Source organism: Rhodococcus sp. DK176 (genome assembly GCF_038447315.2).
Taxonomy (GTDB): Bacteria; Actinomycetota; Actinomycetes; order Mycobacteriales; family Mycobacteriaceae; genus Rhodococcus_F; species Rhodococcus_F jostii_A.
This window is the reverse complement of sequence record NZ_CP118321.2, coordinates 4969197-5199882: the sequence shown is the minus strand read 5'-3', so window position 1 is coordinate 5199882 and position 230686 is coordinate 4969197. Positions and strand designations below refer to the sequence as shown.

The 230686-nt window shown below is 67.6% G+C and carries 216 protein-coding genes, 1 tRNA gene, 1 pseudogene and 1 riboswitch (2 of these 219 only partly in view); of the genes and pseudogenes, 103 read left to right on the top strand and 115 right to left on the bottom strand.

Translation table 11 applies throughout. The annotated features are described in order from the left end of the window. On the bottom strand, positions 1-834 hold the start of the coding sequence (gene malQ, locus PSR88_RS24610) for a 4-alpha-glucanotransferase (RefSeq protein ID WP_016883931.1). It extends 1272 nt beyond the left edge of the window; only the first 834 of its 2106 coding nucleotides appear in the window; the start codon lies at positions 832-834; the stop codon falls past the left edge of the window. Between the two features lie 196 nt (positions 835-1030). On the opposite strand from malQ, the gene PSR88_RS24605 reads away from it, so the two are divergent. Both PSR88_RS24605 and PSR88_RS24600 read left to right on the top strand, forming a co-directional pair. Beyond that, the gene (locus PSR88_RS24605) at positions 1031-1678 is read left to right on the top strand and encodes a HemK2/MTQ2 family protein methyltransferase (RefSeq protein ID WP_029539596.1); all 648 of its coding nucleotides are present in this window, start codon (positions 1031-1033) and stop codon (positions 1676-1678) included. A gap of 57 nt (positions 1679-1735) precedes the next feature. After that, entirely contained in the window at positions 1736-2029 is a 294-nt protein-coding gene (locus PSR88_RS24600) for a WhiB family transcriptional regulator (protein WP_009477893.1), read from the top strand. A 45-nt stretch (positions 2030-2074) separates the two neighbouring features. Here the strand turns inward: PSR88_RS24600 and purQ are convergent, their stop codons facing one another. Beyond that, a complete protein-coding gene (purQ, locus tag PSR88_RS24595) occupies positions 2075-2752 on the bottom strand; it encodes a phosphoribosylformylglycinamidine synthase subunit PurQ (protein ID WP_016883933.1) in 678 nt (225 codons plus the stop codon). Beyond that, complete coding sequence (gene purS / locus PSR88_RS24590) at positions 2749-2988, bottom strand: phosphoribosylformylglycinamidine synthase subunit PurS (RefSeq protein ID WP_005244409.1); 240 nt, start codon at positions 2986-2988, stop codon at positions 2749-2751. The genes purQ and purS overlap by 4 nt, the downstream gene beginning before the upstream one ends. Positions 2989-3119: 131 nt before the next feature. Here purS and PSR88_RS24585 point away from each other — a divergent pair, with 131 nt between their 5' ends. After that, positions 3120-3767 (top strand): MBL fold metallo-hydrolase, encoded by a 648-nt coding sequence (locus PSR88_RS24585; RefSeq protein ID WP_016883934.1) that lies wholly within the window; start codon positions 3120-3122, stop codon positions 3765-3767. A gap of 50 nt (positions 3768-3817) precedes the next feature. On the opposite strand, the gene PSR88_RS24580 is transcribed toward PSR88_RS24585, so the two are convergent. The 3 genes from PSR88_RS24580 to PSR88_RS24570 all read right to left on the bottom strand — a co-directional run bounded on the left by PSR88_RS24580 (position 3818) and on the right by PSR88_RS24570 (position 6584). Beyond that, positions 3818-4522, bottom strand: coding sequence for a DUF2334 domain-containing protein (locus PSR88_RS24580; RefSeq protein WP_011597137.1), 705 nt, complete (start codon positions 4520-4522; stop codon positions 3818-3820). A gap of 99 nt (positions 4523-4621) precedes the next feature. Beyond that, on the bottom strand, positions 4622-5116 hold the full coding sequence (locus PSR88_RS24575) for a glutathione peroxidase (RefSeq protein WP_029539597.1): 495 nt from the start codon (positions 5114-5116) through the stop codon (positions 4622-4624). A gap of 82 nt (positions 5117-5198) precedes the next feature. Beyond that, complete coding sequence (locus PSR88_RS24570) at positions 5199-6584, bottom strand: C4-dicarboxylate transporter DctA (RefSeq protein WP_011597135.1); 1386 nt, start codon at positions 6582-6584, stop codon at positions 5199-5201. Between the two features lie 160 nt (positions 6585-6744). On the opposite strand from PSR88_RS24570, the gene PSR88_RS24565 reads away from it, so the two are divergent. The 4 genes from PSR88_RS24565 to PSR88_RS24550 all read left to right on the top strand — a co-directional run bounded on the left by PSR88_RS24565 (position 6745) and on the right by PSR88_RS24550 (position 9972). Then, complete coding sequence (locus PSR88_RS24565; protein WP_009477887.1) at positions 6745-8310, top strand: sensor histidine kinase; 1566 nt, start codon at positions 6745-6747, stop codon at positions 8308-8310. After that, positions 8307-8996: a response regulator gene (locus tag PSR88_RS24560; protein WP_011597133.1), complete on the top strand. Its 690-nt coding sequence runs from the start codon at positions 8307-8309 to the stop codon at positions 8994-8996. Before PSR88_RS24565 ends, PSR88_RS24560 begins: the two co-directional genes overlap by 4 nt. A gap of 82 nt (positions 8997-9078) precedes the next feature. After that, the gene (locus PSR88_RS24555) at positions 9079-9630 is read left to right on the top strand and encodes an LppP/LprE family lipoprotein (RefSeq protein ID WP_011597132.1); all 552 of its coding nucleotides are present in this window, start codon (positions 9079-9081) and stop codon (positions 9628-9630) included. Between the two features lie 162 nt (positions 9631-9792). Further along, positions 9793-9972, top strand: a complete 180-nt coding sequence (locus PSR88_RS24550) for a hypothetical protein (RefSeq protein WP_081437463.1) — start codon at positions 9793-9795, stop codon at positions 9970-9972. Positions 9973-10075: 103 nt separating this feature from the next. On the opposite strand, the gene PSR88_RS24545 is transcribed toward PSR88_RS24550, so the two are convergent. Genes PSR88_RS24545 through PSR88_RS24530 form a run of 4 tightly spaced genes read right to left on the bottom strand, consistent with a single transcriptional unit; the run spans position 10076 to position 14078 of the window. Continuing rightward, positions 10076-12205, bottom strand: a complete 2130-nt coding sequence (locus PSR88_RS24545) for a S9 family peptidase (protein WP_011597131.1) — start codon at positions 12203-12205, stop codon at positions 10076-10078. 3 nt (positions 12206-12208) lie between these two features. After that, a complete protein-coding gene (locus PSR88_RS24540) occupies positions 12209-13093 on the bottom strand; it encodes a phosphoribosylaminoimidazolesuccinocarboxamide synthase (protein WP_009477882.1) in 885 nt (294 codons plus the stop codon). Between the two features lie 11 nt (positions 13094-13104). Beyond that, positions 13105-13413, bottom strand: a complete 309-nt coding sequence (locus PSR88_RS24535; protein ID WP_016883937.1) for a hypothetical protein — start codon at positions 13411-13413, stop codon at positions 13105-13107. An 11-nt stretch (positions 13414-13424) separates the two neighbouring features. Then, positions 13425-14078, bottom strand: a complete 654-nt coding sequence (locus PSR88_RS24530; RefSeq protein ID WP_029539598.1) for a DJ-1/PfpI family protein — start codon at positions 14076-14078, stop codon at positions 13425-13427. Between the two features lie 207 nt (positions 14079-14285). Between PSR88_RS24530 and PSR88_RS24525 the strand changes: the two genes are divergently transcribed. The 6 genes from PSR88_RS24525 (at position 14286) to PSR88_RS24500 (ending at position 19862) form a co-directional block, all read left to right on the top strand. After that, complete coding sequence (locus PSR88_RS24525) at positions 14286-15242, top strand: GlxA family transcriptional regulator (protein ID WP_011597128.1); 957 nt, start codon at positions 14286-14288, stop codon at positions 15240-15242. A gap of 97 nt (positions 15243-15339) precedes the next feature. After that, positions 15340-16788: an MDR family MFS transporter gene (locus PSR88_RS24520; RefSeq protein WP_011597127.1), complete on the top strand. Its 1449-nt coding sequence runs from the start codon at positions 15340-15342 to the stop codon at positions 16786-16788. A 4-nt stretch (positions 16789-16792) separates the two neighbouring features. After that, positions 16793-17833, top strand: coding sequence for an NAD(P)-dependent oxidoreductase (locus PSR88_RS24515; protein WP_016883939.1), 1041 nt, complete (start codon positions 16793-16795; stop codon positions 17831-17833). A 40-nt stretch (positions 17834-17873) separates the two neighbouring features. Beyond that, the gene (locus PSR88_RS24510; protein ID WP_011597125.1) at positions 17874-18617 is read left to right on the top strand and encodes a hypothetical protein; all 744 of its coding nucleotides are present in this window, start codon (positions 17874-17876) and stop codon (positions 18615-18617) included. A gap of 110 nt (positions 18618-18727) precedes the next feature. After that, positions 18728-19213: a cupin domain-containing protein gene (locus PSR88_RS24505; protein WP_237724159.1), complete on the top strand. Its 486-nt coding sequence runs from the start codon at positions 18728-18730 to the stop codon at positions 19211-19213. A gap of 49 nt (positions 19214-19262) precedes the next feature. After that, the gene (locus tag PSR88_RS24500; RefSeq protein ID WP_011597123.1) at positions 19263-19862 is read left to right on the top strand and encodes a hypothetical protein; all 600 of its coding nucleotides are present in this window, start codon (positions 19263-19265) and stop codon (positions 19860-19862) included. A 40-nt stretch (positions 19863-19902) separates the two neighbouring features. On the opposite strand, the gene PSR88_RS24495 is transcribed toward PSR88_RS24500, so the two are convergent. Continuing rightward, positions 19903-21321 carry a DUF2252 domain-containing protein gene (locus PSR88_RS24495; RefSeq protein ID WP_029539601.1) on the bottom strand — a complete coding sequence of 473 codons (1419 nt, stop codon included), beginning with the start codon at positions 21319-21321 and terminating at the stop codon, positions 19903-19905. Between the two features lie 181 nt (positions 21322-21502). Here PSR88_RS24495 and PSR88_RS24490 point away from each other — a divergent pair, with 181 nt between their 5' ends. Further along, positions 21503-22324, top strand: coding sequence for a class II glutamine amidotransferase (locus PSR88_RS24490; RefSeq protein WP_029539602.1), 822 nt, complete (start codon positions 21503-21505; stop codon positions 22322-22324). A gap of 11 nt (positions 22325-22335) precedes the next feature. On the opposite strand, the gene PSR88_RS24485 is transcribed toward PSR88_RS24490, so the two are convergent. Further along, positions 22336-22686: an amphi-Trp domain-containing protein gene (locus PSR88_RS24485; protein ID WP_011597120.1), complete on the bottom strand. Its 351-nt coding sequence runs from the start codon at positions 22684-22686 to the stop codon at positions 22336-22338. A gap of 151 nt (positions 22687-22837) precedes the next feature. On the opposite strand from PSR88_RS24485, the gene PSR88_RS24480 reads away from it, so the two are divergent. Next, positions 22838-24439 carry an MFS transporter gene (locus PSR88_RS24480; protein WP_016883942.1) on the top strand — a complete coding sequence of 534 codons (1602 nt, stop codon included), beginning with the start codon at positions 22838-22840 and terminating at the stop codon, positions 24437-24439. Positions 24440-24484: 45 nt separating this feature from the next. Here PSR88_RS24480 and PSR88_RS24475 read toward each other — a convergent pair whose 3' ends face one another. Next, positions 24485-25417: a LysR family transcriptional regulator gene (locus PSR88_RS24475; RefSeq protein WP_016883943.1), complete on the bottom strand. Its 933-nt coding sequence runs from the start codon at positions 25415-25417 to the stop codon at positions 24485-24487. Positions 25418-25629: 212 nt separating this feature from the next. Between PSR88_RS24475 and PSR88_RS24470 the strand changes: the two genes are divergently transcribed. From PSR88_RS24470 to pyk, 4 genes are all read left to right on the top strand, one after another. Then, on the top strand, positions 25630-26724 hold the full coding sequence (locus PSR88_RS24470) for a tartrate dehydrogenase (RefSeq protein WP_016883944.1): 1095 nt from the start codon (positions 25630-25632) through the stop codon (positions 26722-26724). Between the two features lie 129 nt (positions 26725-26853). Next, complete coding sequence (gene dctA / locus PSR88_RS24465; RefSeq protein ID WP_009477869.1) at positions 26854-28320, top strand: C4-dicarboxylate transporter DctA; 1467 nt, start codon at positions 26854-26856, stop codon at positions 28318-28320. Positions 28321-28354: 34 nt separating this feature from the next. Next, positions 28355-29485 carry a glycerate kinase gene (locus PSR88_RS24460; RefSeq protein WP_016883946.1) on the top strand — a complete coding sequence of 377 codons (1131 nt, stop codon included), beginning with the start codon at positions 28355-28357 and terminating at the stop codon, positions 29483-29485. Continuing rightward, positions 29482-30963 (top strand): pyruvate kinase, encoded by a 1482-nt coding sequence (gene pyk, locus PSR88_RS24455; RefSeq protein WP_016883947.1) that lies wholly within the window; start codon positions 29482-29484, stop codon positions 30961-30963. Before PSR88_RS24460 ends, pyk begins: the two co-directional genes overlap by 4 nt. Here pyk and PSR88_RS24450 read toward each other — a convergent pair. The 4 genes from PSR88_RS24450 to PSR88_RS24435 form a co-directional block, all read right to left on the bottom strand. Further along, positions 30953-32386: an amidase gene (locus tag PSR88_RS24450; RefSeq protein ID WP_011597114.1), complete on the bottom strand. Its 1434-nt coding sequence runs from the start codon at positions 32384-32386 to the stop codon at positions 30953-30955. The genes pyk and PSR88_RS24450 overlap by 11 nt on opposite strands. Continuing rightward, positions 32386-33855: a sodium:solute symporter gene (locus PSR88_RS24445; protein ID WP_016883948.1), complete on the bottom strand. Its 1470-nt coding sequence runs from the start codon at positions 33853-33855 to the stop codon at positions 32386-32388. Before PSR88_RS24445 ends, PSR88_RS24450 begins: the two co-directional genes overlap by 1 nt. Next, on the bottom strand, positions 33852-34127 hold the full coding sequence (locus PSR88_RS24440) for a hypothetical protein (protein WP_005566410.1): 276 nt from the start codon (positions 34125-34127) through the stop codon (positions 33852-33854). Before PSR88_RS24440 ends, PSR88_RS24445 begins: the two co-directional genes overlap by 4 nt. Before the next feature lie 151 nt (positions 34128-34278). Beyond that, entirely contained in the window at positions 34279-35229 is a 951-nt protein-coding gene (locus PSR88_RS24435) for an Lrp/AsnC family transcriptional regulator (protein WP_016883949.1), read from the bottom strand. A 260-nt stretch (positions 35230-35489) separates the two neighbouring features. Here PSR88_RS24435 and PSR88_RS24430 point away from each other — a divergent pair, with 260 nt between their 5' ends. Genes PSR88_RS24430 through PSR88_RS24420 form a run of 3 tightly spaced genes read left to right on the top strand, consistent with a single transcriptional unit; the run spans position 35490 to position 39087 of the window. Beyond that, positions 35490-36632, top strand: a complete 1143-nt coding sequence (locus PSR88_RS24430) for an isochorismate synthase MenF (RefSeq protein ID WP_016883950.1) — start codon at positions 35490-35492, stop codon at positions 36630-36632. Next, the gene (locus tag PSR88_RS24425; RefSeq protein ID WP_016883951.1) at positions 36629-37399 is read left to right on the top strand and encodes a 2,3-dihydro-2,3-dihydroxybenzoate dehydrogenase; all 771 of its coding nucleotides are present in this window, start codon (positions 36629-36631) and stop codon (positions 37397-37399) included. The genes PSR88_RS24430 and PSR88_RS24425 overlap by 4 nt, the downstream gene beginning before the upstream one ends. Positions 37400-37434: 35 nt before the next feature. Further along, complete coding sequence (locus tag PSR88_RS24420; RefSeq protein ID WP_011597110.1) at positions 37435-39087, top strand: (2,3-dihydroxybenzoyl)adenylate synthase; 1653 nt, start codon at positions 37435-37437, stop codon at positions 39085-39087. Between the two features lie 10 nt (positions 39088-39097). Here the strand turns inward: PSR88_RS24420 and PSR88_RS24415 are convergent, their stop codons facing one another. The 3 genes from PSR88_RS24415 to PSR88_RS24405 are packed head-to-tail and all read right to left on the bottom strand — an operon-like array spanning position 39098 to position 41197. After that, complete coding sequence (locus tag PSR88_RS24415; RefSeq protein ID WP_016883952.1) at positions 39098-39916, bottom strand: ABC transporter permease; 819 nt, start codon at positions 39914-39916, stop codon at positions 39098-39100. Then, a complete protein-coding gene (locus PSR88_RS24410) occupies positions 39876-40721 on the bottom strand; it encodes an ABC transporter ATP-binding protein (RefSeq protein WP_016883953.1) in 846 nt (281 codons plus the stop codon). The genes PSR88_RS24415 and PSR88_RS24410 overlap by 41 nt, the downstream gene beginning before the upstream one ends. Next, positions 40718-41197, bottom strand: a complete 480-nt coding sequence (locus PSR88_RS24405) for a MarR family winged helix-turn-helix transcriptional regulator (protein ID WP_009477857.1) — start codon at positions 41195-41197, stop codon at positions 40718-40720. The genes PSR88_RS24410 and PSR88_RS24405 overlap by 4 nt, the downstream gene beginning before the upstream one ends. A 98-nt stretch (positions 41198-41295) precedes the next feature. Here PSR88_RS24405 and PSR88_RS24400 point away from each other — a divergent pair, with 98 nt between their 5' ends. After that, on the top strand, positions 41296-42060 hold the full coding sequence (locus PSR88_RS24400) for an NRDE family protein (RefSeq protein WP_011597107.1): 765 nt from the start codon (positions 41296-41298) through the stop codon (positions 42058-42060). 33 nt (positions 42061-42093) lie between these two features. Here the strand turns inward: PSR88_RS24400 and PSR88_RS24395 are convergent, their stop codons facing one another. From PSR88_RS24395 to PSR88_RS24385, 3 genes are all read right to left on the bottom strand, one after another. Beyond that, positions 42094-42507, bottom strand: a complete 414-nt coding sequence (locus PSR88_RS24395) for an HIT family protein (RefSeq protein WP_009477855.1) — start codon at positions 42505-42507, stop codon at positions 42094-42096. Positions 42508-42584: 77 nt separating this feature from the next. Beyond that, positions 42585-44006, bottom strand: coding sequence for an adenylosuccinate lyase (purB, locus tag PSR88_RS24390; protein WP_009477854.1), 1422 nt, complete (start codon positions 44004-44006; stop codon positions 42585-42587). Between the two features lie 22 nt (positions 44007-44028). Next, positions 44029-44658: a TetR/AcrR family transcriptional regulator gene (locus PSR88_RS24385; protein ID WP_009477853.1), complete on the bottom strand. Its 630-nt coding sequence runs from the start codon at positions 44656-44658 to the stop codon at positions 44029-44031. A 99-nt stretch (positions 44659-44757) separates the two neighbouring features. Here PSR88_RS24385 and PSR88_RS24380 point away from each other — a divergent pair, with 99 nt between their 5' ends. Then, entirely contained in the window at positions 44758-44973 is a 216-nt protein-coding gene (locus PSR88_RS24380; RefSeq protein ID WP_157180192.1) for a hypothetical protein, read from the top strand. Between the two features lie 104 nt (positions 44974-45077). Here the strand turns inward: PSR88_RS24380 and PSR88_RS24375 are convergent, their stop codons facing one another. From PSR88_RS24375 to PSR88_RS24350, 6 genes are all read right to left on the bottom strand, one after another. Further along, a complete protein-coding gene (locus tag PSR88_RS24375) occupies positions 45078-45758 on the bottom strand; it encodes a DUF998 domain-containing protein (RefSeq protein ID WP_011597106.1) in 681 nt (226 codons plus the stop codon). Positions 45759-45849: 91 nt separating this feature from the next. Then, positions 45850-46446 (bottom strand): PepSY domain-containing protein, encoded by a 597-nt coding sequence (locus tag PSR88_RS24370; RefSeq protein WP_011597105.1) that lies wholly within the window; start codon positions 46444-46446, stop codon positions 45850-45852. 107 nt (positions 46447-46553) lie between these two features. Further along, on the bottom strand, positions 46554-46967 hold the full coding sequence (locus tag PSR88_RS24365; protein WP_009477849.1) for a DUF1707 domain-containing protein: 414 nt from the start codon (positions 46965-46967) through the stop codon (positions 46554-46556). 56 nt (positions 46968-47023) lie between these two features. After that, complete coding sequence (locus PSR88_RS24360) at positions 47024-47311, bottom strand: PLDc N-terminal domain-containing protein (protein WP_009477848.1); 288 nt, start codon at positions 47309-47311, stop codon at positions 47024-47026. A gap of 101 nt (positions 47312-47412) precedes the next feature. Then, positions 47413-48579 (bottom strand): pyridoxal phosphate-dependent aminotransferase, encoded by a 1167-nt coding sequence (locus PSR88_RS24355; RefSeq protein ID WP_011597104.1) that lies wholly within the window; start codon positions 48577-48579, stop codon positions 47413-47415. 23 nt (positions 48580-48602) lie between these two features. Continuing rightward, positions 48603-49529: a LysR family transcriptional regulator gene (locus PSR88_RS24350; RefSeq protein ID WP_037197681.1), complete on the bottom strand. Its 927-nt coding sequence runs from the start codon at positions 49527-49529 to the stop codon at positions 48603-48605. A gap of 113 nt (positions 49530-49642) precedes the next feature. On the opposite strand from PSR88_RS24350, the gene PSR88_RS24345 reads away from it, so the two are divergent. Together PSR88_RS24345 and PSR88_RS24340 are read left to right on the top strand one after the other, a co-directional pair. Continuing rightward, positions 49643-51031, top strand: a complete 1389-nt coding sequence (locus PSR88_RS24345; RefSeq protein ID WP_009477845.1) for an MFS transporter — start codon at positions 49643-49645, stop codon at positions 51029-51031. After that, positions 51028-51780, top strand: a complete 753-nt coding sequence (locus PSR88_RS24340) for a 3-hydroxybutyrate dehydrogenase (RefSeq protein WP_016883955.1) — start codon at positions 51028-51030, stop codon at positions 51778-51780. The genes PSR88_RS24345 and PSR88_RS24340 overlap by 4 nt, the downstream gene beginning before the upstream one ends. A 72-nt stretch (positions 51781-51852) precedes the next feature. Here the strand turns inward: PSR88_RS24340 and purD are convergent, their stop codons facing one another. Continuing rightward, positions 51853-53106: a phosphoribosylamine--glycine ligase gene (purD, locus tag PSR88_RS24335; RefSeq protein WP_009477843.1), complete on the bottom strand. Its 1254-nt coding sequence runs from the start codon at positions 53104-53106 to the stop codon at positions 51853-51855. Between the two features lie 253 nt (positions 53107-53359). On the opposite strand from purD, the gene PSR88_RS24330 reads away from it, so the two are divergent. Continuing rightward, positions 53360-54334 carry a serine hydrolase gene (locus PSR88_RS24330; RefSeq protein ID WP_011597101.1) on the top strand — a complete coding sequence of 325 codons (975 nt, stop codon included), beginning with the start codon at positions 53360-53362 and terminating at the stop codon, positions 54332-54334. Beyond that, positions 54331-54801, top strand: coding sequence for an ArsR/SmtB family transcription factor (locus tag PSR88_RS24325; protein ID WP_029539604.1), 471 nt, complete (start codon positions 54331-54333; stop codon positions 54799-54801). The genes PSR88_RS24330 and PSR88_RS24325 overlap by 4 nt, the downstream gene beginning before the upstream one ends. Positions 54802-54822: 21 nt before the next feature. On the opposite strand, the gene PSR88_RS24320 is transcribed toward PSR88_RS24325, so the two are convergent. Beyond that, positions 54823-56157, bottom strand: coding sequence for an FAD-binding protein (locus tag PSR88_RS24320; RefSeq protein WP_011597099.1), 1335 nt, complete (start codon positions 56155-56157; stop codon positions 54823-54825). A gap of 243 nt (positions 56158-56400) precedes the next feature. Here PSR88_RS24320 and PSR88_RS24315 point away from each other — a divergent pair, with 243 nt between their 5' ends. Further along, positions 56401-57561, top strand: a complete 1161-nt coding sequence (locus PSR88_RS24315) for an ABC transporter substrate-binding protein (protein ID WP_011597098.1) — start codon at positions 56401-56403, stop codon at positions 57559-57561. Positions 57562-57646: 85 nt separating this feature from the next. Here PSR88_RS24315 and PSR88_RS24310 read toward each other — a convergent pair whose 3' ends face one another. Genes PSR88_RS24310 through PSR88_RS24295 form a run of 4 tightly spaced genes read right to left on the bottom strand, consistent with a single transcriptional unit; the run spans position 57647 to position 63968 of the window. Continuing rightward, positions 57647-58444, bottom strand: a complete 798-nt coding sequence (locus PSR88_RS24310) for an SDR family NAD(P)-dependent oxidoreductase (protein ID WP_016883957.1) — start codon at positions 58442-58444, stop codon at positions 57647-57649. Between the two features lie 41 nt (positions 58445-58485). After that, positions 58486-61050 carry an ATP-binding cassette domain-containing protein gene (locus tag PSR88_RS24305; protein ID WP_011597096.1) on the bottom strand — a complete coding sequence of 855 codons (2565 nt, stop codon included), beginning with the start codon at positions 61048-61050 and terminating at the stop codon, positions 58486-58488. Between the two features lie 4 nt (positions 61051-61054). Next, positions 61055-62011 (bottom strand): branched-chain amino acid ABC transporter permease, encoded by a 957-nt coding sequence (locus PSR88_RS24300; RefSeq protein ID WP_011597095.1) that lies wholly within the window; start codon positions 62009-62011, stop codon positions 61055-61057. 22 nt (positions 62012-62033) lie between these two features. Continuing rightward, on the bottom strand, positions 62034-63968 hold the full coding sequence (locus PSR88_RS24295) for an FAD-dependent oxidoreductase (RefSeq protein ID WP_016883959.1): 1935 nt from the start codon (positions 63966-63968) through the stop codon (positions 62034-62036). Positions 63969-64076: 108 nt separating this feature from the next. Between PSR88_RS24295 and PSR88_RS24290 the strand changes: the two genes are divergently transcribed. From PSR88_RS24290 to PSR88_RS24265, 6 genes are all read left to right on the top strand, one after another. After that, the gene (locus PSR88_RS24290) at positions 64077-64772 is read left to right on the top strand and encodes an alpha/beta fold hydrolase (RefSeq protein ID WP_016883960.1); all 696 of its coding nucleotides are present in this window, start codon (positions 64077-64079) and stop codon (positions 64770-64772) included. Between the two features lie 79 nt (positions 64773-64851). Beyond that, complete coding sequence (locus PSR88_RS24285) at positions 64852-65889, top strand: ABC transporter substrate-binding protein (RefSeq protein ID WP_011597092.1); 1038 nt, start codon at positions 64852-64854, stop codon at positions 65887-65889. Next, positions 65886-66665 carry an SDR family NAD(P)-dependent oxidoreductase gene (locus tag PSR88_RS24280; RefSeq protein WP_016883961.1) on the top strand — a complete coding sequence of 260 codons (780 nt, stop codon included), beginning with the start codon at positions 65886-65888 and terminating at the stop codon, positions 66663-66665. Before PSR88_RS24285 ends, PSR88_RS24280 begins: the two co-directional genes overlap by 4 nt. Positions 66666-66721: 56 nt before the next feature. Continuing rightward, positions 66722-67885: an ABC transporter ATP-binding protein gene (locus tag PSR88_RS24275; RefSeq protein ID WP_016883962.1), complete on the top strand. Its 1164-nt coding sequence runs from the start codon at positions 66722-66724 to the stop codon at positions 67883-67885. Further along, positions 67885-69585, top strand: a complete 1701-nt coding sequence (locus PSR88_RS24270) for an ABC transporter permease (protein ID WP_011597090.1) — start codon at positions 67885-67887, stop codon at positions 69583-69585. The genes PSR88_RS24275 and PSR88_RS24270 overlap by 1 nt, the downstream gene beginning before the upstream one ends. A 44-nt stretch (positions 69586-69629) precedes the next feature. Next, on the top strand, positions 69630-70394 hold the full coding sequence (locus tag PSR88_RS24265; RefSeq protein ID WP_011597089.1) for an SDR family NAD(P)-dependent oxidoreductase: 765 nt from the start codon (positions 69630-69632) through the stop codon (positions 70392-70394). Between the two features lie 67 nt (positions 70395-70461). Here PSR88_RS24265 and PSR88_RS24260 read toward each other — a convergent pair whose 3' ends face one another. The 15 genes from PSR88_RS24260 to PSR88_RS24190 all read right to left on the bottom strand — a co-directional run bounded on the left by PSR88_RS24260 (position 70462) and on the right by PSR88_RS24190 (position 84889). Then, entirely contained in the window at positions 70462-71493 is a 1032-nt protein-coding gene (locus PSR88_RS24260) for an NADP-dependent oxidoreductase (RefSeq protein WP_016883964.1), read from the bottom strand. A 16-nt stretch (positions 71494-71509) separates the two neighbouring features. Then, positions 71510-72511: an MBL fold metallo-hydrolase gene (locus PSR88_RS24255; protein ID WP_009477832.1), complete on the bottom strand. Its 1002-nt coding sequence runs from the start codon at positions 72509-72511 to the stop codon at positions 71510-71512. A gap of 11 nt (positions 72512-72522) precedes the next feature. Continuing rightward, positions 72523-72858, bottom strand: coding sequence for an EthD family reductase (locus tag PSR88_RS24250; RefSeq protein ID WP_011597087.1), 336 nt, complete (start codon positions 72856-72858; stop codon positions 72523-72525). Between the two features lie 75 nt (positions 72859-72933). Then, positions 72934-73542: a TetR/AcrR family transcriptional regulator gene (locus tag PSR88_RS24245; RefSeq protein WP_081437460.1), complete on the bottom strand. Its 609-nt coding sequence runs from the start codon at positions 73540-73542 to the stop codon at positions 72934-72936. Between the two features lie 83 nt (positions 73543-73625). Further along, entirely contained in the window at positions 73626-75134 is a 1509-nt protein-coding gene (locus tag PSR88_RS24240; RefSeq protein ID WP_011597086.1) for a class I adenylate-forming enzyme family protein, read from the bottom strand. A gap of 75 nt (positions 75135-75209) precedes the next feature. Continuing rightward, positions 75210-76277 carry an NAD(P)-dependent alcohol dehydrogenase gene (locus tag PSR88_RS24235; RefSeq protein ID WP_011597085.1) on the bottom strand — a complete coding sequence of 356 codons (1068 nt, stop codon included), beginning with the start codon at positions 76275-76277 and terminating at the stop codon, positions 75210-75212. A gap of 15 nt (positions 76278-76292) precedes the next feature. Next, the gene (locus PSR88_RS24230; RefSeq protein ID WP_011597084.1) at positions 76293-77054 is read right to left on the bottom strand and encodes an SDR family NAD(P)-dependent oxidoreductase; all 762 of its coding nucleotides are present in this window, start codon (positions 77052-77054) and stop codon (positions 76293-76295) included. Positions 77055-77089: 35 nt separating this feature from the next. Then, entirely contained in the window at positions 77090-77851 is a 762-nt protein-coding gene (locus PSR88_RS24225) for an SDR family NAD(P)-dependent oxidoreductase (protein WP_009477826.1), read from the bottom strand. Further along, entirely contained in the window at positions 77848-79050 is a 1203-nt protein-coding gene (locus PSR88_RS24220) for an acyl-CoA dehydrogenase family protein (RefSeq protein ID WP_016883968.1), read from the bottom strand. Before PSR88_RS24220 ends, PSR88_RS24225 begins: the two co-directional genes overlap by 4 nt. A gap of 50 nt (positions 79051-79100) precedes the next feature. Beyond that, a complete protein-coding gene (locus tag PSR88_RS24215) occupies positions 79101-80063 on the bottom strand; it encodes a phosphotransferase family protein (RefSeq protein ID WP_016883969.1) in 963 nt (320 codons plus the stop codon). Next, positions 80060-81265 (bottom strand): acyl-CoA dehydrogenase family protein, encoded by a 1206-nt coding sequence (locus tag PSR88_RS24210; RefSeq protein ID WP_011597081.1) that lies wholly within the window; start codon positions 81263-81265, stop codon positions 80060-80062. Before PSR88_RS24210 ends, PSR88_RS24215 begins: the two co-directional genes overlap by 4 nt. 9 nt (positions 81266-81274) lie before the next feature. Further along, the gene (locus PSR88_RS24205) at positions 81275-82423 is read right to left on the bottom strand and encodes a thiolase family protein (RefSeq protein WP_016883970.1); all 1149 of its coding nucleotides are present in this window, start codon (positions 82421-82423) and stop codon (positions 81275-81277) included. Next, positions 82423-82800, bottom strand: coding sequence for a Zn-ribbon domain-containing OB-fold protein (locus PSR88_RS24200; protein WP_009477821.1), 378 nt, complete (start codon positions 82798-82800; stop codon positions 82423-82425). The genes PSR88_RS24205 and PSR88_RS24200 overlap by 1 nt, the downstream gene beginning before the upstream one ends. A 38-nt stretch (positions 82801-82838) precedes the next feature. Continuing rightward, complete coding sequence (locus PSR88_RS24195) at positions 82839-83627, bottom strand: enoyl-CoA hydratase/isomerase family protein (RefSeq protein ID WP_016883972.1); 789 nt, start codon at positions 83625-83627, stop codon at positions 82839-82841. Positions 83628-83749: 122 nt separating this feature from the next. Next, on the bottom strand, positions 83750-84889 hold the full coding sequence (locus PSR88_RS24190; RefSeq protein WP_016883973.1) for an acyl-CoA dehydrogenase family protein: 1140 nt from the start codon (positions 84887-84889) through the stop codon (positions 83750-83752). A gap of 100 nt (positions 84890-84989) precedes the next feature. Here PSR88_RS24190 and PSR88_RS24185 point away from each other — a divergent pair, with 100 nt between their 5' ends. Together PSR88_RS24185 and PSR88_RS24180 are read left to right on the top strand one after the other, a co-directional pair. Next, positions 84990-85376 (top strand): hypothetical protein, encoded by a 387-nt coding sequence (locus PSR88_RS24185; protein ID WP_009477818.1) that lies wholly within the window; start codon positions 84990-84992, stop codon positions 85374-85376. Next, entirely contained in the window at positions 85360-85758 is a 399-nt protein-coding gene (locus tag PSR88_RS24180; protein ID WP_011597076.1) for a hypothetical protein, read from the top strand. The genes PSR88_RS24185 and PSR88_RS24180 overlap by 17 nt, the downstream gene beginning before the upstream one ends. 59 nt (positions 85759-85817) lie before the next feature. Here the strand turns inward: PSR88_RS24180 and PSR88_RS24175 are convergent, their stop codons facing one another. Further along, positions 85818-87920, bottom strand: coding sequence for an ArnT family glycosyltransferase (locus PSR88_RS24175; RefSeq protein ID WP_016883974.1), 2103 nt, complete (start codon positions 87918-87920; stop codon positions 85818-85820). After that, positions 87917-89170, bottom strand: coding sequence for a bifunctional glycosyltransferase family 2/GtrA family protein (locus PSR88_RS24170; protein WP_011597074.1), 1254 nt, complete (start codon positions 89168-89170; stop codon positions 87917-87919). The genes PSR88_RS24175 and PSR88_RS24170 overlap by 4 nt, the downstream gene beginning before the upstream one ends. A gap of 140 nt (positions 89171-89310) precedes the next feature. Here PSR88_RS24170 and PSR88_RS24165 point away from each other — a divergent pair, with 140 nt between their 5' ends. Then, a complete protein-coding gene (locus tag PSR88_RS24165) occupies positions 89311-89736 on the top strand; it encodes an HIT family protein (protein WP_192815092.1) in 426 nt (141 codons plus the stop codon). Positions 89737-89739: 3 nt separating this feature from the next. Here the strand turns inward: PSR88_RS24165 and PSR88_RS24160 are convergent, their stop codons facing one another. From PSR88_RS24160 to PSR88_RS24150, 3 genes are all read right to left on the bottom strand, one after another. Next, positions 89740-91122, bottom strand: coding sequence for an ATP-binding protein (locus tag PSR88_RS24160; protein WP_029539605.1), 1383 nt, complete (start codon positions 91120-91122; stop codon positions 89740-89742). A gap of 80 nt (positions 91123-91202) precedes the next feature. After that, positions 91203-91919, bottom strand: coding sequence for a response regulator transcription factor (locus tag PSR88_RS24155; RefSeq protein WP_005561510.1), 717 nt, complete (start codon positions 91917-91919; stop codon positions 91203-91205). Between the two features lie 91 nt (positions 91920-92010). Continuing rightward, the gene (locus PSR88_RS24150; RefSeq protein WP_157180193.1) at positions 92011-92184 is read right to left on the bottom strand and encodes a hypothetical protein; all 174 of its coding nucleotides are present in this window, start codon (positions 92182-92184) and stop codon (positions 92011-92013) included. Positions 92185-92690: 506 nt separating this feature from the next. Continuing rightward, positions 92691-92752: riboswitch (guanidine-III (ykkC-III) riboswitch) on the top strand. A gap of 10 nt (positions 92753-92762) precedes the next feature. Here PSR88_RS24150 and PSR88_RS24145 point away from each other — a divergent pair. From PSR88_RS24145 to PSR88_RS24125, 5 genes are all read left to right on the top strand, one after another. Further along, positions 92763-93077 (top strand): DMT family transporter, encoded by a 315-nt coding sequence (locus tag PSR88_RS24145; RefSeq protein WP_009477809.1) that lies wholly within the window; start codon positions 92763-92765, stop codon positions 93075-93077. Positions 93078-93126: 49 nt separating this feature from the next. Further along, positions 93127-93930, top strand: a complete 804-nt coding sequence (locus PSR88_RS24140; protein WP_016883978.1) for a hypothetical protein — start codon at positions 93127-93129, stop codon at positions 93928-93930. A gap of 41 nt (positions 93931-93971) precedes the next feature. Continuing rightward, complete coding sequence (locus PSR88_RS24135; RefSeq protein ID WP_016883979.1) at positions 93972-94808, top strand: LLM class F420-dependent oxidoreductase; 837 nt, start codon at positions 93972-93974, stop codon at positions 94806-94808. A 49-nt stretch (positions 94809-94857) separates the two neighbouring features. Continuing rightward, complete coding sequence (locus PSR88_RS24130) at positions 94858-95208, top strand: hypothetical protein (protein ID WP_016883980.1); 351 nt, start codon at positions 94858-94860, stop codon at positions 95206-95208. Between the two features lie 99 nt (positions 95209-95307). Continuing rightward, complete coding sequence (locus tag PSR88_RS24125) at positions 95308-96144, top strand: alpha/beta fold hydrolase (protein WP_237724162.1); 837 nt, start codon at positions 95308-95310, stop codon at positions 96142-96144. 102 nt (positions 96145-96246) lie between these two features. On the opposite strand, the gene PSR88_RS24120 is transcribed toward PSR88_RS24125, so the two are convergent. The 3 genes from PSR88_RS24120 to PSR88_RS24110 all read right to left on the bottom strand — a co-directional run bounded on the left by PSR88_RS24120 (position 96247) and on the right by PSR88_RS24110 (position 98237). Then, on the bottom strand, positions 96247-97212 hold the full coding sequence (locus PSR88_RS24120; protein WP_016883981.1) for a hypothetical protein: 966 nt from the start codon (positions 97210-97212) through the stop codon (positions 96247-96249). Between the two features lie 47 nt (positions 97213-97259). Then, on the bottom strand, positions 97260-97487 hold the full coding sequence (locus PSR88_RS24115; RefSeq protein WP_009477803.1) for a hypothetical protein: 228 nt from the start codon (positions 97485-97487) through the stop codon (positions 97260-97262). Positions 97488-97928: 441 nt separating this feature from the next. Beyond that, positions 97929-98237, bottom strand: coding sequence for a MerR family transcriptional regulator (locus PSR88_RS24110; protein ID WP_011597064.1), 309 nt, complete (start codon positions 98235-98237; stop codon positions 97929-97931). Between the two features lie 240 nt (positions 98238-98477). Here PSR88_RS24110 and PSR88_RS24105 point away from each other — a divergent pair, with 240 nt between their 5' ends. After that, entirely contained in the window at positions 98478-98861 is a 384-nt protein-coding gene (locus PSR88_RS24105) for a hypothetical protein (RefSeq protein WP_011597063.1), read from the top strand. Positions 98862-98876: 15 nt separating this feature from the next. On the opposite strand, the gene PSR88_RS24100 is transcribed toward PSR88_RS24105, so the two are convergent. Further along, positions 98877-99230, bottom strand: coding sequence for a MerR family transcriptional regulator (locus tag PSR88_RS24100; RefSeq protein ID WP_016883982.1), 354 nt, complete (start codon positions 99228-99230; stop codon positions 98877-98879). A 286-nt stretch (positions 99231-99516) separates the two neighbouring features. Here PSR88_RS24100 and PSR88_RS24095 point away from each other — a divergent pair, with 286 nt between their 5' ends. Genes PSR88_RS24095 through PSR88_RS24085 form a run of 3 tightly spaced genes read left to right on the top strand, consistent with a single transcriptional unit; the run spans position 99517 to position 100815 of the window. Beyond that, positions 99517-99660 carry a hypothetical protein gene (locus tag PSR88_RS24095; RefSeq protein ID WP_016883983.1) on the top strand — a complete coding sequence of 48 codons (144 nt, stop codon included), beginning with the start codon at positions 99517-99519 and terminating at the stop codon, positions 99658-99660. 59 nt (positions 99661-99719) lie between these two features. Beyond that, positions 99720-99866 carry a hypothetical protein gene (locus PSR88_RS24090; protein WP_167540952.1) on the top strand — a complete coding sequence of 49 codons (147 nt, stop codon included), beginning with the start codon at positions 99720-99722 and terminating at the stop codon, positions 99864-99866. A gap of 43 nt (positions 99867-99909) precedes the next feature. Further along, positions 99910-100815: a SigB/SigF/SigG family RNA polymerase sigma factor gene (locus PSR88_RS24085; RefSeq protein ID WP_016883984.1), complete on the top strand. Its 906-nt coding sequence runs from the start codon at positions 99910-99912 to the stop codon at positions 100813-100815. Here PSR88_RS24085 and PSR88_RS24080 read toward each other — a convergent pair. Beyond that, entirely contained in the window at positions 100800-101564 is a 765-nt protein-coding gene (locus PSR88_RS24080) for an SDR family oxidoreductase (RefSeq protein WP_016883985.1), read from the bottom strand. The two genes, PSR88_RS24085 and PSR88_RS24080, sit on opposite strands and share 16 nt — an antisense overlap. Positions 101565-101669: 105 nt before the next feature. Here PSR88_RS24080 and PSR88_RS24075 point away from each other — a divergent pair, with 105 nt between their 5' ends. The 6 genes and pseudogenes from PSR88_RS24075 to PSR88_RS24050 all read left to right on the top strand — a co-directional run bounded on the left by PSR88_RS24075 (position 101670) and on the right by PSR88_RS24050 (position 106625). Next, positions 101670-102557: a sigma-70 family RNA polymerase sigma factor gene (locus tag PSR88_RS24075; RefSeq protein ID WP_016883986.1), complete on the top strand. Its 888-nt coding sequence runs from the start codon at positions 101670-101672 to the stop codon at positions 102555-102557. 61 nt (positions 102558-102618) lie between these two features. Further along, complete coding sequence (locus tag PSR88_RS24070) at positions 102619-102954, top strand: trehalase-like domain-containing protein (RefSeq protein ID WP_237724163.1); 336 nt, start codon at positions 102619-102621, stop codon at positions 102952-102954. A 400-nt stretch (positions 102955-103354) separates the two neighbouring features. Next, positions 103355-104308, top strand: coding sequence for a glycoside hydrolase family 15 protein (locus tag PSR88_RS24065; RefSeq protein WP_237724164.1), 954 nt, complete (start codon positions 103355-103357; stop codon positions 104306-104308). Between the two features lie 39 nt (positions 104309-104347). After that, positions 104348-104428 (top strand): annotated as a pseudogene (locus PSR88_RS24060) (hypothetical protein); the annotation flags it as partial. A gap of 47 nt (positions 104429-104475) precedes the next feature. Continuing rightward, positions 104476-105111 carry a TetR/AcrR family transcriptional regulator gene (locus PSR88_RS24055; RefSeq protein ID WP_016883987.1) on the top strand — a complete coding sequence of 212 codons (636 nt, stop codon included), beginning with the start codon at positions 104476-104478 and terminating at the stop codon, positions 105109-105111. Positions 105112-105212: 101 nt separating this feature from the next. Then, positions 105213-106625, top strand: a complete 1413-nt coding sequence (locus PSR88_RS24050; protein WP_016883988.1) for a lipase family protein — start codon at positions 105213-105215, stop codon at positions 106623-106625. 13 nt (positions 106626-106638) lie between these two features. Here PSR88_RS24050 and PSR88_RS24045 read toward each other — a convergent pair whose 3' ends face one another. Together PSR88_RS24045 and PSR88_RS24040 are read right to left on the bottom strand one after the other, a co-directional pair. Next, on the bottom strand, positions 106639-106842 hold the full coding sequence (locus tag PSR88_RS24045) for an RNA polymerase sigma factor (protein ID WP_016883989.1): 204 nt from the start codon (positions 106840-106842) through the stop codon (positions 106639-106641). Positions 106843-106985: 143 nt separating this feature from the next. Continuing rightward, positions 106986-107060: transfer RNA gene (locus tag PSR88_RS24040), tRNA-Thr, on the bottom strand. A 72-nt stretch (positions 107061-107132) separates the two neighbouring features. On the opposite strand from PSR88_RS24040, the gene PSR88_RS24035 reads away from it, so the two are divergent. Both PSR88_RS24035 and PSR88_RS24030 read left to right on the top strand, forming a co-directional pair. Then, positions 107133-107510 (top strand): nuclear transport factor 2 family protein, encoded by a 378-nt coding sequence (locus PSR88_RS24035; RefSeq protein ID WP_009477786.1) that lies wholly within the window; start codon positions 107133-107135, stop codon positions 107508-107510. 1 nt (position 107511) lies between these two features. After that, the gene (locus PSR88_RS24030) at positions 107512-108951 is read left to right on the top strand and encodes a threonine/serine exporter ThrE family protein (protein WP_009477785.1); all 1440 of its coding nucleotides are present in this window, start codon (positions 107512-107514) and stop codon (positions 108949-108951) included. 106 nt (positions 108952-109057) lie between these two features. Here PSR88_RS24030 and PSR88_RS24025 read toward each other — a convergent pair whose 3' ends face one another. From PSR88_RS24025 to PSR88_RS24005, 5 genes are all read right to left on the bottom strand, one after another. Beyond that, on the bottom strand, positions 109058-109309 hold the full coding sequence (locus tag PSR88_RS24025) for an MbtH family protein (protein WP_005244517.1): 252 nt from the start codon (positions 109307-109309) through the stop codon (positions 109058-109060). After that, on the bottom strand, positions 109306-110652 hold the full coding sequence (locus PSR88_RS24020) for a lysine N(6)-hydroxylase/L-ornithine N(5)-oxygenase family protein (protein WP_011597054.1): 1347 nt from the start codon (positions 110650-110652) through the stop codon (positions 109306-109308). The genes PSR88_RS24025 and PSR88_RS24020 overlap by 4 nt, the downstream gene beginning before the upstream one ends. Before the next feature lie 162 nt (positions 110653-110814). Beyond that, positions 110815-127584, bottom strand: coding sequence for an amino acid adenylation domain-containing protein (locus PSR88_RS24015; RefSeq protein ID WP_342338950.1), 16770 nt, complete (start codon positions 127582-127584; stop codon positions 110815-110817). A 289-nt stretch (positions 127585-127873) separates the two neighbouring features. After that, positions 127874-129073, bottom strand: coding sequence for a sensor domain-containing diguanylate cyclase (locus PSR88_RS24010; RefSeq protein ID WP_029539607.1), 1200 nt, complete (start codon positions 129071-129073; stop codon positions 127874-127876). Positions 129074-129151: 78 nt separating this feature from the next. After that, positions 129152-129955: an alpha/beta fold hydrolase gene (locus tag PSR88_RS24005; protein ID WP_016883992.1), complete on the bottom strand. Its 804-nt coding sequence runs from the start codon at positions 129953-129955 to the stop codon at positions 129152-129154. 110 nt (positions 129956-130065) lie between these two features. Here PSR88_RS24005 and PSR88_RS24000 point away from each other — a divergent pair, with 110 nt between their 5' ends. After that, positions 130066-131001 carry a methionyl-tRNA formyltransferase gene (locus tag PSR88_RS24000; protein WP_016883993.1) on the top strand — a complete coding sequence of 312 codons (936 nt, stop codon included), beginning with the start codon at positions 130066-130068 and terminating at the stop codon, positions 130999-131001. Between the two features lie 91 nt (positions 131002-131092). On the opposite strand, the gene PSR88_RS23995 is transcribed toward PSR88_RS24000, so the two are convergent. Together PSR88_RS23995 and PSR88_RS23990 are read right to left on the bottom strand one after the other, a co-directional pair. Then, positions 131093-132841: an ABC transporter ATP-binding protein gene (locus PSR88_RS23995; RefSeq protein WP_016883994.1), complete on the bottom strand. Its 1749-nt coding sequence runs from the start codon at positions 132839-132841 to the stop codon at positions 131093-131095. Next, positions 132838-134541, bottom strand: coding sequence for an ABC transporter ATP-binding protein (locus tag PSR88_RS23990; protein WP_016883995.1), 1704 nt, complete (start codon positions 134539-134541; stop codon positions 132838-132840). Before PSR88_RS23990 ends, PSR88_RS23995 begins: the two co-directional genes overlap by 4 nt. Positions 134542-134708: 167 nt before the next feature. On the opposite strand from PSR88_RS23990, the gene PSR88_RS23985 reads away from it, so the two are divergent. Both PSR88_RS23985 and PSR88_RS23980 read left to right on the top strand, forming a co-directional pair. Then, positions 134709-134882 carry a hypothetical protein gene (locus PSR88_RS23985; RefSeq protein ID WP_005262874.1) on the top strand — a complete coding sequence of 58 codons (174 nt, stop codon included), beginning with the start codon at positions 134709-134711 and terminating at the stop codon, positions 134880-134882. Between the two features lie 33 nt (positions 134883-134915). Beyond that, positions 134916-136463 (top strand): trehalose-6-phosphate synthase, encoded by a 1548-nt coding sequence (locus PSR88_RS23980; RefSeq protein ID WP_009477775.1) that lies wholly within the window; start codon positions 134916-134918, stop codon positions 136461-136463. Here the strand turns inward: PSR88_RS23980 and PSR88_RS23975 are convergent. From PSR88_RS23975 to PSR88_RS23910, 14 genes are all read right to left on the bottom strand, one after another. Further along, positions 136433-137443, bottom strand: a complete 1011-nt coding sequence (locus PSR88_RS23975) for an NAD-dependent epimerase/dehydratase family protein (RefSeq protein WP_009477774.1) — start codon at positions 137441-137443, stop codon at positions 136433-136435. The two genes, PSR88_RS23980 and PSR88_RS23975, sit on opposite strands and share 31 nt — an antisense overlap. Before the next feature lie 88 nt (positions 137444-137531). Continuing rightward, positions 137532-138356 carry a nuclear transport factor 2 family protein gene (locus PSR88_RS23970; RefSeq protein ID WP_011597046.1) on the bottom strand — a complete coding sequence of 275 codons (825 nt, stop codon included), beginning with the start codon at positions 138354-138356 and terminating at the stop codon, positions 137532-137534. A 2-nt stretch (positions 138357-138358) separates the two neighbouring features. Next, positions 138359-138877, bottom strand: a complete 519-nt coding sequence (locus PSR88_RS23965; protein ID WP_009477772.1) for a hypothetical protein — start codon at positions 138875-138877, stop codon at positions 138359-138361. Beyond that, complete coding sequence (locus PSR88_RS23960) at positions 138874-139617, bottom strand: hypothetical protein (protein ID WP_016883997.1); 744 nt, start codon at positions 139615-139617, stop codon at positions 138874-138876. The genes PSR88_RS23965 and PSR88_RS23960 overlap by 4 nt, the downstream gene beginning before the upstream one ends. Then, a complete protein-coding gene (locus PSR88_RS23955; protein ID WP_016883998.1) occupies positions 139614-141029 on the bottom strand; it encodes an MCE family protein in 1416 nt (471 codons plus the stop codon). The genes PSR88_RS23960 and PSR88_RS23955 overlap by 4 nt, the downstream gene beginning before the upstream one ends. Continuing rightward, a complete protein-coding gene (locus tag PSR88_RS23950; protein ID WP_011597043.1) occupies positions 141026-142243 on the bottom strand; it encodes an MCE family protein in 1218 nt (405 codons plus the stop codon). The genes PSR88_RS23955 and PSR88_RS23950 overlap by 4 nt, the downstream gene beginning before the upstream one ends. Then, positions 142240-143532 carry an MCE family protein gene (locus tag PSR88_RS23945; protein WP_009477768.1) on the bottom strand — a complete coding sequence of 431 codons (1293 nt, stop codon included), beginning with the start codon at positions 143530-143532 and terminating at the stop codon, positions 142240-142242. Before PSR88_RS23945 ends, PSR88_RS23950 begins: the two co-directional genes overlap by 4 nt. After that, positions 143529-144584, bottom strand: coding sequence for an MCE family protein (locus tag PSR88_RS23940; RefSeq protein ID WP_009477767.1), 1056 nt, complete (start codon positions 144582-144584; stop codon positions 143529-143531). Before PSR88_RS23940 ends, PSR88_RS23945 begins: the two co-directional genes overlap by 4 nt. Positions 144585-144586: 2 nt before the next feature. Then, on the bottom strand, positions 144587-145609 hold the full coding sequence (locus tag PSR88_RS23935) for an MCE family protein (RefSeq protein WP_016883999.1): 1023 nt from the start codon (positions 145607-145609) through the stop codon (positions 144587-144589). After that, a complete protein-coding gene (locus tag PSR88_RS23930; RefSeq protein ID WP_016884000.1) occupies positions 145606-146781 on the bottom strand; it encodes an MCE family protein in 1176 nt (391 codons plus the stop codon). Before PSR88_RS23930 ends, PSR88_RS23935 begins: the two co-directional genes overlap by 4 nt. Positions 146782-146793: 12 nt before the next feature. Then, entirely contained in the window at positions 146794-147645 is an 852-nt protein-coding gene (locus PSR88_RS23925) for an MlaE family ABC transporter permease (RefSeq protein ID WP_005244538.1), read from the bottom strand. A gap of 20 nt (positions 147646-147665) precedes the next feature. Beyond that, entirely contained in the window at positions 147666-148430 is a 765-nt protein-coding gene (locus PSR88_RS23920; protein WP_016884001.1) for an MlaE family ABC transporter permease, read from the bottom strand. Between the two features lie 579 nt (positions 148431-149009). Continuing rightward, positions 149010-149927, bottom strand: coding sequence for a 3-oxoacyl-ACP reductase (locus PSR88_RS23915; RefSeq protein ID WP_011597038.1), 918 nt, complete (start codon positions 149925-149927; stop codon positions 149010-149012). 103 nt (positions 149928-150030) lie between these two features. Then, positions 150031-150222, bottom strand: a complete 192-nt coding sequence (locus PSR88_RS23910; RefSeq protein WP_005262894.1) for a ferredoxin — start codon at positions 150220-150222, stop codon at positions 150031-150033. 247 nt (positions 150223-150469) lie between these two features. Here PSR88_RS23910 and PSR88_RS23905 point away from each other — a divergent pair, with 247 nt between their 5' ends. From PSR88_RS23905 to PSR88_RS23895, 3 genes are read left to right on the top strand one after another with little or no spacing between them, the layout of a single operon-like run. Next, the gene (locus PSR88_RS23905) at positions 150470-151651 is read left to right on the top strand and encodes an acyl-CoA dehydrogenase family protein (RefSeq protein WP_009477760.1); all 1182 of its coding nucleotides are present in this window, start codon (positions 150470-150472) and stop codon (positions 151649-151651) included. 10 nt (positions 151652-151661) lie between these two features. Then, complete coding sequence (locus tag PSR88_RS23900) at positions 151662-152783, top strand: acyl-CoA dehydrogenase family protein (RefSeq protein WP_016884002.1); 1122 nt, start codon at positions 151662-151664, stop codon at positions 152781-152783. Then, a complete protein-coding gene (locus PSR88_RS23895) occupies positions 152780-154351 on the top strand; it encodes a long-chain-fatty-acid--CoA ligase (RefSeq protein ID WP_016884003.1) in 1572 nt (523 codons plus the stop codon). The genes PSR88_RS23900 and PSR88_RS23895 overlap by 4 nt, the downstream gene beginning before the upstream one ends. Before the next feature lie 41 nt (positions 154352-154392). Here the strand turns inward: PSR88_RS23895 and PSR88_RS23890 are convergent, their stop codons facing one another. Further along, positions 154393-155508, bottom strand: a complete 1116-nt coding sequence (locus PSR88_RS23890) for an NAD(P)H-dependent flavin oxidoreductase (RefSeq protein WP_016884004.1) — start codon at positions 155506-155508, stop codon at positions 154393-154395. Further along, entirely contained in the window at positions 155509-157161 is a 1653-nt protein-coding gene (locus tag PSR88_RS23885; RefSeq protein ID WP_009477756.1) for an acyl-CoA synthetase, read from the bottom strand. It abuts the gene before it with no gap. Positions 157162-157240: 79 nt separating this feature from the next. Between PSR88_RS23885 and PSR88_RS23880 the strand changes: the two genes are divergently transcribed. Both PSR88_RS23880 and PSR88_RS23875 read left to right on the top strand, forming a co-directional pair. Beyond that, complete coding sequence (locus PSR88_RS23880; RefSeq protein ID WP_009477755.1) at positions 157241-158065, top strand: crotonase/enoyl-CoA hydratase family protein; 825 nt, start codon at positions 157241-157243, stop codon at positions 158063-158065. A 172-nt stretch (positions 158066-158237) separates the two neighbouring features. Beyond that, positions 158238-159197, top strand: coding sequence for a hypothetical protein (locus tag PSR88_RS23875; protein WP_029539608.1), 960 nt, complete (start codon positions 158238-158240; stop codon positions 159195-159197). 57 nt (positions 159198-159254) lie between these two features. Here PSR88_RS23875 and PSR88_RS23870 read toward each other — a convergent pair whose 3' ends face one another. Next, a complete protein-coding gene (locus PSR88_RS23870; RefSeq protein ID WP_016884006.1) occupies positions 159255-160292 on the bottom strand; it encodes an LLM class F420-dependent oxidoreductase in 1038 nt (345 codons plus the stop codon). 79 nt (positions 160293-160371) lie between these two features. Between PSR88_RS23870 and PSR88_RS23865 the strand changes: the two genes are divergently transcribed. Genes PSR88_RS23865 through PSR88_RS23845 form a run of 5 tightly spaced genes read left to right on the top strand, consistent with a single transcriptional unit; the run spans position 160372 to position 164907 of the window. Then, the gene (locus tag PSR88_RS23865; RefSeq protein ID WP_016884007.1) at positions 160372-161352 is read left to right on the top strand and encodes a Zn-ribbon domain-containing OB-fold protein; all 981 of its coding nucleotides are present in this window, start codon (positions 160372-160374) and stop codon (positions 161350-161352) included. Between the two features lie 12 nt (positions 161353-161364). Next, positions 161365-162429, top strand: a complete 1065-nt coding sequence (locus PSR88_RS23860) for a thiolase domain-containing protein (RefSeq protein WP_016884008.1) — start codon at positions 161365-161367, stop codon at positions 162427-162429. After that, positions 162429-163604 carry a thiolase domain-containing protein gene (locus PSR88_RS23855; RefSeq protein WP_016884009.1) on the top strand — a complete coding sequence of 392 codons (1176 nt, stop codon included), beginning with the start codon at positions 162429-162431 and terminating at the stop codon, positions 163602-163604. Before PSR88_RS23860 ends, PSR88_RS23855 begins: the two co-directional genes overlap by 1 nt. A gap of 15 nt (positions 163605-163619) precedes the next feature. Beyond that, positions 163620-164483, top strand: a complete 864-nt coding sequence (locus tag PSR88_RS23850) for a TIGR03619 family F420-dependent LLM class oxidoreductase (protein ID WP_011597029.1) — start codon at positions 163620-163622, stop codon at positions 164481-164483. A gap of 10 nt (positions 164484-164493) precedes the next feature. Further along, positions 164494-164907 carry a nuclear transport factor 2 family protein gene (locus PSR88_RS23845; RefSeq protein ID WP_011597028.1) on the top strand — a complete coding sequence of 138 codons (414 nt, stop codon included), beginning with the start codon at positions 164494-164496 and terminating at the stop codon, positions 164905-164907. Positions 164908-164917: 10 nt separating this feature from the next. Here PSR88_RS23845 and PSR88_RS23840 read toward each other — a convergent pair whose 3' ends face one another. Continuing rightward, positions 164918-166174, bottom strand: a complete 1257-nt coding sequence (locus PSR88_RS23840; RefSeq protein ID WP_016884011.1) for an erythromycin esterase family protein — start codon at positions 166172-166174, stop codon at positions 164918-164920. Positions 166175-166260: 86 nt separating this feature from the next. Then, positions 166261-167517, bottom strand: coding sequence for a cytochrome P450 (locus tag PSR88_RS23835; protein WP_009477746.1), 1257 nt, complete (start codon positions 167515-167517; stop codon positions 166261-166263). Between the two features lie 160 nt (positions 167518-167677). On the opposite strand from PSR88_RS23835, the gene PSR88_RS23830 reads away from it, so the two are divergent. The 3 genes from PSR88_RS23830 to PSR88_RS23820 all read left to right on the top strand — a co-directional run bounded on the left by PSR88_RS23830 (position 167678) and on the right by PSR88_RS23820 (position 170104). After that, entirely contained in the window at positions 167678-168841 is a 1164-nt protein-coding gene (locus PSR88_RS23830) for a steroid 3-ketoacyl-CoA thiolase (protein WP_011597025.1), read from the top strand. Positions 168842-168850: 9 nt separating this feature from the next. Then, entirely contained in the window at positions 168851-169336 is a 486-nt protein-coding gene (locus tag PSR88_RS23825) for a nitroreductase family deazaflavin-dependent oxidoreductase (RefSeq protein ID WP_011597024.1), read from the top strand. A gap of 102 nt (positions 169337-169438) precedes the next feature. Beyond that, complete coding sequence (locus PSR88_RS23820) at positions 169439-170104, top strand: GNAT family N-acetyltransferase (RefSeq protein WP_011597023.1); 666 nt, start codon at positions 169439-169441, stop codon at positions 170102-170104. A gap of 43 nt (positions 170105-170147) precedes the next feature. Here PSR88_RS23820 and PSR88_RS23815 read toward each other — a convergent pair whose 3' ends face one another. From PSR88_RS23815 to PSR88_RS23775, 9 genes are all read right to left on the bottom strand, one after another. Continuing rightward, positions 170148-171758, bottom strand: a complete 1611-nt coding sequence (locus PSR88_RS23815) for an acyl-CoA synthetase (protein WP_016884013.1) — start codon at positions 171756-171758, stop codon at positions 170148-170150. A gap of 16 nt (positions 171759-171774) precedes the next feature. Further along, positions 171775-173031 (bottom strand): hypothetical protein, encoded by a 1257-nt coding sequence (locus PSR88_RS23810; protein WP_016884014.1) that lies wholly within the window; start codon positions 173029-173031, stop codon positions 171775-171777. Continuing rightward, positions 173025-173603, bottom strand: a complete 579-nt coding sequence (locus PSR88_RS23805) for a hypothetical protein (RefSeq protein WP_011597020.1) — start codon at positions 173601-173603, stop codon at positions 173025-173027. The genes PSR88_RS23810 and PSR88_RS23805 overlap by 7 nt, the downstream gene beginning before the upstream one ends. Then, positions 173603-173818, bottom strand: coding sequence for a ferredoxin (locus tag PSR88_RS23800; protein ID WP_005244574.1), 216 nt, complete (start codon positions 173816-173818; stop codon positions 173603-173605). The genes PSR88_RS23805 and PSR88_RS23800 overlap by 1 nt, the downstream gene beginning before the upstream one ends. After that, positions 173818-175170: a cytochrome P450 gene (locus PSR88_RS23795; RefSeq protein WP_005244575.1), complete on the bottom strand. Its 1353-nt coding sequence runs from the start codon at positions 175168-175170 to the stop codon at positions 173818-173820. The genes PSR88_RS23800 and PSR88_RS23795 overlap by 1 nt, the downstream gene beginning before the upstream one ends. Then, on the bottom strand, positions 175167-175952 hold the full coding sequence (locus tag PSR88_RS23790; protein ID WP_016884015.1) for an SDR family oxidoreductase: 786 nt from the start codon (positions 175950-175952) through the stop codon (positions 175167-175169). The genes PSR88_RS23795 and PSR88_RS23790 overlap by 4 nt, the downstream gene beginning before the upstream one ends. Beyond that, positions 175945-177171, bottom strand: a complete 1227-nt coding sequence (locus PSR88_RS23785; protein WP_009477737.1) for a cytochrome P450 — start codon at positions 177169-177171, stop codon at positions 175945-175947. The genes PSR88_RS23790 and PSR88_RS23785 overlap by 8 nt, the downstream gene beginning before the upstream one ends. Before the next feature lie 5 nt (positions 177172-177176). Next, on the bottom strand, positions 177177-177737 hold the full coding sequence (locus PSR88_RS23780; protein WP_009477736.1) for a TetR/AcrR family transcriptional regulator: 561 nt from the start codon (positions 177735-177737) through the stop codon (positions 177177-177179). A 62-nt stretch (positions 177738-177799) separates the two neighbouring features. Continuing rightward, positions 177800-179017, bottom strand: coding sequence for a cytochrome P450 (locus tag PSR88_RS23775; protein WP_016884016.1), 1218 nt, complete (start codon positions 179015-179017; stop codon positions 177800-177802). A gap of 84 nt (positions 179018-179101) precedes the next feature. Here PSR88_RS23775 and PSR88_RS23770 point away from each other — a divergent pair, with 84 nt between their 5' ends. After that, positions 179102-179704, top strand: a complete 603-nt coding sequence (locus tag PSR88_RS23770) for a TetR/AcrR family transcriptional regulator (RefSeq protein ID WP_016884017.1) — start codon at positions 179102-179104, stop codon at positions 179702-179704. A gap of 278 nt (positions 179705-179982) precedes the next feature. Here the strand turns inward: PSR88_RS23770 and PSR88_RS23765 are convergent, their stop codons facing one another. Beyond that, positions 179983-180447, bottom strand: coding sequence for a PAS domain-containing protein (locus PSR88_RS23765; RefSeq protein WP_237724166.1), 465 nt, complete (start codon positions 180445-180447; stop codon positions 179983-179985). A 540-nt stretch (positions 180448-180987) separates the two neighbouring features. Then, positions 180988-181881 carry an SDR family NAD(P)-dependent oxidoreductase gene (locus tag PSR88_RS23760; RefSeq protein WP_016884019.1) on the bottom strand — a complete coding sequence of 298 codons (894 nt, stop codon included), beginning with the start codon at positions 181879-181881 and terminating at the stop codon, positions 180988-180990. 113 nt (positions 181882-181994) lie between these two features. Between PSR88_RS23760 and PSR88_RS23755 the strand changes: the two genes are divergently transcribed. From PSR88_RS23755 to PSR88_RS23735, 5 genes are read left to right on the top strand one after another with little or no spacing between them, the layout of a single operon-like run. Beyond that, positions 181995-183464: an aldehyde dehydrogenase gene (locus PSR88_RS23755; protein WP_016884020.1), complete on the top strand. Its 1470-nt coding sequence runs from the start codon at positions 181995-181997 to the stop codon at positions 183462-183464. A gap of 16 nt (positions 183465-183480) precedes the next feature. Further along, entirely contained in the window at positions 183481-184233 is a 753-nt protein-coding gene (locus PSR88_RS23750; protein WP_009477729.1) for an SDR family oxidoreductase, read from the top strand. Beyond that, positions 184230-185105 (top strand): NAD(P)-dependent oxidoreductase, encoded by an 876-nt coding sequence (locus PSR88_RS23745; RefSeq protein ID WP_009477728.1) that lies wholly within the window; start codon positions 184230-184232, stop codon positions 185103-185105. Before PSR88_RS23750 ends, PSR88_RS23745 begins: the two co-directional genes overlap by 4 nt. Then, positions 185102-185494 carry a carboxymuconolactone decarboxylase family protein gene (locus PSR88_RS23740; protein WP_016884021.1) on the top strand — a complete coding sequence of 131 codons (393 nt, stop codon included), beginning with the start codon at positions 185102-185104 and terminating at the stop codon, positions 185492-185494. Before PSR88_RS23745 ends, PSR88_RS23740 begins: the two co-directional genes overlap by 4 nt. Further along, positions 185491-186153 (top strand): class I SAM-dependent methyltransferase, encoded by a 663-nt coding sequence (locus PSR88_RS23735; RefSeq protein ID WP_009477727.1) that lies wholly within the window; start codon positions 185491-185493, stop codon positions 186151-186153. The genes PSR88_RS23740 and PSR88_RS23735 overlap by 4 nt, the downstream gene beginning before the upstream one ends. Here PSR88_RS23735 and PSR88_RS23730 read toward each other — a convergent pair. From PSR88_RS23730 to PSR88_RS23705, 6 genes are all read right to left on the bottom strand, one after another. Continuing rightward, positions 186129-187217 carry a prenyltransferase gene (locus PSR88_RS23730; protein WP_011597011.1) on the bottom strand — a complete coding sequence of 363 codons (1089 nt, stop codon included), beginning with the start codon at positions 187215-187217 and terminating at the stop codon, positions 186129-186131. The genes PSR88_RS23735 and PSR88_RS23730 overlap by 25 nt on opposite strands. After that, positions 187214-187954 carry a class I SAM-dependent methyltransferase gene (locus PSR88_RS23725; RefSeq protein ID WP_011597010.1) on the bottom strand — a complete coding sequence of 247 codons (741 nt, stop codon included), beginning with the start codon at positions 187952-187954 and terminating at the stop codon, positions 187214-187216. Before PSR88_RS23725 ends, PSR88_RS23730 begins: the two co-directional genes overlap by 4 nt. After that, a complete protein-coding gene (locus PSR88_RS23720) occupies positions 187948-189195 on the bottom strand; it encodes a glycosyltransferase family 4 protein (protein ID WP_016884022.1) in 1248 nt (415 codons plus the stop codon). The genes PSR88_RS23725 and PSR88_RS23720 overlap by 7 nt, the downstream gene beginning before the upstream one ends. Before the next feature lie 89 nt (positions 189196-189284). Then, positions 189285-190148: an LLM class F420-dependent oxidoreductase gene (locus PSR88_RS23715; RefSeq protein WP_009477723.1), complete on the bottom strand. Its 864-nt coding sequence runs from the start codon at positions 190146-190148 to the stop codon at positions 189285-189287. A 145-nt stretch (positions 190149-190293) separates the two neighbouring features. After that, entirely contained in the window at positions 190294-191208 is a 915-nt protein-coding gene (locus tag PSR88_RS23710; protein ID WP_029539611.1) for an SDR family oxidoreductase, read from the bottom strand. Next, positions 191205-191987, bottom strand: a complete 783-nt coding sequence (locus PSR88_RS23705; RefSeq protein ID WP_016884024.1) for an SDR family oxidoreductase — start codon at positions 191985-191987, stop codon at positions 191205-191207. Before PSR88_RS23705 ends, PSR88_RS23710 begins: the two co-directional genes overlap by 4 nt. A gap of 114 nt (positions 191988-192101) precedes the next feature. Between PSR88_RS23705 and echA20 the strand changes: the two genes are divergently transcribed. From echA20 to ipdC, 4 genes are read left to right on the top strand one after another with little or no spacing between them, the layout of a single operon-like run. Then, positions 192102-192878 (top strand): (7aS)-7a-methyl-1,5-dioxo-2,3,5,6,7,7a-hexahydro-1H-indene-carboxyl-CoA hydrolase, encoded by a 777-nt coding sequence (gene echA20, locus PSR88_RS23700; RefSeq protein ID WP_007300903.1) that lies wholly within the window; start codon positions 192102-192104, stop codon positions 192876-192878. A gap of 5 nt (positions 192879-192883) precedes the next feature. Then, a complete protein-coding gene (gene ipdA / locus PSR88_RS23695; RefSeq protein ID WP_016884025.1) occupies positions 192884-193774 on the top strand; it encodes a cholesterol ring-cleaving hydrolase subunit IpdA in 891 nt (296 codons plus the stop codon). Further along, positions 193771-194532 (top strand): cholesterol ring-cleaving hydrolase subunit IpdB, encoded by a 762-nt coding sequence (gene ipdB / locus PSR88_RS23690; RefSeq protein WP_016884026.1) that lies wholly within the window; start codon positions 193771-193773, stop codon positions 194530-194532. Before ipdA ends, ipdB begins: the two co-directional genes overlap by 4 nt. Further along, positions 194529-195590, top strand: a complete 1062-nt coding sequence (gene ipdC, locus PSR88_RS23685; protein ID WP_016884027.1) for a (3aS,4S,5R,7aS)-5-hydroxy-7a-methyl-1-oxo-octahydro-1H-indene-4-carboxyl-CoA dehydrogenase — start codon at positions 194529-194531, stop codon at positions 195588-195590. Before ipdB ends, ipdC begins: the two co-directional genes overlap by 4 nt. Before the next feature lie 106 nt (positions 195591-195696). On the opposite strand, the gene PSR88_RS23680 is transcribed toward ipdC, so the two are convergent. Next, a complete protein-coding gene (locus PSR88_RS23680; RefSeq protein ID WP_011597002.1) occupies positions 195697-195978 on the bottom strand; it encodes a DUF2277 domain-containing protein in 282 nt (93 codons plus the stop codon). 116 nt (positions 195979-196094) lie between these two features. Beyond that, on the bottom strand, positions 196095-197321 hold the full coding sequence (locus tag PSR88_RS23675; protein ID WP_016884028.1) for a glycosyltransferase family 87 protein: 1227 nt from the start codon (positions 197319-197321) through the stop codon (positions 196095-196097). Between the two features lie 137 nt (positions 197322-197458). Between PSR88_RS23675 and PSR88_RS23670 the strand changes: the two genes are divergently transcribed. Beyond that, positions 197459-198052 (top strand): PadR family transcriptional regulator, encoded by a 594-nt coding sequence (locus tag PSR88_RS23670; protein WP_011597000.1) that lies wholly within the window; start codon positions 197459-197461, stop codon positions 198050-198052. A gap of 24 nt (positions 198053-198076) precedes the next feature. On the opposite strand, the gene hutC is transcribed toward PSR88_RS23670, so the two are convergent. Further along, positions 198077-198844: a histidine utilization repressor gene (hutC, locus tag PSR88_RS23665; protein WP_016884029.1), complete on the bottom strand. Its 768-nt coding sequence runs from the start codon at positions 198842-198844 to the stop codon at positions 198077-198079. A gap of 99 nt (positions 198845-198943) precedes the next feature. Further along, the gene (locus PSR88_RS23660) at positions 198944-203638 is read right to left on the bottom strand and encodes an NAD-glutamate dehydrogenase (protein WP_016884030.1); all 4695 of its coding nucleotides are present in this window, start codon (positions 203636-203638) and stop codon (positions 198944-198946) included. Between the two features lie 230 nt (positions 203639-203868). Here PSR88_RS23660 and PSR88_RS23655 point away from each other — a divergent pair, with 230 nt between their 5' ends. From PSR88_RS23655 to hutG, 4 genes are read left to right on the top strand one after another with little or no spacing between them, the layout of a single operon-like run. Continuing rightward, complete coding sequence (locus tag PSR88_RS23655) at positions 203869-205305, top strand: purine-cytosine permease family protein (protein WP_009477714.1); 1437 nt, start codon at positions 203869-203871, stop codon at positions 205303-205305. A 59-nt stretch (positions 205306-205364) separates the two neighbouring features. Then, on the top strand, positions 205365-207041 hold the full coding sequence (gene hutU / locus PSR88_RS23650) for a urocanate hydratase (protein ID WP_009477713.1): 1677 nt from the start codon (positions 205365-205367) through the stop codon (positions 207039-207041). Positions 207042-207088: 47 nt separating this feature from the next. Then, positions 207089-208312, top strand: a complete 1224-nt coding sequence (gene hutI, locus PSR88_RS23645; protein WP_029539612.1) for an imidazolonepropionase — start codon at positions 207089-207091, stop codon at positions 208310-208312. After that, positions 208309-209271, top strand: coding sequence for a formimidoylglutamase (hutG, locus tag PSR88_RS23640; RefSeq protein WP_009477711.1), 963 nt, complete (start codon positions 208309-208311; stop codon positions 209269-209271). The genes hutI and hutG overlap by 4 nt, the downstream gene beginning before the upstream one ends. Positions 209272-209291: 20 nt before the next feature. Here hutG and PSR88_RS23635 read toward each other — a convergent pair whose 3' ends face one another. After that, positions 209292-210125: an alpha/beta fold hydrolase gene (locus tag PSR88_RS23635; RefSeq protein WP_016884033.1), complete on the bottom strand. Its 834-nt coding sequence runs from the start codon at positions 210123-210125 to the stop codon at positions 209292-209294. Positions 210126-210357: 232 nt separating this feature from the next. Between PSR88_RS23635 and PSR88_RS23630 the strand changes: the two genes are divergently transcribed. Continuing rightward, positions 210358-210561 carry a cold-shock protein gene (locus PSR88_RS23630; RefSeq protein WP_005244612.1) on the top strand — a complete coding sequence of 68 codons (204 nt, stop codon included), beginning with the start codon at positions 210358-210360 and terminating at the stop codon, positions 210559-210561. A gap of 99 nt (positions 210562-210660) precedes the next feature. Here PSR88_RS23630 and PSR88_RS23625 read toward each other — a convergent pair whose 3' ends face one another. Continuing rightward, entirely contained in the window at positions 210661-211035 is a 375-nt protein-coding gene (locus tag PSR88_RS23625; RefSeq protein WP_029539613.1) for a hypothetical protein, read from the bottom strand. A gap of 183 nt (positions 211036-211218) precedes the next feature. On the opposite strand from PSR88_RS23625, the gene PSR88_RS23620 reads away from it, so the two are divergent. From PSR88_RS23620 to PSR88_RS23610, 3 genes are read left to right on the top strand one after another with little or no spacing between them, the layout of a single operon-like run. Beyond that, positions 211219-212370 (top strand): acyl-CoA dehydrogenase family protein, encoded by a 1152-nt coding sequence (locus PSR88_RS23620; protein WP_016884037.1) that lies wholly within the window; start codon positions 211219-211221, stop codon positions 212368-212370. 11 nt (positions 212371-212381) lie between these two features. Continuing rightward, entirely contained in the window at positions 212382-213530 is a 1149-nt protein-coding gene (locus tag PSR88_RS23615) for a CaiB/BaiF CoA transferase family protein (protein WP_016884038.1), read from the top strand. A gap of 37 nt (positions 213531-213567) precedes the next feature. Continuing rightward, positions 213568-214230, top strand: a complete 663-nt coding sequence (locus PSR88_RS23610; protein ID WP_009477706.1) for an IclR family transcriptional regulator — start codon at positions 213568-213570, stop codon at positions 214228-214230. A 7-nt stretch (positions 214231-214237) separates the two neighbouring features. On the opposite strand, the gene PSR88_RS23605 is transcribed toward PSR88_RS23610, so the two are convergent. Further along, positions 214238-215128 (bottom strand): LysR family transcriptional regulator, encoded by an 891-nt coding sequence (locus PSR88_RS23605; protein WP_009477705.1) that lies wholly within the window; start codon positions 215126-215128, stop codon positions 214238-214240. A 205-nt stretch (positions 215129-215333) separates the two neighbouring features. Between PSR88_RS23605 and PSR88_RS23600 the strand changes: the two genes are divergently transcribed. From PSR88_RS23600 to PSR88_RS23590, 3 genes are read left to right on the top strand one after another with little or no spacing between them, the layout of a single operon-like run. Then, on the top strand, positions 215334-216809 hold the full coding sequence (locus PSR88_RS23600; RefSeq protein ID WP_011596990.1) for a sodium:solute symporter: 1476 nt from the start codon (positions 215334-215336) through the stop codon (positions 216807-216809). A gap of 42 nt (positions 216810-216851) precedes the next feature. Beyond that, on the top strand, positions 216852-217487 hold the full coding sequence (locus PSR88_RS23595) for a TetR/AcrR family transcriptional regulator (protein WP_016884039.1): 636 nt from the start codon (positions 216852-216854) through the stop codon (positions 217485-217487). Beyond that, positions 217484-218443 carry a C-terminal binding protein gene (locus PSR88_RS23590; protein ID WP_011596988.1) on the top strand — a complete coding sequence of 320 codons (960 nt, stop codon included), beginning with the start codon at positions 217484-217486 and terminating at the stop codon, positions 218441-218443. The genes PSR88_RS23595 and PSR88_RS23590 overlap by 4 nt, the downstream gene beginning before the upstream one ends. A 24-nt stretch (positions 218444-218467) precedes the next feature. Here the strand turns inward: PSR88_RS23590 and PSR88_RS23585 are convergent, their stop codons facing one another. Beyond that, complete coding sequence (locus PSR88_RS23585; protein WP_011596987.1) at positions 218468-219250, bottom strand: class II aldolase/adducin family protein; 783 nt, start codon at positions 219248-219250, stop codon at positions 218468-218470. Between the two features lie 75 nt (positions 219251-219325). Continuing rightward, positions 219326-219910, bottom strand: coding sequence for a TetR/AcrR family transcriptional regulator (locus PSR88_RS23580; protein ID WP_016884040.1), 585 nt, complete (start codon positions 219908-219910; stop codon positions 219326-219328). Between the two features lie 97 nt (positions 219911-220007). On the opposite strand from PSR88_RS23580, the gene PSR88_RS23575 reads away from it, so the two are divergent. Then, on the top strand, positions 220008-221405 hold the full coding sequence (locus PSR88_RS23575) for a cytochrome P450 (RefSeq protein ID WP_029539615.1): 1398 nt from the start codon (positions 220008-220010) through the stop codon (positions 221403-221405). A gap of 71 nt (positions 221406-221476) precedes the next feature. Here PSR88_RS23575 and lhgO read toward each other — a convergent pair whose 3' ends face one another. Further along, on the bottom strand, positions 221477-222682 hold the full coding sequence (gene lhgO, locus PSR88_RS23570) for an L-2-hydroxyglutarate oxidase (protein WP_011596985.1): 1206 nt from the start codon (positions 222680-222682) through the stop codon (positions 221477-221479). A gap of 44 nt (positions 222683-222726) precedes the next feature. On the opposite strand from lhgO, the gene PSR88_RS23565 reads away from it, so the two are divergent. The 9 genes from PSR88_RS23565 to PSR88_RS23525 all read left to right on the top strand — a co-directional run. Beyond that, positions 222727-222999: a helix-turn-helix domain-containing protein gene (locus tag PSR88_RS23565; protein WP_009477697.1), complete on the top strand. Its 273-nt coding sequence runs from the start codon at positions 222727-222729 to the stop codon at positions 222997-222999. Positions 223000-223079: 80 nt separating this feature from the next. Continuing rightward, a complete protein-coding gene (locus PSR88_RS23560) occupies positions 223080-223655 on the top strand; it encodes an ATP-dependent Clp protease proteolytic subunit (protein WP_029539616.1) in 576 nt (191 codons plus the stop codon). A 146-nt stretch (positions 223656-223801) separates the two neighbouring features. Beyond that, entirely contained in the window at positions 223802-226108 is a 2307-nt protein-coding gene (gene hypF, locus PSR88_RS23555) for a carbamoyltransferase HypF (protein WP_016884042.1), read from the top strand. A gap of 44 nt (positions 226109-226152) precedes the next feature. Then, positions 226153-226902, top strand: a complete 750-nt coding sequence (locus PSR88_RS23550) for a HypC/HybG/HupF family hydrogenase formation chaperone (RefSeq protein ID WP_016884043.1) — start codon at positions 226153-226155, stop codon at positions 226900-226902. Next, positions 226899-227591, top strand: a complete 693-nt coding sequence (locus tag PSR88_RS23545) for an SIS domain-containing protein (RefSeq protein ID WP_011596981.1) — start codon at positions 226899-226901, stop codon at positions 227589-227591. The genes PSR88_RS23550 and PSR88_RS23545 overlap by 4 nt, the downstream gene beginning before the upstream one ends. Beyond that, entirely contained in the window at positions 227588-228688 is a 1101-nt protein-coding gene (gene hypE, locus PSR88_RS23540; protein WP_016884044.1) for a hydrogenase expression/formation protein HypE, read from the top strand. Before PSR88_RS23545 ends, hypE begins: the two co-directional genes overlap by 4 nt. Positions 228689-228714: 26 nt before the next feature. Then, a complete protein-coding gene (locus tag PSR88_RS23535) occupies positions 228715-228987 on the top strand; it encodes a HypC/HybG/HupF family hydrogenase formation chaperone (RefSeq protein ID WP_005244643.1) in 273 nt (90 codons plus the stop codon). A 25-nt stretch (positions 228988-229012) separates the two neighbouring features. Beyond that, a complete protein-coding gene (hypD, locus tag PSR88_RS23530; protein WP_005258643.1) occupies positions 229013-230140 on the top strand; it encodes a hydrogenase formation protein HypD in 1128 nt (375 codons plus the stop codon). Positions 230141-230164: 24 nt separating this feature from the next. Beyond that, on the top strand, positions 230165-230686 hold the 5' portion of the coding sequence (locus PSR88_RS23525) for a DUF6390 family protein (protein WP_037197687.1). Its footprint extends 270 nt past the window's final position; the window shows 522 of its 792 coding nt (coding positions 1-522); it begins with the start codon at positions 230165-230167; the stop codon falls past the right edge of the window.

Here is a 230686-nt window from a genome sequence, read left to right as displayed (position 1 = left end):
GTCGGACCGGTCGTTCGCCCGCTCGAATCGCGCTGCGGCCTCGCGCATCCGCGCATGGCGACGCGTCGAGAGGTACGCCGTCTCCGGGATGTTCTCGACACGGATGTACATCGGGTTGACGTAGCGGCGCGTGGTCGGCAGATACGGCGACGCCTCGATCGGTGGCCGGGGCTGGGCGGCGTGCAGTGGATTGACCAGCACGTAGTCGGCGCCGTGCACGGAACCGAAGATCGTGGCGAGATCCGCGAGGTCGCCGAAGTCCCCGACACCCCAGGACCGATGCGACCGGATCGAGTACAACTGCGTGAGCACACCCCAGCGTCGGCGGTCGCTGAGCGCGTCGGACGTCGACAATCGGTCCGGCGTCACCACGAGCGTGCACGACGAGGACGTGTGCGAGGTCGAAGCCCGCAGCGTGTGCCACCCGCACGGAACGTCGGAGGGGACGACGAACGTCGCGCGGCCGACCAGGGCGCCGTCGACCTCCCGCGGATCGACCCACACCTGGAGTTGGCGTGCCGGGACCGTGCCGCCGGACTCCGTGTCGATCGTGACGTCCACCGCCGAGCCGTGCGGAACGTGGACCACGAAACGGGTCTCGGACCCTTCCCTGCCGACGACGACGGGCGGCAGCATCCGTCGCCACGGTGCCGCGTCGCATTCGGACAGGGCGCGCCGCACCTCGTCCTCCGTTGCGGCGGGAACGTCCAGGGCCGCGAGGACGCTGCGGAGTGTGTCGTCACGCACGTCGCGGCGCTGCTGATCCCAACCCCGGTACGACGTCGCCACCCCGTGCCGGGCCGCGAGGTCACGCAACTGCTCGGTGTACGTCACCCCGTCGATCGTGCCAGTTCACCCCGGAATCTGCGCGACTTCCGACCCGTGCCACCGCGGTCGGAGCGCATCGGCGTGATTGGCCCTGCGCCCAGCGGGGTAATTGTGGAGTAATCAGACGCACGGCGTCCACGGTGGGTCCGCGAGGGCACACCGTGGACGCACCACGATGCGACCGGCGACCGAGGAGTCTTCGATGCTGCTACGCCTTCCCGGAGTCTATCGCCCGCAACACGATACGCAGTTGTTGGCCGATGTCCTGGCGGCGGAGCATCTCGGACCCCATTCCCGGGTACTCGACCTCTGCGCGGGAACCGGTGCGCTGAGCGTGCGCGCCGCCGCTGCGGGTGCGGGCCGGGTGACCGCGGTGGATGTGTCGAGGCGAGCCGCGATCAGCATCAGACTCAATTCCCTCGTCGGCGGGCACCGCATCCGGGTGATCCACGGCGATCTCGTCGAGCAGGTTCGCGAGGAGCGCTTCGACGTCGTCGTGTCCAACCCGCCGTACGTTCCGGCAATGATCGACGCCGTGCCCGACCGCGGTCCGGCGCGGGCCTGGGACGCGGGAAAGAACGGTCGCGCACTGCTCGACCGGATCTGTTGCGAGGCTCCCGACGTTCTGGTCGCCGGTGGTGTGCTGCTGCTGGCGCAGTCCAGCCTCAGCGGAGTCGAGAAGACGCTGACGATGCTCGAGGAACAGAACATGCGGGTCGACGTCGCCGCGAGCGCCGAGATCCCCTTCGGACCGGTGCTGGCCGAACGCAGAGGCATGCTCGAGCGGAGAGGACTCATCGAGGCCGGCCAGACCCGCGAAGAGATCGTGGTGATCCGCGCCGTCAAGTAGAAATCGATATTGCGCCACAACGCTTTTCCGTGCCGACGACACTCCGAGGGAGCCGACATGCCGTCATCCACTCGCCTTCCCAGCCCCAACACCGAGAGCTGGGACTGGCAGATCCACGCCCTGTGCCGCGGCGTCGAATCGTCCGTGTTCTTTCATCCCGACGGCGAGCGGGGAAACGCCCGCAGCAACCGTGAACGTCGCGCAAAAGCGATCTGCCGGCGCTGCCCCGTTCTCGTCGAATGCCGGGACCACGCCCTGAGCGTGACCGAACCGTTCGGAATCTGGGGCGGGCTCACCGCGTCCGAACGCCGCGGCATCACGCAGCACGGCGAGGGAATCGTCGCCGTCTGATCCCGGCACCGTGCAGGCCCGCGGCCACACACGGTGCCGGTCGGCTCAGGCGGAGATGACCCTGTCGAGGACGGAGTAGAACATGCCGAGCCCGTCGTCGCTGGGGCCGGTGAGGGCCTCGGTGGCGTGCTCGGGGTGCGGCATGAGGCCCACGACGCGGCCGTTGGCCGAGGAGATGCCCGCGATGCCGCGCTGCGAACCGTTCGGGTTGTCGCCGACGTAGCGGAACACGACGCGGCCCTCGCCCTCGAGTTCGTCGAGGACGTTCTCCGACGCCTGGTAGCGGCCCTCGCCGGACTTGAGCGGGACGAGGATCTCGGCACCCGACTCGTAGCGGGACGTCCACGCCGTCGACGTGGCCTCGACCTTCAGCCACTCGTCGCGGCAGATGAAGTGCAGGCCCTCGTTGCGGGTGAGCGCGCCGGGCAGGAGGCCCGCTTCGCAGAGAACCTGGAAGCCGTTGCAGATACCGAGGACGGGCATGCCGCCCTGCGCGGCCTGCACGACCTTGCCCATGACGGGCGCGAACCGTGCGATGGCACCGCACCGCAGGTAGTCGCCGTAGGAGAAGCCACCGGGGACGATGACGGCGTCGACACCCTTGAGGTCGGCGTCGCCGTGCCACAGGCTCACGGCCTCGCCGCCGGCGAGGGTCACCGCGCGGGCGGCGTCGACGTCGTCGAGGGTGCCGGGGAAAGTGATGACTCCGACGCGGGCGCTCATGCTTCGACGCGCCTCACGGTCCAGTCCTCGATCACCGTGTTGGCCAGCAGGGCCTCGGCGATCTTCTCGAGCTGAGCGTCGTCGACACTGCCGTCGACCTCGAGCTCGAACCGCTTGCCCTGACGGACATCGGAAACTCCAGCGAAGCCGAGCCGCGGCAGCGCTCCGACAATGGCCTGCCCCTGGGGGTCGAGAATCTCGGCCTTGGGCATGACTTCGACGACGACACGGGCCACGTGCTGCTCCTTGTAGTAGTGCGCGAGCCCAGAGTGGAACACCGGGCACCCGGAAGTTTACCGGGCTACCTGCCTGCGGTTCGCATCGGACGAACGGGACGAGCCATGCATGCAGGCGCATACTCGGTTTCATGCGACTGACTCACTTCGGCCACAGCTGCGTCCTCGTCGAGTTGAACGGTTCGACCATCCTCTTCGATCCGGGCAACTTCTCCCACGGATTCGAGGGCATCACCGGACTGGACGCGATCCTGGTCACCCACCAGCACCCCGACCACGTCGACCAGCAACGACTGCCCGCCCTCGTCGAGGCGAACCCCGGCGCGGCGCTGTACTCGGACCCGCAGACCGCGGCCCAACTCGGCGGCGCGTGGACGGGGGTGCACGCCGGCGACGAGTTCGACATCGGCGACGTGCACGTCACCGGCACCGGTGGGAGGCACGCGGTGATCCACCCCGACATCCCGGTGATCGACAACACGGCGTTCCTGCTCGGCGACGGCGACAACCCCGCCCGGCTGATGCACCCGGGCGACTCGCTGTTCGTCCCGGAACAGAATGTCGACGTGCTGGCGCTGCCCGCCGCGGCGCCGTGGCTGAAGATCTCCGAGGCCATCGACTACCTGCGCGCCGTCGCACCGCGGGTCGCGGTGCCCATCCACCAGGCGATCATCGCGAACGAGGCCACCGGCATCTTCTACGGCCGCTACTCGGACATGGCTCCCGCGGGCACCGAGTTCCGCACGATGCCGAGCGAGACGAGCGTCGAGGTGGCCTGACGGCCCCGTGAGTACTTATTAACCGCCCGCGGTTGAGAAGTACTCACGGGTCAGGCGGCACCGATCTGCGGGATCCGCGGCTCCCAGCGGTACACCTGGGGCCGCGCGTGGTGGTAGAGCGCGAGGTCGACGGCGTCGAGCATCGCCTGCCGCGGTCCCGACGTGCCCAACTGCTTCGCGGTGACGGCGAGGCGCACCACGCCCCCACGCCTGGCGGTCCGTCCGGAGCCGAGGACGAGGGCCCGGCACCACCACGGTTCGGCGCGGAATCCCTCGCCGATCCCCAGCACCCGCGACCGCACCGACGTCTCGCGTTCGAGGTCGTGGATGGCGGTCATCGCGGCCAGCAGCCGGAACCCGGCCGACGGCAGTGCCGTGACGGCGCCCTGCGACGCCAGCCAGCGGGGCGGAGCGAACAGTCTGGTGCGCAGTCCGGTCTGTTCCATCACCCGGTCCGCCGCGAGCAGTCGCAGCCGCGCCTCGTGTTCGGGAAGCGAGGCGAACTCGGCCCGGCGACGTTTGGTCGCGGCCTGGTCGTATCCGTGGAGGACGACGGCGTCGCCGCGGGATCGGCGCGCGCGGACCCAGTCCTGCGTCGCAGGGTCGTTGACCAGTCGATACTTGTCTTTCAGGCGCGGGGCGACGAGCAGCGACAGCGGCACGCCGCGCGCATCCATCTCCTCGGCGAACGCGGCCGCGAAGTCGCGCGTCTCGTCCTTGATTCCTGACACCGACACGATCAGTTGTCCGGTCATGGTCCTCAGCGTGACAGGTGAACGTGAACAGCGAGCAAAGCTCGTGCGCCTTTCCGGTAGTGGGAGCTACCGAAAAGGCGCACGAGCGCGGAGCGCCTACTACTTGGGCAGGACCGCCTCGATGGCCTCGACGACCTCGGGGGCGTCGGGCTCGGTGCGGGGACGGAACCGCTTCACCACGGTGCCGTCGGGTGCGACGAGGAACTTCTCGAAGTTCCACTGGATGTCGCCCGCGGCGCCCTCGGCGTCGGTGGCCTTGGCCAGTTCCTCGTAGAGCGGGTGCCGGTTCTCGCCGTTCACCTCGATCTTCTCCAGCAGGGGGAACGTGACGCCGTAGGTGGTGGAGCAGAAGGTCTCGATCTCTTCGGCGGTGCCGGGCTCTTGACCCATGAACTGGTTGCACGGGACGCCGATCACGGTCAGTCCGCGGTCGGCGTAATCGGTGGCGAGCTTCTCGAGGCCCTTGTACTGCGGGGTCAGTCCACACTTCGAGGCGACGTTCACCACGAGGACGGCGCGACCGTCGTATTCGCCGAGTGAGGTCGGGGTGCCGCCGAGTGTGTTGATGCCGATGTTCTGAACAGGTGTCGTCATGCGCACCAACGTAGCCAACAAACCTCTGTGCGCCCAGGCTTCGAATCGCCCGGGCGCACAGAGGTTTACTTCGGAGTGGGTGTCAGCTCTTCACGAGGACCCGCGGCTCGTCGGCGGCAGGGGTCTCGGTGGCCTGCTCTTCGACGACCTCGCCGTGGCCGTCGTCGACCATCGTCGACTCGTCGAACGGGAGCTTGCCGTCGAGGACGGTGCGGACGCGCTCGTTGTCGATCGTGTTGGTCCAGGAACCGACGAGCAGGGTGGCGACGGCGTTGCCGGAGAAGTTCGTGACCGCGCGGGCCTCGGACATGAACCGGTCGATACCGACGATGAGGCCGACGCCGTCGAGCAGTTCGGGACGGTGGCTCTGCAGGCCGCCCGCGAGGGTGGCGAGCCCGGCGCCGCTGACTCCGGCAGCACCCTTGGACGCGATGATCATGAACACCAGCAGCGACAGCTGCTCGGGGAAGGACAGCGGCTGGCCCATCGCGTCGGCGATGAAGATCGACGCCATGGTCAGGTAGATGGCCGTGCCGTCGAGGTTGAACGAGTAGCCGGTGGGGACGACGACACCGACGGTGGTGCGCTCGACGCCGACGTGTTCCATCTTCGCGATCAGACGGGGCAGGGCCGACTCGGACGAGGACGTGGCGAAGATCAGCAGGTACTCGCGGGCCAGGTACTTGACCAGCTTGAAGATCGAGACGCCTGCGACGACGCGGAGCACGGATCCGAGGACACCGAACACGAAGATCAGGCAGGTGAGGTAGAAGCCGAGCATGAGCGTGGCGAGCTGGACGACGGCGCTGAGACCGGTCTGGCCGACGACGTTCGCGATGGCACCGAAGGCACCGATCGGTGCGAGCCACAGGATCATCGACAGGATCTTGAAGACGAGCTTCTGCACGGAGGCGACACCGCGCAGGATCGGCTCACCCTGTTTGCCGAGGGCCTGCAGTCCGAAGCCGACGAGCAGCGCGACGAACAGGGTCTGCAGCACGCTTCCCTCGGTCAGTGCCGACATCAGCGACGTGGGGATGATCGACTGGAGGAAGTCCATGGTGCCGCCGGCGCCGTGGGCCTTCTCGGCGAGCGCCGCTCCGGTGCCCGCGGTGTCGGCGCTGATGTTCAGGCCGGAGCCCGGGTTGAGCAGGTTGCCGACCACCAGGCCGATGCCGAGCGCGACCGTGGACATCCCGATGAAGTAGGTGAGGGCGAGTCCGCCGACCTTGCCGACCTTGGCTGCGGCCTTCACCGATCCGATGCCGAGCACGATCGTGCAGAAGATGACGGGGCTGATCATCATCTTGATGAGGTCGACGAACATCGTGCCGAGCACGCCGAGCGACTTGCCGACTCCCGGAGCCAGCCATCCGACGAGGACGCCCGCGACGACGGCGACGATGACCCCCATGTACAACCAGTGTGTCCGGTCGCGCTTCTTGGTCTTCCCTGTCGCAGTACTCATGGGATTGTCCTCCAATTCGAGTGGCAAGCTGATCGGTGAGGCCGGTTAGTGACCGCGATCACGTCTTGGAAGAATCTTCTAAGCGATCGCTTGGCTGGAGAAGTTTGTGTTCATTACGTTCAGGAGAAATGCATTGCCTCACCATCCGCCGAGACGTCCCATGAGCGTCGCGAGGCAGCTCTTCCTCCTGCAGCTCGTCGTGTTGGTGCTGGTCATCGGCGCCGGGACCGCGCTGGCCATCGTCGATCAGCGTCGCGACAGCGACGAGACCACCCGACGTGCCGTCACGGCCGTCGCGACCACGCTCGCGCTGTCGGACGGCACCGTCGAGGCATTGCGGTCCCCCGACCCGACGGCGGTTCTCCAGCCCCAGACCGAGCGGATCCGTGCCGCGACCGGCACCGATTTCATCGTCGTGATGACGCCCGCCGGCATCCGCTTCACCCACACCAATCCAGAGCTGATCGGCGGCGTGTTCTCCGGCAACATCGAGCGCGCGCTCCGCGGGGAGACGTTCACGGAGACGTATGCCGGCTCGCTGGGACCGTCGATCCGGGCCGTGGCCCCGGTGTACGACGGCGACCGGATCGCGGGTCTCGTGTCCGTCGGCGTCACACGCGAGAAGATCGGCGACCAGTTCGCCGCGAGCCTGCCGACCATCTTCGCGGTCGCCGCGATCGGTCTGGCGGTGTCGGCGGCCGGCTCGTTCCTGCTGAGCCGGCGCCTGCGCCGTCAGACACTGGGGATGGCGCCGGACGAGCTGCGGCAGATGTACGAACATCACGACGCCGTCCTGCACTCGATCGGCGAGGGCCTGCTGGTGCTCGGCCGCGACAGCGGCGACTCCGCGAAGGCCGAAGTGGTGAACGACGAAGCGCGCCGCCTCCTCGATCTCCCGGAAGGCCCGGTCCCGGTGGCTGCGCTGCCGGAGTCGTTGCGGCAGTCGCAGGGCGACGATTCCCGGGACGAGGTGCACGTGACCCCCGACCGCGTGCTGCTCGTCAGCCGGGAGCCCGTGACGTGGGAGGGGCAGCGTCTGGGGACGGTGCTGACACTGCGCGATCGCACCGAATTGCAAAGCATCATGGGTGAACTCGACTCCGTGCGCGGATTCGCGGAATCGCTGCGGTCGCAGGCCCACGAATCGGCGAACCGTCTGCACACGATCATCACGATGGTCGAACTGGGCCGCTACGACGACGCGATCGCGTTCGCCACCGAGGATCTGCGGTTGTCGCAGGAACTGATCGACCGCCTGATGACGGCGGTGCACGAACCCGCTCTGGCCGCACTGCTGCTCGGCAAGGTGGGTGTGGCCGCCGAACGGGGAGTCGACCTGACCGTCACCGAAGACACCGCCCTCGGACCCGTTGCGTCGCTCAGTGCGCGTGAACTCGTCACGCTGGTGGGTAATCTCGTGGACAATGCGATCGACGCCGCCCGCGGTGCGACGGAGTCCCCCGGAGAGGATGCGTGGGTGGAAGTGACCGTCCGTCAGGAGGATTCGATGATGGTGGTACGGGTGGCCGACAGCGGCCCCGGTATTCCCGCCGACGAACTCGACAAGGCGGTCACGCGCGGCTACTCCACCAAGTCGGGTCAGCGCGGGCTCGGGCTGGCGCTGGTGGCGCAGGTGGTGGCGCGGCACGGCGGGACGATCCACACGGAGCCGTCGCTCGGATCGATGATCGTCGTCGAGATCCCGATCGACGGGGCCGCCTCGTGATCCGTGTGATGATCGTCGAGGACGAACCACTCATCGCCGAGGCGCATCGGGCGTATGTGGAACGCATTCAGGGTTTTTCGGTCCACACCGTCGTGCACGACGGTAACAGCGCGATGCGCGCGGTCGCCGCCGCGAACGGCAGCGACGACCCCATCGACCTCGTCCTGCTCGACATCGGCCTGCCGGATGCCAGCGGACTCGACGTGGCGGCGGCACTGAGCGGCGTGCGACCGAGTCCCGACGTGATCGCGGTGACCTCGGCCCGCGACCTCGAGATGGTCCGCACCGCCGTGGCGCGCGGAATTGCGTTGTATCTCCTGAAACCGTTCACGTTCGCGGCGTTCCGCGACAAACTCGAGCGGTACCGGGAATTCCGCGACGCCCTGCCCGCCGGAAGCAACGCGCTGAGTCAGCACGACATCGATCGGGCGATGTCGGCGCTGCGCACCTCCGACGAGCGCGCGGCGTCCCCGAAAGGCGTTGCACCACAGACACTCGACCACATCTCCGCCTGCGTCCGCGACGCTGCGGGACCGCTGACGGCGGCCGAGGTGGCGGCCAGTATCGGGGTCTCCCGGGTCACGGCCTGGCGGTATCTCGAACGTCTGGCCGACGACGGCGTGCTCACCCGGCACACCGAGTACGGTCGGGCGGGGCGCCCACAGATTCGCTACGCGCTGCGCTGACCCCCGTAACGAACCGGCCACGCCGCGCGAGACAGTGAGGGAGGCGAAGTAATTCCTGTCGGGGACGATGCAGGGAGAACACATGAAGACTCGCGCGGCAGCATTTCTGACCGTCGTGGCTGCGACCGCGCTCACCGGGTGCACCGGAAGCGACGACGCGGCAGAATCCGCTGCCTCCCCGGTCCCACAGGCCGCTTCTGCCGCAGAAGTACGCAGCGGACGGTGCCTCGACCTCGATTCGGCACTGGTCACCGACGCGTTCGCGTCGCTCGGCAACGCACCGGGTGGCGATCCGTGGGTACCGGGAACCGCGTCCGATGCCGCCGGCGGGGACTGCCCCGCGCTGCTGTGGGCCACGGCGGAGACGCCCATGGGGACGGTGAGTTCGCCGACCCAGGTGCTCTTCTTCCACGACGGCGCGTATCTCGGCACCGCGACAGCCGAATCGTATGCCTACACGCGGGTGGTCGAGTCCACCGGCGACTCCGTATCGGTGCAGTACAGGTGGCTCGGCGAGCAGGACGCCAACTGCTGCCCGTCGGGCGGACCCGCGGTGATCACCTACTCCTGGGACGGGTCCCGGGTCGTGATGGAGCAGCCGCTGCCGCAGGAGATGCTCGACTCCTACTACTGACATCCGACTACCGCTGTGGCACAACGGCATTGACATGACGCGGACGGGACCACCGGAGAGGGTCGAGAAAAGCTCCGTCAGAGGTTGTGACCTGGATCACATCGGTGGACGATTGTAGAGGAGTCACCTCCGGCTCGTAGTAACTCAGCCAAGGACCTTCACATGTCTAGCAGAATTGCCACCACACTCGCCGCGATTGCAATGACCCTGTCACTCGGCGCCCTCGCCGCCCCCGCAGCTGTCGCCGCACCGGCTGCGCCCTCACCGACCCCGGCAGTCGGTTCGATCGCCGTCTGCCTCAACCTGCCACTGGGGTCGGCAAGCATCAGCTTCTGCATCTGAGCCATGCGAGGCGGAAAGCCCCCCGGACCCTCCGATTTCCGCCTCGCCAGCCGATGCTTTTCACACGCCGAGATATCGCATCCTCGGCGCGGGTGCCCCCTACCTACTCGCCGATCGTGTCGAGCACCCAGGCGAATTCGAACGCTACTTCCTTCCACTTCTCGTAGCGTCCGCTGACACCGCCGTGCCCGGCGCTCATCTCCGTCTTGAGGAGGAGCGGCGAGTCGCCGGTCTTGGTGGCGCGCAGTTTGGCGACCCACTTCGCCGGTTCGACGTAGAGCACCCGGGTGTCGTTGATGCTGGTGATCGCGAGGATCGCCGGGTAGTCCTTGGCCTCGACGTTCTCGTACGGACTGTACGAGCGCATGTATTCGTAGACCTCGGGGTTCTCGAGCGGGTTGCCCCACTCGTCCCATTCGATGACGGTCAGCGGCAGTGAGGGGTCGAGGATCGACGTCAGCGGGTCCACGAAGGGAACGTTGGCGAGGATTCCGGCGAACAGTTCGGGGGCCAGGTTGGCCACCGCACCCATCAGCAGGCCGCCTGCGCTGCCGCCGTCGGCGACCATCTGCCGCGGCGTGGTACGCCCGGTGTCGATCAAATGCTGTGCGCTCGAGACGAAGTCTGTGAAGGTATTCTTCTTCGTGAGCGTCTTGCCGGTCTCGTACCAGTGCCTGCCCATCTCGCCGCCGCCGCGCACGTGCGCGACCACGAACACCACTCCACGGTCGAGCAGGGACAGCCGCGCGACGGAGAACGCGGGATCCATGCTGGCCTCGTACGATCCGTACCCGTAGAGGAGCGTGGGGGCGGGGTCGTCGACGCCGTTCGTCTTCCGCCGGACGATCGACAGCGGGATGCGCGTCCCGTCCTCGGCGACGGCCCAGTCGCGTTGCTGCTCGTAGTTTCCGGCGTCGAATTCGCCGAGCACGGGTTGCGACTTGCGCAGGGCGAGTTCACCCGTCGACAGCACGTAGTCGTACACCTGGCCGGGCGTGATGAACGACGTGAACGCCATCCGCAGTGTCGGCTGCCGCCATTCCGGGTTGGCCCCGAGCCCGACGCTGAAGAGTTCCTCGTCGAATTCGATCTCCGTGAACTCGCCGTAGCCGTCCTCACCGAGCGGCCAGATGGCCAGCCGGGTCAACGCCTCCCGGCGGTAACCGAGCACGAGGTGGTCGGCGAACGCGTCGACCTCCTCCAACCGCACGTCGGAGCGGTGCGAAATGAGAATGGTCTGCGACGTCGGATCGGATACCGGCGCCTCGGCGAGCACGAAGTTCTCGGCCTTCTCACCGTCGACGACGTCGTTGTGCATGATCAGGAAGCGGTCTTCCCCCGCGACGACCGCGTGCTCCACGCCGTATTCGACGCCCTCGCGTCGCGGCAGCACCACCCGGAACTCGCCCTCGGGATTCTCCGATTCGAGCACCCAGCCTTCGCTGGTGATCTTCGACCCCACCCAGATCATGAGGTACTTCTCGCTCCGCGTGGACCCGACCGACACCCAGAACCGCTCGTCCGGCTCATGGAACACAGTGACGTCCTGCGCACGGTCGGTGCCGAGCTTGTGCCGCCACACGGTGTCGGGGCGCCAGGACTCGTCGACGGTGAGATAGAAGACGTGACTGTGGTCGATGGCCCAGGTAGCACCCGGCGCGGTCTCGGGGATTTCGTCGGGCAGCAGTTCGCCGGTCACGAGGTTCTTGAAACGCAGCGTGTAGCGCTCGTCGCCGACCACGTCGACCGAGTACGCGAGGAGCGTGCCGTCGTGGCTGAGGGAGAAAGCGCCGATCGAGAAGAAGTCGTGCCCCTCGGCCTCGGCGTTGCCGTCGAGCAGCACCTGCTCACCGGGCAGTTCGACACCCGGAGCCAGTTCCGGCGGGGTCCAGTCGTCGGGGCCGGCGATCGGTGCCCGGCACTGGACGCCGTACTGCTTGCCCTCGATGGTGCGGGCGTAGTACCACCAGTCGCCCATCCGGGTGGGAACCGACATGTCGGTCTCCTGCGTGCGCGACTTGATCTCCTGGAAGATCTGGTCCCGCAGCGGCGCGAGATGCGCGGTCTGCTGCTCGGTGTACGCGTTCTCGGCCTCGAGATACGCGACGACTTCGGCGTCTTCCTTGTCGCGCAGCCACTCGTACTCGTCGACGAACGTGTGACCGTGGTGGACGCGTTCGGTAGGCACCTTCTTCGCGACCGGCGGGGTCAGTTTCGCGCCTTCGGAGGTCATGTCTCAGCCCACCCAGTCCGCGAACGACAGACCCGAGATCCGCTCGTACGCTTCGATGTACCGCTCGCGGGTCGCCTCCACGATCTCGGCGGGCAGCGGCGGCGGCGGAGTGTCGGACGCGCGGTCCCAGCCGGATTCGGGTCCGGTGAGCCAGTTGCGGACGAACTGCTTGTCGAAGCTCGGCTGCACCTTCCCGGCCTCGTACCCGTCGGCCGGCCAGTACCGGGACGAGTCGGGGGTGAGGACCTCGTCGGCGAGAACCAGGTTGCCCTGCGGGTCCAGTCCGAACTCGAGCTTGGTGTCCGCGAGGATGATGCCCCGGTCCGCGGCGAAGTTGGACGCCCGGCCGTAGATGTCGAGGGTGTCGTCGCGCAGCTTCACGGCCAGGTCCTGACCCACCTTCTCGACCACGGCCTCGAAACTGATGTTCTCGTCGTGCTCGCCCAGTTCGGCCTTGCTGGCGGGCGTGAAGATCGGGTCGGGAAGCTGGCTCGCCTCCACCAACCCCTCGGGCAGTGCGACGCCGCACACCGCGCCGGTCTCGTTGTAGTCGAGCAGCCCCGACCCCGTGAGGTAGCCGCGGGCCACGCACTCGACGGGGACCATGTCCAGCTTCCGGACCACCAGCGCGCGGCCGAGGACCTCTTCGGGGATCCGGCTGTCGTCGGGTTCACCGGCCAGATGGTTGTTGCCACCGAGGACGCCGAAGAAGAAGACGCTCATCGCGGTGAGCACCCGCCCCTTGTCCGGGATCGGGGTGCTGAGGACGTGGTCGTAGGCGGAGATCCGGTCGCTCGCGACCAACAGGAGGTGCTCGTCGTCGATCGTGTAGAGGTCGCGGACCTTGCCACCGGCCAGATGGGCGTATGAATCGAGTGAGGGGCGCACGGTGACCCAGCCTATCGGTCGGGCACCGACCGGCGGCCGCTGACCTTCGAGCTGGGCAGACGTCCCGCCGTCGACTTCCCCGTCATCTCGTCGCCCTCGACGAGGACATCGAACTGCAAGTGGAGGCGCAGCGGCTTGGTGATGGACTGAGACCAGGTGAGCCGGTTCCCGTCGAGCGTCGGGTCGGTGAGCGGCACTTCCTCGGCGGCTCCGCGAGCGATGCCGCGAAGTTCCCCGTCCTGCGTGACGAAGGTGAGTTCGACTCGTTGCTTCCCGATGGGCGTGGCGATCACGACGTTCCAGGTGCCGTCGACAGACATGGCTCTGCTCCTCAGATGGTGGTGGGTTCGAGCCCACGGGCACGCCAGACGGTGCCGCGGCGCTCGTAGGCGAACAATGTCTCGACCGCGTGCGCGATGCGCGGTCCCAGTTCCCGTTCGAGTAAATACAGTCCGAGGTCCAGACCTGAGGTGACGCCGGCCGCGGTGACGAGGTCACCGTCGTCGACGACGCGGGCGTCCACGGCGACCACCCCGGTGGCGTCGAGCAGATCCATCCCCAGGTGATGGGTGACGGCGTGGCGGCCTTCGACGAGTCCGGCCATCGCGAGCACGAGCGACCCGCCGCAGACGGTGGCGACGATCAGGTCCGGGTCGGCACAGGCCTCCCGCAGTACGTCGGGGAGCCGCGTCTCCAGGGTCCGTCCGAGAATTCTCGGGATGGTGCCTTCGCCCTCGGCGCGCTCTTCCACGCGCCCCGACGCACCCGGCACGACGATCACATCGGCCCGGCCCACGTCGAGCGTCGCGGCGGCCCGCAGACTCAGCGGCGCCGTTCCACTCGGGACCTCACGCACGCCCTCGGCGGAGGCCAGTTCGACGGTCAGCGCGCCGTCGGCGTACAGACCGCCCGCGTGCAGTACCTCGAAGGGAGCGATGACGTCGAGCGGATCGAATCCGTCGAACAGCGCGATCTGGACATGCATCCGTGGTGCCTTTCCCTGTGTGCCGCGTGCCGAGTACACGGGCCGCCAGTGACGCCAGCCAGCCGATCGATACCTGAGAACTGGCATTTTCGCCACATATCAACGGATTGACGCCACGCCATCCCCGCAGATCTCTTCCTTTCACATCGTCGTTTACCGCCGTTATGCGCCCTTGGCGGAAATCGATCGACTGCGTAGGTTGTAGCCATGCACACCGTGGCAGTACTGGCACTCGACGGTGTCATCGCGTTCGATCTCGCCACCCCGATCGAGGTCTTCGGCCGCACCAGGCTGCCGGACGGACGCGCGGCCTACCGGGTGAAGGTGTGCGCCCCCGGCGGTGACGTGGATGCCGGCGCATTCACACTCCGCGCGCCGTGGGATCTGAGCATTCTGGACGCGGCCGACACGATCATCCTGCCGGGTCTGGCCGACCCCACCGCTCCGCTTGCACCCGAAGTTCTCGAGGCGCTGCGCCGGGCAGCCGACAGTGGCACCCGCATCGCGTCGATCTGCGTGGGAGCGTTCACTCTGGCCGCCACCGGACTACTCGACGGCAGACGGGCGACGACGCACTGGGCGGCCGCCGAACTCCTCGCCGCGCGTCACCCGCTGGTCGACGTGGATCCGGCCGTGCTCTACGTCGACAACGGCCAGTTCCTGACCTCGGCCGGTGCCGCGGCAGGCCTCGATCTGTGTCTGCACATGATCCGTTCGGATCACGGGTCGGCGGTCGCCGCCGACGCTGCACGGTTGTCGGTCATGCCGTTGGAACGCGAAGGCGGACAGGCGCAGTTCATCGTTCACGAACGACCACCGTCCGCGGAGCTGACGAGCCTCGAACCGCTGCTCCGGTGGATGCACGAGAACAGCCGCGAAGACCTGACGCTCGACGACCTCGCCCGGCGAGCCGGGACGAGCCCCCGCACCCTCAATCGGAGATTCCGCGAGCAGACCGGCACCACACCGTTGCAGTGGCTTCACCGCGTCCGGATTCATCAGGCGCAGTACCTCCTGGAGACCACCACTCACTCCGTCGACCGCATCGCCGCGCAGGTGGGCTTCGGGTCGCCGACCGCGTTCCGCGACCGGTTCAAGCGCGTCGTGGGCACCAGCCCCCACTCGTACCGCGCGGCGTTCCGCGGATCCTCGGCGACCGCGTGACGGCGTCACGGGGCACAGCCGCGGAACACTTCGTCTCCCGTTGTCGTTACCGTTGGTCAGGAACTCTTGTGAGCGCGGTAACCGGAGAAGGTGGGTAATGGCGACGGACACGACCCCGGTCGACGTCGGGTTCCGTTCGGAACGCGGACCGATTCTCGTGTCACTGATGCTCACGACGTCACTGGTCGCGCTCGATGCGACCATCATCTCCACCGCCGTCTTCACCATCGTCGGGGACCTCGGCGGCTTCTCGCAGTTCCCGTGGCTGTTCTCGATCTACCTGCTCACCCAGGCCGTGTCGGTGCCGATCTACGGCAAGCTGGCCGACATCTTCGGCCGCAGGCCGGTGATGCTCCTGGGCATCGCCCTGTTCGGCGTCGGCTCGGTGCTGTGCGGGATCGCGTGGAGCATGCCCGCGCTGATCGCGTTCCGTGCTGTGCAGGGTCTCGGCGCCGGCGCCGTCCAGCCGATGAGCATGACCATCGCCGGAGACATCTACACCCTCGCCGAACGCGCCAAGGCCCAGGGTTATCTGGCCAGCGTGTGGGGCATGTCGGCGGTGGTCGGCCCGACCCTCGGCGGGGTGTTCTCCGAGTATCTGTCGTGGCGGTGGATCTTCTTCGTCAACATTCCTCTCTGCCTGCTCGCGGCCGTGATGCTGATCCGCAACTTCGACGAGAAGCAGGTACGCACACAGCGGTCCATCGACTACGCCGGCGCCGGAGTCCTGGCAGTCGGGGCGACGCTGCTCATCCTCGGACTCCTCGAGGGCGGGCAGGCCTGGGCGTGGAGTTCACCGATCAGTCTCGGCATCTTCGCGGCAGGATTCGTGTTCCTGATCGTCTTCGTCCTCGTGGAACGCCGCGCCGCCGAACCGGTACTGCCGCTGTGGGTGTTCACCCGGCGGGTTCTCGCGGCGAGCAGCCTCGTGTCACTGCTGGTCGGGGCGATCGTCCTGGGCCTCACCACCTACGTGCCGACCTTCACCCAGGGCGTCCTCGGGACGGGCGCGCTGGTCGCCGGGTTCGCGCTGGCCACCCTGACCATCGGCTGGCCGATCGCCGCGTCACAGTCCGGGCGCGTGTACCTGCGTTTCGGCTTCCGTGTCACGGCCACCGCGGGGAGTCTGCTGGTCGTGGCGGGCACCGCTCTCACGTTGAGCCTGTCCGTCGAATCGGCGGTGTGGCAGGTGGCGATCTGCTGCTTCGTCATCGGCGGGGGCATGGGCCTCGTCGCGAGCCCGACCCTCATCGCGGCGCAGTCGAGCGTCGACTGGTCGGAGCGCGGCGTCGTCACGTCGACCAACATGTTCGCCCGGTCCATCGGCAGCGCCGTGGGGGTCGCCCTGTTCGGCGCCCTCGTCAACGCGCGACTGGGTGGCGCCGACAACCCCGCCCCCGGCGACCTGGCCGGCGCCCTGCATCTGGTGTTCGTGGCCGCCCTCGGCGCGGCCGTCGTACTCGTCGTCGCCGCGGCCGCGATGCCGAAGTCCGCCTCCGCACCGGAGATCGAGTCGGGCGCACCGACGCCCGACCGCCGGCGCTGAAGGAGTGACCGTGCCCGACCCGCACCTCGACGTGCTGATCGCGTCGTATCTCGAGCAGGACCTGGTCGACAGGATCGCAGCCTGCGACCCTCGGATCCGGGTGTCGTACGCACCCGAACTGCTCCCCCGGCCTCGATGGCACAGCGACCACGTGGGGGTGCCGCGTGAGCTGACGGCCGGCGAGCACGACCGATGGACGTCGATGTTGCGGACCGCCGACGTCATGTTCGATTTCGACTGGCGCCACCCCGAACACACACTGGAACAGTCGCCGAATCTGACATGGATCCAGGCGACGTCCGCAGGCGCCGGGCAACTGATCGAGAAATTCGGGCTGTCGGGTGCGCCGCTCACGGTGACGACCGCCGCGGGAGTCCACGCCGATCCGCTGGCCGAGTTCGCGCTCGCCGGCATTCTGCATTTCACGCGCGGACTCCCCCGGCTGATCGCCGACCGGCAGACCCGGACCTGGCGCAAGCAGGAAACGACCGAGCTCGCCGGACGCCACGCGCTCGTCGTGGGCGCAGGCAAGATCGGCTCGCGCACAGCGGAACTCCTCCGGTGCTTCTCCGTCACCGCCGACGGGGTCGCCCGCAACCCACGACCTGCCAGCGCCCCCTTCGACAGCATGACCACCACCGACCGGATCGCCGAGCACCTGCCCACCGCGGACATTCTCGTGATCTCCTGCGCCCTCACCGACGACACTCGCGGACTGATCGGACGCCGCGAACTCGCCGCGCTCCCCGACGGCGCGCTGGTCGTCAATCTCGGCCGGGGACCGATCATCGACGAAGATGCTCTCGCAGAAGCACTGTCGACGGGCAGGCTGGGCGGGGCGGTCCTGGACGTCACCTCCACCGAACCGCTCCGCGAGGACTCGCCGTTGTGGACGGCCGACAATGTCATTCTCAGCCCGCACAGTGCCGCCAATGTGCCGTCCGAGAACGGAAAGATCGTGGATTTGTTCGTCGAGAATCTCGGACGCTACCTGTCGGGTGACGCGGCGCTGCTCAACGAGTTCGACTTCGACGCGGGATACTGACTGCGCCGAACGACCGCCCCCGCTACCGTGGGTACCCACCATGACCGACCGTGACCTCGTCGACCGGATCGACCGGCTCGTTCACGACCAACTCGCGAACCACGACAACCGATCCGGGCACGACTCGACCGTGAACCAGGACCTGTGCCCGCACTGCGGACGCGAATGGCACGGGCTCCCGATCACCGAACGCATGCAGCAGATGCGGCACGCCCGGGCACTCGACCCGGCATACAGCTACGCCCGCGATCACAGCATTGTGCTGTGCGCGGGCTCGGCGTTCATCGGGCCGATGCCCGAAGAAGTGCTGATGCCCGGTGGATTCGACGTGCATGCCGCCTGGCGGGACATGGTTGCGGCGGCACGGCAGGCGACCGATCCGCTCGAGCAACCGGACCCGTTCGACGCGTATCGCACCGCCGGTCCGCCCGGAGGCGAACCACCTGCCGTGGGCCTGGCCGGCGGATGCGACCGCGCGTCGTGGCACTGCCCGCAGTGCGGCGACCGAGCGCACTTCCTCGACACCGGCCGCGAACCCAACGCCTTCGCGGTCGCGCTGCGCGCCTACGCCGCGCACATCGCCGCGGCGCACGACCCGTCCGCGGACGACGAGGACGCCGCGTCCACCTTCTCGACCCGCTGGGCACTTCCCACTCGCGGCGTGCTCTGGGACAGCCGGCACACCGTGATCGGACGATTCGGCCCCGGCGGCAGCACCTTCGAACCCGGTGCCACCGCCCGCGACCTCCGCGGCTTCGGCGGTCCACCGCACGCGCGGGACTGAGTGCCCCGGCGCGTCGGATACTGCGGGGAGAAAGAACCACTCGATGGCCGTTGCGTCGGCGTATCGTCGCGGGAAGAACCCCTTACTCGGCCGTGGGAGGTGTGCGGGCAGTGCCAATTCGCCGGATTCTGGGCCCGGAAGAAGGCGAGCTCTATCAGCCCGCCGGTGCCTGTGGCGACCGCTTCCTGGTGAACAGTCGAGAATGGGGTGGCGGGTTTTCCATGGTGGAGCATCGTCTGCCTGCCAAGGTTCTTGCGGCTCCACTTCACAAGCACACCCGCGAGGATGAGTTCAGCTTCATCCTGGAGGGCACGGTCGGCGCCAAATTCGGGGACCACGAGGTCATAGCCGGTCCGGGGAATCTCATCTTCAAACCCCGCGGGGAATGGCACACGTTCTGGAATGCCGGAGAGACACCGGCACGGTTGCTGGAAATCATCTCTCCCGGAGGTTTGGAAGAGCTGTTCCGATGCCTCGACCGACTGACCGAGGACCTGAGCCCCGCGGAATTGGAGGAAATCATCGCACCCTACGGATGCTCGGCGGACATGGAAGCGACCATGGCGCTCGTCGAAACGCACGGGCTGATCTTCTAGTGCGCACCGTTGCCGGAGGGTTCTTCGGGGCGACGGCGAACCGGGGCAGATGACGGACGGCCGCGACGCACAGTCGACGCAACGCAGTGCACGCCGCCGGACGGACACGCCGCGGTGGTGGCGGTTGGCGACCGGGATCGTCCTCACCGCCCTCGTCGCGTTCGCCTGCGCTGCGACGCTGGTGATCACGATTCCGCTCGACCCGGTCTTCCCGTACGTCGTGCTCGCTGGTTTCGCCCTGCTGATTCTGGGTGCCGTGTGGCTGATCCTCGCCGGCGTTCAGCTCTGGCGGTTCCGGTGGGATCGACGCATCTGCCTGGCACCGGCCATCGTGGCGCTGACGGCGACCCTCGTATTCTTCGGTGTGCCGTCCGACCTCGGGTGGCGGCTGTCGGTAGGCGAACTGACCGCGTACGCGCAGACGTGCACACCGTCGTCCGACGACCAGCGGATAGGACTGTACGACACCTGGCGCGTCGAGCCGCTGGACACCGGCTGCCACTTCTTCCTCGAAGGCGGCCTGGTCAACCTTGTCGGAGTCGCTCGTCTGCCGGACGGGACCGACAAGATCGGGCGACCCCAGCGTGACGGTGAGATCGGATATCAGCACATCGAATCCGACTGGTACCGCTTCATGCAGATCTTCTGAGCCGCGCCGACTGTCGAAGCCAGTCGACCGCGTCGCTGCTTCAGAGACCGGTGGCTGCGACGATGCGGCCCCCGGCGACGGCCTCGAGCAGCGCCGCATGATCTCGGGTGTTCTGGTCGGCGTACGTTTCGGCGAATTCCTCCATCGCGTGGTCGAATTCGGTGTCGTCCCCCAGGTAGGCGGCGATCGCGATCCGGTCGCCTGCCCGCGCGTGCGCGTAGGCGAGGGCCCGGGCGCACAATCGCCCGTACAGCATCATCACGGTGGGGGTCTGGGATTCGACCACCGCCGAACCCTTCCCGTCCCGCAGTTGGCGTACGTAGAAGTCCCGCTCGACGCCGTCGGGACCGGCACCCCGTTCCCAGCCCAGGAAGATGTCGCTCGCGGCCTGCATCAGCCGCTGTCCGCTGACTACCCGCTCGCCCTCGGTCGCGAACGACGGCCCGTCGACGTAACGCGACAGCACCGACGGACCCGCCTCCTTGACCTGGAGGAACAGCGGATCGTCGTCGTCCGCTCCGAGCATCAGGATGATCCAGGTGCGGGTGCCTACACTGCCGACCCCCACGACCTTGCGGGCGATCTGCACCATCCGGAACTGGTCGTAGAGGACGCGGTGGTCCCACCGCAGAGACTGCGCGTACACGCCCAGACGGTGTCGCAGGTCTCGGTACACCGAGTCGAGGTCGTCGCCCGCGTACAGCTCCTCGGCCGGGACCAACAGTGGCGGGTTGCTGATGATCCGCCTCTCACCGTCCACGACGGCGGTCAGTTTGGAAAGCGCTTGGACGCTGTCCCGGCGCCGCGCCTTCTCCAGAGCTGTGCGGGCGCGCTTCTTCTGCGACTTGTCCAGCTCGTCTCGAAGCTCCACGAGTTCCGCTGTGGGCTCGATGTGGGAGTACCAGACGGCCAGATTTCCCAGTTGTGCCTGTCTGGCGATGGTTTCGCGGTATTCGGCGGCGCAGGCGCGGGCGATCTTCCTGCTCTTCCTGCCGCTGAATCCGTTCTCCCGCGCCGCGATCGCGAGGCTCGAGACCAGGCGTTTGACATCCCATTCGAAGGGTCCGGGATGTGTCTCGTCGAAGTCGTTGACGTCGAATGCCAGCAGGCGTTCCGGGGTGGCGAAGATTCCGAAGTTACTCAGGTGCGCGTCGCCGCAGAGCTGCGTGCGCAGGCCCGTGGTGGGCGAGTGGGACAGGTCGTCGGCCATGATCGCGGCGCCGCCGCGGTAGAAGGCGAAGGCCGTCGCCGCCATGCGCCCGTACCGGATCGGAACGAGTTCCGCGACTCTCTCCGTCGCCTGCTTCGCGAGGAGGCCCACCGGGTCGCGCCGATCGGCCATACCGTGCTCCGCCAGCGCGGACGGTGGAGTGTCTCGACGGGCGGCCGTCCCTCGTTGTGCGCGCTCGGCCCGGCTCGGATGGGCTACCCGTTCGTCGTGTTCCGCGGAGTTCGTCATCGGGCCGCCGTAGATTCCTCGGACATGGCTGTCTGCCTTCCTCGAGCGACGCGATATGGCTTGTCGGTTGCCCATTCTCCTCCGCGCGGACGGCGTTGGCGGCAAATACCAGCAGGTTCATCGGCAAGGGGGGGTGGGCTCGGCGGTGCCGTTCTGCTTGAATTGTTGTATGTGCCGGTGGATGGCGTACTCGGGTGAGCCGATCCTCGCGGAGGACCTGTTGTTCCGCCCAGAACATTCGCTGATCGACCAGAGTCTGCACTCACGTCTCGGGGCGACGACCACCAATGGTGACGGCTTCGGTGTCGGCTGGTACGGCGAGGGCACCGAACCGGCGGTGTACAAGAGCATCGAACCGGCCTGGAACGACAGCAATCTGCGGGAGATCGCCGGTCAGGTGCGAACGCGGATGTTGCTCGCGCACGTGCGGGCCTCGACCGGGACGCCGGTGCAGCGCAGCAATTGCCATCCCTTCCGGCACGGACGGTGGTTGTGGGTGCACAACGGCGCCCTGCGTGGTTTTCACGAGATCAGACGCGACCTGGTGATGGCCGTCGACCCGACGCTGTTCTCCGACATCGAGGGGTCGACGGACTCCGAGGCCCTGTTCTTCCTCGCACTGACGTTCGGCCTCGCCGACGACCCCTTCGGTGCCGTCGCCCGGGCGGTCGGCTTCGTCGAAGACGTCGGCCGCACGTACGGGGTCGAGCATCCGGTGCAGATGACCGTCGCGACCACCGACGGTGAATCGCTGTGGGTCTTTCGTTATTCGAGTGAGCGGCAGTCGAGGTCGCTGTTCTTCTCCACCGAGGTCGCGAAGGTGCGCGCACTGCACCCGGAGGTCGAGGTGCTGCGCGAATTGAGCGGGGAGACCCGCTTCGTGGTCTCCGAGCCTCTTCGCGACCTCGAAGGCGCGTGGAACGAAGTGCCGGAATCCTCGGCCGCCGTGGTCCGTCCGGGCGACGACGAAATCCGGCCCTTCGAACCGACCTCACCGGCCTGACTTCGCCCAGCTCACTTGGCGGCGCTCTTGCGGGGCCGCCCACGACGCGCGGTGGTCTTGGCCGGAGGCGCAGGCTTGACCGGCGGAGTCTCCGATTCCGGTTCCGGTTCCGCGTCGGCGGTGGATTCTTCGGACGGATCGTCGCGCCAACTGATTTCGATCTCGATCTCGGTCTCGTCGCCGTCGACCTCGATCTCGAGCTCCCACTGGACACGGTCGCCGACGACGACCGAAATCGAGTCGCCGCCGGAGCCCAGTTCCACCTCGGAGCCGCTCGCGAGGGCCTGCCCGAGCGCGATGAGCCGGTCGGACACCTCTTTCCGGGAGAGCTCGGACTTCCTCTTGATCTCCAGCTTGGGCACGGCGACTCCTCACCTCGGTGCAGTGTCTATCACCGTAACCGTCGCGCGACCGGTGCCCGGATCGAACGGATAACAATCCGACGCTGTAGCTTCGCCGTCCCCACGCATGGGACACTCGGGTGCAGCGGAATGGACGGACGGTGGGCCTCCTATGACCGAAGAACCGACCAACGGTGGTTCCGAGCGGGCAACGGGCCCTCGGCGGACGCTCGCGATCCTGCTGGCAATGGCGATGTTCGTGCTCGTCGTCGACACGTCGCTGATGAACGTGTCGATCTCGTCGGTGGTTCGCGACCTCGACACGACCGTCAGCGGCGTCCAGGCCGCGATCGCTCTCGAGGCGCTGGTTTCTGCCGCGTTCATCCTGATCGGCGGCAAGGTCGGCGATCTCATCGGACGCAAACGGGCGTACGTGCTGGGCCTGCTCGGCTACGCAGTCGGTGCGTCCGCGATGGCGCTCGCACAGAGCCTGACCGCGATCATCATCTTCTGGGCGATACTCGGTGGAATCGGCGCGTCACTCCTGTTGCCCGCCATGCAGTCCCTCATCCACGGCAACTTCGAAGGCGCCGCGCAGAAGAAGGTCTACGCCCTGGTCGGGGCGGCGGCCGCGATCGCCGCTGCCGTCGGACCGCTGCTCGGCGGTTTCATCACCACTTACCTCTCGTGGCGCATCGGGTTCGTGCTCGAGGTCGTCATCATCGCGGTCGTGCTGTCCGGCATCACACTGGTCCAGGATGTGCCGTACACCGGGCCCCGGGTGATCGATCTGGTGGGCGCGGTCCTCTCCGTTCTGGGGATGGGCGGCATCGTGCTGGGAATCCTGGTGTGGCAGGAGGGTGGCGAATCCGTTGCGGCGCTCCTGGTGATCGGTGCGGTCGCGCTGGCGGTGCTGGCATACTGGCTCGTGCGGCGCAAACGTCAAGGGAAGCCGGCTCTGCTGGACCCGGATCTGTTCCGCTCCAAGATCTTCCGACTGGGCATCTCGGGGCAGATGCTCCAGCAGATCGCCCTGGGCGGCACGATGATCGCGCTGCCGATCTACCTGCAGATGGTGCTCGAGTACAACGCGATGCAGGCGGGATTGTCCCTCGCACCCCTCTCCCTCAGCATGTTCGCGGTGGCGTTGCTCGCGGGCAAGAAGGCCGGCGACCGGCGCCCGAGCAGCATCATCCGGTGGGGATTCGTGCTGCTGACGATCGGGATCGCGGCGCTGATCCCGATCGTGCCGCGCGCCGAGTTCGGCTGGGGCCTGGTGATCCCGTTGGTGATCGCCGGATCCGGGCTGGGATTGCTGGTATCCCAGCTCAACAACTACACACTCGCCCCGATCGAGGAGGAGCGGATCAGCGAGGCCGCCAGCGTCAATTCCGCAGCGGGATCGTTCGGGCTCTCGTTCGGGCTGGCGTTCGCCGGCGCCATCATGCTGGCAACGCTGTCCCTCACCTTCACCTCGATGGCGGAGTCGAGCACCGTGCTCCCGCCGGCAGAGCAGCAACAGGTCGCGCAGGTGCTCGAGGACGACGCCGAAGTCATGAGCAACACCCAGCTCGAACAACTACTCGTCGACCAACCGCCGGAGATTCAGGACGAGATCGTCCGCATCAACACCGGCGCACGCCCCCTCGCCCTTCAGGTCGCACTGCTCATCCCCATCCTCGCCGGCCTCATCGGGGTGTTCAACTCGTTCCGTATGAGGCGGATCCCGGACCCGACACCACAGAACTCGGGCGAAGGGACAGACCTGGGCTGAATTCCCATGAGCCGTCACCGCACGGGTCGTGGGCACGACTGTCGTTCACAGGTTTTGCGGGTTTTCCGCTGCGGGCGCCTCCCAGGCGGCCGGTGTGCGTCCGGCGTACTGTCGTGCCTCGTCCATGAGCGCCCGCGCGGGTGGTGTGAGGTGCGTTCGCCGGCAGACGGCGGCGACGTGCAGGTAGGACTCGGGGACGATGCGGTGCACGGTGGCGCCCGCCTGCCGCGCCGACGGCGCCCACGACGACGGCATGACGGCCTGCCCGAATCCGCTGAGCACCATCGGCAGGATCGACGTGCGGTGGGCGACCTCGGCGACGATGGTGGCTGGGACGCCGCTGGCGAGGACCTCGTCGACGAGGGTCCGCATCAACGACCCCCGCTGCGACACGATCAACCGGAATCCGGACAGTTCCGATCTCCGAATCTCCGGGCGGGCCGGTGTTTCGGCGCCCGGACCGGAGAGGAGGATCAGCGGCTGGCTTTCGAGCGCGACGACGTCGAGTTCGGGGGCACGCACCGCGGCGGGTGAACCCAGGATCCCGATCTCGCAGACGCCGGTGCGCACGGCGTGCAGCACCTCTTCGGGAGTGAACGCCGCCTCGGCATTGACGGTGACCGAAGGATAGGTGCGGCTGAATCTGGTGAGGATCGTGGTGAGTGGTTCGATCCCGGGTGAGGGCATCGTGATCAGGTCCACGCGACCGGCGCGCAGCCCTTTCAGCGCATCGACGGAGGCCTTCGCGTCCTCGAGATCGCGCAGCACCACCCGGGCGGGACCGACGAGCGTTTCGCCGGCGTCACTGAGCACCAGCCGGCGTCCGACGCGGTGAAAGAGCGGTACCCCGAGTTCCCGTTCGAGCGCGGATATCGACTGGGACAGCGAGGGCTGCGCGATCAGCAGTGTTTCCGCCGCGCGGTTGATGCCTCCCTGATCGACAACAGCCAGGAAGTACCTCAACTGCCGCGCGTCCATCCGAACCCCTCATTTCCGTCGATCCGCGCCGAACTCTCGAGTGTGACCATCGGCGACCGATGCATGGGCACCCACTCTACCTGCGAAGACGCAACTCGATTAGGTCAAACCTATAAGCCGGATCGACTCTTGGTCATGGACGCTGCGCGATTGTGACGGGTTAATGAATGCATCACACACTGTGACGAGCACAACACGATGGAGGCAACGACATGGCACCGCAGACGTTCAAGATTGCATCGATCCCCGCCGACGGCGTCGGCAAGGAGGTCGTCGCTGCCGGGCGGCGCGTGCTCGACGTCCTCGCAGAACAGTCCGGTGGGCGTTTCGCCTTCGAGTGGGAAGAATTTCCCTGGGGATGCGGGTACTACGAGCAGACCGGGAAGATGATGGCCGACGACGGCCTCGACACCCTGAAGGCATTCGACGCCATCTACTTCGGTGCGGTCGGATGGGAGAACGTCCCCGACCACATCAGCCTCTGGGGGCTGCGGCTCAACATCACCCAGAACTTCGACCAGTGGGCCAACGTGCGGCCCGTGAAGTTCCTCCCCGGCGTGCAGTCGCCGCTGCGCAAGGCCGACGACACCGAACTCGACTGGATCGTCGTCCGGGAGAACAGCGAGGGCGAGTACGCCGGCCTCGGCGGACGTAACCTCAGCGGCCGCGGACCGGGCAACGAGGTCGCCCTGCAGACCGCGCTGTTCACCGAGAAGGGCTGCGAGCGCATCATGCGGTTCGCGTTCGACCTGGCCCGCACCCGCACGGTGAAGAAGGTTTCCAGCGTCACCAAGTCCAACGCCCAGCAGTACGGCATGGTCCTGTGGGACGAGGTCTTCAATCGCGTCGCCCTCGACTACCCCGACGTCGCGACCGAAAGCGTCCTCGTCGACGCCATGAGCGCGAAGTTCATCCTGCACCCCGAGGACCTGTCCGTAGTGGTGGCGTCGAATCTCAACGCCGACATCCTCTCCGACCTCGGCTCCGCCCTGGCGGGAAGCCTCGGCATCGCGGCCAGCGCGAACCTCAACCCGGAGCGCCGCTTCCCCAGCATGTTCGAACCCGTCCACGGTTCCGCACCCGACATCGCCGGTCAGGGCATCAGCAACCCGATCGGCGCGATCGCCAGTGCCGCCCTGATGCTCGACCACTTCGGGCTGCACGACGAGGCACGCCGCGTAGAAGCCGCCATCGAGGCCGCCACCGCGAGCGGAGCACTGACCCGCGACATCGGCGGCTCGTCGGACACCGACGCCGTCACCGAGGCGATCGTGCACGCTCTGCAGACCGCGCTGACCCTGGCCTGACCGCTTTCCATCTGCACAGCCGGCCCGACTCGGCAGGATCTGCCGAGTCGGGCCCCCACCCCTCGAACGGTCGGTAACTCTCGGCCACCCCGTCTTCACACCCGAACACTCTCCCCCGAGGTGAACGTCATGGAAATACCCAGCAGCGCAGCGACTTACCAACCGGCGACTGTGAAGAAACCGTGGTACAGGCAACTGTACTTCTGGGTTCTCATCGCGATCGTGCTCGGCATCCTGGTCGGGTGGCTCTGGCCGGACACCGGCGAGGCGATGGAGCCGATCGGCACCACCTTCATCACCGCGATGAAGATGCTGATCTGCCCGATCGTGTTCCTGACGATCGTCGGCGGCATCGCGAGTGTCGCGGACCTGAAGAAGGTCGGGCTGACCGGGATCAAGGCGCTGACCTACTTCCAGGTCGGAACGATCCTCGCGCTGCTCACCGGCCTCGTCGCGATCAACCTCTTCCGCCTCGGGGACGGGGTGAACGCCGACGCCGCCTCGCTGGAAACGACCGACTCCGCCAACAAGCTGATTCAGACCGGTGAAGAGAAACAGTGGTGGGAGTTCATCACCCACCTGGTTCCGGACAGTGTGTTCGGCCCGTTCGTCGAGGGCGACATCCTGCAGGTCATCTTCCTCGCCGTCATCTTCGGTGTCGCCATCAACGCGGTAGGCCAGATCGCCGCACCGATCCGGGACGCCGTCGAACGCCTCACCGCGGTGGTCTTCAAGGTTCTGAGCTTCATCATGAAGCTCGCTCCCCTCGGTGCGTTCGGTGCCATGGCCTTCGCCATCGGCAAGTACGGTGTCTCTACCCTCACCAGCCTCGGCAGCCTGATCCTGCTGTTCTACGTCACGTCCGCGTTCTTCGTCTTCGTGGTCCTCGGATCGGTCATGGCGTACCTGCGGCTCAACATCTTCCGGATGCTCGGCTTCTTCAAGGAAGAACTCCTGCTCATTCTCGGAACCTCCACCGCCGAGCCCGCGCTGCCCGGCTTGATGCGCAAACTGGAGTACGCCGGCGTCAAGAAGCCCACGGTGGGACTCGTGGTGCCCACCGGCTACAGTTTCAACCTCGACGGGGCAGCCATCTACCTCTCTCTCGCGGCGCTGTACATCGCGCAGGCCACCAACACCGACCTGTCGATTCCGCAGCAGCTCGGCCTCCTCGGCGTCATGTTGTTGACCTCCAAGGGCGCCGCAGGTGTCGCCGGAGGCGGATTCATCGCGCTGACAGCAACATTGAGTACCCTCGGCACCATCCCCGCAGCCGGCATCATGCTCATCTTCGGTATCGACAAGTTCATGTCCGAATGCCGCGCCCTGGTGAACTTCATCGGCAACGCCGTCGCCACCCTGTTCGTCGCCAAATGGAACCACGAACTCGACGTCGACCGCGCCCGCCGCGTCTTCTCCGGCGAGGTACTTCCCCCGCCCGACGGTGACGTCGAGAACGACTTCGACATGGAGATCCTGGAACAGGAGCCACGGGACAAGCACCACCACATGATCAAGGAACCGGACGCGGTACACATCGACCACGAACGGATCGACCCCGCGGCGACGACGCCCGCGCACTCCACACAGCGATGACCGCATCCGCACTGCACACGAGAAAGGAAGGCCGATGAGGGTTCTGGTTGCCCCGGACAAGTTCAAGGGCTCGCTCTCCGCAGCCGATGTCGCCGAACACCTCTCGGCCGGACTCGCCTCGGCGGGGATCGAAAGCAGACAGCTTCCCCTCGCCGACGGCGGCGACGGCAGCGTCGACGCGGCGGTGGCAGTCGGGTTCACTCCGCACCCGGTCACCGTCGCCGGCGCCACCGGAACACCCCAGCGCGGACGTATCGCAGTCAACGGCACCACAGCGGTGGTCGAGGTCGCCAATACCTGCGGACTGGCCACCCTCCCGGGCGGCCGCCGCGCTCCACTCGACGCCTCCAGCCTCGGGATGGGGCAAGCGATCTCGCAGGTGTTGCGGTTTCGACCCCGCCGGCTGGTCCTCGCCCTGGGCGGAAGCGCCGGCACCGACGGCGGGACGGGCATGCTCGCCGCGCTGGGATTCACGTTCGCCGACGCCGACGGCCGGCAACTGCGGGCCTGCGGCCGAACCCTGCACCAGGTCCACACGGTCGATTCCTCCCGAACGGTGAACATGACCGACGTCGAGATCGTGATCGCCGGCGACGTCACCAACCCGCTGACCGGACCGCACGGCGCCGCCGCCGTGTACGGCCCGCAGAAGGGCGCCGACCCCGCGACCGTGCGCTATCTCGACGCCGGCCTCGACAACCTCGTCGAGGCGTTCACCCGCAGCGGCCACCCGCAGGCGCGTGCGATCGCGAACTCCCCCGGCGCCGGTAGCGCGGGCGGCATCGGATTCGCCGCCATGATGCTCGGAGCACGCATGGTCTCGGGTGCCGAGTACTTCCTCGACCTGCTCGATTTCGACGGCTGCCTCGCAGGGATGGACCTGGTGATCACCGGCGAGGGCAGCATCGACGAGCAGACCGAACACGGCAAACTCCTCACCGTCCTCGCCCGCCGCGCCCACCCGGTCCCGGTGATCGCCGTCGCGGGCCGCAACACGCTCTCCCGGAACCGTTGGGCACCTCATGGTTTCGAATACATCCATGCTCTCGGTGACTACACCGACCGGAACACGGCCACCGACCCGGAGCTGACCGGCGAACTCCTCACCCACATCGGGCGCGACATCGGCCGCAGCTCACTTCTGCACAACGAAGGACCACGATGACTCTCACCGACATCGAAGCGCCGCTCACCGATGTGGTCGACACGTCTGCCCTGTTGTCCCGCAGGGCGAAGATCGTCTGCACGCTCGGGCCTGCCACCGCCACGGACGAGCGCACCCGCGCTCTCGTCGAAACCGGGATGGACATCGCCCGACTGAATTTCAGCCACGGCGACCACACCGACCACGAGGCCAACTACCGGCGCGTCCGCGCCGCAGCCGACAACACCGGCCGAGCCGTGGGAATCCTCGCGGACCTGCAGGGACCGAAGATCCGCCTCGGCCGCTTCGCCGACGGCGCGGCGGTGTGGACGGCCGGCGAACAGGTCCGGATCACCGTCGAGGAATGCGAGGGCACCCACGACCGGGTCTCGACCACCTACACCCACCTCGCCCAGGACGCCCGGCCCGGAGACCGCCTCCTCGTCGACGACGGCAAGATCGCACTGACCGTCATCGACATCGACGGCAACGATGTGGTGTGCCGGGTCACCGAGGGCGGCCCGATCAGCAACAACAAGGGCGTCTCCCTGCCCGGAATGAACGTCTCCGTCCCCGCCCTGTCCGGCAAGGACATCGACGACCTCGAATTCGCCCTGCGGCTCGGCGTCGACCTGATCGCCCTGTCCTTCGTCCGCGCCCCCACCGACATCGACCGCGTCCACGAGGTGATGGACCGGATCGGCCGGCGGGTCCCGGTGATCGCGAAAATCGAAAAACCCGAAGCCGTCGACGACATCGAGGCGATCGTGCGCGCCTTCGACGCCGTCATGGTCGCGCGCGGCGACCTCGGCGTCGAGGTCCCCCTCGAACACGTACCGCTGGTACAGAAACGCATCGTGCAGATCGCCCGGGAGAACGCCCGGCCGGTGATCGTCGCGACGCAGATGCTCGAATCGATGATCGACAACTCCCGCCCCACCCGGGCCGAGGCATCGGACGTGGCCAACGCCGTCCTCGACGGTGCCGACGCGGTAATGCTGTCCGGGGAAACCTCCGTCGGCGCCTACCCGATCGAGACGGTCGCGACGATGGCGCGAATCCTCTCCGCCGTCGAACACCAGTCCACCACCGTCCCGGACCTCACACACATCCCGCGCACCCACGGCGGCATCCTCTCCTTCGCCGCCCGCGACATCGGCGAACGCCTGAACGCCACAGCGCTGGTGGCATTCACCCAGTCCGGCGACACCGCACGACGCCTCGCCCGGCTCCACACCCCACTGCCACTGCTCGCATTCACCCCGGTACCCCAGGTGCGCAACGAACTCGCCCTCACCTGGGGCACCGAAACCTTCCTCGTCGACCCGGTCGCATCGACCGACGAGATGATCCGCCAGGTCGACACCGCCCTCCTCCGGCTGGGCCGCTACCAGCGCGGCGACCTCGTCGTCATCGTCGCCGGCTCACCCCCACACACCGTCGGATCCACCAACCTCATCCACGTCCACCGAATCGGCGAAGACGACTTCACGAAGTAGACGCTGCCGCCCTCTCGAGAAGGTGCGGACGCGTGGCTCCGACGGGGTCGAGCTGCTCGTAGGCTCGTGCCACGTCGAGCAGGAACAGGTCGTTGCCCGGGGCGGCGACGATCTGCACGCCGACGGGCAGACCGTCGGCGCTGAATCCGGCGGGAACGGAGATCGCGGGGCAACCCAGCACCGTCACGGTCAGCGCGGACGTCATCCAGTCGAGGTAGTCGTCGCAGCGACGGCCGTCGACCGCTGCCGGGTACTCGAGCTCTGCGTCGAACGGAAGTACCTGCGACACGGGCATCACCAGGACGTCGTGGTGGGCGAAGAACTCGACGGCGCGCTGCTGGATCTCCGCCTGCGCCACCATGGCTTTCGCGACATCGTCGGCGGAGAGCCGGTCTGCCTGCCGGATGTTGTCGAGCAGCGACGGCTTCAGCAGGTCGGGGGTGGCGTCGGCGCGGTCACCGAGGTCGATCTTGAACCGCCACGCCCGCAGTGTGCGGAACACCCACTCGGCGTCGGGAATCGACGGCGCGTCTTCGGCCACCACGGCACCCGCGGCGGCGAAGATCGACGACTGCCGGTCGTGGATCTCGCGGACCGGCGCGTCCACGGGGAAGATGCCGTTCAGATCCATGGACACCGCGACGCGCAGACCCTGCAGGCCGGCGACACCGAGACGCGGCGCGAGGGCGTCGGCGCTGAGCGAACTTCGGATCCGCGCGTCGGGTCCGGAGATCACCGACAGCAGCAGTTCCAGGTCGTCGACGTTCCGGGCCATCGGTCCCTGTGTCACGAGTGCGTCCCAGGGCGCACTGTTCGGCCAGCACGGGACGCGGCCCGGAGTGGGGCGCAATCCGACGACGTTGCAGAAGGACGCCGGGTTGCGCAGCGAACCGCCCATGTCGCTGCCGTCGGCGAGCGGGACGAGTCCCGCACCGAGCGCCGACGCGGCGCCGCCGCTCGAGCCACCCGCGCTCTTGGTGGGGTCGTACGGGTTGGTGGTGGTCCCGAAGACGGGGTTGAACGTGTGCGAGCCGGCGGCGAATTCGGGGACGTTGGTCTTGCCGATCGTGACGGCCCCGGCCGCGATGACGCGTTCGGCGATCAGCTCACTGGTCTCGGGCACGTTGTCGACGAGGAGCGGCGAGCCCGCCACCGTGGGGAAACCGGCGACGTCGTGAGTGTCCTTGAAGGCGAACGGCAGTCCGTGCAGCGGCCCCACCGGGGTCCCGGCCGCCGTCTGTGCGTCGGCCGCGGCGGCGGTGGCGTGCGCCCGGTCCAGGTCGAGGCTGACGATCGCGTTGACCGTCGGATTCACCTGCGCGATCCGGTCCGTGTGCAGGTCGAGCAGCTCGCGGGCCGAGATGTCTTTGCTACGGAGTGCGGCCAGCATCTCTCGCGCGGTCGAGTAGTGATCGATGGTCATTACGTGGTCTCCAGGATCGGGGTGGCGGCCGGAAGGTCTTCCGACGACGCGGGGGCCGGGGTGCGGGGACGGCTGGCGCGGACGACGGCCTCCACGACGGCGATCACCGCGAGGTTGAGGACCAGGCCGCAGATGCCGGCGTCGATGTTGGCGAGGTTCAGTTCGAAGACGGTCATCACGATGACGGTGAGCATTCCGACGACGAGACCCGCGAACACGGATTGCTTGGCGAGCAAAGGCTTCTCGGGCAGGGCCAGCGCCAGGCCGGGGGCGAGTTGGCTGAGACCGCCGAACGTGAGCAGCAACAGGTTGGCCAGCAGATCGGGGCGCGTCAGGCCGAGCACGAGAGCCATGGTGGCAGCGGCGATCACGACCAGGTGGTTGAACCGGAGCTTCGTGCGCTCGCTCCGGATCTTCACCAGGTTGTGCGACGCCAGCGTCGAGATGCCGATGCAGATGGCGCCGGCAGGCAGCATCGCGGCGGAGGCTGCGGCGATCGCGATCAGTCCGAGCGCCCAGTTCGGCAGGGCTCCCCCGGCCAGCGTGAGCAGGACGGCGTTGCTGCTGGTGTTGGGATTCAGCGCGAGGATCCCGACGAAACCCAGCATGATCGGAAGAATCATGACCACCTGGTACATCGGCAGAAAAGTGTTGTTGGAACGGATCACTCGACCGTTCTTCGCGGCCAACAGCGGCGGCCAGAGGTGCGGGGTGGTAAGGAACCCGCAGCCGATCGCGGAGATCAGCAGGCTCGTGGTCCACCAGACCTTGTCGTAGTCGCCGGGATTCACGGTCAGCATCTCGCTGTGGGTCTGGGCGATCTGGCCGAACACGTCGCCGATGCCACCGGCGAAGTGCAACGGGATCACGATGGACAGCACCACGACGGCGAGCAGGATCAGGACGTCCTTGACATAGGCGGTGCGCGCGAGGCCGTGAATGCCGGCCCACAGCACGAACCCGACGACGAGGACGGTCGCGACGATCATGCTCAGCGTGCCCGAACTCGCGCTGCCCGTGACGAGACGGACGATCAGACCGAGGCCGGTGATCTGCAGCTGCAGGTACGGCAGCAGGAAGATGATGCCGCACAGGGCGACGAGCCGGCCGAGGAGCGGGCTGCGGTACCGGTCCGCGAAGAAGTCGGCCTGGGTGATGTAGCCGCGGTCCTTGCTGAGCTTCCAGATCCGCGGTCCGATGAAATACAGGGCCACGTAGCCGAGCGGGATGTACGGGATGGCGTAGGTGGCGCCGATGCCCGCGGTGAACGCGATACCGGCGACACCGAGGAACGTGAACGTGGTGAACGATTCACCGGCCTGCAGGAAGAAACTGGTGACCACACCGAAGTTCCGCGTGCCGACCGTCCACTCGCTCAGGTTCTGAGCGCGTTTCCGGCGTCCACCGACCGCGATCACGGCCAATCCGATCATGCCGGCCAGGGTGATCCACAGAGCTGAGTTCGTCATAGCGTCGCCTCCTCGAGCTGGAGGTCGTCGCTCCGCTCCTCGTGCGGCCGGACGAGGCCGAACTCCACCGCCGCCAGCGCGGGCAGCAGCAGGAGCACCCAGGCCGAGCACCAGACCAGCAGCCGGGGCATTCCCAGCCACAGGTCGGCGGTGTTCACAAACGGCAGCCACACGGCGGTGACGAGTGCGAGCACCGGGGCGACCGGGACGAGCAGCAGCCAGCGGCGCTGCGGCGAATCCTCGATCGCCCCGAGAATGGCGTCTCGTTGCATGCTGTTCCTTCTTCCATCCGGGGAGTAGAGGAAGCATGCGTGGTGCGGATCACAGCACTCAACAGCTGGACGAGGTTCGGCGAAATCGGCCACCAGCCTGTCGGAGATCGCAATCAGGTGCGCCGGAGGGGCCGCCCGATGTCGAAATCCGTCACATTGCCCGCCCGCTGCGTTTGACCGCCTGCACCACCATGTTGGTTTCCAGGGCGGCCGCGTCCGCCACCCACGGCGCGGTGGTGATGTAGTCGTAGAGCACCGACTCGTCGGGTGCGGCGATGTTGGCGACCACCTGGTACTCGCCCGCCGTGCCGGCGGCGTACCGCACGTACGGCATCTCGAGCATCCCCCGCACGAGCGGTTCGATCCGGTTGCGCTGAGTCTTGATGAACAGCATCGCCTCGGCACGCAGCCCGAACAGGACCGGATCCACCACCACCCGGAGGCTGATCGCACCCTCGGTGAGCAGCGACTGGACGCGTCGCCGGGCCGTCGCCTCGGACACGCCCGCGGTCCGGGCGAGCGCCGTGGTGCCCACCCGCCCGTTCTGCATCAGCTCGCGGATGATCGTCCGGTCGACGGGATCCCGGGTGCCGCGTTCCAGGTCCGTGAGGAATGTCGCCGGAGGCGACACCCCGCCGATCGCTTCCTTCTCGGCGGGGGTCAGCACCCCGGCCTCCCATTCGCGGACCGTGCGGAAGTACCGCAGCACGGGGTCGGTCCAGCTTCGGACCACGCCCATCGTCGCGGGCAGTTCGTCCATGACGAGCTTCGGGAGGCGGTCCCGGGACACGTGGATCTCGGCCACACAATCGGCGGTGCCGGTGAGGATGTACACGAAGATGCAGTCGCTGCGCTGGGCGAGGGCGCTCGCCGCCACTCGCACCGTTCCCGGCGAGCACTGGAGGCGGACGATCGCGGTGCCGCCGCTGTTCGCGACGGCGGTGACGGCCACCCGGCCGGACTCGAGGAGCGCGATGCCGTGCCGGGTGACGTTCCGCTCGGGTTCGCCGAGCGCCTGGGCGATGCGGCTCCAGGAGCACCGCCCATCGACCTGGAGGGCGGCGACGATCCGCTGATCGAGCGAGAACCTGCGTTCGGTCATTGCAGCCGCCTGCCCTCCATGCAACGTGTGCATGCGATGTTAGGCCAGTCGATGGTGGCGAGAATCCAGATCCTGTTCGCAGCTGATATCGCGCCCGGGCATCGTGTTCGAAACCGCTGGTCTGCAACAGAACACGCCACACGCCAGAACCGCAGACAAACACTCTCGATCACCAAAGGTTAGGCTAACCGTATATGGTCGAGGCGGGGCGGCACGCATCGCCGCGCACCACAGTTATCCGCTACGAAAGGGGATCGCAGATGCAGTCGACGGCCATTGCCGAGTCCGCAGAGACTTCGGCGGACCTCCCGCCGGGCGCGCCGTTCGTTCTCTCCCGCCCGAACGGCACCGTGATCGCCGACGGCATCCGCACCGGTTACGACTCCGCCCGCGACGCCGCCGCCGCCCTGCGGAACGGCACCGCGACGTCGGTGGTCGGCGCGCTCGCCTTCGACCCGTCACATCCCGCCGCGCTGATCGCACCACAGGCGCTGCGTCATCACCCGGGAAGCTGGACCCCTCGCCTGCAGGCCCTTCCGCGCGTGCGCGCCGGTGAGTCGATTCCCCCGGAGGACGAGCACATTTCCCGGGTCGCCGCCGCCATTCACGTGCTGCGGGAACCCGATGCCACACTGCACAAGGTGGTACTCGCCCGATCGGTCGTCCTGCACGCCGACGAACCGCTGCATCCGCACGCACTGCTCGCGCAGCTCGTGGCGAACGACCTCGGCGGCGACGGCTTCAGCGTCGATCTGAGTGCCGCAGGCACCGGCTGGTCGGGACGGCACCTCGTCGGCTCGAGTCCCGAGGTGCTCATCCGCCGCCGCGGCAACACCGTGACCTGCCATCCTCTCGCCGGATCCGCTCCCCGGCACACCGATCCCGAGATCGACCGGCTGACCGCCGAAAACCTTGCGTCGTCGGAGAAGAACCTGCGTGAACACGCCCTCGTCGTCGAGGCGCTGCGAGCGAGCCTCGAACCGTTCTGCACCGAACTCGACATCCCGGACAGGCCCACCCTCACCAGCACACCGCAACTGTGGCATCTCGGCACGCCCGTGTCGGGACGGCTGCGGGACCGCTCGGTGACCGCACTGGACCTCGCCGTCGCCGTGCACCCGACCCCGGCCGTGTGCGGCACCCCCACCGACGCGGCGCGTGCGCTGATCGGCGAACTCGAGGGCGACCGCGGCTTCTACGCCGGCGCCGTGGGCTGGGCCGACGCCGACGGAGACGGCGAATGGATGGTCACCATCCGGTGCGCGCAGATCGACGCCGACCGCACCACCGTCACGGCGTACGCCGGCGGCGGCATCGTCGCCGCATCCGAACCGGACGACGAACTCGCCGAGACCACAACCAAACTGGGCACCGTCCTCGCCGCACTGGGGCTCCCCCGATGAGCGGCACCACACTGGTCGTCGGGGCGGCCCAGGGCATCGGGCGGGCAACGGCCGTCACCCTGTCGCGATCCGGTCACCGCCTGGTACTGCTCGATCGTGACGCCGACGGCCTCGCCGCCACCGCGGCACTGCTCGACACCCCGCCGCTCGGTACCGCCGTCACCGACATCCGCGACACCGACGCCGTCACCGACACCGTCCGCCGGATCGAGGACGAGCACGGTCCCATCACCGCACTCGCACACGTGGCGGGTGTGCTCGAGACCGGCTCGGTGCTCGACGCCGACCCCGAGAGCTGGCAGCGCGTGTTCGACGTCAACGTCACCGGCCTCGTCAACGTGCTGCGGGCGGTCGGCACCGGAATGCGCGAGCGTGCAGCCGGTTCCATCGTCGTGGTCGGCTCCAACGCCGCGGGCGTCCCCCGCACCGGCATGGGCGCGTACGGCGCGTCCAAGGCCGCCGTGTCGATGATCGTCCGGGTACTCGGCCTCGAGCTGGCCGAATACGGGATCCGCGCCAACATCGTCGCCCCCGGCTCGACGGACACCGTGATGCAGCGGTCGCTGTGGGCGGACCCCGCCGACGACACCGGCGCGCGCGGGGCGATCGACGGCGACCTGGGCACGTTCAAGGTCGGAATCCCGCTGGGCCGCATCGCCGACGCCGCCGACATCGCGGACTCCGTCGAGTTCCTCCTGTCGGAGCGGGCGCGTCACATCACCATGCAGGCGCTCTACGTCGACGGCGGCGCTACCCTCCGAGCCTGACGCCCCGAACAGCCATGCCCGTGAAAGGACTTTCGATGAGCACGAGCGTTCGCGCTCCCCTGGAGATCACCGTCGGTTACCCCGCCGACCTCGCCGCACGCTACCGTGACGCAGGGTACTGGACGGACGAGACGTTCCAGCAGTTCCTGGGCGCCCGCGCCGAGCAATTCGGGGACGCGATCGCCGTGACCGGGCCGGACGCGTCCGGGGTCGACCGTGCCCTCACCTACCGGGAACTGTCCGACCGCGCCGACCGGCTCGCCGCCGGGCTGCAGTCGTCGGGGGTGCAGCCCGGCGACCGGGTGGTGGTGCAACTGCCGAACATCGTCGAGTACGTCGAGGTGATCTTCGCGGTCTTCCGGCTCGGCGCACTGCCGGTGTTCGCGCTGCCCGCGCACCGCGCCCAGGAGATCTCCTACTTCTGCAGCTTCACCGACGCCGCGGCCTACGTCGTCACCGATACGCACGCCGGATTCGACTACCGCACCCTCGCCCGCGACGTGGTGTCCTCGGCCGAGAATCCGCCCCGGATCATCGTGGCCGGGGACGCGGAGGAGTTCACGTCACTCGACGAACTCCGGGCGGCGGAACCGATGTCGGACGGGCCGGCGGTGGGTCCGGAATCGGTGGCATTCCTGCAGCTCTCGGGCGGAACCACCGGGGTGTCGAAGCTGATCCCGCGCACGCACACCGACTACCTGTACTCGGTGCGCGAGTCGGACCGCATCTGCGGCGTCGACGAGAGCACGCGCATGCTCGTCGTTCTGCCTGCGGCGCACAATTTTCCGATGAGCTCACCGGGCATCCTCGGCGTGCTGCACGCCGGTGGTCGCGTGGTGCTCGCGCCGGATCCGAGTCCCGACACCGCGTTCGCGCTCATCGAGAAGGAGGGCGTCACGATTGCGTCGCTGGTGCCGCCGCTCGCGTTGGCGTGGCTGGCCGCCAGTGGTCGCACGGAACGCGACCTCTCGAGCCTCGAGGTGCTACAGGTGGGCGGTGCCAAGTTCAGCGCCGAGGCCGCGAAGCGGGTCCGTCCCGAACTCGGGTGCACGCTGCAGCAGGTCTTCGGGATGGCGGAGGGCCTAGTCAACTACACCCGCCTCGACGACCCGGAAGACACGATCGTCACCACCCAGGGCAGACCGATCAGCCCCGACGACGAGGTCCGGGTCGTCGACGACCGGGGCGAGCCCGTCCCGAACGGCACGTCCGGTCATCTGCTCACCCGCGGCCCGTACACCGTCCGCGGGTATTACCAGGCTCCCGAACACAATTCGACGGCGTTCACCGAGGACGGCTTCTACCGCACCGGCGACATCGTCCGGCTCACGGACGACGGCTACCTCGTCGTCGAGGGCCGCGCGAAGGATCAGATCAACCGCGGCGGCGAGAAGGTGGCCGCGGAAGAGGTCGAGAACCATCTGCTCGCACACCCCGCCGTCGCCGACGTCGCGGTGGTGTCGATGCCCGATCCGTATCTCGGCGAGCGCAGTTGCGCGTTCGTCGTGGTCCAGGGCGAGCAGCCGAAGGCGGTCGAACTCAAGAAGTTCGTCCGCGGCCGCGGACTCGCCGAGTACAAGGTGCCGGACAAGGTGGTGTTCGTCGACGAGTTCCCGGTCACCGGCGTCGGCAAGATCAGCAAGTCCGACCTGCGCCGGGCACTGGAGAAGACGTTCGTGACTTCGTAACCCGACCCCGCTATCGGGAAAGTCTCCCCAGCAGCGCGGACGCGACGGCGATCCCGAGCACCGCGGCCGCCACGAGCACCCCGAAGTCCAGCCAGTAGTTCGTGGGCTGGCCGATCAGCAGCCCCCTGAGTGCGGACACCTCGTAACTCAGGGGGTTCACGCGGCTGATCGCCTGGACCCACCCTGGCATCAATTCCACCGGGTACAGCGCGTTCGACGCGAAGAACAGCGGCATCGTGATCGCCTGCCCGATCCCCATCAGCCGGTCGCGTTTGAGCACCACCCCGGCGATGGCCACCGACAGGCACGAGAAGAACGCCGCTCCCAGCACCACGACCGCGACGACACCTAGAAGTCGCACCGGATTCCACGTCATTCCGACGCCGAGCAGCGCCGCCACGACCACGACGACCACGGCCTGGGCCACTGCGCGAACACCGGCCGCGAACGCCTTGCCCGTCACGAGAGCCGCACGCGGAGTGGGAGTCACGAGCAGTTTGGTCAGGACCCCGGCGTCGCGTTCCCAGATGATCTGGATGCCGTAGAAGATCGCGACGAAGAGCGCCGACTGGGCGATGATGCCCGGCGCCAGATAGTCCAGGTAGGGGACGTCGCCGGTCGGGATCGCGCGAATGCGGCTGAACGTCTCCCCGAAGATGACGAGCCACAGGATCGGCTGGATCGCCCGGGTGACCAACTCGGTGCGGTCGTGACGGAGCTTCTGCACTTCGACCAGACAGAACGTGACGATCCGCGACAACAACCGGAGCACACCCCGGGTCGGCGGTTCAGCCCATACGGCGGGCAGTGCGGCGGGCGCTGCGGACATCCCGGAGCCCTCCCTTCTCGTCGGCGGTGAGACTGTCACCGGTGAAGTGGCGGAAGACGTCGTCGAGCGTCGAGTCGGGCCCCAGTTCGGCGACGAGTCCCGATGGGGAACCGACCGCCCGCAGTTCGCCGCGGTGCATCAATGCGACCCGATCACACAGCGCCTCGGCCTCTTCCATGTAGTGGGTGGTGAGCAGGACCGTCATCCCGTACTGCTTCTGCATCTCGGTGACGCGGGTCCACACCGAATCCCGTGCGACCGGATCGAGCCCGACCGTCGGTTCGTCGAGCACCAGCAACGACGGCCGGTTGACCAACGCCTGCGCGAGTTCGAGACGCCGGACCATGCCGCCCGAGAAACTCGACGCCACCCGGTCGGCGACATCGGCGAGGTCGACCATCTCCAGCACCTCGTCCACCCGGCGCCTGCGTTCGGGCCGGGGTACGTCGTAGAGGCGGGCGAACCAGGACACGTTCTCACGGGCGGTGAGCGCGCCTTCGATCGACAACTGTTGCGGCACATACCCGAGCAGCCGTCGAACGGCCATGGCCTGGGTGCGCACGTCGTACCCGAAGATGCTCACGTCGCCGCCCTGCAGTGGGAGAAGCGTGTTGAGCAGCCGGATCGTGGTGGTCTTCCCCGCCCCGTTGGGGCCGAGAAGGCCGAAGCACTCCCCCGCCTCGATCACGAGACTCAGGTCCTTCACCGCGGCGTAGTCCCCGAACGAGTAGGTCACGTGCGACAGTTCCAGCGCGCCGCCTGCGGGCCGCAGTCGTGCGGCGGTCTGCGCCCTGCGAAACATCATCTGACGACCTCCTGATCGCTCGGCCCCGCCTGGTCCGGGTGGAGTGCTCCGGCGAGGCGGGTGATGGCGGGTATGGCGGATTCGATGGCCTTCCTGTCCTCGGCACTCAGCCCGTCGAATGCGGCGGCGACCTCGATGTTGCGGCGGTCGCGCCAACGCTCGACCTGTGCCCGAGCGTCGTCGGTGAGCGCCAGGCGGGCGACGCGGCGGTCGGACTCGTCCCGCACCCGTTCGACCAGCCCGGCGTCGGTCAGTTGCCGCACGAGGGTGGAGACCGTGTTCGCCGCGAGTCCCAGAGCCGCCGCGGCCTCCGCTACGGACGTGCCGGGCCTGCGGCGGAGCAGACGGACCAACTCCACCTGTGACCCCGTCAACGGGGTCTCCGGCCATGGCCGCCCGACCCGACGGCGCGTGTGCCGGCGCAGCAATCCGATTGCGGCGAAGAGCTGTTCGGCAGGCGACTCGTTCTGTGCCATGAAAACAATATAGCTCTGTTTCAGAGGTATTACGAGGGCGGCTACGCTCGGGCATGCAAAAGCGATTCGGATGATCGAGGTGACGAGGAGACGTCTGCATGTGCCTGGTCCTGTTCGCCTGGCATACCCGCCCCGATCTCCCCCTCGTCGTCGCGGCCAACCGCGACGAGTTCTACGCCCGCCCCACCGAACCGCTGAGCAGGTGGGACGACGGGTTCCTCGCGGGCCGCGACCTGCTCGCAGGCGGCACCTGGATGGGAATTGCCGACTCCCTGCGATTCGCGGCCGTCACCAACGTTCGCAACGGCGCCCCCTCGACCGGGGCACGGTCCCGCGGCGCCCTGCCCGTCGACTACCTCCGCGGCCGACTGTCCCCCGCCGACTACGCCGAACAGGTGGCCGCGACCGGCGCCGAGTACGGCAGTTTCAACCTGCTCGTCGGCGACCCCACGGAACTGCGTTGGGCCACCAACCGGCCCCACGGCAGGCAGCAGCGGGTGGAACCCGGCGTCCACGGCCTCTCCAACGCCGAACTCGACACGCCGTGGCCGAAGGTGACCGGCGGCAAGCAGGCGTTCGCCGCCGCGCTAGACGCCGACGACGGCGGCCCCGATGCCGACCCGGGGACGTACTTCGACGTGCTCTCCGACAGCGACCCCGCACCGTGGGACTCACTGCCCGACACGGGCATCGAACCCGAACTCGAACGCGCCCTGTCGTCCCGGTTCATTCACTACGACGACTACGGGACGCGAGCGTCGACACTGCTGCGGGTCCGGCCGGACGGCACCTTCGACATCACCGAACGACGGTTCGACGAGAACGGCCCCACCGGCGAGGTTCGCTTCCCCGCACGTGAGTGACAAAGTGTGCTCCCGCACGCTTTGCCACTCACGTCAGGCGAGGGAGGAACGGATGACGCCCGCCGTCTGATCGAGCGCGATCCGGCTCGGCGACTTCGGCATTCCGCGCAACCCGAACCCGTCGCCGGCCGTCCGGGGGACGACGTGCAGGTGGACGTGGAAGACCTCCTGGCCGGCGGCGATCCCGTCGGCCAGGAACAGGTTGACGCCCTGGGCGCGCATCGGCCCGTGACGCAGTGCGGTCGCGATGCGCTGTCCCACCGCGAACACCGCCGCGCCGTCGCCCGGGTCGAGGTCGGCGAGCCCGCTCGCGTGCCGCTTCGGGACCACCAGCAGGTGTCCGGACGTCCACGGCCGGATGTCCATGAACGCCATCACGTCGTCGTCCTCGTGCACGACGCTGGCGTCGGATCGGCCCGACACGATCTCGCAGAAAATGCAGTTCACGGGATAGGCACCTCCGGTGCTTGTGCGTGGTTGACGAGTGCCTGCACTCGTTAACCACGCACGGGCGGCGAAGCCGCCTACAGGATCGGGGACGGCTGGTACGCGGCCGCCTCGGGGTCGGCGTCGACGAGCTTCTGCACCTGCGCGACGACCGTGGCGACCTGCGCCTCGGCGGCACCGATGAACGCCTTCTTGTCGGCAAGGGCCTCGTCGAGGGCGGCCCGGTCGAGGGGCAGGCGGTCGTCGGCGGCCAGGCGGTCGAGGAGGTCGGGTTCCCTGCCCTCCTCGCGCATCGCCAGCGCGACGGCGACGGCGTGTTCCTTGATGACCTCGTGCGCCGTCTCCCGGCCAACTCCTGCCCGCACCAGAGCCATCAGGACCTTGGTCGTGGCGAGGAACGGCAGGTACCGGGTGAGTTCCTTCTCGATGACGGCGGGGTAGGCGCCGAATTCGGCGAGCACCGTCAGGAACGTCTCGATCAGTCCGTCGATCGCGAAGAATGCGTCCGGCAGCGCGACGCGGCGCACCACCGAGCAGAACACGTCGCCCTCGTTCCACTGCGCGCCCGCGAGCTCGGCGGCCATGGACGCGTATCCGCGCAGCACGACCTGCAGTCCGTTGACGCGCTCGCAGGAACGGGTGTTCATCTTGTGCGGCATCGCGGACGACCCGACCTGGCCGGGCTGGAACCCCTCGGTGACCAGTTCGTGGCCGGCCATCAGGCGGATGGTGTGCGCGAACGACGACGGCCCGGCCGCCACCTGCACCAGCGCGGACAGCACGTCGTGGTCCAGCGACCGCGGGTACACCTGGCCGACGCTCGTGAACACGTGGGAGAAGCCGAGGTGCTCGGCGACCTTCTGCTCCAGCGCCTCCAGCTTGGACGCGTCACCGTCGAGGAGGTCGAGCATGTCCTGCGCGGTGCCCATAGGTCCCTTGATGCCGCGCAGCGGGTAGCGGTCGATCAGCTCGCGCAGCCGGGTGAGCGCGACGAGCAGTTCGTCGGCGGCCGACGCGAACCGCTTGCCCAGCGTGGTGGCCTGCGCCGCGACGTTGTGCGACCGGCCTGCCATGACGAGGCTGCCGTACTCGGCGGCCCGCTCGGCCAGCCGGGCCGCGACCGCGACACCGTGCGCGTGGACGTGCTCGAGCGACCGCAGGATCTGCAACTGCTCGACGTTCTCGGTGAGGTCGCGGCTGGTCAGTCCCTTGTGAACCTGCTCGTGCCCGGCGAGCGCGTTGAACTCCTCGATGCGGGCCTTCACGTCGTGGCGCGTGACGCGCTCACGGTCGGCGATGGAGTCGAGGTCCACCTGCTCGAGCACCCGCTCGTAGTCGGCGAGCGCCTCGGCAGGCACGTCGATCCCGAGTTCCGCCTGGGCACGCAGCACGGCGAGCCACAGCTGACGCTCGAGGACGATCTTGTGCTCGGGCGACCACAACTCGACGAGTTCGGGGCTGGCGTAACGGTTGGCAAGGACGTTCGGGATGCGGCTCACGAGTCCTCAGTTTACGGCGGTGCTACAGCTCGACGTGGTCCGGCCGGTCCAGGGCGGGCGCGACGACGTCGACGACGTCGAGCAGCATGGCCCGGGCGAGGGCCCGCAGGTCGGGGTCGTGTTCGCCGAGCGCGGTCACCAGGGCTCCGTCGACGACGGCGACGAGCCGCCGTAATTGCTCCTGCCGGACGTCGCGGTCGGAGCGTCGCAGGGCCTCGGTGAGTATGTCGTCGAGTTGCGCGCGCAACCGCAACTGCACCTCGCGCAGTTCGGGGCGACGCGCGCAGGCCGTGAACCGCTCGTACCGGGAGATCAGCCTCTCGCGGCAGTCCTCACTGATCAGGGCCGGTCCGACGAGTAGGTCGAGGAGGAGATCGACGGTGGATTCGCGGCCGCGCCGCCGGTGCGTGACGTCGTCGACGCGGCTGCGCATGACCGCGAGATCGCGGTTGCCGTTGCATTCGACGGCCTTCGCGATCAGGTCGTCCAGCGACTCGAAATAGTAGGTGGTCGACGCGAGCGGAAGGTCGGCGCGGGTGGCCACCGAGCGGTGCCGGACCGCGTCGAATCCGCCCTCGAGCAACAGATCGGCGGCAGCCTCGACCAGCGCCTGTCGGCGCCGTTCGCCCTTCGGAGTTGCCGCAGATGACACCAATTCATCCTGCCAGCCGCGGGTGCCGCACCAGGGCAAATTGGACGACAGACCGTGAAGTATGTGGGCGGTGGAGCCCGCCCGCGTAGCGTCGGAACCGTGCGGGTGTCGGTGCGGATGCCGGCCCTGGGATGTGCGGCGACGGCGCCGATGGCCCTCGTGTCGGCGTGCGGCTCCGCACCGGATCCGGAGACGTCGTCCGCGGCCGCGCACACCGCCGCGGCGTGCCCGTCCCCGAACGTCCCCGGGGTGCCGCAACTGGACCTCGGACCCGACTTCAGCTGCGGAACCCTGACCGTGCCGGAGGACCGATAGCGTCCGGGCGGACGACGGATCGAACTGGCCGTGACGGTCGGCTTTCTCGAGAAGCCGGCCGGCGCTACGACACGAGGGCCTCGCGCGAGTACAGATGCCGGCCTTCACGACCGGATGAGATACGGGGGCCGGCAGGCGAGGCGACGGAGCCGCAGGGCGATCGTCACCAGCGCCGGGAACGTCACGGCGAGAAGCGTGAATCGCTGGAGAAGTCCGGCGACGTCGTGCAGTGGGGCACCCTCCGGCATCGCGAACCGGCCCAGCATCACGAAGCATCCCAATCCGAGCACCCCGGCGACCGCGGTGTACCGCGCCAGGCAACGCCACCGCGGATCGGCGGCGAACCGGCGCGACAGCACCACCAGGGCCAGGGCACTGCAGGAGAAGAACGTCACCCCCGAGATCACATGATGGCCCGGGTCGTAGGCCACCCCGGCCTGATCCTCACGCAACGGGAACACGGCGGCGAGGGTCAGCCCGACCGCTGCCGTGCCGAGCAGGGCCGGTCCCACCCAGCCGAAGCGCGTCGCCGCGATGCCGCGGTGCAGTCCGGCCGCGAAGATCAGCAGTAGCGCAGCGAAAGCCAGGAAGTTCAGCTGCTGGATCCACCCACTCGGGTCCGCCTCGAGAGCGCTGATCGGGTCGGCGATCGGGCTGTAGTCGTCCCGGAGGAATGTCTCCTGGGCGACGAACCCCGCGGTGAACAGCAGAGGTCCCGCTGCGCCCGCACGGGCGGCCCACCGCTGGAAGTCGGAGCGCGGCACGAGAACTGACGTGGTGACCATGCCTTCGACGCTAAAGCCAGGTCACCACCCGGGCATCGGCAGATTCACCCATCCCGCCCGGGCGGAACATGGGTCGTTCTACCCACTGCGGTCAGTTGTCGGGAAGGACGGCTCCGGTCGACGCGTCGACGTTCACGTCGTAATCCCAGCCCTTGGTGTCGCGGATGTGAATGTGCCACACCGTCTTACCGTCCCGCTGCTGCTGCTCGGCGTTCGCGACCGTGCCACCCGGGACGGTCGCGACCGCGATCTGCTCCGCCTGCTGCTGGGTGACCGCCCCGCCGGCGGGGGGCGCGGGTGCGGGTGTCGCGGTGGTCTCCCTGTTCTGACTGTCGGGCACCACCGCGCCGGTCGCCGCGTCGACATTCACGTCGTAGTCGTAGCCCCGTGTGTCGCGGATGTGGACGTGCCACACCGTCTTACCGTCTCGCTGTTGTTCCTCGGAGTTCGCGACCGTGCCACCCGGGACCGTCGCGACAGCGATCTGCTCCGCCTGCTGCTTGGTGACCGCCGACGCCACCGCGGTGCCCGTAGTCGTCGGCGCTGCAGTCGTGGCCGTGGCCGACGCCGTGGCACTGGCAGATGTCGACGAGGTGTCGCTGCTGTCGGAACCGCACCCGCCCAGCAGCAACGCGGAGGCCGCGACAACCGGGATCAGGCTCGCACATCGCACAATTCTGGTGGTCATCGTGGCTCCTCGATCGCTCGACGGCGTGGACCTGCCTGTCAGAGTACGGGAGCGACAACCGACCTCGCGGTAGTTTTCACTTCGGAGCACAGAGCTGTGTCAGCCCGTCACCACGCCCGGCACGACCGCCTGCCGAGGCCCCGCCGGGCCAGCACGAGCCAGACGATGGGCAGGAAGACGAGCGGGGGGACGCGGACCAGGGCGACCCACAGGATCGCGGCGAGCACGGCCACCACGAACACGAGCGTCCGCAGCGCGGCCGCCTCCCGTCCCGGATCACGTCGCACGCGATCGGGTTCGGGCACGAAGCGCTGCTTGTCCGGAAGGTCCGCGAACAGCGGCGTGAGGTCGGCGGCGGTCTTGGCGAGGTACGCCTGGCGGACCCTCGCGTCGAACTCGTCGGTCTCGAGCCGTCCGGCTGCGAAATGTTCGGCGAGTGCCGCCGCGGCTTGCTCCCGTTCCACGGTCCCGATGCGGACTCCGCCGGGAACGGGTGGCTGTGGATGACTGATGTCGCTCATGTCGTCGCCTCAGGGCCGGTGTGTAACACTGTAATCCTAGCCACAGTGTAGGCCTTCTACTCCTGGTCGCGCCCGTGGAAACCTTCCCGGCGCTGCTCCTCGGCACGTTCCCGGCATCGCCGCACGAACTCGGCCTCCTCCGGGTCGGCGGGCAGCTGATCACCCGGGTCCTTCTGCGGCCGTCCGACGACGAGCCACAACACCGACCCGATGAGCGGAAGCAGCAGCACGATCACCAGCCAGCCCTCCTTCGAGAGGTTCCGGAACTGGTCGTCGTCGGTGGTGATGGCGTCGGCGAAGCACAGGACCCACAACACGAATGCGAACAACGCGACGTACAGCATCGCCGTTCTCCTTGCCTGGCACGCCCGAACACGCAGTGCGCCCAAGTCCATCGAACAACTGCTGCGGCGGCGCCGCAAGAGCCGTGGCCGGGAAACTCCGCCTACAGCCAGCGACCCAGTCGCACCAGCGATTCCCGGACCTCGGCGGTGGACCCGGCGAACGACAGCCGGACCGTCCGGTCGCCGTGGACGGTGTCGAAATCGATGCCCGGGGCCAGCGCCAGACCGGTGTCCTGCAGCAGTCGCGAACACCATTCCGTCGACGTCGCGCCGTGGGATCCGCCGAGCAGGTGCCCGATGTCGGCGTACACGTAGAACGCGCCGTCGGCGGGCGCCAGGTCGGTGATACCCAGTTCCGGGAGTCCGGTGAGCAACAGCTCCCGGTTGACGGCGTAGCGCTGGACGTGGCCGTCGAGCTCGACCCTCGACTCCTCGGTGAACGCGGCGATCGCCGCATACTGGGAGATTGCGGGCGGGCACACCGTCATGTTCGACGCGAGCCGTTGCAACGGGCGACGCAGCCCCTCGGGGACCAGCATCCAGCCCAGCCGCCAGCCCGTCATCGAGAAGTACTTGGACACCGACCCGACGACGACGGATTCGCGCGACGTCTCCCACGAGCTGGTCATCGCCTGCTCGCCGTATCCGATGCCGTGATAGATCTCGTCGGAGATCAGCAGCGTCCCGTGGTCGTCGCACCAGCGGGCGAGCGCGGCCAGTTCGTCGGGGTCGATGACGGTGCCGGTCGGGTTGGCGGGGCTCGCGACGATCAGTCCGGCCGGCGGCTCGGGCAGAGCCTCGAGCATCGCGACCGTCGGTTGGAACCGGGTGTCCGCTCCGCAGTCGATCTCGATGACGGTACAGCCGAGCGCGGCGAGCGTGTTCCGGTAGGCCGGGTAGCCGGGGCGGGCCACCACGACGGTGTCGCCGACGTCGAACGCGGCGAGGAACAGCAGCGTGAACGCACCCGAGGATCCGGTGGTCACGACGACGTCCTCGGCGTCGACGTCGATGCCGGACTTGGCGGAGTGGTATCCGGCGATCGCCTCCCGCAACGGCAGAATGCCGAACGTCTCCGTGTAGCCGAGAAGGTGTCCGTCGAGCACTTCCCGCGTCGCGCGGAGAACCGGCTGCGGAGCGGGAGTGGACGGCTGCCCCGCCGCGAGCGTCAGCACGTCACCGTGAGTGCGCTGACGTTCGGTGGCCGCCTTCCACACGTCCATCACGTGGAAGGTCTGGATGTTGGACCGCTGGGATTCGGGACGCACCCCTTGACGCTAGCGTGACGCGCTCACTGCCCCGCCAACGCGTCCCGCTGCGACTCCACCGTCTCCCGGATCGCCCCCACCACCGCCGCGACCTCCGGTCGGCGCAACGACTCGGGGCGCGCCACGAGCCAGTACGCCAGCGTGGCCTCGACCTGCCCGGGCAGCACCCGCACGAGGTCGTCGTGGCGGTCGGCCATGAAGCACGGCAGCAATCCGATACCCGCCGACGCCCGGGTGGCCTCGACGTGCACGAACACGTTGGTCGACGTCACCGATTCGCGCATCGAGACGGTGAGGCGGCGCGCGAGGTCGAGTTCGTCGACCTGCAGCATCGAGTCGATGAAGTAGACGAGTGAATGATCGGCCAGATCACCCACCTGTCTGGGGGTGCCGTGCGCGGACAGGTACGACTTCGCGCCGTACAGGCCGAGGGTGTAGTCGGCCAGCCACAGCGCCTCCGCCCTGTGTACCTGCGGCTTGCCCACGACGATCTCGATGTCGAGGCCCGAGCGATGTTGCGAGGCCCGGCGGGTGATCGCGACGATCTCCACGGACACCTCGGGGTGCCTGCTGCGGATCAGTGCGCCGGCGGGTGCCGCGATGTAGGCGCTGAACCCATCGGTCGCCGATACCCGGACCACGCCCTTCAGGTGGTCGGCGCGACCGGGTTCGGCGACGAGTCCGTGGACGGCGGCCTCCACACGCTCGGCCGCGGTCAAGGCCTGCCGCCCGAGGTCGGTGAGTTCCCACCCGCCCGCGGCCTTCACCAGCACCCGGCCGCCGAGGCTTTTCTCCAGACTCGCGATCCGACGCGAGATGGTCGTGTGGTTGACACCCAGGTCGTCGGCGGCGGTGTTGAAGCGGCCGGTGCGCCCCACTGCCAGCAGTACGAGCAGGTCGTCGGCGCTGGGCAGGGCTGTTCCGGAGGTCACTTCTGCATATTTGCACATGCCGACTGCAGGTTGCGTCATTGTGTGCGCACAAATATGCATCAATACTCGGCAGGACCAACGAACTGTGTCCCCAGTCACAACGGGGTGCGGAGTGTAACGAGGAGCGACAGATGAACGTCGACGAAACATCGCACGTGAAGGAAGCCCCGCCGTCCGGGCTGAAGAAGGTTGTCGGCGCATCGATGGCCGGCACCGTCGTCGAGTGGTACGAGTTCTTCCTATACGGGACCGCGGCGACGCTGGTGTTCAGCAAGGTGTTCTTCGCTGCCGGCGGCAACGAACTCGACGCGATCATCGCGGCGTTCGTGACCTACGCCGTCGGCTTCGTCGCCCGGCCTCTCGGCGGCATCGTCTTCGGTCACTTCGGCGACAAGTTCGGCCGCAAGCAACTGCTCCAGTTCAGCCTGCTCCTCGTCGGCGCGGCCACGTTCCTGATGGGCTGCCTGCCCACGTACAACCAGATCGGGTACTGGGCCCCTGCCCTGCTCGTCACTCTCCGCTTCATCCAGGGATTCGCCGTCGGCGGCGAGTGGGGTGGCGCCGTGCTGCTGGTCGCCGAGCACAGCCCGAACCGCTCCCGCGGCTTCTGGTCGTCGTGGCCGCAGGCCGGCGTGCCTGCGGGCAACCTCGTCGCGACCGTCGTCCTGCTGATCCTGACGACCACGCTGTCCGATGCGGCGTTCCTCAGCTGGGGCTGGCGCGTGGCGTTCTGGCTGTCGGCCGTGATCGTCCTCGTCGGCTACTACATCCGCACGAAGGTCACCGACGCCCCGATCTTCATCCAGGCGCAGAAGGAAGCGGAACACATCAAGGAGACGTCGTTCAGCGTCTTCGAGGTGCTCAAGCGCTACCCCCGCGGCGTGCTGACGGCGATGGGCCTGCGTTTCGGTGAGAACGTCATGTACTACCTGGTGGTCACGTTCTCGATCACCTACCTCAAGGTGGTCGTCCACACGGACACCGCGCAGATCCTCTGGTGGATGCTGATCGCGCACGCCGTGCACTTCGCGGTGATCCCGCTCGTCGGGCGACTCTCCGACACCATCGGCCGACGCCCCGTCTACATGATCGGCGCGGTGACCGCGGGCACGTGGGGCTTCTTCGCCTTCCCGATGATGAACAGCGGGCACAACGCCGTCATCCTCGGAGCGATCATCATCGGCCTGGTGTTCCACGCCTTCATGTACGCCGGTCAGCCCGCGATCATGGCCGAGATGTTCCCGACCCGCATGCGGTATTCGGGTGTCTCGCTCGGCTACCAGGTGACGTCGATCGTGGCCGGTTCGTTGGCGCCGATCATCGCCGCCAGCCTGCTCAGCAAGTACGACTCGTCCGTTCCGATTGCGATCTACCTGGCGATCGCGTGCCTCGTCACCGTCGTCGCCGTGATCGTCGCCCGGGAGACCAAGGGCATCTCGCTCGAATCGATCGACGAGGCGGACGCCCAGATCCTGGCGGACGAGAAGGCTGCCGGCGCGAAGGACGGGGTCCCCGCATGACCGAGCAGAACCTGACCGGACGCACCGCGCTCGTCACCGGCGGCGCCAGCGGGATCGGCGCGGCCTGCGCCCGGACGCTCGCCGCACGCGGAGCCCACGTCACGGTCGCCGACCTCGACGACGTTGCCGCCAAGAGTCTCGCCGACGAGATCGACGGAACCGCGTGGCACGTCGATCTCCTCGACACCGATCCGCTCACCGAACTGCGGCTCGAGACCGACATCCTCGTCAACAACGCCGGGATCCAAACCATCAGTCCCATCGAGGAATTCCGCCCCGAGGACTTCCGGCGCATTCAGACGCTGATGGTCGAGGCACCGTTCCTGCTGATCCGTGCCGCGCTGCCGCACATGTATTCCACGGGATTCGGGCGCATTATCAACGTCTCGTCCGTGCACGGGCTCCGCGCATCGCCGTTCAAAGCCGCATACGTCACCGCCAAGCACGGACTCGAGGGACTGTCGAAGGTGACGGCGCTCGAGGGCGGTCCGCACGGCGTCACCAGCAACTGCGTCAATCCCGGTTACGTGCTGACACCGTTGGTGCAGAAGCAGATCGCGGATCAGGCACAGGTGCACGGCATCAGCGAGGCCGACGTGATCGAAAAGGTGATGCTCACCGAGAGCGCGATCAAGCGACTGGTGGAACCGTCGGAGGTGGCGTCCCTCGTCGCGTGGCTCGCATCCGCCGACGCAGGCATGGTCACCGGCGCCTCCTACACGATCGACGGAGGATGGACCGCCCGCTGAGGTGACGAGACAGGCGTGCACCCCCGGATCTTCCGGGGGTGCACGCCTGTCAGTCGTCGGAGTGCCTCGACCTCAGGGAATGGCGATGCGTCCCTCGACAGCGGCCAGTCCGATGTCCTTGCGGAAGTGGCTTCCCGGCAGCTTGATCGCGGAGATCTTGGAGTACGCATCCGCGCGCGCCGCGTCGAGGTCGGCTCCGACTCCGACCACGCTGAGCACGCGTCCGCCGGCGGAGACCACCTGATCGTCGACGAGTTTCGTGCCTGCGTGGAGGACACCGTCACCGTCGGCGCCGGTGATCACGTCACCGGTGCGCGGGGTGGCCGGGTAGTGCTCGGCCGCGACCACGACGGTCACCGCCGAGCCGTCCTGCCATTCGAGCGGCGCGACCTGATCGAGCGTTCCGGTGGCCGCGGCGTTCAGCAGTTCGCCGAGCGGGCTCTTCAGCAGCGCGAGGACCGCCTGCGTCTCGGGGTCGCCGAAGCGGCAGTTGAACTCGACCACGGCGGGGCCGTCCTTGCCGATCGCCAGACCGGCATACAGCAGGCCGCTGAAGGCGCTGCCCCGGGCGACGAGCTCGGCCGCGACCGGCTTCACGACGTCGTCGACGATCTGGGTCACGGTCTGCTCGGGCAGCCACGGCAGCGGCGTGTAGGCGCCCATGCCGCCGGTGTTGGGTCCGGTGTCGCCGTCGCCGACGCGCTTATGGTCCTGGGCAGGCAGCAGCGGCACGACGGTCTCGCCGTCGACGACGCAGAACAGCGACACCTCGGGACCGTCGAGGAAGGATTCGAGGAGAACGGGGTGACCGTTCTCGAGCAGTTCGGCCGCGTGATCGCGGGCGGCGTCCCGATCGGTGGTGACCACGACACCCTTGCCTGCCGCGAGGCCGTCGTCCTTGACCACCCAGTTGGGTCCGAAGCGGTCGAGCGCCTCGTCCAGCTTGGCGGGCGAGTCGACGATCTCGCTGTGCGCGGTCTTCACACCGGCGGCGGCCATGACGTCCTTGGCGAACGCCTTGGAACCCTCGATGCGCGCGGCGTCGGCCGACGGGCCGAAGCAGGCGATGCCTGCCGCGCGGACGGCGTCCGCGACACCCAGCACCAGCGGGACCTCGGGCCCCACCACGACGAGGTCGGCGTCGAGCTTCTTCGCGAGGGCGGCCACCGCCTCCCCGGACGCGATGTCGACGGGGTGCTGCTCGGCGATCTTGCCGATCCCGGCGTTGCCGGGCGCGCACATCAGGGCACTGACACCCGGATCGCGAGCGAGGGCGAGAAGGAGGGCATGTTCACGGGCTCCGGAGCCGATAACGAGTACGCGCACGGGTGTCAGCCTACGGGCCGCGCCGAACGGGACGTTCGGAGCGTGCGGTCTCGACAGTCCTACCGGTTCGCGATACTGTACTTCTATAATTCCGCAATTCCGAATTATCGAACTTCCACAGGTGGAGGGATCTTCTCGATGACCAGGAAGCTGAGCACGCTCACAGCAGCAGTCGCGGTCGCGGTGAGCCTGGGCGCGTGCAGCACCGACGGCACCGACTGCCTCCTCCGACGAGCAGGCAGCGCCGCCGGCCGTGTGCGCACCGCTGCCACCCGCCGACATCACGACCGCCTCCGGATGGGTCGGGTACGTCGGCTCGCACCCCGACGACGTCGCCTTCGTCGTCGACGACGGTCGCGGCCGAACGGTCGAGCACCGCCCCGGCGACACCGTTCCGCTGGCGTCCGCGATCAAGGTGGTGCACCTGGCCGCCTACGCCCGGGCCGTCGCGTCGGGTGAACTCGACCCGGCCGAACCGGTACCGCTGTCGGAGTGGGAACGCTGGTACCTCCCGAACACCGACGGCGGCACCCACCCGAAGGCCCTGGAGCGGCTCGGCGTCACCGAACCCGACGCCACCGTCACGCTCGAGCAGATGGTGACCGCGATGATCCAGGAGAGCGACAACGCCGTCCCCGACTATCTGCGCGACCGACTCGGCGACACCGCCCTCGCCGACGCCGCCGCGCAGGGCGGCTGGGACGACCTCGAAGTCCCGACCCTGCTGGGCTCCACCATCGCCCTCCTCGATCCGGCGATGTCGCGGGATGCCCGGTGGGACGCCGCCCAGCGCTACGCACACGACGGCGCCTACCGCGAACAGGTGATGCGGATGTCGCCCGGCGATGACTTCCCCGCGGTCACGGCCCGGGTGCAGGAGTCCGGGGTGACGGGTACGGCCTCGGGCCTCGCCGCACTGCACCACGCGATCGCGAGCGGCGACTTCGGACCCGGCTCCGACGTCGCACGCCGAACACTCGAATGGCAGCCCGCCCCGCCCGGGTTGGACGGGCTGGGTTTCAAGGGCGGCAACCTTCCCGGAGTGGTCACCGAGGCGATGACGATCCGACGTCCCGACGGCACCGTCGCCACCGCGGTGCTGCTGACGTCGAACCTGTCGAGCGAGGACTACCTGAACGTCATCGGCGGGAATTTCGCGCACCAGCAGCTGCTTCTCGAGGCGATGACCGATCCCGACACGACGTCGCAGCTAAGTTGTGCCGTGTGAACGACGAGTACGACGCCCGGCTCGCCGACCTCGAGGCGCGCGTCCACGCCCTCGAATCGGCCCGGCCCGCCAAAACCCCGACACCCGACGTCGGCGAGAGCATCGGGCAGATCGGGTATCAGGGCACCGTCGACCTGGGCGGCGAGATCCAATGGACGATCCGCTACGACGCCGCTGCAACCCTCGACCTGTCCCCCACCGCCGTATCGAACGTGCTCGCCGCCCTGGGACATCCGACCCGCCTCGAGATCGTTCGCACCCTGCTGCGCAGTCCCGCCGGCGCGGCCGAACTGCAGACCGCGGTCGGGCTGACCTCGCCCGGTCAGCTCTACCACCACCTGCGCGCCCTCGGCGGGGCACGCATCGTCGAGCAGGAGTCGAGGAACCACTACCGCATCGCGGCGGCGAAAGTGGTGCCATTGCTGGTCATCACCCTGGCCGCCGCGGATGTCGGGGAACACCTGTGAGCACTTGTTAACCGCGGGCGGTTAACAAGTACTCACAGGCGACAGCATCGCTCGATCCGCGGCGGCCAGGCCGAACACCAGTGCAGGGGCGATACCGCCGGTGTACGCGCGGTTGTAGAGGCCGCCGGTATCCGACCCGGCCGCGAACAGTCCGCTGATCGTCCCGCCCTTCACATTCAGGACACGGCCGTGCTCATCGATGCGGATGCCGTGGAAGGGGAATGTCAGGGCCGGGCATGCCTCGACGATGTAGTAGGGCCCCTCGTCAAGCGCCTGCGAGTCGTAGCGACGCGATGGCCGAGTGTCCGGACCGGCCGCATTGAGTGCCCGGATCTGATCCGCAATCGCGGCACCGTCGTAGCCCCATTCCTCGGGAAGATAGGCGAACTCGTCGAGATTCTCGGCGATTCCGCACCGCCCACCCCGGCGCTGCGCGAGGTCGAACTTGTCGAGTGCGGCGGCGCCCTCGACGTAGCTGCCGGTGATCCACTCGCGGTACACCCGTGCGTCGGCGACGAGCAATCCGCGCGACTCGGGCTGCTCCAGCAAGTCCATCGTGGTCAGATGGTCACCGACGGTCTCGTCGGTGAAACGACGGTTGTCGAGATTGAACAGCAACGCATGCTCGCTGTAGTAGAGCGACAGCGCGACGAAGTCGGCCGTGTCGCGGAAGCGCACGCCGGTCGGGACGAGATGGCCGTAGAAGCCGGACCGGTCCGTGCCGGAGGCGGCGCCGACGGCCTCGGCCAGACGTAGTCCGTCACCTGCACTCGTGGGATTCGAGCGCAGCTGCATCCCGCTCGCGGCGGGATGGATATGCTCACCGGCCAATTCGGGACTCGCCTGGAATCCGCCGGTGGCGAGAATCGTCGCGTGGGAACGTATCTCACATTCGGTACCGTCCGAGAGTCGCACACGGGCACCGACGACTCCGCCGTCCAGCGCGATCAGGGAGAGGGTCTCTGCGCTCGTGTGCAACTCACCGCCGTGACTACGAATTCGCCGACGACACTCGTCGATGTATCGGGTGGTGTCGAATTGGTGGCCCGTGCCGTAGCGGAGAACCGTCACCGCGTCAGCGCACTCGACCCCGAGCGAGCGAATCCAGGCGATTCCGTCCGAGAATCCGTCGACGAGCGCCCGACGCAATGCGGGGTCGCCGTTCGGATTGACCTCTTCCATGACCTCATGGGAAGGGGCAGTCCACGCGTATCCCGCGAACTGGGCGGACCCGCCAATCGTTGCAGACTTCTCGACGACGACAACCGACCGACCTCCGGCCACCGCTCGCGCCGCGGCGGTCAACCCGGCCATGCCGGCGCCGATGACGAGTAGATCGGTGTCGATTCGTGGCATCTGGTGCTCCTCTTCCTCCGAACAGTGGCAATGTCACCCCACACCGTAGTTCCTCAACTGAAGTCAGTTCAAGCAAATCGCACACTTTCGCTCGAACAATCCCCTCGTAGCGCGTCACTGCACAATGCACTCGCGGCAACTTCCACCGCTGGAAGGAATCCGCATTCGGTCCGCGAATGTGATTGCCGACACAGCATTTGCTCTATAACATCCATTGAACTGAACTCGATTCAAGGAGCGGATGTGCGGAAAATACTTCTCACGGTCGGCGTAGTCCTCGCCACGGCGTTGACGGCCTGCGGAACGCAAGCCGGCGACGGCGATGCGGGCGGGCCGATCAAACTCGGCGCATGGCTTCCCCTTTCGGGACCACAGGCTTCCGGGGGTCTTCCCCAGGAGGCCGGCACCCAAGCGTTCTTCGATCAGCTCAACGCGGCAGGAGGCATCCACGGTCGCCCCGTCGAGTGGACTCCGGTCGACAACGCTTTCGACCCGCAGCAGACGATTCAGGTGGCGCGGCAGCTGGTCTCTCGCGACCGGGTCGTCGCGATCGTCGGCGCAAACGGCACAGCCACCACGGAGGCGACGTTCCCATTCGTTCTCGAACAGAACGACATACCCATCTTCGGAACCTACGGCGGCTCCACCGCCTGGTACGACCCGCCGCGGGACGGTTTGTTCGGCAGCCAGACGCTCTACGAGAACCAGGCGCGTGCCGCCGCGCAGTGGGCGCTCGACGAGGGTGCCAAGAAGGTCACGATCATCCGCAACGATCCGGCAGCGTTCGTGAATGTGGGTGCCGTCGCCACGACCGAACTGGAGAAGGCCGGGGCGGAGGTCTCGACGGTGGAGGTCAAGCTCGGTACCACGGACTACAGCCCGTTCGTGTCCCAGATCCGTTCGGCTGCACCCGATGCAGTCCTGACGATCCTGCCCATCCAGGAGGCCGCCGCGTACCTCAACGAGATGGCCCTGCAGGGTGTCAAGATCCCCAGTTACGGCTACTCCCCCACGATCGGTAACAGCCTGCTCGACCTCGCAGGCCCGAACGCGGAAGGGTTCCGCGCCGTGTCGCTGACGCTGCCGCCCACCGCCGACAACCCTGCGGTCGAGGAGTACCGACAAGCGCTTGCGAAGTACAAGCCGGGCGAGAAGCCCGATTTCTACTCGCTGGCAACCTATGGCTCGGCGAAAGCGTTCGCTCAGGTCCTCGCGAGCATCGACGGCGAGATCACGTCCGAGTCCGTCACCGACGCGATAGTCACGAGCGGCACCCTCGACACCGGCGTGATGCCTCCACTCACGTTCAGCGCGGATGACCACCTCGGTACCGACAGTGTGGTCCGGGTCCAGGTCGAGGGCGGCAAGTTCGTTCCCATCGGAGACTTCGTGTCACCGCAGTAGCACCGCGAGCGCATCCAGGTCGGCGAGTCCGACCTGGATGCGCCCGTAGCGAAGACCGTGGTCCTGTTCCCACTCGGATGAGCAGTCAGACGGTGAATCGTCCACGGTTGCTGAGCAGCACCGCACCCACGACGTTTCTGGCCTGCTCCGAAGCGAGAAACAGCACGTTGTCCGCGATCTCGTCCGGTGTCGCATACGGCACCGGTGTGTTGTTGACCCACTGCACTTTGAGTTCTTCCGGTGTGCGAGCGGCCATACCGGTATCCGTCGGGCCGGGAGCGACGAGGTTCAGTCGGATACCGAACGCCACCACCTCCTTGGCGACGGCCTGGCAGAAGGCATGGACGGCGGCCTTCGATGCCGCGTAGTGCGGGTATCCCGTCAAGGTGTCGAACGCCGAGGACGAGCCGATCACGACGATCGCGCCGCCTTTCGGCTTCATCGCCCGCACGGCGGCGCGCACCACGTGGAATGTGCCATCCAGGTTGACCGACATCACTCGGCGCCACTGCGCATCGGTGAGGTTCGCCGTCAGGTCGATCGGTGTGCCTGCGGCCGAAGCCTCCGTGATGATCTTCTTGGATGCTGGATCGTCCACGCCGGCGGCGTGGACGACGACGTCGAGCCGCCCCTCTGCGTCGAGAACCTCCGCCATGGCGGCATCGACGGCCTCCGGGTCCGAGACGTCGACCCCTCGTGCGATCGTCGTGGGATCGTCACCGTACCGTCGGCGCAATTTCTCGACCGCGAGATCGGCCACGTAGACGCGGGCAGCTCCCTCACCGACGAGTTGCGCGACGACGGCCGCTCCGATTCCCGATCCGCCTCCGGTCACCAGGGCCACCGCCCCGTCGAATCTTCCCTGTCCTGCTGTTCTGTCCATGTTCGTCCGTAGTCCCTTCGTCAGAATCGAGCGCACTGCACTCACCGATTGATCTCGCCGACAGCTGCCGGGATGTCTGTACCGAAGTAGGCAGCCTCGGCGATGCGGCCGAAGCCCGGAGTATTGCTGTTGCCGCGCGCGACGGCCTCACCTTGGCGCAGAACAATGACCTCGCTGCAGGCTTCGAGCGCGCGCGCGAGCGACTGGTCCAGCAGGATGGTCGTAATGCCCCGGCGCGCCAGGCCGTTCACCTGTGAATACACTTCGTCGACCATCGCCGGGGACAGACCCAGCGCGGGTTCGTCGAGGATCAGAACTTCGGGATCGGCCATGAGCGCCCGGGCGATGGCGACAAGCTGTTGTTCGCCGCCGGACAGCGAGCCGGCCGGTATGTCCATGCGGGTGCGGACCCGTTCGGGAAGCCCTTGCCGCAACTCGTCGAGCCGAGTACGCAGCGTACGGCCGGAGATTCCTGCGGCATACGCCGCGACCTCGAGGTTCTCGCGCACCGACAGGGTGCGGAACAAGGCGCGCCCCTCGGGAACCAGGCTGAGCCGCAGTGCGTCTGTGCCATCGACTGTCCGGGTGCCGCCGGTCGACTGCAGATCGCCGTGCAGGATCCGCCCCAGCGTGCTCTTGCCGGCGCCGTTCGCACCCACGATGCCGAGGATTCCGCCTGCATGGACGTCGAGATCGATGCCGGACAATGCCTGCACGCCCTCGTAGTGGTGCTCGATCCCCCGCACGGAGATCAGCGGCGCCGCCGTGCGATCGATGTCGGGTGCGATCAGTGTGGTGTCGATGTTTCCCAGATACGAGTCGCGGACCAGTTGGTTCTGCAGGACCGTGTCCGGGGTTCCATCGGCGATCAGCTCGCCGAAGTCGAAGGCCACCACCCGATCTGCGACGGAGAACAGGTCGTCGAGGACGTGGTCGATGATGACCACGGCGGTACCGGAATGCGAGAGCCGGCGGATGTGGTCGGCGAGGGTGTGACGTTCGTCGGCGTCGAGGCCACCGAACGGTTCGTCGAGCACGATCAATCGTGGGTTGTCGGCCAGCGCCGCGATCGCACGGGCCAGATCGACCCGTTTCTGCAGCCCGAACGGCAGTTCTGCGGGGAGTCGGTGCACGTGGTCGGCCAATCCGACACTCTCGAGGACCTGCAACGCTGTGTCGCGATCGGCGCGTTGCCCCCAACGGTTGACGACACTGACATTTTCGAGAACGGTCAGCTCTGAGAAAAGCTCCGCGTGCTGAAACGTCCGGCCGAGGCCGAGCGAGCGTCGACGCGTCGCCCGCACCCCGTGCAGGGGCCGGCCACCGAGTTCCATTGTCCCCACAAGTTCACCGCCACCGATCAGGCCACACAGGGCGTTGACGAAGGTAGTCTTGCCGGCGCCGTTCGGCCCGATGATCGCGAGCACCTCACCTGCATCTACGCGGAGGTCGATGTTGTGCACGGCCTGAAGACCACCGAATCGAACACCGAGTGCCTCGGTTTTCAGCACGGCCACCGCGGCGGTATCGGCCAGCGTGTCCGGAACCGATCCCGCAGTGTCGAGAAGGCTCGGTTGGGAGGTGGACAGCGTGGGGCGGCCGAGTGCACGGGTGAGCGGGACGAATCGGCGCAGCAACCTCCCGGCCGTCGGGACGATTCCATCGGCGAGAAACAGCAGGGTGAGAATCAGTACACCCCCGATCAGGTAGGGCTGGTCGATCGACAGCGACGACGCCAGCGTCGGTGCGGATGCGAGGAACGCACCACCGAGAACGGCTCCGATCACGCTGCCGGTCCCGCCGAGGACGGTCGCTGCAATCAGGTTGACCGCGAAGACCATCGAGAATCCCTCCGGGCTGATGAAGCCCGACAGCAAGGCAAGGAGCACACCGGACAAGCCGGCGACACCCGCGCTGATCGCGAAACCGAGGCTCGACTGCAGTTCGGGAGCGATACCGATCGATCTGCCCGCCAGTGGGTGTGTCTTGGCCGCAACCATGCGCATACGTATGGTCGTGCGGCGCAGGAACACCGACACTGCCACAGCGAGACCGAGGACTCCGACGGCCAGGTAGGTGACTGCGTCGGATGACGGAACGAGTTCGCCGAGCGTGGTGTCGAATGCGTCGACCGGCACTCCTTGGTCACCGCCGGTGACGCTCTTCCACGCACCGATGATTTCGAGAGTCACCAATGTGAACGCCAACGTGAGAAGCGCGACGTACAGCACGGAGAAGCGGGAGCCTGCGAACCCGAGGAAGCCTCCCAACATTGCGCACAAAGCCACGGCGACAACGGACGTGAAGGCCAGTCCCCAACCGCTACTGCTGCCGTAGGCGGTCACATACGCGCCGACCGCGACCATTGCGGGATGCCCGATCGACCAGATACCCGTCCACCCGGCCAGTAGCGAGATGGACAAGACGATCAGTCCGTACACCGCAGCGAGTCCGACCGTGTAGATCTGGTAGCCCGGCACGAGTCCGGCAGACAGCACCATTATCGTCAGGATCGCCGCAGCCGGTCCGCCGAGAAGCTGAGCGGCGCTGTACAGCCGCTGGGCGGAGCGTCCGGCACGCTGCGCCGAGCCATCTTTTGTGACCATGGAATCAGACCCTCTCGAAGGTTTGGCGGCCGAAGATGCCCTGGGGACGAATGAGCAGCACGAGCACCGCAACGCAGAAGACGAACGTGTCTCGGAAGCTGGCGGAGATATAGGCTGCGGCGAGGTTGTCCAGGACACCGATGATGAGCCCACCGATGACCGCGCCGTACATGCTTGTGAGGCCACCGAGCAGGATGCCTGCGAAGGCACGGAACAACACGGGGGCGAGTATCACCGGCGAAACCCCGGTTTTCGGGGCGTACAGGAAGACTCCCAGCACTGCCAGCGCCATGCCGAGAGCCCAGGCGATCCGCGCGACCTTGTGCGCGTTGATGCCCAGGATCTCCGCGGTCTCGGCAGATTCGGCGACCGCGCGCATCGCGGATCCGACCGGCGTACGCGTGAACAGATACGCAATGGCCGACACGGCCACCGCGGCGAGGAGAATCGTGGCGATGTCCTGGAGCATCAGATTCGAGTTGCCGATCGAGATCGTGCCCTCGACGAGCTGCGGGAATCGTCGCGGCTGCTCTCCCCAGTAGTGGCCGATCAGATGCTCGACAATGATCGACAGGCCCATCGTGACGACGAGCGCAGCGAAGAGCTTGCCTTGCCCGAGCGGGCGAATCAGCGCTTCCCGCACCACGACTCCGCTGAGAGCTCCGAAGACCACTGCGACCACCAGGGCGACAGCAATGCCCACGCCGGCCCCATACGCGCTGAGGGCAACGTAGATGGCGAGGGTCGATAATGACGCCATTGCAAAATTCATGACGTCGGTGGATCGGAAGATGATGACCAATCCGAGTCCGATGAGACCGTACACGGCACCATTGGCGATGCCGGTGGTCAAAGTGATGAACAACTGGTCCACGATGCCTCCGAGGGGCGGCCGGATATCAAATTGAGTTGACTTCAGTTCAAGTAATTTAAATGACCTCAGGTGTGAGCGCAACCACACTCCCGCCCCCCGTGAGTACTTGTTAACTGCGGGCGGTTAACAAGTACTCACGGGCGACAGCACGGCCTTCGGAGACGGCGTGCGCGACTTTGCGCGGCACGAGAGCGTCGCCGATGACGTGCACGCGTGCGCCTTCCGGTGCGAGTTGCGACCAGTCGCGCGGGCGCCGCTCACCGGCCACGACCACCCGGTCGACGTCGAGGCGCGTCCTTTCTCCCGACAGCGTGTTCTCGAACTCGACCGAGCCGTCGGTGACCGCGACGAGCGACGACAGCACGCGCACGTCGACCGGTTCGCCCGACAGCCGACGCAGGTACTGCACCCGGCCCTCCGCGGGAAGACCCGACGCGAAGGCCGCGGCGGGCGTCAGAACCGTGACGCGGTCGGCACCCGCGGCAAGCGCCGCTTCGACCGTGCTCGCGGCGGGCCAGAGCCCGAATCCGTCGTCGACCACCACGACGTGGCCGGCGCCGCGAAGAGCGCCTCCCGCACCGAGCAGCGCCTGAGAGGTGAGCACGGACGACGTTCCCGCCAATCCCTGGGGAAGTTCTTCCACGGCACCGACGGCCAGGACTACGTCGTCGAAGTCCGCCAGGTCGTCGGCATTGACGGTGTGCGCCAGACGGATTGCCACCTTCGGCATGTTGTCGGCGTAGTAGTCGAGGAGGCGACGCCAGCCGCTGCGATGCGGCGCGTCTGCCGCTGTCGCAAGCTGGCCTCCGATTCGCTCTCGTTGTTCGAAGAGTGTGACGTCGTGGTCGGGCCCGAGCCGCATCGCGCACTCGAGCCCGGCGGGGCCTGCACCGACGACGGCGATCCGTCTCCGCACTCGCGACCCGCGCGTGGGCCCCAGCGTCAGCGGGTACGCGGGACGTGCGGAATGACCCGGCGGCGCGAGGTCGGGATTGACCGAGCACAGTAGGACGGGGTCGAACGCCCGGCAGTCCTCGTTGCAGGACACGCACGGGCGGATCGACGCCTCGCGGCCGGTCAGTATCTTCCGCGGGAAGTTCGGGTCGGCGATCAGCGGTCGTGCCACACCGACGAGGTCGGCTCCCGATTGCAGTGCACTTTCGATGGACGCGCCGGTCCGGAACGACTGTGACACGAGCAGCGGGGTCACTGCGGCGGCGCGTAATTGTCCGACCGAATCGAGCAGCGGCGGGTCGGTTACGGCCATGTCCCGGACGTAGGTGGTGCGTACGCCGACCGTGACGTTGACGTAGTCGAAATCGGAGAGGTGCGGTAGTACGTCGCAGAGACCGTCCATGCTCAGGCCGGCCTCGTCGCCACCGTCGGAAGAGACGCGGACTCCGAGTACGACGCCGGGGCAGGCGTCGCGGACCGTTGAGGCGATGCGGTCGAGGATCCGCACACGCTGCGCACCCGTCGCAGCGTCTCGTCCGAGGTTCGTGTTCGGGGAGAGGAATTGCGCAAGTAGATATCCGTGGGCTGCATGCAGTTCGACGACCGGGAAGCCGGCCGACCACGCGTGGAACGCGGATGTACGGAATGCGTCCACGACCGCGTCGACGTCGGCGCCCGAGAGGGCGCGCGGTCGCGTCGGTTCGCGGGGCGAGCGGACAGCGGACGGCGCGACGGGGTGACTCCACATCTCGGCGCCCAGAGTTTCGCGTCCGAGGTGCACCAGCTGGCAGGCCGCGATGGCTCCTTCCTCGGTGATCGCCCGCGCCCGAGCCTCCAGTCCCGCGAGGGCTTCGGGACGCCAGGCCTCGGTGATGTTGCCGTTGCGATTGGTCGAACCGGGCGACACCACCGTGCCGCCGACGATGAGCATCGCGGCACCGCCGGCCGCGCAGCGCCGCCAGTAGTCGTCGTCGCCGCGCGAGGGGATGCCGCCGGCGACGGCGCCTGACGCGTGCGGCGTACCGACGAGCCGGTTTGCCAACCGAAGCGAACCGAGCTGCAGCGGCCGCGCTGCACGTGGAGTCGTCACACGGACCTCCTAAGTGAACTGGATTCACTTCACATTATCAGGTGATTGACATCACAGGACGATTTCCTTAGATTCAAACTGATATCAGTTCAATTAGCGAGGAGCAACATGTCGTTCGTTCTCGTCCATGGCGCAGGAATGGGCGCCTCGTGCTGGGCGCCCCTCCTCCCCTTACTCGAAGGTGACACTCTCGCAGTCGATCTCCCGGGACGGGGACGACGGCGCTCAGTCGACCCGCGGTCCGTCACCCTCGACGACTGTGCCGCCGCCGTCATCGACGATGTGGAGGCGGCGAACCTCGAGGACATAGTCCTCGTCGCACACTCTTTCGCGGGAGTGACGGCCCCTCGGGTCATGCAGGCACTCGCACACCGACTACGGCACGTCGTCTTCCTGTCCGCCGTCGTCCCGCCCGACGGGACGCGAGTGATCGACCAGATCGACCCGGGCGTCCGCGCCGCTGTGGAAGCCTCGATAGAAGGTGGTGTGTACCGCCAGGATCCGATGGACGCCGCCGCGATGCTCTGCAACGACATGGACGCGGAACAGACCGACTGGATGATCGACCGGTTGGTCGACGATTGCGGCGCGCTACTCACGGAGTCCGTCGACCTGTCCGGTCTCCGCACCGATATACCCCGTACATACGTACGTTTGACCAAGGACACCTGCTATCCGCCCGAACTCCAGGAAAGATCGGCCGCCCTCGTCGGCGGCGACACCACATTCCTCGAATCCGGCCACATGGCCATGGTCACGATTCCCGATCGCGTTGCCGCGCTGCTCAACGGTGTCGCGCCGTAGGCCTCATCCGACTCCTCCATCCGTCACCGAACACACGGGTTCGCATTCGTCGAACCGATACCGGAAGGGCTTTCATGCCATGAGAAGTATGCCGATAAAGCTGATGGCCGTCGCAGTGGTCACCGCTTTCGCCTCCGCCGCTTGTGGATCCGGCGGTTCCGGTTCCACCGGTCCCGTGTCCGGCACGTGGGACGACGTCGTCGCCGCAGCCAAGGGCGAAGGCAGTGTCCTGCTGTACTCGAGCCAGAACCCCGCCAATCTCGAAGCTCTCAAAGTGGCGTTCGAGCAGGAGTATCCCGAGATCTCCCTCGAATACGTCCGGGGCACCGACGCCGACATCAACCCGAAGGTCGAGGTCGAGAATCAGACGAAGCGGGGTACGGCCGATGTGCACATGATGACCGACGCCGCCTGGATCGAGACTGCCGCCGCGTCGGGCACCTACTCGACCGATCTCGTCGGCCCGGCATTCGATGCGCCGGAGTACCAACCGCAGAAGAGCATCATTTCCGACAAGTTCTTCCTGACCAGCGCGGCGGTGTTCGCTCTCGGCTGGAACACGACAGCACTTCCGGGAGGTCTGCAGAAGCCGGCAGACCTCCTCGACCCGGCGTTGAAGGGCAAGATCGGAATCGTCAACCCGTCCGGCATCGCCTCGTACGTCGACTTCTACCGATTCTTCGAGAAAAACTTCGGCGCCGACTATCTCCAGAAGCTCGCGGAGCTGAAGCCGCGAATCTACCCGAGTTCACTGGGGATCGCGCAGGCCTTGACCTCGGGCGAGATCGTCGCAACCCCTGTGGTGCAACCGCTGGTGCGAGAAAAGGAATCGGGAGCACCGGTGGACTGGGCATTGCCCTCGCCCCCGTGGGGAACCCCGTGGTTCACGCACGCACTGTCCGCGGCGCCGCACCCGAATGCCGCACAGGTGCTGGCGAACTTCATGGTCACCCCCGCCGGCCAGAAGGCGTTGTCACTCGGTTACGCGAGCGCACTCCCCGGCATCGAAGGAAGCGTCGCACAGGCCCAGGACATCGCGCTGCCCAACCCGTCCGACCTGACACCCGAATCGCTCACCGAATACCAGTCCGATTGGGAAAAGAGATTCATCCAGTGACGACCGACGACGCGCGACTGCGCGACACCTGCGCTCTCGTCACCGGTGCCGCACGAGGGATAGGTGCCGCGACCGCAGAACTCTTCCACGCCCACGGCGCCACGGTCTACCTCGGCGACGTCGACGACGAACTGGGAGAAAGTGTCGCGGCGAAAATCGGTGCGCGCGCGCACTACCGGCACCTCGACGTCACCGACGAATCTCAGTGGACGCGCGTCACCACCGAGATGGCGGATCGCGGGCATCCGATGCGTGTTCTCGTCAACTCCGCGGGCGCCGCATCCAAAGCGCCCATCATGCAGACGTCGCTCGCCGACCTACGACGCATGATCGACCTCAACCTCGTGGGGACTTTCCTCGGCCTGCAAGCCGCAGGCACCGCCATGACCACGGGCGGGTCCGTCGTCAACCTGTCCTCGTTGCGTGGTGTCCTCGCGACGGCCGAGCTCGGTGCATACGGCGCGTCGAAGTTCGGCGTTCGCGCCCTGACCCGAGTCGCGGCGTTGGAGTTCGCGGAATCGAATATCCGGGTCAACGCCGTGTGCCCGGGCAGCATCGAGACGGCAATCACCGCCGGCGCCGACTTCGCCGACGACGACATGGACGCGTATGTGAAAAGCATTCCGCTGCAACGCCGAGGTCTACCGCTCGAGGTGGCGAAAGCCATCCTGTTCCTCGCGTGCGAGGACAGCAGTTACATCACGGGCTCCGATCTCATGATCGACGGCGGAACCTCCGCGGGCGCCAGGACTCCGAAGCGCCCGACGCAATCATGAGATGAACTGAATTCACTTTTTTCCGACAAACCACTCGCAACCAAGCAGGTGCCAAGGTGACATCGCAATTCAGCGTTTCCAACCTGACCAAGACCTTCGGGTCCAACACCATCGTCGATCAACTCGACCTCGACATTCAGGACGGTGAATTTCTCGTCCTACTCGGCCCCAGCGGTTGCGGGAAGACGACCACCCTACGATGCATCGCCGGCCTCGAAACACCCGAGCACGGGTCGATCACGTTCAAGGACCACACCGTCTTCGATGCGTCGACCCGCATCAACGTTCCGGCCTACAAGCGCAACATCGGCATGGTCTTCCAGTCCTACGCGCTGTGGCCCAACATGACAGTGCGAGAAAACATCCGGTACCCGTTGAAGGTTCGACGGATGAAGAGCGCCATCGCCGCAGGACAGGTCGAGACCGCGGCCGGCATGGTGGACTGCGGTGCCCTGCTCGACCGGTATCCGTCCCAGCTCAGTGGTGGACAGCAACAGCGAGTCGCCGTGGCCCGCGGCCTGGTCGCCCAACCCGACCTGGTGCTGTTCGACGAGCCCCTGAGCAATCTCGACGCACGGCTGCGCGATCAGGTGCGGTCCCAGATTCATCAACTACACCAACGACTGGGCTTCACTGCCGTATTCGTCACCCACGATCAGGCCGAGGCATTTGCGCTCGGTGACCGACTCGCCATCATGAAGGCGGGCAAGATCGAACAGTACGACACCCCGGAGCGGGTCTACCAGACCCCTTCCTCCGACTATGTCGCCGCGTTCATCGGGATGGCGAACCGGCTCGAACTCGTCCGCAGGCACGAGGGGTGGACCACGCGAGCGGGGGCCCCCGTCGACCTCGACGCGGCCGTCGTCCAGGGCGACTACATCACCGGCGACACGGCTGTGGGACGACTCCGGCCCGAGGACCTCGCACTTCATCATTCACTCGACGAGGTCCGCGCGGGTGACGTCGGCTTCGTCGGCGAACTCGTCACCTCGGAGTACGGAGGCCGCTATTTCGACGTAACGGTCGATGCCGGGGGCGAGCAGTTGTACGTCCGCGCAGATGCGGAGCTGCACGGACGCTGGTTGCGTGGCGCCACCGTCGGATCTCCTCTGGTGGTCAGCTTCTCGCTCACCAAGCTGCGAGTGTTTCCGCATCCGGACGGTCACGTGGATCTCCAGGTTCCCGTGCTCGCCCAGGCCGCCCGATCGGAGGCGTGATGGCTACGGTTGCGGTGAGTCGCAGCGCACGTCCGTTCGTCGTCAGTACGGTGTGGCGTACCCGGCTCGGGTACGGCGCACTGCTGGCGGTTCTGGCGTATCTCGTCGTGCTCCCGCTCTTCCGATTGCAGTCGCTGGCGTTCGAGGACGGCGGTCGCGGATATCAAGCCCAGTACGGACGATACGACATCGGTCAGACCATCCGGACCACGGTCGCCCTCGCAGTCTCGTCACTCGCCATCGCCATGGTCCTGGGAACGATTCTCGCGTTCGCGGCGACCAGGCTGCCACGCCGGCTGAGCTTTCTCAGGATCGTCCCCATCCTGCCCATCGTGATGCCCGCGGTGGCCAATGTGGTCGGCTGGGCCTTTCTCCTCTCCCCCGGACCCGGGTACCTGAACGCACTCCTCCGCAAGCTTCCCTGGTGGAGCAACGTCGACTCCGGACCGATCGATGTCTACAGCACACCGTGGATCATCATTCTCACGGGCTTCGGACTCACGTCCTTCGTCTACCTCTTCGTCAGCGCGGGAATGCAGAACATCAGTTCCGAGCACCTCGAGGCAGCACAGATCAGCGGTTCGTCGACGCTCGGGGTGTTCTTTCGGGTAGTGCTCCCGCTGCTTCGCCCGTCCCTGGTGTACGGCGGTGGAATTGCGCTGCTTCTCGGTTTGGGCCAGTTCACCGGGCCGCTCCTGCTGGGACAGAACACCGGCGTGAAGGTCCTCACCACCGAAATGTATCGACGGGTATCCGAGTCGCCTGCGGACTTCGCCGCTGCAGCCGCGGCCGGTTCGCCGCTCGTCATCTTCGGTGTCGTCGTCGTGCTGGCGCAGAAGATGCTTCTCGGCAATCAGTCACGCTTCGTCACGCACGGGGGAAAGGCGTTCGCGCCGAACACCGGCCGCTCGGCCTGGGCCGCCGTGTGCATCTCGACATACGCCATGCTCGCACTCGTCGTTCCGTTGATCGGACTCGCCATCGTCGCCGTGTCTCCCTATTGGTCGGAGACACTGTCCTGGAATCTCTTCACACTCGACAACTTCCGGGCGCTGTTCCGGACGGCGAGCATCGTCGACTCCGTGTACACGAGTCTCCTCACTTCGGTGGTGGCCGTCGCCGTCTGCGTGCCGATCGGTTACCTCACCGCCACGCTGCTCGTGCGAGGGCGCAAACACAGAGTGCTGGGAACCATCGGTGACGTCATCACCGCTCTCCCCCTGGGTATTCCAGCGGTGATCTTCGGCGTCGGGTTCCTGCTCACGTACACCCAGCCTCCGCTGATCCTCTACGGGACCAAGGCTGTCATCATCCTCGTCTACATCGTGCTGATGGTGCCCTTCTCCACCCGGATGCAAATGACGGCGATGCTGTCGCTCGGAGAGACCTACGCCGAGGCGTCGGCAACGAGCGGCGCGAGCCCGTTCGTCACCAACATCCGGGTGATCCTGCCGCTGATGAGGCCGACCGTGCTCAGTTCCGTCGCCTTGATGTTCATCCTGCTGACCCACGAGTTCGCCGCCTCACTGCTCGTCCGTGCCGCCACGACACAGGTGATGGGTACGCTGCTGTTCGACCTGTGGGAGAACGGTTCCTACCCGCTGGTGGCCGCGATGGCTCTTCTCATGACCGCGGTGACCAGCATCGGTGTCGTGGTCGCGATGCTCGTCGGTGGCCGAAACGTATTGAGCAACCTCTGATGTCGATCTACCTGCCCGATTCGAACGAGTGACAAGGAGTCCAGATGACTGTCGGCCCTGACCGACTGCGCGACAAGGTCGTCCTGCTGACGGGGGCGACCGGCGGTATCGGCGCCGAGATCGTCCGAAGGCTCGCCGACGAGGGCGCTCACGTCGTCGTCACCGATCTCGAGAAATCAGCCTGCCAGGACTTGCTCGATACGCTCACCCAGCCCGAGCGACATGCGGCGCTCGCCCTCGAGGTCTCGTCCGAGAGGCAGTGGGAAGACGTCGTGGCAGCAACCGAGAGCACGTTCGGCGCGCTGCACGCCTTGGTCAACAACGCCGCCATCGGCAGCGTCGCCACCGTCGACGAGGAAACCCGATCACACTGGGACCGGGTCATCGGGGTCGGCCAGACCGGCACGTGGCTGGGCATGAAACATGCCGGCCCGCTGATCGAGCGGAGCGGCGGCGGTTCGATCGTGAACATGTGCTCGATACTGGGAACGGTGGGCGGTCTGGGCAACAGCGTTGCCTATGCAGCCGCCAAAGGCGCAGTCCGCACGATGACCAAGAACGCCGCCCTGCATTGGGCGAAAGCGGGAGTGCGCGTCAACTCTCTGCATCCGGGATTCATCGGTACGCCCCCACTGCTCGAGCGCTGGGAGGGCAGCGAGCGTCACCGCGAGATGCTGGCCGGCACCCCGATGGGTCGCCTCGGGCGGGGTGAGGAGATCGCGGCCGTCGTTGCCTTCCTGGCGGGCGACGACTCCACCTTCGTCACCGGCTCGGAGATCTACGCCGACGGCGGGTGGACTGCGGCCTGAGCGAGACAGACGAATATGGCCCCCGCGTGATGCGGGGGCCATATTCTTCGGTGTAGCCGCTGGAGCATCAGCGTAAGCGGCACAGCGTCTTTCCCACGGTGCGGCCGTGCAGCATCGCGACGATGGCGTCCGGCGCCGACCCGAGGCCGTCGAACACGGTCTCCTCGACAACGAGGCGACCGTCACGGAGGTAGCTCCCGACCTCGTCCCGCATGTCGCCGAGCAGATGGTCGTACGCTCCGGCCCGGAAACCCCGCACCGTCAGGTTCTTCGCCACGATCTGAAAGAGATTGCCCGGACTCGGTGCCGCCGTGTCCGCGTCATAGGAGGCGACGGCTCCCGCCATGGCCACCCGGCCGCCCGGCCGAAGGTGATACAGGGCGGCCTCGAGATGCGTTCCACCCACGTTGTCGAAATACAGGTCGATGCCGTCTGGTGCCGCGTTTGCGAGCGCTCCAGCCAGGTCCGGGCTGTGGTAGTCGAATGCGGCATCGAGTTTCACCTCGTCCAGCAGGAACCTGACCTTCTCGCCGGAACCGGTGCTGCCGACCACGTAGTGACCTCGGAGCTTCGCGATCTGCGCGGCGAGGCTGCCGACCGCACCCGCGGCCGAGGAGATCCACACGACGTCTCCGCTCGTGAGTCCACCGATGCACTGCAATCCCACGTACGCCGTGAGCCCGGAACTGCCCAGCGCTCCGAGATAGGATTGCGGCGGGTGCACGCTCGTGTCGAGACGTGTCACGCCACCGGCCCCGGCCAAGGTTTCGCTCCCCTGCCGGACCACCGCGAACTCGCGAAAACCCTTGATGTGCAGAACCGTGTCGCCCTTCTCGAAGCCGGGGTCACGGGACTCGAGTACCTCGCCGACGGCCAACCCGCCCAGCGTCTCCCCGATGCGGAACGGTGGGAGGTAGCCCGCGGGGCCGGTCGGGCCGAGACGCATCCTGACCGACGGGTCGATCGACGACCACGAGTTGCGCACGAGAATGTCGCCGGGCGCGAGTTCTTCGGGAACCGTCACCACGTCGAGGTGGAAGTCCGACGGCCGGACCTTCCCCCGGGGATGGCGCGCCAGTTTCAGCTCATGACTCTGCATGGGAATCCTTCCGCAGTCAGACGACGGAGAACACGTCGCTGTCGCCTCGTCTTCGGACTGTGAGCCGGCCGCGATCGACCAACGTGTCGAGGTGGGCGAGGGTCTCACAGGTCGCGATCATTTGATTGAACGGGTCGAGGGTGGAGAACGGCCTCTCGCGACGCGTCCACGTAACCGCGTCCGCGACGGCAATCGCGGTCGCCGGCCCGAGCGAGACCAGCGCGTCGTGCATGGTCATGAAGCGCCGGTCATGATGCGCGAGAAGTTCTTCGACGCGCAGGTGCACACTCGGTGCCGGATCTCCGTGCGCCGGAAGCAGTCGCGAGTCGGGGCGTTCGAGCAGTCGGGTCAGCGACTCGAGGTAGCGCCCCAACGGCAGATCCCAGTCGCCGAGTTCGAAGCCGATCGACGGCGTGATCGTGGGCAGGACGTGGTCGCCACTGAAGAGCACCCCCTGCTCGTCGTCGTGGAAAACCATGTGCCCCTTCGTGTGGCCGGGCGTGTGCACCACGTCGAGTGTGCGCCGTCCGATCCGAAGCGGACCTGCGGTGAGCCAGTGGTCGGGCTGTTCCCAGTCCGAGGGGTGGAACGGTTCCGCGGCGGTCATGACCTCGACCGTGTCTGCCAGGAGAGGGGCACCGGCGCGGCGGAGTTCGTGCAGCGAGTCCGTCGGCACGTTACTGCCGAGTGCACTGACGGCCGCCAATCCGTCAGCCTCGGCCACGCCGAGGTGGACGCGGGAGCCGTGACGGCGGCGGAGTTCGATCGCGAACGTGTAGTGATCGCGGTGCACGTGGGTGACATAGATGTCGTGAATCTGCTCGGTGCTGTGACCGATGTGGAGCAGTGCGCGCTCCATCTCGTCGAAGGTCGTGCCGACTCGCCAGCCGCCGTCGATGAGGGCAAGCCCGTCCTCGGTCTCGAGGGCATAGACGTTCACTGCTCCCAGGCCGTCGCCCGGCATCTGGAGGGGCACTCGATGCACACCGGGCGCCACCTCGTAGCAGCCCGGTTCCATCCAGTGCGCCCTCATGATTCACCGTTGTCCACTTCGACCATCGTTTTCTCCTCCCCCATGACGAGGATGCGCTTTCCACGCATCTGGCCGACGTTGTCTACTGCGGCTTGCCATTCCGGGCTGGCGAGTGCGGCATCGAGGTCCTCGCGGGAGTCGAAGCTCAGAATCGAGACGCCGTCCCATTCCCGGGACCGGTCGTCCATGGCGTCGAGCACCTCGGTGTGCTGCCAGCGCCGCAGGCCCGGCAGCGGGTAGGTCACGTCGGCATGTTCACCGCGCCACCACTCGATGAACTGCTCATGGCTCCAGTCGTGCGGACGAGCGGCCAAGACGATCAAGTTGTACATCATCACTCCATAACTGACCTGAATTTAGTTCAAATATCGAGAGTAAGAAAAACCACCCCTCCGCACACGCCCGCGTTACGCGCGGACGATGCGCAGGGTGGCGTCGCGAACGTGCTGGTTGAGCTGGTCGAGGGTCATGTCCCCGCCGGGTCGATACCACCGCCACACACTGACGACGAGTCCGAGAATCAGCCGGGCCATCAATCGTGGATCACTGTCGGCGAATACGCCCGCACCCATCCCCCGCGCAATGAGAAGAGACCATTCTTCTTCGATCGAGTTCACCAGCGCGCGCGAGGTCTGACGCTCGGCCTCTTCCTTCTCCGATTGGCGGGGAGTGGCGAGCAGATCCATGTGGCTTTGAAGGATGCGCCGCTGAAGGGCGTCCCGCGGGGTCGCTTCCAGAGCGCTGGTGACGGCGGCACTCAACGCCTCGACCGGGTCGTCGACGCCCTCGATCGCGGCGGTGAATCGCTCGAGCGACTGCGCCAGTTCGAGACGCATGATGGTCAGCAGGCAGTGACCCTTCGACTCGAAATAGTGATAGAGCGCCGTCTGGCCGATGCCCACCTCGTCGGCAATCGACGCCCACTTCGTGTGCTCGAAGCCGACCTCCCCGAAGCGTTCGATCGCGGCCGTCAGAATGAGCCCGCGCTTCGAACGCGGACCATCGCGGAGCGTCATGGCTTCTACGGACACGAGTCCCCCATCCATCTGTTTGTTCGGGTCGGTACCTCAGAGACTACCTGAACTGAGGTGAAGTCGGGTCAATATGAGTGGCTGTCGGTACCCGCGAGCAGGCGTGTTGCAAGAACTACCGCATCCGGCCGAGACAGCTTCCCCACCCGATTCTGCGGCAGATCGTCGATCGCGAAGACGAACTCCGGCCACTTGAACTTCGGGAATTCGATGTCTCCGAGATATGCGACGACCTCGTCGAGGGTGATCGGATCGCCGGTACTCACGACCAGGGCCGCAGCACGCTCACCGAGTAGCTCGTCCGGAACCGGGACCACACACACCTGGGACACGGTCGGGATGCGTGCGATCGCGGCCTCGACCTCGTTGATGTCGATGTTGCGGCCCCCGCGAATGATGATCTGCTTCTGGCGCCCCATGACCCGGATGGTGCCGTCCTCCGCGACTTCGACGAGGTCGCCGGTGGGCAGGAATCCGTCCGCGGTGAGTTCGGGGGGCGCGGGAACCCCTGACCGTGCATAGCCGACGAAGAGGGAGGGACCCATGACCTGGGCATCGCCCACGCGGCCCGGTGGCAGAGGAGTGCCGTGTGCGTCGACCGCCCGGACGACGGTCCCGGGGAAGGGACGACCGTCCCGCCCCAGGCGGACGCCCGGTTCGTCCGCGGGCAGCGGGGTCGTGTGCCCGAGACACTCGGACATACCGAACACACGCAGGAACGTGGTGCCGAGGGTCTGTTCGGCGCGACCGAGCGCGCCGGCATCCATGGGACCACCGCCGACGGTCATTGCGCGCAGCGACGTCAGCGCTCCCGCAGCATCCGGCGCAACGGCCAGCTGAAGCGCCATGGTCGGGACGAGCATCGTCCACGCGACCCGGTGTTCCCGGACGATCTGGAGGGCTGTCGCAGGCTTCCAGCCGTCCATGCAGACCATCGGCGCGGCCAGCATGGCGGGGAGATAGAGCCCGAAGCAGAAAGCGGCTACCGACGACAGTGGCACGAACGCCGCGACAGGATCTCCAGGTTCGAGGCCGACCGCCTCGACCGTGCAACGGCAGGCGTACCGGATTGCGGATTCGGACTGCACCACGCACTTGGGATGTCCGGTCGACCCGGACGTCATCGCGATCGCGATCCCGCCGTTCCATCGCTCGACGTCGCTGACCGGTGATCGCGACCAGCGCATCACCCAGCCGGCCGGCGCGGCCGCCTCCTCGCAGAAGCGGTCCTCCGGTACACCCCAGTGCGAGAGCGACTGCCGGTCGGCGATCACCACGTCGGGTGCGATATCGTTCAGGGCCACGGCGAACTCCGACGGGGTGGCATGTCGGCTGAACACCGCGATCAGGCCGCCGCGCAGTCCGACGGCGATGGCCGCGGCGAGTGTGCGCCACGTGTTGTCGGCCTGCACCAACACCGTCGGTGAGCCACCCGTCGCGGCGTTCAGTTGGGCGGCGAGCCCGGTTGCCGCCGCGACCACCTCCGCCACCGTGTGCTCCCCCGTCGCATCGACGACTGCGATGTCATCCGGAGAATTCGCTGCGCGAGCAACGAATTCGCGTGCCAGCTCCCACATTCCGCCGACCCTTTCATTGAAGTGAACTAGTTTCATTATTGACTACGACGCGCACCGCGCCCAGCTTTTCGTCCGTCACGGGATCACGACGGCCCTCCCGGTGATCTCGCCGCGGCGCAACTTCGAATACACGTCGAGAACGTCGTCCAACGGGTACGCGGTCGCCTCGACGGCCAGCAGGCCCCGGTTCGCGAGGTCGACCACGGCCTCGAGGTCCGCTCGAGTTCCCCAGAACGGCGCAGTCACCTGCCACCCCGCCGCGAGTCCCACGTCTTTTCCCACCGTGAGCCGACCGCCGGCGCTGCCGACGGTGACCAGTCGGCCCCCGGGGGCGAGCAACTGTGCCGCCGATTCCATCGTGTCCGGCGCTCCGACGAAATCGAAGACCACATCAGCGCAGTGACGCCGGGCCACGCCGGACCGCAAGGTCGCAACCTCCGCGATGTCCGACACCGCCACGTCCGCCCCCAATCGACGCGCGAGGTCGCGCGAACTTGCCCGCGGATCGACCGCGACGATCGTTCCCGCGCCTAGTGCGCGAAGAACCTGGATCGCGAGGTGGCCCAGTCCCCCGACACCGACCACCACGGACACGGAGTCGGCGTCGACGACGTCCCGGTTGGTACGGATTGCGTGATAGGCCGTCAGGGCGGCATCGGCGAGTGGGGCGGCGCTCTCGGGAGCGAGCCCGTGGGTACGGACCAGGCACCGCTCCGATGGAACGATCATGGTGTCGGCCAGACCGCCGTCATACCCGATGCCGTTGCCGATCGCGGTGAGACGACCGTCCTCGCGTGGGCTCAGTTCGAAGCAATAGTTCTCCCGACTTCGGCGGCAGTTGCGGCATTGCCCGCACGACCAGACACCATGGACGACGACGGACTCGCCGATCCAGGACTTGTCCGCCGACGGGCCCGCACCGACGACGGTTCCCGCCACCTCGTGCCCGAGCGTGAACGGAAGGGGATAGTCGAATACTCCCGCGGGTGCGTCCATCACGTGCAGATCGGATCTGCACAGCCCGGCGGCCTCGACCCGGAGAAGCAGCTGATGCCCCCGCGGTTCGGGAACCGGGATGCGCACAACCCGTGCACCGTCACCCCAGCCGGTCAGGCGTACTGCGCGCATCGTCGGAACTGCCATGAGTGTCACCTTTGCCTACCGGGCGGTCCAGCCGCCATCGACCACCAGAGTCTGGCCTGTGACGTACGACGACGCGTCCGACGCCAGGAAGAGCACGGCCCCGTCCACCTCACCGGGGCGTCCGCCGCGGGCGAGCATCGTGTTGCGGCGCACCCAGTCCGCCGAGCGCTGGTTGCTGAACAATCCATCGGTCATTTCCGTGTCGAACCAGCCCGGCACGATGGCGTTCACGCGGATCCCACGCCTGCCCCACTGCCCGGCGAGTTCGCGGGTCAGTCCGAGCACGCCGGCTTTCGATGCCGCATAGCTCGCCCCGCCGATGGGTGCCGTCGACACCAGCCCGACGACCGAGGAGATATTGATGATCGACGCGGCCTCGCCTGCCGGTGTGGTCGAGGCGACGGACGTGGCGAGATGAAATCCCGCGGCCAGATTGACGTCGAGAATCGAGGAGAATTCCTCCGGGCTCTCGTCCTCGGCGTTCGGCCTGCCGGGTCTGCCTGCGTTGTTGACGAGGACGTCGATTCGTCCGGCCTCCGCGAGTACCCGATCGACCAGCGAGCGCCGATCCGCGTCCACGGTGATGTCGCACTCGACGGGGACGACCCCCTCGACCTCGTCGGCCAGCGCCGCGAGGCGCTCGACACGGCGGGCGGCCGCGAAGACCGTCGCGCCCGCCGACGCCAGTGTCCGCGCGAATCCCGTTCCCAGTCCGGACGACGCACCCGTGACGACGGCGACGCGACCGCTCAGCTGAAACAGCTCGGGTACCTGCATGTGGTTGGCTCCTACTCGTGTTCGTGGCACGCGCGTCAGTAGACGGCCGTGCGCCCGCCGTCTACCGGGATGACGGCACCCGTGGTGTAACCGGCACGGTCGCCCGCCAGATGCACGACGAGACCGGCGATTTCGTCCGGGTGCCCCAGGCGGCCGGCAGGGAGTCGGTCGATGATCTTGCCGACGAACTCGTCGTCCCAATCCGCCGCCATGTCGGTCGCGAATCCGCCCGGCATGATGCAGTTCACCCGTACCCGGGGCGCGTATTCCTGAGCGAAGGCCATCGTCAGCGCGTTGAGACCGTTCTTCGATGCCGCGTACATCGCCTCCGGCGGGCTGGGCCGCAATGCCCCGATGCTCGAGATGTTGATGATCGAACCGCCCCCGGCCGCGCTCATCCTGGCACCGGCCACCGCCATGAGCCGGAACGGGCCCTTGAGGTTGACCTCGATCGTCTTGTCGAAGAGCGACTCGGAGACCGACTCGAGGTTCGGCGAGAGAGGTGCGATGCCGGCGTTGTTGACGACGATGTCGAGGCTCCCGAACTGCGCGAGAATGTGGTCGACGGCGAGTTCGATCGCGTCCCACTTCCCGACGTGCAGTGCGAGCGGTTCGGCGATGCCACCGGTGTCCCTCGTGATCGCGAGGGCCGCGGAGATGCACGCGTCCTCCTTGCGACTCGACACGATCACCGTGGCCCCCGCGGCGGCCAGCCCGCTGGCGATGGCGTATCCGAGCCCACGGGTGGCCCCCGTGACGAGTGCGACCTTGCCTGTCAGTTCTCGCGGTGCATTCATGCGTACTTCTTCAGCTCGAGGCGCGCGATGGTGCGCAGATGGACTTCGTTCGGACCGTCGGCGATCTGCAGCGCCCGGGTGATCGCATACAGCCGGGCCAGGATCGTGTCGTCACTCACCCCTGCCGCGCCGTAGGTCTGGACGGCATGGTCGACTACCCGATGAGCGACCTCCATGGCCGCGACCTTGATCGCGGCGACTTCCGACCGGGCCGCGGCGTTGCCCCGGGTGTCCATCAGCCACGACGACTGGAGAACCAGCAGCCGGATCTGGTCGATCTCCATCCGGCTGCGCGCGATCCACTCCCGTACCACACCGCGGTCGGCGAGCGGCGCACCGAAGGCATTGCGCTGCAGAGCTCGTCGGCACATCAGCTCGAGGGCGCGCTCGGCCATGCCGATCGCCCGCATCGCGTAGTGCATGCGGCCCGGCCCCAGCCGGCCCTGCGCGATCGCGAAACCGTCGCCCTCCGCGCCGAGCATGTGATCGGCAGGCACCCGGACGTCCGTGAACTGGACCTCGCCGTGACCGAGCCGGTCGCGGTACCCGAACATGGGCAGATCGCGGAGCACCTCGATACCGGGAGAATCCGCGGGCACCAGGATCATGCTCTGCTGCCGGTAGGTCGGAGCGTCGGGATCGGACTTGCCCATGAAGATGACGAGCTTGCAGTCGGGGTCGAGAATGCCCGAGGTGTACCACTTCCGGCCGTTCAGGACGTATTCGTCGCCGTCCCGGCGGATGGTCGACGTGATATTGGTGGCGTCCGAGCTCGCCACATCCGGTTCCGTCATGGCGAACGCCGACCGGATCGTGCAGTCGAGGAGCGGCGCGAGCCACCGGGACTGCTGTTGCTCGGTGCCGTACATGGCGAGGATCTCCATGTTGCCGGTGTCGGGCGCCGAACAGTTGATGGCTTCGTTGCCGATCACCGAGCGTCCGACCAGCTCGGCGAGCGGGGCGTACTCGAGGTTGGTGAGACCGGCGCCCCACTCGCCGTGCGTCATGAAGAGATTCCACAATCCGAGCTCGCGCGCCTTCGCCTGCAGGTCCAGCATGACCTTGGGCTGCTCGTGTGGGTTGTCGTTCGACTTGATCTGCTCGTCGTACACGGCCTCGGCCGGATAGACGTGCTCTTCCATGAAGTTCCGCAGCTGCTCGAGCAGTTGCTCGGTGCGCGCGGAGTATTCGAAGTCCACGTGAGGTCCTCTCTGTTCCGTCATCGCGTCACGCGATGATCGGAGGTTGATCAGGCAAGTAGCGCGGTTCCGCTGCGGATGAGCTGCGAGATGGTGTCGGGCAGCCGTTCCTGGTCGGGGTCGTGGTGACGGCCCTCACGGTGCCGGCGCAAGTTGTGGCCCATGATCGCCGCCATCTTCAGACGGCCGAGCGCGTTGAACCAGTTCATATCCGGCAGCGCCGGGTGATCCCCGGTGTAGAGGTCGATCAGTTCGTCCGCGGACGGCAGGTCCGGCACCGCGCGTCCCACCCCGGGAAAATTCGCACCGTCGGCGAAGACGAGGAACCAGCCCAATTCGACCCGCGGATCGCCCAGGCTCCAGATCTCCCAGTCGATCAAAGCCGCGGGCTCGGTGTCACGCGCAATGATGTTGCCGAGCCGGTAATCGCCGTGCACCAACGTCGGTGCCAGCGCGTCGGGGAGATCGGCGGCGAGGAGGCGTAGTAGTTCGTCGCCGCCGCCGACGAGGTCGGGAGGAACGGCGTCCAGGGTGCGTTTCCACCGCGCCAGCTCCGCACCGGGTGACAACGGGTCCCCGGCCGCCGGGATCGTGTCGACCGGCACCGCGTGCAGCAGCGGCAGCACCGCGGCGGCCCGGCGCATCCGTGCCGCCGCGACGGCCGGTTCGACCGGCGGGGAATCGAGCACCGGCTCGAGCGATTCCCCGGCCACGCACTCCATCGCGAACCACGCCGGCCCGTCCTCGTCGACCGCGACGATGCGAGGAACGGGAACCTCTGTCGCACCGAGTGTTTCCATGATTCTTGCCTGGCGCACCATATCGTGCCGCCCGATGGGGCGTTGCCCCTCGGGAACCGCCTTGACCACGAGGTCGCCGTCGCTGGTCTGCACTTTGTATGTCAATCCGGAATGGCCACCGAGGAGCGGCTCGAGTGTGCCGACGTCGAGGCCGGGGCTCTGCTCGCGCAAGCGCTGGGCTACCCGGACGCCGAGTGTGCTGTTCGTCGTCATCGGCGCGGCTCCCTCGGCAGACCGAGAACACGCTCGGCGAGGATGTTGCGCTGGATCTCGTCGGTGCCGCCCGCGATCCGGTACCCGGGTGCGCCGAGCACATGCTCCGTCCACGCGAACGTTCCCCACTCGCCCGAGTCGGCAATCAGATCGCGTCCCAGCAACAGCCGGACGACCTCCGACGTACGCGCCATGGTGTCCGTGGCGAGCAATTTGCCCACCGATGCCTCGGGTCCGGGGTCCTTGTCGGCGACCACTGCCGCGGCCACCCGCATACCGGTCACGCGCTGGACATAGCTGCGGGTCACGAGATCCGCGACCTTGTCACGCTCGATTTCGGTCAGCTGCCGGTCGAGGTGACGGGCGAGTTCGACGGCGTGATCGGCGTTGGCCAGACCCAGGTTCCCGGCATCGAGTCGCTCTGCCGCCAGCACCGTCAAGGCGACCGGCCACCCCTCCCCCACCGGACCCAACCGGTGGTCGTCCGACAGTTCGACACCGTCGAGATAGACCTCGTTGAAGGAACTGCCCCCGGTCATCTGGCGGATCGGCCGGACGGTGACCCCGGGAGCATCCATCGGAACCAGGAACACCGTGAGTCCTGCGTGTTTGGGCGCGTCGGGGTCGGTGCGGCACACCGCCACCCCCACATCGGCGACGCGGGCGCCGGACGTCCACACCTTGTGCCCGGTGATCGTCCAGCGGCCATTCCGTTCGACTGCCCTCGTCCGGACGGCGGCAAGGTCGGATCCGGCTTCGGTCTCCGAAAAGAGCTGACAGGCAATGATATCGGTCCGGAGCATCGCGCGCACATACCGTTCGCACTGTTCCGGTGTTCCCCACTGGGCGATTGCCGGGGCCACCAGTTGCTGCGTCACCGAGAACATTTCGGTCCGGCGCGGCACGTCGAAACAGTTCTCCTCCCGACGGAACGCAAGGACGTAGGACATCGGCAGGCCACGGCCACCGTACTCGTCCGGCCAATTCATCGAGCCCCAGCCGGCGTCGAACTTCGTCTGCTCGTACGCCCGGATATGGTCGGTCTCGTCGCGCTCCTGCTCCGCGGTCCAATTCTCGAAGACGGCGACGGAGTCGGATCCCACCCCCCACTTGATCTGGGTGCGCGGTTCGGCGACGGTTCTCAGCCACGCCCGCGCTTCGTCCACGAACTGGTCCAGGTCGGGCATCGTTGCTTGATTCATAGCTCTTCCTCAGACGGACAGGACGGTGCAGGCGCTGATTCCGGGCGCACCGTAGACATGGGTGAATCCGATGCGCGGGTGTCCGGGAACCTGTCGGGCACCGGCCTCCCCGCGCAACTGCGTGACGATCTCGTGTAGCTGCCGGAGGCCGGAGGCGCCGATCGGTTCCCCGTTGGCGATGCATCCGCCGTCGGTGTTGGTGGGGATCCGGCCACCGATCTCCGTCTCGCCGGCCGCGATCAGTTTCTCCTGTTCGCCGTGCTCGCAGAATCCGCACTCGGCCATGTGCATGATCTCGGCGCCGCTCTCCGTGTCCTGGAGTTGCGCGACGTCCACGTCGGACGGACCGAGTCCGGCCTGCTCGAACGCGGCGGCAGCGGTGGACGCACTTACGCTCGAAGGGGTTCCCTCGCCCTGTATCGACGGACCGAACACCTCGAAGGAGCCGAAGCGGCGGGTGCCCGACGAAATACCCCGTAGTTGAACGGGTCTGCCGCCGAGGCGCCGGACTGCAGCCTCACTCGCCACGATGACGGCGGCACCGCCCTCGCCGGGAGAACAGAACATGTATCGAGTGAGCGGGTCGTTGACCATGTCCGCTGCGGCGATCGCCTCAGCGGACATCGGTTCGCGGCGCCAGGCATTCGGGTTCAGCGAGCCGTTGCGGTACGCCTTCTCCGCCACGGCGGCCAGAGTCGGTGCGCTGATCGCGTGTTCGCGCATGTACCGCGCGATCTTGATGCCGAAGAACTGGGTGGTGACCATCAGGCCCGCCTCGCCGTAGCCGAGGGGCAGGCCCCAATCCTCCGGTGCCGGGTCGAAGGCGCCGCGCGGATGTTTGTCGAAGCCGACGGCGAGCGCGATGTCGGCGGCACCCGCGCGAATCGCGTTGACGGCCGACACCAGCGCGCTACCGCCGGTCGCGCAACCGTTCTTGACGTTGGTGAAGGGTATGCCGGTGAGCCCGAGTTCGGCGACCAGGGTGTCGGCGAGCCCGGAACCGTCGCTGCCACCGAATGCGACCTGAACATCGGGCCACGCGATGCCGGCGTCGGCCAAGGCGGACGCGATTGCGTCCAGGGCCAGCTCGCGACCGCTCTTGCCCGGCTGACGGCCGAACTTCGAGAGTCCGGCCCCGATGATCGACACGGTGGACATCAGCGGGTCTCCTTCAGATAGGCGTCGGTGGCGAACCGGGGCACCGGCGCCGTGGCGATCAAGGTCACCGGCGCCCCGTCGTCCAACTCGTCGAAGTCGTGGCATTCGAGCACGGCTTCGATCTTGATTCCCTCGGGGAGTTCGACGTATCCGACGGCGAACGGCGCGAAACCGTTCGGCGGCGGGACGTACGGCGGGGATTTCGGGGCGAACCGCTGAACCGTGTACGCCCAGACCGTTCCGCGTGTGCTGAGCGTGAACGGCGACATCGCCGGTCGTGAGCACTGCGAGCACAGGCCGGTGGCCGGGAACGCGACAGTCGAGCAGTGGGAGCACCGGCTCGCGCCGAGCGCAGGCGCGGTATGTGTCTCGCCCATCCTCATTCTCTCCTCGGGATTCGTCGACGGCGTTCGGATCAGCGACCGACCCAGACCGGGTCACGCTTTTCGAGGAAGGCGTTCACGCCTTCTCGTGCGTCCTCGGACTGCAGCGCGTTGCCGACGGCGAGGTGCTCCATCACCATCAGCGACTGGATGTCCGCGTCGAGACCGCGGTCGATGCACATCTTCGTGAGCTTCATCATGAACGGGCTCTTGTCGACGATCGGGGCGATGAACTCGGCGAGAAGCTTGTCGAGGTCCTCGGCCGGCGCCGACGCGTTGATCAGGTCGAAGGCCTCCGCCTCCTTGCCGGTCAGGAGTTTGCCGGTCAGCATGAGCTCCTTGGTCTTTCGAATTCCGATCATCCGCGGGAGCCGGTAGATCGGGCCTGCCCCACCGAACAGCGCGCGACGGATGTGGAAGTCGCCGATCCGGGCGTCCTCGGCGGCGACGGCGAAGTCGCAGGAGATCATGAGCTCGAAACCGCCTGCGGTGACGAAGCCTTCGAGAACCGCGACAGACGGTGTATTCATCGAGTACAGGCGGTCGCAGACCCTGGCGGACAGCACGGCGACGTCCATCGCGGTGGTGGAGCCGACGTACTTCTCCCGCAGTTCGTCGAGATCGAAGCCCGAGCAGAAGGTGCCGTCACGTCCACGCAGGACGAGCACCTTGAGGCTGGGGTCGTTGTCGACCTCCACGATGATCTCGTCGAGGCGATGCAGCAGCTCGACGGTGACCGCGTTCTTCTTGTGCGGGCGGTTGAGCCACACGCGGGCGACGTCGCCGTCCTTCTCGAGCACGATGTGGTCGGTGTCCACCATGTCGGTGTCCTTTCGAGGGGAGAAACTGAACTGGATTCACTTCAGTTTTACTGGGTGGGAGATGGTCCGTCAATAGGGCGGGGCAAGAGGTTTCGATTCAGCCGAGGGCAGGCGCCCCCGATTCAGAGCCCGACGAGATCCGCGACGCGACTGCGGTGTGCCCGCGAATCACCGAGAAGCGGTTCGTCGCCGAGCGCGCGGCGAACGTAGGAATGCGCCGCATGTTCCCAGGTGAAGCCGACACCGCCATGCAATTGCACGGCCTCGAGGGCGGTGGCAATCGCGGCCTCGGTGCAGATCGCTCCCGCGACCGCAGCCGGGAGCGCCGCGGAGTCCGGGTCTTCCGAGAACACGGCGGCCGCATATCGCGCCGCCGATCGTGCCTTCTCCAACTCGACCAAAGTGTTGGCCAGTCGATGCTTGACGGCCTGGAAGGAGCCGATCGCTCGCCCGAACTGGTGGCGCTGCATCGTGTATTCCGTTGTGCTTTCGAGTAAACGATCGACGATTCCCACATGTTCGCACGCCAGCCCGATCACTCCCAGGCTCCGCAGCGATGCGGCCGCCCGCAGTGCGTCGCCGGATCCGACGAGACGCACCGCGGCCGCATCGTCGAAGAGCAGATTCGCCTGCCGCCGACTGGGATCGATGACCGGAAGCTCCGTGCGCCGCACCGGGGCGGTCCGCAGATCGACCGCGTAGAGGCCGGGTCCCTCGTCACCGCGCCCGAGTAACACGACGATATCGGCCGCGCCGCCCTGCACGACATTGGTCGCGCGGCCGGACACCGACCAGCGACCTCCGGTTCGGGTGGCGTCGACGAAATCGGTCTCCGCGCTCAGGGCTGTCACGGTTGCGACGAGTTCGCCCTGGACGACTCGCCCCAGCAGTTCGTCGACCTGCGGGCACCTGTCGGCGGCGAGCAGGGCCTGCACTCCCAGTGTCGCGGACGTGAGTACGGGTTCGCAGACCAGCGCGCGCCCGCATTCTTCGAGAACGATCCCGAGTTCGACCACGCTGTAACCCAGACCGCCGCGATCCTCCGGCACCGTCAGGGCGGCGACGTTCATCTCCTCGACGAGAAGCGACCACAACTCGGTTGAATAGCCGATTTCCGACTCGGCGGCGAGTCTGCCGGCCTCGAGCGTCGAATGCCGATCCAGCAATTGGCGGACCACCGCCCGGATATCGTCGTGCTCGGCGACAGGCGTCATCGCCGGGGGTTCGGTCTCGGGCCAGGGATGGGAATGGGGCGACGGCATGGAACTCTCCTCAAATTGACGTGAGTTCAGTTTAGTTTCGCTGCAGCCGTCGCGGCAAGGAGTCTCGACAAGCGGCGTTGCGTTGAACTAAGTTCATTTCATGACCGATGCACTCGTGATCGAGCGGTACTACGCGATCCTCGACAGCGGCCGGATCGACGACGCAGTTGCCCTGCTCGACGAATCGATCGAGTTCGCCATAGTCCTCCCGGGTACCGTCCGCCGGGGGTACAGCCGCGCCGACATGCTCGACTACCTGAGGGGACGGCCCCCGGTCGATCGACGACACGTGCTGCTCCGAACGAGCAGCGCCGGCGACGTCCAGTTCGCATACGGTTCCGTCGTCGAGAACGACGTGAAGACAACCGGCTACTTCCTCGCCGCGATGCACCTCGACAGCGATGGCGCCGTCGACGCGTACGAGGTGTCCTTCGACACGGAATTCAGCATTCTCACAAAGGAGTTGGCCCATGGGAAGCGCGACTGAACTGAACGAGACGACTTCTGCGACTCCCGTGCTGGTCGCGTGGTTCGCGATCATGGATTCGGACGATCCCGACCGCGTCCTGAACATGATCACCGACGATTTCCGGATGTCGGTTCAATTCTCCACCGGCGGAGGGAATGCCGCCGAATTCGTCGGGGATCGCGCCGGACTCGTCGAGTACCTGCAGCAACGCGAGAAGAGTGTGCTCGTCCACGAGGTCCTCGCGGGTGCTCGTGTGGGAGACGTCGAACTGGCGCTGGGACGCACCACCCGGAACGGCGAATTCGAGGCCTCGTTCAACACGTCGGCGCAACTCGACGATTCGGGCCTCGTGCGGAGGTTGCTGATCTGCCGCACGCCCGAGATCTCGTTCGACGTCTGACACAGCTGTGAGTACTTGTTAACCGCGGGCGGTTAACAAGTACTCACAGGGGGTTTCGGTCAGGACGTGAGGTCGTACAGGGTCACGCCGTCGACGGTGACGGCGGTGACGGCGGTGAAGTTCTCCTGCACCCAGGTGGAGATCTCCGATGCCGTTCCGTCTCCACCCATTCCGCCGCCTCGGCCGCCGGCGATGAAGTAGTGGATCTTGCCGTCCGCCACGTACTGCTGGAACTGCTCCAGCGTGGGTGACGGATCGCTGCCGTTGAAACCGCCGATCGGCATGACCGGGTCCTCGGTGGCGAGCTGGTAGCCGGACGCACTGTTGGATCCGATGGCCGCTGCCACCCAGGTGTAATTGCCGGAATCCTGTTCGAGCAACGACACCAGTTCCGCGCCCGGCTCGCTACCGGAGAGCAGTCCCCCGGCGGCGCCGCCGCCCATGGCACCCATACCGCCCATGCCGTCGGGGGCTCCTGCCGCCGCGCCGTCCGTTGCGCCGGCGACGGCACCGCCCGGTGCGGTAGGCACCGCGGCACCGTCGGTGCGGCCGCCCATGCGTCCGGCACCGTCCATGCCGCCGGGGCCACCCATTCCGCCGGGGCCTCCGCGGGCGCCTTCGACGTTGGGTCCGGCCGAGACGATCGAACCGGTGTGCGGCGTCGCGATGGTGTCGACGGCGTAGGCCGTCGGTCCCGCGAGCCCGGTGAACAGTGCGGCCAGCGCGACGACGGCCGCGATCCGGCCTCGGGTCAGCGCCGGAACCAGCACGGCAACCGCGGCGACGACGCCGACGACGACCACGGCCCACTTCAGCCACGGCACGAACGACGCGCTGCGTCCGAGCAGAACCCAGGACATGGCAGCGGTGGCCGACAATGTCGCGGCGAGAACCGCCCGCACCCACAGCGTGTCCCGCCGACGCCACAGCGTCACCGAACCGATCGCCACCAGCGCGGCCACGGCCGGTGCGAGCGCGACGGTGTAGTACGCGTGGAAGATGCCCGCCATGAAGCTGAACGTCAGTCCGGTGACGAGCAGCCACAGACCCCACACGAGGAACGACGCGCGCTGGGTGTCGACGCGAGGCGCCCTGCCGCGCAGTGCGAGACCGGCGACCAGCAGGATCAGTGCGGCCGGGATGAGCCAGGCGATCTGACCGCCCTGAGCCGACTCGAACATCCGCGTGATGCCGGTGCTGCCCCACATACCGCCACCGCCGGGGGCTCCTCCTCCGGGGAAGCCGCCGCCCGCCATGGCCTCGCCGGCACCGCCCATGGCCGTTGCGGCGTCCCCGCGACTGCCGCCGCCGGGCATGACACTGCCGGTCTCCTCACCGTTCAACCGGCCGAGACCGTTGTAGCCCAGCGTGAGTTCGAGGATCGAGTTGTTCTGCGAACCACCGATCCAGGGGCGCGACGACGCCGGCCACAGTTCGACGATCAGCAACCACCAGCCCGCCGAGACGATCATCGCGCCGAGCGCGGCGAAGCACTGAGCGAGGCGTTTGCCGAACTTCGGCGGTCCCGCGACGAGATAGGTCAGGGCGAGCGGCGGGACGACGAGCATCACCTGAAGCTGCTTGGTCAGGAACCCCAGACCGACGAACACGCCGGTCAGCACCATCCACCGGGTGCGTCCGTCCTCCACCGCCCTCAGCATCGCCCACACGGAGGCGATCATCAGCAACACCAGCAGGGCGTCGGGGTTGTTGAACCGGAACATCAGCACCGCGATCGGCGTCAGCGCCAGCACCAGACCCGCGAGCAGACCGGCCGGGGCGCCGAACCACCGCTTCACCGTGGCGTACAACAGGGCGACGGAACCCACACCGAGCAGCGCCTGCGGTACCAGCATCGCCCACGAGCTGAGCCCGAAGACCCGCACCGACAGCGACATCAGCCACAGCGACATCGGAGGCTTGTCGACGGTGATGGAGTTGGCGGCGTCGGAGGATCCGAAGAAGAACGCCTCCCACGACTCCGAACCCGCCTGCACCGCGGCCGCGTAGAACGAGTTGGCCCAGCCGGACGCGCCGAGCCCCCAGATGTACGCGACCGCGGTCCCGACCAGCAGTGCGGCGAGCGCCCAGGTCTCCCACCGCCTGCGGGCGGGAGGTGGTTCGGCCGCGTCGACCTTCGGTTGTTCGAGGGTCGTCGTCATGCGTGAACTCCTTCGGGGCGTGCGTTCCTGAAGACCCAGCGAAGGGCTATGAAACGGCTGATGGTGGCCACGAGATTGGCGAGAACGAGGACGGCGAGTTCGACGTGCTTGGACACGTCCGGGGCCGCCGAGTGGAGGACGTACAGCGAACCGCTGGTGAGCAGCAGTCCGAAGGCGAACACGAGCAGACCCTGCATCTGATGCCGGGCGGCACCCTCGGATCCGCGGACACCGAAGGTGAACGCGCGGTTCGCCGCCGTGTTGAGCACAGCGGTGACGAGCAGTGAGACGGCGTTGGCCCACTGCGCACCCACGATCGGATGCAGGATCAGGTAGAGCAGCGCGTACGCGACGGTGGACGCGACGCCGATCACGGCGAACCGGGCCAACTGCCCGACCATGCCGCGGGGAACTCCGGGCACCAGCGGCTCGCGCCCGAAACTGTCGCGCAGGCTGCCGATGGGCAGCGATCCGGTGGACAGTGCCCGGCCCACCCGCCACACGCCCTTGAGGTCGGCGACGGCGGTCGCGACGATGTCGACGCGACTGTCCGGGTCGTCGACCCAGTCGACGGGGACCTCGTGGATGCGGAGGCCGGCACGTTCCGCGAGCACCAGCAACTCGGTGTCGAAGAACCACCCAGTGTCCTCGACCAGCGGCAGCAGGCGCTGCGCGACGTCCGCCCGCATCGCCTTGAACCCGCACTGCGCGTCGGAGAACCGCGCGTGCAGTGCGCTGCGGAGGATGAGGTTGTAGCTGCGGGAGATGAACTCGCGCTTCGGTCCCCGGACCACCCGCGACGAGCGGGCGAGGCGGGAACCGATCGCGAGGTCCGAATGCCCCGACAGCAAGGGCGCGATGAGCGGCATCAGGGCGTTGAGGTCCGTCGACAGGTCGACGTCCATGTACGCCACCACCTCGGCGTCGGAGGCACTCCACACCGCGCGCAGAGCGCGGCCTCGCCCCTTCTCGTCGAGGTGCACGACGTGGATGCCGTCGATCTCGGCGGCCAGCCGGTGCGCCACGGCGAGGGTGGCGTCGACGCTGGCGTTGTCGGCGATGGTGATGCGGGCGGAGTAGGGAACGTTCTCGTCGAGGTGCCGCCGCAGCCGCCGCACGCAACGTTCGAGTCCGGCTTCCTCGTTGTAGACCGGCACGACAACGTCGAGCACGGGCGCGGTCTCGGAGGTTTCGGGGATCTCGAGTCGTCCCATGGCGCCCGGTGCGCGGGAGAGGGAATTCGTCGTCATGCGTCCAAGATTCGTCCCGTACGCTCCGATGACTCTGGACGGAGGCTGGGAGTTTCCTGTGCGCTTCGCGCCCGTGAGTACTTATTAACCGCGGGAGGTTAATAAGTACTCACGGGGGGCGAAGCCGCATAATGGCGGCCATGGGATCTGTATTCAGCGCCATCATCAACGGAGATCTGCCCGGACGTTTCGTGTGGGAGGACGAGGACGTCGTCGCGTTCCTCACCATCGCCCCCGTCACCCAGGGCCATGCCCTCGTCGTACCCCGCAAGGAGGTGGACCAGTGGCAGGACGTCGACGGTGAGATCTGGACGAAGGTCATGGACGTCGCCCGCACGATCGGGCAGGCCGTCCGCCCCGCGTTCGACGCACCGCGGGCAGGCCTGCTGATCGCGGGCCTCGAGGTGCCGCACCTGCACGTGCACGTCTTCCCGGCCTACGACCTCGGCGATTTCAACATCAGCAACGCCGAGCAGAATCCGTCCCAGGAATCGCTCGTCGAGGCGCAGGCGAAGCTCAAGGCTGCACTGCGCGAACTCGGTCACGGGGAGAACGTCCCCGACTGACGGTCAGTTCGACCGGGGCAGTTCCACCCGGAACGTGGCACCCTCGCCGGGCCGGCTGTCGACGGTCACCGACCCCCGGTGGGCGGCGACGAGGGCGGCCACGATCGACAACCCGAGGCCACTGCCACCGCTCTCCCGGGTCCGCGACGCGTCGGTGCGGTAGAACCTCTCGAACACCCGGGCCGCGTCCTCCTCGCTGAGTCCCGGTCCGGTGTCGGCCACCTCGAGCACGACGCTGCGCTCGGTGGTGCTCAGCCGCACCGTCACGTCCGCAGTGGCGGGGGTGTGTTTGACGGCGTTGGCGAGCAGGTTGCCGAGGACCTGCCGCAGCCGCGCCTCGTCACCGATCACCTCGGGTGTCCCGGGTCCCGGGCGGACGTCGAGCGCGATGGACCGATCGGGGGCGACGGCGCGCGCCCCGTGCACGGCGTCCGACGCCACCGACAGCAGGTCGACGGGCCGGGTGTCGAGGGGACGCTGAGCATCGAGCCGGGCGAGCATGAGGAGATCCTCCACGAGGAGCCCCATCCGCGACGCCTCCCCTTCGATGCGACTCATCAGGGTTTCCGTGTCGGTCATCGCGCCTTGTCGATACAACTCGGCGAAGCCGCGGATCGTGGTGAGCGGGGTGCGCAGCTCGTGACTCGCGTCGGCGACGAATCGCCGCATCTTCTCCTCGGAGCGGCGCGCCGATTCCTCCGACGCCTCGGTGGCGGCGAACGCGTGCTGGATCTGGGCGAGCATTCCGTTGAGCGCCACGGACAGTCGACCGATCTCGGTACGATCGTCCCGTTCCGGAACACGCCGGTGCAAGTCGCCCGAGGCGATCGCCGCGGCGGTCTCCTCCACTTCGACGAGGGGACGGAGACTACGCCGGACCACGAAGTACGCCACCACTCCGAGCGCGATCAGCACGACCACACCGATGATGAGTTGCAGCACGATCAGCCGGTTCACCGTTTCGTCGTTCTCGGTGAGTGTCATCGCGACGGTGGTCTCGGTTCCGTCCGGCGCGGTCGTCGTCAGCACCCGCCACCGCACGTCGGAGTTGTCGGTCGAGCCGACCGTCTCGGGCCCGGACGCGGGGTTCTCGGGCAGTGCGGGGGAGACGGATTCGTCGTTGATCTCGCGCAGGACCGTTCCGTTCGCCAGCGTCGTGCGGACGTAGAACGGGCTCGGTGGGCGGCCGGGGTTCGGTTCGTCCGGCGGCGGCAGCGGGCGCGACTTGCCGGGCTTCGCCCACCCCTGAGCCGCGTCGTGCAGCTGGTGGTCGACGCGGTTGGTCAGCGAATTCTCGAGCGCCGACGTCACCGCGACACCGGACGCGAGGAGCCCGAGCGCAGAGAGCAGGAGCACGGCGCCGACGAGGGTGATGCGCAGCGGCATCGCGCGAATCCACCGTCGCGCAGGCCCGTTCGGGACAGCGGCGACCGCCTCGGCCGACTCCCGCGGAGCCGCGGGCGCGGTCATCGCCGCGGTTCTCGCATCACGTAGCCGACTCCGCGGAGGGTGTGGATCAGCGGCGTCTCGCCGGTGTCGACCTTCCGGCGGAGGTAGGACACGTACGACTCGACCACCCCGACCTCACCGCCGAAGTCGTAGTTCCAGACGTGGTCGAGGATCCGCGGCTTGCTCAGCACGGTGCCGGCGTTGACCATGAAGTACCGCAGCAGCGTGAACTCCGTCGGCGACAGCGACACCAGGTCGCCCGCCTTCCAGACCTCCCGCGTGTCGTCGTCGAGTTCGATGTCGGCGAACTTGATGCGGGCGGACTGCTCCTCCACCGACACCTTGCCGGCCCGCCGCAGGATGACGCGGAGCCGGGTCACCACTTCCTCGAGACTGAACGGCTTGGTGACATAGTCGTCCGCGCCGAGGGTGAGGCCGCTGATCTTGTCCTCCACCGCGTCCTTCGCGGTGAGGAACAGCACCGGAGCGTCCACACCGTCGGCGCGCAGCCGCTTGAGCAGGCCGAACCCGTCCATTCCCGGCATCATGACGTCGAGGATCACGGCGTCGGGGCGGAACGTGCGCGCCGTGTCGAGTCCCTCGGCCCCGGTCGACGCCGTCGCCACCTCGAATCCCTGAAAACGCAGGCTCACGGAGAGCAACTCGAGGATGTTCGGTTCGTCGTCGACGACGAGGACGCGGGCTTCGACAGGCTTCTCATTCACGCAACCCATCATCACTTGCGACGCTGGATCGTCGCTGTAGGTTTCCTGGGAGATTGCTGTGAGCCGGTACCGCCTGCTTGTGCGGGTGGGATTCCAGTCGTCAGTTCACCACGATGTTGAGGTTGAGTACTACTCCGCCGAACGTCAGGATCGTGTTGGCCAATCCGAGTGTGACACCGCTGTTGAGTGCCCCGAGCAGTCCGAGCATCATGACCTCCATCGTCGCCCCGGGGAGGGGTGGTTGCGCGCTGTCCGTGCGCGTTGCGGAGAACACTAGGTCAACTCGGAAGAATTCGCGGCGACACACGCGAGCAAATTCGCTGAATAAAATCACCCATTCACCTTTACCGAAAAAGGGGGAAATTCTCGGTTCATGAGCAAGGATGGGAAAGTTGCGCTCCGCGCGCCGGCGCCTCCGGTCGTCGCACACGGGACAACCCCGCCGTCGATCCGACAGCGGGGTTGCGGGAGCGGAGTTGTCTTGACAGGCAGGAAGTTCAGGCTACGACATTCAGGTTGAATACCACTCCACCGAACGTCCCGATCGTGTTGGCGAGCCCGAGGGTGAAAGCGCTGTTGATTGCGGCGAGCAGTCCGAGCATCATGATGTGCCTCGTTATCTTCCGTGGTATATGCACAGAATTCACTGTTTCGCTCGACAATAAATGAGACGACCTCGATCTGCGAGATAATCGGCGCATTCGCGACCCGTGCGCGTTCGAGGAGTGTGTGTACTCGCTCACCACTCACAGGCGCGGAGCGCCCCGTTGGGTACCGTGGAAATCGTCGACACGACATCCGGACGAGCGCACCGTACCCGGCCAGCGACAAGACGGTGCCCGGAGGTTTGTCATGGCGTGGATCGTGCTTGTGCTGTCGGGAATCCTGGAGGCCGTCTGGGCCACCGCGCTCGGCCGATCGGAAGGGTTCACCAAACTCGGACCCAGTGTCGTATTCGGTGTCGCGTTGATTCTCAGCATGGCGGGTCTGGCGTTCGCGATGCGCAGTCTCCCCATCGGAACGTCGTACGCGGTCTGGGTCGGCATCGGCGCAGCCCTCACGGTCGGGTTCGCGATGGTGACCGGCGCCGAGAGCTCCTCGCTGGTGAAGATCCTCCTGATCCTGGGCATCGTGGGATGCGTCGTCGGGCTGAAGGTCCTGCACTGACCGGATCAGTGACACTCGATGCTTGTGTGTCGCGGGTTACAGTAATTCCATGAACCTGGTGTCGTTGATGACCCTCCCGGTGCGCGTCGGTCTCGCTGCGGCCGATGTCGGTCTCGGAATCGCCGAAGCCAGCCTGGTGACCGTCCGGACGGCGGTCGCCGGAACCGGTGTGGTCACGGGGATGGGAACCCAGGGCAGCCCGTTGCAGGTGATCAGCCAGCTGTCGTCGCTCGCGGCCAACGACCGCCCGCTCGGGCAGGCCCTCCAGCCGGGTGGTCCGCTCGACCGCCTCCTCGCTCCGGGCGGTCCCGTCGACCGTCTCACGTCGGAGGGCGGCACCCTCGAACGACTGCTCGAACCGGGCGGCCCGCTCGAGCGGGTGCTCGCCAAGGATGGCCCGCTCGACCGGGTGCTCGCCGAGGACGGCACCCTGGAACGGCTTCTCGCGAAGGACGGTCTGCTCGACCGTCTCACCGCCGAGCAGGGACCTCTCGAACGGCTGACCGCGCAGGACGGTGCTGTCGAGCGGCTCACGGCGCCGGGCGGAATCGTGGACCGGGCTCTCGCCGAGAACGGCATCCTCGAGACCCTGCTGTCGGAGGGCGGTGCGTTCGAACGGCTCATCGCCGAGGGTGGCCCGCTCGACCAGATCGTGGCGCTGTCCGAGACGTTGACGGCCCTGGCGCCCAACCTCGAGCGGATGAGCGCCAGCATCGACCTGCTGCAGGAAACGGTGGGGATTCTCAGCGCCGCGGTCGGGCCGCTCGGCGACCTCGCCGGCAAGTTGCCGGGACGCTGGCTCAAGGGCAAGGGCGACCGCCCGGGCGTCGACTACACACTCGGGCCCGCCTGACGCCTTGACCTGAACGCAACTCGAGGTTTTACGGTCGGGTCATGACTCGCATCGAAGGCCTCGGACCCGTCGGCATCACCCTGAACATCTCACCGGACGAGACGTACCTCGACGAGGCGGCCCGGCTGGAATCCCTCGGCTATTCGGCGATCTGGCTGCGGGGCGGTCAGATCGACAGCCTGGACCGGATCTCGGCCGTCGTCCGGGCGACCGACTCGATCCCCGTCGCGACCGGCATCATCCCGGTCGGCGTGTACGACTCGGACGCCGTCGCACAGCTTTTTGCGGATCTGCAGACCACGGCGCCGGACCGGTTCGTCGCCGGGCTGGGCGGCCCGCAGGTTCCCCGGCCGCTCCGGGCGTTGAACGAGTATCTCGACAGGCTCGACAGGCTCGACCGGTCCGAGCCGCCGGTGCCGGCGGAGCGACGGATTCTGGCCGCGCTGGGCCCACGCAAGCTGGAACTGGCGCGGGACAGGGCCGCGGGGGCCGTCGTGCTCCTCGTCACCCCCGACTACACAGCCGAGGCGCGGCGCAGCCTCGGCCCGGACGCCACGCTCGTCGTCTCGCTGATGACGGTGCTCGGCACCGACGCCGCGCAGGCCCGCGACACCGCCCGCGTTCCGCTCCGATTGCTGTCCGGAGTGGGCGGCTATGCCACGAATTTCGAGCGGATGGGTTTCGGCGCCGGCGACATCTCGGGGCTGAGCGACCGGCTCGTCGACGACCTGGTCGCCTGGGGTGACGCGGACGCGATCGTCGCGCGGGTCCACAGCCACCTCGCGGCCGGCGCCGATCATGTCGTCGTGAGCGAACTGGGTGAGCGGCCGGACGAGGTGGCCCGGCAGCTCGCGGGACTGTTACCACTTCGCGCATAGGACCGACCGGCCGACAGCCCCCGACCCGTGCCTCTGGTATGTATTTCGCATGACACGAACCATCGTTGCGCTGTTGATCCCTGCCGCCCTGCTGCTCGGGGCGTGCAGTTCCGAATCGACCACCACCGAGGCCGAGTCCCCGGCGAGCGCAACGACCGAGGCCACCGAGGCATCCTCCGCCGACCTGCCCGCTGTCGCGGACCTGTGCAAGGGCCTGCTCCAGTACGCGAACGGCGCGGAGGCTCGCGCGCAGCAGAGCAGCGAGACGTTCGACCGCACGAAGGCCCTCGACGACCTCTTCACCCAGTCGGCCGAGACGCCGGAGTGGAAGGACGCTCCGCAGGAGCGCAAGGATCAGATGATCCAGGCCTACGACGCCGCCAAGACCGGGGCCTGCTGACCGGCCTCGCAATCGAGGACCAGAACTGTCCTCAATTCTTCGTAGCGTGCGCGCACCCGGTTCGGCACACCCCTTTCGGAGAACATCCACTTCCTCCACGTGCGCTCCGCCGAACCGGACGCACTGCCCCTCGTCCTCACCCATGGCTGGCCGGGTTCGTTCGTCGAGTTCCTCGACGTGATCGGCCCGCTCACCGACCCCGCAGCGCACGGTGGCGACCCCGCCGACGCGTTCGATGTGGTCGTGCCGTCGCTGCCCGGATTCGGATTCTCCGGACCGGTCCGCGAATCGGGCTGGGACACTCCCCGTATCGCTACCGCGTGGGCAGAGCTGATGAGCCGGCTCGGCTACCAGCGCTACGGGGTCCAGGGCGGGGACATCGGTGCGGACGTCTCACCCGAGGTCGCCCGCATCGCCCCGGATGCGGTGGTCGGGGTGCATCTCAACGGCAACGTCGGGGTTCCGTTCCACGAGCTGGACGAGGCGGAGCGAGCGAGCCTGTCACCGCTGGAACAGGACCGCCGCGACCGAGGAGTTCGGCTACATCGCCATCCAGTCCACCAGACCCGCGACTCTCGGAGCCGCCCTTGCCGATTCGCCGGTGGGTCAGCTCGCGTGGATCGTCGACAAGTTTCGCGAGTGGACGCATCCCCGCGGGGCGCTCCCCCACGACGTCGTCGGCATCGACCGACTTCTCACCAACGTCATGCTGTACTGGCTCACCGACACCGCGTCGTCGTCCGCGTACGTCGGCTACATGCAGGAATCATCGTGGGGCCGACAAATCCGCGCCCGGGGTTCCGACCGCGGTCATCGCGTTCGCCCACGACGTCGGCATCCGCCGCTACGCCGAACAGGAACACGCGATCACGCGGTGGACCGACGTCGAGGACCGTGGCGGTCACTTCGCCGCACTCGAAGAGCCCGAGACCCTGACCGCGGACATCCGGGAGTTCTTCGCCGGACTCCGCTGAGCGCGACACGACGAAACCGCCGGCCCCGGGCGGCGGGGCCGGCGAGTTCGTCGACGGTGTTGCGTCAGTTGCCGATACCGGCAACCTCCTGTGCGATTCCGGCCAGTCGCGTCTGGGCCGCGGAGACCACGCCCTGGCGATTCTTGTGGGCCTCCTCGTAGGCGACGACGATGCGTACGTCAGAGGGATCGGTCAGTTCCTTGACCGCGGCTACCGCCTGGGACACGTTGAGGTCGTCGTAGTCGGCGATCGGGAGTTCGTCCGCCTCCAGGACGCCACCGGCGGCGCGTGCGGAATGGATCGCGTCGGCGATTCCGTCGGCGCCTTCGTTGCGAGTGACCTGCTCCGCCGTTTCGAGGGCGGCATCACGCGAGGCGGCGAGCGTCTTCACGGCGACGTCGCCCGCGTGGGCGCCTCGACCGAGCAACGCGCTCAGCATCGGCGGGGTGGTGCGGGCCGTGTCGAGGGCACGGTCGATGCCACGCGCAGACCACGAGACGGGGACGTTGATCAGCCGGATCGTGGCGCCGGTCGCCGCCTGGAACGGGGTGCGTCGCAGGGCCGCCGGCCCACCGAGCGCCTCCTCCGCGAGCACCGTGGTCAACCAGTCGACGGTCGCGGCGTGCGCGGTGACCAGTCGATCGGCCAACCGGACGACGTCCTGCTTCCCGGCCGCGGTCGCGAGGGCCTTCACGTACCGCGCCCGGTCGAGCAACTGGTGTTCGAGGGCGAGGTCGCCGAGCAGGGCCTCGTCGAACGGCTGCGCCTGCTCCGCCATCGCCTTCAGCGACGCCGCCAGCCGGCCGAACAGCGGACCGACGATCTCCGGCACTCCCCCGAGATCGCGGATGGCGCGTTCGATCGCCTCTGCGCGGAGGCGCCCGTTCTCGGCGTTCTCGGTGAGTTCTCGGCGCACGGCCTCGGTGCGCGCTTGCGCGATGCGGGTTTCGGCGACCTGGATCTCGGTGTTGGTCAGAACGAGTACGGCGTGCAGCTGGGTGATCAGTGTGGGGACGGTGGTAACGGTCATGATGTGTCCTTTCCGGTTCGTGGGGTGCAGTCGGATCGGGCGTGCGGTCAGATCAGGCTGGAGATGAGATACGCCGCGAGTAGGACGCCGGCGAGAACGGCCGCGGCGGTGACGGCTGCGAGGACCGCCGATCCGGTCACGGACATCGCGGGCACGGCGGCAACGAGCGCAGCGACGAGAGCGGTCCCGAGCGAGAAACGACCGTCGGGCTCGTCCTGCTGGTTCTTCGCGTGCCGGGGAGTGCTCGTGCGGGCTGCATTGTGGGCAAGGGTCATTGTTCGATTTCCCGTCTGGAGTCGAATGCGGACCAGAGTCGGGACTACACGAGGGAATGTTCGCCGGACGACGCTGTCGGCGCCTTCGTGCAGATCCCGGGTTTCGCGATTTACAGCGTCAATTCGCTGACGACATCGACTGCACGGGCAGTGTCGGGTTCGGCCATTGCGTGTTCTCTCCCTGCCGCAACGTCACATGCTCGTCTGCGTGCGGCGCGTTCGGATCGTCAACTTATCTGCTCTGGCTGATATAGATTTCATCTTATCTACTCAGCAGTAAAGTTCAACCCATCCAAGCAAGAGAATCGGTCGACGTGGGGATGGCGACACCGAAACCGCCGGGACCAGCGAGAATGACACATACAGCGGATCCCAGTGCTCGAGAAGACCGGGGGCGGGCACCGACATCGACCCGACGATCGGTCGAACCCGGCAACTTGATCACTCTCCGGATGCGCCGCTTTCCGACCCCTCCAACCGGGACGCCAGATCTGCGTTCTCGGATTCGAGCGCGAGGATCCTCTGAATGCCCGGGACGTTCACTCCGTCCTCCATGAGCTGCGCTATGCGCGCCAACCTGACCAGATCGTCGTCGCTGTATCTACGGGTGCCGCCGCTGGTCCGGGCAGGGGTCAGCAATCCGCGACGCTCGTACAGGCGCAGGGTCTGCGGGCCGATGCCCGTCAACTCCGACGTCACCGCAATTCCGTAGACCCCGCGACAGGAGCGGGGTAAGGCGTCGATGGTCACAACAGGCTCCCTTCTGCTTAAGGAACACCCGATGTTAACAAACGAACGAAATGAATCTGCAACACCGGATATAGATTTTGCATATTCCACTCAGCATGCACCCTCGGCTGCGGCGAGGGCCAGGGCAGGGTGACGTAATCTCGGAGCCGAACCGAACGCGAACCGACGCCACCCGGGCAGGGTTCGTGGAGGTGTCGTGGCCGCGAGTGCCACGGCCGCTGCGCCAGAGATGAGAAGACGGTGCCCCGCACTCAGGAACACGCAGATCGTTACCGCGACGCCCTCACTGCGCTCACTGCGGCTACCCAGCGACCGGCAAATGTGGTCAACACCGGTGCGGGCTATGCGATCCGGGTCGATTTCGAGTACAACCGCTACCTTCTCGCATCCAACGCTGCCGACGGACTGACCGACGCCGCCGACGACACATCCGAATGGCGGGTGAGCCTCTACCAGGGAGTCACCGACGGAGCTTCGGACGAACTGCTGGCAGCCGCCGAGCACGCATGGCTCGTCGACGCGTTCGACCTCGCGTTCGCCGATATCCGGGCCGAGGGCAAATGGCAGTCGGCCGACGCTTCGTTCGACGCGTTCAACTCCACCGACGACCAGTCCACCAGCTGAGCCGGTAGGCGCGACTCAGGCCCGACCAGGGACCTCGGACTTCACGAGCTGCTCCAGCTCGGCGTTGCGGGCAGCGAGGATCGCGTTCTCGGCTTCGAGCTGAAGAATCTGACCGATTCCGATCAGATTGACACCGGCCGCGACGAGTTCGGTGATCTTCTGGAGGCGCGCGACATCGTCCTCGCTGTACCGGCGTGTTCCACCGCCCGTGCGAGTCGGTGTGATCAACCCTCGCCGCTCGTACAAGCGCAGCGTCTGCGGCCCGATACCCGTCAGCTCCGACGTTACCGAGATCCCGTACACACCCCGCTGCGATCGAAGCGGCACATGAGAGGACGTCACCGGATCTCCCTTCTTCTCAGGGCGCATCAATCCTATCAAGGTCCGGAAGACACAATGTGCCGCAGGGGGTGCAGGTTCGCTCTGCCCTACGCGGACCGCGCTTCCGCGCTCCTGCACCGCAGTTCCCGGGTGGCCTGAGTGTCACCCTGCCTCATCTGATTCCTTACCCGTCCGGTTCTCCGTCCGGCGCTCGCCCTCTCGAGCAGCAATCTTGCTCATTCCGCTTGAACTTCCTGCGCGAGGGCTGTAGAACAAATCTATATTCTTGAACGCAGATAAGTTCTCACCACGAGGTGGGCACCAAGGAGAACCGATGACCACACACAACCCGCAGAACGCTCCCCACGACGGAGAAGTCCTCGTTCTCGGCGCAGGCAGCGGCGGAGCGATCGCCGGCGGCCTGATCGCCACGCTGGCCCTCAGCGCGCTCACTCTCCTCTCGTCGCTGCCGACCTGACGGCCTGCCCGGCCACCTTTTCCACACCGACCCTTCACACCCGACAGGACACAGCGCTCATGCCCGCCAGCTCCACATTCCACGCTTCCGCCACCACTACTGCCACGCGAGGCGGAGCAACGATGAGCACCGAGGAAATCAAGGCCCGGATCGAGGCGATGTTCGCCGACGAGGTCACCGACACCTCCCCCGCACTCGTCGAATAGCGACGCCATTGCCGATGCCGGCAGGTCAGAGAAGGGCAGAGCCATGAACGTGTCCACCCAGCTCATCGCACCATCCTGCGAAATCCGTCGCATCCCCTCGAGGACGACGCCGACGCATCGCTCGAAGCCTGCGGCAGATGTCGCAGCAGCCGACCGACGGCTCGAGCCCGCGCGCCGCGAGCGCGACCAATACCGCGACGTGCCCGCGCAGTGCGAGGCCATCGGCCGGCTCGCCGCCTCCGATCCCCGCCGCGAAGTGTTGCGCCAGCGGCTGATCGAACGTTGCCTGCCGCTCGCCGAACACATCGCCCGGCGTTTCCACGGTCGCGGAGAACCGCTCGACGACCTGATCCAGGTCGCTCGCCTCGGTCTCGTCAAGGCCGTCGACCGCTTCGACGCCCGCTGCGGAGCGAACTTCGTGTCCTACGCCGTCCCGACCATCACCGGCGAAGTTCGCAGGCACTTCCGCGACACGGGGTGGGCCATGCGCGTCCCGCGCAGCATGCAGGAACTGCACCTCTCCCTCACCAACGCGACGACCGAACTGACCACCACACTCGGACGCGCCCCGACGGCGAGCGAACTGGCCGAGGCCGTCGGGATCGACAAGGACGAAGTGGTGCAGGGGCTCCGGGTCGCCGACGCGTATAGCACCCTCTCCACCGATTTCCCGCTCGGCGAGAACGAACGCCCGCTGTCGGAGACGATCGGCGACGTCGACCCGGCCCTCGCCCACGTCGAGGACCACGTGGTCCTCGCACCTCTGCTGGAATCACTTCCCGACCTCGAACGCACCGTGCTGGTCCTGCGCTTCTTCGGCAACATGACCCAGTCGCAGATCGCCGCGCGGGTGGGTGTGTCGCAGATGCAGGTCTCCCGGCTCCTGACCAAGACGCTGGCGGACCTGCGCGGGAAGGTCGCCGAGGTGGGCGGTCAGATGCTCTCGTAGGCGGCCAGGAAGTCCTCCCACGTCCGCTTGCCCGTCGCTGCGACGTCGAGTGACAGGTTCGCGCCCTCCCGGTACGCGCGGCCGGCCTTCCCTGGCATCCGCACCGGCATCATCAGCCGACGCCGTCCGGTCGCCTGCAGGTATCCGCGCACCAGCTCGGCCATCCCGTACACGGCCGGCCCGGGCAGGTCGGGAACCAGGCCCGCCGGTGCCCCGAGGGTCAGTTCCACCAGACGCGCCGCGACCTCCCCCGAGTCGACCGGCTGGAACCGCAGTCCGCCCGGGACCGGAATCACCGGCAGTTTCACCATCTTCTGCAGCATGGTCAGCACCAGGTCGTGGAACTGGGCCGCGCGCAGCGTCGTCCACGGCACACCCGAGTCGGCCACCGCTCGTTCCGCGGCCAGCTTGGATCCGAACCAGCCGAGCGGAACGCCGTCGGCACCGATCACCGAGATGTACACCAGGTGCTGCACCCCGGCGCGCGAGGCGGCGTCCAACAGGTTCCGCGTCGCCACCTCGTCGCCCTTGGGTGCGCCCGCCAGGTGCAGAACGGTCTCGACGCCCTCCAGTGCGGGCTCTATTCCCTTGCCCTCGAACAGGTCACCGGCCAGATACTCGACGCCGTCGCCCGGCTCGCGGCCGTGCCGGCTGAGAACGCGCACGTCCCGTCCCGCCGCCCGCAGCAGTGGGACGACCTGACGTCCGAGCGTGCCCGTGCCGCCGGTGATCAGAATGGGTGATGTCATGATCTCTCCAGATTCGTTGGGTGCGGGACTCGGTTTCCCGGTCCCGACAGCTGGTGTTCGGTGGATCTACTGCTAAGACACGCGGCGAGGAAGGAATGTGACACGGTGGACGACCGCGATCGGCTGACGGAGCGTTTCGAGGAACACCGGCTCCGGCTGCGGGCCGTCGCGTACCGGATGCTCGGCTCGGTGAGCGAGGCCGACGACGCCGTCCAGGAGGCGTGGCTGCGCATGAGCCGCGCCGACACCGATGACGTGGACAATCTCGAGGCGTGGCTGATCACGGTGGTGTCGCGGGTGTGCCTGAACGTGCTCCGCTCACGCGAGCAGCGGCGCGAGGAACCTCTCGACGTGCAGGCACACGATCCGGTCGTCGGTCACGGGGACGGTGGCGACCCCGAACACGAAGCGATGCTGGCGGACTCGGTCGGCCTGGCCCTGCTCGTGGTGCTCGACACGCTGACGCCGGCCGAGCGGCTCGCGTTCGTTCTGCACGACATGTTCGACGTGCCCTTCGACGACGTCGCCCCCGTCGTGGGCCGCTCCTCCCCGGCGGTGCGGCAACTCGCCAGCCGCGCCCGCCGACGGGTGAAAGGGGCCTCCCCGGCGCCGGACACGGCGGATCTGGACCGCCAGCGCCGTGTCGTCGATGCCTATCTGGCCGCGACCCGCGGCGGCGACTTCGACGCTCTGGTCGCCCTGCTCGATCCGGACGTGGTGCTCCGGGCGGATCCGGCGGTCGGACCCACCCCGGCACCTCTCCTTATCCGGGGTGCCCGGGTCGTGGCCAGGGGCGCGCTCGCCTCCTCGGAACGGGCCCGGTCCACGCAGGTCGCCCTGGTGAACGGGGCGGCCGGGCTCGTGATGGCTCTCCACGGTCGGCTGCACCTGGTGCTGGCGTTCACGATCGCGGACGGCAGGATCACCGAGATCGACGTCATCGCAGAACCTGATCGCGTCCGTCGACTCGATCTCGCGGTGCTCGATGACTGACGGGACGCCGGTCACCCGTACAGGGTGATGACCCTGCGGACCCCGACCCGCAGCATGGAGGTTGTCGACACTGCCGGGAGAGGGGCGCGGACGTGGCTACTGCCTCGGACGACGATGCCCACCCCAGAGCGCGGCCGCGCCGTCCCCGTTCCCGCCGATCGCCGAATACGCGTTCCTCTCGAACTGCCACACCGGGGCGCTGATCGCGCCGGACGGTTCCGTCGACTGGCTGTGCGTGCCCCGGTTCGACTCACCAGCGTGTTCGGATCCCTCCTCGACCGCGGGGCGGGGATGTTCCGGATCGGCCCGTTCGGGCTCAACGTTCCGGCGTCCCGGCAGTACGAGCCGGGAAGCAACACTATCTCGGCGGTGTGGAACACGCCGACCGGCTGGGTGACCGTGCGCAGTGTGTTGACGATGGGTCCGAGCCGCGGCGAGGACACCGTCACTCCCCACACACGGCCACCCGCAGACGAAGATGCCGATCACATGCTGGTCCGCACGGTCACCTGCCTCGACGGCAGGGTGGAGGTGGAGTTGGTGTGCGAGCCCGTGTTCGACTACGGGCGCACACCGGCGGAGTGGGTTCTGGTGGACGGCGATCGGCACACCGCCGACGCGAGCGGCGCGGGTCGGACCCTGCGCCTGCGGACGGACATGGCGCTCGGCATCGAGGGTGGGCGGGTCCGCGCCCGCCACGTGCTGGAGAAGGGTGAAACCCTCTACTGCAGTTCCCCGACCACCGGTGGCGGGAGGCGATCCAGCGATCCGCCCTCACCATCAAGGGACTCACGTACATGCCGACCGGCGCCACCGTCGCGGCACTCACCACATCCCTGCCGGAAACTCCCGGCGGCGAACGCAATTGGGACTACCGGTACACGTGGATGCGTGACTCCACGTTCACTCTGCAGGCCCTGCACTATCTGAACCTGGACTGGGAGGCCGACGAGTTCATGCAGTTCATCGCCGATCTCGAGTCGAACGGCGATGGCGCACTGCAGATCATGTACGGAATCGACGGCACCCGCGACCTGACGGAGTCGACCCGCGACGACCTGTCCGGCTACGCGGGCGCGCGACCGGTGCGCATCGGCAACGGCGCGTTCGACCAGCGGCAGAACGACGTGTTCGGCGCCGTCCTCGACTCGATCTTGTTGCACACGGTCCGCAGCAAGCGCCTCCCCCGCCGGCTGTGGCCGCTCGTGCAGCAGCAGGCGACGTGCGCGGCGGCGGTGTGGCGCAACCCCGATCAGGGGATCTGGGAGGCTCGCGGCGCACCGCAGCACTACGTGTCGTCGAAGCTGATGTGCTGGGTGGCACTCGACCGGGCGTCGAAGATCGCGGGCATCCGCGGCGATCGCCCGGCCGAGGAAACCTGGTGTGCCACAGCCGAAGAGATCCGTGCCGACATCCTCGAGCACGGGGTGAGGAACGGGGTGCTGCGCCAGCACTACGACACCGAGGCGCTGGACGCGTCGACCCTGCTCGCCGCGGTGTTCGGATTCCTTCCCCGCGGGGACCAGCTCCTGCGTGCCACGGTCGACGCCATCGCAACCGATCTCACCGAAGACGGATTCGTCCTGCGCTACCGCACCGGCGAAACCGACGCCGGACTGTCGGGGAAGGAGGGCAGCTTCCTGATCTGCTCGTTCTGGCTGGTGTCGGCACTGACCGTGGTCGAACAGGTACAGGAGGCAACCGATTTGATGGAGCGGTTGCTCAGCGTGTCCTCGCCCCTGGGGCTGTAGGCCGAAGAGTTCGACACGAGCACCGGCCGTCATCTCGGCAATTTCCCGCAGGCGTTCTCCCACCTCGCGCTGATCGAGGCCGCGGGGCGCATCATCCTGCACGAGCGGATGCGGGACTGATGTGAGCCCAGGCGGGCCCCCACGTCCCGTCACCGTAGGCTGAGATCGTGTCCCGAGCAGAGTCGAATCGGACGTACAGCGGCCAACCGGTTGCGGAACGTCGCGTAGCCCGCCGGGCGCGGTTCCTCGACTCCGCCCGGTCGGTCTTCGCGGAGAAGACGTACGCCCACAGTTCGATCAGCGACATCTGTGCCCACGCCGGCCTGTCGCGTCGCCAGTTCTACGAGGAGTTCGGCAGCCGCGAGGACATCCTCCTCGCGCTCTACGACACGATTCAGGACGAGGCCCGGGACGCGGTGCTCGCCGCGAACGACCGGGCGCCCTCGCGGGATCCCCGGACCGTCGCCGGCACCGTCATGACGGCCTACATCGAATCGGTCGGCACGGACGAGCGGCGGGCCAGGATCATCTTCGTGGAGGTGGTCGGGGCGGGCCCGCGGGTCGAGCAGTACCGCCTCGAGCGCCGCACGCAGTGGGCGCAACTCTTCGAAACCGTCACCCGCACGATCGACGGCGGCATCGTCGACCCGCCCGAGTGGTTCGAGATGGTGTCGATCGCCTTCATCGGGGCGGTCAACGATCTCGCCCACCACTGGAGCACCGCCTCCCCCAGGCCGTCCCCGTCGGTGCTGGTGGACGTTCTGAGCACGATGCTCATCGCGCTGGTCACCGACCAGACCTGAACCGAACTTACTCGCGAGTATTGCGATACCCGTCACACCTCATCTACGGTCTGCTCAAAAAGTGAGACATAGACGTCTCACTTCGGGCCGGGGAGGACCACTTGATCGGATCGAGAGCACGACGACGTCGAATGCTGCTGGTGGGAGCGATGGTGGAGGGCGCACAGCTCGCCGTCGCCGCGCCGTCGGTCGGGGCTCCCGCCGACGACGGAACTCCGGTGGACGTGCAGCCGGCTACTACCGTCCCCGCCTGGCCCGAGGCCGACCGGGGGTTCTACGAACCACCGGCGGACGTGGTCGCGGCGGCCGAGCCGGGCGAAATCATCGCCGCCCGCGAAGTGAACCTGGCGAACCTGTCGGTGTTTCCGGTGAACGTCGACGCGTGGCAGCTGTCGTATCGCTCCACCAACTCGCGGGACGAGCCGATCCCGGCGGTCGCGACGGTCGTCAAGGCCCGGGGCACGATCGGCGGCGTCCGCAATCTGCTCTCGCCCCAGCCGGCGGAAGACTCCCTCGGCAAGTACTGCGCCGCTTCGTACGCACTGCAGCAGTGGTCCGTGCCCGCGCCGCTGACCGGTCAGATCGTCGCGCCGCTGCAGTTCCTCGAGGCGCAGGCCGCCCTCGCCCAGGGATGGGCCGTCGTGATGCCGGATCACCAGGGCCCGAACGCCGCGTATGCGGCCGGGCCCCTCGCGGGCCGCATCACCCTGGACGGGATCCGGGCGGCGGAGAACTTCGGCCCACTGGGCCTGACAGGCAGGCAGACTCCGGTCGGGTTGATGGGCTATTCCGGAGGCGCGATCGCGACGGGTCACGCCGCCGAACTCCACGCGAGCTACGCACCGGACCTGAACATCGTCGGTGCGGCCGAAGGCGGCATCCCGGCCGATCTCGGCGCCCTCGTCGATCTCGCCGACAACAACCTGGGCGCGGGAATCGTGCTGGGCGGCGTGTTCGGCGTGAGCCGTGATTATCCCGAGCTCGCGGAGTATCTCGACACACATCTGAATCCACTCGGCAAGCAGCTCCTGACCGCCAAGAGCAACCTCTGCGTGAGCTACCAGTCGGCGCTCCTGCCGTTCGCGAACCTGCGGGGCCTGTTCGACAGCCCGAGCGGCGACCCGCTGCGCGATCCGGTGGTCGAGTCGGTACTCGACCGGACGAAGATGGGTCACCGGGTCCCGGACGTCCCGATGTTCATGTACCAGGCGAACCCGGACTGGCTGGTGCCGGTCGGGCCCGTCGACACACTCGTCGACACCTACTGCCAGGACCCGGACGCCCGGGTGACGTACACCCGCGACCACGCCAGCGAGCACCTGTCCCTCGAACCGGTCGCGGCGGCGAGCGCCCTGATGTGGTTGCGGGACCGGTTCGCCGGGGTCCCGGCCGAGACCGGATGCAGCACCCACGACGTCGGATCGATGGCCCTCGACCAGGCGACGTGGCTGGTGTGGTCGTCGATCGTCGGCGACACGATCGCGAGCCTGCTCGGTCAGCCGATCGGCACGTGAGGGCGCGGTCCGATCAGACGGCGCCGACCCCGGCGAGCAGTCTGCGCGCCCCCTCGTGGAGGCGGTCCCGGACAATGGCGACGCTGATCTGCATCGTGTCCGCCACCTCGTCGCAGGACATTCCCCGGTAGTACACGAGGGCCAGTGCCTCCCTTTCGAGGGCGGGCAGCGCTTCCATTGCATCCAGTACCGCCGACCTGCACGAATTCACTTGCATGTACTCATCGTCAATGACCGGCGGGGTCGGAGACAGGGACCCCAGGGTGACGAACTGCCCACCCAGGGGTGAGCGTGCGGGAAAGACAGAGGGCCACCTTCCCGGGGGAAGGTGGCCCTCTGTGTGCGGAGGCAATTCCGCGGTGGAGCCTCCTGTCAGGATTGAACTGACGACCGCTCGCTTACAAGGCGAGTGCTCTACCACTGAGCTAAGGAGGCGGACACGCGCGCCCATCATATCCATTGCAGGAACGTCGGCCACTTCCGCCCACATTGGATAGCGTTGGAGCCATGAGTACCTCGGAGATCGCCACTGTCCTCGCTTGGCACGACGCCCTCAACTCCGGCGACATCGACACTCTGCTGTCGCTGTCGAGCGACGACATCGAGATGGGTGGGCCGAAAGGCGCCACCCAGGGCCTGGCGGCGTTGCGGGAATGGGCGTCTACCGCGGGCATCACGCTGATTCCGCAGCGAATGTATTACTACGACGGGGTGCTGGTGGTCGAACAGCAGGCCACGTGGGCGGACCCCGAGGAGACGCGTATCCTGGCCTCTGCATTCCGTGTCGTCCACGATCAGGTCATCTCCACGTTCCGCCACGAGACACTCGAGTCTGCACTCTCCGCTACCGATTTGACCGAGAAAGACCTTGTCTCCGACACGTAGTATGGCCAAGCTCACAGAAACCCTCCAACGTCTCACAGGCGACCGTCGCGCAACGGTCGATGCGGTCACCGCTGCACCCACACCGCTGCAGCCGATCGACCTCACCGACGACGCTGTGGTCGCCGAAGTACTCGACCTCGCCGTGCGTGTCGGTGAAGTGCTCCTCGCGTCGGGCACCGGTGCGATGGACACCGCCGAGCAGGTGCAGTTCATCGCCGCCACGTACGGCCTCGCCCAGTGCGATGTGGATGTCACGTACAACTCCATCGTGCTGTCCGCATACCGGGGGCCAACCCTCCCGCCGGCGAGCACGATGCGGATAGTGCACTACCGCTCGATGGACTTCACCCGTCTCGCGGCGGTGGACCGGCTCACGCGGCGGATCCGCCGTGAGGCCGTCACCCCCAGCGAGGCACACGAGGCCCTGACCGCGGTCACCACGGCGCCGCACCCGTACAACCGCTGGATCGCGACGCTCGCCTGGGCGTCCATGGCCGCGTCGGTCTCCGTGTTGATGGGCGGTGGGGTGCTGGTCGCATCGGTCGCCTTCCTGACGACGATGGTGATCTACCGGGTCAACCGCGTCCTCAACCGCATCGGCCTGCCGTTCTTCTTCCAGCAGGTGGCGGGCGGTCTGGTGGCCGCGACCCCGGCGGCGACGCTCTATACGTTCCAGGATCAGCTGGGTGTCGACATCAGACCCTCGCAGATCATTTCGGCCGGTGTGGTGGTGCTGTTGTCCGGGCTGTCGCTGGTCGGTTCGGTGCAGGACGCCATCACGGGGGCACCGATCACGGCGGCGGCGCGATTCTTCGAAGTGGTCATGATGACCGGTGGCATCATCGCCGGTGTGGCCATCTCGTTGCGTCTGACCGGCGTGCTGGGTTCGACGCTGCCACCCGTCAACGTCGAGATCACGGAACTCGTGCAACTACCCGTGCTGGTGATGTCGGGCGCGTTCGCGTCGATGTTCTATGCGCTGGCCTGTTACGCCGAGCAGCGCGCGCTCACGGCCGCGTGGTTCGGCGGTGCGGCCGGCGCCCTGGTCTACATGGTGGCGCACCAGTTCGGCATCGGCCCCATCATCGGTTCGGCACTCGCGGCCACAGTGGTCGGGTTCGCCGGTGGTCTGATGGCCCGCCGCGCGCTCACGCCGCCGCTGGTCGTCGTGGTGGCGGGTATCACACCACTGCTGCCGGGTCTGTCTCTGTACCGAGGTCTGTACGCCCTGCTCAACAACGAAGTGGTGATCGGACTGAGCTCGCTGCTGGCGGCGTTCGGTATCGGTTGCGCGCTCGCGGCGGGCGTCACGCTAGGCGAATGGATTGCCCGGACCATGCGGAGGCCGCGCATCCTGCGTCGCACAGACGACATCCGCCGCCCCGTCTTCAAGACGAGGCGGCGGAAGGCGGTCGAAACACACGCACAGAAGGCGGCCTGAGGCAGTTTCAGGTGACGGCCTCTGGGCCGTCTGCCGGGTACGACCGCCGGTGTCTCACCGGACGGTCGTCCCGGCACATCGTCGCCGAAACGCGGCGCCGGGGAGGTCAGCTCTTGTCGACGCTGTGCCGTCCGCCCGACTTCTCGTCGGCCTCCATGGCCTCACGCAGGCTCTTCGGCCGCATGTCGGTCCAGTTCTTCTCCACGTACTCGAGGCACGCGGCCCGGCTTTCCTCGCCGAAAACTACGCGCCAGCCTGCCGGCACCTCAGAGAACGTGGGCCACAGTGAGTGCTGGTCCTCATCGTTCACCAGCACGTAGAAGCGGCCTTCTTCGTCATCGAATGGATTGGTGCTCATCTCGCCTCGCTTGTCGCATACGTGTCCTGTGCGTTCACACTAGCAAGCGTGCCGTTGCGGCCACGCCTTGTTACGACAGATGTAACGATCTCTCCCGCCCGCACGGCAACATTCGACAGGAGCGACGACGTGATTCCGTGCGTTTTCTCCGTGCCGCCCTGCAGATAGATTCCCGCTGTGACGTCCGGTGAAACCGCCAATCTGTAATCTCGGCCCACTTCACGCGGCGGGTGGATTTTCGGCGCGAGATCTCCGAGAAGAGGCTCGAGGGGGGCGGGAGTGAAACCGGTGGCCAGAATCAGTGCGTCGCAAGCGAGAGTGTCGGTGAGGCCGTCCACACCGCTGCGGACAGCCACCTCGATTCCGTCCGAAGTCTCGTCGACGGCAATGATCTCCGACGCGCGTCGCATGAAGAGGCGGCGACGCCCACGCACGCGTTCCTGGTATTCGGTCGCGTAGAGCTCGTTGATGAGCTCGATGTCGACCACCGAATAGTTAGTACTCCTATGGACATCCAGCAATCGCAGTCGCTCCGCCTCCGGGGCGCCGTGCAGGTCGTCGACCGCCTCGGGATCGAAGATGCGGTTGGCGTATGGGCTGTCGTCGGCCGGGCTGTACCCGTACCGCGAGAAGACGCTGTGGACTTCGGCTTCGGGGTAGTTTCCGTGCAGGTACTGCACGATCTCGGCGGCGCTCTGGCCTGCCCCGAGGACGACGAACCGATGGTGGACCGGGGCCGGCATCTCGCCGAGCCGGAACAGGAACTGGTGGTTGTGGAAGCACCGCGCAGAGGGGTTGGCCCACTCGGGGATTCGTTCCCGCAGACCGGCGCCCATCACGACGTTGCGCGCGATCACCGTGCTGCCGTCGGCGGTGCGGACCTCGAAACGGTCGATCACCCCGTCGTCACCGCGGATTCCGCGTACGGTCTCCACAGCGGTGCCGTATCGCACGTCGGCGTCGACTCGGCGCGCCGCCCACTGCAGGTAGTCGTGAAACTCGTGACGAGTCGGAAAGAAGGTCTGGTGATTGACGAAGTCGACGAGGCGACCCTGATCGAAGAGGTAGTTGAAGAAGGTGAATGCGCTACGCGGATTCCGGAACGTCACCAGGTCCTTCGGAAACGCGATCTGCATCGTCGCGCCGTCGAGAAGCATCCCGGGATGCCACCCGAATCGATCCTGCTTCTCGAAGAACTGCGCGCTGATCCGCTCGCGCGGGGGGCACTCCGCATTGTGTTCCTCGATGGCAATGGCCAGGGCGAGGTTAGCGGGACCGAACCCGACACCCACGACATCTCGCACTGGGAGATCTGTACCGACCGTTTCCGGCGATTCACTCATAGCTCGTTGTCCGTCCTCGACGCCGCGCCGCACCCGACCCAGCCGCCGTCTGCCTTCTGAAAAGATAGTGAAGCCTATCCTTATTTCCAGCACAGTACCAAGTACTTCCGGCCCTCGCGGCGGCGAACTCCGCCCCGGAACTGCGATCTGGATCACTCTTGATCATCGGGCTCCTTCCGCCCATGCGGTGACCAGCGACGACAACTCCGACGCCCAGCCACGGACCTCCCCGGCGTCCAGCACATCCGAGGAGAACGAGAAATACGCGTGGACGGGTCCGTCACCGATCGGCTCGTAGAAGCTCAGCGTCAGGTCCGAATCCGGAACACCCACCGGCACCGGCATCAAGCCGCCCAGCGCGTCGAGATGACCGAGCCTGGCCTGCTCGTGATGAACGAGCATGACCTGCGGACGGACCACCGGCGTCTCGCCGACCGCCTCCACGACGTCGGCGAACGCCACGTCCTGGTTGTCCAGCGCGTCGAGATTCGCGGTCCGGATACGCCGGAGCAACTCCACGGGATCGGGAGCACCGCTCGTATCCGTTCGCAACAGAACGATATTGAAGAAGCAGCCGACCAGGGCGTCCAGCGCCTCCTCCGTGCGTCCCGCGACGAGTGACCCCAGCGGAATGTCCGTGCCGGCGCCGTGCCGTGTCAACACGGTGGCGAGTGCGGCCTGCAACACCATGAACAGGCTGGTGCCCGTGTCGCTCGCGAACTTCCGGGCCGCGCTGTGGAGTTCCGCGTCGATCTCGACCGGCACGATCTCCGCCGTCCTCGGTCCGCGCACCGCCGGGGCGGGCAGTTCGAGCCGGGACGGCATGCCGTCCAGCGTCTCCCGCCAGTAGTCGAGCTGACGCGACCGACGGCTGTCCGGGTCCTCGGGATCGCCGACGAGCGCCTGCGACCACACGACGTAGTCGGCGTATCCGACGGGCAGCGGTTCCCATGCGGGTTCCTCACCGTGCGAGCGCGCGGCGTATGCGCCCATCAGATCACCGAGCAACGGCACCACGGACCACTCGTCGACGGCGATGTAGTGCATCGCGAGAAGCAGTGCCTGGGTGCCGTCGGCGCCGGTCACGAGATGCACCCGGAGGGGTGCGTGCTCGGTGAGATCGAGGGGCTCCTGCGCCAATTCGAAGACCCTGCGGTGGACGTCTCCGTCCCCGACGTCGACGAGTTCGAGCGCGGGCCGCCCCGCTTCCTGCGCGACGACGGTGTCCCCGGCCTCCACGTACACGGTCCGCAGCGGTTCGTGCCGGGACGTGACGTCGTCGAGAGCCTGCGCCAGGATCTCGGGGTCGACGGTGTCGCGAAGCTGCAGCGACAGTGCGTGACTGGCCCGCGCCTCGGCGCCTGCCGCCCGGAACTGCTTCCAGAACCGGCGTTGCGGCCCGGACAGCGGGAGCGCCTCCGGTCGCGGGTGCGCCGACGTCAGCACCGGCCTGCCGGTGGACGAGGCGCCCGCCACGATCGCGGCGAGTTCGGCCACCGTGGAACTGTCGAACACGTCCCGGATACCGATGTCGACGGCGAACCGCCCGCGGATCCGCCCCACCAACCGCATCGATGCCATGGAGTTGCCGCCGAGGTCGAAGAAGTCGTCGTGGATGCCCACCGACGGCAGATGCAGGATGTCGGCGAACGCTGCGGCGATCTCCTTCTGCTCCGGCGTCTGCGGCGTGCCGTCCCCCGTCAGGGCCGACCAGTCCGGCAGCGGGAGCGCCTTGCGGTCGAGTTTGCCGTTGGGTGTCAACGGGAGATCCTCGTCCAGCACGACCACGAGAGTCGGCACCATGTAGTCGGGCAGCCGCGCGGCGGCGTGTTCCCGCACGGCCCGCGGATCGATCTGCCCGGCTGCGTGACCGTCGGCCGATGTCACATAGCCCACGAGCCGGACGATGTCGCCGGACCGGTCCGCGACGACAGCCGACTGCTTCACCTCAGGATGGCTTCCGAGGGCCGCGATGATCTCGCCGAGTTCGATGCGGAATCCACGGATCTTCACCTGGTCGTCGACGCGTCCGAGGAAGTCGATGTTGCCGTCGGCCCGCCAGCGCGCCCGGTCACCGGTCCGGTACATCCGGGTGCCCGCGTCGCCGAAGGGGCTGGGCACGAACCGGACCGACGTGAGGTCGGGCCGGCCGAGGTATCCGCGGGCCAGTCCGCGACCGGCGATGTACAACTCGCCCGCCACCCCCGGCGGCACCGGCTGCAGGCGGTCGTCGAGGACGTACGCCTGCTCGTTGGGATCGGGGATGCCGATCGGCACAGCCGAGTCCCATCCGGGCTGCGCCTGCCACAGCGTGTTGTTGACGGTGGCCTCGGTGAGACCGTACGCGGCCAGCAGGTTGAGCCGTTCCGCCCAGCGTCCGATCAGTTCCGGCGGCACGGTCTCGGTGCCCACCAGCACGGTGCAGCCTTCCGGGACGTCGCAACCCGACGGCAGAGCAGCCAGCAGGGACGGCGGAATGATCGCGTGCGTCACGGCGTGTGCGGCCATGAAATCGGTGAGTTCCGGTCCGGCGACGCGGGACTCGTCGGGGACGATGACCAGACGGGACCCCGTGCACAGCGCCATCGACAACTCGAAGACCGCGACGTCGAATCCGATCGACGCGAACTGCATCACCACCGAACCCGGGACGAGCTTCATCCGCCGTTCGGCGGTCGCGACGAGGCTGGGAATCCCGTCGTGAGTGAGGATCGCGCCCTTGGGTTTACCGGTGGAGCCCGAGGTGTAGATGACGTATGCGGCGTGGTCCAGGCCCTGCGGGGGCCGCGGCACCCGCACGGCGGGCCCGGTCTCGAGTTCCGTGACGACGGACTCGTCGTCGAGGAGAACGCGAGTGAGGCCGTCGACGTCCGCGATGCGCGGGCTCTCCCCCACCGTGGTCACCAGCACCCGCGCGGCGGAGTCGGCGAGCATGTAGGAGATGCGGTCGGACGGGTGGTTCAGGTCGAGCGGAAGGTACGCCGCCCCGAGTTTCAGCACCCCGAGCACGACCGCGACCATCTGCGCCGATCTCGGTACCGCCAGTCCCACAACGTCCTCGACGGACACGCCGCGACGATGCAGCAGTGCGGCAATACGGTCGGCGCGAACACTCAGTTCCGCGTACGTCACCTCACCGCCGGCGTCGACGACGGCCACGGCGTCGGGGGTCGCCGCCACGTGGCGCGCGAACGCCTCGTAGAACGTCTCCTCCGCCACCGGCTGTGACGTGTCGTTGAACCCGCGCACCACGAGTTCGCGTTCGTCGCCGAGGAACACGTCGAGGTCGCCGACCGCGCGACCCGAGTCGGATGCGAGGACCTCCAGCACCACGACCTGCCTGCGCGCGATCTTCTCCGCGGTGGCCCGGTCGAACAGGTCGGAGCCGTATTCGAGGCGCAGGTCGACCCGGTCGTCGTCGAGGTACTCGGTGAAGTTGAACACCAGGTCGAACTTGGCGGTGCGTTCCTCGAATGCCACCGGAGTGAGGGCCAAGCCGGGTGCGAGCGCCGAATCGGACGTCCGGCTGCGGTAACCGACCATCACCTGGAACAGCGGGTTCCGGGCCAGGGTCCGCGCCGGATTCACCTTCTCCACAACGGTTTCGAACGGAACGTCCGCATGCGAGAAGGCCGCCAGGTCGGTGTCGCGGACCCGTGCCAGCAACTGGTCGAACGTGGGGTTGCCCGACACGTCCGTCCGCAGCACCACGGTGTTGACGAAGAATCCGATCAGGTCGTCGAGACCCTGTTCGCTGCGGCCGGCGACCGGCGCGCCGATCGGCAGGTCGTCGCCCGCACCGAGACGGTGCAGCAACGCCGCCGACGCCGCGTGCAGCACCATGAACATGCTGGTTCCCGACGTCCGGGCGAGCGCACGCAGGGCCCGCGTCGTCGCGGCGTCGAGCGTCGCCTCGATCGCGCCGCCCGCGAAGCTGGGCCGCGCCGGGCGGGTGCGGTCGGCGGGGAGCACCAACTCCTCCGGCGCCCCGTCGAGAGTCTTCGCCCAGTAGTCGAGTTGACGGCTGACGAGGCTGGACGGGTCCTGCGGATCACCCAGGACGTCACGCTGCCACAGCGTGTAGTCGGCGTACTGCACGTCGAGCGGTTCCCACGCCGGTGCCGAGCCCTGCGCGCGAGCGGCGTACGCCGACATCAGGTCCCGCAGGAACGGGCGGTCCGACCATTCGTCGGTGGCGATGTGGTGCAGCACGATGGCCAGCACCTGCTGGTCCGCGACCCGGATGAGACTGGCGCGCACCGGGATCTCCGTCGCCAGGTCGAACGGGCGGCCGACGGTCTCGGTGACGAGCCGCACCAGATCGGCCTCGGTGCCGTCCACCACCGCGACGCCGGGCCGGGCGTCGTCCAGGATCACCTGCACCGGTTCGCCGTCGTCCTCCCCGAACACCGTTCGCAGCGACTCGTGCCGGAACACGACGTCGGTCAGCGCCTGCTCGAACACCCCGGGGTCCAGTGCACCCTGCAGTCGCAGGACGATCGGGAAGTTGTACGCGGCCGAGGTGCCTTCCATCTGCTGCAGGAGCCACAGGCGTTGCTGCGCAGCGGAGAGCGGCAGATGCTCGGGCCGCGGCCGGGCGACCAGCACCGGGCGCGTCGAACCGGTGTCGTCGCCGATCCGGGCGGCGAGTTCGGCGACCGTCGGTGCCTCGAACAGGTCGCGCAGGGTGAGGTCGGTGTCGAGCGCGGCCCGTGCCCGGCTGATCAGCCTGGTAGCCAGCAGCGAGTGACCGCCGAGGTCGAAGAAGTCGTCGTCGACCCCGGGGGCGGGGACGCCGAGGATCTCCCCGAACAAGCCGGACAGCATCCGTTCGGTGTCGGTGCGGGGTTCCGTGCGCGCGCCGCCGCTGCGGCCGAGCACGTCGTCCGCCGACGGCAGCGCCTTGACGTCGAGTTTGCCGTTGACCGTCATCGGCAGGCTGTCGACCTCGATGACCGCGGCGGGCACCATGTAGTCCGGCAACGTTGCGCGCAGCGCCTGTGAGTACTTGTTGACGTCCCGCGGTTGACAAGTACTCACGACGGCGTAGCCGACGATCCGCTTGAACCCACCCGGGCCCGAATCGACGACGACGGCGGCCTGGCGCACGTCGTCCAGAGCTTCGAGCGCGGATGCGATTTCGCCGAGTTCCACCCGGTGACCGCGGATCTTCACCTGATCGTCGGTCCGGCCGAGGAAGTCGAGGTTCCCGTCCTCACGGCGGCGCACGAGATCGCCTGTCCGATACATACGTACGGACTCCTCGAACGGGTCGGCGACGAAACGCTCCGCCGTCAGCGCGAACCGGTCGAGGTAGCCGCGCGCCAACCCGACCCCGGAGATGTACAGCTCGCCGGGAACGCCGTCCGGAGCCGGACGCAACCACGCGTCCAGCACGTAGGCGGACGTGTTCCAGATCGGGGTGCCGACGGTGGGTGTCGCGCTGTCGGCGGTACCGGCACCGAGAGTGTTGATCGTGTACTCCGTGGGACCGTACAGGTTGTACCCGACCGTTCCGTCCGTGTCGCGCAACCGGTTCCACACCGAATCCGACACTGCCTCCCCGCCGAGGAGTACGAGCGGCGGCCGGTGCCGTCCCGGACCGTCGTCGAGCAGACCCTCCTCGACGAGGTGCTGCGCGTACGTCGGCGTCACGTTGACGACGTCGATCGCATGGGTGTCGCAGTAGGCCACGAGCGCCTCGGCGTCACGCCGCAGGTTCTCGTCGCAGATATGGACCTCGTGGCCTTCCACCAGCCACAGCAGTTCCTCCCACGACATGTCGAACGCGAACGACACGGTGTGCGCGATGCGCAGCCGCCGACCGCCCGCGGCGGTCACGACGGGTTCGAAGATCGCCTCACGATGGTTGAACTGCATGTTGGTCAGACCGCGGTACGGGGTGACGACGCCCTTCGGCTTGCCCGTGGACCCGGACGTGTAGATGACGTACGCCGGATGGTCCAGGCGCCCGGGGGTTCCGGGCGCGAAACCGCCGAGTTCGGCCTCCGACAGCGGTGCGGACGCGACCCCGCCGAAGTCCACGGTGTCGACGGCCAGTGTGTCGACCGTCGCAGCGGCGAGCGTTCCGGCGACCTCCGACGTGGTGACCAGGACCGTCGGACGCGCGTCGTCGAGCATCGCGAGGAGTCGCTCGGCGGGGTGGTCCAGTTCGAGCGGCAGGTACGCGGATCCGGTGCGCAGCACGGCGAAGAGCGCGACCACCATCTCCACCGACCGCGGCAGTGCGAGCGCGACGATCCGCTCCGGGCCCGCGCCGTGGCCGAGCAGGACCCGGGCCATCCGATTCACGTCGGCGTCGAGTTCGGCGTAACTCACGCGGCGGTCGCCGAACACCAGAGCCGTGTCTTCGGGTCGGCCGCGGGCCGCGTCGGCGAACAGATCGGCGATGGTTCTGTCGGGTAGGGCCTTCCGCTCGACCGGCACGGGTGTTGCGGCACCGGCGATTCCGCCGACCACACCCGACAGGTCGGTGGACCATTCCTCGAGCACGGTGAGGTACCGCGACAGCATGCGTTCGACCCGCGACTCCGAGATCTTCTCGGGGTGGAACTCGAACTTCACCTTCACGCTCGCGCCCGGCGTCACGACGACCGTGACCGGGTAGTGCGTGTGATCGATGCTGTCGCCGCCGCTGATGTCGTGCGCCGCATTGAGCGCCGACACCTGCTTCTCGTCGACGAAGTTCTGCAGCACGTACAGCACGTCGAACAGCTGCCGGTGCTCGGACACCCGCTGGATGGAGGCGAGCCCGAGGTAGTCGTACGGGGTCAGCGCCAGCCGCTCCGACTGGATTCGCCGAAGCAGGTCGGTGACGGTCTCGTCGGCGCGCAGCGTCGTCCGGACGGGGACGGTGTTGAGGAACATTCCGGCCACCGCGTCGATGCCCGGGACTTCCGGTGGGCGTCCGGCCACGGTGGTGCCGAACACGAGGTCCCGGCGCCCGGTCTCGATTCCGAGTACGACGGCCAGCGCGGCGTTCAGCACCGCGTTGAACGTGACACCGGCACCGCGGGCACCGGCACGAAGCCGTTCGCTCAGTTCCTCGGACAGCACGGCGTCCCGGCGCTGCGGCGGCTGCGGTTCCCCCGCGACCGTCGCGGCCAGCACCGTCGGTTCGTCGAGCCCGCCGAGCGCGTCGGTCCACGCCGCCTGCGCGGCGTCCGCGTCCCGGGTGGCCAGCCACTGGAGGTAGTCCTCGAAAGATCCTTCCGGGGCGGCGAATCCGGAGTCGTCGCCACCTGATTCGTAGAGCGCGAGCAGCTGGCTGACGACGAGGCCGTTGGACCAACCGTCCCACAGCAGGAACTGCCGGTTGATCACCAGTCGGTCGTGGGAGTCGCCGAGCCGCAACACCATTGCCCGCCACAGTGGCGGGGAGGTGAGGTCGAACGGTGTCAGCCGGTCCTGCGCGGTCAGCTGTTCGGCGTAGGTCGCGCGTTCGGGCTCGTCGAGTTCCCGGAGGTCGAACTCGGCGATGGGCACGTCCAGACCCGCGCCGAAGAACTGCACCGGCGCAGGCAGGCCCGCACTGACGAATCCCGCTCGCAGCGTGGGGTTGCGCCGCTGCAGGGTGCGCAGCGCGGCGGCGAGCCTGTCGGTGTCGAGGCGGTGCTCGAAGTCGAGTGAGAACTGTGCCGTGTAGAGGTCGGCGCCGGAGTCGAACCCGGCCTGGAAGTAGAGACCCTCCTGCAGCGGCGACAGCGGCAGCACCGTGTCGACCCCACTCGGGCTCGCCTCGACGATCCGGTCGATCTCCTCCTGCGTCAGCGTCACGAGGGGAAGGTCGGACGGGGTGAGCATCGCCGGTCCGTCGTGCTCTCCTGCGGCGTCGGCCAGTTCACGCAGTGCGGCCACCCAGCCGTCGCTCAACGCGAGGACGTCGGCCTCGCCCAGGTCGGCGTCCGACCAGGCGAAGACGGCCCGCAGTTCGGTGCCCCGCTCGGACTCGTCACACAGGGCGTTGATCACCAGCCGGTACGGTCCACCGAGATCTGCATCGGGATCGGTTGCCAGCGAATCGGATTCGACCGCGGGCGTCCAAGGTCCGGGCACCGCGTGCGGCATCCGACCCAGGTAGTTGAACAGCACCTGCGATTCCGCCCGTGCCGCCAGAAGGCCCGCGGTGCGCCCATTGACGTACCGCAGCATGCCGTAGCCGATGCCGCCGTCGGGGGCGCCGCGCAGCTGCTCCTTGACGTCCTTCAGCGTCTCGAGTGCGCCCGTCCGGCTGCGCAACCGGACGGGGGTGACGTTGGTGATCCAGCCGACGGTCCGGGACAGATCCACGCCCTCGGCGAGTTCTTCGCGGCCGTGCCGCTCGAGGTCCACCAGCAGGTCGTTCTCGCGCCCACGGCCGGCGAGCCACCGATCGGCCGACAGCCGCAGGGCCGCCAGCAGCACATCGGTGACGTCGGCGCCGACCACGGCGGGAACGGTGGTCAGCAGCGCCGTCGTGAGTTGCGGATCCAGCAGCACCGTCCGTCGTGCGCCACTGCTCACCACCGCGTGCCCGTCGGTGCCACGCACCAGATCGGCACCGGGTTCGGTGACGCGCAGCCAGTGGTCGAGTTCGGCGAGCCGGGCGGGGGCCTGCGCCTGCTCGGTGACGATGCGGGCGAATCCGCGCAGCGACGTGGGCACCGGGTCGAGCGCCGCGTCCTGGCCGCTGTCGGCCGCCACCCACGCCATGGCGAGATCTTCGATCAGCGTCCGCCACGACACCCCGTCGATCACCAGATGGTGGGCGACGAGAAGGAGCCTGCCCAACTCCTGCGGGCCGGCGTCGAACCACACCGCCGACAGCATGGCGCCGTCGTCGGGGGCGAGCCGGTCGGTCGCGGCGTCGGATTCTGCTGCCACGGTTTCGCGCAGCGCGGCGGCGTCGAGTCCGGTGACATCGACACGACGCAGTTCCAGGTCTGCGGATTCGGTGATCTCGAGCGACCACACACCCGGCGCGTGCCGGGTGAGCTTCTGCCGCAGGCCGTCGTGGTGACCGATCACCGAGTGCAGGGCGGCCGTCAGGACGGTGGCGCTGGTGCCCGCCGGTGTGTGGAGCAGAACGGCCTGGTTGAAGCGGTTCTTTCCGCCACTCCACTCGGACAGCCGATGGACCACCGGCAGAGGCGACAGGACGCCGGTGCCCGACTCCTCCACGCGCGGGGCCGGCGCGACGACGGTGGCCGCGACGAGCCGCGCGAGCGCGGCCGGCGTCCGCTGTTCGAAGATCTGCCGCGGGGTGACGGTGATTCCCTCCCGGCGAGCGAGATTCACGAGGCGGATGGCGAGGATGCTGTCGCCGCCGAGCGCGAAGAAGTCGTCGTCCACGCCGACGGTCCCGAGGCCGAGAACCTCGGCGTAGTGGGCGGCCAGCACCGCTGCCGGTCCGCTTTCGAGGACCGGCAGCGACCCCGAACTCGTGTGCGCGGAGAAGTCTGGCGCGGGAAGCGCTGTGCGGTCCAGCTTCCCGCTGGGTCCGACCGGGAACTCGGGCACGGTCACGAACGCGACGGGCACCATGAACTCCGGCAGCGCCGCAGTCAGGCGCGCACGGATGTCGTCGACGTCGGCGTCCCCGACGACGTACCCGACCAGTTGCTGCTGACCGGGCCGGTCCGTGCGCACGACGGCGGCGGCCTGCCGCACTCCGGGGCACGCGGCCATCTGCGCTTCGATCTCGCCCAGTTCGATGCGGAAGCCGCGCAACTTCACCTGATCGTCGACCCGGCCGACGTACTCGACCGCGCCGTCGGCATTGACCCGAGCGACGTCACCGGTGCGGTACATGCGGGACCCGGTGCGGGAGAACGGATCGGCGACGAAGCGCTCTGCGCTCAACCCGGGCCTGCCCAGGTAGCCGCGGGCCAGCTGCGGTCCCGACAGGTACAGCTCTCCGGCGGCGCCCGCGGGCACCGGCTGCAGGTACCGATCGAGCACGTAGAGGCCGGTGTTGGACGTCGGCAGGCCGATCGGCACGGACGGCGCGGACGCGTCGATTCCCTGCACGGACGCGGCGTAGCTGACGTCGACCGACGCCTCGGTCGGACCGTAGAGGTTGTCGAGTTCCACTCCCGGCAGGAGTTCGGCGACGCGCCGGGCGGAGGCCACGGGAAGCGCCTCACCGCTGCAGGAGATGATCCGGAGCCCGGTGCACCGGGCCGCGGCGGGTTCGGCGAGGAACACCTCGAGCATCGAGGGCACGAAGTGCACACGCGTGATCGACTGTCGGATGATGACGTCGGCGAGGTACGCCGGGTCCTTGTGTCCGTCCGGCCGCGCCAGCACGAGGGTCGCCCCGGCGAGGAGCGGTCCGAAGAACTCGAGCACCGACACGTCGAAGCTGGACGGCGTCTTCTGGAACACGGTGTCCGAGGGGGTGATCGGCCGGAACCGCTGAACCCACAGCAGTCGGTTGACGATGCCGGCGTGCGGCACGACAACCCCCTTGGGCCGTCCCGTCGAGCCCGACGTGTAGATCACGTACGCGGGGTGCTGCGGCGCGAGCGCGACACCGGTCAGCGGCTCGGGCGAGAACGCGGCGGCGTCGGACACCCGGACCTGCGGAACGCCGGACCCGGCGAACGGCACGGTGCCGTCGGTGAGAACGCACACCGGCTCCGCGTCCTCCAGCATGTACGCCAGCCGGTCTGCGGGGTAACCGGTGTCGAGCGGAACGTAGGCACCGCCCGCCTTCCCGACCGCGAGGAGCGCCACCATCAGGTCCAGCGAACGGGGCAGTGCCACCGCCACCTTCGACTCGGGTGCCACCCCGCGGTCGACGAGCAGCCGGGCGAGGCGGTTGGCGCGCGCGTGCAGTTCGGCGTAGGTGAGGTGTTCGTCCTCGAACACGACGGCCACCGCGTCGGGTGTCCGCTCGGCCTGCTCCTCGAGCAGCGCCGTCACCGTCGTGTCGGGGAACTCCACCGCGACGTCACGCAGTGCCGCGTCGATCGGTTCACGCGACGCCAGCGGGACGGAAGACACGTTCTGGTCGACGTCCCGGGTCAGCTCCGCGAGATACCCCACCGTCGACGCCGCGAACCGGGTCGCGGTCGCCGCATCGATGCGGGCGGCGTCGTACTTCAGCTCGAGTGCCAGCGCGTCGCCGGGCACGACGATCAGCGTCATCGGGTACGGCGGGTGCTCGTCGAACCGGATGCCGGTCAACTGCACCGCACCGGTGGGATCCGCCACCGCGCCGTCGCCGAGCGGATAGTTCTCGAACACGACGAGCGTCTCGAACAGGTTCTGCAGTCCCGCTTCCCGGCGCAGCTCGGGCAGGCCGAGGTACTGGTGATCGAGCAGCGTCGACTGCTCGTGCTGCCACCGCGCGAGGGTCTCGGCCACGGTGTCGGTGGGCCGGTACCGCAGCCGGGTGGGCACGGTGTTGATGAACAGGCCCACCATGGCCTCGATACCGGGCAGGTCCCCGCTGCGGCCCGACACCGTCGAACCGAACACCACGTCCTCCCGGCCGGTGAGGCGGCCGAGGACCAGACCCCACGTGCCGTGCACGAGGGTGCTGAGCGTCAACCCCCGGGCCCGGCCCACCGCGGAGAGCGCGGCGGTGTGGTCCGACGGCAGTGTCACCCGGACACTGCGGATCCCGGACTCCCCCTTCGACGACGGCGTCGGCAGGTCCACCGGCTCGGGGGCGTCGGCGAGCGCCTCCCGCCACACGGCGAGCGACGCCTGACGGTCCCGCGCCGCCAGCCATTCGAGGTAGCTCCGGTACGGCGTGGGCGTCGGCAGTGCCAGCGGCTTCCCCTCGACGCTGTACAGGGCCATCAGTTCCCGCAACATCACCGGCACCGACCACCCGTCGGCGACGATGTGATGAATCGACTGCAGCAGAAGGAACTTCTGTTGCAGATCCCCCGTCGCTTCGCTCGCCCCGGGCTCCACCCGAACGAGCGTGTAGCGCAGCAGGGGGCCGCGGCCGAAGTCGAAACCCCGGGCCCGGTCCGCCGCCAGCACCTGTTCCACGCGCTGCTCCGGATCCGCGACGCCGGTGAGATCGAGCACTTCCATCGGCACCTGGACGTTTTCGCCGACCACCTGCACGACCCGGCCGTCCGATACCGCCCACACGCCGACGCGGAGGGCCGCGTGCCGGTCGACGACCGCCTGCAGCCCGCGGTGCAACGCCGCCGCGTCGACGGGCCCGGTCAGTTCGATCACCTGCTGCACCACGTACGGGTCGGTGCCGGTGTCCTCGAACGCCGACTGGAAGTAGATGCCCTCCTGCAGCGGTGTCAGCGGAAGCACGTCGGCCGCCCCCGCCAGCATGTCCACATCCGCCTGCGTCAGCGACACCAGCGGGAAGTCCGACGGCGTGTGACCGCCGAGACGGTCGATTCCGGCCAGCACCCGCAGCACCGCGGTCCACTCGTCGGCGAGCGCCACGACGGCGTCACGATCGAGCACACCGGGCGCCCACGTCAATGTCGTGCGCAGGACGGGGCCGTCGGCGCCGTCCTCGGCGATCACGTCGAACGCCAGGGCATGTCCGAGCGGCATCCGCGGGTCGTCGGCGCCGCCCATGGCGCGGGGCAGCCAGTCGACTCCCTCCGCGGACGTCACCCGTCCGAGGTAGTTGAACAGCACCTGCGGAGTCGGCGCGTGCGCGAGTTCCGGCTTCGGGACACCGAGGTAGCGCAACGCGCCGTAGCCGAACCCGGAACCCGGGATGCGGCGCAACTGGTCCTTCACCGCCTTCAGCGCGTCGGCGATTCCCGTCTCGTCCGCTGCCGCACCGGGGTCGAGCACCACCGGGTAGACGGTGGTGAACCAGCCGACGGTCCGGGAGAGGTCGAGGGCGGGTCCGTCGCTGCGGCGCACGAGGTCTTCCTCGCGTCCGTGCCCCTCGAGGTCGAGGAGCACGGGGCCGGGCTCCCCGGCTCGCCACCTCTGCAACGCCACCGCGGCACCGGTGAGGAGCGCGTCGTTGACGTGGCCGTGGAACGCTGCGGGCACGGTGGCGAGCAGCGGCCGGGTGAACTCCGGAGGCAATGTCACCGTGAGCGTTTCGGCGTCGCCGGCGAGGTCGAGGGCCGGATCGAGCGCACGCGAACCGAGGAGCGGGTCTTCTGTGGTCGCCGCCTCTGACCAGAAGGACAGTTCGTGGTCGAAGGCACCCGACCGCGTCTGCTCGTCGAGCAGCTCGGACCAGCGGCGCAGCGACGTCCCGACCGGAGCGAGTTCGGGGACGCCCCCGGCCGCCACGGCCGTTCCCGCGCGGGCGAGGTCTTCGAGGATGACGCGCCAGGACACCCCGTCGACCACCAGATGGTGTCCGATCAGCAGCAACCGGCCGGGACCCTCGGCCGCGGAGAAGAGGACGGCCTGCACCATCGCACCCGCATCCGGGTCGAGCCTTCCGACGGCCGCCCGGGTCTCGATGTCGAGTTGCTCGGCGCTGCCGTCGAATTCGACGACCCGCAGGATTCCGTCGACCGTCGCCGGGGACGGTTCCGGCACGGACAGTGCCCAGCGGTCGCCCCCGCGGCGGAGGCCGCTTCCGTTACCACGGACGAGCGTCGCGCGCAGGGCATCGTGCCGCTCGAGCACCGCGGCGAGGGCCGCCTTCGCGGCATGCTCGTCGAGGGCGGCCGGAGTCTGCACGAGCACCGACTGGTGGAACGCGGCGATCTCGCCACCCCGCTCCGCAATGCGGGCGACGATCGGGGTGCTGCGAACGTCACCGACGGCGACGTCGTCGGAGTCCACGGCGGCCGCGGTCCGGCCCTCCTGGATCCGGGCGAGCGCCTCGGCGGTGCGGAGCTGGAAGATCTCCCGCGGGCTGATCGAAAGACCTTCCCGCCGAGCGTGGTTGACCAATTGGATCGCGACGATGCTGTCGCCACCCAACGCGAAGAAGTCGTCGGTGACGCCCACCGACTCCACCCCGAGGACACCCGCCATCAGCGCACACAGGGTTTCCTCGGCAGCGGTGCGGGGCGCGACGTTCTCGCCGGCCGCGCCGAGGTCCGGCTCGGGCAGTGCCCGCCGGTCCAGTTTTCCGTTGGGGGTGAGCGGGAACCGATCGAGGACGACGAACGCCGACGGCACCATGTACTCCGGCAGCTTCGACGACGCCCAGACCCGCAGTTCGGCGACGTCCGGAACCGAATCCTGCTTCGCCACGACGTAGGCGGCGAGATACTTTGCCCCCGAGGGTGTCTCCCGAACGACGACGGCACTGTGCCGGACGTCGGGATGCGACACGATGCCCGCCTCTACGTCCTCGAGTTCGAGTCGCATGCCCCGGATCTTCACCTGATTGTCGGCGCGGCCGAGGAAGTCGAGGGACCCGTCCGGCGCCCACCGCGCGAGGTCACCGGTTCGATACAACCGGGAGCCGTCGTTCGCGAACGGATTGGCGACGAAGCGGGACGCCGTCAACCCGGGAGCGTCCACGTAACCGCGGCCGAGGAGGAATCCGCCGGCGTACAGCTCGCCGCCGGTGCCGAGCGGCACCGGGTTCAGGTGTTCGTCCAGCACGTACAGCTGGGTGTTGGGGTTCGGGCGACCGATGGACGTCGCGATCCGCGCCGCGTTCTCCCGGTAGATCACGTGCGACACCCCGATCGTCGCCTCCGCAGGGCCGTAGCCGTGGTACAGCGTGATGGCGAGCTGCGACCGGAACCTCTCGAACAGGCGCGGCGTGAGAACCTCACCGCCACACCACACATGCTTCAGCGACGCCAGCAGATCCGTGCCCCGCGACAGGTCGAGCAGCACGTCCAGCATCGACGACACGAGGTAGACGAACGTCACCGATTCGCCGGCAATCAGGTCCAGCAGATACTGCGGGTCCCGTTCCCCGCCGGGCTCGGCAACAACCAGCCGGCCACCCGCGACCAGGGGCAGCAGAATCTCGTTCACGGAGATGTCGAACGACAGCGGCGCCTTGAACAGCGACGCGTCCGCGGGCCCGAAGCCCAGGATCTCGTCGCGCTGCCACAGCAGACGCGCGCAGACGGCCTCGTGACGGATCATGGCACCCTTGGGCCTGCCCGTCGAACCCGACGTGAAGATGACATACGCCAGCCGCGAACCCTGCACGGTCACCGCGGGCGGCTCGGTGGGCTGGTCGGCGTACGCCCACGCCGCGAGGTCGACCGGCACGGCCCGCTCCCCCGCGTCGGTGACTCCACCGGGGCCGGTGAGCACGAGCGCGGCCCCGGCGTCGGCGAGGACCGACGTCCGGCGGTCCTCCGGCCACGACGGGTCGAGGGGCACGAACGCCCCACCCGAACACATGACGGCGAGCAGTCCGATAACCATTTCCGCCGATCTCGGAAGACCGACCGCCACAACTGTTTCCGCCCCGACACCGCGGGCGCACAGGTGATGGGACAGCTGCGCCACGCGTTCCCCGAGTTCGCGGTAGCTGAGCCGGGTGCCGCCGGCGATCAGGGCCTCGGCATCCGGCGTCCGCGAGACCTGAGCGTGGAACAGGTCGGGAACCGTCACCGATTCCTGCGGGGACGCCGTGTCGTTGAACTCCACCAGCAACTGCCTGCGCTCGGCCTCGGTCATCGGATCGAGCGAGGCGATGGGCTGTGACGGGTCGGCGACGAACTGCCCGACGAAGTGCTCGAGCCTGCGGCGATGCTCCTCGAGTTCGGCGCCGAGACCGGCCGGGGCCCGGAGATCGATCTGGATGGGCTCCGAATCCTGCCCACCGCGGATGGAGAAATCGAGGTCGCGGACCGGTCCGGTGGCCGAACCCCGCACCCACGCCGGAAACCCGCCGAACGTCAGCGAATGCTCGAACATCATGGAATTGATTCCGGGACCGAAGATCTGACGGTCCGGATCGATCGACCGCAGGTCGCGGGCGAGGTCCTCGCCGCGGTAGCGCCCGTGCCGCAGCACCGAGATCAGCGTCGTGTCGATGCTGGTGGCGAGCTCACCCACCGTCATCTCGGGATCCACCTGCACCCGGAGCGGCAGGATCGTCGAGCACATTCCGGGGATGCGGCGCAGTTCGCGTCCGACCCGCGCCGTCATCGGCAGCGACAACGTGAGGTCGCGGCGGCCGGTGAAGCGGTGGATGTACGCCACGACCGCGGCGAGCGGCAGCCGGGTGCGCCTGATCCCGGCGTCGGAGGCGAAGGCGTAGATCGCGTCGGCGTCGTCCCCGTCGATCTCGACGAGGGCGGAGATCGGCGCCCCGGTGTGGTCGACGACCTGTGGGAGCAGCCGAGGCGGCTCCGGCGCGTCGATCACCTGCTGAACCCAGAAGTCGCGGTCGGACTCGAAGCGCGTCGACGCACGGTAGTCGCGGTCGGACGCCACGAGCGTGTCGAGGGGCCACGGCGCCGTGGACGTCTCGAGTTCCGGGTGCTCGTATCGATCGACGACGTCGGCCACGAGCAGGGTGATGCCGTACCCGTCGATGAGGCTGTGGTGGTAACGCTGGTACCAGATCACCGACTCGTCCCCGGTGCGCAGCAGAGCGTGCCGGAACAGCGGTTCGTCGCTCTCGAGGTCGACCACGGTCTCCATGTCGCGGTCCATCCACACACGCGCACACGCTTCGGGATCCTCGTCGCCGCGCAGGTCCACGACCGCGAGCGTCCAGCCGTCGGGGGCTGTCGGCACCTGCAGCAGTTCGTTGCCTGCACCGCGCTCGAAACGCACGTGCAGGGCCTCGGCCCGTTCGACGGTCTTCCGGATCGCCTCGGCGGCACGGTCCAGGTCGATCCGGCCCGCGACCTCGACGACGAGCGAGAGGTTGTAGACCGGGCTGCCCGGGTTCAACTGCTGCCCGACCCACACCTCGGACTGCGCGGCCGTCACCGGCAACGCGACAGGCGTCGAACCGACGCGAGCCGAGGAAGAAGTGCCCTCCGCCGAAGTGCGCTGTGGGCGAGCAGCCGCCGAGTGGTCCGGAGACATAGTGATCCGATCGTCCGTCGAGAGCGCCCGTCCAACGACGGGCACCCGAAGGAGTTTAGGTTAGGCTACCCACCAGCAACAAGCCGGTTGCCAGCAAGTTCACAGGTGCCGGATATCACAGCGATAATTCGAGTTCAATCACCACGAACGCGTGTCCCCCGCACCGCTGCCGGCATTCACCCCGCCGAAGCGGTCCCGACGTCGACTTCGACCGCGTAAACATACCGCGCGTTCGCGGGTTCGGCACACGAGTGGCGGCGTCGACTGCCGGGGGCAGCCGCCCAGCAACCTAGTGGTGCCAGACCGCGGTGTTCCCGCCACGACGCTTGGCCGCGTAGAGGGCGGTGTCCGCGTGATGGAGCAGTTCGTCGACCGTGCGCGCCGTCGTGCTGCGCGCCATCCCCACGCTGATCGTCACGACGAGGAGTTCGTCGCCGACGTCGATCGGCGTGGTGATCGTCGCGAGCATCCGGGTCACCACGTCGTCGACGTCGTATTCGTCGACGTCAGGCAGGATCGCGACGAACTCGTCGCCGCCGAGCCTGCCGACCGCGGACGGCGCGCGCATCGCGTGGCGCAAATGCTCGGACACCCCCTGCAGGATGCGATCACCGACGCGATGCCCCCGGGTGTCGTTGACGTCCTTGAAACCGTCGACGTCGAGGAACAACGCGACAGCAGGCCCCGAGCCGGGCTCGAACAGACGCTGCAGATGCTCCGTGATGGCGGCGCGATTGAGCAGTCCGGTGAGACTGTCGTGCGTGGCAGCGTGCAGAAGAAGAGCGTGCGCCTCCTCCGCCTGCTGCTGAGCGGTGACCTCCGCGGTGACGTCCCGGAAATGCACGACCAGCGCGCCGGAATCGGCTGCGGCGGTCACCTCGATCGTCATCCCCGGCGAATACAGCGAGTCCACCCGGGTCTGCTGCTCGCGGCCGGTGGCGAGAACCTTGCGGCACAGTGCGTCGAAGTAGCTGCCCTGCGTTTCGGGAAGAACCTCGGTGACGACACGCCCGAGCAGTTCGTCCCGCGACCGCCGCACGTGCCGCAGGCAGCCGGAATTGACGTAGATGATCCGAAGATCCTCGTCGAGCGCCATGAACCCCAGGCCCACCCGATCGAGCAACGCCGCAAGTTGCGCGTCCCGGCCGGCCACGTGCCCGAGTTCGATGACCACTCCCGTCAGCTCGACAGGGGCGCCGGACGCATCGGTGGTGACGTCGATGCTGCGGGTGAGGATGTACCGGGTCGACCGATCCGCCAGCACGATCCGGAACACGCATTCCGCGCCGACGGACCCGGCGGTGTCACCGAACATGCGGCGCACCGCGCCGATGTCATCGGAATGGACCCGCTCCCGCCACAATTCGAGCGGTGGCCGGGAACCGTCATCCCCGAAGATGGCGGCGGCCTTCTCATCCCACCACAAGGCCCCGTTCACGACGTCGTACCGGACGATGCCCACCCCGAGGCGCGGAATACCCAACGCCATCAGAACCTCGCCGTCACCGTGATTGCCCCCAGCCGCTCGAAATTCCACCCTACTCACAACTCGGCGGGTGCCGGCGCGTCAGTTGGCGAGGAACTCGAGCAGCACCTTGTTCACCACTTCGGGCTGTTCGAGGTAGCCGTAGTGCCCCACGTCGGAGATCTCGTAGTACCGGGCCGACGGGATCGCCTCGGCCACCTCACGCGAGAGATACGGCGGGATCATCCTGTCGTCGGCGAACCCGATGGACAGGCACGGTGTCGTGATCGCCCGGTAGGCCTGCCTGCGGTCGAAGCTGCGGTCCATCTCCATCTGCGCGCGCACGCCGTCCGACGTCCGGCCGCCGCTGAACTCGAACAGGTCGAGCCAGTCGCGTGCCGTGTGCGGGTCGACGAGCGACGCGGGCGACAGATTCATCACGGCCGTCACCGCGGCCCGGTACTTCGCCGGGAGTTCGACACCACTGTCGTGCAGGGCGCGCTCACCCTCGGTGAGGGTCTGCTGGAAGTAGTCCATGCGGGCGTGACCGGCCAGGAACGCCGCCTTGTGCACGAGGTCGGGCCGGGTCAGGGCAAGTTCCTGCGCGACGCGGGCACCCATCGAGGTGCCGACGACACGGGCCGGGCCGCCGCCGAGGTGCTCGATCAGTCCCGCGGTGTCGGCGACGAGGTCGTCCATGGTGATCCCGTCGACGCTCTCACCGGACGGCGCGATGCCACGGTTGTCGAACGTGCAGACGCGGTAGCCGGCGTCGATGAGCGCAGGGGTCTGATGCAGATCCCACACCCGTCCCGGACTCCCGGTTCCCATGATGAGCACCACTAAATCGCCGGATCCCTTGACCTGGTAATTCAGGGGGATCCCGTTGATCGTGGCGATCGTCATGTTGCCTTCCTTCCATGGGCGGTCTCACCGTTTTAGATTGGATAGCCTAAGCTGGCTCGGCTGCCGCTCGCATGCGGCGCTGACCGACAAGCTCGTCCAGGAGGACCGCGTTGAGAGTCGCCACACTCGGATATCAAACCTGGGGTCACCGTACCCTGCAGGCCCTGCTCCAGTCCGACCATGAGGTCGTCCTCGCGATCACCCACCCCAAGAGCGACCACGTCTACGAACAGATGTGGGCGGACTCCGTCGCCGACCTGGCCACCGAGCACGGGGTGCCCGTGCACATCGCCACCAAGCCGGACGAAAACTTCAAGGCCGCGCTGAAGCAGGCCGACCCCGACATCGTCGTCGCCAACAACTGGCGCACCTGGCTGCCACGGGACGTCTTCGACTCTCCCCGCTACGGCACCCTCAATATTCACGACTCGCTCCTGCCCAAGTACACAGGATTCTCCCCGCTCATCTGGGCGCTCATCAACGGTGAAGAAGAAGTAGGCCTCACCGCGCACCTGATGGACGAGGAACTCGACGCCGGCGACATCGTTTTGCAGAGGTCGACGCCCGTCGGGCCCACGGACACGGTCACCGATCTGTTCCACCGCACCGTCGACATGATCGGCCCCATCACCCTCGACGCACTCGAGCTGATCGCGTCCGGTCGCACGGACTGGACGCCGCAGGACCGCTCGCAGGCCACGTTCTTCCACAAGCGTGCCCCCGAGGACAGCCTCATCGACTGGACGTGGCCCGCCGACGCCATCGAACGGCTCGTGCGCGCGCAGTCCGACCCGTACCCGAACGCCTTCACCCATTACAAGGGACAGCGTGTCCGGGTTCTGAAGGCCGCTGTATCCGAGGGAAATTACGGTGGAACGCCCGGGCGTGTCTTCATCCACGAAGGCGACGGAATGGTCATCGTCGCCGGACCCGACGCCCGCACAGGCAGGAACAAGGGCCTCAAGATCCAGCGCGTCCGGCTCGACGACGGCACCGAACTCGCCGGCACCGAATTCTTCCCCCACGGCGGCGGCTACCTCAGCTGACGGTCCCGCGCCGACACCATCTCCGGGTGAATGTGCCTTTCAACGCCTCAGAAGCGCCGAACGGCACATTCACCCGACGTGGTTGCGGGGGTCAGCGACCCTCCCACGCCGCCCAGAGTTCGGCGTAGCGCCCACCGGCGGCGACGAGATCGGCATGCGGACCCTGCTCGACGATCCGGCCGTGTTCGAGGACGACGACCCGATCGGCGGCGGCCGCCTGCGTCAACCGGTGGGCCACCACCAGCGTCGTGCGACCACGGGTCGCGGCCTCGGCCGACGCCTCGAGTTCCCGCGCACCCGCGCTGCCTGCTTCGGCCGTCGCCTCGTCCAGGATCGCGACCGACGGGTTGGCGAGGACGAGCCGCGCCAAGGCCAATTGCTGCGCCTGGGCGGCGGTCAGTTCTTGGCCGCCCTCCCCGACCACGGTCTGGACGCCGTCGTCCAGTGCGTTCACCCAGCCGTCGGCGCCGACGGCCTTCAGTGCCATCGCCGCGTCCTCCTCGGAGGCGTCGGGCGCGGCGAGCCGAAGGTCGTCGATCAGCGGTCCGGCGAACACGTGGACTTCCTGGCTGACGATGGCGACCCGGCGGCGGAGACCGCCCGGCTCCAGATCGGGCAGCGCGGTGCCGCCGATGCGCACCGACCCGGACGTCGGGACGATCGAGCCGGCCGCGATCGCCGCGACCGTCGTCTTGCCCGCTCCGGTCGAGCCGACGAGGGCGACACGTTCACCGGACTTCACGTGCAGGCTGATTCCGTGCACCACTTCGTGGCTGCCGTCGTAGGTATGCCGGACGTCGGCGAGTTCTAGCGTCGAATCGGCGGTCTCCCGAACGGTGGCGGTCCCGGTGCTCGACTCGTCATCGAGGTCGACGACGCCGACGAGCCGGGCCAGGCTCGCACCCGCCGACTGCACCTCGTCGAACGTGTACATGAGCATGCCGATCGGATTGAACAACCGGTGGAAGAGCAGTGCCGCGGTGGTGGTTTGGCCGACGGTGACGATGTCCGCGTTCACCAGGGCGAATCCGGCGGCGAGGATGGTGGCGAGCCCCACGAACTCGGCCCGGTTGCCGCGCCCAGCGAACCGGGTGAACAGTGCGAAGACACCGACGGACAGGTCGCGGGCCTGTCCCGACGCACCGTTGATCTGCGCCAGATGGCTGTCTTCCAGACCGTAGGCACGCACCGTCCGGGCGCCCTGCATGCTGCTGATCAGGGCCTGCGAACGCTCTCCCATCGCCACGCGTTCGGCGGCGTACACCGGTGCGGACCGCGGCAGGTACCAGCGCATCGCCAGCGCGTACATCGGCGGCGCCACCATGCCTGCGAGCCCGAGCCGCCAGTCGATGCCGAGCATCGTGACCATGCTGAGCACCACCAACAGGACAGCCGTGACGAGGTTGGGGACCACGTCGGTGACGGCCTTGCCGATCACCGCGACATCGTCGCCGACCCGCGACAGCAGGTCGCCCTTGCCGACGCGTTCGACCGTCTGGATCGGCAGCCGGAGCGCCCGGTCGACGGTGCGTTCGCGCAGATCCGCCAGGATTCCCTCCCCGAGGCTGCGGATCAGGAACGACGCGAACCCGGCGCACACGCCGCCGATCACAGCGGCGGACGCGATCACCGCGACCACCCACCCGATGGTGGACGGCGGCGCCCCGTCCTGCACCCGGTCGACGAGGACACCGAAGACGTAGACGGGAACCAGCGCCATACCGGCCGCGACGGCGGCGACCAGCAGGGTGAAGACGCTCCGGCCGCGGCGGCGTCCCAGTTCGGACCTCAGCCACGCCCACGTGTCGCGTGCGTTCGCGATGGGCAGCAGTTCACTCATCGCAGGACCGCCTGACGGTAGTTCGCGTTCTCGGTCGCCAACTGCGAGTGCGTGCCCGCGCCGACCACCGTTCCGTCGTCGAGGACGACGACGCGGTCGGTCACGGACAGCAGCGCGGGGCTGCTCGTGATGAGGATCGTCGTCTGCCGGTCCGCGGAGCCGCGATGCCGCAGGTCCGCGATGCCGCCCGCGATCGTGTGTTCGGTGACCGCGTCCACCGCGGTCGTCGGATCGTGCAGCACCATCACCGGCGACTGTGCCACCAGTGCACGTGCGAGGGCGACCCGCTGCCGCTGACCGCCGGACAGCGAGGACCCGCGGTCGGCGACGTCGTGGTCGAGGCCCTCGGGGTGTGCCTCGACGACGTCCACCGCCGCGGACGCGGAGAGCGCCGCCTGCACCTCGGACGCCGTGGCGCCGGGCCTGCCCGCGGTCACGTTCGACGCGACGGTTCCGGAGAACAGGTCGCCGTTGTGCGGCTCGACGAGCAGCGCCCGGCGGGCCTGCGCGAGATCCGCGTCCGACAACCGCACTCCGCCCACCGTCAGTTCGCCGTCGTACCGGTCGGGCGGAACCTGCCCCGACAGCAGCGCGGCCAGCGCCTCCGCGTCCTGCGGGCGGTACGCGACGACGCCGAGCAGTTCGCCGGGGGTGACCCGGAGATCCAGCGCGCTCAGGGACCGGTAGGACACGCCGGTCAGGCTGAGCTCGCTGCCGTCGAGTGTTCGGCCGGACCCGGCGGGCAGCAGGGGTTCCGCGTCCAGGACCAGCGCGAGACGGTCCGCCGACGCGCGGGCGAGAGCGAGCAACCCGGGCAGACCGGCCAGGACGCCGAGCGGCTCGATGAAGAACTGGGACAGTCCGACGACGGTGATCAGTTCGCCGATGGTGATGCGTCCCTCGAGGGCGAACCAGCCGGCGAGACCCGCGACACCGACGGCGAGGAGGGCGCTGACGGTCATCGACACCCCGGCGAACACGGCGGAACTCTTCGCCGTGTGCAGGGTGGCGCCGAGCGCCTCGCGGCTGGCCGTCCGGTATCGCCGCGACGCCGACACCTCGGCGCCGATCCCGCGCAGGGGCCGGAGCCCGCTCACGAGGTCGGTGGCCATGGCGGACGCCCGCGCGACGGCGGCCTGCTGATCGGTGGCCCGGCGGGTGATCAGCGGCGCCGCGAGCTGGAGGAGACCGAGGATGACGGGGGTGCCGATCAGAACGGCGAGTCCGAGGGGAACGTCGATCAGCAGCAGGGCCACGGCGGATCCGATTGCCGCGGTGAGGGCCGCCGCGGCCCGGGGTGTGATGTCCGCGATCCACGCCGCGCGGTCGGCGTCCGACGTCGACACGGACAGCAGTTCACCGGCACGCAGGTCGGTGCGCACTCCCCGCGGGTCGAGGATGCGGTGCGCGACCTCCATCCGCAGCTGGTGCGCCTCGTTCTGCATCGCCACGACGATGAACCGCGCACCGAAACGCCACGCCGCGGTGAGCACCAGGAACAGCAGCGCCAGGGCGCACAGCCACACCGCGAGAGCGAACACGTCTCCGGTCGCGACGGCCCGGTCGACGATCACGCCGATCGCGATCGGGACCAGTGTCTCGGCCACCTGATGCAGGCAGACGAGCACGGTGCCGATCCCCAGCCGAACACGATTCCGCACCAGCGTGCGAAGCAGAATTGCGGTGCCACCAGTCTTCACGCGCGTAACTCCCAATGCCGACGCTTCCCCACCCACCTACGAAGTAAGCAGACCCTAACTTGATGAACCCTAATCGATGGGCAACTAGCGTTGACATGCCCGGTTCTCATAGAGTCGCCGATACGAACTACTGCGCGTGATGCAGCAGCAAGCCCGAGAGGACAAAGATGGCCGCGAAGACGACCGCCGAAAACGACATCGCGGACGAGGATCTCGAACCCCTAGCCGACGAGACCGCCCGCCAGGCGCAGCGCGTTGTCGCTGCATACGCCGAAGATGCCGACGAGTGCAGGATGCTGCTCTCCATGCTCGGAATCGGACCCACCAGCAAGCTCGACTGAGAATTTCATCCACTTCGACTGCGAAGGAAGCCCGTGGCTGCCAGTTCGGAATCGTCAGCATCGTCATCACGCTCGACTTCTGATCCTGTGTCCGGGCAAGCCGACTTCGTCGTCGTAGCGAACCGACTCCCCGTCGACCTCGAACGCCTTCCGGACGGCACCACGCGCTGGAAGCGCAGCCCCGGTGGCCTCGTCACCGCGCTCGAGCCGATCCTGCGCCGCAACAAGGGTGCATGGGTCGGCTGGGCGGGGGTCGCGGACGCCGAACTCGACCCCGTCGTCGAGGACGATCTCGAGCTCTACCCGGTTCCGCTCAGCGCCGCGGAGATCGCCGACTACTACGAGGGCTTCTCCAACGCCACCCTCTGGCCGCTCTACCACGACGTCATCGTCAAGCCCGAATACAACCGCGACTGGTGGAACGCCTACGTCGAGGTCAACCGGCGCTTCGCGGAGGCCACGTCGAAGGCGGCCGCGCACGGGGCCACGGTGTGGATCCAGGATTACCAGCTGCAGCTCGTTCCGAAGATGCTGCGCATGCTCCGCCCCGACCTCACGATCGGGTTCTTCCTGCACATTCCGTTCCCGCCGGTGGAACTGTTCATGCAGATGCCGTGGCGCACCGAGATCATCGAGGGCCTGCTCGGCGCCGACCTGATCGGGTTCCACCTCCCGGGCGGTGCCCAGAACTTCCTCTACCTGGCCCGCAAACTCGCCGGTCAGCAGACGTCCCGCGGCAACGTGGGTGTCCGCTCCAAGCTGGGCGTCGTGCAGGTGGGGTTCCGCACGGTGCGCGTCGGCGCGTTTCCGATCTCCATCGATTCGGGGCAGCTGGACGAACAGTCCCGATCCAAGTCGATCCGGGACCGCGCCAAGAAGATCCGCAACGAACTGGGCAATCCCAAGCACATCATGCTCGGCGTCGACCGCCTCGATTACACGAAGGGCATCGACGTCCGCCTCGCCGCGCTGCACGAGTTGCTCGACGAGCAGCGCATCGATCCCGCCGACACGGTGATGGTGCAGCTGGCCACGCCGAGCCGCGAGCGGGTCGACAGCTACGTGCAGATGCGCGACGACATCGAACGCAAGGTGTCGCGGATCAACGGCGAGTACAGCGAGGTCGGCAGGCCGGTGGTGCACTACCTGCACCGGCCGATCCCCCGCGAGGAGCTGATCGCGTTCTTCGTCGCCGCCGACGTGATGCTGGTGACTCCGCTGCGCGACGGCATGAACCTCGTCGCCAAGGAGTACGTGGCGTGCCGCAGTGACCTCGGCGGCGCACTGCTGCTCAGCGAGTTCACGGGCGCGGCCGCCGAACTGCGTCAGGCGTTCCTGTGCAATCCGCACGATCTCGACAGCGTCAAGGACGCGATGGAGCAGGCACTGGGCCAGCCGAAGGAGGACGGCCGACGCCACATGCGGGCCCTGCGCAGGCAGGTCCTCGCACACGACGTCGACCGGTGGGCCAGGTCCTTCCTCGACGCCCTCGCTCACGGCGGCGCCGCCGGCCCCGCGCTGATCGCGCCCGCCGAGGCTTCCGAGTCCGACTACAACGAGGACGCGACCGGGGAGAACTGACCTCCCCGGCTCAGCTGACCGGACGTCACCAGGAAACCGACGAAGTCGCGGATCGTCTCGTCGGCGGGACGCGGAACGTAGCCGAGTTCGGACCGCGCCTTGCTGCCGTCGATGACGGGCGCCGCGAGCAGCGCCGACATCGCGGACCGCGACAGCACGTCGGAGCCGAACCGGGTCCCGATCGGTTCGGCGATCGGCAGCACGCGTTCGATGACGCTGAGTGGGAACGAGTACAGCGGCCCCCGACGACCCGCCGCACGCGCAGCCCTCCTCACGGCATCGTGCATGCCGAGCATGTGCCCCGAGATCAGGTAGTTCTCACCGGTCCGGCCCTTCTCCCCGGCGGCGATCAGTCCGGCGGCGACGTCCCGGACGTCGACGAAGTCGAACCCGCCCTGCACCGCCGCGGGAACCCGGCCGCGAGCGGCGTTGCGCAGCAATGCGTTCACTCGTGACAGTCCGTAGTCGACGGGCCCGTACACCCCGGTGGGATTGCAGATCACGGCATCGAGCCCGGCCTCGACCACTTCGCGGAGTTCGATCTCGCCCGCCCATTTGGACCTGTCGTACACCGGGATCGACGCGTCGACGGACCGGGGCGAGTTCTCGTCGAGCGTTCCGCCGCAACTGCTCTGATCGAAGGAGTGCACGGAACTGCAATGCACCATCCGCCGAACACCCACTGCGAGAGCGGCTTCGGCGACGGTACGCACACCCTTGGTGTTGACGGTCCAGGCCAGGTCGTCCTTCTGGGCGAGGGTGATCATCGCGACCAGGTGGTAGACCACCTCGGCGCCCTCGAGCGCCCGCTTCATGGATTCGACGTCGAGGACGTCGGCGTTCACCCACGTGACCCCGTATTCGGGTGCGTACCGGGAACGCACGCGGTCGATTGCGGTCACCTCGTGCCCCGCCTCGACCAGCAGATTCAGCAGATTGTTGCCCACGAATCCCGCGGCGCCGGTTACTGCAACCTTCATCGACGACTCCCCGTTCGGTTGTGGCCCCGCGACGCAACATCGTGCGTCGGCAGTCGGCCAGGAGACCCCGACAGTACTAGAACTTGTTTCACTTTGTGAAGGGGGTGACCGCCTCGACGAACATTCGCACTCGTGAGATCTCATGGGATCGGTGTGCGAACTCCAGCAGGGCCACACCCTCCCACGCGGCCGCGCGCACGGATGCGGTGACGGCACGCCCCGCCACGATCATCTTGCTCCACTGCAGGTCACGGAGACTGTCCGCGAAGTGAGCGGGAGAAAGCGGGACACCCGGTGACAGTTCGAGAACCGCACCGGGAGCGAGTCTCTCCGACATTGCGGTCGTGTCCTCACGGCGGACGGCGACCAGAAATCCGGTGGCGGCATTCCTGCCTGGGCGCCCGACGGTCCGCAGGCCTCGCATAAAACCTGTTACACCGAGCACGCCCTGATTCGCGAGAAGTTGCGGTGCCAGCTTCACCGACGCCGCCGCGCCCCGCCACCCCGCCGCGGCCAGCTGGGCGATCATCACGGACAGTTCCCAGTGCGCATACAACCCGTCGACGGCCACGACACCCGACTCCGCCACGAGGTCGTAGCGCAGGTGCATCGGCACCGTCAGCACCACTCCCGTCGACATCCGGGTCTCGAGGTCGAGGTCACGGACCACTGTCATTCCGCACACCACGTCCCGCTTCACATGGAACGTGATCGCGTTGGGGGCGATGAACGTGTCGTAGAACCGTTCGATCGCCGCCGTGCCGACGTGTGCCCGCGAGCCCACCGGGTCGTTGACCCGAGCGCCGTCCGAGAACAGCCCGACCCACGCGGCGCGGTCGTGCACCGCGACCGCGGACGGTGAACGCCCCACGGCAGCAAGTAGTTCCGCTACGGTCGGCGTGGGGTCCGGCACCGCTACACCGGGGTCAGCTGATCGACGAGCCAGCGGTCGTCGACCTTCTGCAGCGACACCCGTACGCGGCTGCCCGACGTCCGGGCGTCGGGAGCGTCGGCGCTCGTCGTCGTCTGGTTGAGGTACAGCAGAACCACCGCCTCGTCGGGTGTGGTCGACACGGGCGCGGCGGCCTGCACCGACACCTGCACGGTGAGTTGCTTCTCCTTGGCGCCCGGCGCGATGGTTTCCTGCACGAGGGTGGTGTAGTCGTCGCGGAACGAACCGGTGAGTCCGTCTGCGGCAGCGGCCAGCTGGTTGTCGACGTCGGCGAAATCGTAGGCCAGCATCGCGACGGCCTGCTTGCCCGCGGCGTCGACGGCCTCGGTGCGCGCCTGCTCCGCGAGTTGGTCCTGCCGGTGGTCGTACCAGAGGAATCCCACCACCACGGCAAGGGCGACCACCACCACCGCGGCCGCGATCTTCAGCGCTGTCTGCTTGGTGACGGCGAACTTTCGCTTGTCTTCGTTGTTGTCAGTCATGGGACGAACTCCACCTTCGATGCGGTCAACTTGCCGTCGACGTCGCTGACGGTCACTCGCATTCGGAAGTCGCGCGGTGAGGGTTCGGGCTGTTCCTTGCTGCTGACCATCGTCCGCGCGGCCACCAGAACGTTCGCCGAGATCGACGTCTCGCTCCCGTTCTCGACACCGGCCTCGACGACCTGGCCCTCGGTGGTCACATTCGCGTCCCGCACGACGCCGACGAACGGATCCTCACGGCCCTGGAACTCTTCGAGGAACTGACCCGATGCGCCGGCGATGATCCGGTCGACGTCTTCCTTCGCGGTCTCGGGATGGATGGTTGTCAGGTTGAGCACCGTCTGCCGGGCCGTGTCGACGAAGGCCTGACGGCGGTCGTCCCGTTCCCGTGCGGACTGTTGGTCGAGCAGCAGGACCACCGCCGCGACGACCAGTGCGACGACGACCACCGCGGTAACACCCCACGCGAGCAACGACTTCAGGGTACGACGCTGCTTCGGTGCGTCGGGGGCCGGAGCGTCCGGGGACGCGGCCTTCGCCGTCGACACCTCTTCCGCGTCGGGCGCGGCGTGCATGTCTGCCGGCTTGGCGAGGACCACCGGCTTCGGGGCCTCGGTCCCCCCTACCGGCGGGCCGGCGTGCCGGACCGCCCTGCGCCTGCCCCGGTCCTTCGCGGCGGAGGTCTGCTCGGTCGCCTGCTCCGCGGGGTCGGTTGCGCGCTCGTCTGTGCTGGAACTCAAATCTGCTGACCTGTCATCATCGTCTGCCACGTCGAGTCCTTTCCCTGCACCGCCAGATCCGGTTGGGTGTACGTCTTTCCATCCGAACCAATGAAGCTACCGGTGGCCGGGTCGTAGGGCACGGCCGCAACCGGTGCACCCGCGGCGCCTTCGTAGGAACTCGGAACGGCTGTGTACGAGGGTACATCCGGCGGCATGATCGGCCCGTACGGCGGGTTGTTGCCCGACGCCTCCCAGCCCTCGCGGCACGCCTCGACCGTCGGCGCGCGACGTCCCGGGAACTCCATGCACGGCAGGTTCCGCGCGCCGCGCACCACGGCCGGGTCGTCCGGAGCGGCCTTGCAGTACAGGTCGTTCGGTGTTGCGATCGGGTCGGTCTGATCTCCCGACCGGCGTTGCTCCGGAGGCAGGAATCCCGTCGTGCAGGCCGGCGGGTCGTGCAGTTGCAGGGCGAAGTCGACGATCGCGCCGTCCTCCACCGGCCCGCCGGTCGCGGCCGTCACGAGCGCCGCGGTCAGGGGTGGGTAGATGACCAGCACCTGTTCGATGCTCTTGTTGTAGATCACCCCGACCTGGCCGACGCTCACCAGATTCCGCAGTAGAATCGGCAGTGTCGGCTGCAGGTCCTGGAACAGCTGGGTGGCTTCCTGCGCCGTTCCCGGGCCCTTCTCCAGCACCGACCGCAGGCTCGGGTCGCTCGCCCGCAACTGGTCGGTGAACGTCACCAGGTCCTGGGTCCACGACCGGATGGCGTCGCTGCTGACCACCTGGGTGTCGAGCAGTGGGCCGACCTGGTCGATCAGGGCCTTCGTCGCGTCGCTGTTCGCGTCGGCCTCCTCGACGAACAACCGGGCCGAGTCGATGAGCCGCTGCAGGTCGGGGCCCGATCCGTTGAACGCCGTGAACGCCTCGTCGATCACCGTCTGCAGCCTGGTGTCCGAAATGCTGGCGAGCAGTTCGTCGGCCTGGTCGAGCATTTCGCCGACATCCTGCGGAATGGTGGCCCGGTCCAACGGGATCACGTCGCCGTCCGCGAGGTACGGGCCGTTCGCCTCGGCGGCGCCGTCCCGGGGAATCAGATCGACGTACTGTTCGCCGACCGCCGACACGCTCTTGACTGCCGCGTCGACATCGGCCGGAATCTTGTAGTCGCTGTCGAGTGACATCTTCGCTTCCACACCGTCGCCGGTGAGGGTCACGTTCTCGACGACACCGATGTTGGTGCCGCGGTAGGCGACATTGGCGTGCGAGTAGAGCCCACCGGTGGACGGCAGTCGGACGCTCACCTCGTAGCGCCCGACGCCGAACAGCACCGGCACCTTCACGTACTGGATCGACATCACCACGAGCCCGATGACGGTGAGAATCGAGAAGATGATCAGCTGAATGCGAACGAATCTCGTCATTCTCATGGTGTCGGCGCCCCTCCCAGTTGCGGCGGAAGGCCCGGGATCTGCGGCAGTCCGGGTATCTGCGGAAGCCCCGGAATCACCGGCGGTGCGGGAGCCGGCTGCAGGGGCGCCTGCAGGGGATCACCCGACTGCCCGGCCACCCCGGCGAGCGATCCCACGGCGCCCTCGACGCCGCCGAGCGATCCGCCGAGGCCGGTTCCGGTCAGGAAGTTGTTGTCGAGGCGTTCGTTGGTCATGTCGATCGTCATCATGAGGTTCGCGTAGTCACCCTGAATCGCCTTGTCCATCGTCTTCATCGGGAACGGGTACGTGAGCATCAGCGTGAGCACCTCGGTCAACGCGCTCCCTGAGTTGGCGAGCTCACGCAGCACCGGTGTGAGGTTTGCCAGATTCGCCTTCAGTTCCTCGCCGCTACTCTCCACGAGACGCGACGCGGTGTCGCTGAGCTTGCCCACCTCGACCAGTGCGGTGGTGAGGTTCTGCCGTTGGGTGACGAGCACTTCCAGCGCGGGCGGGATACCGTCCAGCGCCGCGTCCAGGGTGGCCTTCTGCTCGTTGACGGTGCCCGCAAGACGGTCCAGCCCCTCCATCGCCCCGATGATGTCGCCGCGCTGCCGGTCGAGGCTCGTGACGAGCTGGTCGAGCTGCGGAAGAAGGTCGCGGATCGAGTCCTCCCGGCCGTCCAGTGCGGCGTTGAGTTCCGTGGTGATGTCCCGGACCTGGGCGATGCCGCCACCGTTGAGCACCACCGACAGGGACGACAACGTCTGCTCGGTGGTCGGGTAGGCGCCCGCCCGCTCGATGGGGATCACGTCGCCGTTCTCGAGCCGGCCCTCGGGCTCGGCGTCGGTCGGCGGAGCCAGTTCGAGGTGCTGCGAGCCGAGGAGGCTGGTCTGGCCGATCTTGGCGGTCGCGTTGGCAGGCAGTTGGACGTCGCCGTTGATCGAGACGGTGACTAGTGCGTGCCAGTCCTGCACGTCGATGCCCGTCACCGAGCCCACCGTCACGTCGTTCACGCGGACGGGCGAGTTCTGCGACAGCGTCGTGACATTGGGCATCTGGATCTCGACCGTGTAGGCGTCGTCGCCCTGTCCCTCGGTGCCCGGGAGGGGAAGCGAGTTCAGCCCTTCCCACTCGCACCCGGTGAGGGTGAGGGACAACGTGATCGCCACGGCCGCGATACCGCCGCGACGCACCCGTGTGTGCTTCGTCATCGCCCACCTCCCGGCTGCAGCAGATCGTTCAGGTCCTTGGGCACGGCGACGGTCGGCATCCCGGCGAGGGCCCCGGTCATCGGCGGCGCAGACCGCGGAGGTACGGAGGCCTCGAGGCTCGGCGGGGTGTACTCGATCTGATCCGGGAACGCATTCACTCCCGTCGTCGGGTTGGTGAGGACGGGCAGATAGTTCATCGTCAGCGAGTTCAGGACCGGCGACAGGTACTGCGTGCACAGGTCCGCACTCCGATTCGCCTCGTTGGCCTGGAGGCTCTGGATGGCGCCGCACATGAAGTTCACGGGGTTCGCGAGGTTCGCAAACGCGACCGCACCGACCAGTGACCCCTGCGCCGGCTTGTAGATGTTGCTGAAGTTGGCCAGCGCCGTGGGCGCCACGTGGAGCACCTGCTCGATCTGCGGCCTCTTGTCGGCGAGCACCTGGGTGGCGTCCGCCAGACGGCCGACCTGCTCACTGAGGGCGGCGCGGTTCTCCGCCACGAACCGGTTGACGTCACCGAGCGCGAGGTCGAGATCGTTCAGCGCGGTTCCGAGTTCGTCGGAGTTGGTAGCGAGCATGTTCGACACCGACGCGAGCCGTCCCTCGAACTGCACGATCTGCTCGTTGCTCGACGACAGAGCCGCCACGAACGTCTGCAGGTTGCGGATGGTGGAGAACAGGTCGGTCCGGCCGTCGGACAGGGTCCGCATGGTCTCCGACAGTTCCCGCAGCGTGTTCCGCAACGACTCTCCGTTGCCGTCGAGATTGTCGGCGGCGGTGTCGATGAACGTGCCGAGCGACCCCTGCGGGTCGGCGCCCTGCGGCCCGAGTGCCTCCGACAGCTTGTTCAGCTCGGTCTTGATCTCGTCCCACTCCACCGGAACGGCCGAGCGCTCCACGGGGATGCTCGCGCCGTCGCCCATCGTCGGCCCACCCGCGTACACGGGTGTCAGCTGAACGAACCGTCCCGACACCAGGCTGGGTGCGACGATGACGGCCTTCGCGTCGGCCGGGATCTCGACGCTCTTCTGCACGTTCATCGTCACCCGTGCGAAATCGGCGCCGGGCTCGATCGAGTCGATCGTCCCCACCTTCACACCGAGGACGCGGACGTCGTCGCCCGAGTACAGCCCGGTGGTCGTCGGGAAGTACGCGGTGATCGTGTTCTGGAAGAGCTTGGGCACGAACATCACTGCGGCGCCGACGATCAGCACCACCACGACCGCGGCGACGCCGCCGCGGATCAGCCACTTCTTCCGCGTGTTGGTGATCTCCGGGTTCGTCGTCATCGCGGCGGTTCCCTCAGCTCGATGGACGGACCTGTCTGCAGGTAGGCCTGAAGGTCGTTGGGGAGGTGCTCCGGCCACGTCACCGCGTCGCTGAGCCCCTGGAGCAGGTTGCCGATGCCGATGTTGTAGACGTACGCCATGAAGAACGGCCCGCTACCGACCGACTCGCCGAGTTGAGTGGCGTACGGCGCGAGGCCGTCGAGCGCCTGCGAGATGTTGTCCTTGTTCCGCTGCAGGACATCGACCACCGAGTTCAGTTTGTCGAGCGTCGGTTTCATCTGCTCCTCGTTGTCCTGGACGAGTCCCGTGAGCTGCCGGGACACCGCGGAGATGTTCACGATCAGCTGGCTGATCGCCGTGCGGCGACGGTCGAGTTCGCCGAACAGCTGATTCCCGTCGACGATCAGCGAGTTGATCTGCCCGCTGCGCTCGGCGAGGATTCCCGTCACGTTCTCGGCACGCGAGAGCAGCTGTCGCAGCGTCTCGTCCCGCGAATTGATGCTCTCCGACAACCGGGTCAGGCCGTCCAGTGCTGTACGCAGCTCGGGCGGTGTGTTCTCGAGAGCGCCGGACATTGCGTTCAACGCGTTGTTGACCTCATCGGTGTCGAGCTCGGACACGGTGTTCGACAGATCCCCGAGCGCGTCGTTGAGGGAGTACGGAGAGTTGGTGCGTTCCAACGGAATCGTCGACCCCACCGGCATCGTCTCGTATCCGAGCGGGGTGACGGCCAGCGACTTGCGCCCGAGAACGGTGTTGGTCTTGATGTTCGCCTCGGTGGCGTCGCCCAGGACGATGCCGTCCTCGATCGTGAACGTGACGAGCACGTGCTGCTCGTCGAGTTCGACCTCGGCGACCTTCCCGACGTCGACGCCGGCGAGCGTCACCGCGTCGCCGGTCATCAGCCCACCCGCGTCCTCGAAGTAGGCGGAGTACTGCGTTCCGCCCGAAAGGAATTGCAGCTGATCGTATTGCAGGGTCGCGATCACGATCATGCTCGCGATGGCGACACCGATGATTCCCACCTGCACGGGATTACGTTCGCGTTTCATGGCTACGGTGCACACCTCCCTGCCGTCTGACCGCCCGGCATGTTGAGGAGCAGATCCGATCCGTCCGGGCCGGAGAACTTGAACTTCACCGTGCAGACGTACATCTGGAAGAAGCTGCCGTACGTGCCGATGCGGATGAGCCTCCGGTAGGCGTCGGGCAGATTCTGGAACACCCAGTCGAGGTCGTCCTCCCCCGCCTGGAGCTGGGTTGCAGTGCGGTTGGCCTCGGCGATCGTGCTCTGCAACGGTGGCCGCGCACCTTCGAGCAGATTCGCGAGATCGCCCGTCGCCCCCGCGATGCGGGGAATGGCGTCACCGATCTGATCGCGGTCCTGGGAGAGCCCGCTGACCAGCTGCTGCAACTGGTCGAGCGTCGACCGGAACTGGTCGCCGCGGTCGTTGATGGTGCCGAGCACCTGGTTGAGGTTCGTGATCACCTCACCGATCAACTGGTCCCGGTCGGCGAGGGTGTTCGTGAACGAACTCGTGCTGCCGAGGAGCGAGACGAGCGTTCCGCCCTGCCCCTGGAACACCTGGACCAGCGCCTGGGACAGGTCGTTGACCTGCTGCGGGTCCAAGGCCCGCAGCAACGGTTTGAACCCGCCCAGCAGAAGGTCGAGATCGAGTGCAGGAGAAGTATTCTCGACGGGAATGGATCCACCGTCCGGTAGCGGTTCCACCGAACCGGCGCCTTCGAGAAGTTCCATGTACCGGTCGCCGACGAGGTTCTCGTACCGCACCGTGGCCTTGGTCCCGTCGAACAGCGAGTACTTGGTGTCGACGGTGAAGTCGACGTCGGCGAGGTTGTCGTCGTCGATGCTCACCTTCTCGACGGCGCCGACGGGAACGCCGGCGATGCGCACCTTGTCGCCGGGCTTGAGCCCGGACACGTCGGTGAACGTGGCGTGGTACCCGTCGGAGCTGCTGAACCGGTACTGGCTGAACACCAGGGCGAGTCCGGCGAAGATCACCGACATCACCGTCGCGAAGATCAACAGCTTGACCGTGGTCGCTCGCACTGTCACTGCCCACCCTGCCCGGGGTACACACCCGCGAACAACAGCTGGAACACCTTGGGCAGGTGCACCTGGACTTCCGTCGACGGCACGAACGGCACCGTTCCGGTGTCGGCCACGACGAAGTTCGCATGCTTGCTGAGATCAGGATTGGGAAGACCGTGGCAGTTCGGCCCACCTGTCGCATTCACTTTCGGCAGGTCCTTCGGATAGGTGTACGGCTCCTGCCCGTACATGAAGCTGGCGCTCAGCGCGATGCCCGGCTGATTGCCACCGATGAGCTGTTCGGCGAGGGGGATCACATTGTTCAGGCCGACGATGAAGCAGGAGATCTCGGGCGAGTACTCGGCCAGTAGATCCGTCGTCGGGAGCAACAGGTCGAGTGAGGAGTTCAGGTTCTGCTCGTTCTCGGTCAGTACGGTGTTGGCCGTGTCGGCCAGCCCGGTGACGTTGAGCAGCACGGCATCCAGGTTGTCCTGTTCGTCGACGACGGTGCCGCTGGTGGCCGTCGCGTTGTCGAGCACTCGCAGCAGATCCGGTGCGGTGTCGGCGTACACGTCGGTGACCTGCGCGGCCTTCGCGAAAACTTCCTGCAGCTGAGGAAGACTCGGATTCATCTTCGCCAGGTAGCTGTCGCTCTGCTCGAGCAGGGCGCCGAGTTCCTCGCCGCGCCCGCGCAGCGCCGAGGAGATCGCGCCGAGGGTGGCGTTGAGCTTCTCCGGCTGTACCTGCGCCAGCACGTCGGACAGGTGCTGGAAGACCGTGTTGAACTCGACGGTGACGTTGTCGGACGCGATGACGTCCCCTGCCTGAAGAGGGGTGGACGACGGGTTGTCCGGCATCACGAAGTTGACGTACTTGGCGCCGAACACGGTGGTGGACTTGATCTCCACGGTGGCGTTGGAGGGAATCAGCGACATCATGTCGGGGTACATCGCCAGTTTCAGCTCGGCGCCGTCCGTCACGTGTTCGATGGAGCCGACGCGGCCGACCTCGACACCGAGGAGCTTGACCTTGGCGTCGGGTTCCATCACCAGCCCGGAACGATCCGACGTGACGGTGACGGGCGTGGTCTCGCTGAAGGTTCCGTTGAACATGGCCAGTGACACACCGATGATCGCGAGAAGACTCACCACGAGGACGAGTGCCGCGAGCTTCTTCTTCCCACCCGAATCAGTCATCTACCGGCACTCCTATCCCGAAAGGTTGAAGTTGCCGGACCCGCCGTAGATGGCGAGCGAGATGAGCAGGGTGACGGTGACGACGGCGATCAGCGAGGAGCGCACCGCGTTGCCGACGGCCACACCGACGCCGACCGGACCGCCCGAGGCGTTGAAACCGTAGTAGGTGTGGATGAGCATGATCGCGATCGCCATGACGATGGCCTGCGCGAACGACCACAGGATGTCCGTCGGTATCAGGAACGTCGAGAAGTAGTGGTCGTACACGCCGGACGACTGGTCGTACAGCACTACGGTCGCGAACCGGCTGGCCATGAACGACGCGATCACCGCGAGGGCGTACAGCGGGATGATGGCGATCATCCCCGCCATCACACGGGTGCTGACCAGGTACGGAATCGACGGGATCGCCATCGTCTCCAGCGCGTCGATCTCCTCCGAGACGCGCATGGCGCCGAGCTGGGCGGTGGAGCCGGCGCCGATGGTGGCCGCAAGCCCGATGCCTGCGATGACCGGCGCCGCGATACGCACGTTGATGAAGGCCGCGAAGAAGCCGGTGAGGGCCTCGACGCCGATGTTGCCGAGCGAGCTGTACCCCTGCACCGCGATGGTGCCGCCGGTGAACAAGGTCAGGAAGCCGACGATGACGACCGTTCCGCCGATTACCGCGAGCGCACCCGTGCCCATGCTGATCTCGGCGATGAGCCGCAGCGTCTCCTTCGGGTAGTGCATCAGGGCGCGGGGCGCCCATCCGATGGCACGCGCGAAGAACAGCGCCTGCTCACCGAGCCGGTCGATCGAGCGGGACGCCGACGCGAACCGTTTGCGAGTTCGGGGAAAGCGCCCGGCCGCCGCTAGTGCCATCTACTCCACCACCATGTCGATCACCCTGCCGTCAGCTTGATGCCGACGGCGGTGACGAGAACGTTGACCACGAACAGGGCCATGAACGAGAACACGACGGTCTGGTTGACGGCGTCACCGACGCTCTTCGCGCCACCCCTGACGTTCAGGCCGAGGTAGGCGGCGACGAGACCGGCGATCATGCCGAACAGACCGGCTTTGACTTCCGAGATGACGAGCTCCCCGAATCCGGTGAGCAGGGTGATGCCGTTGACGAACGCACCCGGGTTGACGTCCTGGATGTAGACCGAGAAGACGAAGCCACCGAGGATGCCGATGGTGCAGACCAGCCCATTGAGCAGGAGCGCCACGGCGGTCGACGCCAGCACTCGTGGCACGACCAGGCGGTGGATCGGATTGATGCCCAGCACCCGCATCGCGTCGATCTCTTCGCGGATGGTGCGGGCGGAGAGGTCTGCGCAGATGGCGGTGGCGCCTGCACCCGCCACGATGAGCACGGTGACAATGGGACCGACCTGGGTGACGGTGCCGAGAGCGGCGCCGGCGCCACTGAGGTCGGCGGCGCCGATCTCGCGGAGGAGGATGTTGATCGTGAAGCTCACCAGGACGGTGAACGGGATGGCCACCAGCACGGTGGGCACCATCGAGACCCGGGCGACGAACCACGCCTGGTCCACGAACTCGCGACGCTGGAAGGGCCTCGAGAAGACTGCCCTCAACGTTTCGCCCGACATCGTGAAGAACCCGCCGACCGCACGCAACGGCACCTCGAGGAGGTCTACCATCCGTCCTCCTCGTCCATGATCTCGCCCAGCACCGACTGTCAGTTCGAGCCCAGCCCCCCAGCGGTCTGTGACTCAGGCCATATTAACTAGAACGTGTTCACCTGTCAAAGGTGGTCGCTCATCAGCAAGAATCGTCCCACATTCAGCACGCCCCGAGGTCCGAATTCGACTGAAATGCCGGGCGTTTCTCCCCCCGATCGGAACCGACGGTTCACGCTGAGCGGGAAGGCCGAGGTGTGGATTCAAGAGGTTATGGCACAAGAACTTTGAACGAATTTCATCGCATACCGACGACCGTCGGAATCGTCGTCGGCCCCGGTTCCGTGCAACCGCGTGAGGAGGCCGGCCCCGGGAGTCGCCGGACCGGCTGGGCACGCTTGATCGAACCGTTCGACGACAGCAGAACTAGAACACGATCTAGTCATATCCGGCACACCACTCGAACACCCCTCCACGGTTACCAGGCCCCCGTTCCGCCGCTCTTCAGTTGCCTTCAGTATCGCCCATCGCGGGGGCATTACCTGCGGAAACGATACGGAAACAACCTTCGTGTCGGTTCCTCGTCCCCGGGGACGCAGATCAGCCCAGTTCGCGGAGCGCCGCGGAGGCCGAGAACATGGCGGCAGGATCCCGATCCGCGAAGTAGTTCCCGAGCTCCGCCGCGAGCGCGCCGGGTGTCCACCGACCGTCCGCGGCGTCGAAACGCCGCTCCACGACCGGTGCCGCCATCAACGCCACCATCGGGCCGTAGACGACGAAGACCTGACCGTTTACGGAGTCGGCGGCAGGCGATGCGAGGTAGGCGACCAGCGCGGCCACGTGCTCGGGAGACAACGGGTCGACCCCCTCGGCCGGTGCCTCGCCGAAGACGTTCTCCGTCATCGACGTGCGGGCCCGGGGGCAGATCGCGTTGGCTCGGACGCCGTACCGCGACAGCCCACGGGCCGCCGACAGCGTGAGCGCCGTGATACCCGCCTTGGCGGCGCCGTAGTTCGCCTGCCCCTCGGGGCCGAGCAGTCCCGCCTCGGACGAGGTGTTGACGATGCGCCCGTACACGGGCGCACCGGCTTCCTTGGACTTGCCCCGCCAGTACGAGGCGGCTGAGCGGCACAGCAGGAAGTGTCCGCGCAGATGAACTTTCAGCACCAGATCCCAGTCCTCGTCGGACATGTTGAACAGCATGCGATCCCGCGTGATGCCCGCGTTGTTCACCAGGATGTCGAGGCTGCCGAGCCGGCTCTGCGCCGCCTCCATGATCGCGTCGGCGGTGGACCGTTCCCCGATGTCGCCTGCCACGAACTCGACCTTCGCGCCCAGGCCCCGGATCTCGTCTAGGGTTGCCTCCACGGCGTCGTTCGCGACCAGGTCGTTGACGACGACGGACGCACCGGCGCGGGCCAGTGCGATCGCCTCGAACTTTCCGAGGCCGGATCCGGCGCCGGTCACGACGGCGACCTTGCCGTCCACGTTCACATCGCGGTCAGCCACAGCATTCATGAACACGCTCTCCTGGTTCTGTGCACTCGCCGGAGGTCGCGAACACGACCCGGCGGTAGGTCGACGTCACTGTAGAACGTGTTCTCATTCCGGGCAACAATCCTCAGGGGTGCTCGGTGAGTGCGGCCCTCGGACACTGGGCGATCGCCGTACGCACGTCTTCCTCCCGGTCGGCGGGAGGAACGGCACTCGAAATGTGCAGCTGATCGTCGTCGTCGAGCTCGAAGATGTCGGGTGCGATCCCCACGCACACACCATTGGCCTCGCAACGGTCGAAATCAACTCTGACCTCCATGGCAACCCTCACTTCTCGTCGTCTCGCCACTCGCGGATCCGGGTGCCGCCGGGCTGTGGCGCACTTCGTTCCTGCGATAACACTAGAACCTGTTCCAGTCGTGTGCAATGATTCGTTCCACGACTGCGAGCACGCCTACCGGGCACGCTCCGGGGCCGGTCGGGGCCGGTTCCGCGAATGCACCGCAGAGACTGGAACCTGTGCCAGATTTCAGCTGATTCCGCTCTCGGACTGGAGAGGTATTTCGATGCACATCACCTACACACCCCAGCAGCAGCAGCTGCGGGAAGAGCTGCGCGCGTACTTCGCGAAGCTGATGACGCCGGAGCGTCGAGAGGCACTGGCCGCCACCACCGGCGAATACGGCGAGGGCAACGTCTACCGCGACGTCGTCGCCCAGATGGGCAAGGACGGCTGGCTGACGCTCGGGTGGCCCAAGGAGTACGGCGGCCAGGAACGGTCGGCCATGGAGCAGCTGATCTTCACGGATGAGGCCGCCATCGCCGGCGCCCCGGTCCCCTTCCTCACCATCAACTCGGTGGCACCGACGATCATGCACTTCGGCACCCCCGAGCAGAAGTCGTTCTTCCTGCCCAAGATCTCCGCCGGCGAACTGCACTTCTCCATCGGCTACTCCGAGCCCGAAGCGGGCACCGACCTCGCCAGCCTGCGCACGACCGCCGTCAAGGACGGCGACGACTACGTCATCAACGGACAGAAGATGTGGACGAGCCTGATCGCGTACGCCGACTACGTGTGGCTGGCCTGCCGTACCGATCCCGAAGCCAAGAAGCACAAGGGCATCAGCATGCTGATCGTCCCGACCACCGCCGAAGGCTTCTCGTACACCCCCGTCCACACGATGGCGGGTCCGGACACGAGCGCCACCTACTATCAGGACGTTCGGGTTCCGTCGTCCGCGCTGGTCGGCCCCGAACACGGCGGCTGGGCACTGATCACCAATCAGCTCAACCACGAGCGCGTCGCCCTCACCTCCGCCGGTCCGGTCCTCACCGCCCAGCGTGAAGTGCGCGAATGGGCGCAGAACACCAAACTGCCGGACGGCCGCCGCGTCATCGACCAGGAATGGGTGCAGATCAATCTGGCCCGGGTCCACGCCAAGGCCGAGTACCTCAAGTTGATGAACTGGGAGATCGCCTCGTCCACCGACCACGCGCCGGGCCCGGAGGCGGCGTCGGCCAACAAGGTCTACGGCACGGAGTTCGCCACGGAGGCGTACCGGCTGCTGATGGAGATCCTCGGACCTTCGGCCACGCTGCGGCAGAACTCCCCCGGTGTCCTGCTGCGCGGGCGACTCGAACGGATGCACCGGTCGTCGCTGATCCTCACGTTCGGCGGCGGAACCAACGAGGTGCAGCGCGACATCATCGCCATGACCGCCCTCGGCCTGCCCCCAGCGAAGCGTTAGGACTACGACAATGGACTTCACCCCCACCGTGGCCCAGCAGGATCTGGCCGGCCTCACCCGAGGAATCGTCTCGGACCTCGTCACCAACGACCGTCTCCGTGAACTCGACGACGCGGAGGACCGCCTCGATCGCCGGCTGTGGTCCGCACTCGCGTCGTCCGGCGTCCTGAGCGCCGCGCTGCCGGAGTCGGTGGGCGGCGACGGTTTCGGCGTCCTCGAGCAGTGCAGCATCCTCGTCGAACTGGGCCGCGCCGTCGCGCCGGTGCCCTATCTGTCGTCGATCGTGATGGCGGCAGGCGCGATCGCGAAATACGGGACCGAGCAGCAGCGGTCCGACTGGGGTACTCCGGCCGCGTGTGGAGAGAAGATCCTCACCGTCGCCCTCGACGAGGAACTCAACGACAATCCGGGTGCACCCGTCACGCGCGCCGAACGCGGCGCGGACGGCTGGACCCTCGACGGCACCAAGATCGTCGTCGACGCGGCACCGTCCGGCGACCTCTTCCTGGTCCCGGCGACCACCCCGGACGGTGTGGCCGTCTTCCTCGTCCGCCCCGACGACGCCGGAGTGACCGTCACCCGCCAGCAGACCGTCGACCTGGCCAGCACCGGTGAGGTGACCCTCCACGGAGTGTCGCTGGCCGAGGACCGCGTGCTCGGCGCCGTCGACCGGGGCAGCGAGATCGTGGCATGGCTCGTCGAGCGCGGCTCGCTCGGCGCCTGCGCGTACCAGTACGGCGTCCTCGACGAAGCCCTGAAACTCACCGCCGCCTACGCCCGCGAGCGGGTGCAGTTCGGGCGGCCCATCGGCAGTTTCCAGGCCGTGGCCCAGCGCCTCGCGGACGGCTACATCGATGTGAAGGGCGTCCGGCTCACGCTGTGGCAGGCGGCGTGGCGGCTCAGCGAGGACCTGCCCAGCGAAGGCGACATCCAGACCGCCAACTTCTGGGCGTCCGACGCCGGGCACCGGGTGGCCCACACCCTCGTCCACGTCCACGGTGGCGTCGGACTCGACGAGGACCACCCCGTGCACCGGTACTTCCTCGCCGCCAAGGCACTCGAGTTCCGGCTCGGCTCGGCCACCCAGCAGCTGCGGATCCTCGGCGCCGAACTGGCCACCGTCCCGGCATGACCGCCACGCTCGCGCGCACGGTATCGGATCTGCTCCTGGGCGTCTCGAAGTCGGGCGCCCAGGGCCTGTACTTCGAGGACCGGTTCCTGTCGTGGTCCGAACACGTGCGGGCGAGCCTGCGGCGCGCCGCGATCCTCGAAGATCTGCTCGATGCACAGCGGCCCCGGCACTTCGGTGTCCTGATGGACAACGTCCCCGAGTTCTCGCTCCTCGCCGGGGCTGCGGCGCTGTCCGGCGCCGTCCTCGTGGGGCTCAACACCACTCGACGAGGAGAGGCGCTGGCCCGCGACATCGCGCTGGCCGACTGCCAGGTGGTCTTCACCGAATCCGGGCAGTCCGCGCTGCTGGACGGTCTCGACCCGGGTGTTCCCGTCGTCGACGTGGATTCCCGCGCATGGTCCGCCCTGCTCGCCTGCGAGCGCCCCGAATTCACGCCGAGGGCAGCCGCGGCCGGCGACCTGTTCATGCTCATCTTCACGTCCGGCACGAGCGGCGATCCGAAGGCGGTGCGCTGCACCCACGCGAAGATCACCGGGCCCGGCATCATGCTCGCCGAACGCTTCGGCCTGACCCCGGACGACGTCGTCTACATGTCGATGCCCATGTTCCATTCCAACGCCATGATGGCGGCATGGTCCGTGGCACTCGCGGGGCACAGCTCGATTGCGCTGCGGCGCAAGTTCTCCGCGTCCAACTTCCTGTCCGATGTGCGGAAGTTCGGCGTCACTTACGCCAACTACGTCGGAAAGCCGCTGTCGTATGTGCTGGCTACCCCGGAGTTGCCCGACGACGCCCACAACACCCTGCGAGTGATGTACGGCAACGAGGGGTCCGCGCCCGCGGTCGCGGCGTTCGCGCGCCGCTTCGGCACCGCGGTGGTCGACGGATTCGGCTCCACCGAGGGCGGTGTCGCCATCTCCGGCACCCCCGGGGCGCCGGCAGGTTCTCTGGGCAAGCTCCCCGAGGGCATCGCGATCCTCGACCCCGAGACCGGCAAGCCTTGTCCCCCCGCCGAATTCGATTCCGCAGGCCGGGTGCTCAATGCCGAGGCCGCGACCGGCGAACTCGTCAACGTCGCGGGGTCCGGTGCGTTCGCGGGCTACTACAACAATCCCGAGGCCGACGCCGAGCGGATCCGCGACGGCAAGTACTGGAGCGGCGACCTCGCGTACCGGGACGCCGACGGGTTCGTGTACTTCGCGGGGCGTAGTTCCGGATGGTTGCGCGTCGACGGCGAGAACATCGGTTCGGCGCCCATCGAACGCATCCTGATGCGGTACGACGGCTTCGCCCAGGTGTCGGTGTACGCGGTGCCCGACCCCGAAACCGGGGACCGGGTGATGGCGGCCGTCGTCCCGACGCGTGACTTCGACCCGGTGGCCTTCACACGCTTCCTCGACGCGCAGTCCGACCTGGGTCCGAAGCAGCGTCCGAGTCTGATCCGGGTGTGTGCCGAGTTCCCGCGGACCGCCACGTTCAAGGTCCTCACCCGCGTGTTGAGCGCCGAGGCCGCCGAGTGCACCGATCCGGTGTGGGTCCGCGACGGAACCGGCTACTCCCCCAGGTGAGTGGCAAAGTGTGCTGACGCATACTTTGCCACTCACATCGGCTACCGGAAGCTGTCGAGGCGGGAGACCGCCGACTCGAAGCCCTTGACGAGTTCGTCCATCACCTCGGCCACCGGACGGATCTCGTTCATCCGGCCGACGATCTGCCCCACCGGCATCGCGACGACATCCGGGTTCTCGGACGCAGCGATCCGCTGATGCGCCTCGCTGACCAGCAAATTCTGCAGCGGCATCGGCAGCGGCGCCGGTGCGTCCGGCTTCGACCAGGCGTCGGTCCACTTGGTCTTGAGCAGGCGCGCGGGCTTCCCCGAGTAGATCCGGGACCGCACCGTGTCGGCGGACGTCGCACCCAGCAGGGCACGCTGGATCGCCGACGGCCCCTCCGACGACGCGCTGCCGAGTTTGTACTCGGACGTGGTGAGCCAGTACGACCCCATCCACACCCCCGCCGCCCCCAGCGACAGCGCAGCAGCGACCTGACGTCCACTGCCGATACCCCCGGCCGCGAGGACCGCGGCGGAATCACCGATGGCATCCACGATCTCGGGAACCAGCACCATCGACGCGATCTCACCGGTGTGCCCACCGGCCTCGTACCCCTGCGCGATGACGATGTCGACACCGTTCGCGACGTGCCTGCGCGCGTGCTCGACGGCGCCGGCCAGCGCGGCCACCGGAACGCCCTTCTCGTGGGCCTGGTCGATGACGTCCTTCGGTGGCGAACCGAGGGCGTTGGCGATCAACGCAATTCGATGATTCAGCGCGACGTCCACATGCGAACGCGCCACCGAGTGCAGCCAGCCGAGCACACCGGTCGCGTGTTCGGCACCCGAATCCAACGGCGGCACCCCCAGATCGGCCAGGGTCCGGTCGACGAACGCGCGGTGTTCCGCGGGGATCAGCGACTCGAGGTCCACCGACGTGCCCTCGGTGGGCACCTTCGCCGGCATCACGATGTCGACGCCGTACGGCTTGCCGTCGGTGTTCTCATCCATCCACGACAGGACGGCCTCGAGCTCCTCGGGGTCGTTGAACCGGACGCAGCCGAGCACACCCAGACCGCCGGCCCGGGAGATCGCCGCGGCAACGTCTTCGGAGGGAGTGAACCCGAAGACCGGGTACTCGATGCCGAACTTCTCGCTCAAACTCGTGTGCATTTACGCGCCTTTGCTTTCGGGCGAGCCGTTGCCGTTGTGGTCGTCGGCCGGTCGGGTCTCGGTCTGTTCCTTGGCCCAGCGGTAGTCGGGCTTACCCGCCGGCGAGCGCTTGATCTCGTCGACGAACCAGAGGCTGCGCGGAACCTTGTATCCCGCAATCTCCTTGCGCGCCGCGTCGGCGATCTCGTGCAGGCCCGGCCGCGCCCCACCCCGGGTCTGGATGACGGCGGCGACGCGCTGGCCGAAGCGTTCGTCGGGAATGCCGACCACGAGCGCGTCGAAGACGTCGGGATGCGACTTGAGGGCGCCCTCGACCTCCTCGGGGAAGATCTTCTCGCCGCCGCTGTTGATCGACACCGAGCCGCGGCCGAGCATTGTCACCGTGCCGTCCGCCTCCACCTGCGCGAAGTCGCCCGGGATGGAGTAGCGGATGCCGTTGATCTCCTTGAACGTGGCCTTGGTCTTCTCTTCGTCCTTGTAGTAGCCGATCGGGATGTGCCCCTTGCGCGCCAGGATGCCGACCACGCCGGACCCGGGCTCCACCGGGTTCCCGTCCTCGCCGAGGACGGACGTGGACGCGTCGATCTTCACCGTCGGGCCGCCGCCGTGCGAGTCGCCCTTCGCGACCACGCTGAGGCCGCCGAAACCGGTCTCGGACGAACCGATGGAGTCGGTGATCATCCGGTTGGGCAGCAGTTCGAGGTACTTCTCCTTGATGCTGGGCGAGAACAGTGCCGCCGAACTCGCCATCAGGAACAGCGACGACAGGTCGTAGGGTTCGCCGCTCGCCTTGTCGCCCTCCACCAGCGCGTCGAGCATCGGTCGCGCCATCGCGTCGCCGGTGATGAAGATGAGGTTGACCTTGTGCTGATCGACGATCCGCCACACGTCGTGGCCGTCGAATTCGGGGTGCATCACGCACTTTCCGCCGCCGAACAGACTCTGGAACACCGCCCACTGGCTGCCGCCGTGGATCATCGGCGGGATCGGGAAGCGGGTCATGCCGGGGCTCTCGGCGCCCAGCTTCGCGAGATCCCACTCGTCCTCGACGTATTCACCGGTCATGAAGTTGATGCCGCCGCCGAGCACCCGCCAGACGTCCTCGTGACGCCACATGACGCCCTTGGGTTTGCCGGTGGTGCCACCGGTGTAGAGCATGTACAGGTCGTCGCCAGTGCGCTCGCCGAAGTCGCGGTCGGGGGAACCCTGCGCGAGTGCGGCCTCGTATTCGATGCCCTCGTACTCGAGATCGGTGCCGTCCTCGACCACGACGGTGGTCTTCAGGAGCGGCGTCTCGGGGAGCACGTTCGCGACCTTGTCGGAGTAGCGGCGCTCGTGAACGAGCGCGACCATGTCCGAATTGTCGAAGATGTATTGCAACTCGTTCTCGATGTACCGGTAGTTGACGTTCACCATCACGGCACGGATCTTGAAGACCGCCACCATGGCCTCGATGGCCTCGATGGTGTTCCGGCAGTAGATGCCCACTTTGTCGCCGGGCTGAACACCCTGTTCGCGCAGGTAGTGGCCGAGGCGATTGGCCCTCTCCTCCATCTGCGCGTACGTCACTTCCCGGTCGTCGGACACCAACGCGACGCGGTCCGGAACGAGGTCGATTGCGTGCTCTACGAGGTCTGCGATATTAAGGGCCACGTCAACAAAGTAGAACGTGTTACCGTTTCTGGCAAGACCTAATTTGAGAGCCAGCTCACACACCCTTCGGGAGACTTCAGTGTCCTCTACAACGACCGAGAAATCCGACATTTCGGCACAGTCGCCGCACTGCCTCGTGGAGAAGCGCGGGCACGTCCTCATCGTCACGATGAACCGACCCGAGGCGAAGAACGCGCTGTCCGGCGAAATGATGGCGATCATGCGGGACGCGTGGGATCAGGTCGACTCCGACCCGGACATCCGGGTCGCCATCCTCACCGGCGCAGGCGGCGCATTCTGCGCGGGCGCCGACCTCAAGGCCATGACGTCGCAGCACCCCGGCGACTCGTTCTCCGGCGGCGGCTGGGACCTGTCCAAGATCGAGGCGCTCCTGAAGGGACGGCGCCTCACCAAGCCCCTCATCGCCGCAGTCGAGGGTCCCGCCATCGCCGGCGGCACCGAGATCCTGCAGGGCACCGACATCCGCGTCGCCGGAGAGAGCGCCAAATTCGGTGTCTCCGAAGCCAAATGGGGACTCTTCCCCCTCGGCGGCTCCGCCGTGCGCCTCGTCCGGCAGATCCCGTACACCGTCGCCGCCGACATCCTGCTCACCGGACGCCACATCAAAGCCCCCGAGGCCAAAGAGATCGGCCTCATCGGACACGTCGTCCCCGACGGTCAGGCCCTCGACAAGGCCCTCGAACTCGCCGACCTCATCTCCGCCAACGGACCCCTCGCCGTCCAGGCGATCCTGAAGACCATCCGCGACACCGAAGGCATGCACGAGGAGGAGGCATTTCAAGTCGACGCCGCCCTCGGCACCGAGGTCTTCAAGAGCGCCGACGCGAAGGAAGGCCCCCGCGCCTTCTCCGAAAAGCGCGCGCCGAAGTTCGAGGGCCGCTGACCCGGGGTGCACTGATCCCGGGTGAATGTACCGTTCGGCGCAGCTAGGGCGCCGAGAGGTACATTCGCCCAGGGTGTGAGGGCTATCCACTGCCCGCTACTTATCCACAGGCTCACCAAATCGCCTGGTGACCGAGCACGCCGCCGACACCGGATGAGCCATCATCGACTCCATGCGACGGGGAGTGTGGGGGCATCGCCTCGAAGACCTGTACGGAGTGAGCCGGTCCGGAATCATCCGCACCGCCGAGTTGAGGCAGTGGGGTGTGTCGAATTCGGCGATCGACGCTCGATGCCGTCCGGGCGGGCCGTGGCAACGCATCCTTCCGGGTGTCGTGATGCTCGGCAACGGTCGGCCGACCGCGCGTCAGCGTGCGGTGGCCGCGATCGTGCTCAGCGGCGAGAACGCAGTGCTCACCGGGCGGGCCGCGCTGCACGAATACGGCTACGGAACGTCGTACTCGGGCGACGCCCATGTTCTGATCGCCACGCATCGGCGCGTGCAGTCCACAGGCTTCGTTCTCGTCGAACGTACGACGCGGTTGCCGGTGCCGGTGACGCGCAACGGGCTTCCCTGCGCCCCGCTACCACGCGCGTTGCTCGATGCGGCACGACGGTGCCGCACCCTGGACAGCACTCGATCCCTCATCGCCGAGGTGGTCCAGCGAGGCGAGGTGAGCGTCGCCGAACTGATCGCGGAGTTGGACTCGGGTAGTGGACGGGGTGCAGCACTCCCCCGGACAGTGCTGCGCGAAGTGAGTGCCGACGTCCACTCGGTGTCCGAAGCCGAAGCCCGCAGACTGTGGTTGCGCAGCGGACTGCCACGAATGGTCTTCAACCGCAGGATCGTCGACGCCGCCGGGCAGTTCATCGCCATGCCGGACGGCTGGATCGACGACGTCGCATTTGCGTGGGACATCGACTCCCTCGACTGGCATCTGGCGCCGAAGGCGTACAAGTCGACCGTCGAGCGCCGCACCCGGATGCAGAACCACGGCATCATCGTGCTGCCGACGCTACCGAGCGCTGTCCGCGACGACCCCGACCGCGTGATCGCCGACCTCCGGTCGCACTATCAGCTGGCGTCGTCCCGCCCCCGGCCGGAGGTCCGGATGCTCGAAGCGCGCGGGTGAATGCACCGTTCAACGCCTCAGGTGCGCCGAAAGGTACATTCGCCCGGCCGCGGGAGGTCAGCCGCGGACCGCCGCGGACAGTTCGCGGACGTGGTCGGCGTCGCGGCAGGAGACGAGGAGCATGGTGACGCCGGCGTCGGCCCAGCGTTTGACGTCGGCGCGGACTTCGTCGACGTTGCCGATGATCATGGTCTCGGTGACCATCTCGTCGGGGACGACGGCGGCCGCTTCGTCTTTGCGGCCTGCGCGGAAGAGGCGCCCGATTTCCTCGACCTGCTCGCCGTAGCCCATGCGGGTGTAGACCTGGGCGTGGAAGTTGAGTTCGGGGGCGCCCATGCCGCCGACGTACAGCGCGGTGATCGGTTTGAGGCCGGCGATGGCGGCGGCGCGGTCTTCGGTGACGATCACCTGACAGGTGGCCGCGACTTCGAAGTCTTCGCGGCTGCGTCGGGCTCCGGGGCGGGCGAAGCCTTCGTCGAGCCATTCGTTGTACATGGGCGCGAGGCGCGGCGAGTAGTAGATGGCGAGCCAGCCGTCGGCGATCTCGGCGGTGAGCGCGACGTTCTTCGGACCTTCGGCGCCGAGCCAGATGGGGATGTCGGCACGGAGCGGGTGAGTGATCGGCTTGAGCGGTTTCCCGAGGCCGGTGCTGCCGGCGCCGGTGTAGGGCAACGGAAAGTGGGGGCCGTCGCTGGTGACGGGTTCCTCCCGCGACAGCACCTTCCGGATGATGGAGACGTATTCGCGGGTGCGGGCGAGCGGTTTCGTGAACGGCTGCCCGTACCACCCTTCGACGACCTGCGGCCCGGACACACCGAGTCCGAGGATGGCCCGGCCGCCGCTGAGGTGGTCGAGGGTGAGTGCGTGCATGGCGGTGCTGGTGGGTGTGCGGGCGGAGATCTGGACGACGGACGTGCCCAGACGGACGCGTCGGGTGCTCGAACCCCACCAGGCGAGGGGGGTGAAGGCGTCGGATCCCCACGATTCGGCGGCGAAGACGGCGTCGAATCCTTCGGCTTCGGCGGCGGCGATCAACTCCGGGACATTCGCCGGCGGCTGTGCGCCCCAGTATCCCAGTTGCAACCCGAGCTTCATCGTGTGCCTCCGCATCGACCGTCGTCATAAGTGACCCTTGCCACAAACACTAGAACCTGTTCTACTCGAAGTTGTGAGCATGGGAAAGAGCGCGGTGGCCGAAAAATTCTCGAACGAACCGTTGAGCGCCCCGCTGAAACTTCAATTCGACTACACCCGATCGGTGGGTCCGACCATCGGAGCCTTCGTGACCGCGCTGCGCGACCGCAAGGTCATCGGCGCCCGCGGTTCGGACGGACGCGTCTACGTGCCACCGCCCGAATTCGACCCGAACACCGCCGAACCTCTCACCGACTTCGTCGGGGTTTCCGACGCCGGGACCGTGGTGAGCTGGACGTGGATGCCGGAACCGATTGCCGGACAGCCACTCACCACGCCCTTCGCGTGGGCGCTGATCACGCTCGACGGCGCCGACACGTCCCTGGTGCATGCCGTGGACGTCGGCTCCCCCGCCGCAATGAGCACGGGTATGCGGGTCCGGGCGAGATGGGCGCAGGAGCGCGTCGGGCGCATTCAGGACATCGTGTGCTTCGAGCCCGGGGAGTCGGCGGGCGAACCCGAACCGACCACGGAGTCGGAACCGGTCACGATGGTCACGACGCCGATCGATCTCGACTACATGCACTCCGCCTCCGCAGAGGAGAGCTACTACCTCCGAGGGCTGAAGGCGGGCAAACTGATCGGTGGTCGCACCGGACCGGACGGCAAGGTGTACATCCCGCCGCGCAGCGCCAACCCCACCGACGGCATCCCGACGAAGGAACAGGTGGAACTGCCGGACAGAGGCATCGTCACCACGTTCTGCATCGTGAACGTCCCGTTCCTCGGACAGCGGATCAAGCCGCCGTACGTCGCCGCCTACGTGCTTCTCGACGGCGCGGACATCGCGTTCCTACACCTGATCCTCGACTGCGACGCCGCCGACGTGCGGATGGGCATGCGCGTGGAGGCCAAGTGGAAGCCGCGCGAGGAGTGGGGTTACACCCTCGAGAACATCGAGTACTTCAGGCCGACGGGTGAGCCCGACGCCGAGTACGACACCTACAAACACCACCTGTAAGGGCGCGGCACAATGACAGATATCGCAGTCGTCGGGTTCGCGCACGCACCGCACGTGCGCGAGACCACCGGCACCACCAACGGCGTCGAGATGCTGGTTCCCTGCTTCCAGCAGCTGTACGGGGACCTCGGAATCACCAAGTCCGACATCGGTTTCTGGTGTTCGGGGTCGTCGGACTACCTGGCCGGCCGTTCATTCTCCTTCATCTCCGCCGTCGACTCGATCGGGGCGGTTCCGCCGATCAACGAGTCGCACGTCGAGATGGATGCGGCGTGGGCGTTCTACGAGGCCTGGATCAAGATCATGACCGGCGAGGTCGACACCGCCCTCGTCTACGGCTTCGGGAAGTCGTCGGCGGGCAACCTCCGCAAGATCCTGTCGATGCAACTCGACCCCTACCTGGTCACCCCGCTCGCGCTCGACTCCGTGTCGCTCGCCGGACTGCAGGCTCGCCTCGGACTCGATGCCGGAAAGTGGACGTCCGAGGAGATGGCGGCCGTGGCCGCGCGCAGCCGGGCCGCGGCGGAGAGCAATCCGAACACCCAGCTGTCGGGGCACGTCGACATCAACGCGCTGCTCGCCAGCCCGTTCGTCGCGGACCCGTTGCGCGCCCACGACTGTGCACCGATCACGGACGGCGCCGCCGCTGTCGTGCTCGCCGCGGGCGATCGTGCCCGTGAGCTGTGTGAGCGGCCGGCGTGGATCACCGGGATCGAGCATCGGATCGATTCCCCGAACTTCGGTGCCCGCGACCTGACGGTCTCGCCGTCGACGACGGCGTCCGCCCGCGCCGCCACCGGAGGGGACGTCGGCGGAATCGACGTGGCCGAACTGCACGGGCCGTTCACCCATCAGGAACTGATCCTCCGCGAGGCCATCGGACTGTCCGATGCGACGGCGATCAATCCGTCGGGCGGCCCGCTGAGCGGGAATCCGATGTTCGCGGCGGGTCTGGAACGCATAGGTTACGCAGCCAAGGCCATCATGGACGGCAACGCCGGGCGCACGCTGGCGCACGCTACGAGTGGTGCTGTGCTGCAACAGAATCTGGTCGCAGTCTTGGAGGGACGCAACTGATGGCGAATCAATTGGCCGCGGTGCTCGGCACCGGTCAGACGCATTACGTGGCGAAGCGGCACGACGTGTCCATGGCGGGGCTGGTTCGCGAGGCGATCGACCGCGCGATGGAAGACGCCCGGGTGGGCTGGGACGACATCGACGCCGTCGTGATCGGGAAGGCCCCCGACCTCTTCGAGGGTTCGATGATGCCGGAGCTCGCGATGTCGGACGCGCTGGGCGCCAACGGCAAACCGCTCCTGCGCGTGCACACCGCAGGCTCGGTCGGGGGCTCGACCGCGGTGGTCGCGTCGAGTCTCGTGAAGTCGGGGGTGCACAAGCGGGTGCTGACGGTGGCGTGGGAGAAGCAGTCCGAGTCGAATGCCATGTGGGCGCTGTCCACCCCCATTCCATTCCACATGCCGGTCGGCGCGGGCGCGGGCGGCTACTTCGCCCCGCACGTCCGCTCGTACATCCGGCGGTCGAGCGCACCCGATCACATCGGCGCGATGGTGGCGGTGAAGGACCGGCTGAACGGTAGCCTCAATCCGTACGCCCACCTCAAGCAACCCGACATCACGCTCGAATCCGTGCAGGCCTCGCAGATGCTGTGGGATCCCATCCGCTACGACGAGACGTGTCCGTCCTCGGACGGCGCCTGCGCGATGGTGATCGGCAACGAGGAGGCAGCCGAGCAGGTCACGGCGGACGGTCGTGAGGTGGCCTGGATCCACGCCACCGCGATGCGCACCGAGCCCACCACGTTCGCGGGACGCGACCAGGTGAATCCGCAGGCCGGCCGGGACGCGGCGGCCGCGCTGTGGAAGGCCGCGGGCATCAAGGACCCGCTCGACGAGATCGACGTGGCCGAAATCTACGTCCCCTTCTCCTGGTTCGAACCGATGTGGCTCGAGAATCTGGGCTTCGTCTCCGAGGGTGAGGGCTGGAAACTCACCGAGGCGGGCGAGACCGCGATCAGCGGCCGGCTTCCGCTCAACGCGTCCGGCGGCGTCCTGTCGTCCAACCCCATCGGCGCCTCGGGCATGATCCGGTTCGCCGAGTCGGCGATGCAGGTGATGCACCGCGCCGGCGACCATCAGGTGAAGGACGCACGCAAGGCACTCGGCCACGCCTATGGCGGCGGTTCGCAGTACTTCTCGATGTGGGTGGTCGGTTCCGACCGGCCGAACAATTAGGAGCGGGACATCACCATGAAGTTCACCGTCGGCATCGCCATGAATCCCCTCGACCAACTGCCTGCTCTCGCGAGAACAGCCGAGGAGTGCGGGTTCTCGTCCATCGCCCTCCCCGACTCACTGTTCTTCATGGAGAAGCAGAGCGCCGACTACCCGTACACACCGGACGGCTCGCGGATGTGGAACGAGGAAACCCCGTGGGTGGATCCGCTGATCGCGGCGGCCGCGATGGGCGCGGTGACGTCGAAGATCGAGTTCTACACCCAGGTCCTCAAACTGGGCTCCCGCAACCCGGTGCTCCTCGCCCGCCAGGTGGGTTCGGTCGCCAACCTCATCGGCAACCGTTTCGGGTTCGGCGTCGGGATCGGCTGGGCACCCGAAGAATTCGAATGGTGCGGAGTGCCGTACAAGAAGCGTGGTGCGCGCGTCGACGAGATGATCGACGTCATCAAGCTGATCCTCGGCGGCGGCATGGTCGAGTACCACGGCGAGTTCTTCGACTTCGACCGCCTGCAGATGAGCCCGGCGCCGACGAAGCCGGTGCCGTTCTACGTCGGCGGACACACCGACGTCGCGCTGCGGCGCGCCGCCCGGGTGGGCGACGGCTGGACGTCCGCGATGATCAAGTTCGACGATCTCGTCCAGGTCATCGCGCGATTGCGGGAACTCCGGGAGGAGTACGGCCGAGCCGATCTGCCCTACGAGATCCAGACCGTGTGCATCGACCGTTTCGGCAAGGACGGCTACGCCGAATTGGCGGACGCCGGAGTGACCGACACGATCGTCGTCCCGTGGGTTTTCGACGGCATCGGCTTCGACGGACCACTCGAGGCCAAGCAGGACTCGCTGCGCAAGTTCGCCGACCAGTACATCGGATAGGGGTGTGGACATGACGACGACGGACCATCCTGCCCGCCTCGCCGGGCAGGCGTCCCGCGAGGCGGCGAGCGGCAGGCGCAAGGACGAGTGGCTGGCCCTGTTCGCCGAGGACGCTGTTGTCGAAGACCCCGTCGGCCCTTCGGGTTTCGACCCCGAAGGCAAGGGTCACCGCGGCCTCGACGCGATCTCGCGGTTCTACGACATGACGATCGCGACCACCGAATCGCTCGAGTTCCTCATCTCCGATTCACTGGTGTGCGGGAACGAGAACGTGAACATCGGGACCATCCGGTCCACGGTGGCGGGATCTCGGATCGACGCCGAGGGCGTGTTCATCTACCGCGTGAACGAGGACGGCAAGATCACGTCCCTGCGGGCCTTCTGGGAGGTCGAGCGGGCGATGAAGACACTGCGCAAGGCCTGAATGCCCCGAATCACGTGCCGGCGTCGTCGAGGTGCCGGACGAAGAGGATCGCGTCGAGTTCGCCGAGGCCGGCGGGGTCCAGCGGGAAGTACGTGGAGTTGCCCGACGGATCGGCACGCTTCTCCACGTCGCCGATCCTGCGGGCCACCGGCGCGGCAGGTACGAGACAGCTCTCCCCCACGGCGAAGAGCCGGCCCTCGACGGAGTCGGGTGGCGGCGTCCCGATGCCGTGTCCGGGCGCCTCCCCGACGGCCCCACCGATGACCGTGTACGCATCGCCGAGCCGCAGGCCCAGGTGGGCACCGGCGCACCACCAGTGCAGATGCAGTCCGGCGAGATCCCAGTGGGTTTCGCCTTTCGACAGATGGCCGTTGTGAGCGAAGACGAACGTCGGGCCTCGGTCGGCCTCCCGCTGCACCAGCGCGGACAGGTTGTCCGCCATGAGGGTGTCGCGGATTCCCAGGAGCCTCGTGATGCGGCGTGGAGAGTTCTCGGCCATTCCCGCGTGATAACTGAGCAGGCGGGTGGCGACGCGACCGTGAAGCTCGGCCTCCCACACTTCGTCTCGCGTGCCTTCGTCGACGAGGCGAGGCGCCTGCGACGCGAGCAGCGTCATCAGGTCGTCGGCGACGAGACGCAACTCGACGGCCTCGTGGGTGGCACCGACGGCCTGGGCCGGGTCCATGGCGACGGCCGGGTTGCTCCAGCGGTCGTCGTCGCCGATCAGCGCGGAGATCCTGTCCGGAGTGCAGGGCAGATCCTGCTCGTCGAGGTGGGTCCGCAGGTAGGTGTCGAGGAAGGTCAGGGCCTGCCTCGGGCTGTCCGCGGACGTCATCTCGATGGGGGCGTCGAATCCGAAGAATCGGAGTTGCTCGTCCGGTTCGCGTCGACGGTTGTATTCGGCCATCCACTCGATCAGGTCGCGGTTCGCCCGGGACTCACCGAAGCCGTGGCTGAAACCGTGCTGCATGACGTCGTCGAGCGACCGATGGTCCGCACCCCGCACGAAGGAGTCGACGAGTATCCCCTTCAGGCAACTGCTTTCGATCGCGATGGAGCGATAGCCCTCGTGTTCGACGAGGAACCGGAACACCTGATTGCGGAGCAGTACGAAGCTCTCCTCCCCGTGCATGGGCTCGCCGAACCCGAGGAGACGGGGCGCGGGGTCCAGGCGGCGGAGGAATGCGCCGATGGCAGCGGTGACGCTCGGGTCTCCCGGCGCCGAGAACATGCCACCCAGGTCGTGGACGATGGACCGCACAGTCACGACCTACTCCCACCTTCCTCGGACAGAAGGAGAACAGCGGCGCCGGAGAGGATGAGGGTGCCCTCCGACGCCGCTGAATCAGGGGGTCAGTGTCTGACCGGGCAACCGCCTGACGCAGTCTTGTAATCGACCTGAAACTCCTTGATACCGTTGAGCCAGCCCGAGCGCAACCGCCGCGGATCTCCCAGCTTACTGATATCGGGCAGGTGATCCGCAATCGCATTGAAGATCAGGTCGATCTCGAGTCGCGCCAGATTGGCGCCGAGGCAGAAGTGTGCGCCCGTTCCGCCGAATCCGACGTGCGGGTTGTTCTCCCGCATGATGTCGAACTTCTCCGGGTTCTCGAACGCGTCCTCGTCGAAGTTCGCGGAGCCGTACAGCATTACGACTCGCTGCCCCTTCTTGATCTGCACTCCGCCGAGTTCGGTGTCTTCCAGTGCGGTGCGCTGGAACGAGTTGACCGGGGTCGCCCACCGGACGATCTCGTCCGCCGTCGTCTTGGGGCGCTCCTTCTTATAGAGCTCCCACTGATCGGGATGGTCCAGGAACGCCATCATCCCGTGTGTGATGGCATTGCGGGTGGTCTCGTTGCCTGCGACCGCCAGCAGGATCACGAAGAAACCGAATTCCTCGGGAGAAAGCTCATTTCCATCGATATCCGCTTCGATCAGCGTCGTGACGATGTCGTCGGCGGGGCACTTCTTGCGCTCGTCCGCCATCTGGTACGCGTAGCCGAGGATCTCCATCGACGCGGCCTGCGGGTCGATGTCCAGTTCTGGGTCGTCGTAGCCCGTCATCTGGTTCGACCAGTCGAAGACCTTCAGGCGATCCTCCTGCGGCACACCGAGCAGTTCGGCGATCGCCTGCAGCGGAAGTTCACACGCCACCTGGGTGACGAAGTCGCCTGCCCCCGATTCGGCGGCCTCCTTCACGATCTTCTCGGCGCGTTCGGTGAGTTCTTCGCGCAGGCTGTTGATCGCGCGGGGCGTGAAGCCGCGGGAGACGAGTTTGCGGAGCTTGGTGTGCTCGGGAGCGTCCTTGTTGATGAGGATGAACCGCTGCATCTCGATGTTCTCGCGCGGAATGTCGTCGGCGAAGCGCACGATCGCGGTGTTCTCGTGTGTGGAGAAGACGTCGCTGCGCCGCGACACCTCCTTGACGTCCTCGAGCTTGCTGACGACCCAGTAGCCGTCGTCGTGGAAGCCACCGATCTCCGGCGGCTGCGGGTTCCACCAGATCGGGGCAGTCTTCCGCAGTTCGGCGAATTCCTGGTAGGGGATGCGCTCTGCGTAGACGTCCGGGTCGGTGAAGTCGAAACCCTCTGGAAGATTGGGCTGCGCCACTGCTGTCTCCTGCCCTAAGCCATACACCACTCCGTGATGTGGAACACGTTCTACTAGCATTGAAGCACAAGCCGGGCGACTAGCAAAGGAAAGCTCATTCAGACCTTGCCCGGACAGCAGAACCTGTTCTATTTTCTGAGGACAAGGAAAGGAGCCCACCGTGGGCACACCAGTAATCGTCGAGGCAGTACGCACCCCGATCGGAAAGCGCGGTGGCTGGCTGTCCGGATTGCACGCCGCCGAGATCCTCGGCGCCGCTCAGCGGGGCATCCTCGACCGCTCCGGCATCGATCCCGAACTGGTGGAGCAGGTGATCGGTGGTTGCGTCACCCAGGCCGGTGCGCAGTCGAACAACATCACCCGGACAGCGTGGCTGCATGCCGGACTGCCCTGGCAGGTCGGCGCCACCACGATCGACTGCCAGTGCGGCTCCGCGCAGCAGGCCAACCACCTCGTCGCCGGTCTGATCGCCACCGACGCGATCGACGTCGGAATCGCCTGCGGCATCGAAGCGATGAGCCAGGTGCCGCTCGGCGCGAACGTCGGCGAGAACGCCGGACCGCGCAGGCCCGCCGACTGGGACATCGACATGCCCAACCAGTTCGAGGCGGCCGAACGCATCGCCCGTCGCCGCGGAATCACCCGCGCCGACGTCGAGGCGCTCGGAGTCCGTTCGCAGGCGCGCGCCAAGCAGGCCTGGGACGAAGGGCGTTTCGACCGGGAAGTGCTGCAGGTGACCGCACCCGTCGTCGACAAGGACGGCAACCTCACCGGTGAGACCCGGGTCGTGACGCGCGATCAGGGTCTGCGCGACACCACCGCGGAGTCGCTCGCCAAGCTGAAGCCCGTACTCGAGGGCGGCATCCACACGGCGGGCACGTCCTCGCAGATCTCCGACGGCGCCGCCGCCGTCATGCTGATGGACGAGGCCAGGGCGCGCGCCCTCGGTCTGGAGCCCCGGGCCCGCATCATCTCCCAGGCGCTCGTCGGCTCCGAACCCGAATTCCACCTCGACGGTCCCGTCCAGGCCACGGCGCGCGTCCTCGAACGCAGCGGCATGAAGATCGGCGACCTCGACTTGTTCGAGGTGAACGAAGCGTTCGCGTCGGTGCTGCTGTCGTGGGCGTCGGTGCACGAGCCCGACATGGACAGGGTCAACGTCAACGGCGGTGCGCTCGCACTCGGACATCCCGTGGGCAGCACCGGCTCTCGGCTCATCACCACCGCGCTGCACGAACTCGAGCGCACCGACGGGTCGACGGCACTGATCACGATGTGCGCCGGCGGCGCACTCGCCACCGGCACCATCATCGAGCGGATCTAGGATTTCCCGATGAATGCACCCGCACCCGCCCGACCGCCCGGCCTCGACTCGAAGTGGACGGTCTCCTTCATCAAGTGGATGTCGAAGATCAACGTCGTGCTCTACCGGCGGACGGGCGGGCGCCTGGGCAGCAAGTGGCGGGTGGGCAGCGCCTTCCCCCGCGGGTTGCCCGTCTGCCTGCTCACCACCACGGGACGGAAGAGCGGCGAGCCGCGGATCAGCCCGCTGCTGTTCCTCGAGGACGGCGACCGCATCATCCTCGTCGCCTCGCAGGGCGGCCTCCCGAAGCACCCGATGTGGTACCTCAACCTGCGCGCGAACCCCGACGTGACCGTCCAGGTGAAGTCGCGGGTCCGGCCGATGACCGCCCACGTGGCGGACCCCGAGGAACGCGCGCGCCTGTGGCCGCGGCTCGTCGCCATGTATCCGGATTTCGACAACTACCAGGCCTGGACCGACCGCACGATCCCCGTCGTGGTCTGCACTCCCCGATAGCGTTTGTATGTACCGCCGAGTAACGGGTGCCATGTCGGGGGACTTCTTGCAGTATTGACGCGTACGGACTTGTACGACGGCCGAGGGCGAGGAATTGCAGACATGAGTACACAGGTTCAAGATCGGATACACGACCGTCGAGAGCTCACCGCGGTCCTGCTGCGTGCACTCGAGCAGCGCCACGAGGTGCTCGACGCCATCGTCGACAGCGAGGACCACGCCGAGGCCCTCACCACCGTCGCCGGGCTCCTCGACACCTCCGAGGCGTACGCGGAAGCCGTCCTCAACCTGACGTTCCGCCGCCTCACCAAGGTCGAACGGCTCCGCATCCAGACGGAACTGAAGGACCTCGACGCCACCCTCGAATGGACGTCGACGGACCGGCCGGCGAGCACCGGGCGGAACTTCCGCCTCCGGCCGTTCACCGACACCGAGGAAGACGCCGAACTGTTCCGGCGCCGCTGCGGCGAGCAGGTCGACGACGCGGGCGCGCAGTGGTCCGAGGATCGGGTCGAGAAGGAACGCACGGAAGGCCTGAGCCGAGTCGACGACGAGTCCGCCGCATGGTTCGTGTGCGAGGACACCGCGGAGAACACGGCCGTCGGCATGGTATTCGGTGAACTGTCGGGACGCGAGGTCGACGTGGCCATCTGGATCGCCCCCGACGCCCGGAAGAAGGGCTACGGCACCGCGGCCGTGAAGCACAGCCGTCAGGAGCTTGCCGCGGAGTTCCCGGGAACGGTCCTGGTCGTCCGCGCTCCCGCCTGACCCGCACGTGAGTGGCGAAGCGTGCGGGAGCACGCTTCGCCACTCACGTGCGGTGGTCGGGGTCGCGCTGTTTGGTGACGCCCTGAGCCCAGCGGTAGTCGGGCTTGCCGCTCGGTGTGCGCTGGACGGTGTCTTCCACCCACACCAGCCGCGGAATCTTGTAGCCGGCCAGGCTCTGCCGCACGTATTCCTCGAGTCCGGCGAAGTCGACGCCCCGACCGTCGCGCGCCTGCACGACCGCGGAGACCCGGTGCCCCCACCGTTCGTCGGGGACGCCGACCACGATGGCGTCGTAGACGTCGCGGTACGCCTTCACCGCACTCTCGACCTCTTCGGCGAACACCTTCTCGCCGCCGGTGTTGATCACCATGTTGCCGCGGCCGAGCAGGGTGATCGATCCGTCGGCCTCGACCCGCGCGCGGTCGCCGGTGACGACGACCGGTCGCCCGTCGACTTCCCGGAAGATCTCCCGGGTCTTCTCCGGGTCGTTGTAGTAACCCAGCGGGACGTACCCGCCCTTCGCGAACCAGCCGTCCTTCCCCGACCCCGGCTCGACGGGAACGTCGTCCTCGTCGATCACCAGGGCGTACCGGCCGGCAGGTACCCGGGGACCACCCACCTGTTTCTCCCCCTTGGTCGCGAAACCGATTCCGCCGAAGCCTGTTTCCGACGCGCCGATCGAATCGGACACCAGCAGTCCCGGGAACGCGTCGAGGAAGGCGTCCTTGATCATCGGTGAGAACAGCGCGGCCCCGGATGCCACGACACCCAGGCTCGACGTGTCGGTGCGCGACGGCTGATGCGCCTCGATCAGCGGCCGTCCCATCGCGTCGCCGGTGATGATGAGGATCTGTACCTTGTGCCGCTCGACGAGTTCCCACGTCCGGTCGGCGTCGAACTTCGATTCCAGCAGTACGGTGTTTCCACTGAACAGCGCGGTGAACGTCGGCATCATCGCGGCCGCGTGGATCAGCGGCGGCAACGCGAACCACAGGGTCGGCTCACCCTGCGACCCGACCCGCGACTGCTGGTACTCGTCCTCGATCGCCTCACCGGTGTAGAAGTCGAGACCGCCCGCGAGGACGCGCCAGATCGCCTCGTGCGTCCACACCACACCCTTCGGACGTCCGGTGGTGCCGCCGGTGTACATGATGAACAGGTCTTCGGAGCTGCGTTCGCCGAAGTCCCGGTCGCCACTGCCGGACAGCGCCTCCTCGTACGGCACCGAGTCGCTGGGCACACCGGCGCCGCCGAGATCGTCCTCGACGACAACGGTGTGCCGGATCCTCGGCAGCGAAGACAGGACCTCCGCGATGCGCGGCGAATAGAGCCGATGATGGACCACGGCGTCGAGTTCCGCGTTGCCGTAGACGTAGTCGAGTTCGTCGCTGGTGTAGCGGTAGTTGATGTTGACCGGGACCGCACGAATCTTGTACGCCGCCAGCAACGTCTCCATGGTCTCGATGGAGTTGTGCAGGTGCACGCCGATGTGCGAGCCGGCGGTCAGCCCGACCTCCAGGAAGTGGTGGGCCAGCCTGTTGGCGCGGTCCTCCAGCTCGCGGTAGGTGACGCGTCGGGCGCCGCAGATCAGCGCCACCCGTTCCGGCATCGCGTCGACGGAATGCTCGAAGAGGTCTGCAAGGTTGTAAGCCACGGGGGGGCGTCCTCTCTCAGACGACTGTGAGTGGTAGGGGTATTCCTCGATCGGTGAACGCGAAGTCGGCTCCCGTGCTGAACCGGGTGAGCGCCACCTCGGGTGCTTCCTTCGCGGGCGGCTCACCGATCACGATCTCCACGGTCAGCACCGCTTCCGTCTCCTCGACCACCTGCACCGCGAACCGCGGCGACACCCCGCGCACGAGCGCAGTCAACGGCCCGAGGTGCTCGGCGTCGATCATGGACGGCCACGCGCCGTCCTCCCCGGCTCCGCAGTTCCGGCCGAGGGTCAGCAGCATGCGGTCGCCGAGTGTGATCGTGACGTCCACGTACTGACGGGGATTGAACGCCGGATGCACGGCGAGGACGACGGCGAGACCCTCGAGATCAGCGGGCAGCCCGAGCGCGTTCCGGATCCGTTCCGACGTGAGGCCGGCGATGCCGGTGAGTTGCTTGCGCGCGATGTCGAGTGCGTCTTCGGCATCGGTGCGGGCCCGCACCGCGAGCAGGAAACCGAGGGTCAGCAGGTGCTGCTGCAGGCACACCTCCTCCGCGATCCGGGTCAGAGCCGAATGGGAGAAGTCCGGGAACCGCAGGTCGTCGAGGAGCGCACCCGCGTAGTCGTGCTGTCCCGGCCCGCCGGTGACGATCGGCGACAACTCGACCGTCGCCGCCCGCGACTTCCCCACCGTCACCAGCCCTTCCGGAATCGGAGGTGGCACGTTTGTGTCGTCGATGGTGACCGTCCAGAGGCAGTGCGGTGTCCGGTCCGCAGGTCTGCGGGGCGGACGGTGCACGGGACGCACCTGCGCGTGCGGGTTGGTGGCCAGTGCGGTGGCGTCGAACGTCGGGTCCTCGATGTCGTGGCACATCGCCGTGACGTACTCGTCGCCCATCGGTTCGACGTCCATCAACGCCCCGCAGTGATCCAGCCAGAACTCGCCGTGATCGTGATCGGTGACGTGGTACCGGAAGTCCATGAACTGGGGCGGCGCACCGATGTCGAGTTGCAGACCCTTGAAGATCGTCACGACGCCGTCGCCCTCGAATCCCAGCGCGCGTTGCATCCGCCGCGTGTAGAGGGGGCTCGACGCCATCCACTCCTCGATCGCGACCTGCGTCATGCCCTCGCGACCGAACGCCCCGATCAGGTGCGGCATACCGGAGCGGTCGATGAGATGACCGCACAGGAGCAGTTCCGGAACGAGAATCGCGAGATCCCCGCGGGACAGATCGGCGAACGACGACGGAACCTTCACCGCACTCACCACAGCGGGACCGGGGCCTTGCCGACCGGATACCACCCCGGCAGCCGACCGGACGTCGCGCGCTCGATCCGCGCGTTCATGCCGTCGGACATCGCGTTGTTCGTGATCATCTCGAGGAACAGGCTCGAGACGTTACCGAAGTCGAAGAAGTCACGCTGCCAAGACCATTGGAAGTTTCCGCCGTACCGAAACCAGCTGCCGCCGATTCCCGTCACCTGATAGTGCGTGCCGTCGTCGCGGGTGCGTTCGGACACCTGCTTCCAGAATCCGATGACGTCGCCGCTGCGGTCGTCGATGACGAACTGCTGGTACGGGTACTCCCAGCCCTCGAGCCCGTCCATTTCCTGCCCGAGTGCAAGGTCGCGGATCTCGTCCCGGCCGACGGCCATGAAGTCGTCCTTCGGCCCGTAGTTCCATCCGTACGTGGCGTCCTCGGTGTACATCTCGGCCAGCGGCTTCCAGTCGCCGAGCGATTCGCACCGCTTGTTCTCGTCCACCCAACGCTGCACCATCTCATCGAGCTCCGCACGATCGAACTGCACCTCCGGGCCGATCCTTCGATCGAACTGCACCATCAGCTGTCTCCTTCAGAGTCGTCGTCCGCGAGGATCCGCAGGGCCTGGGTCGGGCAGAAACGCACGGCGCTCTCGACTTCCGCGCGCAGGTTCTCGGGTGGGTCGGTGTCGAGGATCTCGACCTTGCCGTGCTTCGGGACGACGAAGACGTCGGGTGCCTCCATCTCGCACACGGCATGACCCTGGCACAGGTCGAGATCGGCTTCGACCTTCATCACGTGCTTCGCTTCCGGTACCTCACGGTGCACGGCTGCTGCAGCTGCACCACCATCTTGCTGTGATCGTTGCGGTACGTCTCGGAGGGTTGTGCCATCTCGAACTCCCAGTCCTGCAGAAGAATCGAGAAGATCGCCTTCAACTGCATCAGCGCGAACGCGGCCCCGACGCAGCGGTGCCTGCCCGCGCCGAACGGAATCCACGTCCAGCGGTTGACGATGTCTTCCTGGTTGGGGTCGATGTAACGCTCGGGATCGAACGTGTCGGGGTTCGGGAAGTCCTCCGCGATCCGGTTGGATATCGCCGGTGTGGCTGCCACCAGGTCGTTCTCGGCGATCCGGTAGCCCCCGACTTCGAACTCGCCCCGCGCGACGCGCAGCAGGATGATCAGCGGCGGGTGCAACCGCAGCGTCTCCTTCAGCACCGCTTCGAGTTTCGGGATCTGCCGGAGCGCCCCGAAGCTGATGTCGGAGCCGTCCGAATAGAGGTCGTCGAGTTCGGCGACCACCTGTTTCGCGTAGTCCGGGTGCCGCAGCAACTCGATCAGGGTCCAGGCCGCGGTGCCGGACGTGGTGTGGTGCCCGGCGAACATCATCGAGATGAACATGCCGGTGATCTCGTCCGCCGTGAAGCGCTCGTTGCCGTCCTCGTCCTTGATCGAGACGAGCACGTCGAGCATGTCACGATCCTCCTTGCCCTGAGGAGGGTTCTCGATGCGCCCGTTCATGATCTCCTGGACGAGGGCCACCAACTGCACCCTCGCCTCGTCCCGCCGGCGGAAGCTCTCGATCGGGGCGTAGGCGTCGACGTACGCGATGGGGTCGGTGCCCTGCTCGAGCTCGTGGTAGAGGTGCGCGAACCGGCCGTCGAGTTGCTCCCGGAACTTCTTACCGATCAGGCAGGCCGAGGACGTGTAAATGGTCAGCTCCGCGAAGAATTCGAGGAGATCGATCTCCCCCTCGTCGCCCCACTGCGCCACCATGCGGTCGACCTCGTGCGCGATCGTCGCGGCGTGGCCCTTCATCTGCTCGCCGCGCAACGCCTGGTTGTGCAGCATCTCCTTGCGACGCTCGGGGCTCGCGTCGAAGACGACCCCCTCGCCGAAGATCGGCTTCATGAACGGGTAGGCGGCCTGCTGGTCGAGATCCTCGTCGGTGGAGCGGAAGAAGAATTCGTTGGCCTCGGCGCCGGACAGCAGCACCACCTTCTTGTCGGCGAGCTGGAACACGCCGACGTTGCCGCACTCCTCCCGGACACGGCGCATCAGCGCGATCGGGTCGGTGCGCAATTCTTCGAGATGTCCGTGCTCGTGCTCACCGCCGGACACACGTTGCGGGGTAGCCAGGTTCATTCTCCGTCCTTTCGCAGGGGCGCCTCGGGCTGCACCTCGATCAGCACCATGTGTGCACCGCGGGGCGCACTGACGGCGGCGACGACGGCGTCCGCGATCGCGGAGGCGCGCAGGAAGTACGAGTGCCGGGCGAATCCCCATTTCGCCCAGTCTTCGAGGACGGGTCCGATGACCTCCTCGGTGGTGTTCATCCCCATGGACGTCTGCGTGGGTCCCGGACGCACGACCGACGCCCGGACGCCGGTGCCTTCCAGTTCCATTCGCATCTGCCGGCCGATCATCTCGACACCGGCCTTCGCGGCGTTGTAGGCGCCCATCCGGGGCCGGGGGGTGTCGGCGCAATCGGATCCGATCAGGACGAAGTCTCCGCGCCTGCGTTCGATCATGCCGGGAAGGATGCGGTGCGCGAGACGCTGCGCACCGACCAGGTGGACGTCGACCTGTCCCAGGAACTGGTCCGGGTCCATCTCGTGCGCGACGGAGAACTCCAGGTCGCCGGCCCCCGACAACGCGATCTCGGTGGGACCGAGCACCTCTTCCGCCGCGGTGACGAATTCGTCGACGGATGCGGTGTCGGTGACGTCGAGGTAGTGCGCGAACGCCTCTCCCCCGTTGCTGCGGATCTTCTCCGCGATCTCCTCACAGTCGGCCACCCGGCGGGCACCGAGCGCGACGGGGTGACCGGCCTCGGCCAGCGCGTAGGCGGTCGCCGTGCCGATTCCCGACGACGCCCCGGCGACGATCGACGGGCGACGCTGCGGGTTGGGCTCGAACCTAGGCATCGCGGACCTGCACTTTCATGGGGAGGGTGGCGAAACCGCGCACGTTGGTCGAGTGGACGCGCACACTGTTCGCCTCGTCGATGTCGTAGTCGTCGATGCGGGAGACGAGTTCGGTGAGCGCGATCCGCGCTTCGAGCCGCGCCATGTGGGCGCCCAGGCAGAAGTGGGTGCCGCCGCCGAAGCTCGCGAGCTTGTTGGACGTGTCCCGGCCGATCCGGTATTCGTCGGCGTCCTCGAACACCGCCGAGTCGCGGTTCGCGGAGCCGATGAGGATCAGCACCTTGTCGCCGGCGGGAATCGTCCGATCGTGGAAGTCCAGGTCGACGGACGCCGTCCGCGCGACCATCTGGCTGGACGTGTCGAAGCGCAGGGTCTCCTCCACCCACTCCGGCACCCGACTCGCATCCTCGAACACGTTCCGAGCCTGGCCCGGATAGCGGAAACCCCAGTACAGCGCATTGCCGAGGAGTTTGGTGGTGGTCTCGTTGCCCGCCACGACCATCAGGAACATGAAGGCGATGATCTCGTCGTCGGTGAGCCGGTCGCCGTCGATCTCCGCCTCGAGCAGGGCGGACGTGAGGTCCTCGGTCGGTTTCCTGCGCCGCTCGGCCAGCATGTCGGCGTAGTAGCCGACGAGGTAGAGCGACGCCTCCATCGCGGCGTGGGGCACGTCGAGGACGCCCTCCTCGCGGTGCACCACCAGGTCGGCGAGGCGCCGGAGTTCGACGCGGTCGGCCTCCGGCACCCCCATCAGTTCCGAGATCACGTCCATCGGGAGCTTGCCGGCGAACTCGCCGATCCAGTCGAACTCACCCGCCGCGAGCGCCGGGTCGAGGTACTGTCGCGTCAGATCCAGGATCCGCCCCTCCAGTTCGTTCACCCGCCGCGGGGTGAAGCCGCGGGACACCAGCTGCCGCATCCGCATGTGCCGCGGATCGTCCAGCGCCAGAAAGGACATCGTCTTGTGGGCGTGCGGACCGTAGGCCGCCGGGTCGAGCGACACCCCGTTCGCGCTCGACAGGCGCTGGTTGTCGCGGAACGCCGCGACGACGTCCTCGTGCCGGGACAACGCCCAGAAGTCGAGTTCCTCGTTGTAGTAGAGCGGCGCTTCTTCCCGCAGTCTTCGATACGTGACGTACGGATCTTCATGGAAGCCATAGTCGTACGGGTTGAACGTCACCGGATTGTGTGACACCCCGGGCATCGAGGCTGCGGTCATGGCATCTACTCCAGAATCAGCTTGGCGGAAGTTTCGAGTCGATCGGCGAATTGGGCGTAGGACCCGTATCCCATTCCGGCGCGAACCAGGCCGCCGGCGTACAACAGCTCCAGCGCCTCGAGGACGTCGGGATCGTGGCCCTCGCCCAGTGCGGTGGCGAGGCGGTCGCGGATCTCCAGCCCGATGCGGGCTCGGAGGTGTTCCACGTCGGGGTCGCGGCCGAGCAGTGCGTTGGTGACGGCTCCGGCGAGTTCGGGTTCGTCCGCCACCAGGAGAGCGATGTGGCGGAGCACGGCGACCACGCGTCCGGTGCGATCGAGTCCCTCGTCCACCGGCTGCGGTGAGGCGGCGAGGCGCCGCCAGAAGACCTCGGCGACGAGGTGCTCCTTGGACGAGAAGTACGTGTAGGCCGTCGCGGGCGCGACCCCGGCGATGCCGGCCACCGAGCGGACGGTGAGTCCCGCGAATCCCTCTTCGCGCAGTACTTCGACTGCCGCTTTGGTGAGGCGGTCGACGGTGTCGGCCTGCTTCTCGGTCAGACGGCGGCGGGTGGACTCGAAATTCATACTACTGGACACGTGTCTGGACGCTACTACAGTTGCCGTCGGCTGGCAACGAAAATCGGCTCTCACACGGGACTGCGCGGGTGAATTCGCACGGGCATCGTCTTGATGCCGCTGATGAAATTCGACCGCAGCCGGACGACCGGCCCGGTGGGTTCGACGCGGTCGATCCGCGCGGCGAGCGTCTCGAACAGGATCTTCAATTCGAGCCGCGCCAGGTGGGCGCCGAGGCAGAAGTGCACCCCGCTACCGCCGAACGCGATCTGCGGGTTGGGGCTCCGGCCGATGTCGAACCGGTACGGCTCGTCGAAGACGTCCTCGTCCCGGTTGGCGCTCGGATAATAGATCACCACCTTGTCGCCGGCCCTGACCAACTGATCGCCGATGTAGGCGTCCCGGGTGGCGGTGCGCCGGAAATCCATGACCGGGGTCACCCACCGCAGGATCTCCTCCACCGCGCTCGCAGCCACTTCCGGTTCGGACTGCAGTCGTCGCCACTGGTCGGGATGATCGATGAAGGCCTGCATCCCACCGGCGGTCGCGTTGCGCGTCGTTTCGTTCCCCGCCACCACGAGGAGGACGAAGAACATGTTGAATTCCATCTCGGTGAGCGTGTCGCCGTTCTCGTCCGGCTGCACGAGCCTGGTGACGATGTCGTCGCGAGGCTCGATGCGGCGTTGCGCCGCAAGCTCGTTCGCGTACAGGAAGATCTCCGCCGCGGCCATCTCGCCGTCGACCTGGGTGGTGCCGTACTCGGGATCGTCGAAGCCGATCATCCGGTTGGACCAGTCGTAGAGCTTGTCCACGTCCCCGGCGGGCGCACCCAGCAGCGCCGCGATGACCTCGAGCGGCAACGGTGCCGCCGCCTCGGGAACGAAGTCGACGTCGCGTGCCTCGAGCAGCCGATCGACGATCCGGGCACAGATGTCGCGGATGTGACCCTCGAGCACTTTGACTGTGCGCGGGGTGAATCCGCGGCTGACGAGCTGCCGCAGCCGGGTGTGGTCGGGCGGGTCGAGGTTGACGAGCATGGCGGCCTGCTTCGCGCGGGTCAGCTCGTCGAAATCGTCGATCTGAGTGGTGCCCACCGCCGACGAGAACGTCGCGCTGTCGCGGGACACGGCGACGACGTCGGCATGCTTGGTGACCGCCCAGAATCCGGTGCCGTTCTCCTCGGGCTGCCAATAGACGGGTTCGCTCGCCCGCAGGTGGTCGAAGAACGCGTAGGGGACCCCTTCCGCGTAGACGTCGGGGGACTTGAGATCAATCCGAGACGCGGTCATACACTGCTCCTCGATCGATAAACGAATGGGATGCGTCTTAAACTACACACTTTCATTTATAATGGAAGCCCTTATGCTGGGCCCATGGTGAAAGGGCAGAACGGACCGATCCGACGTCGCACACTCACGCGAGACAAGGTCGTGGATGCCGCGATCGAGATCATCGACGAACTCGGCTGGGAGCCACTGTCGATGACGAGTCTCTCCGCCCGGCTGAACGTCGTCACCGCGTCGCTCTACAACCACGTCCGCAACCTCGACGACATCCGCGGTGCAGTCCAGGTGCGCACCATGGCGGAACTCGGTGCCCATCTGCGCGAGATCGCCATGGGCCGAACCGGTCCCGACGGCCTCCGCGCACTCGTCGACGCGCACCGAGTCTGGGCAACTCGCCATCCGCATCGGTATCAGACGCTGACCACCAGCCCGGTGGACCGCGACGCCTTCATCTCCGCGGCACTCGATGCGAACACGGCGCTGCGCACGATGCTGGCGTCGTGCGGACTGCCGCCCGAGGACACCCTCGACGCGGCCGTCAGCATCTTCGCCGCCATGCACGGTTTCGTCATGCTGGTGAACACCGATTTCCTCGGCGACGAACTCGACCTGGACTCGATCTACGAATCGGTGCTGCGCGGAGCACTGTCCAGCGTCGGGTGGCCGGAGCGAACGCACACCCCGTCCTGAAAGGCCATTACCCCAATTGTTGCCGTTCTCAGGCCCAGGCGTCAGAAGGGTTCGGCCGCCACGTCGAGATCGCGGCGATCACGTTCGCCGACACCCGGGCCCACGCAACAGCCGGCGACACCGTTCGGTTGCCGCGAATCCCTCGCGCGCCCGGGTGGTCGGCACGTCGGAGGAGATCACCTCGTCCCCTAGCCCGCCGGCGCGTGGAGAGACGACACTGGCGGTGAGCTGGCCGCGCAGGCTCACCCTCGGTACTGCGAGGAAACCGGGCGACGACATCACTCGAATTCGGGGGCCCGCCCACCGCCCCACAACTGCTCTGTGAGGTCCTGGAAACACACGAACGTGACGGGGTCATCCTTCCGGCGCAACACCGACCTGCTCACCGCTGCACGCACAACGAAACCTTCGCGATGGGCGAGTTCGATTACCTTCCCCGCAAAGTCCCGCAGCAACGCCACCGATGCGGGGCCGCCCGGCGACGACGCCGAAACGACCACGTCCGCGACCGAACACCCGGCAAACCAGTGCTCGGGATACCCCAGCATCCGCTCGAGTGCCGGGTTGGCATGCACAATCACCCCCTCTTCATCGACAGCGAGGGCGGGAACCGGAAGCCGCTCGAGCAACCTCAGCGCCGGAAGCTGCTCCAAATAGCACAGCGCGGTGTTCGGGTCCGACCGTCGCCTGCCCCTACCCGGCCCTGCCGACGCCCACCTCCGTCTCACCCAGCGGACCAACACATCGAACCGTGCCAGACCGAACAGTGGAGGCAACGTCGATCGTCGGCCAGATCGTGGAATTATCGTTGCCTGCGATCGTCCGTCACCAGCACATTCACCGGGAGGACACTGTCGAACAATTTTGGTGCAAAACAACATACATTCTCTCCGTGCGTAATTCCGACACCAAGTGCTCGGCTATCCGCGGGCCTCTGCGTCAGCTTCATTGGGCCGCTTTCGCCCAGGCACAAGTCGATTCCACGAGCCGCTATCCGCCGCCAGAGCGACGTGATCACCGAGAGTATTTGCGCTCGTGCTATTTTCGACCTTGATTCGTACGCGGCGTCGCCCGCCGCGTACGGCGGGACGATTTCACTCGCCCGTGCGGGACGCGGGTTCTGCCGATGTAGGCGTCGAGTTCCCGCGGCGTGATGCATTCCATAGTAGTGGCACGGGGTCGAAAGACTTATCCCTACGGGACGTAGGGCTGATCATTCCGGGACACGTCGCGGCCGGCCGCCTACGACGAAGTCGTGGCCCATGTGATGCCGGACCATTCAATCACCGCTCACCGTGAGCGGAGCCCACCAACTCCGCCAACTCGTCGAGCGACCACGGCGGCTCGGTCTCGTGGTCGCGGTAGGCCAGCACCGTCGGCGTCGGCCGGCCGAATCTGCCGACAAAGCACCCTGATCCGGCGAAGATCCCGCCGGTGATTCCGGCAGCGAGGTCGGTGGCCAGGAACGCGTACAGCTGGGCGACGTAGTCGGCGGGTGCCGGATGCAGCGAACCGTAGCGCGTTGCGTCGTCGAGCATCCCGCGTCTGTGCAGTTCCTCGATGTGCCGCTCGTACTCCGCTCCCACCGACAACCGGGTCTTCGCACCGGGGCACACGACGTTGGCGCGGACGCCGGACTCGGCCAGTTCGGCCGCGATGGCGAGGGTCAGGCTGTTGACCGCCCCCTTGCCGGCGGGATATCCGGTTCCGCCGTAATCGCCGAACGCGAACGAACTCGTGTTCACGATGGCTCCGCGCCCCCGTTCCGCCATCAGGGGCGCCGCGGCCCGGCACGTGCGGAACGTCGCCGTCAGGTGCGCATCGACGAGTTCGCGCCACTGTTCGTCGGTGACGGTGAGGATGGACGACCCGGCAGGCTCCGCGACGCCGGCGCAGTTGATCAGCACGTCCACCTGGCCGAATGCACATTCCGCGGCGTCGACCAGCGTCTCCGCGACGCCGTCGACGGCGGCCGAACCAGCCACCGCGATCGCCCGGCCACCGCCGAGCACGATCTCCTCGGCGACCTTCTCCGCCGCATCGGGAACACGGCCGTTGACCACCACACCGGCTCCCTCCGCCGCGAGCGCGTGCGCGACCGCCCGGCCGATCCCCCGGCTCGAGCCGGTGACGACGGCGCCTCGCCCGTCCAGCCGTCTCTCGTCGCGTGAATTCATCGCGCCTCCGGCAACTCGTCATTGCGGCATCCAGTTGTTCAAACTATAGTCCAGACACATGTCCAGTTTTCAGAGATCGCTGTGACACCCACCCGATTCGGAAGCGAAAATCCATGACTCTGCGCCCCACCGACAGCTCCGCTCTCCTGATCGACGGCAAACTGATTCCCGGTTCCGGCGGCACGTTCGAGGTGATCAACCCGGCCACCGAGGAGGTACTGGGGAGGGCCGCCGACGCCACCGCGTCCGACATGGACGCCGCGATCGCAGCGGCCCGGCGGGCCTTCGACGACACCACGTGGTCCCGCGACCACGCCTTCCGCGCCCGCTGCCTGCGGCAGCTGCGCGACGTATTGCAGTCCCACATCGAGGAACTGCGCGACATCACCATCGCCGAGGTCGGCGCCCCCGCCTTCCTCACCAGCGGACCGCAACTCGAAGGCCCAGTCGCCGACCTCGGGTACTTCGCGGACCTCGCCGAAAGCTATTCCTGGGAAGAGGATCTGGGCATCGCCACACCGATGGGCATCAAGACCCGCCGACGCGTCCTCAAGGAGGCCGTCGGCGTCGTCGGGGCCATCACACCGTGGAACTTCCCGCACCAGATCAACTTCGCCAAGATCGGCCCCGCGCTGGCGGCCGGCAACACGGTGGTCCTCAAGCCCGCCCCCGACACTCCGTGGTGCGCCGCCCTCGTCGGGCATCTGATCGCCGAGGAGACCGACCTCCCGGCCGGTGTCGTCAACATCGTCACGTCGAGCGACCACTCCCTCGGCGCTCAGCTCTCCAGCGACCCCCGCGTCGACCTCGTGTCGTTCACCGGATCGACCACGACGGGCAAGGCCGTGATGGCGGCCGCGTCCGATTCGCTGAAGAAGGTGTTCCTCGAACTCGGCGGCAAATCGGCGTTCATCGTGCTCGACGACGCCGACCTCGCCGGTGCGTGCGGGGTCGCCGCGTTCACCGTGTCCACCCATGCGGGGCAGGGCTGTGCCATCACCACCCGGCTGCTCGTTCCCCGCGAGAAGTACGACGAGGCGGTCGAGGCCACGGCCCGGACACTCCGCGGATTGCACGCGGATGATCCTGCGAAGCCCGGCACCATCTGCGGTCCCCTCATCTCCGCGCGGCAACGCGCCCGCGTCGAGGACTACCTGCGGCTCGCGCGTGAAGAGGGTGGCACGATCGTGGTCGGTGGTGGCCGCCCGGCCGATCGGGACCGCGGATTCTTCGTCGAACCCACTCTGATCGCCGGCCTCGACAACACCGCGCGGGTGGCGCGGGAAGAGATCTTCGGACCCGTGCTGGTGATCATTCCCCACGACGGCGACGAGGACGCGATCAGCATCGCCAACGACTCGCCGTACGGGCTGTCCGGGTCGGTGTGGGGCGCGGACCCCGCACGTGTGAAGCGAGTGGTCGAAGGCGTGCGCACCGGAACGCTCAGCGTCAACGGCGGCGTCTGGTATTCCGCCGACGCCCCGTTCGGCGGTTACAAGCAGTCCGGAATCGGCCGCGAGATGGGTGTGGCCGGCTTCGAGGAATACCTGGAAACCAAGCTGGTCGCAGAACCGGCCCAGTAAGAGGGAGTCAATCGATATGGGACGTTTCGACGGGAAGACCGCCATCGTCACCGGCGCCGCCCAGGGCATCGGCGAGGGCTACGCGCGCGCCCTCGCCCGCGAGGGTGCGAACGTGGTGGTGGCCGATCTCAATGCGGAGCTCGGTGAGACCGTGGCCAAGCAGATCAGCGCGGACGGCGGGATCGCGGTGTTCAAGGACGTCGACGTCGCCGACGAGGACTCGGCGAAGCACCTCGCCGATTTCACGGTCGAGAAGTTCGGCGGCATCGACCATCTCGTGAACAATGCCGCGATCTACGGCGGCATGAAGCTCGACCTCCTCATCACCGTGCCGTGGGACTACTACAAGAAGTTCATGGCCGTGAACTTCGACGGCGCCCTCAACGTGACCCGCGCGGTGTGGCCGCACATGAACAGCGGCGGTGGCGGATCGATCGTCAACCAGTCGTCCACGGCCGCCTGGCTGTACTCCGGTTTCTACGGACTCGCGAAAGTCGGGATCAACGGCCTCACCCAGCAGCTCGCCCATGAGGTGGGCGGCATGAACATCCGGGTCAACGCCATCGCGCCCGGACCGATCGACACCGAAGCCACCCGCACCGTCACGCCGGGAAATATGGTGGCAGACATGGTCAAGACGTTGCCGCTGAAGCGGATGGGCACCCCCGACGACCTCGTCGGCGCCTGCCTGTTCCTGCTCTCCGACGAGGCCGGCTGGATCACCGGGCAGATCTTCAACGTCGACGGCGGACAGATTTTTCGGTCATGACCACGACCGAACAGGTATCCGTCGGCTACATCGGCCTCGGCAACATGGGTGCGCCCATGGCCAAGCGGCTGCTGAACCGCCCCGGCGGACTCATCGTGTGCGACACCCGGCCGGAGGCGCTGGAACCGTTCGGCAAGGCGGGCGCGAGGGTGACGTCGAGCCCGCGGGAGGTGGCGGAGAACGCGGACGTCATCTCGGTGACCGTGCTGAACGACGAGCAGGTGCGCGCGGTCGTCACACAGATCCTCGACACCGCGCGGCCGGGCACCGTCGTGGCAGTGCACTCCACCATCAGCGACGTCACCGCCGTCGAACTCGCCGACCGCTGCCGGGCGCACGGCGTCGACCTGATCGACGCGCCCGTCAGCGGCGGCGCCCCCGGCGCGCTCGAGGGGAAGCTCGCGGTGATGGTCGGGGCGAGCGACGACGCGTTCGAGAAGGTGCGGGAGCCATTCGGGCACTGGGCCGAACTCGTCGTGCACGCCGGAGATGTGGGCGCGGGAACGCGGATGAAGCTGGCCCGCAACCTGCTGCATTTCATCTCGTTCACGGCTGCCGCCGAGGCGCAGCGGCTCGCCGAGGCCGCCGGTCTCGACATCACCGAACTCGGCAAGGTTGTCCGGCACACCGACGCGATCACCGGTGGCGCCGGCGCGATCATGCTCCGCGACACCACCGACGCTCTCGACGAGACCGACAACTGGTACCCGATCATGACCCACGTCCGGGACCTCGGGGAGAAGGACCTGTCGCTGGCGATCGGGCTCGGCGAACGACTCGACGTCGCGCTGCCGCTCGCCCGGCTCGCGCTCACGGGCCTGGGTCCTGGACTCGGCGTCGACAGCACCGTGGACAAGAAGGAGCAACCATGACCGACGACACCCGCACCCGCGGCCTGGCCATGATGGAGAAGGTCTACGGATTCGAGATGCAGGACGGGCCCGGCGCGCATTTCGCCGTCACCGCCGACCACCTGTTCGCCGACATCTGGTCGCGGCCCGGGCTGAGCATCCGCGACCGCCGGCTTCTCCTCCTCGGTGCGCTCACCGCGCAGGGGCTCGTCGACGTCGCCGAGATCCAGGTGGGGGCGGCCCTGCACAACGAGGAACTGGACGAGGACCAACTCCGGGAGATCGCGCTGTTCCTGTGCCACTACGTGGGCTGGCCGTTGGGGACGAAACTCGACTCGATGATCGGCGGGGTGCTACACAAGCGGAAGAAAGCGGCCAAAGCGGCCGCCCCGGATGCAGAGGCCACATGAGCACCGAACACCTGACACCAGAGCTTCTCCGACTCGCCGACTCCACGCCCGGCTTCATGCCGGAGGACGAGGGGACGGCCCTGCACGAGGCCGCGATGCAGTACCTGCCCCCCGGCGGGGTAGGCGTCGAGATCGGCACGTACTGCGGTCGTTCGACGATCTATCTCGGGGCGGCGGCAAAGGCGCGGGCCGCCCGCATCGTCACGATCGATCACCACCACGGTTCCGAGGAGCATCAGCCCGGCTGGGAATATCACGAACCGGCGTTCGTCGACCCGCACACCGGTCTGCTCGACACGGTCGGCCGGTTCCGGCACACGATGGCCGACTCGGGGCTCGAGGACTACGTCGTGGGTGTGCTGGGCCGGTCGTCGACGGTCGCGACATTCTGGCGCACTCCCGTGCACTTCGTGTTCATCGACGGCGGCCACACGTCGGAGGCGGCGTCGGCGGATCTCGAGGGGTGGGCGCCGTGGGTGAACGTCGGCGGCGCCCTGGTGATCCACGACGTGTTCCCCGACCCGGCGGACGGCGGACGCCCGCCGTTCGAGATCTACGAACGGGCGCTGGCGACAGGACAATTCAAGGAAACGTCCGTCACCGGGTCGCTTCGCGTCCTCGAGCGGGTGGGCGGTCAGACAGGCGAACCGCTGGCGTGACAGTAGTCGCCGCAGCGGTCGAGGCCGATCGGTAGTCCCACGGGCAGCGCCGCGTCCCGGAAGATCCCGTGTCCGGGCGTGGTGCGGGACAACGCGTCCGCGGCGAGGATCATCGCCCCGCCCGTCCACGTGGTCTGCTCGACCGGCCACCGCTTGCCGTCGCTGTAGACGAGCCCCGTCCAGTACGAGCCGTCCGGATCCCGCAGATGCTGCATGGCGGTGAACTGTGCGAGCGCGCGACTGTGTTCCCCCATCGCGTCGAGCGCCAGCACCAGTTCGCATGTTTCGGCGCCGGTCACCCATGGCCGGTGGTCCACGCAGCGGATGCCGAGTCCCTCGACCACGAAGTCGTCCCACCGCGACGCGATGCGGTCCGACGCGACCTCACCACGGACGGCGCCCCCGAGGATCGGGTAGTACCAGTCCATCGAGTATTCGTCCTTGATCGCGAACGCGTCCGGGTGCTGCCTGATCGCGTGACCCAGTGTGTATTTCGCGAACTCCCATTCCGGCTGCGGGTCGTCGACCAGCCGGGCGAGGAGCAGCCCGCAGTGCAGGCTGTGGTGAATGCTGGAGTTCCCGGTCAGCAGCGCCTCGGGGCAGTCCTGACCGTTCTCGCCGCGGGCCCACCAGATTTCGCCGCTCGACGACTGCATGTCGACGACGAAATCGAGACCGCCCTGCACGGACGGCCACAGGGTGTCGACGAAATCCCGGTTACCGGTGATCAGGTAGTGGTGCCACACCCCCACCGCGAGATAGGCGCAGAAGTTGCTGTCGGAATCGTGATTCTCCACGGCCCCGTCACGGAACTTCATCGGCCACGAACCGTCCGGTCGTTGTGCGCGCCGCGACCACTCGTACGCGCCCTCCGCCTCGTCGATCAGGCCGGCGACGGTGAGTGCCATGGCAGACTCGACGTGATCCCACGGGTCGGTGTGCCCACCGGGAAACCACGGCAGCGCCCCCGACGACTCCTGCGCTGCCGCGATCGACCGTGCCGTCTGCCTGACCTGGCTCTCCGACAACACGTTCGGAACCGACGGGACGCCGGCGGCTCTCACCGCGGCGCCTTCACCACGCTCGGTTCCCTCGGCTTCTCGAGGTAGAACACGACGCTCTTGCCGACCACGGGGTTGAGGACCTTCTCTGCGGTGCGCGTGAGCCAGGGGGCTTTCATCATGTCCCACACCAGAACCTGGTGGTACGCCTTCGCGAGGGGGTTGTCGTTGTTTTCCACCCCCACCGCACACTTGAGCCACCAGTACGGCGAATGGAGGGCGTGGGCGTGATCCCGGCCCCGGACCTCCAGGCCGGCGGCCGTCAGCTTCTCCGCCAGCTCGTCGGCGCGGTAGATGCGGACGTGGCCACCCTCCACCTCGTGGTACGCGTCGGACAGCGCCCAGCAGATCTTCTCCGGCAGCCACCGCGGAACCGTCACCGCCGCAACACCACCCGGCTTGAGAATGCGGGTCAGCTCGGCGATGGCCCGGCCGTCGCGCGGCACGTGTTCGAGGACCTCGGAGATGAGAACCACGTCGAACGTCGCATCCTCGTACGGCAGGTTCAGCGCGTCGCCGACCTCCACCCGAGCCGAGGCTCCCGCCGGGACCTCACCGACCTCGGCCATCGCCACGAACATCTTCTCGACATCCGCAAGTTCGTCGGCGTTCTGGTCGAAGGCGATGACGTCGGCGCCGCGTCGATACAGCTCGAACGAGTGCCGCCCGGCGCCCGCCCCGATGTCGATCACCTTGTCGCCGGGCTTCACACCCAGCCGGTCGAAGTCCACGGTCAGCACGGTCGGCCTCCTTGACGGGTCTGCGCTATCGCTTCGGCATAGGTCTGCGCGGTTTTCGCGGCCACGGCGGCCCAGCTGTAGCGCTCGAGCACGCGCCGACGGCCACCGTCGCCGAGCCGGGCCCGGCGCTGCGGATCGTCGAGTAACGCGCCCAGCACGTCCGCGAGTTCCTGGGGGTCGCCCGGCGTCACCAGCACACACGCCTCCTCGTCCGTTCCCACCACCTCGGGAATGGCACCGGCGCGGCTCGCCACCAGCGGGGTGCCGCACGCCATCGCCTCGACGGCGGGCAACGAGAAGCCCTCGTACAGCGACGGGACGCACGCGACGTCGGCCGACGCCAGCAGCGACGCCAGTTCGGCGTCGTCGATACCCGACACCGTCCGGACGACGTCGCCGATGGCCAGCTCCTCGATGAGCTTCTCCGTCACTCCCCCGGGCGCGAGTTTGGTGACCAGCACCAGTTCGACGGCGCGCTCGGTGTGCACCTTCGCCACCGCCTCGAGGAGCGTCGACACCCCCTTGAGGGGCATGTCGGCGCTGGCGACGCACACGACGCGGCCCGGGACCCGTGCGGCGGCCGGGGGCCGGAAGATCTCGGTGTCGACGCCCAGCGGGATGGTCTGCAGGTTGTCGGCGGGAACGTCGAAGGCCGCGCTGATGTCGTCGGCGGAGGACTGCGACACCGTCAGCAGCGCGGGGATGGCACGCGCCACCCGCTTCTGCATCCGCAGGAATCCGTACCAGCGCCGGACCGTCACCTGGCGCCACCACTTCGCCGACGCCAGGTCCAGTTCCCGGTCGCGGGTGATCGGGTGGTGGATGGTGGCGACGACGGGGAGTCCGGCCTTCTGGAGTTGTAGCAGCCCGTAGCCGAGGCACTGATTGTCGTGCACCACGTCGAACTCGTCGGCGCGCTGCTTCAGCAGTCGCGCGGCGCGGAGGCTGAACGTGAGCGGCTCCGGGAACCCGGCCATCCACATGGTCGCGACCTCGAGCACGTCGACGGCGTCGCGGAACTCGCGTGGGTGTGGCGTTCTGAACGGATCCGGCTCGCGATACAGGTCGAGGCTGGGGACCTTCGTCAGCGTCACCCGCGGGTCGACGTCCGGGTACGGCTGCCCCGAGAACACCTCGACCTGATGGCCGAGTTCGACCAGCTCACGGCTGAGATGGCGTACGTACACACCCTGCCCACCACAGTGGGGCTTGCTTCGATACGACAAGAGTGCGATGCGCACGGACTTCGGCCTCTCCTCGAGCAGTTGGCAAGCAATACTAGAACACGTTCCTACTCGGGTGTGCCCTCATCCCATCCAACCGCACTCACTCATCCCACCGCGGTCGACTCGCGCAATCCCTCGAGTTTTCCGGACAGACGGCCCAGGTATGCCAAGACCTCTTCCTCACTGCGGTCGGGCAGTCCGTACACGACCTCGGTGACGCCGAGGTCCTTCCACCGCCGCAGTTTGTCCACGTCCGGCTTGCCGTCGAGCACCACGATCCGCGGTTCGCCGGCCCGGCCGGCCTCACGCCACATCCGTCGTAGCGTCGCAACGCGGTCGTCGATGTCCTGCTCGATCGGAGTGGTCATCCACCCGTCGGCCGATTTCACGATCCATCGGAAGTTCTTGTCGTTGCCGGCGGCGCCGACGATCACCGGAGGCACCCGGGACGGCTTGGGCCACGCCCAGCTCGGACCGAAGCTCACGAACTCGCCGTCGTAGGACGCCTCGTCCTGCGTCCACAGCGCACGCATCGCCTCGAGGTACTCGCGCAGCATCGTCCGGCGCCGTCCGGGCGGAACGTTGTGATCGGTGAGCTCGTCCAGATTCCACCCATACCCCACGCCGAGGGTCACCCGCCCGCCGCTGAGGTGGTCGAGCGAGGCGATCGTCTTGGCCAGCGTGATCGGGTCGTGCTCCACCGGCAGCGCCACCGACGTCCCCAGTTCGATCCGCTCCGTGACCGCCGACGCCGACGCCAGCGCCACCCACGGGTCGAGGGTGCGCATGTAGCGGTCGTCGGGCAGCGAAGCGTCGCCCGTCTGAGGATGCGCCGCATCGCGTTTCACCGGAATGTGCGTGTGCTCGGGCACGTAGAACGAGTCGAACCCGTTGGCCTCTGCACCCCTCGCAGCCGAGGCCGGCCCGATCCCGCGGTCACTCGTAAACAACGTAATGCCGAATTTCACGAATTCTCCTTGGCCGTGAGCCTTTTCCTTCTTGCACACTAACTTCTGGACACCTGTTTATCAATGTGTCCAAACAACTCTCCAGTTTCTCCGCGCAGCAGGTGAGTGGCAATGCGTGCCCCAGCACACTTCGCCACTCACCTGCTCAGGCGCCGTACACCGGGACCGGGGTTTCGGCCTTCGCGAGCAGGTCGGCGACGACGGGTCCGATCTCCTTCGGTTCCCAGCGCGCACCCTTGTCCTGGGTGGGGCCGTGCCGCCAGCCCTCGGCGACGGTGATCTTGCCTCCCTCCACCTCGAACACGCGTCCGGTGACGTCCTTCGACTCGGTGCTGCCCAGCCACACGACGAGCGGGGAGATGTTCTCCGGCGCCATCGCGTCGAACCCGTCCTCGGGCGCGGCCATCGCCTCCGCCATCGCACCGCCGGCGCCGACGGTCATCCGGGTGCGTGCGGCCGGGGCGATCGCGTTGACGGTGACGCCGTAGTTCTTCAGTTCCGCGGCCGCCTGAATGGTCATCTCCGCGATCCCCGCCTTCGCGGCGGCGTAATTGCCCTGGCCGATCGAACCCTGCAGTCCGGCACCGGAACTGGTGTTGACAATCCGGGCGTCGACCGGGTTACCCGCCTTCGCCTCGGCGCGCCAGTACGCGGCGGCGTGACGCAGCGTCGCGAAGTGTCCCTTCAGATGGACGCGCACGACGGCGTCCCACTCCTGCTCGCTCATCCCGACGAGCATCCGGTCGCGCAGGAACCCGGCGTTGTTCACCAGCACGTCCAGGCGTCCGTACGTGTGAATGGCGGTGTTGATCAGGTTCTCGGCGCCGGCCCAGTCCGCGACGTCGTCGCCGTTCACGACGGCCTCGCCGCCCGCGGCGACGATCTCCGCGACCACCTGTTCGGCCGGGCTCTCCCCGGTGGCGGAACCGTCGATGCCGGCTCCGATGTCGTTGACCACGACCTTGGCGCCCTCGGCGGCGAACGCCAGCGCATGGGCGCGTCCGATTCCGCGTCCGGCGCCCGTCACGATGACGACGCGACCGTCGACCACTCCACTCATGCCTTCTCCTCTGTAGATGCTGTAGCTGCCGCCAGGAAGGCGGGACGTTCTCCGCCGCCGTGGACGGTCAGTGTCGAACCGCTGACGTACGCCGCCAGCGGTGAAGCCAGGAACACCGCGCAGTTGCCGATGTCCTCGGGACAGGCCATGCGGCCCAGCGGGACCGTGTCCCCGACCGCCGCGATCCCCGCCTCGTCGCCGTAGTGCAGATGCGCGAGTTCGGTGCGGACCAGGCCGACGACCACCGAGTTGACCCGCACCTTGGGCGCCCACTCGACCGCGAGACTGCTGGTGAGACTGTCGACCCCCGCCTTCGCCGCACCGTATGCCGCGGTGCCGGGCGAGGGTCGCGAGCCGCTGACGCTGGAGATGTTCACGATCGCACCGCCCGAATCCTGCTTCTGCATCACCGCATTCGCGATCTGCGACACCAGCAGCGGGGCGAGCAGATTCAGCTCGACGATCTTGGAGTGGAACTTCGGACTCGCATCCGCGGCGAGCGCGAACGGTGCGCCACCGGCGTTGTTGACCAGGACGTCCAGCCGTCCGTGCCGTTCCACGATCCGATCGACGAGACCCTGCACCTGCTCCGGGTCACGGATGTCGCAGGGCAGGAATTCGATCGCCCTGCCGTCCACCTCCACCGGCGCTTCCCCCGGCCGGCGGGCGCAGGCCACCACCGTTGCGCCCGCCCGCAGGAAGGTGCGGCTGATGCCTGCGCCCACCCCGCGAACGCCGCCGGTCACGAGCACGATCGCCCCGTTCAGACCTGAATCCACGAATACCTCCGCTGTTGCATGTTCCGGCAGGCCCAGCTCAGAGCTGTCGGGCCCGCATATGTGCTAACTTACCAAGCAATCGCTTGGTTCGGTACAAGACGTTAGGAACATGCCATGGGCATCACCTCCACCACCGACGGAGACGGCATCACCACGGTCACCGTCGACTACCCGCCCGTGAACGCCATCCCGTCGCGGGGCTGGTTCGAGTTGGCCGACGCCGTACTCGATGCGGGCCGGAATCCGGACACCCACGTGGTGATCCTGAGAGCGGAGGGACGCGGGTTCAACGCCGGCGTCGACATCAAGGAAATGCAGGCCACCGACGGTTACGGCGCGCTGGTCGACGCCAACCGGGGTTGCGCGGCCGCGTTCGCCGCCGTCTACGACTGCGCCGTGCCCGTGGTGGTCGCGGTCAACGGATTCTGCGTCGGTGGCGGCATCGGCCTGGTCGGGAACGCCGACGTGATCGTCGCGTCCGACGACGCCGTCTTCGGACTGCCCGAGGTCGACCGCGGCGCACTCGGCGCCGCCACCCACCTCGCCCGACTCGTCCCCCAGCACATGATGCGCACGCTGTACTACACGGCGCAGAACGTCACCGCCCAGCAACTCCAGCACTTCGGATCGGTGTACGAGGTGGTGCCGCGCGAGAAACTCGACGACACCGCCCGCGACATCGCCGCCAAGATCGCCGCCAAGGACACCCGGGTCATCCGCTGCGCCAAGGAAGCCATCAACGGCATCGACCCCGTCGACGTGAAGACCAGTTACCGCCTCGAGCAGGGCTACACGTTCGAACTCAACCTGGCCGGTGTCTCGGACGAGCACCGCGACGAGTTCGTCGAGACCGGCAAGCCCCGCTCCCACTCGAACAACAGGAAAGGCTGACATCGATGGTGAGCAAGCGCGACAAGAGGATGTCGCTCGACGACGCGGTCGGGGAACTGCGCAGCGGAATGACCATCGGCATCGGCGGGTGGGGTTCGCGCCGCAAGCCGATGGCGCTGGTGCGGGCGCTGCTGCGTTCGGATGTCACCGACCTCACCGTCGTCACCTACGGCGGCCCCGACCTGGGGTTGCTGTGCTCGGCGGGCAAGGTCACGAAGGCGTACTACGGTTTCGTGTCCCTCGATTCGGCCCCGTTCTACGACCCGTGGTTCGCGAAGGCGCGGACCGCGGGTGAGATCGCGGTCCGCGAAATGGACGAGGGCATGGTCAAGTGCGGCCTCGAGGCCGCCGCCGCCCGGCTGCCGTTCCTGCCGATCCGCGCCGGGCTCGGCTCCGACGTCCGGAGATTCTGGGGCGACGAACTGCGCACCGTCACCTCCCCCTACCCCGACGCGTCCGGCAAGTCGGAGACGCTGATCGCGATGCCGGCGCTGAATCTCGATGCGGCCCTGGTCCATCTGAACCTCGGCGACAAGCACGGCAACGCCGCCTACACCGGAGTCGACCCGTACTTCGACGACCTGTACTGCGCGGCCGCCGAGAAGCGGTTCGTCTCCGTCGAACGCGTGGTGGAAACCGAGGAACTGGTGAAAACCGTTCCGCTGCAGAATCTCATCCTCAACCGCATGATGGTCGACGGCGTGGTGGAGGCCCCGAACGGCGCCCACTTCACCCTCGCCGGAGACAGCTACGGACGCGACGAGAAGTTCCAGCGCCACTACGCCGAATCGGCGAAGACCCCCGATGCGTGGCAGCAGTTCGTCGCCACCTACCTGTCCGGCAGCGAGGACGACTACCAGGCCGCCGTGAAGAAATTTGCAGAGGAGCAGGCATGAGCGAGACGATCACCGAAGTCACCCGCGCGGAGTACTGCGCGATCGCGTGCGCCGACATCTTCTCCGGGGCAGGCGAGATCATGGCCAGCCCGATGGCCACCCTGCCCCTGATCGGCGCCCGGCTCGCGCGACTGACCACCGAACCCGACCTGCTGATCACCGACGGTGAGGCCCTGATCTTCGCGGACACCCCCGCCGTCGGCGCGAAGGCCCCGATCGAGGGCTGGATGCCGTTCCGGAAGGTATTCGACGTCGTCGCCTCCGGCCGGCGGCACGTGGTGATGGGTGCCAACCAGATCGACCGGCACGGCAACCAGAACCTGTCGGCGTTCGGTCCGCTGCAGCAGCCGACGCGTCAGATGTTCGGCGTCCGCGGCGCACCCGGCAACACGATCAACCACCCCACCAGCTACTGGGTGGGCAAGCACACCTCGCGGGTGTTCTGCGACATGGTCGACATCGTCTCGGGCGTCGGCTACGACCAGATCGACCCGGAGAACCCCGCCTACCGCTTCCACCACCTGCACCGGGTGGTGAGCAACCTCGGGGTGTTCGACTTCGGCGGACCCGACCACACGTTCCGGGCGCTGTCGCTGCACCCCGGCGTCACCGCCGACCAGGTAGCCGACAACACCTCGTTCGAGGTCGCAGGGCTCGCCGACGCCGGCGTGACCCGCGAACCCACCGACGAAGAACTGCGGCTGATCCGCGAGGTCCTCGACCCCCGCAACCTGCGCGACCGGGAGGTCTCGGTATGAGCACGCTCCGCACCGCGCTGACCGAGCTGGTCGGCGTGCAGCACCCGGTGGTCCAGACCGGGATGGGCTGGGTGGCCGGACCGCGGCTCGTCGCGGGCACCGCCAACGCCGGCGGTCTCGGCATCCTGGCATCGGCGACGATGACATACACCGAACTCGAATCGGCGATCGCGAAGACGAAGACCCTCACCGACAAACCGTTCGGCGTCAACATCCGCGCCGACGCGTCCGACGCCCCGCACCGCATCGACCTGCTCATCCGGGAGAGCGTGCGCGTCGCGTCGTTCGCGCTGGCACCGAAGCAGGAACTGATCGCGAAGCTGAAAGCCGCCGGGGTGGTGGTCATTCCGTCGATCGGCGCCGCCAAACACGCCAAGAAGGTGGCGTCGTGGGGCGCCGACGCGGTGATCGTGCAGGGCGGCGAGGGCGGCGGGCACACCGGCCCCGTGGCCACCACACTGCTGCTGCCCTCGGTGCTCGACGCCGTCGACATCCCCGTCGTCGCAGCGGGCGGCTTCTACGACGGACGCGGACTCGCCGCCGCCCTCGCCTACGGCGCCGCAGGCGTCGCGATGGGCACCCGCTTCCTGCTCACCCAGGAATCGACGGTCCCCGACTCCGTCAAACACGAATACCTCGCCCGGGGACTGCAGGACACCACCGTCTCCCGCAAGGTCGACGGCATGCCCCACCGGGTCCTCAACACCGACCTCGTCAACAGCCTCGAACACTCCGGCAACGTGCGCGGCCTGGTCGCGGCCGCCCGCAACGCATCGAAGTTCAAGGCCATGACCGGCATGAAATGGTCGACGCTCGTCAAGGACGGCCTCGCCATGAAGAAGTCCAGCGACCGCACCTGGCAGCAGATCATCATGGCCGCCAACACCCCGATGCTGCTCAAGGGCGGGCTCGTCGAAGGCAACACCCACGCCGGCGTCCTCGCCTCCGGACAGGTCGTCGGGCTGCTCGACGACCTGCCCACATGCAAGAACCTCATCGACGGCATCGTCGCCGACGCCATCAAACGCATCGACGCACTCGGCGCCCTCCGCGCCTGAACCAACGGGACGCTCGTTCGATCGGACGCAACGAGCGTCCCGTTCGTCCGGCTAGGCGGTGGCGGCCTCCGCCGCGCTCAGCTGGATGACGCGGCCTCCGCCGCGCTCAGCTGGATGACGCGGCCTCCGCCGCGATGCGCGCCCGGACCTCCGGCCGTCGCAGCGGGGGCATCGTCTGCGGCGGCTGCTTCCGCGGCGGCAGTGCCGCGAGCAGCTTCGTGGTGGCCTCGGTGACGACGGCTACCGCCTCCTCGAAGGGCTCTCGGTTGGCGTCCGACAGCTTCTGGATTCCGCTGACCTTCCGGACGTACTGACGCGCCGCCGCCTCGATCTCCTCCGCGGTGGCCGCCGGTTCGAGTCCGCGCAGCTCGGTGATGTTTCGGCACATGACTCGACGATAGCGCCGCCCGGCCCTCCGCGCGGCTCCTCGGCACTGGGCGAATGTACCTTTCGGCGCACCTGAGGCGCCGGAAGGTACATTCGCCCGCCGGGGGTAGCGCGGCCTCAGCTGCGGGCGGGCTCCAGCGCGTCTTCGTCCGCGGGCACGGCGTCCGTCTCGACGTCCGGGAGTGGGGTGCGGGACCGCGCGGCCACCACGGCCGCGCCGAGCAGGACCAGCGCGATGAGGCACTGCGAGCTTCCGATCACCTCACGCACGGCCGCTTCCACCCAGCCGGACGACGAGGACTGCAGCACGAAGTTCGGGCCGATCAGGAAGATGAGGGTGGCGGCGCCGATCAGGGGTCGCCAACTGCGGTACTGCGGTGCGATCAGGATCGGGATCAGCAGGATGCTGTACGCCCAGTGGTGGGTGACGGCGAACGGCGCGGCGAGCAGGGATGCCAGGGCCACGATCGACAGCGCGATCAGGTGCTCACCGGACCGGGTGAAGCGGTACGCCGACCACGCCGCGGCGGACACGATGACGGCTGCGCTGAGCACCCACAGCACGCTGGCCAGCCGGCCCTCCGCCCCGAGTCGCGCGATGACGCCGGTGACGGCCTGGTTGCGGAAGAAGTCGGGCGCGCCCGCACGGCCGGTGGCGAAGAACTCGGTGGTCCAGAACCACACCGACGACTGCGGCAGGAGCCAGAACCCGAGGCCGACGGTCACCAGGATGGTGGCGAGGGATCGTCCGATCGAGCGGAAGTCGCGGCGGACGAGCAGGACCAGGAGAAAGGCTGCCGGGGTGATCTTGACGGCCGCGGCGAGGCCGATCGCGACTCCGCGGAACCGCTTCGGGATCGCACCGGTGCAGTCGGCGACCACCAGTGCCATCAGGATGATGTTGATCTGACCGAAGTCGAAGTTCGAGCGCATCGGCTCGAGGAGAAGCACCGGGCCCATCGACAGCAGAGCGAGAAGTTCGGGGCGTGCGACGTCGAGCTTCGACAGCGCCGCCTTGACCATCCACCACACGAGCACGAGGTTGAGGGCGCACCACAGCGCCTGCAGGACCGCGGGGTCGATCTCCGCCATCGGCGCGAAGAGGATCGCCGCGAAGGGTGCGTAGATGAACCTGAACCCGGAACTGCTCGGGAAGTCCGCGGAGTAGAGCGGCAGCCCGCTGACGAAGGCGTAGCCGGCGTCGCGGAACACGGAGAGGTCCATCAGGTAGCCCGTCGCCGCATCGAACTCTCGGTAGGCCACCGCCCCCAAGGAGAGGACGCCCACGAGGAGCGCCACGGCGTGGAGACGATAAGCCCTGAACTTCGATTCACTCTGTAACAAGAATTTGTTCTTTCATGATCTGCGTCGTGGTCAACGATCCACCGTAGCGGGCCGTGACCCAATCGTGACAAAGGCGAGGTCGTGGTGCCCGAACCGCGCACTTCGTCATAGTTTATTTAGACTGATATATTTCAACCATGCCTGCGCGCGCCCTCGACAATCCTCTCGTCCTGCCGGTGCTCGGCCTGCTCCTCGAATCGCCGATGCACCCGTACCAGTTGGAGGTCACGCTGCGCGAGCGCAGCGAGGAGGGCCAGTGGCCGCTCAACCGCGGTTCGCTGAACAATGTGGTCGCGGCCCTCGCCGCGGCGGGCTGGATCGAGGAACACGAACGTGCGCAACGGGAAGGTCGGCCTGCCCGCACCGTCTACGCCCTCACCGAGGCCGGGCACGCGGAACTCGTGAGGCGACTCGACCTCCAGATCCGCAGTGCCGCACGAGAGTTCTCACCGTTCTTCGCGGCGATCAGCTACCTCGGCGCGCTGGGACGCGAGGGCGCCGTCGACGCGCTGACCGAGCGCGCCGAACGACTCACCGCGAGAATCGAATCCGACCAGGAACGGCTCACCCGAGCGCTCGACGACGGAGTGCCCGCGCTGTTCGTCGTCGAAGCGGATTACGCACTCCACGCGGCGCGGGGCGAACTCGCCTGGATCGCGTCGACGATCTCCGACATACACGCGGGCCACCTCACGTGGCCCGCCCCGCAGACGAAGGATGTGCAGCCGTGAGTCTCCTGTCCGCAGCTACCCCGGTCAGGCTGTTCCGAACGTCCCTTCGAGCCGGTTCCGCGAACCGGGATGGACGAGACGCGCGGCGCTGACGAGCCCCCGCGAGGACCACGTGCGGCGCCGGATCATCAGGCACGGTTCGGCGCGCTCGATGTGGAGGAGCCGGCATTCCTCGGGTGACGCGAGGATCGCTTCGACGACGTGCTCGCCCCTCGCCAGGGGAGCTTCCACGCTCAGATAGTGATTGGGCGTCTGCTGGGTGAAGTCCTGATCGAGGTACCCGGGCGCCTCGGCGGGATTGACGAACCGGTCTTCGAGCTGGATCGGTGTGTCGTCCTCGTAGTGGATCATCAGCGAGTGGAACACCTTGCCGCGGATCGAATCCCGGATGAAGGCGTTTGCCGGATCGGCGTCTTCCTCACGCACGTACACCACTTCGGTTCGATGGCGGTGTCCGCGTTGCTGGATCTCGTCCGCGATGTTCTTGACCTCGAACAGGGACGACGCTGTCTTCGTGGCCGCGACGAACGTCCCCACACCCATCAGGCGCACCACGAGACCCTCGGCGCTGAGTTCGCGCAGCGCGCGGTTGATGGTCATGCGGGAGAGGCCGAGAGCGCCCACGAGCTGATTCTCCGAGGGCAGCTGATCGCCCTCCTGCCAGCGGCCGGCGTTGATCTGCGACACGATCAGCTGCTTGACGCGTTCGTACGCCGGGGCCGACTCCGTCCCCGGTCCGTTGTACAACGCAGCAAGCTCCGCGTCGATTACTGCGATCTCCACCACTGACACCCATCCCTCTGCAACACCGATGAACTTCCCGTGCAGTCGGCCGTTGCAGTCTATCGGCCGACTGCACGGGTAAGCCCTCATCGCGCGGTGCGCCTCGTGTCACCTCACCATGCTGCGCAGTTGCCTGGTCGCGACGGAGAGGGCGGCGAGGTCGTGCTCCCCCGATTCCGTGACGGCGTCGAGCGTGTGCCGGGCGCGCGCCAGCCGGGCGGCATTGCGGTCCTCCCACTCCCCGATCTTCTGTTCCGCGGTGTCGACCACTTCGCTGCCCGAGATCACGTCGAGGCACAGGGCCCGGACCGTGTCGTACAACTCGTCGCGCAACGACAACCGGGCCAGCGCGTTCCACCGGGTTCCCCGTCCCAGCTGCGAGACCCCCACCAGGAGGTGCACCAACCCGAGGCACTCCCCGAGCCGGTAGTACACCTCGGCCACTTCGCGGGGATCGCGTTGGGTGATGTCGGCGATCTCGACGATGTCCAGCAGCGCGAACCGGTCCAGGAGCAGTTGCACACGTCCGGCCAGGTCGGCGGGGACACCGCGGGCCACCAGCGCGGCCGTTCGACTCCGGAGATTCTCCGCGTCCTCACCGCAGAGCCAGCCCGCGACGTGCGGTGTCAGGTCCGCGACGCGGTCACGGAATCGGGCGATCTCCGCCCCGACCGCGAGCGGCTGGGGCCTGCGGGTCAGCATCCAGCGCGACGCCCGGTCGAGCAGCCGCCGGGTGAACAGCGTGAGGTCGTCCGAGAGCGCGGCGTCGAGGTCGGCGTCGCGGATGTCGCGCCGGAGCGACGGCAGGTCGAACACGGCCGACACCACCGCGAAGGCCCGCACGGCGTCGGCGCTGCTCGCCCCGGCCTCCTCGCCCAACCGGAAGGCGTAGGTGATGCCGCCGTTGTCGACGACGTCGTTGGTGAGGACCGTCGCGACGATCTCCCTGCGCAGCGGATGGTCGCCGATGGCGTCGCCGAAGGACTCCCGGAGCCTGCGCGGGAAATACCCGGCGAGGGCGTCCGAGAATGCCGGACTGTCGGGGAGGTCGCCGGCCAGCAGGTCCGACTTCAGCGCCAGCTTGACGTGCGCCATGAGGGTCGCGAGTTCGGGCGAGGTGAGACCCGTCTCCGCGCGCTCCCGGGCGGCGATCTCCTTCCTGGACGGCAGCACCTCGATGGCGCGGTCCAGACCGTAGCGCCCTTCCAGATGGCCGATGAGCCGTCCGTGCACCGTGAGGGACGCGGCGGCGTCGGCCCGGCTCGTGCCCAGCACGTCGTTCTGGGCGACGTTGTCGGAGAGTACGAGTCGCGACACCTCCCCGGACATCTCGGCGAGCAGACCGGCGCGGTCGTCGGCGGGGAGACGGCCGCCGCTGACCAGGGCGTCGAGCAGGACCTTGATGTTGACCTCGTGGTCGGAGCAGTCCACGCCCGCCGAGTTGTCGAGAGCGTCCGTGTTGATTCGCCCTCCGGAGCGGGAGAATTCGATGCGTCCCAACTGGGTGAAGCCGAGGTTGCCGCCCTCACCGACCACCCGGGCCCGCACGTCGGCGCCGTCGACGCGGACGCCGTCGTTGCTCTTGTCCCCCACGTCGAGGTGGGTTTCGGTGCCCGCCTTCACGTATGTCCCGATGCCGCCGTTCCACAGCAGATCCACCGGTGCCCGCAGGATCGCGCGGACGAGGTCGGGTGGGGACAGTTCGGTGGTCCCGGGGTTCAGTCCGAGAGCGCGCCGCGCCTCCTCGCTGATCGGAACACTCTTCCTCGATCGTTCCCACACTCCGCCGCCGGCGCTGATCAGACCGGGCGCATAGTCCGCCCACGACGACCTCGGCAGCGCGAAGAGCCGTTCCCGCTCCGCGAAGGATGTGGCCGCGTCGGGGTTCGGGTCGAGGAACACGTGCCGGTGGTCGAACGCGGCGACGAGCCGGATGTGCGGGCTCGCAAGCATTCCGTTGCCGAAAACGTCGCCGCTCATGTCGCCGATCCCGACGGCCGTGAACTCCTGCGACTGGGTGTCGATCCCCATTTCCCGGAAGTGCCGCTTCACGCTCTCCCACGCGCCGCGGGCGGTGATGCCGAGCGCCTTGTGGTCGTACCCGACGGATCCGCCCGACGCGAACGCGTCACCCAGCCAGAACCCGTACCGTGCCGCAACGTCGTTGGCGATGTCGGAGAACGTCGCGGTGCCCTTGTCCGCGGCGACGACGAGGTACGTGTCGTCGCCGTCGTGCCGCACCACCCGCGGCGCCGGGATCACGGCACCGGTCGCGAGGTCCACGTTGTCGGTGACGTCCAGCAGTCCGCTGATGAAGCTGCGGTAGCAGCGAACACCCTCGGCGCGCTGGGCGTCCCGATCGCGCAGCGGGTCGCCGGTGGGAGCGGGCGGGCGCGCGACGACGAACCCGCCCTTCGCGCCGACGGGCACGATCACCGAGTTCTTGACCGCCTGCGCCTTCACCAGGCCGAGCACCTCGGTGCGGAAGTCCTCCTTGCGGTCGGACCACCGCAGCCCTCCCCGCGCCACCGCGCCGAACCGCATGTGCACGCCCTCGACCCACGGCGAGTAGACGTAGATCTCGAAGCGGGGCCGCGGTTGCGGCAGTTCCGGGATCCGCTGCGGATCGAACTTGAACGACAGGACCTGCCGTTCCCGGCCCGGTCGGGCGTAGCGGTTGGTGCGCAGCGTCGCCAGCACCACGTTCAGGTAGGCGCGCAGGATGCGGTCGGCGTCCAGGCCGAGGACGTCGCCGATCGCCGTTTCCAGCGACGCGATCAGTTCGCCGCACTCCTCAGCGCCGTCCGGATCCGTGCCGTCCGGATCGAACCTCGCGGCGAACAGCCGGATCAGTGCCTGGGAGATCTCCGGATGATCACCGAGGACCGTGGCGATGTGGTTCTGGCTGTACGGGAATCCACCCTGCCGCAGGTAACGCGCGTATGCCCGCAGCACCTCCACCTCACGCCAGTCCAGGCCCGCGCGGAGCACGAGTTCGTTGAAGCTGTCCGTCTCGGCGCGGGACGCCCAGGCCGCGGCGAACGTCTCCGTGAAACGACGCGGCAGCGCGTCGTCCACCGGCCCCGGCGACGCGTAGCGGATCCCGAACTCGTACATCCAGCACACCGTTCCGCGACTGTTCGCGACCGTGTACGGGCGCTCGTCGAGGACCGCGACACCCATGCTCTGCAGGATCGGGAGTACATCGCTGAGCGAGGCGGGTGCACCGCCGACGAAGAAGGTGAAGCGCCACTCCGCCGCGTTCGCGTCGAGCCGCGTGTCGATCGCGCCGTCCGTCAGTCTCTCGAACACCATCAGATCGGCATGGGCTCGCCGGGCGTCGAAATCGTGCTTGTACACCTCCGGGAAATGCTCCGAATAGTGTGTGAGGAGATCACGTTCGGCGGTGTCGAGTTCGTCGCGGAACCGGTCGTCCCAGGTCCGGCAGGCCCGGGAGATTCGATGCTGAATCTCCAGTCGCCGGGTGTCCGTCACCTCGGTGTCCGCCGGGACCCGCATCGTGAAGTGCACCATCGCGAGCGGGTACTCCGACACGTTCGTGGTGTATTCGACTGCGGTGCCGTCCAGTTCGTCCAGCAGGACGCGCTGGGCCGCCAGGCGCGTCCGGGTGTTGTACCGATCGCGGGGAATGAACACCAGCGCCGACATGCTCTCGCCCGGGACGTCCGTGCGCAGGAAGAGGTGGATGTGCTCGCGCGCGGTGATGCCGGCGACCTCGGTGAGGGCCGAGTGCAGCGAGTCCGGGCTCGCCGCGAACAACTCGGTCAGCGGCAGCGCCTGCACGACCTGCAGCACGGCCTGCCCGGAGAAGGAGTCGATGTCGAAACCGGCCCGGTCGAGCAGGGCCCGCACCCTGCGTCCCGCGCCCGGGATGTCCAGGACGTTCTCGTGCCTTCCCGCGGGGGTGAACGCGCCGACGAAGCGGTGCTCCACTCCTCCGGCCCGAACTCCGACCACCGACGGGTACGACGACCGGTGCACGGACACCGGAAGCGCCGCCTGCCCGATCGCGAGGACGGGGCGGGGTTCCGGGGCCGGCGCCCGATCGCCCTCCCGGTCGTGGAGCACGCCGAGACTCTCCTCGGGTGCGCCGTCGGCGCCGTACCGCGCGTACCCGAGGACGGTGAAGTTGCCCGCCTCGCACCAGCGCAGGAAGTCGGCGGCCTCGCGGAGTTCTTCGGACAGCGAATCCTGCCCGGTCTGCGAGTCGAGTCGGTCGGAGACCTGGATCTGCAGTTCGCGCATGCGCGCCAGATCGCGGTCCACCCGGCGTACGTCGGCGAGGACGGTGTTCAACGCCTCGACCAGTGCGGCGACGACCGAGTCCGGCGTGTCGGAGCGCAGACCCGCGTGAATCCACGACTCCGCCGTCCCGGAGTCGGAGATCGGGAGAAGGTCGGTGAGGGTGCCCGACTCCGAGCGGCGGGCGACGAGGACCGGATGCAGCGCCTCCTCGATCGGGGCGCCGACCCTGGCCGCGGTCAGCAGTACCGATTCGACGAGCAGGGCCATGTCGTCGGTGACGATCTGCACCGCGGGCCCGATCCCGCTGGGGTCTGCGGCGTCGATTCCGCGCACCACCGCGGTCCCGGGGTTCCGGTTCCACCCGGTCTCGAGGTGCGTGTTCGCGATGCGATCACGCGCCTGCGGATCTGCGCCGTCGGCGGAGGGATGGCCGGCGGTGCGGAGGTAGAGGTCGCGGAAACGCTCGGGCGCTTCCGGAGCGGAAAACTGCTGTTCATCGCGCTCGCGCGAATGTGAGGACGTCGAAATTACTCTCATGTCAGTACCTTCCGTCGGAAGCATCGACACTCCCGACTGGTGCAGTGGCGGGCCGGCACGCCTCTCGGCTGGGTCCTTGGAGAACGCTTGACAGGGGGTTGTCTATACAGGACTATACATCTAAGGCGATAAAAAACGTGAGTCAGAGCACACTGGATTCAGGACATGGGACAGAGCACCCGGGACCGACCCAGCAGCGCCGGACTCGTCACAGAGAGACAAACAGGCCTATGACACACGAGGGACCTCCCGAGATCAGCCTCGCGCCGGAGCGTCGCACCATCGACGTCGTTCCGGACGACGAGCGTCACGGATCTCCGCGCAGCCAGTTCACGCTCTGGTTCGGCGCCAACATGCAGATCACCGCGATCGTCGACGGCGCCCTCGCGGTCGTCTTCGGCGCCGACGCACTGTGGGCCATCGTGGGCCTGCTGATCGGCAATGTCTTCGGCGGTGCCGTCATGGCGCTGCACTCCGCCCAGGGCCCGCGTCTCGGCCTGCCCCAGATGATCTCGAGCCGGGCCCAGTTCGGCGTTCTGGGCGCCGTGCTCCCGCTGGTTCTCGTCGTCCTGATGTACCTCGGTTTCGCCGCCACCGGCAGCGTCCTCGCAGGTCAGGCCGTGAACGAGATCCTCCACATCGACAGCCCGACGGTCGGCATCCTCATCTTCGGCGCGATGACCGCGTTCGTGGCCGTGACCGGATACAAACTCATCCACGTGGTCGGCAAGATCGCGACCGTCGTCGGCATCCTCGGATTCACCTACCTCGCGATCCGCTTGTTCGCCGAGTACGACGTGGCCGCGTTCGTCGGGAACAAGGACTTCGACATCGTCACGTTCCTTCTCGCGATCTCGCTCGGCGCCGGCTGGCAGCTGACGTTCGGACCGTACGTCGCGGACTACTCCCGCTACCTGCCGCGCTCGACGAGCGAGCGGACGACGTTCTGGTCGACGTTCGCGGGCAGCGTGATCGGCTCGCAGTGGTCGATGACGCTGGGCGCACTCGTCGCCGCCGTGGCCGGGGATGCGTTCCTCAGCGACCAGGTCGGCTTCATCGGCGAACTCGCCGGACCCGCCGCGATCGCCCTGATGATCTACCTGGTGATCCTGGTCGGGAAGCTCACCGTCAACTGCCTCAACGCCTATGGCGGATTCATGTCGATCCTCACCACGGTGACCGCTTTCAACGGACAGTCGCGTATCTCGTCCCGGGCCCGCACCCTGTACATCATCGGGTTCGTCGCCATCTCGATGCTGATCGCGATCGGCGCCAGCGCCGACTTCCTCAACAACTTCAAGAACTTCGTCCTCGTGCTGCTGATGGTCTTCACTCCCTGGAGCGCCATCAACCTGATCGACTACTACCTCATCTCCAAGGAGCGCGTGGACATCCCGGCGCTGTACGACCCGGCGGGCCGCTACGGCCGCTGGAACAAGACGGCGATGATCTGTTACACCGTCGGCGTTCTCGCGCAGATCCCGTTCCTCGCCCAGAAGCTCTACACCGGGCCCGTCACGGAAATGCTGGGCGGCGCGGACATCTCGTGGATCGTCGGCATCGTCTTCACCGGCGCCATCTACTACCCGCTCGCGCGGCGCAGCAGCAACCCGCCCCCGTCGATGATCTATCCGGCGAATACCGCGATGGCGGATTCGCGACTGTGAATCACGCTGACACCCAGACTATTCCCTCTTCCTCGTTCGACCATCAAGGAGTACACGACATGACCACCACGACGCCTCCGGTTTCCGGACCCCGCCACGTGTCGGCGCCCCGCGGCACCGAACTGACGACACTCGGCTGGCAGCAAGAAGGCGCCCTGCGCATGCTGATGAACAACCTCGACCCCGAGGTCGCCGAGCATCCCGACTCCCTCGTCGTCTACGGCGGCACCGGCAAGGCCGCGCGCAGCTGGGAGGCGTTCGACGCGATGGTCCGGACGTTGAAGACCCTGAAGTCGGACGAGACGATGCTGGTGCAGTCCGGGAAGCCGGTCGGCGTGTTCCGCACCAGCGAGTGGGCGCCCCGCGTCCTCCTCGCGAACTCGAACCTGGTGGGCGACTGGGCCAACTGGGAGGAGTTCCGCAAGCTCGACGCCCTCGGCCTGATCATGTACGGGCAGATGACGGCCGGGTCGTGGATCTACATCGGCACGCAGGGCATCCTGCAGGGCACGTACGAGACGTTCGGCGCGGTCGCCCGCAAGCGCTTCGGCGGCTCGCTCGCAGGCACCATCACGCTGACGGCCGGACTCGGCGGCATGGGCGGCGCCCAGCCCCTCGCCGTGACGATGAACGACGGCGTCGCGATCTGCGTCGACTGCGACGTCACCCGCATCGACCGCCGGATCGCGCACAAGTACCTCGACACCAAGGCCACCGACATCCACGACGCCCTGCGTCTCGCGATCGAGGCCCGCGACGCGAAGCGCCCGCTGTCGATCGGCCTCGAAGGCAACGCCGCGGAGATCTTCCCCGAACTGCTCGCCATGAACGCCCCCATCGACATCGTCACCGACCAGACGTCGGCACACGACCCGCTGTCGTACCTGCCGCTCGGGATCGATTTCGCCGACATGAAGGCGATGGCCGACAAGGACCCGGTGAAGTTCACCGAGGACTCCCGCGCATCGATGGCACGGCACGTCGCCGCGATGGTCGGCTTCCTCGACAAGGGCGCCGAGGTGTTCGACTACGGCAACTCCATCCGTGACGAGGCCCGCAAGGCCGGCTACTACCGCGCGTTCGACTTCCCCGGATTCGTGCCCGCCTACATCCGTCCGCTGTTCGAGGAGGGCCTCGGCCCGTTCCGCTGGGCCGCGCTGTCGGGTGACCCGAAGGACATCGCCGCCACCGACAAGGCGATCCTCGAACTGTTCCCCGAGAACGAGCACCTGAAGCGCTGGATCACGATGGCGGGCGAGAAGGTGGCGTTCGAGGGTCTGCCGGCCCGGATCTGCTGGCTCGGCTACGGCGAACGGCACAAGGCCGGCCTGAAGTTCAACGAGATGGTGGCCTCCGGCGAGCTGTCCGCGCCCGTCGCCATCGGCCGCGATCACCTCGATTCCGGATCCGTCGCCTCCCCGTACCGCGAGACCGAGTCGATGCTCGACGGCTCCGACGCGATCGCCGACTGGCCGTTGCTCAACGCACTCGTCAACACCGCGTCGGGGGCGTCGTGGGTGTCCATCCACCAGGGCGGCGGCGTCGGCATGGGACGGTCCATCCACGCCGGTCAGGTGTGCATCGCGGACGGCACCGACCTGGCCGCCGAGAAGCTGGAGCGGGTTCTGACCAACGATCCCGGCATGGGCGTCATCCGGCACGTCGACGCCGGATACGACCACGCGATCGACGTCGCCAAGGAGCGTGGCGTGCGCGTGCCGATGTCCGAAGGATGATCGCAGGCCCGAGCGACCGTATTTTCGAACCACTGGAAGGAACAGCAGTGACAGCGAACACCTCCCGCTCCACAGTGCTGACCGGCATCGGCACCCTGGTGACCAACGACCCGACAGTGGGGGAAGGTCCGCTCGGGCTGATCCGCGACGCCGCCGTCGTCTTCGACGGCGGCGTGGTGGCCTGGGTCGGCAGCGCCGACTCGGCGCCGGCCGGGGACGTCGGGCACGATCTCGACGGCCGGGCGGTGCTGCCGGGCTTCGTGGAGAGCCACTCGCATCTCGTGTTCGGCGGGGAACGGGCGGAGGAATTCGCGGCGCGGATGGCGGGACAGCCGTACGCGGCGGGTGGCATCCGCAACACGATCGAGGCGACACGGAACGCGACCGACGAACAACTGCAGGCGAACACGCGGCGACTGCTGGACGAGTCCCTGCGGTCGGGCAGCACCACCGTGGAGTGCAAGACCGGGTACGGGCAGACGGTCGCGCACGAACTGCGCAGCACGAGGATCGCAGCGTCCCTCACCGACGAGGTGACGCTGCTCGCCGCTCACGTTCCGCCGCCGGAATACGCGGGGCGGGCCGATGACTACGTCGCCATGGTGTGCTCTGAGATGATCGACGCCTGTGCACCGCAGGCGAAATGGATCGACGTGTTCTGCGAGACCGGCGCGTTCGACCGCGATCAGGCACACGCCGTTCTCACCGCCGGGATGGCGAAGGGCCTGATCCCCCGCGTCCACGGCAATCAGCTCCGCGAGGGCCCCGGGGTCCAGCTCGCCGTCGAACTGGGGGCCGCGTCCGTCGACCACGTCTGCTACACCACGCGGGCCGACATCGATGCGCTGGCGCAGAGTTCGACGGTGGCCACTCTCCTGCCCGGCGCGGATTTCTCGACCCGCAACAAGTACCCGGACGCCCGGGCCCTGCTCGACGCGGGTGTCACGGTGGCGCTCGGTGCGGATTGCAACCCCGGCACCAGCTACACCACCAGCCTGCCGTTCTGCATCGCGATCGCGGTGCGGGACATGCACATGACCCCGGACGAAGCCATCTGGGCGGCCACGGCGGGCGGTGCCCGCGCGCTGCAACGTGCCGACGTCGGGGTCCTGCGTCCCGGCGCGCGGGCCGATGTCCTCGCGCTGGACGCGCCGTCGTACCTACACTTGGCCTACCGGCCCGGCGTCCCCCTGGTCAGCGATGTGTGGCGGGGCGGCGAACTCGCCTGGTCCGCGCACACCGGTCACGAGAAAGCGAGGGCCCTGCGATGATGGAGAACCTGCTGATTCCCCCGCCCCCCTGGGTCGGCAGGGTGGACGGCACGTCGAGTCACCACCTCCGCTGGCACCAGGCCGTGACGCCTCTTCACGACGGCGCCGAGCCCGGCGCCTGCGTGCTGATCGGTTTCTCGAGCGACGAGGGCGTGGAGCGGAACAAGGGACGCCGCGGGGCGGCGCGCGGCCCGGACGCGCTGCGGGGCGCGCTGTCGTCGATGGCGCTCGCCGAGCCGCTCCGCGTGTACGACGCCGGCACCGTCGCGGTCACCGACAATCGTCTCGAGGCCGGGCAGATGGCGCTCGGCTCCGTGGTCGCCGCGACGCTCGACGCCGGCCAGTTCCCGGTGGTCCTCGGCGGCGGCCACGAGGTGGCCTACGGGACGTATCTCGGTCTGGCACAGGCCGCCGTCCGCACACCCAAGCGGCGGATCGGGATCCTGAACCTGGACGCCCACTTCGACCTGCGGTCCGATCCGGTCCCGAGTTCGGGCACACCGTTCCGGCAGATCCTCGAACAGGAGCATGCGTCGGGCACCGCCCTGCAGTACTCCGTGCTCGGCATCAGCCAGCCGAGCAACACCACCGCACTGTTCGACACCGCACGCGGATACGACGTCCGCTACCTCCTGGACGACGACTGCTCGGTCTCCGACCGGCACCGGGTGGCCGTCTTCGTCAGCGAGTTCCTGTCGGACGTCGATCTCGTCTACCTCACCATCGACCTCGACGTCCTTCCCGCCGCGGTCGCGCCGGGAGTGAGCGCTCCCGCCGCGTACGGCGTTCCGGCGGAGACGATCCAATTCGTGTGCGACGCCGTCGCCGCCAGCGGAAAACTCGCGGTGTGCGATGTGGCCGAGCTCAATCCGTCGTTCGACATCGACAACCGCACGGCCCGCACCGCCGCCCGGTTGATCCATCGGATCGTCACGAAACGCATCCCGATCGCGGTGTGAGGTCACCCGGGAGCGTCCGCTCAGACCTCCCGCAGCACTGCGCGCAGACGGGTGACGAACGCGGCGGGGTCGTGGGCGAAGCCGATGTGGTCGCCGGGGAACATGGTGGGCTCGACGCCCAGTCCGGCGGCGAGCGCCCGCGACGTACGGTCGCAGAGTTGGCCACCCGACTCCTCGCCGATCCCGACCACGACGCGGGTGGGCGCCGAGCTCAGGGCGGTGACGTCCGGGCACCAGCGGGTGGTGGGGCGCAGCATGTGCGCGTGCTGGAAGTAGTCGTCCGCCTCCGTCTGCGCATCCCGTTCGCCCGCGAACATCTGCTGGAACGCTTCCTCGGGCAGGTGGATGTTCGCCAGGGCCAGGAACTTCCTCCACGCCCCCACGACATCCCCGGTCAGGTGGGTGTCGATGATCTCGTCGGTCTTCACGCGCAGCTGCTCGCGGTCGTCGAGTAACTCGTCCAGCGGCGGCTCGTGGGCGATCACGGTGTGGACCAGCTCGGGGTGCGCCTGCACCAGCGCGAGCGCACTGACGGCGCCGCCGCTGGAGCCGAACACCACGGCAGGGCCCGCGTCGAGGTGCATCAGGAGCCGGGCGAGGTCGTCCGCGCGCATCTCCGGGGTCGAATCGCGATCCCGGTCGTCGACCGGGCTGCGGTGGATGCCCCGCGGGTCCGTCGTGAGCACGGTGTAGTCGGACGAGAGCAGATCCGCCGCGGGCGCGAAGGAGTCGGCGTCCATCGGGGCGCCGACGAGCACCACGACGGGACCCGTGCCCCGCACTTCGTAGTACAGCCCGGCACCGGGGACGTCGAGGATCCGGGCGTCGGCGGTGGCGGTCGATGTGGAATTCATCGGTTCTCCTCGTTCGGGATGGTGATTCTCGGTCGCAGGTAGGACCGCCCCCGAGGGGCAGAATCATCGGTCGAGGGGGAAAATTTCTTCCGCAGACCTGGTACAGCGCCCCGGATTCGCAGGAATCGTGGGCGTACCACTGGAAGCACGCGCGCCTTGATGACAGGATGATATCCACGCGAACGGGATCTCGATGTGAGGTCCCGGGCGGCAACTGCAGGGAGTGAACGGTATGGCGCAGGGTGTTGTGAAGTGGTTCAACAGCGAGAAGGGCTTCGGATTCATAGCGCCGGACGACGGCAGCGCGGACGTGTTCGTTCACTACTCCGAGATCTCGGGCAGCGGCTACAAGTCGCTGGAGGAGAACCAGCGGGTGGAATTCGAGGTCGGACAGGGCCAGAAGGGCCCGCAGGCCCAGAATGTCCGGGCCGTCTGACCGACGCCCCGATGACACTGCGACGAGGTCGCAGATGACACTGTGACGAGGTCGCACCCGAGCGGTGCGGCCTCGTTGTGGTGACAGGCCCCGGGACAGCTATCTCGCGAGGCCGAAGCTTCCCACCTGGTTGCCGCCCACGTACACGGCCCCGGTGTAGGTCCCGTCTGCGTTGGGGGACATCCTGTCGGTCAGGAACCCCAGACCCGATGGGCCGTAGTCGATGACGGTGTTTCCGTTCCCGTCCTGCGAGGTCGTGCCCGCGAGACCGGTCAGACCGAACGCGAAGTTGTTGACGACCGTGCCGCCCTGGAACGTCTTGCCTTTCCAGATCAACTCACCCGCCGGCGCGGTGGTCGTTCCCTGATACGTGCCGGACGGCACGGCGGGTTCCGCCACGCCCGTCCCCGCGCCGGCGAAAACCGCGCCGATCATCGTTCCCGCGGTGACGATCCCTCGTGTGATCGTGCGCATGAAGCCTCCCTCTGCCGTGCCGCACGGAGTGTGCGCTGTGCGTCCGTGGTCGAGTACCCGCTTCCGTGCCGTGGACACCGGCACCCCTGGACAAATTCGCGGGTCTCCTTCATAGTCGATATGCCACCAAGTGGCATTGCCATTTCACTAGGTAGCAATCCCGATCTTCCGACAGGAGTTTCCGTGACCGATCAGCTGCTCGACGCCGCCGAGTTCCGCGGCGCAGTGCGTGCATTCGCCAACCGTGAGATCCACCCCGGCGCGGCGTTCCGTGACGAGACGCGGGAGTTCCCGGCGGAGTTGGTGAAGCGACTGGGCGAACAGGACCTGATGGGCATCTCGGTGCCCGAGGAGTTCGGCGGACTGGGCCTGTCCACCAAGACACAGCTGATCGCGATCGAAGAGGTGGCCCGCACCGACGCCGCCCTCGCCTCGATCTACACCGCGCACTACCTGGGGCTCGAGCCGATCCTCGTCGGCGGAACCGAGGAGCAGAAGCGCCGGTGGCTGCCCCGGCTCGCGTCCGGTGAGCTGCTCGCCGGGTTCGCCCTCACCGAACCGGACGCCGGCTCCGACATCGCCTCGATGCGCACGACGGCGCGGCGCGAGGACGACGGGTGGCACCTGTCCGGTTCGAAGACGTACATCTCCAACGCCAAGGAGGCCGACCTGGTCGTCCTCTTCGCCAAGACCGATCCGTCCGCTGGCTTCCGCGGCATCACCGCCTTCGTCCTCCCCCAGGGCACCCCCGGCGTGAGTTACTCGGAGCCCCAGGACAAGCTGGGCATCCGGTCCGCCCCCACATACACCGTCTTCCTCGACGACGTGGTGCTTCCCCCCGACGCCGTGGTGGGAACCGAGGGCCGCGGCGGCAACATCGCGCTCACCGCCCTCAACCGCGCCCGCATCGACGTGGCCGCGATGGCCAACGGAATCGCCCTGCGCGCTTGGGAACTGGGACGCTCCTACGCGGCCGAGCGCAAGCAGTTCGGACACCCCATCGCCGAATTCCAGGCGATTCAGCTGCTGCTGGGCGCGTGCGACGCGCAGCTCGTCGCCTCCCGCGTCACCGCGGACTGGGCGGCGGACGTGAAGGATGCCGGGGCCGACCTGCGCCGCGCCGCGTCCGTGTCGAAGTACGTGGCCACGGAGGCCTGCTTCTCGATCGTCGACCAGACCGTGCAGATTCACGGCGGCGCCGGTTTCATGCGCGAATCCGAGATCGAACGCCTCTACCGCGACTGCCGGATCCTCCGGATCTTCGAGGGCACCTCGCAGATCCAGCTGCTCACCATCGCCTCCAACGCGCCGTCCCCGCGCTCGACCGAATTCTGAGAGGGCCTGTCATGCCTCCCCTGCCTCCCCTGGACGGCGTCCGCGTCGTCGATCTCTCCCGCGTCCTCGCCGGACCGTATTGCACGGCGCTGCTCGCAGACGCCGGCGCCGACGTCGTCAAGATCGAGCCCGCTGCCGGCGAGGACTCGCGGCACCTGGGCCCGTTCCGCGACGGCGAGAGCATCTATTTCAACGTGCTGAACCGCGGAAAACGCTCGCTGGCACTGAATCTCAAGGACGACTCGGACCGGAAGGTGCTGTTCGACCTGCTCGACACGGCGGATGTTCTCGTCGAGAATTTCCGGCCCGGCGTGACCGCCCGCCTCGGCATCGACTACGACACCGTCCACACCCGCAACCCCCGGCTCGTCTACGCGTCCATTTCCGGTTTCGGGCAGGACGGGCCGCTCGCGGGTTCGGCCGCCTACGACCTCGTCGTGCAGGCGATGTCGGGGATCATGAGCATCACCGGTTCCCCCGAATCCGGGCCGACCCGGCTCGGCGAATCGTTCGGCGACCTCGTCGCGGGACTGTTCGCGGCGTGGGGCATCAGCTCCGCCCTGGTCGGCACGCGGGAATCGGGTGTGGGGCAACACCTCGACGTCGCCATGTTCGACAGCATGCTGGCCATGCTCCCCACCGCGCACAGCCAGTTGCAGGCGTCGGGGGTCGCACCGGTGGGAGTGGGCAATCGCCATCCCGTCTCCACCCCGTTCGACACGTACCGGGCGTCGGACGGCCTGTTCGTCCTGGCCGTCGCCAGCCAGTCCGGATTCGAGAAGCTCGCCCGCACCATGGATCGCGCAGACCTTCTCGGCGACAACCGTTTCGCCGACGACACGTCCCGCACCGATCACGAACCGGCCCTGCGCGCGGAGATCGAGATCTGGGCGAAGGACAAGACGGTTGCCGAGGTGGTCGCGGTCCTCGGCGCGGCCGGACTGGCGAGCTCCGAGATCTGGAACGTGGAACAGGCGTTGTCGTCCGAGCAGAGCAGGCACCGGGGACTCGTGGAGTCGTTCGATCATCCGGTCGCGGGAACGATCGACTACGTCCGGCAGCCGGTCCTGTTCGGCGACAGCGCGCGCCCCGGGGTCCGCCGCAGCCCGCTGCTCGACGAACACCGGCAGCCCCTGCTGTCCGAGATCGCGTCGCGGTAGATTCACGCCGACACCCGCGACCGTCAGGAGAGAACCCATGGCCCCCGGAGATGTGACCCGCAGCGCGAGCCGCACCTTCGAACTGCTCGGCGCGATCACCGAGCAGGGTGGCTTGACGCTCGGCGACGCCGCGAAAGCCGCCGGCCTCGCCACGAGTACCGCGCTGCGCCTGATCCGCAGCATGGAGCAGAGCGAATTCCTGGTCCGCGGCGACGACAACGTCTACCGGGCCGGGCCGCGACTTCTCCAGATCGGCGCCCGGGCGATCAGCGACAACCAGCTGCTGTCCCGGGCCCGGCCCGCGATGGTCGCGATCGCGGAGGGAACCCGCGAATCCACGTACCTGTCGACCCACGGCCCGAAGGGCACAGCCCTGTATCTCGCGCAGATCGAGGGCACCCACGCGATCCGGCACATGGGATGGGTGGGGCAGACGGTGCCGCTCGAGGGCACGGCCGTCGGCGCCGCGCTGCGGGGCGACCTGCAGAGCGAGGGATACGCGATCGCCCACGACACCATCGAGGACCAGTCGACGGGTGTGGCGGCCCCGATCTACGACGCGGTGGGGCGGATCGTGGGCGCGCTCAGCATCATCGGGCCGACGTTCCGCCTCGACGACGCACTCTGCGCCCAGCACGGTCAGGTTCTCGTCGAGCGTTGCCGTGCGCTGTCGGCCGAACTGGGCTCCCCGACCCGGTGAGCGGCGGTCAGCTACCCATGCTGGTCCGGACGAACTCGCGGAACGTGAGGACCATCGGTTCGCGGGCCCGGCCCCGCCGGTAGATCAGCGAAAACGGTGCTTGATAGCCGAACGACGCCGGCAGGATCGGGCGGAGCCGGTTCCGGTCCACCCAGTACTCCGCATAGTGCTCGGGCAGGTATCCGATGTACGCGCCGGACAGCACGAGGATGAGCTGCGCCTCCATGTTCTCCACCGTCGCCGACGGTTGGGGGAACCCCTGGCGGGCGAGTTCCTGCTCGGACCAGTAGCCGCGGGTCACCATCCGCTGTTGCGTGATGACCTCCGGCGGCACCCGCTTCCTGCCGAACAGCGGATGCTTGTCGCTGCAGTACAGCCAGTGCTGCTCCCGGTGCAGCGCCTGGGAGACGAGACCGTTCATCGGTGAGGCGAACGCGCCGACTGCGACGTCGATCCGGTCGTCGAGCACGCCGACCTGCAATTCGTGCGGGGTCTGGATCTTCAGGTCGAGGTAGACGGCGGGGTGGTCCTTGCTGAACACGCCGATCACGTCGGCGAGTGGCAGCGTGGCGTCGGTGACGGTGGAATCGAGAACGCCGATGGTGAGGGTTCCCCGGAGCTCCCCCTGCAGCGCGGCGCCGTAGCGTTCGAAGCCCTCGAGTTCGCCGAGGATGCGCAGGCATTCCTTGTGGTAGAGCTCGCCCTTGCTGGTGAGACCGAATCCGGCCCGGCCGCGGTGACACAGGACGATGCCGAGGTGCCGTTCGAGCTGGCTCATGTAGGTGCTGATCGCGGAGGCGGACAGTCCGAGTTCCTGCTGCGCGGGCGCGAACCCCTGGTGGCGGACGACGGCCGCGAAGATCTGGAGGAGCTTCAGATCGGGCAGCGAGCTGCGCATCGCACTCCTCCGGCGGGGTCGAAAACAGGGTGTGAGCTGGCTCGCACCATTACTTCACGATTTTCTGAAGTGATTATTTGTATCAAGTGATTTATTTCACGTCAATGTTCTCCTACCGTCTAGGGCAACGGTCTGACGAGACCGGCACCGACGGGACCACCGCGCCCGTCATCACCGATCCGCTAGGACACGTGAAGGACGCACCATGGACATCACCATCATCCTGATCTACCTGGGCGCGATGCTCGCGTTCGGCTGGTGGGGCAAACGCCGGGCGAGCAACTCCAGCGAATACCTCGTCGCCGGCCGCCGCCTCGGCGGATTCCTCTACACCAGCACGATGGCGGCGGTCGTCATCGGCGGCGCCTCCACCGTCGGCGGCGTCGGCCTCGGCTACACGTACGGCATCTCCGGAATGTGGCTGGTCGTGTCGATCGCCGCCGGCGTTCTCCTGCTCAGCCTGCTCTTCGCCGCGCGGATCCAGCGCCTGAAGGTCTACACCGTCTCCGGGATGCTGAAACTCCGGTACGGCATCGACGCCACCGGCGCGTCCGGTCTCGTGATGATGGCCTACACCCTCATGCTCACCGTCACCTCCACGATCGCCTACGCCACCATCTTCAACGTGCTGTTCGGCTTCGACCGGACACTGTCGGTGGTCCTCGGCGGCCTCATCGTCGTGGCCTACTCCGCCATGGGCGGCATGTGGTCGATCACGCTCACCGACGTCGTCCAGTTCGTCATCAAGACCATCGGCGTCTTCGTCCTGCTCCTCCCGTTCACGTGGAGCAAGGCGGGCGGGTACGCCGGCATCAAGGAGCGCGTGGGCGAACAGGCACTCGGGCTCGGCACCATCGGCACCGGCACCATCATCACGTTCTTCGTCGTCTATACGCTCGGCATCCTCATCGGACAGGACATCTGGCAGCGGGTGTTCACCGCGAAGTCGCCGGAGGTCGCACGGTGGGGCGGCGTCACCGCCGGCATCTACTGCCTGCTGTACGGCGTCGCGGGCGCACTGATCGGCCTGGCCGCGTCGGCCCTCATGCCCGACATCGGGTCGTCCGACGACGTGTACGCCGACGTCGCCGTCCACGTCCTGCCCGTCGGCCTCAGCGGCATCGTCCTCGCCGCCGCGGTGGCCGCGATGATGTCGACCGCGTCCGGCGCACTGATCGCCACCGCCACCGTCGCCCGGCAGGACGTCCTTCCGCTGGTCGCCCAGATCTTCGGCCGCACCCGCCCCGAGCTGGACACGTCCGATCCGGAAGCCGACGTGCGCGGCAACCGCCTCTACGTGATCGTGATCGGCCTCGTCAGCATCGTGATCGCCGCGCTCATCAACGACATCGTCTCCGCGCTCACGATCGCCTACGACATCCTGGTCGGCGGGCTCCTCGTCCCGATCCTCGGTGGCCTGGTCTGGAAGCGCGCCACCGGAACCGCGGCCATGGCGGCCATGGCGGTGGGTACCGTGGCGACCATCGCGACGATGTTCGTCGTCGGTGACGTCATGGCGAACGAACCGGTGTACGTCGGACTCGTCAGCGCTCTGGTGGTGTTCGTGGCCACCAGCCTGATCACCGAACCCACCCCGGCGAATGTGATGTCCGTGTGGAACGCGCGAGTGTCGGGAAAGGACGAGGAAGACCCGGTTCCGGTCCCGGCACCGATAGCCTGAGTGGCATCAGCGCACGAAAGTGAGTGCGCACGAACGGGAGGAATGATCGTGCCGAAGATCGTCGACCACGACGAGCGGAGACGGGCGCTCGCCGACGCCGTTCTCGCGTTGATCGCCCGGGAGGGGATCTCCGCCGTCACCACGCGAGCGGTGGCGGAGGAGAGCGGGTGGTCGACCGGAGTGTTGAACCACTACTTCGGATCCCGGCACGAACTGCTCCTCGCGGCGCTGCGCCGGGCCGGCGACATCCAGGGCGACCGGTACCGCACGATCCTCGACGAGGAGGGCGCCGGCCCGATCGAGAAGCTGCGGAACATCACCGCCAGCATCCTGCCGCTCGACGAACGCCGACTGGCGATGACCCGCGTGTTCCTGTTCTTCTACGCGGAGGGTGCGGCCGAGGAAACGGCGCGCGGTGAGATCGCGGCCTTCCTCGCCCGCTGGCGGGGCGTCGTGCGCGAGTCGGTCGTCGCCGCACAGCGGGAGGGCACCGTCTCCACCGACCTCGACGCGGCCGCCGTCACCGTCGCGCTGGTGGCACTGACCGACGGTCTTGCATTGCAGGCCATCCTGGATCCCGTTGTCATGAAGGCGATCAGCGCGGAGGACGCGGCCGCGCGCTGCGTGGACGCCGCCGTGCGACGGACCACCGAAGAAGCGGGAGCAGTAGGTAGATGACCGACCGCGTCGTCGTCCTCGACGACTTCATTCCGGCCGAAGCGCTGTCCGATTCGCTTGCCGCCGCGGGTATTTCCGCGGACGTCGTGCACCAGTCCGAGTTCCCGTCCGGCCCGGGCGTCATCGCCCTGCTCGTGGGCCCGGAGAACACCGGCCTGGGGCCCCGTCACCTGGCGGATCTCCCGGACCTGCGACTGCTGTCGGCCACGTCCGCCGGGTACGACCACCTGCCGGTGTCGGCGGCCCACGAACGCGGCCTCTGGGTCACGCGGGCGGTGGACTACTGCACCGAGGAGGTCGCGGATCACGCGCTCACGCTCACCCTCGGACTGCTTCGATCCACCCACGCCCTCGACCGCTCCGTGCATGCCGGCGGGTGGGACGTCACCGCCGCGCCGCCGCGGCGGATCGCGGGAACCGTGCTGGGCCTCTACGGTTTCGGCCGGATCGCCGGCGCTTTTGCTCTGCGCGCCCGGGCCCTCGGGATGACCGTCCTCGTCAGCGGCCGCGGGCTGGGCGACCGCGCCGGGGAACTGGCGGCCGAGGGCATCGAGGTGGTCGGGTTCGAGGAACTGCTGCGCCGCTCCGACGTGCTGAGCCTGCACGTCCCCCTGACTTCCGAGACGCGGGGTCTGATCGGCGAGCGTGCGCTGGCCGCGATGAAGCGCGGCGGATATCTGGTGAACGTCTCCCGCGGCGGGCTCGTCGATCACGACGCGCTCGGCGCCGCGCTGCGCAGTGGACACCTCGCCGGTGCGGCCGTCGATGTTCTTCCGAACGAACCGCCCGCACAGGACGATCCGATCCTGCAGATCCCGAACCTCGTGATCACCCCGCACGCCGCGTGGTACTCACCGCAGGTCGCGCGCACCCTGGCGCAGCAGTCGGCCCGCAATGTCGCGGCGGTCCTGACGGGCGCATCACCGGTGGGCGTCGTCGCCGCACCGGGGATGTGATCGCCCGTCCTTGTAAAGCCGCTGTCAGTCCTTGTAGTCGGGGGCGGTGCGGTCCAGCATCCGCAGAAGCGCCGCCCACGCCATCTCGTAAGCCTGATCGTCGGCGTAGTCGTCCGTGGCCTCGCCGGCGAACTGCCGCGCGGTGTGCTCGGCGATCTCGGGCGACGGAACGCGCAGTTCACCCGACGCCTGGGCGGCGATCTGGATGTCACACGCCTTCTCCAGATAGAACATTCGCAGAAACGCCTCGGCGGCGGATTCACCCACGGTGAGCAGTCCGTGATTGCGCAGGATCATCGCGGGGTGGTCGCGGAGATCCTCGACCAACCGCACGCGTTCGGCCGTGTTGAGGGCGATGCCCTCGTAGTCGTGGTAGCCGACCCGGTTGTAGAACTCCATCGAGATCTGGTTCAGCGGCAGCAGTCCCTGCTCCTGCGCGGCCACCGCACACCCGGCCTTCGTGTGGGTGTGCAGCACGCACTGCGCGTCCGGCCGGGCCTCGTGAATCGCGCCGTGGATCACGAATCCCGCAGGGTTGACGTGATATTCGGACGGTTCGACGAGTTCGCCGTCGAGACCGATCTTCACCAGGCTGGAGGCGGTGATCTCCTCGAAGAGCAGGCCGTACGGGTTGATGAGGAAATGATGTTCGGGCCCGGGAATCCGGACCGAGACGTGCGTGAAGATGAGGTCGGTCATCTTGAAATGCGCGAGCAGGCGGTACACCGCCGCCAGTTCACGACGCAGTTCCGCCTCGGTCTTCGCCGGGCTCGTTCGGCCCTGCGACGTAACGGTGGGTGCACTCATGCGGGATCTCCTTGATCACCGAAGGGATTTCGGCTTAAATATATCAAGCGATTTATTTAAGTGCCAGCCCTCGGATCAGTCGAGCCGCCCACCCAGCATGCCCCGCAGCGAGCGCAGGCAGAGTTCACGTAGCTCGCCCTCGGCGATCGACGGGTGGTCGAGCCAGTCCATGCAGACGGCACGGACGAAGGCGATCCATCCGCGCACCGCGACGCCGACGAGTTCCCGCTCACCGCCGGGGGGATCGAGCGCGTCGACTATGCGGCGCTGCTGGGCGTCGAGTTCCCGCTCGACGATGGCCCGGATGTCGGCGTCGGCCGACAGCGCGCCGTGGTTGATGGCCCGGACTCCGTGCCGGTGGCTCGCGACGTGCTCGAAGTACGCGTCGAGGCCGGCCGCGACCTGTTCCTCGACGGGGAGGGCGGAGTCGGGGGCCGTCACGTCGAGCAGTCGTTCGGATTCGCGTTCGACGATCGCGGCGAAGAAATCCCGCTTCGTCGGGAAGTAGTGGTACATCAATCCGCGCGACACCTCGGCGAGTTCGGCTACCTCCTCGATCCACACGTCCTCGTAGGGGCGGTCCGCGAACAGCCGCGCGCCGATGTCGAGTAACTGCGCGCGCCGCTGTTCCGGGGCGAGTCGTCGGCGGGCGCTGGTCATGCCAGTCACCGTACTGCTTGACACCGGTTCAGTAAGGGGTACCTTGCGTACTAGACATCAATTCAGTAACGCAGGCCACATCGACACGGGGGTCGACATGAGCGTCGAATCACTGCACACCACGGCGGATGCGACCATCCCGCATCCTCGATGGCGGCTTCCCGTCGTCGGCGACGTCTTCGGGATCAGCATCCGCACTCCCTTGCAGAATTCGATGGAGATCGGCAGAAAACTCGGGCCCATCTTCGAGCGCAACGTCCTCGGCAATCGGTTCGTATTCGCCTCCGGTGCCGACATGGTCGCAGAACTCTCCGACGAATCCCGGTTCGCGAAACACCTCGCACCCGGCGTCGCGTCGTTGCGCGAGGTGGGCGGCGACGGATTGTTCACCGCGTACAACCACGAGCCGAACTGGAGCAAGGCGCACAACCTCCTCGCCCCGGCGTTCACGAAATCCGCGATGCGGTCGTATCACCGCACGATGCTGGATGTCGCAGGCGAACTGACGGAGCACTGGGACGAGCGGGTGGACGGCTCCCCCGTCGACGTGTCCTCCGACATGACGAAGCTGACGCTCGAGACCATCGGCCGCACCGGCTTCAGCTATTCCTTCGACTCGTTCGGACGCGAGCGCCCGCACCCGTTCGTGCAGGCGATGGTCGGTGCGCTGAGCCATTCGCAGCGCACCACGTTCGTGAAGTCCAGCGCGCTCGGGCGCCTGCTGATGCGACGGTCGGATCGACGCAACATCGCCAACCTCGAACACATGGCCGAGGTCGTCGACGAGGTGATCCGCGCCCGCCGCGACAGCGCCGAGGACGGTCCCGAGGACCTGCTCGAACTCATGCTGCGGGCCGCCCGGGAGAACGACCCCCATCGCATCGACGAGTTGAACATCCGCCACCAGGTGGTGACGTTCCTGGTCGCGGGACACGAGACCACCTCCGGTGCACTGTCGTTCGCCCTGTACTACCTGTCGCGGCATCCCGACGTCCTCGCGAAGGCGCAGGCGGAGGTCGATGCGGTCTGGGGCGACGAAGAGCCCGCATTCGAGCAGATCGCGAAGCTCCGCTACGTGCGCCGGGTGCTCGACGAATCGTTGCGGCTGTGGCCGACAGCCCCCGCGTACGGCAGGGAGGCGACCGTCGACACCACCCTCGTCGGCAAGTACCCGATGAAGGTCGGCGACTGGGTGCTCGTCCTCATCCCCGCCCTGCACCGCGACCCCGTGTGGGGTGACGATCCCGAGGCGTTCGACCCCGACCATTTCCTCCCCGAGCGCATCCGGTCCCGCCCCGCGCACGTGTACAAGCCGTTCGGGACCGGCGAACGCGCCTGCATCGGAAGGCAGTTCGCCCTCCACGAGTCGGTCCTGGTCCTCGGCACGATCCTGCGTCGATACGACATCGTGGGCGACCCGGACTATCGACTGAAGGTCGCCGAGCGCCTCACCCTCATGCCCGAGGGCTTCACGCTGCAGCTCCGCCGGCGTTGACCCCCGCTTCGGTCGCCCAATGTCACATCGGTCTACTTCGACTGCACCGATGTGACATCGGGCGAAGCGTGTCACGTGGTCGCGCGGGCCAGAGCTTCCGTCACGACGTGTTCGGCGATGGCGAGGGACGACGTCGCACCCGGTGAGGGCGCGTTCCGGACGTGGATTACGCGTTCCGACCCGGTGATGACGAAGTCGTCCTCGAGGCTGCCGTCGGCGTTCATCGCCTGAGCGCGGATGCCCCGGGGCCCACGGGTGACGTCGGAGCGGCGCACGTCGGGCACGTACTTCTGCGCCTCCTTCACGAACTGGCCCGTGCTGAGGACGGTGCGGGCCTCGCGGACCGCCGCCGCGGTGTTGTGCACGGCGAACCGCCAGAACCCGGGAAACCCGACCGCCGACATCACGTCCGACGCCGACCATCCCCGATGGTCGTACGCCTCCCGCCCGAAGGAGAGAAAGGCGTTCGGTCCGAGCATGATTCGTCCGTCGATCCGCTTGGTGAGGTGAACGCCGAGGAACGGGTACCGCGGGTCCGGAACCGGGTAGATCAGCCCCTTCACGAGCGAGGACCGCTCGGGTTCGAGCAGGAAGTAGTCGCCGAAGAAGGGCACCACGCGAGGCGATCGCGGTTCACCGGACATCAGTGCCACCCGGTCGGACTGGAGTCCGGCGCACGTGACCACCAGGTCGAAGACCTCACTGCCCTGCCCGGTGGTGACCACCGTTTCCGCGGTCCGGCTGTCCAGGCCCACGACCTCCCGGCCGAGGAGCACGCGTCCACCCGCGGCGGTGATGTCCGCGGCGAGAGCCTCCGCGACCGCCACGTAGTCGATGATCGCGGTGTGCGGCGAGTGCACGGCGGCGACTCCCCGCGCGTGCGGTTCGATCTCGGGGATCTCCTCCCCCGCGACCTTGCGGATGCCGGGGACCCCGTTGGCCACCGCTCTGTCGAAGATGGCGTCCATCCGCGCCACTTCGGACGAGTCGTGGGCGACCACCACTTTGCCGCATTCCTCGTAGGCCACGCCCTTGTTCTCCGCGTACTGCTGCAGGAGGGTGACACCACGTCGGCACAGGCGCGCTTTGAGGCTGCCCGGCAGGTAGTACAGGCCGGCGTGGACGACGCCGCTGTTGTGTCCGGTCTGGTGGGCCGCGACCCGGGTCTCCTTTTCGAACAGCGTCACCTCGACGGCGTCCATGCGGTGCAGAAGTTCCCGGGCGACCGCCAGACCGATGATGCCGCCGCCGATGACGGCGGCACGAATCTTCGCCATGAGCACCCCTCCGTATATACCGTTTTCGAGATACCATCGATGGTATGTCGACCACCCCTCGACGCACGTCTTTTCCCGGACTGGAGCACCTGTCCGATCGGCGTCGAGCGCTGCTGGACGAGCTCGTCACCACCCGCCGCGAGCACGGCCTGACGCAGACGGAGATCGCCGCGCACATGGGCACGTCGCAATCGGCCGTGGCACGGCTCGAACGCGGCGACGTCGACCCCCGCCTGTCGACGCTCGAACGGTATGCGGAGGCCGTGGGCCGGACGGTCGACTGGACGATCTCAGCGCATCGGGAGTCATCATCATGATCTGGCCACCACCCACCCCACCACCGGTCCCGCCGTTTCACACGCCCTGGCAGCCGGACCCCCGGCAACCACCCGCGCCGATGCCCGTCACGTCCGTGCCCGCTCCCGCTCCCGGTCCCGACTGGCTGGCCGAGCGCCTGTTCGACAAACGGATCGTGTCGCTGACCGGCCGACTCGACTCCGAGGCCACCAACCGTGCGGCGGCGTCGCTCGCGTTGCTCGACGCCTCGGGCGACGGGGAGGTCCAGTTGTGGCTGCACGGCGTCGACGCCGACGTCGACGCGGCCGCCACGCTCCTCGACACCCTCGACCTGATGGGGGTTCCGCTGCACGTCCACTGCCGCGGCGACGTCCGCGGTATGGCGGTCGCCCTCCTCGCGCCCGCCGACCGCCGGACGGCGGCGTCGCACGCCACGTTCCACCTCCGTGAACCGCAGACCTCCTGCACCGGTCCGGCGTCGGACGTCGCCATCGCCGCCGAACACCACGAGCAGCAGCTGCGGCGGCTGCAGCAGCGGATCGCCGACTCCTGCGGGCGCCCCGTCGACGCGGTGAGCGGTGACATGCGGGACCACCGGATCCTCACCGCAGACGAGGCGCGCGACTACGGGTTGATCGACGCCGTCACCGGCGCGCGCTCCGTCGACGGCGAGTAGACCGGCAGCCGCACTCCTTTTCGGCTCCCGCACACGTTTTCGGGCGCAATTTCGGGTGCGCGAACCGAGAAAGAGTGCGTCTGTGCCGCCGGACGTCCACGGGAGGACTCTTGCGCCCCGCACCTCGACGGGGGAATCATCCGAGGATGACGGTCGAACGATCGCGCATCACGGTCCACGGGGTCGTGCAGGGGGTCGGCTTCCGCCCGTTCGTCGCGCGACTGGCCGACGACCTGGGACTGCACGGCCACTGCGGCAACGACGACGTCAGCGTGTTCATCGAGATCGAGGGCAAGTCCGCGTCGGTGTCCGAGTTCGTGCGCCGGCTGCGCACGGACGCGCCGCCGATGGCCGTGATCGTCGACGCGGTCGCCCAGCCCGTGCCGGTGCGCGGCGACGAGTCGTTCCGGATCATCGACAGCAGGCACGTCCCCGGTGCGCGGACGCTGGTGTCGCCGGACGTGGCGACCTGTGCGGATTGTCTTCGCGAACTGGCCGATCCGCACGATCGGCGGTATCGCCACCCGTTCGTCAACTGCACCAATTGCGGGCCCCGGTTCACGGTGATCACCGACCTCCCCTACGACCGGCCCAACACCACGATGGCCGAGTTCCCGCTGTGCGCGAAATGCCTCGCCGAGTACCGCGACCCCGCGGATCGACGGTTCCACGCCCAGCCGGTGTGCTGCCCCGACTGCGGTCCGCACCTGTTCGCCGAGGTCGACGGGCACCGGATCGACGGGGACGACGCCGTCCTCACCGCGGTGCAGGGGGCGTTGCGGGACGGCCGGATCGTGGTGGTCAAGGGCCTCGGCGGATTCCACCTCGTCTGCGATGCCGCGAACCCCGTCGCCGTCGAGACTCTGCGGGCGCGCAAGCACCGCCCGGACAAGCCGTTCGCGGTGATGACCGCGGACCCGTCCGCCGCCGCCGAGCTGTGCGAGATCTCCGAGCCCGAGAGCGCACTGCTGCGACACGCGGCCCGGCCGATCCTGTTGCTGCGCAAGAAGAACACTGCGTCGGTTGCCGACGGCATCGCACCCGGGATCGACGACCTCGGCGTGATGCTCCCCTACACCCCGCTGCACCACCTCCTGTTCACCCGGACCCCCGGCGCCGGCGTCGACCCACCGCGGGTGCTGGTGATGACGTCCGGCAATCTGAGCGGCGAACCCCTCTGTTTCGACAACGACGACGCCCGCACTCGATTGGCGGACATCGCCGACGTGTTCCTGATGCACGACCGCCGCATCGCGGTGCCCTGTGAGGATTCCGTGCTCGCGGTCGAGGCCGGGGCGGTGCTGCCGATCCGCCGCTCGCGCGGGTTCGCACCGCTGCCGGTCGTGCTCCCCGCGCACGGCCCGGAGATCCTCGCGGTGGGCGCGGAGATCAAGAACACCTTCTGCCTGACCCGGCAGGACTACGCGTTCTGCTCGGCGCACCTCGGCGACATGGGCAGCCTGGAGAGTCAGCGCGCCTTCGAGACGTCGGTGCGGCAGTTGACGCATCTGCACGGGATCACCCCGGAGGCCGTGGTCGCCGACCGGCACCCCGGATATTCGACGCACCACTGGGCCCGGCGCTACAGCGACAGGACCGGCGTCCCCCTGCTCACCGTGCAGCACCACCACGCGCACGTCGCGTCGCTGATGGCCGAACACGGACTGGTCGGGACGACGGTGCTCGGTGTCGCGTTCGACGGGACCGGGTACGGCTGCGACACCACCGTGTGGGGCGGCGAGCTCCTCGTCGTCGGCCCGAACGTCCTCGACACGAGGAGGGTGGGACACATCCAGCCCTTCTCGTTGCCGGGCGGTGACGCCGCGGTCCGGAATCCGGTGCGGGTGGCTCTGGCTCTGCTGCACGAGTGCGGGATCACCGACGTCGACGGGTTGCCGTGCGTGGAGGCGATCCCCACCACGGAACGCGCGGCCGTGGAGTCGCAACTTCAGTCGGGTCTCGGTTGCGTCAGGACGACGAGCGCGGGCCGCCTGTTCGACGGCGTCGCGTCGCTGCTCGGGGTCCGGCACCGGGTCACCTACGAGGCGCAGGCGGCGATCGAACTCGAGGCCCTCGCCCGGACTGCCCCGCACCCGGCTCCCCTGGTCATGGAAGTGCAGAACGACCAGCTCAGGCTGCCTCTTCTGCTGTCCGGACTGGTCGCCGGACTCCGCGACGGGACCCCGCCCGCGGCCCTCGCACTGGGCTTCCACCATGCCCTCGCCGCCGCCACCGCCGACCTCGTCGACCGGGCCGCCACCGTGACCGGCGCGTCGACGATCGGACTCACCGGAGGAGTCTTTCAAAACCGTTTATTCCTCGCACTGGTGAGAGCACACTGGGAGAGCAGCGGTTATCGAGTCCTCACCCACCACCGGGTGCCTCCCAACGACGGAGGACTCTCCCTCGGCCAGGCGGTGATCGGTGCCGCGGCAACCATGCGCGGACCGTGACGTCGGCAGCCCCCGACCGGCCGGTCCGGGACGGGAGCTAGTGAATGACCACCACCGCAGAGGCGGGCGGGCACCTTGTCGACACGGACCTGTCTGCGGATCTCGCCGCCGCAGCATTGTCACTCGCCCGCAGATTCCATGACGGCGCGACACTCTGGGTGATCTCACCCCAGTGGGAACCACACGCCCATCACGTCGCCGTCGAATTCGTGCATCCCGTGATCATGGGCAAACGGGCGCTGCCGTCGGTGGCACTCGTCGAACCCGATCCGGTGGCGCAGGCCCGGGTGGCGAGCAGGCCCGGCGACATCCTGCTGGCCGTGGCGTCGGCGAACGAACCCGCCGTGGTCGACGCGATGCGCCGCGCACCGGCGTGGGGCGCGATGACGCTGTGGATCGGGGCAGGCCCCCGACCTCCGGCCGGTGCGGCGAACCACATCCTCTGGGTCGACTCGGAGGATCCGATGGTGCCGGCCACTGGGCGGTTCGTCCTCATGTATCACCTGCTGTGGGAACTCACCCACGTCTGCTTCGAGCACTCGGGACTGCTGAAACCCGACGCCGAGGAGTGCGACGAGACGGTCTGCGTCACGTGCAGCGACGAGGGTCGTCTCGGTGAGGTGGTGATCGAGCCGGCCGAACCGCTCGGACCCGCCCTGGTCCGCACCGCCGCGGGCGAGGAGTGGGTGGACGTCAGCGTCCTCGGCGACGTCCAGCCCAACGACCTCGTCCTGGTGCACGCGGGTGCCGCGATCACACGACTCGACGACGCCGGTCAGGAGGCGAACCGATGACGACACACGACTCGGAGAGCACCAGCTTCCTCTACCCGTTCATCGACTCGGAGGAAACCGACGCCCAGAGCCTCCTCGACGACCTCGCCGCGTCCGCGCGAGGGAAGGCCGCCGAGAGCGCGCGCCTGCAGAAGGAGTCCCTCGACGAGTACGGCGACGGACTGACCGCGGCCGGCATCGACATGGCCGACAGGTTCCGTCGCGGCGGCCGGCTCTACACGTTCGGCAACGGTGGCAGCTCCACCGACGCCGCCACGCTGGCATCGCTGTTCAGCCGTCCCGCCCGCGGACGTCCGGTGGCGGCGTGGTCGCTCGCCGCCGATCAGGCCGTGGTGACGGCGCTGGGCAACGACGTCGGGTTCGATCTGATCTTCAAGCGGCAGATCATCGCCCACGCCCGGGACCGCGACGTCGCGATCGCATTGTCGACGTCGGGCAACTCCGACGACCTGATGACCGCGCTCACCGAGGCGAAACAGCGGGGGCTGCTGACCATCGGGTTCGCGGGCCACGAGGGCGGCCGGATGGCGGCGATGGCGTCCGCCGGCGAACTCGACTTCTGCTACACCGTCCACTCGCAGAGCATCCACCGGATCCAGGAGAGCCACGCGATGCTCGGGTACCGGCTGTGGTCGGTGGCCCAGGAACACATGACGCGGCCCGCTCCCAACTCCGTGGAGGCTTCATGAGCACCACCGAACCGGCCACCTCGGCGGAACGCGAAGACCGGGTCCTCGAGCGGATCGACAAGTTCCGGCAACGCCGGCCGCGGCTGCTGGACGAGGTGGTGACCCTCGCTCACGGTGCGGGCGGGAAGTCGTCGGCGGCCCTCGTCGACGCGGTGTTCGTCGAGGCGTTCCGCAACGAGGAACTCGAGCAACTCGGTGACGCGGCCGCGCTCACCATGCCCTCGGGTGAGCGGCTCGCGTTCTCCACCGACTCGTACGTGGTTCAGCCACTGCGTTTTCCCGGCGGCTCCATCGGGCATCTCGCGGTGCACGGGACCGTGAACGATCTCGCCGTGTCCGGTGCGCGCCCGCAGTGGTTGTCGGCGGCGTTCGTCATCGAGGAGGGTTTCCCGATCGCCGAACTGCGGGAGATCGTCGCCGACATGAGCGAGGCGGCCGTCCTGTCCGGAGTGCAGATCGTCACCGGCGACACCAAGGTCGTCGGCAAGGGCGCCGCCGACGGCGTCTACATCTCCACCGCCGGTGTCGGTGTCATCCCGGAGGGCAGGCGGCTGTCGCCCGATCTCGTGCGTGCCGGCGACAAGGTTCTGTTGTCGGGCACCATCGGCGCACACGGCATGGCGGTCATGCTCGCCCGCGGTGACCTGGCGATCGAGGCCGACATCGCCTCCGACACGGCCCCGGTGAACGCGCTGGTGGAGACGCTGCTGGAGGCGGCCCCGTCGACGAGGTGGATGCGGGACGCCACCCGCGGCGGCGTCGGCACCGTGTGCAACGAACTGGCTCACGCCTGCCAGCTCGCGGTGATCGTGGACGAGCAGTCCCTGCCCATCGAGCCGCAGGTGCTGGGCGCCTGCGACATGCTCGGCATCGACCCGCTGTACGTCGCGAACGAGGGGAAGTTCGTGGCCGTCGTCGCGGCGGACGAGGCGGATGCGGCCGTCGCGGCGATGCGAGCCCACCCGCGGGGAGCCGATGCGACCGTGGTGGGCGAGATCCTGGCCGAACCGCCCGGCATCGTCGCATTGCGAACCTCGTTCGGCGGCAGCCGGATCGTCGACATGCTCGTCGGTGACCCGCTCCCCCGAATCTGCTGAAGAACAGCCCGAGAAGGAGAACCACGATGTGTCTGGGGATACCCGGTCAGGTGGTCGACATCGTCGACGCCGAACAGCATCTGGCCAAGGTGGACGTGAACGGCGTCCAGAGAACGATCAGTGTGCGACTGCTCGCCGAAGAAGGTCTCGTCGTCGGTGACTGGGTGCTCGTGCACGTCGGTTTCGCGATGGCGAAGATCGACGAGATCGAGGCGCAGCTGACGCTCGATCAGGTGCAGAAGATGGGCGCCGACTACGTGAACGAGATCGACGCGTTCAACTCGTCCGAAATCGCGTGACAACAGCAAGAATGAGGTAACAGGGATGAAGTTCGTCGACGAATTCCGGGACCCGGCGGCGGCTCGCGCCCTGGTCAAATCCATCACCGAACTGGCCCGTGGCGACGAGTTCAAGTTCATGGAGGTGTGCGGCGGCCACACCCACACCATCTACCGTCACGGCATCGAGCATCTCCTGCCGGAATCGGTCGAACTGGTGCACGGACCGGGCTGTCCGGTGTGCGTCATCCCCATGGGCCGTGTCGACGACGCCATGTGGCTTGCCGAACAGCCCGGCGTCATCTTCACGACGTTCGGCGACATGATGCGGGTGCCCGGATCCAAGGGCAATCTCATCGAGGCCAAGGCCCGCGGCGCGGACGTCCGCTTCGTGTACTCGCCGCTGGACGCGCTGAAGGTGGCACTCGACAATCCCGACCACCAGGTGGTGTTCTTCGCCGTCGGGTTCGAGACGACGGCGCCGTCCACCGCGGTGACGTTGGTGCGCGCGCGGGCGCTGGGCGTGAAGAACTTCAGTGTGTTCTGCAACCACGTCACCATCGTGCCGCCGATCAAGGCCATCCTCGAATCCCCCGACCTGCGGTTGTCGGGCTTCCTCGGCCCGGGCCACGTGTCCACTGTGGTTGGCCTGCGGCCGTACCGGTTCGTGTCCGAGGTGTACGGCAAACCGATGGTGGTCGCGGGCTTCGAGCCCCTCGACATCCTCGCGTCGGTGCACATGCTGCTCCAGCAGATCCGGGAGGGCCGCTGCGAGATCGAGAACCAGTACAAGAGGGTGGTGCGCGCGGAGGGCAACGTGCAGGCGCTGAAGTTGATGGCCGAGACGTTCGAACTGCGTCCGCACTTCGAATGGCGTGGGCTCGGGTTCATCTCGCAGAGCGCGCTCAAGGTCCACCGGAACTACGCCGAGTTCGACGCCGAGGAGAAGTTCTCGATGCCGGGGGTGCGGGTGGCTGATCCGAAGGCGTGTCAGTGCGGTGAGGTCCTCAAGGGCGTCATCAAACCGTGGGAATGCAAGGTGTTCGGGACGGCCTGCACACCGGAGACGCCGATCGGCACGTGCATGGTGTCGCCCGAGGGCGCGTGCGCCGCGTACTACAACTTCGGCCGGCTCCACCGCGAGACGGCGCAATTGCTGGGTCAGCGAGGCTGACCGGTGATGCCGCGCGAACACAGGATGCCGTCCGGGCACCGTGTGTTCGCGCAATACGCGAACGCCCCGAATGCCCTGGGCTACTGCGGTCCTCCCGGTTCGGAGCGCCTGCAGGCGGTCGCGTGCGGTGAGGCGCCGGACACCGATGTGGTGGCGCTGGCGAAGCAGTTCAGCGGCGCCTGGCCGTACCAGGAGGTGATCGCCCAGCTCGCCGGAATCCCGGACCCATTGGACGAGAGGGTTGTTCGAGCCTACTGGACGTCGGACGAACTCTCGGGCCGCATCGACCGCGCCGAGTTCGGCGCCGCCCTGCTCGCCCGCCTCGCCTCACAGGCCGGCCACTACTGGAAACACCTCACCGAGGACCTGCTCGGGGAGTCGGCCCCCACCCACAACTTTCACGTGTTCGGCGTGTACCCGTGGTCGAGGTTACTGAACACCGGAATGCCTCAGCCGCTGCAGGTTCTCGACTCGTGCCGCATCCGCTGGGGTGAGGTGGTCGGAATCGACGCCGATCGTGCCGTCGTCCGGTCGCGCCGCCTGTCG

Excerpts from the sequence above, each read along its gene's own strand:
- PSR88_RS24035 (WP_009477786.1), top strand. The coding sequence starts at position 107,133 with ATGAGTACCTCGGAGATCGCCACTGTCCTCGCTTGGCACGACGCCCTC.
- PSR88_RS24340 (WP_016883955.1), top strand. The coding sequence starts at position 51,028 with ATGACCGAGCAGAACCTGACCGGACGCACCGCGCTCGTCACCGGCGGC.
- PSR88_RS24290 (WP_016883960.1), top strand. The coding sequence starts at position 64,077 with ATGTCGTTCGTTCTCGTCCATGGCGCAGGAATGGGCGCCTCGTGCTGG.
- PSR88_RS23795 (WP_005244575.1), bottom strand. The coding sequence starts at position 175,170 with ATGAACCTGGCTACCCCGCAACGTGTGTCCGGCGGTGAGCACGAGCAC.
- PSR88_RS23635 (WP_016884033.1), bottom strand. The coding sequence starts at position 210,125 with ATGAATTCCACATCGACCGCCACCGCCGACGCCCGGATCCTCGACGTC.
- PSR88_RS24080 (WP_016883985.1), bottom strand. The coding sequence starts at position 101,564 with ATGACATCACCCATTCTGATCACCGGCGGCACGGGCACGCTCGGACGT.
- PSR88_RS23660 (WP_016884030.1), bottom strand. The coding sequence starts at position 203,638 with ATGAGAGTAATTTCGACGTCCTCACATTCGCGCGAGCGCGATGAACAG.
- PSR88_RS23955 (WP_016883998.1), bottom strand. The coding sequence starts at position 141,029 with ATGAGAATGACGAGATTCGTTCGCATTCAGCTGATCATCTTCTCGATT.
- PSR88_RS24025 (WP_005244517.1), bottom strand. The coding sequence starts at position 109,309 with ATGAGCACCAATCCATTCGATGACGAAGAAGGCCGCTTCTACGTGCTG.
- PSR88_RS24030 (WP_009477785.1), top strand. The coding sequence starts at position 107,512 with ATGGCCAAGCTCACAGAAACCCTCCAACGTCTCACAGGCGACCGTCGC.
- PSR88_RS24255 (WP_009477832.1), bottom strand. The coding sequence starts at position 72,511 with ATGGAACCGGGCTGCTACGAGGTGGCGCCCGGTGTGCATCGAGTGCCC.
- PSR88_RS23545 (WP_011596981.1), top strand. The coding sequence starts at position 226,899 with ATGACGACACACGACTCGGAGAGCACCAGCTTCCTCTACCCGTTCATC.
- hypF (WP_016884042.1), top strand. The coding sequence starts at position 223,802 with ATGACGGTCGAACGATCGCGCATCACGGTCCACGGGGTCGTGCAGGGG.
- PSR88_RS24235 (WP_011597085.1), bottom strand. The coding sequence starts at position 76,277 with ATGGCAGTTCCGACGATGCGCGCAGTACGCCTGACCGGCTGGGGTGAC.
- PSR88_RS23605 (WP_009477705.1), bottom strand. The coding sequence starts at position 215,128 with ATGCGCAGCTCGCTGCCCGATCTGAAGCTCCTCCAGATCTTCGCGGCC.
- PSR88_RS24270 (WP_011597090.1), top strand. The coding sequence starts at position 67,885 with ATGGCTACGGTTGCGGTGAGTCGCAGCGCACGTCCGTTCGTCGTCAGT.
- PSR88_RS24435 (WP_016883949.1), bottom strand. The coding sequence starts at position 35,229 with ATGACCGAACGCAGGTTCTCGCTCGATCAGCGGATCGTCGCCGCCCTC.
- PSR88_RS24400 (WP_011597107.1), top strand. The coding sequence starts at position 41,296 with ATGTGCCTGGTCCTGTTCGCCTGGCATACCCGCCCCGATCTCCCCCTC.
- PSR88_RS24095 (WP_016883983.1), top strand. The coding sequence starts at position 99,517 with ATGACCACACACAACCCGCAGAACGCTCCCCACGACGGAGAAGTCCTC.
- lhgO (WP_011596985.1), bottom strand. The coding sequence starts at position 222,682 with ATGGCGAAGATTCGTGCCGCCGTCATCGGCGGCGGCATCATCGGTCTG.
- PSR88_RS24480 (WP_016883942.1), top strand. The coding sequence starts at position 22,838 with ATGACCGAAGAACCGACCAACGGTGGTTCCGAGCGGGCAACGGGCCCT.
- PSR88_RS23850 (WP_011597029.1), top strand. The coding sequence starts at position 163,620 with ATGAAGTTCACCGTCGGCATCGCCATGAATCCCCTCGACCAACTGCCT.
- PSR88_RS24145 (WP_009477809.1), top strand. The coding sequence starts at position 92,763 with ATGGCGTGGATCGTGCTTGTGCTGTCGGGAATCCTGGAGGCCGTCTGG.
- PSR88_RS24135 (WP_016883979.1), top strand. The coding sequence starts at position 93,972 with ATGACTCGCATCGAAGGCCTCGGACCCGTCGGCATCACCCTGAACATC.
- PSR88_RS24115 (WP_009477803.1), bottom strand. The coding sequence starts at position 97,487 with ATGACCCTTGCCCACAATGCAGCCCGCACGAGCACTCCCCGGCACGCG.
- PSR88_RS24015 (WP_342338950.1), bottom strand. The coding sequence starts at position 127,584 with ATGTCTCCGGACCACTCGGCGGCTGCTCGCCCACAGCGCACTTCGGCG.
- ipdA (WP_016884025.1), top strand. The coding sequence starts at position 192,884 with ATGGTGAGCAAGCGCGACAAGAGGATGTCGCTCGACGACGCGGTCGGG.
- PSR88_RS24250 (WP_011597087.1), bottom strand. The coding sequence starts at position 72,858 with ATGTACAACTTGATCGTCTTGGCCGCTCGTCCGCACGACTGGAGCCAT.
- PSR88_RS24450 (WP_011597114.1), bottom strand. The coding sequence starts at position 32,386 with ATGACCATCGATCACTACTCGACCGCGCGAGAGATGCTGGCCGCACTC.
- PSR88_RS24350 (WP_037197681.1), bottom strand. The coding sequence starts at position 49,529 with ATGTGCAAATATGCAGAAGTGACCTCCGGAACAGCCCTGCCCAGCGCC.
- PSR88_RS23965 (WP_009477772.1), bottom strand. The coding sequence starts at position 138,877 with ATGACTGACAACAACGAAGACAAGCGAAAGTTCGCCGTCACCAAGCAG.
- PSR88_RS23925 (WP_005244538.1), bottom strand. The coding sequence starts at position 147,645 with ATGGCACTAGCGGCGGCCGGGCGCTTTCCCCGAACTCGCAAACGGTTC.
- PSR88_RS24405 (WP_009477857.1), bottom strand. The coding sequence starts at position 41,197 with ATGGCACAGAACGAGTCGCCTGCCGAACAGCTCTTCGCCGCAATCGGA.
- hypD (WP_005258643.1), top strand. The coding sequence starts at position 229,013 with ATGAAGTTCGTCGACGAATTCCGGGACCCGGCGGCGGCTCGCGCCCTG.
- PSR88_RS24565 (WP_009477887.1), top strand. The coding sequence starts at position 6,745 with ATGAGCGTCGCGAGGCAGCTCTTCCTCCTGCAGCTCGTCGTGTTGGTG.
- PSR88_RS24550 (WP_081437463.1), top strand. The coding sequence starts at position 9,793 with ATGTCTAGCAGAATTGCCACCACACTCGCCGCGATTGCAATGACCCTG.
- PSR88_RS24140 (WP_016883978.1), top strand. The coding sequence starts at position 93,127 with ATGAACCTGGTGTCGTTGATGACCCTCCCGGTGCGCGTCGGTCTCGCT.
- dctA (WP_009477869.1), top strand. The coding sequence starts at position 26,854 with ATGGAAATACCCAGCAGCGCAGCGACTTACCAACCGGCGACTGTGAAG.
- PSR88_RS23865 (WP_016884007.1), top strand. The coding sequence starts at position 160,372 with ATGGGAAAGAGCGCGGTGGCCGAAAAATTCTCGAACGAACCGTTGAGC.
- PSR88_RS23740 (WP_016884021.1), top strand. The coding sequence starts at position 185,102 with ATGACCGACGACACCCGCACCCGCGGCCTGGCCATGATGGAGAAGGTC.
- PSR88_RS24120 (WP_016883981.1), bottom strand. The coding sequence starts at position 97,212 with ATGACCGTTACCACCGTCCCCACACTGATCACCCAGCTGCACGCCGTA.
- PSR88_RS23575 (WP_029539615.1), top strand. The coding sequence starts at position 220,008 with ATGAGCGTCGAATCACTGCACACCACGGCGGATGCGACCATCCCGCAT.
- PSR88_RS24370 (WP_011597105.1), bottom strand. The coding sequence starts at position 46,446 with ATGACCACCAGAATTGTGCGATGTGCGAGCCTGATCCCGGTTGTCGCG.
- PSR88_RS24020 (WP_011597054.1), bottom strand. The coding sequence starts at position 110,652 with ATGAGTGAATCGCCGGAAACGGTCGGTACAGATCTCCCAGTGCGAGAT.
- PSR88_RS24555 (WP_011597132.1), top strand. The coding sequence starts at position 9,079 with ATGAAGACTCGCGCGGCAGCATTTCTGACCGTCGTGGCTGCGACCGCG.
- PSR88_RS24415 (WP_016883952.1), bottom strand. The coding sequence starts at position 39,916 with ATGTCCGCAGCGCCCGCCGCACTGCCCGCCGTATGGGCTGAACCGCCG.
- PSR88_RS24570 (WP_011597135.1), bottom strand. The coding sequence starts at position 6,584 with ATGAGTACTGCGACAGGGAAGACCAAGAAGCGCGACCGGACACACTGG.
- PSR88_RS23585 (WP_011596987.1), bottom strand. The coding sequence starts at position 219,250 with ATGAGTGCACCCACCGTTACGTCGCAGGGCCGAACGAGCCCGGCGAAG.
- PSR88_RS24545 (WP_011597131.1), bottom strand. The coding sequence starts at position 12,205 with ATGACCTCCGAAGGCGCGAAACTGACCCCGCCGGTCGCGAAGAAGGTG.
- PSR88_RS24530 (WP_029539598.1), bottom strand. The coding sequence starts at position 14,078 with ATGCATGTCCAGATCGCGCTGTTCGACGGATTCGATCCGCTCGACGTC.
- PSR88_RS23900 (WP_016884002.1), top strand. The coding sequence starts at position 151,662 with ATGGACTTCACCCCCACCGTGGCCCAGCAGGATCTGGCCGGCCTCACC.
- PSR88_RS23875 (WP_029539608.1), top strand. The coding sequence starts at position 158,238 with ATGCGACGGGGAGTGTGGGGGCATCGCCTCGAAGACCTGTACGGAGTG.
- PSR88_RS23780 (WP_009477736.1), bottom strand. The coding sequence starts at position 177,737 with ATGAATTTCGAGTCCACCCGCCGCCGTCTGACCGAGAAGCAGGCCGAC.
- PSR88_RS24535 (WP_016883937.1), bottom strand. The coding sequence starts at position 13,413 with ATGTCTGTCGACGGCACCTGGAACGTCGTGATCGCCACGCCCATCGGG.
- PSR88_RS24230 (WP_011597084.1), bottom strand. The coding sequence starts at position 77,054 with ATGCAGGTACCCGAGCTGTTTCAGCTGAGCGGTCGCGTCGCCGTCGTC.
- PSR88_RS23535 (WP_005244643.1), top strand. The coding sequence starts at position 228,715 with ATGTGTCTGGGGATACCCGGTCAGGTGGTCGACATCGTCGACGCCGAA.
- PSR88_RS23895 (WP_016884003.1), top strand. The coding sequence starts at position 152,780 with ATGACCGCCACGCTCGCGCGCACGGTATCGGATCTGCTCCTGGGCGTC.
- PSR88_RS23785 (WP_009477737.1), bottom strand. The coding sequence starts at position 177,171 with ATGACCGCAGCCTCGATGCCCGGGGTGTCACACAATCCGGTGACGTTC.
- PSR88_RS24065 (WP_237724164.1), top strand. The coding sequence starts at position 103,355 with ATGCCGACCGGCGCCACCGTCGCGGCACTCACCACATCCCTGCCGGAA.
- PSR88_RS23745 (WP_009477728.1), top strand. The coding sequence starts at position 184,230 with ATGACCACGACCGAACAGGTATCCGTCGGCTACATCGGCCTCGGCAAC.
- PSR88_RS23600 (WP_011596990.1), top strand. The coding sequence starts at position 215,334 with ATGGACATCACCATCATCCTGATCTACCTGGGCGCGATGCTCGCGTTC.
- PSR88_RS24475 (WP_016883943.1), bottom strand. The coding sequence starts at position 25,417 with ATGGACGCGCGGCAGTTGAGGTACTTCCTGGCTGTTGTCGATCAGGGA.
- PSR88_RS23580 (WP_016884040.1), bottom strand. The coding sequence starts at position 219,910 with ATGACCAGCGCCCGCCGACGACTCGCCCCGGAACAGCGGCGCGCGCAG.
- PSR88_RS24210 (WP_011597081.1), bottom strand. The coding sequence starts at position 81,265 with ATGAATCAAGCAACGATGCCCGACCTGGACCAGTTCGTGGACGAAGCG.
- purQ (WP_016883933.1), bottom strand. The coding sequence starts at position 2,752 with ATGAGCGCCCGCGTCGGAGTCATCACTTTCCCCGGCACCCTCGACGAC.
- PSR88_RS24185 (WP_009477818.1), top strand. The coding sequence starts at position 84,990 with ATGACCGATGCACTCGTGATCGAGCGGTACTACGCGATCCTCGACAGC.
- PSR88_RS24265 (WP_011597089.1), top strand. The coding sequence starts at position 69,630 with ATGACTGTCGGCCCTGACCGACTGCGCGACAAGGTCGTCCTGCTGACG.
- PSR88_RS23855 (WP_016884009.1), top strand. The coding sequence starts at position 162,429 with ATGGCGAATCAATTGGCCGCGGTGCTCGGCACCGGTCAGACGCATTAC.
- PSR88_RS24430 (WP_016883950.1), top strand. The coding sequence starts at position 35,490 with ATGCAGTCGACGGCCATTGCCGAGTCCGCAGAGACTTCGGCGGACCTC.
- PSR88_RS24170 (WP_011597074.1), bottom strand. The coding sequence starts at position 89,170 with ATGACGACGAATTCCCTCTCCCGCGCACCGGGCGCCATGGGACGACTC.
- PSR88_RS23820 (WP_011597023.1), top strand. The coding sequence starts at position 169,439 with ATGAGTACACAGGTTCAAGATCGGATACACGACCGTCGAGAGCTCACC.
- PSR88_RS23915 (WP_011597038.1), bottom strand. The coding sequence starts at position 149,927 with ATGAATGCTGTGGCTGACCGCGATGTGAACGTGGACGGCAAGGTCGCC.
- PSR88_RS24470 (WP_016883944.1), top strand. The coding sequence starts at position 25,630 with ATGGCACCGCAGACGTTCAAGATTGCATCGATCCCCGCCGACGGCGTC.
- PSR88_RS24495 (WP_029539601.1), bottom strand. The coding sequence starts at position 21,321 with ATGACGAACTCCGCGGAACACGACGAACGGGTAGCCCATCCGAGCCGG.
- PSR88_RS24490 (WP_029539602.1), top strand. The coding sequence starts at position 21,503 with ATGGCGTACTCGGGTGAGCCGATCCTCGCGGAGGACCTGTTGTTCCGC.
- hutG (WP_009477711.1), top strand. The coding sequence starts at position 208,309 with ATGATGGAGAACCTGCTGATTCCCCCGCCCCCCTGGGTCGGCAGGGTG.
- PSR88_RS24090 (WP_167540952.1), top strand. The coding sequence starts at position 99,720 with ATGCCCGCCAGCTCCACATTCCACGCTTCCGCCACCACTACTGCCACG.
- PSR88_RS23770 (WP_016884017.1), top strand. The coding sequence starts at position 179,102 with ATGGTGAAAGGGCAGAACGGACCGATCCGACGTCGCACACTCACGCGA.
- PSR88_RS24500 (WP_011597123.1), top strand. The coding sequence starts at position 19,263 with ATGACGGACGGCCGCGACGCACAGTCGACGCAACGCAGTGCACGCCGC.
- PSR88_RS23975 (WP_009477774.1), bottom strand. The coding sequence starts at position 137,443 with ATGAAGGTTGCAGTAACCGGCGCCGCGGGATTCGTGGGCAACAATCTG.
- ipdB (WP_016884026.1), top strand. The coding sequence starts at position 193,771 with ATGAGCGAGACGATCACCGAAGTCACCCGCGCGGAGTACTGCGCGATC.
- PSR88_RS23680 (WP_011597002.1), bottom strand. The coding sequence starts at position 195,978 with ATGTGCCGAAACATCACCGAGCTGCGCGGACTCGAACCGGCGGCCACC.
- PSR88_RS23550 (WP_016884043.1), top strand. The coding sequence starts at position 226,153 with ATGACCACCACCGCAGAGGCGGGCGGGCACCTTGTCGACACGGACCTG.
- PSR88_RS23920 (WP_016884001.1), bottom strand. The coding sequence starts at position 148,430 with ATGGTAGACCTCCTCGAGGTGCCGTTGCGTGCGGTCGGCGGGTTCTTC.
- PSR88_RS24285 (WP_011597092.1), top strand. The coding sequence starts at position 64,852 with ATGAGAAGTATGCCGATAAAGCTGATGGCCGTCGCAGTGGTCACCGCT.
- ipdC (WP_016884027.1), top strand. The coding sequence starts at position 194,529 with ATGAGCACGCTCCGCACCGCGCTGACCGAGCTGGTCGGCGTGCAGCAC.
- PSR88_RS23910 (WP_005262894.1), bottom strand. The coding sequence starts at position 150,222 with ATGGAGGTCAGAGTTGATTTCGACCGTTGCGAGGCCAATGGTGTGTGC.
- PSR88_RS24365 (WP_009477849.1), bottom strand. The coding sequence starts at position 46,967 with ATGAGCGACATCAGTCATCCACAGCCACCCGTTCCCGGCGGAGTCCGC.
- PSR88_RS23985 (WP_005262874.1), top strand. The coding sequence starts at position 134,709 with ATGGCCGCGAAGACGACCGCCGAAAACGACATCGCGGACGAGGATCTC.
- PSR88_RS24100 (WP_016883982.1), bottom strand. The coding sequence starts at position 99,230 with ATGCGCCCTGAGAAGAAGGGAGATCCGGTGACGTCCTCTCATGTGCCG.
- PSR88_RS24310 (WP_016883957.1), bottom strand. The coding sequence starts at position 58,444 with ATGGACAGAACAGCAGGACAGGGAAGATTCGACGGGGCGGTGGCCCTG.
- PSR88_RS24005 (WP_016883992.1), bottom strand. The coding sequence starts at position 129,955 with ATGACGATCGCCACGATCAACGGGATCCCCCTGAATTACCAGGTCAAG.
- PSR88_RS23755 (WP_016884020.1), top strand. The coding sequence starts at position 181,995 with ATGACTCTGCGCCCCACCGACAGCTCCGCTCTCCTGATCGACGGCAAA.
- PSR88_RS24460 (WP_016883946.1), top strand. The coding sequence starts at position 28,355 with ATGAGGGTTCTGGTTGCCCCGGACAAGTTCAAGGGCTCGCTCTCCGCA.
- PSR88_RS23710 (WP_029539611.1), bottom strand. The coding sequence starts at position 191,208 with ATGAGTGGAGTGGTCGACGGTCGCGTCGTCATCGTGACGGGCGCCGGA.
- PSR88_RS24510 (WP_011597125.1), top strand. The coding sequence starts at position 17,874 with ATGACCGACCGTGACCTCGTCGACCGGATCGACCGGCTCGTTCACGAC.
- PSR88_RS24130 (WP_016883980.1), top strand. The coding sequence starts at position 94,858 with ATGACACGAACCATCGTTGCGCTGTTGATCCCTGCCGCCCTGCTGCTC.
- PSR88_RS24320 (WP_011597099.1), bottom strand. The coding sequence starts at position 56,157 with ATGCCACGAATCGACACCGATCTACTCGTCATCGGCGCCGGCATGGCC.
- PSR88_RS24010 (WP_029539607.1), bottom strand. The coding sequence starts at position 129,073 with ATGGCGTTGGGTATTCCGCGCCTCGGGGTGGGCATCGTCCGGTACGAC.
- PSR88_RS24165 (WP_192815092.1), top strand. The coding sequence starts at position 89,311 with ATGGGATCTGTATTCAGCGCCATCATCAACGGAGATCTGCCCGGACGT.
- PSR88_RS23565 (WP_009477697.1), top strand. The coding sequence starts at position 222,727 with ATGTCGACCACCCCTCGACGCACGTCTTTTCCCGGACTGGAGCACCTG.
- PSR88_RS24360 (WP_009477848.1), bottom strand. The coding sequence starts at position 47,311 with ATGCTGTACGTCGCGTTGTTCGCATTCGTGTTGTGGGTCCTGTGCTTC.
- PSR88_RS23930 (WP_016884000.1), bottom strand. The coding sequence starts at position 146,781 with ATGACTGATTCGGGTGGGAAGAAGAAGCTCGCGGCACTCGTCCTCGTG.
- PSR88_RS23560 (WP_029539616.1), top strand. The coding sequence starts at position 223,080 with ATGCCCGTCACGTCCGTGCCCGCTCCCGCTCCCGGTCCCGACTGGCTG.
- hutU (WP_009477713.1), top strand. The coding sequence starts at position 205,365 with ATGACCACCACGACGCCTCCGGTTTCCGGACCCCGCCACGTGTCGGCG.
- PSR88_RS24440 (WP_005566410.1), bottom strand. The coding sequence starts at position 34,127 with ATGCAACGAGACGCCATTCTCGGGGCGATCGAGGATTCGCCGCAGCGC.
- PSR88_RS23995 (WP_016883994.1), bottom strand. The coding sequence starts at position 132,841 with ATGAGTGAACTGCTGCCCATCGCGAACGCACGCGACACGTGGGCGTGG.
- PSR88_RS23825 (WP_011597024.1), top strand. The coding sequence starts at position 168,851 with ATGAATGCACCCGCACCCGCCCGACCGCCCGGCCTCGACTCGAAGTGG.
- PSR88_RS23790 (WP_016884015.1), bottom strand. The coding sequence starts at position 175,952 with ATGCCTAGGTTCGAGCCCAACCCGCAGCGTCGCCCGTCGATCGTCGCC.
- PSR88_RS24195 (WP_016883972.1), bottom strand. The coding sequence starts at position 83,627 with ATGGTGGACACCGACCACATCGTGCTCGAGAAGGACGGCGACGTCGCC.
- PSR88_RS24425 (WP_016883951.1), top strand. The coding sequence starts at position 36,629 with ATGAGCGGCACCACACTGGTCGTCGGGGCGGCCCAGGGCATCGGGCGG.
- PSR88_RS24175 (WP_016883974.1), bottom strand. The coding sequence starts at position 87,920 with ATGACGACGACCCTCGAACAACCGAAGGTCGACGCGGCCGAACCACCT.
- PSR88_RS23760 (WP_016884019.1), bottom strand. The coding sequence starts at position 181,881 with ATGAATTCACGCGACGAGAGACGGCTGGACGGGCGAGGCGCCGTCGTC.
- PSR88_RS24520 (WP_011597127.1), top strand. The coding sequence starts at position 15,340 with ATGGCGACGGACACGACCCCGGTCGACGTCGGGTTCCGTTCGGAACGC.
- PSR88_RS24580 (WP_011597137.1), bottom strand. The coding sequence starts at position 4,522 with ATGACCGGACAACTGATCGTGTCGGTGTCAGGAATCAAGGACGAGACG.
- PSR88_RS23750 (WP_009477729.1), top strand. The coding sequence starts at position 183,481 with ATGGGACGTTTCGACGGGAAGACCGCCATCGTCACCGGCGCCGCCCAG.
- PSR88_RS24375 (WP_011597106.1), bottom strand. The coding sequence starts at position 45,758 with ATGGTCACCACGTCAGTTCTCGTGCCGCGCTCCGACTTCCAGCGGTGG.
- PSR88_RS24155 (WP_005561510.1), bottom strand. The coding sequence starts at position 91,919 with ATGGGTTGCGTGAATGAGAAGCCTGTCGAAGCCCGCGTCCTCGTCGTC.
- PSR88_RS23615 (WP_016884038.1), top strand. The coding sequence starts at position 212,382 with ATGCCTCCCCTGCCTCCCCTGGACGGCGTCCGCGTCGTCGATCTCTCC.
- PSR88_RS23800 (WP_005244574.1), bottom strand. The coding sequence starts at position 173,818 with ATGAAGGTCGAAGCCGATCTCGACCTGTGCCAGGGTCATGCCGTGTGC.
- PSR88_RS23870 (WP_016884006.1), bottom strand. The coding sequence starts at position 160,292 with ATGAAGCTCGGGTTGCAACTGGGATACTGGGGCGCACAGCCGCCGGCG.
- PSR88_RS24205 (WP_016883970.1), bottom strand. The coding sequence starts at position 82,423 with ATGTCCACCGTGTCGATCATCGGGGCCGGACTCTCGAAGTTCGGCCGT.
- PSR88_RS24190 (WP_016883973.1), bottom strand. The coding sequence starts at position 84,889 with ATGCCGTCGCCCCATTCCCATCCCTGGCCCGAGACCGAACCCCCGGCG.
- PSR88_RS24180 (WP_011597076.1), top strand. The coding sequence starts at position 85,360 with ATGGGAAGCGCGACTGAACTGAACGAGACGACTTCTGCGACTCCCGTG.
- PSR88_RS23860 (WP_016884008.1), top strand. The coding sequence starts at position 161,365 with ATGACAGATATCGCAGTCGTCGGGTTCGCGCACGCACCGCACGTGCGC.
- PSR88_RS24200 (WP_009477821.1), bottom strand. The coding sequence starts at position 82,800 with ATGGGCGAGACACATACCGCGCCTGCGCTCGGCGCGAGCCGGTGCTCC.
- PSR88_RS24240 (WP_011597086.1), bottom strand. The coding sequence starts at position 75,134 with ATGTGGGAGCTGGCACGCGAATTCGTTGCTCGCGCAGCGAATTCTCCG.
- PSR88_RS24045 (WP_016883989.1), bottom strand. The coding sequence starts at position 106,842 with ATGCAAGTGAATTCGTGCAGGTCGGCGGTACTGGATGCAATGGAAGCG.
- PSR88_RS24225 (WP_009477826.1), bottom strand. The coding sequence starts at position 77,851 with ATGAATGCACCGCGAGAACTGACAGGCAAGGTCGCACTCGTCACGGGG.
- pyk (WP_016883947.1), top strand. The coding sequence starts at position 29,482 with ATGACTCTCACCGACATCGAAGCGCCGCTCACCGATGTGGTCGACACG.
- PSR88_RS23805 (WP_011597020.1), bottom strand. The coding sequence starts at position 173,603 with ATGGTGCAGTTCGATCGAAGGATCGGCCCGGAGGTGCAGTTCGATCGT.
- PSR88_RS24600 (WP_009477893.1), top strand. The coding sequence starts at position 1,736 with ATGCCGTCATCCACTCGCCTTCCCAGCCCCAACACCGAGAGCTGGGAC.
- PSR88_RS23890 (WP_016884004.1), bottom strand. The coding sequence starts at position 155,508 with ATGCACACGAGTTTGAGCGAGAAGTTCGGCATCGAGTACCCGGTCTTC.
- PSR88_RS23940 (WP_009477767.1), bottom strand. The coding sequence starts at position 144,584 with ATGAAACGCGAACGTAATCCCGTGCAGGTGGGAATCATCGGTGTCGCC.
- PSR88_RS23845 (WP_011597028.1), top strand. The coding sequence starts at position 164,494 with ATGACGACGACGGACCATCCTGCCCGCCTCGCCGGGCAGGCGTCCCGC.
- PSR88_RS24215 (WP_016883969.1), bottom strand. The coding sequence starts at position 80,063 with ATGACGACGAACAGCACACTCGGCGTCCGGGTAGCCCAGCGCTTGCGC.
- echA20 (WP_007300903.1), top strand. The coding sequence starts at position 192,102 with ATGGGCATCACCTCCACCACCGACGGAGACGGCATCACCACGGTCACC.
- PSR88_RS23630 (WP_005244612.1), top strand. The coding sequence starts at position 210,358 with ATGGCGCAGGGTGTTGTGAAGTGGTTCAACAGCGAGAAGGGCTTCGGA.
- PSR88_RS24605 (WP_029539596.1), top strand. The coding sequence starts at position 1,031 with ATGCTGCTACGCCTTCCCGGAGTCTATCGCCCGCAACACGATACGCAG.
- PSR88_RS23945 (WP_009477768.1), bottom strand. The coding sequence starts at position 143,532 with ATGACGACGAACCCGGAGATCACCAACACGCGGAAGAAGTGGCTGATC.
- PSR88_RS24260 (WP_016883964.1), bottom strand. The coding sequence starts at position 71,493 with ATGCAGAGTCATGAGCTGAAACTGGCGCGCCATCCCCGGGGGAAGGTC.
- PSR88_RS23655 (WP_009477714.1), top strand. The coding sequence starts at position 203,869 with ATGACACACGAGGGACCTCCCGAGATCAGCCTCGCGCCGGAGCGTCGC.
- PSR88_RS24160 (WP_029539605.1), bottom strand. The coding sequence starts at position 91,122 with ATGCCGCTGCGCATCACCCTCGTCGGCGCCGTGCTCCTGCTCTCTGCG.
- PSR88_RS24445 (WP_016883948.1), bottom strand. The coding sequence starts at position 33,855 with ATGACGAACTCAGCTCTGTGGATCACCCTGGCCGGCATGATCGGATTG.
- PSR88_RS24525 (WP_011597128.1), top strand. The coding sequence starts at position 14,286 with ATGCACACCGTGGCAGTACTGGCACTCGACGGTGTCATCGCGTTCGAT.
- PSR88_RS23625 (WP_029539613.1), bottom strand. The coding sequence starts at position 211,035 with ATGCGCACGATCACACGAGGGATCGTCACCGCGGGAACGATGATCGGC.
- PSR88_RS23670 (WP_011597000.1), top strand. The coding sequence starts at position 197,459 with ATGCCTGCGCGCGCCCTCGACAATCCTCTCGTCCTGCCGGTGCTCGGC.
- PSR88_RS24085 (WP_016883984.1), top strand. The coding sequence starts at position 99,910 with ATGAACGTGTCCACCCAGCTCATCGCACCATCCTGCGAAATCCGTCGC.
- PSR88_RS23775 (WP_016884016.1), bottom strand. The coding sequence starts at position 179,017 with ATGACCGCGTCTCGGATTGATCTCAAGTCCCCCGACGTCTACGCGGAA.
- PSR88_RS24345 (WP_009477845.1), top strand. The coding sequence starts at position 49,643 with ATGAACGTCGACGAAACATCGCACGTGAAGGAAGCCCCGCCGTCCGGG.
- PSR88_RS23735 (WP_009477727.1), top strand. The coding sequence starts at position 185,491 with ATGAGCACCGAACACCTGACACCAGAGCTTCTCCGACTCGCCGACTCC.
- PSR88_RS23950 (WP_011597043.1), bottom strand. The coding sequence starts at position 142,243 with ATGACGAAGCACACACGGGTGCGTCGCGGCGGTATCGCGGCCGTGGCG.
- PSR88_RS24410 (WP_016883953.1), bottom strand. The coding sequence starts at position 40,721 with ATGATGTTTCGCAGGGCGCAGACCGCCGCACGACTGCGGCCCGCAGGC.
- PSR88_RS24585 (WP_016883934.1), top strand. The coding sequence starts at position 3,120 with ATGCGACTGACTCACTTCGGCCACAGCTGCGTCCTCGTCGAGTTGAAC.
- PSR88_RS23905 (WP_009477760.1), top strand. The coding sequence starts at position 150,470 with ATGCACATCACCTACACACCCCAGCAGCAGCAGCTGCGGGAAGAGCTG.
- PSR88_RS23610 (WP_009477706.1), top strand. The coding sequence starts at position 213,568 with ATGGCCCCCGGAGATGTGACCCGCAGCGCGAGCCGCACCTTCGAACTG.
- PSR88_RS23595 (WP_016884039.1), top strand. The coding sequence starts at position 216,852 with ATGATCGTGCCGAAGATCGTCGACCACGACGAGCGGAGACGGGCGCTC.
- PSR88_RS23590 (WP_011596988.1), top strand. The coding sequence starts at position 217,484 with ATGACCGACCGCGTCGTCGTCCTCGACGACTTCATTCCGGCCGAAGCG.
- PSR88_RS24575 (WP_029539597.1), bottom strand. The coding sequence starts at position 5,116 with ATGACGACACCTGTTCAGAACATCGGCATCAACACACTCGGCGGCACC.
- PSR88_RS24305 (WP_011597096.1), bottom strand. The coding sequence starts at position 61,050 with ATGGTCACAAAAGATGGCTCGGCGCAGCGTGCCGGACGCTCCGCCCAG.
- PSR88_RS24245 (WP_081437460.1), bottom strand. The coding sequence starts at position 73,542 with ATGACGCTCCGCGATGGTCCGCGTTCGAAGCGCGGGCTCATTCTGACG.
- PSR88_RS24420 (WP_011597110.1), top strand. The coding sequence starts at position 37,435 with ATGAGCACGAGCGTTCGCGCTCCCCTGGAGATCACCGTCGGTTACCCC.
- hypE (WP_016884044.1), top strand. The coding sequence starts at position 227,588 with ATGAGCACCACCGAACCGGCCACCTCGGCGGAACGCGAAGACCGGGTC.